Genomic DNA, 225,954 nt, shown 5'->3' on the forward strand with positions numbered 1-225,954 from the left:
TGCGGCACCGGTGCCGCGGCCGCGCCACGACCGGGGACGCCGGGACGGCCGGGCGCCGCCCCGGGGGGCCGACCGCCCGGGGCGCGCGCCGGCCGGTCCGGGCCCGCGCCGTCGGGCGACGCCGTGCCTCGGGCCGCCAGTTCGCTCAGCCGCTCGTGCAGTGCGGCCGCGCCGGGCCGCTCGGCGGGCTCCTTCGCCAGGCAGGCCCCGATCAGCGGGGCCAGCGGCGGCGGTACGGCCGACAGGTCGGGCTCCTCGTGCACGACCCGGTAGAGCATGACCTCGGAGGAGGCCCCCGAGCCGAACGGGGTGTCCCCGGTGAGCGCGTACGCGAGCGTGGCACCGAACGCGAAGACGTCCGTCGCGGGGGTCACCGCGGCGCCGCGCACCTGCTCGGGAGCCAGGAAGCCGGGGGAGCCGACCGCCGTGCCGACGTGGGTGAGCGTGCTCGCGCCGCGCGACCAGGCGATGCCGAAGTCGATGATCCGCGGCCCACGCGGCGAGAGCAGGATGTTGGACGGCTTGAGGTCCCGGTGGACGACGCCGGCCTCGTGCACCTTGACCAGCCCGTCGGCGAGCGCGGCCCCGACCCTGGCGGCCTCCGGCCAGCTCAGCGGGCCCTCGTCACCGACCCGCTTGTACAGCGACGGGCCGGGGACGTACGCGGTGGCCAGCCACGGGCGGTCGGCCTCGATGTCGGAGCCCACCACGCGCGCCGTGCAGCCGCCCCGGATCCGGGAGGCGGCGGCGATCTCGCGGGCGAAGCGGGTGCGGAACTCCACGTCCTCGGCGAGCTCGGCACGGATCAGCTTGAGCGCGACCCGCTGCCCGCGGCGGTCGGAGCCGAGGTAGACGACCCCCATGCCGCCGGCCCCCAGTCGCCGGTGCAGGCGGTACGGCCCGACGATGCGGGGGTCCTCACGCCTCAGCCGCATCATCGCCATCTTCGTTCCCCGTCAGCCCGTGGGTGAGGCCCCGTCGGTTGGGGCATCGTCAGTTCCTGTCTGGCACAGCTTACGGACTGCCCGCTGCGGTGTGCTGATACGCAACGCCTCAACCCTCCGTGCGATTGTCGGATCTTGCCTTGCCCAGCAGGTCACGGGGGTGCCGAAACGATTCTCGGGGTCGCCTCTCAGGGTTCCCCCGGGGGTGCGGTCGAGACCGTCTCCCCCTCCGGTAGTAGTCCCTGAGTCGGAGCGTCATCCTCCGGGATGCCCGCAGAACAGTACGAGGGCATGACGTCCGGCCACCCCCTCGCGCCATAGCGTTGTCCTCAGCGGTGGACGGGAGCTCGTCCCCCGAGGTAGCCGTCCACCGCGTCCACTCCGACCCGGCCGCACGACCGGTCCGGCAGGCACGGGCAGCACACGAACCAGGAGCAGGGGCATGGCAACGCAGGTCACGGGATCCCCCCGCCGCCGTCGGCCGGCCTTCACCCAGCGCCAGTCCGCGGAGCCGACCAGACACCCCGCGGTTGCGCTCGCCATGGCACTGCCCTGTGCCGTGCTGCTGGTGATGCTCTTCGGCGGGTGGGAGCAGATGGCGAGCCAGGCCCAGGCCGTCGCCGACCTGATCACCCGCTGACGACCGGCTGTCAGAGCCGGCCAATGAACGGGCACTGATCCCCTGGGGACGGGGAGCCAGTGCCGCCGGGGAAGGCCCGCGCCCGTGATGACACGCGGACGGGCGAGAGCGGTGCGCAGGAGCACCCCGGCAGGCGGAGATGCCGCGTACGGACGTCGGTGAGGGCGACCGTACGCGGCTCTTCTTCTTCTCCGGCCTTCTTCCCGCGGCTCGACCCGGCGTCCCCGACCACAGCCCCGCACCGGCGTACCCACGCCCCACGCCCCACGCCACACGCACCGACAGCACCACACCGGCCCCCGGCACCGTGCCCGCGCAGCACAAAACGGCCGGGGCCGTGACCCTTACGGATCACGGCCCCGGCCGGTACTGTGCGCGATACTGGGATTGAACCAGTGACCCCTACCGTGTCAAGGTAGTGCTCTCCCGCTGAGCTAATCGCGCCTGGTGTGGCGGTCTTGCAGCAGACCCCGAAGGATCCGACGTGCGCGATACTGGGATTGAACCAGTGACCCCTACCGTGTCAAGGTAGTGCTCTCCCGCTGAGCTAATCGCGCCTGGTGTGGCGGTCTTGCAGCAGACCCCGAAGGGCCCGACGTGCGCGATACTGGGATTGAACCAGTGACCCCTACCGTGTCAAGGTAGTGCTCTCCCGCTGAGCTAATCGCGCGGGGAGGTCTTCCGGCAGAACCGGATGATCCTCTTGGAGGTGGAGACGGGATTTGAACCCGTGTAGACGGCTTTGCAGGCCGTTGCCTCGCCTCTCGGCCACTCCACCAGGCAACACACGAAGAACGATCTTACACTGTTCTCCATCGAGCGGACGACGAGATTCGAACTCGCGACCCTCACCTTGGCAAGGTGATGCTCTACCAACTGAGCCACGTCCGCCTGTCTCCCGGGATCTTCACCGCTTTTCTTCGGCTGCGCTCCCTGGCGACGTGTTGAACTCTAGCGGATTCCTGGGCCAGCTAAAAATCCGTTCCCGCAGCGTGCCGAGGGGGCGCCCGCCGAGCGCCGTTCGACGGGCCGTTCGACGGGCCGTTCCGCAGGGTCGCCGGCCCCCACCGGCGGCGCTCCCGGACGATCATCGGCAGGCCACCCGGCGCACACCCGCGCGACGCCCGCGGCTGCTCGCGCCCCCGCCGCACGACCGGGCGAGGCCCCCGCGCGGCTGAGGGCGCCGGCCCGCCCCCGCGCCGCCGGACACCGAGGGCCGTCGAGCCGCCCGCCGCCGAGCCGCCTCACCCGCACCCCGCACCCGCACCCCGCTCGCACCCTGCATCCCACCCGCACCCCAGGCCCCATCCGAACCCCCGACCTACACTTCAGGCACCGCAGCCCAGCCACCCCGTGCAGGAGAACCGTGTCCGGCCACCCCGCCCCCTACAGCCCGCTCGCCCGCTTCGGCGGCCGCCTCGCCACCGGGCTGCGCGACGTCACCTCGGACCCGGCCGCGCTCGACTCCTCCGGCTACTGGGCCGTCGCCTACGACTTCGAGGGCCGGCTCACCTGCGCCCGCTTCGACGACCTCCGCCCCGCGCCCGCGCCCCCGTCCGGAGCGGGCTGGCTGGGACCGGCCGCCGACGGCTGGCACAGCTCCCTCGACCGCGACGCCTACACCGCGGGCGTCCGCCGCATCCGCGAGCACATCGCGGCCGGCGAGGTCTACCAGGCCAACCTCTGCCGGGTGCTCACCGCGCCGCTGCCGGACCCGTCCCGGACCGACGTGGACGCGCTCACCGGACTGCTCGCCCACGGCAACCCGGCGCCCTACGCCGGGACGATCCGGCTGCCCGGGAGCGGCGTCGAGATCGCCACCGCCTCCCCGGAGCTCTACCTGCGCCGCGACGGCCGCACCGTCTCCTCCGGTCCGATCAAGGGCACCGGCCGCACCGAGGCGGACCTCCTGGAGAAGGACCACGCCGAGAACGTGATGATCGTCGACCTGGTCCGCAACGACCTCGGACGGGTCTGCGAGACCGGCACGGTCACCGTTCCCGACCTCTGCGCCGTCGAGAAGCACCCGGGGCTGGTGCACCTGGTCTCCACGGTCCAGGGCACCCTGCGCGCGGACGCCGGCTGGCCCGAGCTCCTGGAGGCGACCTTCCCTCCCGGCTCGGTCACCGGCGCCCCCAAGTCCAGCGCCCTGCGGATCATCGAGGCCCTGGAAACCGCCCCCCGCGGCCCCTACTGCGGCGCCGTCGGCTGGGTCGACGCCGACCGCGGTGAGGGCGAACTCGCCGTCGGCATACGCACGTTCTGGCTCGACCGGACGGACCCCGGGGCGCCCCTGCTGCGCTTCGGCACGGGCGCCGGCATCACCTGGGGCTCGGACCCCGAGCGCGAGTGGGCGGAAACCGAACTGAAGGCCGCCCGCCTGGTCGCGATAGCGTCGGGCACCGAGACCGGCTGAAGGCGAGAAGCCCGCCTGAACCGGGACGAACACCGGACGAACACCCGGGCCTGCCATCGGTCCGGCACACCCCACCGCACCACCGCCTTGAGGAGCAGCCCTCGATGCAGCACCCGACCACGAGCTGGGTCAACGGCTCACTTGTCGACTCCGCGGACGCCGCCGTCTCCGTCCTCGACCACGGACTCACCACCGGGGACGGGGTCTTCGAGACCCTGAAGGCCGTCGACGGCCGGGTCTTCGCCCTCACCCGCCACCTCGACCGGCTCACCCGTTCCGCCCGCGGTCTCGGACTGCCCGACCCCGACCACGACGTGGTCCGCGAGGCCTGCGCCCAGGTCCTCGCCGCCAACCCGATGCCGCTCGGCCGCCTGCGCCTCACCTACACCGGCGGCGCCTCCCCGCTCGGCTCGGAGCGCGGCAACGACACCCCGACCCTGGTCGTCTCCCTCGGTGCCGCCGCCCACCGCCCCGACACCACCGCGGTCGCGACCGTCCCGTGGCGCCGCAACGAGCACAGTGCCGTCGCCGGCCTCAAGACCACGTCGTACGCCGAGAACGTCGTCGCGCTCGCCGCCGCGCACCGCGCCCGCGCCTCCGAGGCGCTGCTCGCCAACACCGCCGGACGTCTCTGCGAGGGCACAGGCTCCAACGTGTTCGTCGTCCTCGGCGGACGGCTGCTCACGCCCACCCTCGCCTCCGGCTGCCTGGCCGGCATCACCCGACGGCTCGTCGTCGAGTGGTGCGACGCCGAGGAGGCCGATCTGCCGTTCGACGTGCTCCAGGAGGCGGACGAGATCTTCCTGACCTCCACCCTGCGCGACGTCCAGGCCGTCACCCGCGTCGACGACCGTGAACTCCCCGGCCCCGGGCCGGTCACCGCCAAGGCCATGGCCGTCTTCACCGAGCGCAGCGGCGACGACCTCGACCCGTAACCCGGCAGGGCCCGCACCCCGCCCCGGCCTGTACCCAGCCCGCACCCCGCCCGGGCCCGGACGACTGTCCGGGCCCGGCGCGCGCAGGTGCGGGCCCGGCGCACGCCGGCCGCGGCCCGCAACCCCTCCGCGCGCGGCCCCGGCGAAGCGACGGACCCCGAGACCTCCCGCGGCGGATAGAACACCCGCACGGAGGGGAAGGGACCCCGACATGACCACCACGCTGCGCCCCGAGGGGCCGGAATCACCCACCGCGGCCGGCGGCCGCACCAGACGCTGGCAGATCTGCGCCAACGGCCGCCCGGTCGGCGCCCTGCGCACCACGACCGTCCCGCGTGGTACCCAACTCTGGGGTGAGCTGTCGGAGTTGGAGGTCTACGAGGGGCGCGGCCGGGGGCGCGGGACGTTCGGCGCCCTGGCCGCCGAGGAGGTGCTGCGCGGCCTGGGCTGCTCCCGGGTGGACGCCGACATCCCGGAGTCGGCGCAGCCCGCCCGGGGCCTCGCCGCGACCCTCGGCTACAGCGAGCGGATGCGGAACATGGCCAAGCGGCTGACCGTCGCGCCCGAGCTGCCGGCGGCCGTCGTGGCGCGCCGGATCGGTCCCGAGGACTTCCCCGGCTGGCTCGACGAGGCCAAGGAGGGCTACATCAGCGACCTGCTCTCCTCCGGCCTCAACGAGGAGCAGGCGCGCGCCAAGTCGGACGCCGATCACGTGCACCTGCTGCCACAGGGCGCCGACACCCCCGGGGTGGCCCTGCGCCGTCTCTACGGGGACGGCCCGGACCCGCTGGGCGCGCTCTGGCTGGCCCTGCGGGTCCGTGACCTGCCCGACGGCGGGCCGTTGGCCTGGGTGATGGTGGTGGAGGTCGCCGAGGCCCACCGGGGGCGGGGTCACGGCCGCTCGCTGATGCTGCTAGCCGAGCGCGAGTGCCTGGCCGCGGGCGTGCACGACCTGGGGCTGAACGTCTTCAGCGGCAACCGGGTGGCGATCCGCCTGTACGAGTCGCTCGGTTACCGGATCACCAACAGGGTGTACGGCAAACCGCTTCTCTGACAGGAGGGTTGACGATCGGCCAGGAGGCCTTCGACGCCTCGATGAGGGCGGTGATCCGGTCCCGCAGACCGTCCTGGCTCTGCCCGCCGTCCAGCCGCTGCCCGGCGATCACGTACGTCGGCGTACCGGTCACCCCGATCGCCTTGCCCTCGGCCTGGTCGGCATCCACGATCAGCGTGTGCCGGCCGTCGACCAGGGCGGTGTCGACCTCTTCGGCGTCCAGCCCGACCTCGCGGGCCACCTCCAGCAGCAGCTCCTCGCCGCGCGCGTCCAGCTCCTCGACCCGGGCCAGCAACGCCTCGACGTACGGCCACCCCAGCCCCTGGGCGAACGCCTCCTCGGAGGCCTGCGCCGCGGCGTACGCGTGCTTGTGCTTCTCCAGCGGGAAGTGCCGAAGCTCGATGGCGAGCGCGTCGCCGTACGCGGCGCGCAGCGCCCGTACGTCGTCCAGGGCGGTGCGGCAGTCCGGGCACTGGAGCTCGCACCAGAACTCGAGGCGGGGGAGGGAACCTTCGATCATGTCCCCAGTGTTCCACTAGTGGGCCCCGCCCCCGTCCCGGTGGTGCGCCGGGGCGCCGGCCCGAGCGACGGGAGGTCCGATGACCGGAACGACCAGGGTGAAGAGGGCGGACGGCACGAGCGGGGTGCGGCCGTGCTGACGGCGGCGGCCGCCTTCGTGCTGACCGCCGGCGGGGTGGCCGTGGCGGGCCTGCGCGCCTACCGCCGGCGCTTCCTGTCCGCGACCCGCTGGTTCGCCGTGGCGCTGCTGCCGGCCGGGCTCTACCTGAGCGGGCTGTTCCCGGTGGCGCGGACGATCGGCAGCGAGCTGGCCGACTGGGCGACCGGGCTGGTCTTCGACCCGCGGGTCTGGACGGGTATCGCGCTGCTCGCGGTCTCGGCCGGTCTGCTGGTCGGCACCCGCTGGGCGGGCCGGCGCAGCGCCGTGGGCGCGGGGGAGTCCCGTCCGGAGGCCGCCGGACCGGCCCCGGCGCGGCCCGCGGTGGCCGGTGCGCCCGCACAGCCGTCGGCCGGAGCGGCGAGGCCGGCCGGAGCGGCGAATCCCGCCGGCGCCCAGAAGCCCGCGCAACCCGCGAAGCCCCCGAAGGCGGGCAAGCGGGACGACGGCCTCGGCGACGACTTCGCCGACATCGAGGAGATCCTCCGCCGCCGCGGGATCTGAGCCGTCGCGGCGTCCGAGGGCGGGCGGGCGGCCGGCGGCGGCCTCAGGCCGAGGGCACGGCCTCCGCCGAGCGCTGCCGTGCGCGGTAGGCGGCGACGTGCAGCCGGTTGCCGCAGGTGCGGCTGTCGCAGTAGCGCCGGGAGCGGTTGCGCGAGAGGTCCACGAAGACGCGCGCGCAGTCCGGTGCCTCGCACCGCCGCAGCCGCTCCCGCTCGCCCGCGGTGAGGATGAACGCCAGCGCCATGCCCAGCTCGGCCGCGAGGTGGTCGTGCAGGGCCGCGTGCGGGGCGAAGTAGTGGATGTGCCACCCGTGGTGGTCGTGGTTGGTCAGCCGGGGCGTGGTGCCGGCGTCCGCGACCAGGGCGTTGACGAGCTCGGCAGCCTCCACCGTGCCCTCGGTGCCGAAGACCTCCCGCAGCCGGGTGCGCAGGTTGTGCACGTTGTGCAGGTCGCTCTCGGTCAGCGAGTCGACCTCGCTGATCTCCTGGCGGATCACGAAGGCGTCCAGTGCGGCCACGTCGGGCAGCAGCTCGGTGCCGCACACCTCGGGTGCGGTGTTGAGCAGCTCGACGAGGATGCTCAGCGCGCACTCGGTGTCATGGGTGATCAGCACGATGGGGGCTCCTCGCGCGGAGGGGGCCGTCGGCACCCCGCGTCTACGGTCAACCCAGACCTTACCGGGCCCCGCCGCACGGGGCCGAAGCTTCTTGCCGAAGGACGGTACGAAGGTCGTTGTTCCGTGCGACGGCGCGGTGCCGCACGGGCGCCGCACGGGTGCCCGGCCGGACACACCGGGCTGCCCGGGAGGGCGCCGGAGCGCCACGCTCCCGGCCGCCCGGGCAAACGGGCGCGCCCGGCAGCGAGGCCGGCCACCCGTACGGATGGCCGGCTCCGGTGCCGGGCGCCTGCGGTGCGGTGGCCCGCTCCGGGTGGGAGCGGGCCGTTTCACCGGCCCCGAGACCGCGTCGTGCGCGGCTGAGTCTGCTGCCGTGCCCCCGAGTAGGACGGCTGCGGTGACGGCAGGGGGTGCGGCCCCGCCGACAGCGGGGCTTGACCGCCTCCCGGACGGGGTCAGCTTTCGGCGAGGATGTGGGACAGCTCCCGGTCGAGGTCGAAGTGACGGTGTTCGGTGCCGGGGGGCACGGCGGCGTCCGTCCGCTTGAGGAACGACTCAAGCGCGCGGGCCGGGGCCTCCAGCAGGGCTTCTCCTTCCGGAGAGCTCAGCGCGATGCAGACCACCCCTTGCCCGTGGCTGCGCGAGGGCCACACCCGGACGTCGCCGGTGCCCGTGGGTCGGTGCAGCCCCTCCGCAAGGAGATCTCGGGCGAACACCCACTCCACGGTCTCGTCGGCGCCGGTGTGGAACGTGGCGTGCACGGCATAGGGGTCGGCGGTGTCGTAGCGCAGGCCCGCGGGGACGGGCAGTGAGGACTCGCTGGACACGATGAGGCGCAGGTGCAGCTCGCAGCTGACCGTGGTGTTCATAAGCGCCATGGCCTTTCGCTCAGTGTGCGCTCGGGGAATCGCACGTCGGCGAACGGACCATCCCACCTCCAAGACCGATGTAAACCCCTCTGTCCCGATTCGGGGGCGAGTCGTACCCCTTACGGCGCATTGCGGAATCGGCACGGCACGCCCGTCGGGGCATTACCGGGCCGCTTCTCGGTTAGTTTCCTGGCATGACTGTGCGAAGCGACAAGGCGCGCGGGAACGCGGGCGGGAACACGAGAACGGGGGAGGCCGTCGTGCCGGACGAGACGGGGGCGCGGGACCAGGACGGCGGGGGCGGCGGGGAGCCGGAGGGCGTGGAGGGCGGCAGGCCGCTCGGCTCGCGGGCGCCGCACTTCATCCGGCGGTCCCGGCCGCTGCACCTGAGCTGGCAGGTGGCGGTCTTCCTGGCCGGCCTCGCGGTGGTGGTGGCCGGGGTGATCATGCTGCCGTTGCCCGGGCCCGGCTGGGTGGTCATCTTCCTGGGCATGGGCATCTGGGCGACCGAGTTCGTCTGGGCCCAGCTGGCCCTTCGCTGGACCCGGCGCAAGGTGGCCGAGGCCGCCCAGAAGGCGATGGACCCGCGGGTGCGGCGACGCAACATCACGCTCACCGTGATCGGCCTCGCGGTGATCGCCGCGATCGGGGGCTGGTACCTGTGGAAGTACGGGCTGGTCATGCCCTGGAAGATCAAGGACAGCTGACCCCGGACGGCCGCAACCGGTGGCGCCCGTCCGGGGGACGGGCCGGGTGCCGTCCGGAGCCGGGTGCCCGGAACGAGGGGTGTTCGGAGCACCCCACGGGATGCGGTAATGTTTTCCCTGCACCCGGGCGATTAGCTCAGCGGGAGAGCACTTCGTTCACACCGAAGGGGTCACTGGTTCGATCCCAGTATCGCCCACCGGAATGCATTGTGATACGTAAGGCCCAGCCGATTATCGGCTGGGCCTTACGTGTATTTCCACAATAGGGTGAACAACTGCCCGGGAGTTGCCCCGGAATCGGGCTGAGGCGCAGTCATCTTCCATGTGGAGTGCGAGTTCTGCCGACGGGCCAGGTGGTCGCCGGGGATCCGAGTTGTACGACACCCCCCGAATGGTGCTACTGTTCATCTCGTTGCCCGGGCGATTAGCTCAGCGGGAGAGCACTTCGTTCACACCGAAGGGGTCACTGGTTCGATCCCAGTATCGCCCACCGGACAGCACGCAGGCCCTGATCGGAACACCGGTCAGGGCCTGCGGCGTTCGCGGACCAACCGAGTCCCGGACGGCCCGCTAGGCCGCCACCTCGCAGCTGTGCCCCGGCAGGAGCCGGCGCCCGCAACCGCACCGGGCCGGCCGCAGCGGCCAGGAGAGGTCCACCCGCTCCGGCGTCCCCGAGCGGTCGAACCAGTTCTGCAGCCCCCGCGCCTGTGCCGCGTGCCAGACCGCCTGCCGCAGGTGCAGCTCCGCCGCCGACAGCCCGCCCAGCGCCGCCGGGTAGCGCGCGCCGATCGCCCGGACCAGCTCCAGCGCCGCCGTCGCGTCCGCCGCCGCGTCGTGGGCCCCGGCCAGCTCCACCCCGTAGTGCGCGCACAGGTCGGTCAGGGTGCGCCGGCCCTTGCGGTAGCGGTCCACGTGCTTGTCCAGCACCCTCGGGTCGAGCACCAGCAGCCCCGTCGGGCCGAGCCCGTCCGCGAGCGACATCGACCAGTGCCGGCGCAACTCCCGGTCCAGCAGCGTCAGGTCGTACGGCGCGTTCATCACCACCACCGGCAGTCCGGCGCGGGCCTGCCCGGCCAGGGCGCGGGCGATCTCCGCCACCACCGTGCGGGCCGGGCGGCCGAACGCGCGCACCCGCTCGTCCGTGATGCCGTGCACCGCACGGGCGCCGTCGGGTATCGGGACGCCCGGGTCCGCCAGCCAGGCGGTGGTCCGCGCCGGGGCGCCCGGGGCGGGCTGGACGACGAGGGCGGCCGAGACGATCCGGTCGGACTCCACGTCCACGCCGGTCGTCTCGGTGTCGAAGGAGGCGAGCGGGCCGGTGTACCAGTGCTGCTGCATGACTGCCCCTCAGGACTGCGTTCCCGGGAGGGTGATACCGCTCCTGACGCCCGTTCAACCGTTTGGCCGTGGCCGCGCCGGGCACCCTGCCTTCGGGTGTCCCGTCCGAATCCGGACGGGCCCGGGTGCCGGGGGAGGCAACGGGGCGATGACGCTGACACAGCCGCAGCCCGGGGAGGCCGCGGACGTCCTGCGGGGGAACCTCGCGGTGACGGCCTGCATGGAGACCCTGCAGGTCGGCTACCTGCACGCGGTCGCCGCGGCGGCCGGCTGCTCGCTCTCCCAGCCCTTCCCGGACAACGGCATCGACTGGCACGTCAGCCACGGTTCCCGGGCGCACGAGGTCGACGACGAGGTCACCATCAAGATCCAGCTCAAGGCCACCCAGCAGATCGCGCCCCGGCCGCGCGGACCGTCCTTCGGCTTCACCCTCGACAACGACCACCTGCGCAAGCTCGCGCGGGCCCGGGTCGCCGTACCCCGGATCCTGGTCGTGATGCTGCTTCCGCGCCGGGTCGACCACTGGCTGGCGGCCGGACCGGACGCGCTGGAGCTGCGGCACTGCTGCTACTGGGTCAACCTGGCCGGCCACCCGGTCACCGGGCAGCGCCGGACCAACGTCCGGGTGCCCACCGCGAAGGTCTTCGACGACCGCGCACTGTGCGACATCATGGCGCGGGTCGGTGCGGGCGGCAGCCCGTGACGGCCCGGCCCCGGCGGGGAGGAGCAGGACCATGACGCTGCCGCACGGGCCACGGGACGGTGCCCCGCCACTTCCCGACCCGGCCGCCGTCGACCCGGCGGTGCTCGCCACACTGCTCGCCCGGCACGGCTGGGTGCGCCGCGGCGGTCCGTCGGCCCGGTACGGGCGCTGGACGCCACCGGGCGACGCCGACCCGGGCACCAGCCTGCTGGTGCCCGCCGGGGGCGGCTTCGACGACGCGGTCGAGCTGCTCGCCGAGGCCGTCACGGCGCTGTCGCACTCCCGAAGCCCGTCCGCCCGCTCGATCCTGCTGGCGCTCGCCGTGCCCGGTGACGAGCTTCAGTGGCAGCGCGAGCTGCCCGGACCGGCCGGCACCGTGCCCTGGGACGACGCCGAACGCCTCCGGCGGGCGGCGCGCTCGATGCTCGCCGCCGGCGCCAAGGCCGGACGGACCAGGGCCGCCTACTTCGGCGCCCGGCTCGACACCTGGGCCGGGGACTTCCTCGAAAGCGTGCTCGTGGTGGACGGCGTCGGCGGGCTCACCGCGTACACCCCCGCACCCGAGGGCCGGGCCGCGGTGACCACACTGGTCCGGGCCCTGGAGGCACTGCGCGACGCCGTCGACTACCGGCGGGTCAGCGGCGGGCCGGAGGCCTTCGAGAACGCCGTCCAGGCCGGGGTCAGCCGGGAGCTGGTGCAGTCCGTCGAGGAGCTGGTGCGGGGCGCCACCGCCGGCCGGCTCGCCGTCGCCTGGTCGGCCGCCGCCGGGACGCCCGGCGGATTCGGCGACCGGCAGATCGCCCTGGAGTTCTCGCCCGGCGACCTCCCCGCCCTGGAGGAGGCCGCCGCACTGCTGGAACGGATCGAACCGGCCGTCGCCGTCACCGTCGTCGGCGTCGTGGTGCGGCTCAAGCGCGCCGACCCGGCCGGCCCCGGAACCGTACGACTGCGCGTCCTCGGCGGCGCCGAGGTCAGCGAGGTGAAGGTCCGCCTTGCCGACCCGGCGTACCGGCTGGCCGCCGAGGCCCACCTCGCGGGCGCCCCGGTGCGGGTCAGCGGCCGGCTGGAGCGGCGCGGAGGGTTCCGCCGGCTCACCCACCCGCACGGGCTGGAACCCTGCGGGCTGGAGGAGGCCGAGCGGCAGCGGCTGCTGAAGAGCCTGGGAGAAGGGGGACAGGGGGCGTAGGTGCACGGCCGGGGCGGTGCTCTCGGTACCATCGTCACGCGCAGCGCAGTGTTGCGTCCTATGAATCCAGCACGTCAGGAGAGACCGGTGACGGACGTCCGGGTAATCATCAACCGCGAACCCGATCGGGAAGAGCGCGTGGTGACCACGGGCACTACGGCCGCCGAGCTCTTCGCCGACGACCGCTCGATCATCGCCGTCCGCGTCGGCGGCCAGCTCAAGGACCTCGCGTACGTCCTCCAGGACGGCGACGAGGCCGAGCCGGTCGCGATCGGCAGCAAGGACGGCCTGGACATCCTGCGCCACTCCACCGCGCACGTCATGGCGCAGGCCGTGCAGCAGCTCTTCCCGGAGGCCAAGCTCGGCATCGGCCCGCCGGTCAAGGACGGCTTCTACTACGACTTCGACGTCGAGAAGCCGTTCCACCCCGATGACCTCAAGGCCATCGAGAAGCGGATGCAGGAGATCATCAAGCGCGGGCAGAAGTTCTCCCGCCGCGTGGTCACCGACGAGGCCGCCACCGAGGAGCTGGCCTCCGAGCCGTACAAGCTGGAGCTGATCGGCCTCAAGGGCTCCGCCGCCACCGCGGGCGAGGGCGCCGACGTCGAGGTCGGCGCCGGCGAGCTGACCATCTACGACAACCTGGACGCCAAGTCCGGCGAGCAGTGCTGGGGCGACCTCTGCCGCGGCCCGCACCTGCCGTCGACCCGGCACATCCCGGCGTTCAAGCTGATGCGCAACGCTGCCGCCTACTGGCGCGGCAGCGAGAAGAACCCGATGCTCCAGCGCATCTACGGCACCGCCTGGCCGAGCAAGGACGAGCTGAAGGCGCACCTCGACTTCCTCGTCGAGGCCGAGAAGCGCGACCACCGCAAGCTCGGCAACGAGCTCGACCTCTTCTCCATCCCCGAGGAGATCGGCTCCGGCCTCGCGGTCTTCCACCCCAAGGGCGGCATCATCCGCCGGGCCATGGAGGACTACTCGCGCCGCCGGCACGAGGAGGAGGGCTACGAGTTCGTCTACACCCCGCACGCCACCAAGGGGAAGCTCTTCGAGAAGAGCGGCCACCTCGACTGGTACGCGGACGGTATGTACCCGCCCATGCAGCTCGATGAGGGCGTGGACTACTACCTGAAGCCCATGAACTGCCCGATGCACAACCTGATCTTCGACGCGCGCGGCCGCTCGTACCGTGAACTGCCGCTGCGCCTCTTCGAGTTCGGGACGGTGTACCGGTACGAGAAGTCCGGCGTCGTGCACGGCCTGACCCGGGCCCGCGGCTTCACGCAGGACGACGCGCACATCTACTGCACCCGCGAGCAGATGGCGGAGGAGCTCGACTCGACGCTGACCTTCGTGCTCAACCTGCTCCGCGACTACGGTCTGACCGACTTCTACTTGGAGCTGTCGACCAAGGACCCGGTCAAGTACGTCGGCAGCGACGAGACCTGGGAGGAGGCCACCGCCGTCCTCGCCGCCGTGGCCGAGAAGCAGGGTCTCCCGCTGGTCCCGGACCCGGGCGGCGCGGCCTTCTACGGCCCGAAGATCTCGGTGCAGGCGAAGGATGCGATCGGCCGTACCTGGCAGATGTCGACCATCCAGCTCGACTTCAACCTGCCGGAGCGTTTCGACCTGGAGTACACCGCCGCGGACGGCTCGCGCCAGCGGCCGGTCATGATCCACCGCGCGCTGTTCGGCAGCATTGAGAGGTTCTTCGCGGTGCTGCTGGAGCACTACGCCGGCGCCATGCCGCCGTGGCTGGCCCCGGTCACCGTGACCGGCATCCCGATCACCGACGAGCACGTGCCGTACCTGCTGGAGGTCGCGGCCGAGCTGAAGAAGCGCGGGATCCGGGTCGAGGTGGACACCTCGGACGACCGGATGCAGAAGAAGATCAGGAACGCGCAGAAGAGCAAGGTCCCGTTCATGCTGATCGCCGGCAACGACGACGTCGAGGCGGGTGCGGTCTCCTTCCGCTACCGCAACGGCGAGCAGAAGAACGGCGTGCCGCTGGCCGAGGCGATCGCCGAGATCGTGGACGCTGTGGAGCGCCGCATCCAGGTGTGACGTGGTCCCCGCGCGCGAGCGGGGGTGGTCCGATGCACGAGATGATCAAGCGCGGACAGTAGTGGTGGGCCCCGCCCGGGCGGGGGTTCGCGGGGCAGTCTCCTCAGGGAGTCTGCCCCGCACTGCTTTGCAAGCCACGCCGGGCGAATATGCTGATCAGCATGACGACTGAGCCGGAACTGCAGCGGGGCGTCGGCGAGCCGGACGGCTTCCGCCGCCTGTGGACCCCCCATCGGATGGCGTACATCCAGGGCGAGAACAAGCCCACCGGCCCGGCTCCGGACGACGGTTGCCCGTTCTGCTCGATCCCGTCGCTGAGCGACGAGGACGGGCTGGTCGTCGCGCGCGGCAGCGCGGTGTTCGCCGTGCTGAACCTGTACCCGTACAACGGCGGGCACCTGATGGTCGTCCCGTACCGGCACGTCGCGGACTACACGGAGCTGGACGACGCGGAGACCGCCGAGCTCGCGGTGTTCACCAAGAACGCGATGACGGCGCTGCGGGCGGCCTCGGGGGCGCACGGCTTCAACATCGGGATGAACCAGGGCACGGCGGCCGGCGCCGGGATCGCGGCGCACCTGCACCAGCACGTGGTGCCGCGCTGGGGCGGGGACACCAACTTCATGCCGGTGGTCGGCCACACCAAGGTGCTGCCGCAGCTGCTGGCGGACACCCGCAAGATGCTGGCCGAGGTCTGGCCGCAGGGCTGACCTCGCGGAGACCGAAGGGCCCGCAGCCGAGTCCGGCTGCGGGCCCTCTCGACGTCCGCGTGCTCAGCCGGCGTCGTACTGGTCGACCTTGTACGGGCGGCTGCCCTGCGCCTCGGACTTGATGATCGAGGCGCGGTTCTTGAAGAAGCGCTCGGTGTCGAGGTCGTGCTCCTCCAGGAACTCCAGCGTGGCCGCGTGGACGGCGCTGAGCACCGGGGAGGCGACGTTGAGCGCGTTGTCGGTCATCGACCGGGTGTTCCACGGCGGCGCGGCCCAGGCGTGCCGGAAGCCGAAGGGCTCGGGCAGGCCGAGGCCGCCGCCGAGCCAGGCGAGCAGGCCCGGGATCCGGTGGAAGGGCGCGCGGACGGCCTGGCGGACCACCTCGTCGTTGTCGATCAGGGGGAGCTTGAGGGTCTGCTCCTCCCAGAACTTCACGGTCTTGGGGACCGTCTTCTCCTTGTCCTTGGGCTTGTCGAAGAAGAGGCCGTTGACCGGGCCGAGCGCGTAGCCGGCCACCGTGATGTTCATGGTGTGGGCGAGCAGGACGACGGTGACGGTGAAGGTGATGACCAGCTTGCCGTCGTGCGTCACGAACTGGGTGGCGAGGTAGTGCCGGGGGCCGCCGGGGAAGGTCTGCTTGTCGGCGATGGCCTGGATGGCGAACTCGCGCATCCGGTCGCCGTCCATGTCGGCGCCGCCCGGGCGGCCGATCTCGTCGGCGCCCTCGCCGACCTCCAGCACCACCCACTGCTTGACGGCGATGCCGGGGATCCCGCTGTTGGCGACGTCGCTGATGCCGAGGGCCTTGATGTGGCCGGAGATCTTGCGGACGAGGTCCCAGGGGTGGAAGGCGCGGTAGTCGAGGTGGCCCTCGGCCGGGCGCAGGTTGTCGACCAGCCGCCACTCGCCCCAGCGCTTGCCGACGCCGAGGATGCCCTTGCGGCCGGCGTAGTGCTGGATGTTGGTCTCCTGCTCGGACTCCAGCCGGCCGAGTTTGGCGCGCAGGTCGGCGGCCTTCTTGTCCAGGTCGTCGCGGGGGACGGCCTTGGGGACGGTGGCGGCGACGGCGTTGCCCTCGACGAGGGCCAGCCAGCGGGCGCGCAGGTCCAGGGCGGAGGCGAGCACGACGCGCTTGGCGAGGTACCAGCCGACGACCGGGGCGAGCATGACCAGGCGCAGGTAGATGCCGAGCAGGCCGCCGGCGGGCGGCTTGATCGCGAGGAGCAGGGCGAGTGCGGCGGCGAGGGCGAGGACGATGCCGCCGTAGGCCGCGGCGTTCTTGGGGTTGTCCCGCTTGAGCCAGGCGCGCAGCTGGAAGGCGCCGAGCCAGAGCAGGGTGCCGGGCAGGAAGAGGACGCCCGTGACGACGGTGACGCTGGTGAGCTTGCGGTCGCGTGCGGCCCGGAGGTCCTCGGCGGCGAGGCAGTGCTCGACGATCTGGCGGGTGTCGATGCCGAAGGAGGGGACGAGCGGCTTGCGGTCGCCGCCGAGCGCGCGCCCGATGACGGCGCGGCTGAAGGCCTCGCCGAGGTTGGGGCGGAAGAGCGCGAAGCGGCCCTTCTTCGCGGTGGCGTCGGTGACCGCCGCGACGAAGTCGTGGACCTCGCCGTCGCGGTAGGCGGCCGAGGAGAGCGCCTGGGTGACGGCGGTCTGCGGGCCGGCGTCGGTCCGGGGTATCTGCGCACCCGGGGTCATGTCGAGTGTGGTCACGGTGGCGTCCCCTCCTCCCCTTGTCAGCGTCAGCGGCAGGTTACCGTGCCCCGGTACCGCCGCGCGGATGATCGTCTGAAGTGCCGTCACGTTCGGGCCACGCGGGGCCCGTCCGGCATGATGCCCAGCTTCGGGTGCGCTGACGCCCCTGGTGATCAGGCCGGGGGGCGCAATGGGGCACGATGGGCGCATGGAGCGATCCGAGGGAGCTGCGGTGAAGGATCCGGTGCTGGTCTTCGACGGGGACTGCGCGTTCTGCACGACGTGCGCGGGGTGGGCCGAGCGGTACCTGCGGCAGACGCTGGCCTCGGGGGGCTGGGAGGCGGTGCCGTTCCAGTTCGCCGACCTGGCGGAGCTGGACGCGCGGGCCGGCGGGCACGGCGAGGTGTCCTGGGAGCGGGCCGAGCGCGAGGTGCTCTGGGTGACGCCGGCGGGCCGGGTGCACGGGGGTGCGCAGGCGGTGGCGCGGCTGTTGATGCGGACGGGCGGGGCCTGGGGGTACCTGGGCGGGGTGCTGGCGCTGGCGCCGGTGCGGCCGTTGGCGGGCGTGGTGTACCGCTGGGTGTCGAGGAACCGGCACCGGATGCCGGGCGGTACGCCGGCCTGTTCGCTGCCGCAGGCTCAGCGGGCGTCGTCGGTGTAGCGGGCGGCGAGTGCGGTGGGCATGGGTTCGTGGCGCAGGTGGGCGCGGGAGAACTCGGCGGTGCCGTGGGTGAGTGAGCGCAGGTCGACGGGGTAGCGGGCGAGTTCGAGTTCGGGGACCTCGGCGCGCAGCAGGGTGAGTGAGGGGCCGCCGGTCTCGGTGCCGAGGACGCGGCCGCGGCGGGCGGAGAGGTCGGTGAGGACGGCGCCGAGGTAGTCGTCGGGGAGCAGGACGCTGACGGCGGCGACGGGTTCGAGCAGCCGGATGACGGCGTGTTCGGCGGCGTCGCGCAGGGCGAGGGCGGCGGCGGTCTGGAAGGCGGAGTCGGAGGAGTCGACGGAGTGCGCCTTGCCGTCGGTGAGGGTGACGCGGACGTCGACGAGCGGGTGGCCGGTGGCGACGCCCTTGGCGAGCTGGGCGCGGACGCCCTTCTCCACGGAGGGGATGAAGTGCCGGGGGACGGCGCCGCCGACGACGTGTTCCTGGAACTCGAAGCCGGAGCCGGCCGGGAGGGGTTCGACCTCCAGGTCGCAGATGGCGTACTGGCCGTGGCCGCCGGACTGCTTGACGAGGCGTCCGTGGCCGGCGGCGGCGGTGCCGAAGGTCTCGCGGAGGGCGACCCTGGGTTCGACGGTGTCGACGTGGACGCCGTGGCGGCCGCGAAGCCGGTCGAGGACGACCTCGGCGTGGGCCTCGCCGGTGCACCAGAGGACGAGCTGGTGGGTGTCGGGGTTCTGTTCCAGGCGCAGGGCCGGGTCCTCGGCGACGAGCCGGGCGAGGGCCTGGGAGAGCTTGTCGTCGTCGGCCTTGCTGTGGGCCTCGATGGCGATCGGCAGCAGGGGTTCGGGGGTGGTCCAGCCTTCGAGCTTCACCGGGTGGCCGGGTTCGTGGACGCTGTCGCCGGCGCGGGCGGTGGTGAGTTTGGCGGCGCAGACGAGGTCGCCGGCGACGGCGTGCGGGACGGGGCGCTGGAGTTTGCCGAAGGGGCTGGTGAGGGCGGTGACGCGTTCGTCGCCGTCCTGGCCGTCGGGGTGGTCGGGGCCGGTGAGGTGGATCCGGGTGTCGGGGCGCAGGGTGCCGGCGTAGACGCGCAGCAGGCTGATCCGGCCGACGTAGGCGTCGCCGGTGACGCGGACGACCTGGGCGGCGAGGGGGGCGTCGGGGTCGCACTCGGGGCCGGGGCGGGTGCGTTCGGTGGGGTCGGGGAACGTGGTGGTGATGAGGTCGAGGAGTTCGGTGGCGCCGAGGCCGGCGTCGCTGGTGGGGACGGCGGGGTGGAGGGTGCAGGCGAGGACTTCGCGGCGCATGCCGGCTTCGAGCGCGTCGGTGTCGAGGGGTTCGCCGGCGAGGTAGCGCTCCATGAGGGTGTCGTCCTGGCCGGAGATGGCCTCGACGAGGCTCTCCCGGGCGGGGCCGGTGTCGGGGAGCGGGTCGGCCTGGCCGTAGGTGTGTCCGGTGAGGAGGTCGACGCTGCCGTCGGGGCGGCCGTCGTGGCGGACGGGGAGGAAGAGCGGGCGCAGGGTGTCCGGTCCGAGGCCGAAGGCGTCGTGGCAGGCGGTGAGGATCTCGTCGAAGCCGCTGCGGGCGACGTCGAGCTTGGCGACGGCGATGGCGCGCGGGATGCCTTCGGCGGCGCACTCGCGCCAAAGTGCGCGGGTGGGCGCGGTGACCGGGTCGGTGGCGGAGACGACGAAGACGGCGGCGTCGGCGGCGTGCAGGGCGGCGCGCAGATCGGCGGCGAAGTCGGGGTGGCCGGGCGGGTCGAACAGGTTGATCTTGACGCCGTGCCATTCGAGGGGGAGCAGGGAGAGCTGGACCGAGCGCTGTTGCTGGTGCTCGATGTCCTCGTGGTCGGAGACGGTGTTGCCGTCGGCGACGCGGCCGGTGCGGCCGATGGCGCCGGCGGCGAGGGCGAGGGATTCGGCGAGGGTGGTCTTGCCCACGCCGCTGCAGCCGATGAGGACGACGTTGCGCAGATTGCCCGGGCCGGTGACGGTGGGCGCCTGGCCGGCTCGTGCGGTGCTGCGGTCGGGCATCGGGGTCTCCTCCCGTCGCGCCGAGACTGTCGTTGAAAGTCTAGGTGCGGTGTTCCCGGGGCCGCGTGTCGTGGGGGCGGGTGGTGACCGTGCGTGTGCGGCCGTGCGCCCGGGGTTGCGGGCGGGCGGGGTGCGGGGGCGGGCGGGCGGTGCGGTGCGCCGGAGGGTGTCGTCGGCGTGGCTACGATGGGTGCGCCGGTTGGGCTGATCCAGTCGGCCGTCTGCCGCGTACTCCGCCGCAGGCGGGTACCAGGGAGATCGGAGCGGTCGGGAAGGCCATGCTCAACAAATACGCGCGTGCCTTCTTCACACGTGTCCTGACCCCGTTCGCCGCGTTCCTGATCCGGCTGGGTGTGAGCCCGGACGCCGTGACGCTGGTCGGTACCGCCGGTTCGGTGGCCGGTGCGCTGGTGTTCTTCCCGCGGGGGGAGTTCTTCTGGGGCACCATCACGATCACGCTGTTCGTCTTCTCGGACCTGGTGGACGGGAACATGGCCCGGCAGCTGGGCCGGACCAGCAAGTGGGGGGCCTTCCTGGACTCCACGCTGGACCGGGTGGCGGACTCGGCGATCTTCGGCGGCCTGGCGATGTGGTACGCGGGCAACGGCGACAACAACCTGCTCTGCGCGGTGGCGGTCTTCTGTCTGGCGAGCGGCCTGGTGGTGTCGTACACCAAGGCCCGGGCGGAGAGCCAGGGGTTGCCGTGCGACGTGTCGGGGCTGGTGGAGCGGGCCGAGCGGTTGGTGATCAGCCTGGTCGGCGCCGGGCTCGCGGGCCTTGCCACGTTCGGTGTGCCGTACGTGGAGTGGCTGCTGCCGGTGGCGCTGTGGCTGGTGGCGGCGGGCAGTCTGGTGACGGTGGTCCAGCGGGTGCTGACGGTGCGCCGGGAGGCGTTCGAGGCCGACCGAGTGGCGGCCGGAAGCTGAAGGGGAGCGGGCCTGCGGTGAAGGACCGACTGGTGTACTCGGCGTACGCGCTGGGCTGGGCGGCGCTGAGGCACCTGCCCGAGCCGGCCGCGCGGGGCCTGTTCGACGGCATCGCCGACTTCGCGTGGCGCAAGCGCGGCAAGCGGGTGCTCCAGCTGGAGGCCAATCTGCTGCGGGTGCGCCCGGGGTTGGACGAGGCCGGGCTGCGGGAGCTGTCGCGGGCCGGGATGCGCTCCTACATGCGGTACTGGATGGAGTCCTTCCGGCTGTCGGTGTGGAGCCGGCAGCGGGTGGCCCGGGACGTGCAGGTCGAGGGCTTCGAGCAGCTGCGGGAGGCGATGGAGTCCGGGCGCGGCGCGGTGATAGCGCTGCCGCACATGGGCAACTGGGACCTCGCGGGCGCCTGGGTGGCGCTGGAGGGCTACCCGTTCACGACGGTCGCGGAGCGGCTGAAGCCGGAGCGGCTGTTCGACCGGTTCGTGGCGTTCCGGGAGGGCCTGGGCATGGAGGTGCTCGCGCTGACCGGCGGCGGGGGCAACGTGATCGGCGCGCTGGCCCGGCGGCTGCGCGAGGGGCGGCTGGTCTGCCTGGTCGGTGACCGGGACCTCTCGGAGGCGGGCATCGAGGTGACCTTCTTCGGTGAGGCGACCAGGATGCCGGCGGGTCCGGCGGCGCTCTGCCAGCGGACCGGGGCGGCGTTGCTGCCGGTGTCGCTCTGGTACGACGGCCCGGTGATGCGGGCGCGGATCCACCCGGAGGTCCCGGTGCCGGCGGAGGGGGACCGCAAGGAGAAGACGCAGCTGATGGTGCAGGCGATGGCGGAGGTCTGGGAGGAGGGCATCCGCGAGCACCCCGAGGACTGGCACATGCTGCAGCGGTTCTGGCTCGCCGACCTGCCGGTCCGTGCCACGGTGGAGGCACCGGCGGTGGGCCGGGCCGTCCACCCCGTCGCGGAGCCGTCCGGCGAGCCCGCCGGAGAGCCCGCCGCCGAGGCCTCCGGGCCCTGACGGCGAACCTGGAAGGAACACGAGGAACCAGTGAAGATCGGCATCGTCTGCCCGTACGACTGGGACGTCCCCGGCGGGGTGCAGTTCCACATCCGGGACCTGGCCGAGCACCTGATCGGTCTCGGCCACGAGGTGTCGGTGCTGGCGCCCGCCGAGGACGAGGAGGCGCTGCCGCCCTACGTGGTCTCGGCCGGGGGTTCGGTGGCCGTGCCGTACAACGGGTCGGTGGCGCGGCTGAGCTTCGGCCCGCTGTCGGCGGCCCGGGTGCGGCGGTGGCTGCACGACGGCGCGTTCGACATCCTGCACGTCCACGAGCCGGTCGCCCCGAGCCTGTCGATACTGGCGGCCTGGTCGGCGACCGGGCCGATGGTCGGGACCTTCCACACCTCGAACCCGCGGTCGCGCTTCATGATCGCGGCCTCGCCGATCCTGCAGCCGGGCCTGGAGAAGATCCGGGCCCGGATCGCGGTGAGCGAGTACGCCCGGCGCACCCTGGTCGAGCACCTGGGCGGGGATCCGGTGGTGATCCCCAACGGGGTGGACGTCGGGTTCTTCGCCGAGGCCGAGCCGGACCCGCGCTGGACGGGCGGCGCGGCCGCGGGCGAGCCGGGCACGATCGGGTTCGTCGGCCGGATCAACGAGCCGCGCAAGGGCCTGCCGACGCTGCTGGCCGCGCTGCCGAAGATCCTGGCGGAGCGGCCGGGCGTGCGGCTGCTGGTGGCCGGCAAGGGCGACGAGGAGGAGGCCGTCGCGGGGCTGGCCCCGGAGGTCCGCAGGCAGGTGGAGTTCCTCGGCATGGTCAGCGACCGGGAGAAGGCCCGGCTGCTCAGCAGCGTCGATCTGTACGTGGCGCCGAACACCGGCGGCGAGAGCTTCGGGATCATCCTGGTCGAGGCGATGTCGGCGGGCGCGCCGGTGCTGGCCAGCGACCTGGACGCGTTCAAGCAGGTGCTGGACGGCGGGGACGCGGGCGAGCTGTTCCCGGTGGAGGACGCGGACGCGCTGGCCCGCTCGGCGCTGCGGCTGCTGGGGGACCCGGGCCGGCTGGAGGAGCTGAGCAAGGCGGCGTCCCGGTACGTCCGGCGGTTCGACTGGTCGACGGTGGCCGCGGACATCCTGGCGGTGTACGAGACGGTGGCGGCGGGTGCCGCGGCGGTGGTCGGGGAGGACGGGCGCGGCGCCCGGCGCGGCCGGTTCGGGCTGGCCCGGGACTGATTTCCGCGGCGCGGGAAGCAACCGGGCGCCGGGGTGGTTGGGGTCTGCCGGACCGTACTGATCATCACCGTGACCCCTGGAGGCACCGATGCCGCAGATCTCCGTCGACTACTCGGCCGGGCTGGCCGGCGCGTTCGACCGTCGTGAGCTGGGCCTGGCCATCAACCGGCTCGCCGTGAAGACCATCGGCGCGAACCCGGAGGCGTGCAAGACGGTCTTCCGGGAGGTGCAGGACTTCGTGGTGGGCGAGAGCGAGGCCGCGGACGACCAGGTGTACGTGGAGTTCCAGATCTTCCCCGGGCGCACCGCCGAGGCCAAGGCGGCGCTCAGCGACGCGGTGCTGGCGCTGCTGGCCGAGCGGGTCGTCCCGGCGGCCGGCAGCCGGCTGTTCACGGCGGTGAACATCGCGGACATCGACCGCGACAGCTACCGCAGCGCGACCGTCGCCGGCTGAGCCGCGGGCGCCCGGTGGCACGGCCGGGCCGTGCGCACCCGGTAGCGTAGCGCCCCGTGACTACCTGGATCTGGGCCGGCGTGGCCGTGGTGCTGTTCGGCATGTACCTGAGTTGGACGGCCGGCCGGCTGGACCGGTTGCACGCCCGGATCGACGCCGCCCGTGCGGCGCTGGACGCGCAGCTGGTCCGCCGGGCGTCGGTCGCGATGGAGGTGGCCACCTCCTCGCTGCTGGACCCGGCGGCCTCGCTGCTGCTGCTGGACGCCGCCCACGCGGCCCGGCAGGCGGACGACGAGCAGCGGGAGGTGGCGGAGAGCCAGCTCAGCATGGCGCTGCGGGCGGTGCTGGCCGATCCGGAGCAGGTCGCCGTGCTGGTGGCCGAGCCGGGCGGCGAGGAGGCGGTGAAGGAGCTCACCGCCGCGGTGCGCCGGGTGCCGATGGCGCGGCGGTTCCACAACGACGCGGTGCGGGCGGCCAGGGCGGTGCGGGAGCACCGGCTGGTGCGGTACTTCCGGCTGGCCGGGCGGGCGCCGTTCCCGATGGCGTTCGAGATGGACGACGCGCCGCCGCCGGCGCTGACCCCCGAGGGCGCCCCGGCCTGAGTGGGGTCCGGGCGCGGCCCGCGTACGGTGTGCGCAGGGTCAGCGACCCGGTCCGGGACGGGACTTCCCACATGGTGGGCGGGAGCGTCCGGATCCGGCCTGTTTGTCGTATCCCGTCGGCCTGCCTGGACTTGATGGCGCATGGAGTGGCGGTTTCTTCCGCCTACCATAGGGCGATAGCACTGGTTCATCTTCGAGTGAGGTCTCACGTGTCCACCACCCCCACCACCGCAGACCAGCCGCAGATCGGTACCGCCCGGGTGAAGCGCGGCATGGCCGAGCAGCTCAAGGGCGGTGTGATCATGGACGTGGTCAACGCCGAGCAGGCCAAGATCGCCGAGGACGCCGGCGCTGTGGCCGTCATGGCCCTGGAGCGGGTTCCGGCCGACATCCGCAAGGACGGCGGCGTCGCCCGCATGTCGGACCCGAACATGATCGAGGAGATCATCGCCGCGGTCTCGATCCCGGTCATGGCGAAGTCCCGGATCGGCCACTTCGTCGAGGCCCAGGTCCTGCAGTCGCTGGGTGTCGACTACATCGACGAGTCCGAGGTGCTGACCCCGGCCGACGAGGTCAACCACTCCGACAAGTTCGCGTTCACGACCCCCTTCGTCTGCGGCGCCACCAACCTGGGCGAGGCCCTGCGCCGCATCGCCGAGGGTGCGGCCATGATCCGCTCCAAGGGTGAGGCCGGCACCGGCAACGTCGTCGAGGCCGTCCGCCACCTGCGCCAGATCAAGAACGAGATCGCCAAGCTGCGCGGCTTCGACAACAACGAGCTGTACGCCGCCGCCAAGGAGCTGCGCGCCCCGTACGAGCTGGTCAAGGAGGTCGCCGAGCTCGGCAAGCTGCCGGTCGTGCTGTTCTCCGCCGGTGGCGTGGCCACCCCGGCCGACGCCGCGCTGATGCGCCAGCTGGGCGCCGAGGGCGTCTTCGTCGGCTCCGGCATCTTCAAGTCGGGCGACCCGGCCAAGCGTGCCGCCGCGATCGTCAAGGCCACCACCTTCTTCGACGACCCGAAGATCATCGCGGACGCCTCCCGCAACCTGGGCGAGGCCATGGTCGGCATCAACTGCGACACCCTGCCCGAGACCGAGCGCTACGCCAACCGCGGCTGGTAGTCCCGCCCGCGTCCGGCGTCGGCCCGCCGCAGCGCCTCGGCGCTCGGCGGGCCGCGCCGCGCCGCGCCGGCCGCCGGACGCCGGCGGCCCGGGGAAGCGACCGCCCGCAGCGGCCGCGCGACGACCGCCCGAAGCGGCGGTCCCGCCGGGCGGCGATCACACGAAGTACCGATCGAAGAAGGTTTGAGACCGTGAGCACTCCAGTCATCGGCGTCCTCGCCCTGCAGGGCGACGTCCGCGAGCACCTGGTCGCGCTGGCCGAGGCCGACGCGCTGGCCCGTCCGGTGCGCCGCGTCGAGGAGCTGGCCGAGGTCGACGCGCTGGTGATCCCCGGCGGGGAGTCCACCACCATGTCGAAGCTGGCGCTGCTGTTCGGCGTGATGGACCCGCTGCGCGAGCGCGTCGCCGCCGGCATGCCGGTGTACGGCACCTGCGCGGGCATGATCATGCTCGCCGACAAGATCCTGGACGGCCGTGAGGACCAGGAGACCGTCGGCGGCATCGACATGACCGTGCGCCGCAACGCCTTCGGCCGCCAGAACGAGTCGTTCGAGTCCGGTGTCGCCTTCGAGGGCCTCGGCGACGAGCCGGTGCACGGCGTGTTCATCCGCGCCCCCTGGGTGGAGTCGGTCGGCGCGGGCGTCGAGGTGCTGGCGGAGCTGCCGGCCGCCGACGGCCCGGAGAGCCGGATCGTCGCCGTCCGCCAGGGAAACCTGCTGGCCACGTCGTTCCACCCCGAGCTGACCGGCGACCACCGGGTGCACGGCTACTTCGTTCGGATGGTGGAGGAGCACCTGGCCGCGGTCGCGCGGTAGCGGCCGGTCACCGCGGCGCGGGTGGCGCCCCGCCGCCGCACGCTGACCGTGTGCGGTCCACCGGTGGCGGCACCGGTAAGATCTCTTCTGTTCATTTCCCTTTGGCGACGTAAAGGAGCTGGCGATGTCCGGCCACTCTAAGTGGGCTACCACCAAGCACAAGAAGGCCGTGATCGACGCCAAGCGCGGCAAGCTCTTCGCCAAGATGATCAAGAACATCGAGGTGGCGGCGCGCACCGGCGGCGGTGACCCGGCCGGAAACCCGACCCTCTACGACGCCATCCAGAAGGCGAAGAAGAGCTCGGTCCCGATCGACAACATCAACCGCGCCGTCAAGCGCGGCTCGGGCGCCGAGGCCGGCGGGGCCGACTACTCGACGATCATGTACGAGGGCTACGGCCCGAACGGCGTCGCGGTGCTCATCGAGTGCCTCACCGACAACCGCAACCGCGCGGCCTCGGACGTGCGCGTCGCGATGACCCGCAACGGCGGCTCGATGGCCGACCCGGGCTCGGTCTCGTACCTGTTCAACCGCAAGGGCGTCGTGATCGTCCCCAAGGCCGACGGCGTGGACGAGGACAAGCTCTTCGAGGTCGTCCTCGACCAGGAGCCCGAGGAGATCAACGACCTCGGCGAGTCCTTCGAGATCGTCTCCGAGGCCTCCAAGATGGTCGACGTCCGCACCGCCCTGGTGGACGCCGGCATCGACTACGACTCGGCCGAGGCCAACTTCCTCCCGAGCATGCAGGTCGAGCTGGACGTCGACGGCGCCCGCAAGATCCTGAAGCTGATCGACGCCCTGGAGGACAGCGACGACGTGCAGAACGTCTTCGCCAACTTCGACATCAGCGACGAGGTCGGTGCGCAGCTCGACGCCGAGTGACCGTTCTCACTCCCCGGCCCGGTGGTCCCTCGACCACCGGGCCGGTGTCGTCGGTGGGACTGTCGTACCCGGGCGGTAGCCTTCGCAGGTCGTCCGCCGTGAGGAACGCCGGCACCGGGCCGGAGCGGCCGCAGGCGGGTGGCGGATCACCGAGAGGCGGGGCGTGACGTGCGGGTACTGGGTGTGGACCCGGGTCTGACCAGGTGCGGGATCGGCGTGGTGGACGGCGCCCCGGGCCGGCCGCTGGCGATGGTCGGGGTCGGCGTGGTGCGCACCCCGGCCGACGCGGAGATCGGGCCCCGGCTGCTCCTGGTCGAGCAGGGCATAGAGAGCTGGCTCGACGAGCACCGGCCGGACCTGGTGGCCGTCGAGCGGGTGTTCGCCCAGCACAACGTCCGCACCGTGATGGGCACCGCCCAGGCCAGCGCGGTCGCGATGCTCTGCGCCACCCGGCGGGGCATCCCCGTCACCCTGCACACCCCCAGCGAGGTCAAGGCCGCCGTCACCGGCTCCGGCCGGGCCGACAAGGCCCAGGTCACCGCGATGGTGCAGCGGCTGCTCCGGCTGGACGCGCCGCCGAAGCCGGCCGACGCCGCCGACGCGCTGGCGCTGGCCATCTGCCACATCTGGCGCGGCGGTGCGACGGACCGGATCGCCGCCGCCCTGGCCAAAGCGGCGCCCGCCCCGGCCGCCGTCCGTCCGCCCGCCCGTCCGTCCTCCTACCGAGCCCCCCGAGGAGCCGCCCGATGATCGCCTTCGTCCAGGGCCCGGTGGCCGCCATCTCCGCCGGCACCGTCGTCGTCGAGGTCGGCGGCGTCGGGATGGCCGTCCAGTGCACCCCGAACACCACGGCCGGCCTGCGGCTCGGCGAGCCCGCCCGGCTCGCCACCTCGCTCGTCGTCCGGGAGGACTCGCTCACCCTGTACGGCTTCGCCGACGACGACGAGCGGGCGGTCTTCGAGATCCTCCAGGCCGCGCCCGGCGTCGGCCCGCGCCTCGCCCAGGCGATGCTCGGGGTGCACAGTCCGGACGAGCTGCGGGCCGCCGTCGCCGCGGGGAACGAGCGGGCGCTGATCGCCGTCCCCGGCATCGGCAAGGCCAAGGCCGCCAAGCTGCTGCTGGAGTACAAGGACAAGCTGGGCGCGCCGCACGGCAGCGTCCCGGCGCAGAAGCCGGTCGCCGCCGGCCCGGCGCCCTGGGGCGAGCAGCTGCACGCCGCCCTGGTCGGCCTCGGCTACGCGCCGCGGGAGGCGGACGAGGCGGTCACCGCCGTCACCCCGGAGGCGGAGGCGCAGGCCGTGACCGATGTCGGCGCCCTGCTCAGGGCGGCTCTGCGGACCCTCAACCGGGCCCGTTGAGTCACCCTTTACCGATCTGACCATCTGTCATCTTGTCGACATTGGAGCCCGCGTCACCTGAACGGGCGGCGCGAGCGAATCATCAAGGGGTGCACATGAGCCCGTACGACTCCGACCCGGCCGACCGGCTGGTCGCGGCCTCCGCCGACGGCGAGGACCAGGCGGTCGAGGCGGCGCTGCGCCCCAAGCTGCTGGACGAGTTCATCGGGCAGGAGCGGGTCCGCGAGCAACTGTCGCTGGTGCTCCAGGCGGCCCGCAAGCGTGGTGCCGCGCCCGACCATGTGCTGCTCAGCGGCCCGCCCGGGCTGGGCAAGACCACCCTTTCCATGATCATCGCAGCCGAGCTGGGCGCCCCGATCCGGATCACCTCCGGCCCGGCCATCCAGCACGCCGGGGACCTCGCGGCGATCCTCTCCTCGCTCAGCGAGGGCGAGGTGCTCTTCCTCGACGAGATCCACCGGATGTCCCGGCCGGCCGAGGAGATGCTCTACATGGCGATGGAGGACTTCCGGGTCGACGTGATCGTCGGCAAGGGCCCGGGTGCCACCGCCATCCCGCTGGAGCTGCCGCCGTTCACCCTCGTCGGTGCGACCACCCGGGCCGGCCTGCTGCCGCCGCCGCTGCGCGACCGCTTCGGCTTCACCGGCCACATGGAGTTCTACGCGGCGGCCGAGCTCCAGAAGGTGGTGCACCGCTCGGCCGCGCTGCTGGACGTCGAGATCGACCCGGCCGGTGCGGCCGAGATCGCCGGGCGCTCCCGCGGCACGCCGCGCATCGCCAACCGGCTGCTGCGCCGGGTCCGCGACTTCGCGCAGGTCCGCCACGACGGCGTGGTCACGCCGGAGATCGCCGCCCGGGCGCTGGACGTCTACGAGGTGGACGCCCGCGGGCTGGACCGGCTGGACCGCGCGGTGCTGGACGCGCTGCTGCGGCTGTTCGGCGGCGGGCCGGTCGGCCTGTCGACCCTGGCGGTCGCGGTGGGGGAGGAGGCCGAGACGGTCGAGGAGGTCGCCGAGCCCTTCCTGGTCCGTGAGGGCCTGCTCGCCCGCACCCCGCGCGGCCGGATCGCCACCGCCGCCGCCTGGCGGCACCTGGGCCTGACCCCGCCGGTGCAGGCCCCTCCGGTCCAGACCAATCGGGGCGTGGTGCCGGCCCAGTCGGAGCTCTTCCCGGCCGACGAGGGCTGAACGGGTGACACCGGGACGATAGGGGCGTACCCGGCCCCGGGGCAGGTCGGCGGGGAGAAGCCGGGGGAGAAGTCCGGGGAATCCGTGCAGGCCGAGGGTCGCCACTTTCGGCGGCAGGATGCGATGCTTGGCGTTGTCCGATCAGTTCGGGGTCGCCTAGACTCCGCCGGACCGCCCCTCTCACCCGACGGGCCGACCAATACCACACAGGCCGCCGGCCGGCGGCCCGTAAAGGACCCTGGCTGCAGTGAACCTCATCATCCTTCTCCTCCCGATCATCGCGATCGTGCTCATGTTCCGGTCGCAGAAGAAGCGCCAGTCGCAGATGCAGCAGATGCAGACGGCGCTGGAGCCCGGGGCGGGCGTGCGTACCATCGGCGGTCTGTACGCCCAGGTGAAGGCGGTGAACGAGGAGACCGTCGAGCTGGAGATCGCGCCCGGTGTGTTCACCCACTTCACCAAGAGCGCGATCGCCGCGGTCCTGGAGCCGGCCGAGTACGACGCGATCATCAACGGCCGCCCGGCCGACGACGAGCTTCCCGAGCCGGAGGCCGAGGACGCCGACGCCGACCGGGTCGACGAGAAGCCGCTGACGCTCACCAAGGACGGCGCCGACAAGGGCGAGGCCGAGGGCGGGGCTCCCGCGAGCAAGTAGTACGGCCGGGCACCCGCCCGGTCGCGCGGCGCAGTGCCGCGAGTCCACAGGATCTCAGGGCCGCAGGATCCGCCACGCCCCCGTCCAGCCACGAGCAGGACGGGGGGCCGGTAGGGGAGGTGGCATGGACAGGGAGAAACGAGCAAGGTGGCAACACCCAAGTCGCGCCCGCGCGACGGTTACCCGGGGCGGGCGCTGGCCCTCATCCTGGTGGTCACCGTCGGACTGGTCGCCCTCATGTTCGGGACGGGCAACACCAAGCCCCGCCTGGGGATCGACCTCGCAGGCGGCACCAGCATCACGCTGAGCGCGAAGTCGACCGACCCCAAGGCGATCAACAAGTCCAGCATGGACATCGCCACCGGGATCATCGAGCAGCGGGTCAACGGGATGGGTGTCTCCGAGGCGGAGGTCCAGACCCAGGGCGACCGGAACATCATCGTCAACATCCCCAAGGGCGGGGACAAGCAGAACGCGGCCGACCAGGTCGGCACCACCGCGAAGCTGTACTTCCGCCCGGTCCTCGCCCTCGCCCCCACCGGCGTCCAGGCGCAGGCCCCGAGCGCGGCCCCGTCGGCGAGCGGCAGCGCCACCCCCGGCGCGAGCCCCTCGGCCTCGGCCTCGGCCGGCAGCACGGCCGCCGCGCCCAGCGCGGGCGCCAGTGCGACCAAGCAGGGCCGCGCGGTCGGTGAGGCCCTCGCGGCCGACGCGACCCCGACCGCCGCCGCCACCGGCAGTGCGAGCGCCGCCCCGAGCGCCGCCGCCTCCGGTTCGGCCGCCGCGACCCCGAGCGCCGCCGCCACCGCGCCGACCACGCCGGACCTCGGCGCCGCGATGACCCAGGGCACCGTGCCGCCGGAGCTGGCCGCCGAGTTCGCCGGCCTGGACTGCTCCAAGCCCGAGCAGCGCAAGAACCTGCAGAAGGCCGACGAGCAGCCGACCGTCGCCTGCAGCCAGAAGGCCGAGGACGGCGTCTTCTACAAGCTGGCCCTCGGTCCGGTCGCGGTGAAGGGCGCCGACGTCTCCAAGGCGCAGGCCAGCATCGACACCCAGCAGGGCCAGGGCTGGCAGGTCCAGCTGCAGTTCAACGGCCGCGGCACCGACGCGTTCACCGCGATCACCGGCAAGCTGGCCACCCAGCCCGCCCCGGCCAACCAGTTCGCCATCGTGCTGGACGGCCAGGTCGTCTCCCACCCGTACGTGCGCGGCGCCATCCCCGGCGGCTCGGCCGTGATCTCCGGCAGCTTCAGCCAGAGCGAGGCGCAGGGCCTGGCCAACGTGCTGAGCTTCGGCGCGCTGCCGCTGGAGTTCGCCACGGACGACGTCACCACCGTCTCCCCGCAGCTCGGCGGCGACCAGCTGGAGGCCGGCCTGATCGCCGGCGCCATCGGCATGCTGCTGGTGGTCCTCTACTCGCTGGTGTACTACCGCGGCCTCGGCCTGGTCTCCATCGCCGGTCTGATCGTCTCGGCGATCCTGACCTACTCGATCATGAGCCTGCTCGGCGCCGGCATCGGCTTCGCGCTGAACCTGCCGGCCGTCTGCGGCGCGATCGTCGCGATCGGCATCACCGCGGACTCCTTCATCGTGTACTTCGAGCGCATCCGCGACGAGGTCCGCGAGGGCGCCCCGCTGCGCCCGGCGGTCCAGCGGGCCTGGCCACGCGCCCGGCGCACCATCCTGGTGTCGGACTTCGTGTCCTTCCTCTGTGCCGCGGTGCTCTACCTGGTCTCGGTCGGCAAGGTGCAGGGCTTCGCCTTCACCCTCGGCCTGACCACCGCGCTCGACGTCGTGGTGATCTTCCTCTTCACCAAGCCGCTGATCACGCTGCTGGCCCGCCGCAAGTTCTTCTCCGACGGCCACCCGTGGTCCGGCGTGGACCCGAAGCGCCTGGGCGCCCGCCCGCCGCTGCGCAGCAGCCGTCGCCGTACCCCCTCGTCCACCGCCGTGAAGGGGGCCTGACACCGTGTCGCGCTTCTCCAATCTGGGCCACCGGCTCTACCAGGGCGAAATCAGCTTCGACTTCGTCGGCCGCCGCAAGCTCTGGTACAGCATCTCCGGCGTGATCGTGCTGGTCGCCGCGGTCGGCCTGGCCATGGGCCTGAAACTCGGCATCGAGTTCAAGGGCGGTTCGGTCTACACCGTCTCCAAGCCGGGGCTGTCCATCTCGCAGACGCAGGAGGCGGTGGACAAGATCGTCCACTCGCACCCGCTGGTGCAGTCCGTGGACGACGGCAAGAAGTTCCGGATCCAGATCAGCTCCGAGGAGAAGGTCTCCTCGTCGGTCTTCACCGACCAGCTGTCCAAGGAGCTGAAGGTCCCGCTCGCCGAGATCGACACCCAGGTGATCGGTCCCAGCTGGGGTGAGCAGATCTCCAGCAAGGCGCTCACCGGCCTGATCATCTTCATGATCCTGGTGACGGTCTACCTGGCGATCGCCTTCGAGTGGCGGATGGCGGTGGCCGCCCTGGTCGCCCTCATCCACGACCTCCTGATCACCATCGGGGTCTACGCCCTGGTGGGCTTCGAGGTCACCCCCGGTACGGTGATCGGCTTCCTGACGATCCTCGGGTACTCGCTCTACGACACGGTCGTCGTCTTCGACACCGTGAAGGAGAACGCCAAGGGGATCACCAAGCAGAACAAGATCACCTACAGCGAGGCGGCCAACGCGGGCCTCAACCAGACCCTGGTGCGCTCGCTCAACACCACGGTGGTCGCCCTGCTCCCGGTGGCGGCGCTGCTGTTCATCGGCGGCGGTCTCCTGGGCGCCGGCACGCTGAACGACATCTCGCTCGCGCTGTTCATCGGCCTCGCCGCCGGTGCCTACTCCTCGATCTGCGTCGCCACCCCGCTGCTGGCGCAGCTCAAGGAGGAGCAGCCGGAGATGAAGGCGCTGGCCAAGCGGGTCGCCCAGCGGCGCGCCGCGGACGCCAAGGCCGCGGCCGAGGGCGGCCGGGACGCGTCGCCGGAGGGCGAGGAGTTCGCCGACGGCGACCTGCCGGCCGGTATGGTCGGTCAGCGCGGCCGGGCGGCCGGCACGCGTGCCAAGGGCCGTCCGTCCACCAAGCGCTGACGCCCGACCGACCGTAAGGACTCTTCGTGACCACCGCCGACACCGCACTGGCCGAGCTGCTGAACAGCCGGATCCGGGACGTCCCGGACTACCCGAAGCCGGGTGTGCTGTTCAAGGACATCGCGCCGCTGCTCGCCGACGCCGAGGCCTTCGCGGCCCTCACCCGGGCGCTGGCGGAGCGGGCGACCGCCCTCGGTGCGACCAAGGTGGTGGGCCTGGAGGCGCGCGGCTTCGTGCTGGCGGCCCCGGCGGCCTTCGCGGCCGGGCTCGGCTTCGTGCCGATCCGCAAGCAGGGCAAGCTGCCCGGCGAGGTGTTCCGCCGCTCGTACGAGCTGGAGTACGGCTCGGCGACGCTGGAGGTCCAGTGCGACGCCTTCGCCCCCGGCGAGCGGGTCCTGGTGGTGGACGACGTGCTGGCCACCGGCGGCACCATCGGCGCCTCGCTGGACCTGGTCAAGGAGGCCGGCGCCGAGCTGGTGGGCGTCGTGGTGCTGATGGAGCTGGGCTTCCTGGACGGCCGCGAGCGGCTCTCCGGGCACCTGGGCGGCGCGCCGCTGGAGACGCTGGTCACGGTCTGAGAAGAGAGCACCGAGGGCGGCGGCCGGATGATCCGGCCGTCGCCCTCGCGCGTGCGCGGAGCGTGTCCGGGGCCGGGCGGCTGAACACCGGAGCGCCCGGCTCGGTACCATGAAGATTCATCCCCTCCCGGTTGTCCGCGTTGTCGTCGGCCGTACGGGGGGTCGGCCCGGTGCCCCGAGGAGTGTCCTTGCCCGACGAGGTTGTGCCCACGGCCGCAGCGGCCGCCCCCGAAGACCGCCCCACGCCCTCGGGGGCCACCCCGGCACGTCCGGCGCCGACCTCCTCGCGTCCGGTGGCTCCCGCGAGCCGCCCGTCCTCCTCCGGTGGCATGCGTGCCCGCCTGGCCCGCCTCGGCGGCCAGCGTTCCAGCGTGCTCAACCCCGTCCTGGAGCCGCTCTTCCGCTCCATCCGGGCCAACGACCCGAAGGCCGACCCGGCGCTGCTCCGGGACATCGAGAAGGCGTACGCGGTCGCCGAGAAGTGGCACCGCGGGCAGAAGCGCAAGAGCGGCGACCCGTACATCACCCATCCGCTGGCTGTGGCGACCATCCTGGCCGAGCTGGGCATGGATGCCCCGACCCTGATGGCCGGGCTGCTGCACGACACCGTCGAGGACACCGACTACGGCCTGGAGACCCTGCGCAGGGACTTCGGCGACTCGGTGGCCCTGCTGGTCGACGGTGTCACCAAGCTCGACCGGGTCAAGTTCGGCGAGGCCGCGCAGGCCGAGACCGTCCGCAAGATGGTCGTCGCGATGGCCAAGGACCCGCGCGTCCTGGTGATCAAGCTGGCCGACCGCCTGCACAACATGCGCACCATGCGCTACCTCAAGCGGGAGAAGCAGGAGAAGAAGGCCCGCGAGACGCTGGAGATCTACGCCCCGCTGGCGCACCGGCTGGGCATGAACACCATCAAGTGGGAGCTGGAGGACCTCGCCTTCGCGATCCTCTACCCCAAGATGTACGACGAGATCGTCCGCCTGGTCGCCGAGCGCGCGCCCAAGCGGGACGAGTACCTGGCGACCGTCATCGACCAGGTCCAGGGCGACCTGCGCGGCGCCCGGATCACCGCCTCCGTCACCGGCCGGCCGAAGCACTACTACTCGGTCTACCAGAAGATGATCGTCCGGGGCCGGGACTTCGCCGAGATCTACGACCTGGTGGGCATCCGGGTCCTGGTCGACACCGTCCGCGACTGCTACGCGGCGCTGGGCACCATCCACGCGCGGTGGAACCCGGTGCCGGGGCGGTTCAAGGACTACATCGCGATGCCCAAGTTCAACATGTACCAGTCGCTGCACACGACGGTGATCGGCCCCGGCGGCAAGCCCGTCGAGCTCCAGATCCGCACCTTCGACATGCACCGCCGGGCCGAGTACGGCATCGCCGCGCACTGGAAGTACAAGCAGCGCGCGGTCGCCGGCGCCTCCAAGGTCCGCACCGACACCCCGGCCCAGGCCCGCAAGGACGACAAGGCCGGAGCCGTCAACGAGATGGCCTGGCTGCGGCAGCTGCTGGACTGGCAGAAGGAGACCGAGGACCCGAGCGAGTTCCTGGAGTCGCTGCGCTTCGACCTCTCCAACAACGAGGTCTTCGTCTTCACGCCCAAGGGCGACGTGATAGCGCTGCCGGCCGGGGCCACCCCGGTGGACTTCGCCTTCGCGGTCCACACCGAGGTCGGGTACCGCTGCATAGGGGCCCGGGTCAACGGGCGGCTGGTGCCGCTGGAGTCGACCCTGGAGAACGGCGACAGCGTCGAGGTCTTCACCTCCAAGGCGGAGAACGCCGGCCCCTCCCGGGACTGGCTGGGCTTCGTCAAGTCCCCGCGCGCCCGCAACAAGATCCGCGCCTGGTTCTCCAAGGAGCGCCGCGAGGAGGCGATCGAGCACGGCAAGGAGGCGATCGCCCGGGCGATGCGCAAGCAGGGCCTGCCGATCCAGCGGATCCTGACCGGCGACTCGCTGGTCACCCTGGCCCACGAGATGCGCTACCCCGACATCTCCTCGCTGTACGCGGCGATCGGCGAGGGCCACATCGCCGCGCAGAACATCGTGCAGAAGCTCGTGCAGGCGCTCGGCGGCGAGGAGGGTGCCACCGAGGACCTCGCCGAGACGGCGACCCCGACCCACGACACCCGCCGGGCCGTGCGCCGCCGGGCCAAGGGCGACCCCGGTGTCATCGTCAAGGGCGTCGAGGACGTCTGGGTCAAGCTGTCGCGCTGCTGCACGCCCGTCCCCGGCGACCCGATCGTCGGCTTCGTCACCCGCGGCAACGGCGTCTCGGTGCACCGCGCCGACTGCGTCAACGTGGAGGCGCTCAGCCAGCAGCCCGAGCGGATGATCGACGTCGAGTGGGCGGCCACCCAGTCGTCCGTCTTCCTGGTGGCCATCCAGGTCGAGGCGCTGGACCGCTCCCGGCTGCTGTCGGACGTCACCCGGGTCCTGTCCGACCAGCACGTCAACATCCTGTCGGCGGCGGTGCAGACCTCCCGCGACCGGGTGGCGATGAGCCGCTTCACCTTCGAGATGGGCGACCCGAAGCACCTCGGGCACGTGCTCAAGGCGGTCCGCGGCGTCGAGGGCGTCTACGACGTCTACCGGGTCACCTCGGCCCGGAAGTAGCGGCCGGCCGGGTACGCCCGGCCGGCAGGGCACGACGAAGGGCCCCGGGTTCGCCCGGGGCCCTTCGTCGTGTCCTGCGGCGTCGGCTCAGCCGCTGAACTCCTCCTGGCTCTTGTGCGCTTGCTCCAGCAGGGTCTGCACACCGGCCAGCTCGGACTCCAGCTTGGCGACGCGGCTCGCGTTGCCGGCCGCGCGGGCCTTGTCCAGGTCGGCCTGGATCTTCTCGGCCTTGGCCTCGAAGAGGCCGACCATGCCGGCGGCGCGCGCCTTGGCCTCCGGGTTGGAGCGCTTCCACTCGGCGTCCTCGGCCTCGCGGATCGCCCGCTCGACCGCGTTCAGCCGGCCGTCCAGCTTCGGCCGGGCGTCGCGCGGCACGTGCCCGATCGCCTCCCAGCGCTCGTTGACGTCGCGCAGCGCGGCCTTGGCGGCCTTGAGGTCGGTGATCGGCAGGATCGTCTCGGCCTCGGCCGCCAGCGCCTCCTTGAGCTTCTGGTTGGCGACCTGCTCGGCGTCACGCTCGCTGAAGACGGCGGACCGGGCCTGGAAGAAGACGTCCTGGGCGCCGCGGAACCGCGCCCACAGCTCGTCCTCGACGTCGCGCTGGGCGCGCCCGGCGGCCTTCCAGCGCGCCATCAGGTCGCGGTAGCGGGCCGCGGTGTCACCCCACTCGGTGGACGAGGAGAGCGCCTCGGCCTCGGTGACCAGCCGCTCCTTGACCGCCCGGGCCTGGTCGCGCTCGGCGTCCAGGGTGGCGAAGTGCGCCTTGCGGTGCTTGGAGAAGACCGAGCGGGCGTGCGAGAAGCGGTGCCACAGCTCGTCGTCGCTCTTGCGGTCCAGCCGCGGCAGGCCCTTCCAGGTGTCCACCAGCGCGCGCAGCCGGTCGCCGGCCTCGCGCCACTGGGTCGACTCGGCGAGCCGCTCGGCCTCGGCGACCAGCTCCTCCTTGGCCGTCCGGGTCTCGTCCTGGGCCTTGGCGCGGGCGGCCTTGCGCTGCTCGCGACGGCTCTCGATCTCACCGGCCAGCGTGTCCAGCCGCTTGGCCAGCGCGTCCAGGTCGCCGACCGCGTGCCCCTCGGTCACCTGCGCGCGCAGGTGCTCCAGCGCGGTCTGGGCGTCCTTGGCGGCCAGGTCGGTGGTGCGCACCCGCTTCTCCAGCAGGCCGATCTCCACCTCGATGCCCTGGTACTTGCGCTCGAAGTAGGCGAGGGCCTCCTCGGGCGAGCCGGCCTGCCAGGAACCCACGACGCGTTCGCCGTCGGCCGTCCTGACGTAGACCGTGCCCTGCTCGTCGACACGGCCCCACGGGTCGCTGCTCATAGCGCGTCCTCCACATGACGTCGCGCCCGCGCCGGGGCGGTACGCGTCCGTCGTCCACAGTTGATGTGCGGCGGACCGATGAGTCCGCCGTCCCGCCCGCCGGGTGCTGCTGCCGAGGGTGACGGCTTGGCGGATCGGGGCACCCTACACAACGCCAACATAGGCGACCAGGCCCGGTGCTGTCCGCATCCGGGCCGGGCAATTTCGGGCCGGGACCGCGCCCGTGCGCCGCCGGGGCGGGCGTGGCGCGGTCCCGGTACGGGTCAACCCTTCACGGTGGTCACCGAGTTGAGGGTGACGTCGGCCATCGGGTGGCCGTCCGTCCCGCCCTCCAGGGTGCCCGCGGCGGCGATCTTCTGGAGCACGTCCAGACCGCCGGTGATCTTGCCGAACGGGGTGTAGTTCGGGTCCAGCTTGGTGTCCTTGTAGACCAGGAAGAACTGGCTGCCGTTGGTGCCCGGGCCCGAGTTGGCCATCGCCACGGTGCCCGCCGGGTAGGTCGCGCCGGCCAGGTTCTCGTCGGCGAACTTGTAGCCCGGGCCGCCGGTGCCGCCCGGGGCGGTGGCGCTGGCCGTCGGGTCGCCGCACTGCAGCACGTAGATGCCGCCCGTGGTCAGCCGGTGGCACTTGGTGTGGTCGAAGTACTGCTCTCCGGAGAGGAAGGCGAAGGAGTTGACCGTGTGCGGGGCCTTGGCCGCGTCCAGCGTCAGCGTCACCTTGCCGCAGTTGGTGTCCAGCGTCGCCGTGTAGGTCCCGGAGGCGTCGGCGCTCATCGCGGGCTCGGTCTTCCACTGCTTGCCGTTCGGCGCGCCCGGCGCCGGCTCGGTGCAGCCCTCGACCGGCTTGCGGGTCGGGGTGGTGGGCTCGGCGGCGGTCGGCGCGGCCTGCGCGGTGGGGGAGGAGTCCTTCTTGTCCTCGGAGTCGAACGCACCCGTGCCCACCAGCGCACCACCGCCTGCCAGCACCACCACCGCCAGGGAGGCCCCGAGGACGGTGTTGCGGCGCTTGCGCGCGGCGTGGGCCTCGGCCCGGCGCTGCGCCTGGCGCTCGTACTTCTCGCGGGCGAGCTGCCGCCGCCGCTGTTCGCTGGTGACCACAGGCCGTGTCTCCTACATATGTGCTGGACTCGTGTACGGATGCTGGAGCGGATCATCGCATCCATCGACCGCCAAGTGTAGGTACCGCGGCTGTAAGAACGCGGTGAACCTGTCAGGACGAAGTGGACCTGTCACCCCTATCTGGTTCGCAACCGGACCCGGACCGCCGGTAGGCTGCGCTTACATCACATCGTGTAGCCGCACCCCGTAGCCGCCACTGCCGACCGAGTCACGAAGGACGCGCGTGTTCATCGCCGGATTCCCCGCTGGAGCCTGGGGCACCAACTGCTACCTGGTCGCTCCGGCGCCGGGCGAGGAGTGCGTCATCGTCGACCCGGGCCACCAGGCCGCCCAGGGCGTCGACGAGCTGATCCGCGAGCACCGGCTCAAGCCCGTCGCGGTCGTGCTCACCCACGGCCACATCGACCACATCGCCTCGGTCGTCCCGGTCTGCGGCGCCAAGGGCGTCCCGGCCTGGATCCACCCCGAGGACCGCTACATGATGGCCGACCCGGAGAAGGCCCTCGGCCGGTCGCTCGGCACCCAGCTGATGGGCGAGCTCACCGTCGGCGAACCCGACGACGTGCGCGAGCTCACCGACGGCAGCGTGCTGGACCTCGCCGGCCTGAAGCTCACCGTCGACCACGCGCCCGGCCATACCAAGGGGTCGGTGACGTTCCGGACGCCCGGCGCCGAGGACCTCCCCCCGGTGCTCTTCTCGGGCGACCTGCTCTTCGCCGGCTCCATCGGGCGCACGGACCTCCCGGGCGGGGACAGCGAGGCGATCATGCAGTCGCTGGCCCGGGTGTGCCTGCCCCTCGACGACACGACCGTGGTCCTCTCCGGCCACGGCGGACAGACCACCATCGGCCGTGAGCGCGCCACCAACCCCTACCTCAGGCAGGCGGCGGGAGCGCTCGGCGCTCCGGCCTTCCCGCGACGAGGAATGTGACGGAAGAGAAGTTGAGCACCTTCACCGCCCCCAAGGGCACCTACGACCTCCTGCCCCCCAGCTCCGCGACCTTCCTGGCGATCCGGGAGCGGATCGCCGCGCCCGCCCGCCGGGCCGGCTACGGCTACGTCGAGACCCCGGTCTTCGAGGACGTGAAGCTGTTCTCCCGCGGTGTCGGCGAGTCCACCGACATCGTCTCCAAGGAGATGTACAACCTCACCACCAAGGGCGGCGACGAGCTCGCGCTGCGCCCCGAGGGCACCGCCTCGGTGCTGCGCGCCGCGCTCCAGGCCAACCTGCACAAGCAGGGCAACCTGCCGGTCAAGCTCTGGTACTCCGGCTCCTACTACCGCTACGAGCGGGCGCAGAAGGGCCGCTACCGCCAGTTCTCCCAGGTCGGTGCCGAGGCGATCGGTGCCGAGGACCCGGCCCTGGACGCCGAGCTGATCATCCTGGCCGACGACGCCTTCCGCTCGCTGGGCCTGAGCGACTACTCGCTGCTGCTCAACAGCCTCGGCGACAAGCAGTGCCGGCCGGTCTACCGGGCCGCCCTGATCGAGTTCCTGGCCGGCCTCGACCTCGACGAGGACACCCGCCGCCGCGCCGAGATCAACCCGCTGCGCGTCCTGGACGACAAGCGCGAGTCGGTGCAGGCCCAGCTCGGCGACGCCCCGAAGCTGCGCGACTTCCTGTGCGAGGAGTGCAAGGCCTACGACGAGAAGGTGCGTGAGCTGCTCACCGCCAACGGCGTCGCCTTCGTCGACGACCCGAAGCTGGTCCGCGGCCTGGACTACTACACCCGCACGACCTTCGAGTTCGTGCACAACGGCCTCGGCGCGCAGTCCGCGATCGGCGGCGGCGGCCGCTACGACGGCCTCTCCGAGATGATCGGCGGCCCGGCGCTGCCGTCCGTCGGCTGGGCCCTCGGCGTGGACCGCACCTACCTGGCGCTGGAGGCGGAGGGCGTCGCCCTCGACCTGCCGGCCGCCACCTCCGTCTACGCCGTCGCACTCGGCGAGGAGGCCAAGAACGTCCTGTTCGCCAAGGTGGTCGAGCTGCGCCGGGCCGGCGTCGCCACCGACCTCGCCTTCGGCGTCAAGAGCATCAAGAACGCCATGAAGTCCGCCGACCGATCCGGCGCCCGCTTCGCCCTCGTGGCCGGGGACCGGGACCTCGCCGACGGCGTCGTCCAGCTCAAGGACCTGACCACCGGCGAGCAGAACCCCGTCGCCCTCGACGCACTCGTCACCACCCTGAAGGAGAAGCAGCTGTGATCCGCACGCACGACGCGGGCACGCTCCGCCCGGAGCACGCAGGCACCACCGTCACCCTGGCCGGCTGGGTCGCCCGCCGCCGCGACCACGGCGGCGTCGCCTTCATCGACCTGCGCGACGCCTCCGGCACCGTGCAGATCGTGGTCCGCGACCTCGACTCGGTGCACGGTCTGCGCGCCGAGTACTGCGTCAAGGTCGTCGGTGACGTCCGGGTGCGCCCCGAGGGCAACGAGAACCCGGACATCCCGACCGGCGCCGTCGAGGTCGTCGTCAGCGAGATCGAGGTGCTCTCCGAGGCCGCCCCGCTGCCGTTCCCGGTGGCCGAGTACGAGCCCGGCACGGTCAACGAGGAGGTCCGGCTGCGCTACCGCTACCTGGACCTGCGCCGTGAGGGCCCGGCCAAGGGCCTGCGGCTGCGCTCCAAGGTCAACAACATCATCCGCCGGGTGATGGAGGAGAACGACTTCCTCGACATCGAGACGCCGTACCTCACCCGCTCCACCCCCGAGGGCGCCCGCGACTTCCTCGTCCCGGTCCGCCTCCAGCCCGGCCACTGGTACGCCCTGCCGCAGTCGCCCCAGCTGTTCAAGCAGCTGCTGATGGTGGCCGGCATGGAGCGCTACTACCAGATCGCCCGCTGCTTCCGCGACGAGGACTTCCGCGCCGACCGGCAGCCGGAGTTCACCCAGCTGGACATCGAGGCCTCCTTCGTCGACCAGGAGGACATCCTGGCCCTCGGCGAGAAGATCGTCGGCTCGATCTGGCGCGACGTGCACGGCTACGAGATCCCGAACCCGCTGCCCCGGATGACCTACGCGGACGCCATGTCCCGCTACGGCTCCGACAAGCCGGACGTCCGCTTCGGCCAGGAACTCACCGACCTCACCGAGTACTTCAAGGGCACCGAGTTCCGCGTCTTCCAGGCCCCGTACGTCGGCGCCGTGGTCATGCCCGGCGGCGCCTCGCAGCCGCGCAAGGCGCTCGACGCCTGGCAGGACTGGGCCAAGGCGCGCGGCGCCCGCGGCCTCGCCTACGTCGTCATCGACGCCGAGACCGGCGAGCTGCGCGGCCCCGTCGCCAAGAACCTCTCCGCCGAGCACCTGGCCGGCCTGGCCGCCGCCGCCGGCGCCAAGAACGGCGACGCGATCTTCTTCGCCGCCGGCAAGCAGCGCCCCTCGCAGGAGCTGCTCGGCGCCGCCCGTCTGGAGATCGGCCGCCGCTGCGAGCTGATCGACGAGTCCCAGTGGGCCTTCCTCTGGGTCGTCGACTTCCCGATGTTCGAGCCGATCGAGGACGACAAGGGCGAGTTCCAGGGCTGGCACGCGGTGCACCACCCCTTCACCGCCCCGACCGCCGAGTCGCTCGCCACCTTCGACACCGACCCGGGCTCGGCCCTGTCCAACGCCTACGACCTGGTCCTCAACGGCTCGGAGCTGGGCGGCGGTTCGATCCGTATCCACCAGCGGGACGTGCAGAAGCGGGCGTTCGACGCGATCGGCCTCTCCGAGGAGGAGGCGGCCTCGCAGTTCGGCTTCCTGCTGGACGCCTTCAACTACGGCCCGCCGCCGCACGGTGGCGTCGCCTTCGGCCTCGACCGGATCGTCACGCTGCTCGGCGGGTACGACACCATCCGGGACGTCATCGCGTTCCCGAAGACGTCCACCGGCGGCGACCCGCTGACCGGCGCCCCCACGCCGATCACCCCGGCGCAGCGCCGCGAGGCCGGCGTCGACGCCCAGCCGAAGGTCCGCGAGGACGCCAAGTCCGAGGCCAAGTCCGAGGCTCAGCCCAAGGCTTGACGTTCAATCGGCTAACCTTTCACGGCCCCGGACGGCGCACCTGCCGTCCGGGGCCGGTCCACAACGGTGTGCGACGGAAAGAGGCTCTCCATGAAGGTCAGCACCAGAGTCGAGTGTCCGGGCGACGCGCCCGCCACCAGACGGGTCCACATGGCCGCGTTCCCCGGCCCCGACGAGGCCGACCTGGTGGACGCGCTGCGCCGTGACCCCGCCTGGCTGCCCGGCCTGTCGGTGGTCGCGGTGGACGGGGCCGGACTGGTCGTCGGCCATGCGCTGCTCACCAGGCTGCAGGTCGGCGACGGCCAGGGCCTGGCGCTGGCGCCGGTCGCGGTCGCCCCGGAGTGGCAGCGCAAGGGCGTCGGCGAGCTGGTCGTCCGGGCCGCGCTGACGGCCGCCGAGGAGGCCGGCGAGAAGCTCGTCGTGGTGCTCGGCGACCCGGACTACTACGGCCGCTTCGGTTTCCTCCCGGCGCAGCGCCACGAGGTCACCGGCCCGTTCGAGGTGCCGGAGGCCTACTTCCAGGCGCTCACCCTGCCCGCCTACGACGGCGGCCCGCGCGGGCTCTGCCGTTACCCGGAGCCGTTCGAGGCGGTGTAGGGCGTGCCCGGCACGCCCTACGGCGGGGTAGGGCCGGCCGAGCCCGGTCAGCGCCGTTCCTGGGGGCGGGCCTCCCGCCCCGCGGGGACCCCGACCGTCACCCGGCAGCTCTGCACGAACGCGGCCATCGCCGGGGTCTGTTCCCGCTCCTTCGGCCAGTACAGCCCGACCTGACTCGGGGCGAGCCCCCGCACCGGCCGGTACGCGACATCCTCCCGCGCCGCCAGCCTGCTCATCGTCTCCGGGGCGAAGCCGACGCCCTGGCCGCACACCACCGCGGCCAGCCACTCGTCGGCGTTGTGCGCCACCGCGCCGATCCGCACCGGTCGCCCGCCCCGCTCCCGGACCGCCAGCCAGTAGTCGCGCCAGTGCCCGGACTCGTGCGGTATCGCCACGAAGTGCTCGTCCAGCAGCTCCTCGAAGTCGATCACCGCACGCCCGGCCAGCCGGTGCCCGGCCGGCAGCGCCACGCAGCGCGGCTCCTCGCCCAGTACCGCGACGTTGTACTGACCGGACAACGACGGCGGCGCGTGCCAGAGCGTGAGGTCGATCTCCCCGGTGGCCAGCCCGGAGGTGGGGTCGAACCAGTTGTTCTGCCGCAGCTCCACCTGCCAGCCGGGCATCCGCCGGGTGAAGTCCGCCACCGTGCTGCGGGTCATCACGTTGATCGTGCTGCCCTCGAAGCCCACCCGCAGCGTCGAGCCCTGCTCGGCCGCCGCCGCCCTGGTGGCGCGCAGCGCGTCGTCCCAGCCCGCCAGCATCGTGCCGGCGCGCTCGGCCAGGGCCCGGCCGGCCGGGGTGGGGGCCATGCCCCGGCGGGAGCGCTCGAACAGCTCCACCCCGAGCAGTGCCTCCAGTTGGCGGATCTGCTTGGTCAGCGTCGGCTGCGAGACGAACAGCCGGGCCGCGGCGGCGGTCAGCTGCCCCTCCTCGCAGACCGCGGCGAAGCTGCGCAGCAGTCGGGTGTCCACATCCATGCCCCAAGGTTATGGAACGGGATATTGGACCGCCCCGGCAGGTCTGCGACAAGGTTGATCACTCGGCCTCCGGGCCGGGCCACGGGGGAGTACGGCAGCGGCGGTTCAGGGGGCCGCCGCTGCCGGAACGGTCGGCACGGCCTGCGGGAACGGGGCGCAGCGCCTACCGTGAGTGGGCATCGGCACTCTCCGGACGGAGGCACCCAGGTGGCGGCCAGGCCCGAGCGCGAGCGAGCCGGAACCCCGGAGCGGCTGCCGAGGAGGCCGTACGAACGGGAGCTTCTGCGGCTCCAGAACGAGCTGGTGAAGCTCCAGGAGTGGGTGCGCGCCGAGGGCGCCCGGCTGGTCGTCGTCTTCGAAGGGCGCGACGCGGCCGGCAAGGGCGGCGCGATCAAGCGGGTGACGGAGTATCTGAACCCGCGCATCGCCCGGGTCGTGGCGCTGCCCGTCCCCACCGAGCGCCAGCGCGGCCAGTGGTACTTCCAGCGGTACGTGGAGGAGCTGCCGGCCGCCGGGGAGATCGTGCTGTTCGACCGCAGCTGGTACAACCGGGCCGGGGTCGAGAAGGTGATGGGCTTCTGCACGGACACCGAGCACCGGGAGTTCCTGCACCAGTGCCCGGGCTTCGAGCGGATGCTGACCGAGGCCGGCATCCTGCTGCGCAAGTACTGGTTCTCGGTCAGCGACACCGAGCAGCAGCGGCGGTTCCGGGACCGGCTGGAGGACCCGATGAAGCGCTGGAAGCTCTCGCCGATGGACATCGAGTCGATCACCCGCTGGGAGGACTACTCGCGGGCCAAGGACGAGATGTTCGCCCACACGGACACGACGGACTCGCCGTGGAACGTGGTGGAGAGCGACGACAAGCGCCGCGCCCGGATCAACATGATCGCCCATCTGCTCTCCACCGTCCCGTACCGCGAGGTGGTGGCGCCCCGGATCGAGCTGCCGCCCCGCCCGCCGTCGCGCGGCTACCGGCGGCCGCCGCGCGACCTGCAGAACTACGTGCCCGACCACGCGGCCGGGCTGGGGTAGCCGGGGCGGGGGCTCCTCCGAACGGCCCCGCGGCGTTGCCGGTGCCGGTGCCAGGCCGTCCGATGGACGTGCCCCAGCAAGGCACGGGCGCCGCCCGGCGCCCCGACGACGTCAGGAGACCCGCCCATGTTCGTTCGTACCGTCTACGCGACCGGTGACCCGGCCAAGCTCGACCAGGCCCTCGACGGCCTCCGCGCCGAGGCGGTCGGGCTGCTCACGGCGCAGCCCGGCTACCGGGGCTACGGACTGTTCGCCAACCGGGAGCTCGGCATCGTCACGATGGGCTCCTGGTGGGAGAGCGCGCAGGCCGAGCGGGACAGCGACGCGCAGCTGAAGCAGCGGCGCGCCGAGCTGCTTCAGCCGTTCGCGGGGACGGTGACCACGGACACCTGGAAGGCGGTGGTCGCCGCCCGGCCCGCCCAGGCCGGGCCGGGAGCCTGGTTCCGGATGACCAGGTTCGACTTCGACCGGGCCGACGCCGACCGGATCGCCGCCGCCTACCGGGAGGGGGCGCTGCCCGCGATGCAGAAGGTCGACGGGTTCCTCGGCGGCTCGATGCTGCTCAACGACGAGGACGAGCGCGGTGCGGTCGGCGGCCTCTTCGTCGACAAGGCCGCCCTGGTGGCCTCCCGCGGGCCGGTCGCGGAGGCCAGGGCGAAGGCGGTGACGGCCGGCGGCGGGGTGACCCTGCGCTCGCTGGAGGAGTTCGAGGTCGTCCTGCTGGACGTTCCGCAGCACGGGTAGCCGCAGCGGCCGCGCGGGGCTGTCGGCGGGCTCGCATAGGCTTCCGGTGTGGACGAACCGGACCTCTTCACCGCCGCCGCCGAGGAACGCCAGGCCAAGGAGCCCGGCCGCGCCCCGCTCGCCGTACGGATGCGCCCGCGGACGCTGGACGAGGTGGCCGGGCAGCGGCAGCTGCTGAAGCCCGGCTCGCCGCTGCGGCGCCTCGTCGCAGGCTCGCGCGGGCCCGCGGCGACCAGCTCGGTGATCCTCTGGGGCCCGCCCGGCACCGGGAAGACCACGCTCGCCCACGTGATCAGCCAGGCCGTGGAGGGGCGCTTCGTCGAGCTGTCGGCGATCACCGCGGGCGTCAAGGAGGTCCGCGCGGTCATCGACGGCGCCCGCCGGGCGGTCGGCATGAGCGGCAAGGAGACGGTGCTCTTCCTGGACGAGATCCACCGCTTCTCCAAGGCCCAGCAGGACTCGCTGCTGCCCGCGGTGGAGAACCGCTGGGTCACCCTGATCGCCGCGACCACGGAGAACCCGTACTTCTCGGTGATCTCCCCGCTGCTGTCGCGCTCGCTGCTGCTCACCCTGGAGTCGCTGACCGACGAGGACGTCCGGGCCCTGCTGCGCCGGGCCGTGGCCGACCCGCGCGGTCTGGAGGGCGCGCTGGAGCTGTCCGGGGAGGCCGAGGACCACCTCGTCCGCCTCGCCGGCGGGGACGCCCGGCGCGCGCTGACCACGCTGGAGGCGGCGGCCGGGGCGGCGCTGGAGAAGGGCGAGGCGAGCATCACGCTGGCCACCACCGAGACGGCGGTCAACCAGGCGGCCGTCCGCTACGACAAGGACGGCGACCAGCACTACGACGTCGCCAGTGCGCTGATCAAGTCGATCCGCGGCAGCGACGTCGACGCCACGCTGCACTACCTGGCCCGGATGATCGAGGCGGGGGAGGACCCCCGGTTCATCGCCCGGCGGCTGATGATCTCGGCCAGCGAGGACGTCGGCCTGGCCGATCCGACCGCGCTGACCACGGCGGTGGCGGCGGCCCAGGCGGTGGCGCTGATCGGCTTCCCGGAGGCGCGGATCATCCTCTCCCAGGCGGCGATCGCGCTGGCCCTGGCGCCGAAGTCCAACGCCGCCTACACGGCGATCGACGCGGCGCTGGCGGACGTCCGGCAGGGCCTGGCGGGCGCGGTGCCGCCGCACCTGCGGGACGCGCACTACGGGGGCGCGGGCAGGCTCGGGCACGGCCAGGGCTACCAGTACCCGCACGACCTGCCGGAGGGCATCGCGGCGCAGCAGTACGCGCCGGACGCGGTGCACGGCAAGGAGTACTACCGGCCGACCCGGCACGGCGGGGAGGCGCGGTACGCGGACGTCGTGGAGTGGACGAGGGGCCGGCTCAGGGGCGAGTGAGGCGGGCGCCGCGGGCCCCGGCGGGAGGGTGATCCGCAGCGGGTATACTCGTGCGGAGTGCCGTGTCCCGGGACGGCGGCAGGGGAGACCCTGACCGACCGGCCGCACCAGCGGGGCACCGGCGGTGGGCCCTTCGGGGCCCTCAGGAGCGTCGCGCACCGTTTCGGTGTCGCGTGCAGCCCACCAACCCCGGTTCGGTGGGCCACTCGTGTGCAAGCACTTCTGTGCCCGGCCTCGGAGAGCGGCTGACCACACTGCCCGTGGGCGGTGCGGTTTTTCTCCGGACCGCGACGAGCGACCTCCGTCAACACCTGGTGAAGCCGTATTCGTAAGCAAGGAAGGTTTGGTTCATGGCGAACCAGAAGCGTCCCAAGGTCAAGATCGCGCGTGCGCTCGGCGTGCCGCTGACCCCGAAGTCCGTCAAGTACTTCGAGGCCCGCCCGTACCCGCCCGGCCAGCACGGCCGTGGCCGCAAGCAGAACTCGGACTACAAGGTCCGTCTGCTCGAGAAGCAGCGTCTCCGCGCCCAGTACGACCTGAGCGAGAAGCAGCTGTCGCGCGCGTTCGACCGCGCCAAGAAGGCCGAGGGCAAGACCGGTGAGGCGCTCGTCGCCGAGCTGGAGACCCGTCTGGACTCGCTGGTGCTGCGTTCGGGCATTGCCCGCACCATCTACCAGGCCCGCCAGATGGTCGTCCACGGCCACATCGAGGTCAACGGCGGCAAGGTCAACAAGCCGTCGTACCAGCTGAAGCCGGGCTACGTCGTGACGGTCCGCGAGCGCAGCAAGGAGAAGGTCCCGTTCCAGGTCGCCCGTGAGGGTGGCTACGCGGGTGAGGGCCAGACCCCGAAGTACCTCGAGGTCAACCTGAAGGCCCTGGCCTTCCGCCTGGACCGCGCGCCGCAGCGCAAGGAGGTCCCGGTGATCTGCGACGAGCAGCTCGTCGTCGAGTACTACTCGCGCTGACCCGCGAGCGGTACGCCTGCCGTACCCAGCGAGCCCCCGTCGCCTTCGAGGCGGCGGGGGCTCGCCCCTTTTTCCGTGGCGCGCCCGCTCCCGCGGTGACTCACCCGCGTGCCCGGTGACCCGCCCGCTCGCCTCCGGGCGCCCGGGTCCGGCGTGCCGTTCGGCCCGGGGTGGGGCCGGGAGCGGTCAGAGGTCCCCGCCGGTCATCGCGGCGGCGAGCCGCAGGTGCGGGCGGGCCTCCTCGGCGCGGCCCTGGCGCTCCAGGGTCCGGCCGAGCATCAGCCGGGCGTAGTCCTCGGCCGGGGCGGCGTCCACGATCACGCGCAGCTGGGCCTCGGCGCGGGAGAGCTGGGCCGAGTGGTAGTAGCTGCGGGCCAGCAGCAGCCGGACCGAGAGGTTGGCCGGCTCCTCGGCGAGGACGCCCTCCAGCATGCGGGCGGCGTCGGAGTAGGCCTTGGACTCGAAGTAGAAGTTCGCGAGGCGGTACTCGTCGGCGGCGGTGTGGATGGCCACGGCTGCTCCTTCCGGGTCGGCCCGGTGCCCGTCCTGGTGCGACGGTTCCGGGCGGTGCTGCCCCCTGAAGCAATGGACAAGTTTCAACTATTCCTGACCGGCGACGGCTGCGGCTCCGGCGGCACCGAGCGGGGGCCGGGCAGCGGCCCCGGCCCGCCCGCCGCGTCGTCCCCGCCGAGCGCGCGGCGCACGGCGGCGTCCAGGTCCAGCCGGGTTCCGCGGTCGAACGAGTCGGCGAACTCCTGCTCGGTCAGCCCGGCCCGGGCCCGGTCCTCGCAGTCCCGGTGCGGGCCGTTGAAGGTGCGCGAGCCGAAGAACGGCTTGCCCACGGCCTGCCAGATCCGGTGCGCGGCCCCCTGCAGCACCCGGGCCTCGCGCAGGTCGCCCGGCTCGCCGGGCCCGACGGGCTCGGTCTCCAGCAGCGCCAGCAGGTCGATCGCCAGCACGATGCCGAGCAGGTCGCGGAAGAGGTGGTTGAGCCGGACGCTCTCCCGGGCCTGCGCGCGGGCCGGCCGGACCTCGCCGTTCAGCCAGTGCGAGTACGCCAGCGCGTACAGCCCGTACGCGTACGCCCACTGCTCGCCGTGCTCCTCGCACAGCTCGCGGACCTGGCCGAGCCAGAGCTCGCCGCTCTCCCGGTCGCCCTGGAAGAGGTAGGCGATGCCCAGCTCGAACATGGCCATCAGGACGTTGCTGTTCAGCTCGCCGATGGTGCGGTAGTGCCAGAGCGCCTCCTCGAACAGCTCGGCCGCGCGGGCCGGTTCGTCGCCGATCAGCGCCGCGCAGCCCTGCCGGTGGACGGCGTAGGCGAGCGCCCGGTCGTCACCGGTGTCCTGCGCCTGGCGGCGGCACTCCTCCAGCGCGGGCCGTGCGGCGACCAGGTCGCCCTGGAGGGTGGCCATGTAGCCGGTGACCCAGAGCGCCTTCGCACGGGCCTCGGTCGGTTCGGGGGCGAGGGCGAGGGCGCGGTCCAGCCAGTGCCGGCCCTCGCCGAGATGGCCGCAGCCGACCCAGAAGAACCAGAGCGTGCCGGCCAGCAGCAGGGCGAGCTGCTCCTCGCCCGGCTCGGCCAGGCAGAACTCCAGCGCCGCACGGAGGTTGGCGTGTGCGAGCCCGGTCCGCTCGGCGGTCTCGGCCTGCCGCGGGCCGAACCACTCGACCTCGCCCCAGGTCGCCACGCCCAGGTACCAGTCGCGGTGGCGGCGCAGCAGCCGCTGTTCCCCGCCCGCGCCGCGCAACCAGTGCCCGCCGTACTCGCGCAGCGTGTCCAGCAGCCGGAAGCGGACGCCGAAGGCGCTCTCCTCGCGCAGCACCACCGACTTGGCGACCAGTTCGGACAGCAGGTCGAGCAGCTCGTCCGGTTCGAGGCCGTCGCCGGCGCAGACGTACTCGGCGGCCTCCAGGTCGAAGCTGCCGGCGAAGACGGAGAGGCGGGCCCAGAGTAAACGTTCCTGCACCGTGCAGAGCTCGTGGCTCCAGCCGATCGTCGTCCGGAGCGTCTGATGGCGCGGCAGCGCCGTCCGGGCACCGCCGGTGAGCAGCCGGAAGCGGTCGTCCAGGCGGGCGCCGATCTGCTCCACCGACAGTGCGCGCAGCCGCCCGGCCGCCAGCTCCACGGCCAGCGGGATGCCGTCCAGCCGGCGGCAGAGCTGGGCGATCCCCTCGACGGTGGCCGCGGTGACCTCGAAGGACGGCAGCACCGCCCGGGCCCGGTCGGCGAAGAGCCGCACCGCGTCCGGCACCGTGCCGGGGCCAACCCGGCCGACCGGCAACGGCGCCAGGGTCAGCAGGTGCTCGCCCGGGGACCGCAGCGGCGCCCGGCTGGTGGCCAGCACCCGCAGGCCCGGTACCGCCCGCAGCAGGGTGTCGGCCAGCTCCGCGCAGGCGTCCACCAGGTGTTCGCAGCCGTCCAGCACGATCAGCATCCGGCGCCCGGCCAGCTGCTCGGTCAGGATGTCCAGCGGCGCCCGGGCGGTGCCGTCGGTCAGCCGCAGCGCCTCCAGGGCGGCGTGGCCGAGCAGCAGCGGGTCCTGCACCGGGGCCACCTCGACCAGCCAGGTGCCGTCCGGGAAGGCGCCGGCCGCCCGGGCCGCCGCGCGCAACGCCAGCCGGCTCTTGCCGACCCCGCCCGGCCCGGTCACCGTCACCAGCCGGGCGGCGGCCAGCATCCCGGCCAGGGAGGCGAGCTCCTCCCGCCGTCCGACGAAGCTGTTCACCTCCGCGGGCAGCCCCCCGGGCGCCGGCGGGCTCGGCGCCGCCGCCCCGGGCTCTGCTCTTGAGTCGCCTGCCAAACACTGCTCCCGGGTCCGGGTCCGGACCCTCGCGGTCCGGACGTCGCGGGGACCGCCCCGGCGACGGCCCGCCCGGTGGAACGAGGTGACCGGCCGGTAGGTTACGCGCACGGCTCGCACACCCGACCGGATCGCGGGGCGGGCCCGGCCGGTGACCCGGTCCGGAAACCGGCCGTGGTCGCGATAGGGTTCCCCTCGGAGAACAGCAAGGCGAGGGAGCGCGCAAGGTGTCCGTGGGAGAGCTGGCCGGGTTGCTCGTCGCCGTGTTCTGGGCGGTCCTGGTCACCCTGCTCGCCGTCGTGCTGGTCCGGCTCTCGCGGGTGCTGAAGGAGGCCACCGTCCTGGTCTCCGCGGTCACCGAACAGGCCGTGCCGCTGCTGACCGACGCCGGCGCCGCCGTGCGCAGCGCCAACGAGCAGCTCGAGCGGGTCGACGAGATCACCGCCAACGTGCAGGACGCCGCCGCCAACGCCAACGCGCTCTCCTCCACCGTCGCGGCCACCCTGGGCGGGCCGCTGGTCAAGGTCGCGGCCTTCAGCTACGGCGTCCGCAAGGCCGTCGCCAAGCAGAACGGCACCCTGACGCTGCCCACCCAGCCGGGCGAGCGCGAGGAGCTGGCCCGGCTGATCCGGGCCGAGGTGCGCGCCGCGACGGCGCCCAAGAGCGGCCTGCTCGCCCGGGTCCGGCGCGCGGTGAGGAGCTGACGCCATGGTGCGACGCATCTTCTGGATGGCGGTCGGCGCCGGCGCCACCGTCTGGGCCATGAACAAGGCCAACGAGGCCGTTCACCGGCTCACCCCGGACAGCCTCTCCGGCACCGCCGCGCGCGGTGCGCTGCACCTGGGCGACGCGGCCAAGCGGTTCGCGCAGGACGTGAAGGCCGGCATGGCCGAGCGCGAGGAGCAGCTGCGCGAGGACCTCGGACTGGACGGCACCGCCGTCGTCGAGCCCCGCCGCCGCAACAGCAGAGTCCTGCGCGGCGAGCCGCAGTACCGAGCTATCTCGGCGGCGCCCGGCAGCCCGGCCGCCGCCCTGCCTCCGTCCAGCAGTGCCCGCGCATCGTCCGACGGTGCCCGCACCACCCCAGCCATCGAAAAGACGCCCCGCCGCGCACTGCCGCAGCAGGGCGGTACCCCGAACCGGAAGGACCACTAATGGAGTCGGCAGAGATCCGCCGCCGCTGGCTGCGCTTCTTCGAGGAGCGCGGCCACACCGTCGTTCCGTCGGCGTCCCTGGTCGCCGACGACCCCACCCTGCTGCTGGTCAACGCCGGCATGGTGCCCTTCAAGCCGTACTTCCTGGGCGAGGTCAAGCCGCAGTTCTCGCGTGCCACCAGCGTCCAGAAGTGCGTGCGCACCCTGGACATCGAGGAGGTCGGGAAGACCACCCGGCACGGCTCCTTCTTCCAGATGTGCGGCAACTTCTCCTTCGGTGACTACTTCAAGGAAGGAGCCATCAAGTTCGCCTGGGAGCTGCTCACCACTCCCGTCGCGGACGGCGGCTACGGCCTGGAGAAGGAGAAGCTCTGGATCACCGTCTACAAGGACGACGACGAGGCCGAGCAGATCTGGCGGGACGTCATCGGCGTGCCGTCCGAGCGCATCCAGCGCCTCGGCATGAAGGACAACTTCTGGTCGATGGGCGTTCCCGGCCCGTGCGGCCCGTGCTCGGAGATCAACTACGACCGCGGCCCCGCGTACGGCGAGGAGGGCGGCCCGGCCGTCAACGGCGAGCGCTACCTGGAGATCTGGAACCTGGTCTTCATGCAGTACGAGCGCGGCCACGGTGACGGCAAGGACGGGTTCGAGATCCTCGGCGACCTGCCGAGCAAGAACATCGACACCGGCCTCGGCCTGGAGCGCCTCGCCGCCATCCTGCAGGGCGTCGACAACCTCTTCGAGATCGACACCAGCCGGATGATCCTCGATCACGCCGCGGCGCTCACCGGTCACACCTACGGCGCCGACCACAAGTCGGACGTCTCGCTGCGCGTGGTCACCGACCACATCCGCACCGCGCTGATGCTGATCGGCGACGGCGTGACCCCCGGCAACGAGGGCCGCGGCTACGTCCTGCGCCGCATCCTGCGCCGGGCCATCCGCAACATGCGCCTGCTGGGCGCGACCGGTCCGGTCGCCCGGGACCTCACGGACACCGCGATCAAGGCGATGGCCCCGCAGTACCCGGAGCTGGAGACCGACCGCAAGCGGATCGAGACGGTCGTCACCGGCGAGGAGACGGCCTTCCTGCAGACCCTGAAGGCCGGCACCAGCCTGCTGGACGCCGCGGTCACCGAGACCAAGCAGGCCGGCGGCGCCGTCCTCTCCGGCGACCAGGCCTTCAAGCTGCACGACACCTACGGCTTCCCGATCGACCTCACCCTGGAGATGGCCGAGGAGCAGGGCCTCCAGGTGGACGAGTCCGGCTTCCGCCGCCTGATGCAGGAGCAGCGGGACCGCGCCAAGGCGGACGCCAAGGCGAAGAAGATGGGCCACGCCGACGTCGCCGCGTACCGCGAGGTCGCCGACAAGTCCGGCGCCAGCGTCTTCACCGGCTACAGCCTCACCGAGGGCGAGGCCACCGTGGTCGGCCTGCTGGTGGACGGCGTCCCGGCGCCGGCCGCGAGCGAGGGCGACGAGGTCGAGATCGTCCTCGACCGCACCCCGTTCTACGCCGAGGGCGGCGGCCAGCTCGCCGACCACGGCCGGATCCGGCTGGACTCCGGCGCGGTCGTGGAGATCCGCGACGTGCAGCAGCCCGTCCCGGGCGTCGTCGTCCACTCCGGTGGCGTGCTGTTCGGCGAGGTCGTGCTCGGTGCCTCCGCGTACGCCACGATCGACGTGGACCGCCGCCGGGCGATCGCCCGCGCCCACTCGGCCACCCACCTGACCCACCAGGCGCTGCGCGACGCGCTCGGCCCGACGGCCGCCCAGGCCGGCTCCGAGAACGCCCCCGGCCGCTTCCGTTTCGACTTCGGCTCGCCCGCCGCCGTGCCCGGCAGCGTGCTGGTCGACGTCGAGCAGAAGATCAACGACGTGCTCACCCGCGAGCTGGACGTCACCGCCGAGGTCATGACGATGGACCAGGCCCGCAAGGCCGGCGCCATCGCCATGTTCGGCGAGAAGTACGGCGACGAGGTCCGGGTCGTCACCATCGGCGACTTCTCCAAGGAGCTCTGCGGTGGCACGCACGTCGGCAACACCGCCCAGCTGGGCCTGGTGAAGCTGCTCGGCGAGTCCTCGATCGGCTCCGGCGTGCGCCGCGTCGAGGCGCTGGTCGGCGTGGACGCCTACAAGTTCCTGGCCCGCGAGCACACCGTGGTCTCCCAGCTCACCGAGCTGGTCAAGGGCCGCCCGGAGGAGCTGCCGGAGAAGATCTCGGGCATGCTCGCCAAGCTCAAGGACGCCGAGAAGGAGATCGAGCGCTTCCGCGCCGAGAAGGTCCTGGCCGCCGCCGCGGGCCTGGCCGACTCGGCCGAGGACGTGCAGGGCATCGCCGTGGTGGCCGCGCAGGTCGCCGACGGCACCGGTGCGGACGAGCTGCGCAAGCTGGTCCTGGACGTGCGCGGCCGCCTCGGCTCGCGCCCGGCCGTCGTCGCCGCCTTCACCGTGGCCAACGACCGCCCGCTGACCGTGATCGCCACCAACGAGGACGCCCGCGGCCGCGGCATCAAGGCCGGCGAGCTGGTCCGGGTCGCCGCCAAGACCCTCGGTGGCGGTGGCGGTGGCAAGGACGACGTCGCCCAGGGCGGTGGCTCCAACCCGGGCGCGGTCGGCGAGGCCATCGCCGCCGTGCGCGGACTGGTCGCGGAGCGCGCCAGCTGATGGAGCAGGAGGAAAGGCCCTTCCGGCGGGGGCGGCGGATCGCCGTCGACGTCGGTGACGCCCGGATCGGGGTCGCGTCCTGCGACCCCGACGGGGTGCTCGCCACGCCGGTGGAGACCGTCCCCGCCGGGGTGAAGTCGCAGGCCAGGATCGGTGCCATCGTCGAGGAGTACGACGCGATCGAGGTGATCGTCGGCCTTCCGCGCTCGCTCAGCGGCAAGGAGGGCCCGGCGGCCGAGAAGGTCCGCGCCTACGCGGCCCGGCTGGCCAACCGGCTCTACCCGGTACCGGTCCGGCTGGTCGACGAGCGGATGTCCACCGTCACCGCGACCCACGGCCTGCGGGCCTCCGGGGTCAAGGCGAAGAAGGGCCGCTCGGTGGTCGACCAGGCCGCCGCGGTGGTGATCCTCCAGACCGCCCTTGAGTCCGAACGGGTGAGCGGACGGCCGCCCGGTGAGAGCGTCGAGGCGGCCGGCTGACCAGCCTGCTCTAACGTCCCGGTGAGGGGCCCGTGCGGACGCGTCCGCACGGGCCCCTCGCTCCGTTTCCGGGCCGCAGAGGGGGCGCAATGACCGACCAGGACTTCACCCCGGGGCTCACACCCGGCCACCTCGGTGCGCCGGTCATGGAACCGGAGGGCCGCGCGCCCGGCGCGCCCCGGCCGCGCCCCGATGCGCCGGATCCGCACCGTCGGCGCAACGGCCTGGCCTGCGGGCTGACCGCGCTCGCGCTGGTCACCGTCTTCGGCGGGATCGGCGTGACCGGGTACACCTGGCTGCAGGGCCAGAAGAAGCCCCCGGCCGCCGCCGACTACGCGGGCGCCGGCACCGGCGACGTCCAGGTCTCGGTGCCCGAGGGCGCCGGTCTCACCCAGATCGCCTCGGCACTGGTGCGCAACGGCGTGGTGGCCAGCTCGCTCGCCTTCACCCGGGCGGCGAAGGGCAGCGCGGCCGCCGCCGGGCGGATCCAGCCCGGCACGTACACGCTGAAGCAGAAGATGTCGGCCGCCGCGGCGCTGGCGATCCTGGTCGACCCGGCCAACGCCAACGGCCTGACCATCCCCGAGGGCTGGCGCGGCAACCAGATCTACGCGGCGATCGACAAGAAGCTGAACCTGCCCGACGGCACCGCCCAGAAGGCCGCCCAGGAGCAGGCGGGCGAGCTGGGCCTGCCGGAGTTCGCCAAGGGCAGCCCCGAGGGGTACCTCTTCCCCGCGACCTACAGTGTGACGGACGGCACCACCGCGGTGGACCTGCTGAAACAGATGGTCGAACGGGCCGGCAAGGAGTTCGCCCGCGACGACGCGGACGTCGTCGCTCAGACCCTCGGGCAGAGCCTGTACGGGCTGGTCACCATCGCCAGCATGGTCCAGGGCGAGGCGGACAACACCGAGGACATGGCCAAGGTGGCCCGGGTCATCTACAACCGGCTGGCCAAGAACATGCCGCTCCAGCTGGACTCCACGATCAACTACGCGCTCGGCCGCTCGACCCTGAACACCACCGTCACCGAGACCAAGCTGGACTCGCCGTACAACACCTACCTGCACGCCGGCCTGCCGCCGACGCCGATCGGCAACCCGGGGCGGCAGGCGATCATGGCGGCGGTCGACCCGGCCCAGGGGGACTGGCTCTACTTCGTCACCGTGAAGCCGGGGGACACCCGGTTCACCGACAGCTTCGAGGTGCAGCAGCGCAACGTGGCGGAGTTCAACGCCAACAACGCGGCGAAGTCGAGCGCCTCGGCGGCGGCCGCACAGGGGACGGCAGGGGCCTCGGCAGGGGTCTCCCCGGGGGCGTCGGCCTCCCCGGCCGGAAGCCCGGGAGCACCGGGGAGCACCCCGGCGGAGGGCCAGGAACCCGGACCGGGCGTGCACTGACAGGGCGTCGGCCTTGACGGTGACGGGTCTGCGGTACGGTAGCGTCTCCCTCCAGGCGCTGCAGTAGCACGCCGGTTCGAGAAACAACCGGGACGCCGTCCCGGGACGGCCGGTCCGATCCTCCGGCCGTCTCCGTCGGTGTAAGGGGATCAATGACCGATCTGGGTCGGGGCTACGGCCCCCAGGGCTCCGAGCCGTGGCACCCCGGTGACCCCGGGTACGGAGGCCAGCAGCCGGTCCCGGGCCAGCAGGACGGCCAGTGGCAGCAGCATCCCCAGCAGCAGCCGCAGTACGGCGGTGGCCAGCCGGGCTATCCACAGCAGATGCAGCAGCAGGGCTACCCGGCCGAGTACCCGCAGGGACAGCAGCCGCAGCAGCAGTACGGCGGGCAGCAGTTCCAGCAGGGGCAGCAGCCGCAGCAGCCGCAGTACGGCGGCGGGCAGCAGGGCTACCCGCAGCAGGGCGGCCAGAGCTTCGGCGGGCAGCAGGGCTACCTGGAGCAGCAGCAGGGTTACCCGCAGCAGGGCGGCCAGGGCTTCCCCGGTCAGCAGCAGGACTTCCAGGCGTTCCAGGGCCAGCAGCAGGGCTTCCAGCAGCAGCCGCAGCAGCAGGGCATGGCCCAGCAGCCGGGCATGCCGCAGCAGGGTATGCCCCAGCAGCAGGGCATGCCCCAGCAGCAGGGCATGCCCCAGCCGGGGATGCCCCAGCAGGGTGCGGGCCAGCAGGGCATGCCCCCGCAGGGCGCGGGCCGGCAGCCCGGTGCGCAGCAGCAGCAGTCTGACCAGCCGCAGCCGGGCGGGCGGGCCGCGCGGCGCCAGCAGCAGGCCCAGGCCCCGACCGGCCCCGGTGCGGACGGCATCGACTGGGAGGCCGAGGCCGCCGCCCTGGAGGCCGGCGGCCTCCAGGCCGAGACGGATCCCGAGCCGGACCAGGACGAGTGGGACGGCCACGCCGACGACTATGCCGAGGACGGCGAGGACGGGCACGGCGGTTTCCTGGGCGAGGAGGACAACTCCCGCGAGGGCAAGAAGAAGCGCAAGGAGAAGGTCAAGAAGTCCGGGCGCCGCAACGGCGGTGCGTGCCTGGTCGTCGCGCTGGTGCTGCTCGGCGCCCTGGGCGGCGCCGGCTGGTGGGGCTACGGCTTCTACCAGGACCACTTCGGGCCGCCGCCGGACTTCCAGGGCGAGGGCACCGGCAGCGTCCAGGTCGAGATCAAGCCGGGCGCGACCGGCGGCCAGATGGGCCTGTCCCTGAAGAACGCGGGCGTGGTGAAGAGCGTCGATGCGTACACCAAGGTCTGCGGCGCCGAACCCAAGTGCGGGAACATCCAGCAGGGCTTCTACGTCCTGAAGAAGGAGATGTCGGCCTCGGCCGCCCTCCAGTCCCTGATCGAGCAGAACGGCGGCGCCGCGCTGGTGCTGCCCGAGGGCCTGAACTCCACCGAGATCTACGCCAAGATCGACGACAAGCTGAAACTGGCGAAGGGCACCACGGCGAACGTCGCCAAGGCCCAGGTGAACGACCTCGGCCTGCCGGCGTACGCGAACGGCAACATCGAGGGCTTCCTCTGGCCGACCCGGTACAACATCGCCGAGGGCATGAAGCCCGAGGACCTGCTCAAGCAGATGGTGAAGAACGCCACCGAGAAGTACCAGGGCCTGGACGCGCAGGCCTCCGCCGCGGGGCTGAAGAACGGCTACGAGGTCGTCATCGAGGCGAGCATCCTCCAGCGCGAGGGCAACAACGTCACCGACTTCGCCAAGATGGCCAGGACCATCCAGAACCGCCTCGCGGCCGACGGCGTGATCAAGCACCGCCTGGGCATGGACACCACGCTGCAGTACTCGCTCGGCCGCAAGGTGCTGGACAAGAAGGACATCGACGACGCGTCCAACAAGTACAACACCTACATCAACCCGGGGCTGCCGCCCGGGCCGATCTCCAACCCCGGCGAGGACGCGATCAACGCGGTGACCCACCCGGCGGAAGGGAAGTGGCTGTACTTCATCGCGATGGACCCGACCCACACCCTCTTCGCGGAGACGGACCAGGAGCACGCGGCCAACGTCGAGCAGTACTGCAAGGCGGCCGGCCAGGGCTTCGACAAGGTGCGCGTCCACTGCACCACCACCAAGTAGCCCGCGCGGGCAACTCGCTTACGGAGAAGCAGTGTTGACCAGCAAGCACCGGGCCGCCGTGCTCGGCTCGCCGATCGCCCACTCGCTCTCGCCGGACCTGCACCGGGCCGCCTTCGCGGCGCTCGGGCTGGACGGCTGGCGCTACGACCGCTTCGAGGTGGACGAGGCGGGCCTGCCCGGCTTCCTCGCCGGGCTCGACGAGTCGGAGTGGACCGGGCTCTCGCTCACCATGCCGCTGAAGCGGGCGGTCATCCCGCTGCTCGACGAGGTGAGCGCGACCGCGCGGTCGGTGGAGGCGGTGAACACGGTGGTGTTCACCGCCGACGGGCGGCGGGTCGGGGACAACACCGACATCCCCGGCCTGGTCAACGCGCTGCGCGAGCGCGGCGTCACCGAGGTGCCCGGCGCGGCGGTGCTCGGTGCCGGGGCGACGGCGTCCTCCGCGCTGGCGGCGCTGGCCCAGATCTGCACCGGCGAGGTGACGGTGTACGTGCGCAGCCCCGAGCGGGCGCGCGAGATGGCCGAGCTGGGCGAGCGGCTGGGCGTCGCCGTCCGGACCGCGGACTGGGAGCGCGGCGCCGAGGCGTTGGCGCAGCCGCTCACCGTCTCCACCACGCCGGTGGGTGCCACCGACGCCTTCGCCGCCGGGCTGCCGGCCGCTCCGGGCGCGCTGTTCGACGTGCTGTACCACCCGTGGCCGACGGCGCTGGCCGCCGCCTGCGCGGAACGCGGCGCCACGGTGCTGGGCGGGCTGGACCTGCTGGTGCACCAGGCGGTGCTGCAGAGCGAGCTCTTCACCGGCCGGACGCCGGGCCCGCTGGCCGCCGTCCGGGCGGCGGGCGAGGCGGCGCTCGCCGCACGCTGACGCGCGCGGGCCGGCGGGCGGCACGGGCTGCCGTGCTGCACCGGCACGTCGCGTCACTGTGGCACGCCGTGCCGGACCCACCGGAGCACGGCGGAACGGCACGCGGGCACGCCGTGACGCCGTGCCGGACGCCCGTGCGGCGGGTCGGTTCACCGCGGTGCAACCCGCCGTTCCGGCGTGGTTGCGCGCCGCCGCGTCCGCCGGTCGGCCGGTTGCCGTCCGTCACCCGGACTCCGCCCCCGGGTGTGCCCGGGGCATGAAAGGATTCAGGGACAAGGCACGCCCGGGCGGGTCACGGCTGCACCCGTGGCCGGCCCGCTGATGAAGGAGCTCCGTTGGGTACGTTGCGCTGGCTGACGGCGGGGGAGTCGCACGGCCCCGCACTGGTCGCGACGCTGGAGGGCCTGCCCGCCGGTGTACCGGTCACCACCGCCGTGGTGGCCGATGCGCTGGCGCGCCGCCGGCTCGGCTACGGTCGCGGCGCACGGATGAAGTTCGAGCAGGACGAGGTCACCTTCCTCGGCGGTGTCCGGCACGGCGAGACCATGGGCAGCCCGGTGGCGATCATGGTCGGTAACACCGAGTGGCCGAAGTGGGAGCAGGTCATGTCGGCCGACCCGGTCGACCCCGAGGTGCTGGCCGGCCTCGCCCGCAACGAGGCGCTGACCCGCCCGCGCCCCGGCCACGCCGACCTGGCCGGTATGCAGAAGTACTCGATCGACGAGGCCCGTCCGATCCTGGAGCGCGCGAGCGCCCGCGAGACGGCCGCCCGGGTCGCGCTCGGCGCCGTCGCCCGCGCGTACCTCAAGGAGACCTGCGGCATCGAGATCGTGAGCCACGTGGTCGAGCTGGCCGCCGCCAAGGCCCCGGCCGGGGTGCTGCCGCTGCCGTCCGACGAGGCCAAGCTGGACGCCGACCCGGTGCGCTGCCTGGACACCGACGCGTCGAAGGCGATGGTCGCCGAGATCGACCAGGCCCACAAGGACGGGGACACGCTGGGCGGCGTGGTCGAGGTGCTCGCCTACGGCGTGCCGGTCGGCCTCGGTTCGCACGTGCACTGGGACCGGCGGCTGGACGCCCGCCTCGCCGCCGCCCTGATGGGCATCCAGGCGATCAAGGGCGTCGAGGTCGGCGACGGCTTCGACCTGGCCCGCGTGCCCGGCTCCCAGGCCCACGACGAGATCGTGCCGACCGCCGAGGGCGTCAAGCGCACCTCCGGCCGCTCCGGCGGCACCGAGGGCGGCCTCTCCACCGGTGAGCTGCTGCGCGTGCGCGCCGCGATGAAGCCGATCGCGACCGTCCCGCGTGCCCTGCAGACCCTGGACGTGCGCACCGGTGAGCCGGCCAAGGCCCACCACCAGCGCTCCGACGTCTGTGCCGTCCCGGCCGCGGGCATCGTCGCCGAGGCGATGGTCGCCCTGGTGCTGGCCGACGCGGTGAACGAGAAGTTCGGCGGCGACCACGTCTCCGAGACCCGCCGCAACGTCCAGGGCTACCTGGACAACCTGATCGTCCGATGACCAGCCCCCTGGTGGTGCTGGTCGGCCCGCCCGGCAGTGGCAAGTCCACCGTCGGGCGGGTCCTCGCCGAGCGCCTCGGCGTCGGGTTCCGGGACACCGACGCCGACGTCGAGCAGCTGGCCGGCAAGCCGATCCCGGAGATCTTCATCGACGAGGGCGAGCCGCACTTCCGCGAGCTGGAGGCCGGCGCGGTGCGCGCGGCCGCCGGCGGCCACGGCGGTGTGCTCGCGCTCGGCGGCGGCGCGGTGATGGCCGAGGCCACCCGCGCGCTGCTGCACGAGCTGCCGGTGGTCTTCCTGGAGGTCCCGCTGGCCGACGCGGTCAAGCGGGTCGGCCTGGACGCCCCCCGCCCGCTGCTGGCCGTGAACCCCCGGGCCCGCTGGCGGGAGCTGATGGAGGCCCGTCGCCCCCTCTACCTGGAGGTGGCCACCGCCGTCGTCGACACCGCCGGCCGTACCCCCGGGCAGGTCGCGGACGCCGTACTGGAAGCACTGGAGTTGAAGACCCCCCATGAGTGACACCGTCACGATCCACGTCGGCGGCAGCGCCGGCCACGACCCGTACGACGTGCTCGTCGGGCACCAGCTGCTCGGTGAGCTGGCGCCGCTGATCGGCACCCGGGCCAAGCGGGTCGCGCTCATCCACCCGGAGGCGCTCGCCGCCACCGCCGACGCGATCCGCGAGGACCTGCTCGGCGAGGGCTACGAGGCGATCGTCCTCCAGGTGCCCAACGCGGAGGACGCCAAGAGCGCCGAGGTCGCCGCCTACTGCTGGTCGGTCCTCGGCCAGACGGGCTTCACCCGCAGCGACGTGATCGTCGGACTCGGCGGCGGAGCCACCACCGACCTGGCCGGTTTCGTGGCCGCCACCTGGCTGCGCGGGGTCCGCTGGATCTCGATGCCCACCACGCTGCTCGGCATGGTCGACGCGGCCGTCGGCGGCAAGACCGGCATCAACATCGCCGAGGGCAAGAACATGGTCGGCGCCTTCCACCCGCCGGTGGGCGTACTGGCCGACCTCGACACCCTGGAGACGGTGCCGAAGCACGACTACGTCTCCGGCCTCGCCGAGGTCGTCAAGTGCGGTTTCATCGCCGACCCGGCCATCCTCGACCTGATCGAGGCCGACCCGGAGGGCGCCAAGACCCCGGCCGGCCCGCACACCGTCGAGCTGATCCGGCGGGCCATCCAGGTCAAGGCCGACGTCGTCTCCGGGGACCTCAAGGAGTCCGGCCGGCGCGAGATCCTCAACTACGGCCACACCCTCGGCCACGCCATCGAGCGCAACGAGCGGTACAAGTGGCGGCACGGTGCCGCGATCTCCATCGGCATGGTCTTCGCCGCCGAACTCGGCCGTCTGGCCGGGCGGCTGGACGACGAGACGGCCGACCGGCACCGCACCGTGCTGGCCTCGGTCGGCCTGCCGCTCAGCTACCGCGCGGACGCCTGGCCGAAGCTGCTGGACGCGATGAAGATCGACAAGAAGTCGCGCGGCGACCTGATCCGCTTCATCGTCCTGGACGGTCTGGGCAAGACCTCCGTGCTGGAGGGCCCCGACCCGTCGCTGCTGGTCGCCGCGTACGCGGAGGTCTCCTCGTGACCCGGGTGATGGTGCTCAACGGCCCCAACCTCGGCCGGCTCGGCAGCCGCGAACCGGACGTCTACGGTGCCACCTCGTACGCCGGGCTGGTCGAGCGCTGCACCGCGCTCGGCAAGGAGTTCGGCTTCGAGGTCGAGGTGCACGAGACCAACTCCGAGCAGCAGATGGTGGAGTGGCTGCACGAGGCGGCCGACGGCCAGGTGCCCGTGGTGATCAACCCGGGCGCCTTCACCCACTACTCGTACGCGATGCGCGACGCCGCCGCCCAGCGGACCGCCCCGCTGATCGAGGTGCACATCTCCAACCCGTACGTCCGGGAGACCTTCCGGCACACCTCGGTGATCGCTGCGGTCGCCTCCGGGACCATCGCCGGGTTCGGCCTCGGCTCGTACGAACTGGCACTGCGCGCGCTCGCCGAGCAGCTCACCACACGCTGAGGCGGGGGGCGGCTGCCCTCGTCAGAGGCCCGGCGGCGGACTGTGCCCGCTGCCGGGCCGACGTGTAGTGTCCCCGCTGAAAGAAGTCGGGAGGTGACCGTGACGCAGTACGCCGGGGGTGGGCAGGTCCCCCCACGTCCCGTCGCTCCGCCGGCCCCGCCGTACCCCGGCACCGCGACCTCCGCGCCACCGCCACCCCCGCCGTCGGCGGGCGGGGCGCCGCAGGGCCCGCCGGGCTCCGCGCAGGCCACGCCGGGTGTTCCGCAGCCCGCGCCGGTGGCGCCGCTGCCGGTTCCGCCCGCGCCGCAGGCTGCCGCCGGGCCCCCGTACGGCGGCCGGCCGACCGTCCCGCCCGCTGGTCCCGTGCCTGCCGGTCCCGCGCCGGTGGCGCCGGGTGCACCCGTGCCGCCGCCCGCTCCGATGGCGCCCGCACCCGCACCCGCACCGGCGGCCCCGACGGCACCCGCCCGGGCCGCCGCTCCCGCGCCGGTGTCCGCACCCGTGCCCGCCGGGGCCACCGGGCACTTCCTGCTGCCCTCCGGCGCACCCGTCCAGCTCCCCTCGCACCCGCAGCCGCACGCGCCGGCCGGGCCGCTCGCCGTGCTGCTGATCGGCCCGGCCGGCGCCGGCAAGACCACCGTCGCCCGGCACTGGGCCGAGCGCCGCCCCACGCCGACCGCGCACATCAGCCTGGACGACGTCCGCGAGTGGGTGCAGTCCGGCTTCGCCAACCCGCAGTCCGGCTGGAACAACGCGTCCGAGGCGCAGTACCGGCTGGCCCGCCGCACCTGCGGTTTCGCCTGCCGCAACTACCTCGCTAACGGCATCTCCTGCATCATCGACGACGCCGTCTTCCCGGACCGCCCGGCGATCGGGCTCGGCGGCTGGAAGCGCCACATCGGGCCCGGCATGATCCCGGTCGTGCTGCTGCCCAGCCTGGACTCGGTGCTCAGCCGCAACGCCCGGCGCAGCGGCAACCGGCGGCTCAGCGACGAGGAGGTGGCCCGGATCCACGGGCGGATGGCCGGCTGGTACAACTCGGGCCTGCCGATCATCGACAACTCGCACCTGGACGTCGCCGCGACCGCCGCCGAGCTGGACCGGGTGATCCTGGCGCGGCTGATGGGCATCCCGGTCCGCTGACCTGCCGCCCCGGGCCGTCGCCGTCGGCCCTCGTACGCGGCCGTCGTACCCGGCCCTCGTACCCGCCTTCGTACCCGCCTTCGTCCGAGCCTTCGTGCGGCCGGGCTGTCGGTGCCGGCTGCGATGATGGACGCGTCCTGTCGAACCACCCGGGGGAGCCGACGCCCGTGCCGGAAGGCCACATCATCCACCGCCTCGCCGCCGAGAGCGCCCGGGTCTTCGGGGGCCGCCCCGTCCGCGCCACCAGCCCGCAGGGCCGGTTCGCCGAGAGCGCCGGGCTGGTCGACGGCCGGCTGCTGACCGGGGCCGAGGCCACCGGCAAGCACCTCTTCCTCGGCTTCGAGGGCGACGCGTGGGTGCACGTCCACCTCGGCCTCTACGGCGGCTTCACCTTCGGCGAGGGGCCGGCGCCCGAGCCGGTCGGCCTGGTCCGGCTGCGGCTGGAGAACGACGACGCCTACGCCGACCTGCGTGGCCCCAACACCTGTGCGCTGATCACCGACGCGGAGAAGGCCGCCGTCGCCGCCCGGCTGGGCCCGGACCCGCTGCGCGCCGACGCGGACCCGGAGCCCGCCTGGCGGCGGATATCCGGCAGCCGGACGACGGTCGCCGCGCTGCTGATGGACCAGAAGGTGCTGGCCGGTGTGGGCAACGTCTACCGCGCCGAGGTGCTGTTCCGGCACGGCATCAACCCGCACCGGGCCGGGCGCGACCTCACCCGCGCCGAATGGGACGCGATCTGGGCCGACCTCGTCGCGTTGATGCACGAGGGCGTCGGCGCGGGCCGGATCGACACCGTCCGCCCGGAGCACACCCCCGAGGCGATGGGCCGTCCGCCCCGGGTGGACGACCACGGCGGAGAGGTCTACGTCTACCGCAGGGCCGCGATGCCCTGCCTGGTCTGCGGGACGGACGTCCGGACGGAGCAGCACGCCTCCCGCAACCTCTTCTGGTGCCCGGCCTGCCAGCAGGCCTGAGGCCCGTGACGCCCGGTCAGCCGTCGGCCCGGTCCCGCGCCACCGACCAGGCGGCGGCCGCGCCGGCCAGGCAGAGCGGCGTGTAGAGGGCCAGGTTGAGCGGGTAGAAGACGGACCCGGTGTCGGCCCCGATCCCGGTGGCCCAGACCAGCCCGGCCAGCCCGCGGGCGAGCATCCCGCCGGCCACCGCACGCGGCCCCCAGCGCAGCGCCACCGCGGGCAACCGGCGGGCCAGCCCGTCCAGCACCCCGCCCTGGGCGAGCACCAGCGCCGCCCCGGAGAACAGCGCCGCGGCGAGCGGCAGCACCACGGGCGGCGTGAACGGCACGTCGGCGTTGAGCACCGCCCGGGAGAGCGACGCGGAGTCGGCCGCGGGCCAGGTGCTGCCGGTGGCCCAGTAGACGTGCAGCAGGCCGTCGGCGGCGAGGACGGTGGCGACGGCGAGAGCGGCGGTACGGCGACGGTTCACGGTGGTCCCCCAGGGGATGCGACGGTGTGGCACCCCCAGGAGCGGCCCGGCCCGCCGGACGTTCCCGTGGCGAGCGTCACACCGGAAAGCCCCGGGGGCGAGGGAACGTCCGGGCCGTCCGCCGCCTCTGTTGCGGATGTGGATGGTCCCGACACCCGAACCGCGAGCGATGTCACCGCCCTGGTCCGCGCCGCCCAGCGCGGCGACCAGCTGGCCGTGAGTGAGCTGCTGGAGCTGGTCACGCCCTACGTCCGCCGGCTCTGCGGCCCGATCGCCCTGGACGACGGCCCCGACGCCACCCAGGAGGCGCTGATCGCCGTATTCCGCAAGCTCGGCCAGCTCCAGGACCCGGCCGCGCTGTTCGGCTGGGTCCGCTCGATCGCCGTCCGGGAGGCGGTCCGGCACGTGCGGCGGGTCGCCCGCTGCGTCCCGGCCGACCTCTCCGAGCTGCCCCGCCCCGGGGACCCGCAGCTGGCCGCCGACATCGAGGACGTCCTCGCCCGGCTCAGCCCCGAACACCGCGCCGTCCTGGTGCTGCGCGACCTGGAGGGCCTGGACGAGCGGTCCACCGCCGACCTGCTGGGCGTGGCGGCCGGCACCGTGAAGTCCCGGCTCTCCCGGGCCCGACTCAGCTTCCGAAGGGCGTGGCAGCAGTGAGCACGCAGATCCCCTGGCCGGTGGCGGCCTTCGATCCGGTGCGCCGGCTGCACGTCGTCGCCGCCGTCACCCCCGGAGCCAGCGTCCGCGAGACGGTGATCGACGCGCCGTTCGACCGGGTCTGGGCCGCCGCGGCCGACCTGGAGGACGGGCTGCCGCGCTGGCTGCCGGACCTGCGTTCGGTCCGCCTCACCGCGGGCCCGGCCGACGGCCGCGCCGAGGCCCTGGTGGTGGGCCACAGCCGCCTGCGGGCCCGCTTCGACGTCGAGCTGACGCCGGGCTGGTGCCTGATGCGCAGCCGCTTCCTGCTCGGCGGCATGGCCGCCCGCCCCGAGCCCGGGGGCACCCGGTTCGCCTTCCTCGGCGCCTTCCGCCTCCCCGCCGCCGGCCTGGTGGCCGGCGCCCTGCGGCCCGCGACGGACCCGCTGGCCCGGCGCTCGCTGCGCCGCTTCGAACGGCTGGTGCGGGAGGGGGAGGGCTGACCCGGGCCGCCGGGCGGCCGCCGGCACGACGCGCTCCGGGTGGAGCGGGTGGGACGGCGCACGGAGTCCGCACCCGGCCGGGGCGGGTGCGGTGCGACCGCGCCGGGCGTTGGGTCAGCCGGCCGCGACGGCGGGCTCGTGGTCGGTGGTGCCCGCGGTGGCCGGGGAGGTGTCGGGCGCGGGCTCGTGGTGCTCGGCGGCGGCGCACTCGTCCAGCAGGGGGCGCATGGCGTCGTCCACGAGCCGGTAGCGCACCACACGACCGTCCTTGTCGCCGGTGACCACTCCGGCCGTGCGGAGCAGCCGCAGCGCCTGGGAGACGGCGGGATCGCGCATGCCGGTGGCCACCGCGAGGTCGGTCACGGCGAGCGGACCGGCACGGTGCAGGGCGAGCAGCAGGGAGAGCCGCCCGGGGTCGGCGAGCAGCGAGAACCGCTCGGCCCAGGACCGGACGTGTCCGGTGTCGCCGATGGCGGCGATGGCCTCGCAGACCCGGTGCCCGTCGATGGTGCGCTGGCCCGCACGGTCGGCCGGTACGAGATGCATGCGGACATTCTTGCAGCCCCGGCCTGTGATCCTGGACACCTGCGCAGGTGCGCAGCCTTGCAAGGGTGATGCGCGGCCCCCTACGGTGTAGCCCGCCGTGGTGTTCGGGAAGACCGGTGACGGACCCTCAAGGTCCAAGTCCGGAGCGGCCCTCGCCACTGTGATCGGGGGAGTCGTCCGTACCCACGACGCCACTGGGCGCATCGCGCGCCTGGGAAGGCGGGTACGGAAGCCCCGTCAGCCAGGAGACCGGCCACGGCATCTCACGAACGTCATTCCACGAGGTGCTGGAGCGTGATCCGCAGATGACCCTGCCCGAAACCGCCGCTGCTCCGGCGGCGCCGTCCGTCCTGCCCACTTTCCGGTGGAGACGAGAGGACACCATCCGCACGGCCGGGCTGGTCGGGGTGATCCTGGCCATGCACGTGGTGGCGTTCGGGACGCTGATCTTCCTCGTCGCGCCCGAGAAGTACGAGGTCGGTACCCAGGTCTTCGGGGTGGGTCTGGGCATCACCGCCTACACCCTCGGCATGCGGCACGCCTTCGACGCCGACCACATCGCGGTGATCGACAACACCACCCGCAAGCTGATGGCGGACGGCAAGCGGCCGGTCTCGGTGGGCTTCTGGTTCGCCCTCGGGCACTCCTCGATGGTCGTCCTCATGGCCACGCTGGTGGCGGGCGGCGCGCAGCTGGCCAACACGCTGATGGACGACGAGTCGACCACCCACAAGTGGCTCGGCATGATCGGCACCTCCGCCTCCGGCGCCTTCCTCTACCTGATCGGCGCGCTCAACCTGGCCGCCCTGTTCGGCATCCTGAAGGTGTTCCGGAAGATGCGGGCCGGGCACTTCGACGAGGCGGAGCTGGAGGAGCACCTCAACTCGCGCGGTTTCCTGGCCCGGGTGCTGAACCGGGCGACCCGCTCGATCACCCGGCCCGGCCAGATGTTCCCGGTCGGCATGGTGCTCGGCCTCGGCTTCGACACCGCGACCGAGGTCACCCTGATGGTGATGGCCGGCTCCGGTGCGGCCTCCGGCCTGCCCTGGTACGCCATCGCCTGCCTGCCGCTGCTGTTCGCCGCCGGGATGAGCCTGTTCGACACGCTGGACGGGACGTTCATGAACTTCGCGTACCAGTGGGCGTTCTCCAACCCGGTACGCAAGGTGTACTACAACCTGACCATCACCGGGCTGTCGATCGCGGTCGCGTTCATCATCGGCACCATCGAGCTGGTCGGCGTCCTGCACGAGAAGCTGGACCTGACCGACCCGGTCAGCGGCTGGATCGCGGACATCTCGCTGGACAACGTCGGCTACGCGATCGTCGCGCTGTTCGTGGTGGTCTGGGCGGCGGCGATCGCCTACTGGCGGCTCGCGGGGGTCGAGCAGCGGTGGAGCCCGAGCGCGAAGGCGGCGGTGCCGGGGGCGGCGACGGCCGTTTCGGAGAGCGGCGCTTCGCCGACCGGCGCGGCGCAGGCCGTCGCCCCGGAGGGTGCCGCCCCGGGGCCGGCGAAGTAGCGGTGGTCCCCGCCCCGCCGCCGCGCTGAGCGGCCCGCGGACGTGAAGCGGCGCCCGCCCGGCCCCGTGAGGGCCGGACGGGCGCCGCTTCGGCGTTCGCGCGCGGGCTCAGCCGCGCCGCTCGCCGTACCGCCGGTGGAAGCGCTCGACACGGCCGGCGGTGTCCGTCACGCGGGACCGGCCGGTGTGGAAGGGGTGGCTCGCCGAGGAGACCTCGACGTCGACCACCGGGTAGGTGGTGCCGTCCTCCCACTCGACCGTCCCGTCGCCGGTCAGCGTCGAGCGGGTCGGGAACGCCAGCCCGCCGGCCTTGTCGCGGAAGACGACCGGGCGGTAGGCGGGGTGGATGCCGGGCTTCATGAGGGCCTCCTTCGGGGGCGGGACGGGGGAGAGGAGCGGGCCGGTTCAGCGCTCTTCGCGGAAGTCGGCGTGCTGCCGCGCGACCGGGTCGTACTTGCGCAGCACCAGCCGGTCCGGGTCGTTGCGGCGGTTCTTGCGGGTCACGTACGTGAAGCCCGTCCCGGCCGTGGACCTGAGCCGGACGACGGGGCGCTGTTCGCTGCGGGCCATGGGAATCCTCCTGGGGTGGGAGGCACGGTCGCGGCCGGCTCGTTCGGGGGCCGGTCGAGGCCGTACGCGGGAATGGATGTCGTTTTCGTCTGCTCCAACGCAAGCCCCGCCCCGCCCATTCCCGGGCCGCCGGAGCGCCGTGACCCGGTCGGGCCCGTGTGCCACCGCCGCACGGGAAGTCGGCCCCTCCGACTTCCCGTGCGGGGGGCCTGGAGCAGGGGGCGGCCGTGCCGGGGGAGGGCCCGGCCGCCCGGCCCGGGGCGACACGTGCCCGGGTGGGGGCGCTCGGCGGGCGGATCGGAGTGGGGCTCCGTAGGCTCGACGCATGTCTGATGCGTACGCGGGCCGGCGGGAGCGCCTGAGGGAGCACTGCAGTGCGTCCGGGGTCGATGCGGCGCTGATCACCCGGACGGCGAACGTGCGGTACCTGACCGGGTGTCCGCCATGCGGGGCGACCTTGCTGCTGACCCGGGAGCGGGTGCTGCTGGCGCTGCCGGACGACCTTCCGCCGGACGACACCGGGGAGCACCTGATCGCGGAGGACGTGACCCAGGTGCCGGTGGCGGCGGGGGCGGACACCGCTCTGGCGGCCGCCGCCGCGGCGGCGCGGCTGAGGGTGTCGGACCTCGCGGTGGAGGAGCACGACCTGACCGTCAGCCGGCACCGGGCGGTGGCGGGCCTGGCCGAGGGGGTCCGGCTCGCGGACCTGGGGCAGGCGGTCGAGCGGCTGCGGGTGGTCAAGGACGAGCACGAGATCGCCGACCTGCGGATCGCGGCCGAGATCGCCGACCAGGCGCTCGGCGAGCTGCTGGAGTCGATCCTGGTGGGCCGCACCGAGCGGCACCTGGCGATGGAGCTGGAGCGCCGGATGATCGACCACGGTGCGGACCGGGCGGCCTTCCCGGTCTCGGTCGGCACCGGCAGCCACTCCGGCCAGCAGGCCCACCAGCCGACCGACCGGCGGGTGGAGGAGGGCGACTTCCTCACCGTGGTGCTCGGCGCGCAGTACCGGGGGTACGGCGTCTCCACCGCCCGGACCTTCGTGATCGGGGCCGCCCCCGCGCCCTGGCAGGTCGAGCTGCACCGGCTGGTCTTCCGGGCGCAGCGGGCCGGGCGGGAGGCGCTCGGGCCGGGGGTCGAGCAGTACGTACCCGACCAGGCCGCGCGGGAGATCCTCCAGGCGGCCGGGCACACCGAGAGCTCGCCGCACCCGGTCGGTCACGGGATCGGGCTGGAGATCCGGGAGGCGCCGCGCCTCGGTCCGTCGGACATGGGTAAACTGGACAGCCGCGTACCGGTCACCGTCGGTCCGGGGGTTCACCTCCCGGGCAAGGGCGGCGTCCGGATCGAGGACACGCTCGTCGTACGCCCCCTCGAAGAGGGCGGGCCCGAGCTGCTCACCATCACCACCAAGGAGCTCCTCGCCCTGTAGGCCCGCGGCTGCCCGGGAGGCTGCCGCAGCCGGCAGGACGCACCCCTTGGTTCCTTGACAGCTATATCCAGGAGTAAGTGCGCCCGTGGCTTCCACGAACGATCTCAAGAACGGCATGGTCCTCAAGCTGGAGGGCGGCAAGCTCTGGTCCGTCGTCGAGTTCCAGCACGTCAAGCCCGGCAAGGGCCCGGCCTTCGTGCGGACCAAGCTCAAGGAGGTCCTGACGGGCAAGGTCGTCGACAAGACCTTCAACGCCGGCACCAAGGTCGAGACCGCCAACGTCGACAAGCGCGGCATGCAGTTCTCGTACAAGGACGGCGAGAACTTCGTGTTCATGGACACGGACACCTACGACCAGACCACGGTCGAGCCCGCCGTCGTCGGCGACGCCGCCAAGTACCTGCTGGAGGGCTTCGAGGCCCTGGTCGCCATGTACGAGGGCGCCCCGCTGTACATCGAGCTCCCGGCCTCGGTCGAGCTGACCATCTCCCACACCGAGCCGGGTGTGCAGGGCGACCGCTCCACCGGTGGCTCCAAGCCGGCCACCCTGGAGACCGGCGCCGAGATCGCCGTCCCGCTGTTCATCGTGACCGGCGAGAAGATCAAGGTCGACACCCGCGACGGCAGCTACCTCGGCCGGGTGAAGTAAGTCCGTGTCGGCCGCACGCAGCAAGGCCCGTACGCGGGCCTTCCAGATCCTCTTCGAGGCCGACCACCGCAACGTCGACCCGCTGACCGTCCTCGCGGACTGGGTGGCCCGTGCCCGGGAGCCCAAGCCGGACGAGGGCACCCCGCAGGTCGGCGAGTACACGATGGAGCTGGTCGAGGGTTATGTCCAGCACGCCCGCCGGATCGACGACCTGATCTCGGAGTACGCGGTGGGCTGGACGCTCGACCGGATGCCGATCGTGGACCGCAACGTCCTGCGGCTCGGCGCGTACGAGCTGATCTGGGAGGACGGCGTCCCGGACGCGGTCGTCCTGGACGAGGCCGTCGAGATCGCCAAGGAGTTCTCCACGGACGACTCCCCGGCCTTCGTGAACGGCCTGCTCGCCCGCTTCCTGGAGTTGAAGCCGAGCATCCGCCGGTAGCAGCACCCGACGTACGGCCGCCGGACCCCGAAAAGGGGTCCGGCGGCCGTCGTGCGTTTCGCCCCGGTGGCCTATGGTGGGGACCTACTCGCCAGTAACCTGGTGCGCCCGCGGCCCCGCCCGCCGGCGACCCCCAGCGATCCCCCAGCGAAGGGCAGGCCACCCCCCATGACCACGGCGATCCGCAGTGAGTTCGACCAGGGCATCGCCCTGACCCGCCACCCGGACGAGCCCGGCCGCTACGACGGCGAGCTGGGCGCCGGCTGGCAGATCGGCGGCGGCGTCAACGGCGGGCTGCTGCTCGCCATGGCCGGCCACGCGCTGTCCCTGGAGCACGCCGCGCAGGGCCGGGACGGCCACGCCGACCCGGTCTCGATCAGCGGCTACTACCTCTCCGCCTCCACCCCCGGCCCGGCCACCGTCCGTACCGAGGTGCTCCGCTCCGGCCGCTCGCTCTCCACCGGCACCGCCTCGCTCAGCCAGGACGGCGTCGAGCGGCTCCGGGTGGTCGCCAGCCACGGTGACCTCGCCGCCGACGACGGCGAGGTGCGCACCGCCGCCCGGCCGCCGCAGCTGCCGCCGCCGGAGCAGTGCATCGGCGTCGAGCACGCCCCCAAGGAGCTGATCGCGCAGGCCGCCCTGCTGGAGCGGTTCGACCTGCGGCTCGACCCGGCCACCATCGGCTGGGCGCTCGGGCAGCCCTCGGGCAACGGGCGGATCCAGGGCTGGTTCCGGCTCGCCGACGGCCGCCGGCCCGACCCGCTGATGCTCCTGCTGGTGGCCGACGCGCTGCCGCCGGTCACCTTCGACCTCGGCCTGCCCGGCTGGGCGCCCACCATCGAGCTGACCGTCCACCTGCGGGCCCGGCCGGTGCCCGGCTGGCTGCGCGTCACCCACGCCACCCGCAACGTGGCGGGCGGCTACTTCGAGGAGGACGCCGAGGTCTGGGACGAGTCCGGCCGCCTGGTCGCGCAGTCCCGTCAGCTGGCCCGGGTGCCGCGCCCGGTGTGACGACCACGCCCGGGGTGACGACCACGCCCGGGGCGAGGCCGGTGCCCGGCGTGACGGCCGCCGCCGGGGCGGTGGCCGGACCGGGAGCGGCCGGGGCACCCGTCTCACGTTCGGTTACATTCCTGTGACACGCCGTACGTGTGCGACGCGCGGGGCTGGGGAGGACAACGGTCAGCGGCACTGCCGCCGCTGACCGCCCCGTCCGTCCGCCCCGCAGGAGCCCCACCGATGAGCCACCGCCGCGAGCGATCAATGAAGAGGTGCGCGTGGGCGGATGCCCCTGCCGGGCGAAGCGGGGTGGGCGCATGAGCCGCAACGGCCGTGCCCGCCGCACCCCCGACTGCACCGCCGCGGGCCAGCGCCCCCGCGCGAGGTCACGGCACGAGCGGGCCGGGCGGCGCCCGGCCGGCGGTGACCAGGCCTTCGTCATCGGCGTCCTGACCAGCGCGGCCGACTTCGAGCGGGCCCGCGCCTGGCGCCTGTCCGACGCCCCCGACTACGCGTCCTACCTGCGGGACACCGCCGAGCTGCTGACCGAGGCCCGGCGCGGCTTCGACACCGTCCGGGCCCGGATGTTCCACCCGCAGGACTTCGAGGAGTTCTGCCTGCTGAACGGCCTCGATCCGGCCGAGCCGGCCGCCCGCGACCGCTACCTGGTCAACCCGCCGCTCCAGACCCAGCTCCTCGCCTACCAGGGCGAGGAGCTGGCCGGCGACTTCGTGCCGCGGCTGGTCCGGGCCAGGGAGAACGGGTTGACGCTGCGCCACGCCGACCTGTTGCTGGACGGCGGGCTGTACGAGGCCGGTGACGGGGCCGTGCGGGAGGCCTACCAGCGCGGCGCCGAGGTGTTCCGCCGGATGCTGGTCGGCGCCGGTGCCGGGGTGTACGAGCTGCGGCTCGCGGTGGACGCGCCCGGCGGGCGGCTGACGGCGGCGGCCCGGGTGCTGCAGTGGGAGGACGGCGTCGTCCGGATCAACGACGAGGACCTGGAGCTGGTCTGCGCGGTGCTCTGTGCCGGGCTGGTCCGGGAGCTGCCCGGGCTGGCGGTGCTGCACGGCGCGCAGGGTGCGGCGGCGTCCGCCGGGGCGGCCGGGGAGCCCCGTGGCGGGGCCGCCGGGCAGTGCTTCCGGCAGGCGGCGTGGGCCTGGGCCTGCGACGGACGGGACTGGGCCCCGGCCGGGGGAGCGGTGCGGCTGGACGGGGTGGCGGCGGTGCCGGGCCACCCGTTGGGCACGGTCCACTGAGCCGGGGCGGCCCGGCCCCGGCTCGGCGGACGGCCGTGCGCCGCGGAAGCGCGACGGCGCGGGCCCCCGGTCAGGGGCGCCGCGCCGTGACGTTTCTGCTGGGCCCCGCCCGTTTCCGCAGGTCAGGGCGAGGCTCGGCAGGTGTGGCGAGCGGTCAGCTCGCCTCCTCCTCGCGCACCGCACGGCGCGCGTCGGGGTTCAGCACGCCCCAGGAGATCAGCTGCTCGGTGAGGATCGACGGCGACTGGTCGTAGATCACGGCCAGGGTGCGCAGGTCGTCCTGGCGGATCGAGAGCACCTTGCCGTTGTAGTCGCCGCGCTGGCTCTGGATGGTGGCCGCGTAGCGCTGCAGCGGGCCGGCCTTCTCGGACGGGACCTGGGTGAGTCTCTCCAGGTCGAGCACCAGGCGCGGCGGCGGCTCGGCCGCACCGCCGGGCGTACCGCCGGGCAGCAGCTCCTGCACCGGCACGCCGTAGAACTCGGCCAGCTCGGCCAGCCGCTGCACGGTGACCGCACGGTCGCCGCGCTCGTACGAGCCGACGACGACTGCCTTCCAGCGCCCCTGGGACTTCTCCTCGACACCGTGCAGGGAGAGCCCCTGCTGAGTGCGGATCGCTCGGAGCTTGCCTCCGAGTTGTTTCGCGTAGTCGCTGGACATTGATCTCCCCGGACGAGATTGCTTCGCGTTCAGTGGTGGGTCACGGGCGATTGCCGACGTCGTTACCGGTGGGTTCGACGCCCGTCTCGTAACTCACTGTGAGGTTACGTAGAGTGAGGTAGTTGCGTCAAGCCGAATGGGGCAGTCGTGCGAATGGCCCGCATCGGTGGCGCGTCCGTGGCGTTAACCCGGAGAAGCGGAATGATGGAGGTCCGTTTGCCGGTGAGCGCGCTGGTAGGATGGCCGGAGCCCGCGCCGCGTCGGCGGGGGCCATCCCAGACATCCTTTAAGGCCCGTCCCGTGAGGCGGGGAAGGAGGTCCGCTTCGGCATGACCGCACACCAGGAAACCACGCCGCGACCGCCGCACCAGGTGCTGGACGGCACGGACATCGCCCGGGTGATCACCCGGATAGCGCACGAGATCGTCGAGCGCGCCAAGGGCGCGGAGGACGTCGTGCTGCTCGGCATCCACACCAGGGGCGTCCACCTGGCCCGCCGCCTGCACGCCAGGCTGGCCCAGATCACCGGCCGCGACATCCCGCTCGGCACCCTGGACATCACCATGTACCGGGACGACCTGCGGCTCAAGCCCGCCCGCGCGCTGGAGCACACCGAGATCCCGGGCGACGGCATCGACGGCCGGCTGGTGATCCTCGTCGACGACGTGCTCTTCTCCGGCCGCACCATCCGCGCCGCCCTCGACGCGCTCAGCGACATCGGCCGCCCGCGGGCCGTCCAGCTCGCCGTCCTGGTCGACCGCGGCCACCGCGAGCTGCCGATCCGCGCCGACTACGTGGGCAAGAACCTCCCCACCTCGCTGCGCGAGGCCGTGCAGGTCCGCCTCGCCGACACCGACGGCGTGGACGCCGTCCTGGTCGGCGACCGCGACTACGCGGCCCGATCGTCGCAGGCCCTGGCCTCCCGGCCGTCCGAACCGCACCTCCCGGAGTAACCCGCGTGAAGCGCCACCTCGTCTCCGCCGCCGACCTCACCCGCGACGACGCGCTGCTGATCCTGGACACCGCCGAGGAGCTGGCCCAGCTCTCCGGACGGGCCGTCAAGAAGCTGCCCACGCTCCGTGGCCGGACCGTCGTCAACCTCTTCTTCGAGGACTCCACCCGGACCAAGACCTCCTTCGAGGTCGCCGAGAAGCGGCTCTCCGCCGACGTCATCAACTTCTCCGCCAAGGGTTCCTCGGTCTCCAAGGGCGAGAGCCTCAAGGACACCGCGCTCACCCTGCAGGCCATGGGCGCCGACGCGGTCGTCATCCGGCACCACGCCTCCGGCGCGCCGGCCCGGCTCGCCCAGTCCGACTGGCTGCACGGCAGCGTCATCAACGCCGGTGACGGCACCCACGAGCACCCCACCCAGGCGCTGCTCGACGCCTTCACCATGCGCCGCCACCTCAACGCGGGTGCCGGCCGTGACCTCGCCGGCCGCCGGGTGACCATCGTCGGCGACATCCTGCACAGCCGGGTCGCCCGCTCCAACGTCCACCTGCTCACCACCCTCGGCGCCCAGGTCACCTTCGTGGCCCCGCCGACGCTGCTGCCGATCGGCATCGAGAACTGGCCCTGCGAGGTCAGCTACGACCTGGAGAGCGTGCTCCCCAAGACGGACGCGCTGATGATGCTCCGGGTGCAGCGCGAGCGGATGAACGCCGCCTTCTTCCCGACCGAGCGCGAGTACAGCCGCCGCTACGGCCTGGACGGCGCCCGGATGGCCCAGCTGCCCGAGCACGCCATCGTGATGCACCCCGGCCCGATGGTCCGCGGCATGGAGATCACCGCCGACGTCGCCGACTCGCCGCGCTGCACCGTGGTCGAGCAGGTCGCCAACGGCGTCTCCGTCCGGATGGCCGTCCTCTACCTGCTGCTCGGCGGCGCCGTCTTCGCCGACGGCTCCGCCGACCCCGCCCGCACCGACTCCGTGGAGACCGCTCAGTGACCACCTACCTGATCCGCAACGCCCAGCTCCTCGGTGGCGCCCCGCAGGACCTCCACCTCGCCGACGGCGTCGTCAAGGAGATCGGCACCGGCCTCACCGTCGAGGCCGACATCGAGATCGACGCCACCGGTCTGATCGCCCTGCCCGGGCTGGTCGACCTGCACACCCACCTGCGCGAGCCCGGCCGCGAGGACGCCGAGACGGTGCTCACCGGCACCCAGGCCGCCGCCATGGGCGGCTTCACCGCCGTCCACGCGATGGCCAACACCTTCCCGGTCGCCGACACCGCCGGCGTGGTCGAGCAGGTCTGGCGCCTCGGCCAGGAGTCCGGCTACTGCGACGTGCAGCCGGTCGGCGCCGTCACCGTCGGCCTGGAGGGCAAGAAGCTCGCCGAGCTCGGCGCGATGCACGAGTCCGCGGCCGGCGTCCGGGTCTTCTCCGACGACGGCAAGTGCGTGGACGACGCGGTGATCATGCGCCGCGCGCTGGAGTACGTGAAGGCCTTCGACGGGGTCGTCGCCCAGCACGCCCAGGAGCCGCGGCTCACCGAGGGCGCCCAGATGAACGAGGGCCAGGTCTCCGGCGAGCTCGGGCTCGGCGGCTGGCCGGCCGTCGCCGAGGAGGCGATCATCGCCCGCGACGTGCTGCTCGCCGCGCACGTCGGCTCCCGCCTGCACGTCTGCCACGTCTCCACGGCCGGCTCGGTCGAGATCATCCGCTGGGCCAAGGCCAAGGGCTGGAACGTCACCGCCGAGGTCACCCCGCACCACCTGCTGCTGACCGACGAGCTGGTCCGCTCCTACGACCCGGTGTACAAGGTGAACCCGCCGCTGCGCACCGCCGAGGACGTCCAGGCGCTGCGCAAGGCGCTCGCCGACGGCACCATCGACGCCGTCGCCACCGACCACGCGCCGCACCCGGCCGAGGACAAGGACTGCGAGTGGGCCGTCGCCGCGATGGGCATGGTCGGCCTGGAGACCGCGCTCTCGGTCGTCCAGCAGACCATGGTCGACACCGGCTTGCTGAACTGGGAGGGCGTCGCCGACCGGATGTCGCACCGCCCGGCCCGGATCGGCCGTCTGAGCGGCCACGGACGGCCGATCTCGGTGGGTGAGCCGGCGAACCTGGTGCTGTTCGATCCCGCGTACCGTGGTGCCGTGAACCCCGACAGCTTCGCCACGCGCTCCCGCAACACCCCCTACCGGGGCCTCGACCTGCCCGGCCGGGTGCACGCCACCTTCCTGCGCGGCACCGCGACCGTGCTGGCCGGCGAGCTGGCCGAGCAGGGCGGGCTGGTATGACCCCGGTGCTGCTCGCGCAGGAGCAGGCCAGGGTCACCAACTGGCCCGGGTACATCGGCTGGGCCGTCGGCCTGCTGATCGTGATCGGCCTGGTCTACTGGCTGATGCGCCAGGGCTGGAACTGGCGGCGCACCCTCCAGTCCGGCATCCCGGCGCTGCCCGCCGTGCCGGAGCGGGCCGGCCGGACCATCCTGGAGACCAGCGGCCGGTACCACGGCACCACCACCGCCGGGAACTGGCTGGACCGGGTCGTGGCGCACGGCCTGGGCACCCGCAGCCGTGCCGACCTGACCCTCGGTGAGAACGGCCTGCTGGTACGGCGCCCCGGCGACGTCGACCTCTGGATCCCCGCCGAGCACCTCACCGGTGCCCGGACGGACTCCGGGATCGCCGGAAAGGTCGTCCCGTCCGGACTGCTCGTCGTCACCTGGACGCACGAGGGGACCGCCCTGGACTCGGGTTTCCGGGCCGACCACCCCGACGAGCACGCCGCCTGGGTCGAGGCGGTCGCTCAACTCGCAACACGTACGAAGACGAAGACGGAAGAGGCCGCTCCATGACCGCACCTGCCCCCACCACGCAGCGCCAAGGGCGGGAGCGTGCGCCGTTGAGCCGCCCCGCCGCCGTGCTCGTCCTGGAGGACGGCCGGATCTTCCGCGGCCAGGCCTACGGCGCGACCGGCGAGACCTTCGGCGAGGCGGTCTTCAACACCGGCATGTCCGGCTACCAGGAGACCCTGACCGACCCGTCGTACCACCGCCAGGTGGTCGTGATGACCGCCCCGCAGATCGGCAACACCGGCTGGAACGACGAGGACGACGAGTCCAAGCAGATCTGGGTCGCCGGCTACGTCGTCCGCGACCCCGCCCGGGTCGCGTCCAACTGGCGCTCGCGGCGCTCGCTGGACGACGAGCTCGTCCGCCAGGGCGTCGTCGGCATCAGCGGCATCGACACCCGGGCGCTCACCCGCCACCTGCGCGAGCGCGGCGCCATGCGCTGCGGCATCTTCTCCGGCCCGACGCTGGCGGACGACGCCGCGCTGCTCGCCAAGGTGCAGCAGTCGCCCGAGATGAAGGGCGCCGACCTCTGCGCCGAGGTCGCCACCACCGAGACGTACGTGGTGCCCGCGATCGGCGAGAAGCGGTTCACCGTCGCCGCGCTGGACCTCGGCATCAAGGCGATGACCCCGCAGCGGATGGCCGAGCGCGGCATCGAGGTGCACGTGCTGCCGGCCAACGCCACCCTGGAGGAGGTCTACGCGGTCAACCCGGACGGCGTCTTCTTCTCCAACGGCCCGGGCGACCCGGCCACCGCCGACCACCAGGTCGCCCTCGCGCAGGGTGTGCTGGAGCGCAAGACCCCGTTCTTCGGGATCTGCTTCGGCAACCAGATCCTCGGCCGCGCGCTGGGCTTCGGCACCTACAAGCTCAAGTACGGTCACCGCGGCATCAACCAGCCGGTGCAGGACCGCACCACCGGCAAGGTCGAGGTCACCGCGCACAACCACGGCTTCGCCGTGAACGCACCGCTGGACAAGGTCAGCGACACGCCCTACGGCCGCGTCGAGGTCTCCCACGTCTGCCTGAACGACGACGTGGTCGAGGGCCTCCAGGCGCTGGACGTGCCCGCCTTCAGCGTGCAGTACCACCCCGAAGCGGCGGCCGGCCCGCACGACGCGGCCTACCTCTTCGACCGTTTCGTGAGCCTTATGGAGGGCCAGCGTGCCTAAGCGCACCGACATCAAGTCCGTCCTGGTCATCGGCTCCGGCCCGATCGTGATCGGCCAGGCCGCGGAGTTCGACTACTCCGGCACCCAGGCCTGCCGGGTGCTCAAGGCCGAGGGCCTGCGGGTCGTCCTGGTCAACTCCAACCCGGCCACGATCATGACCGACCCGGAGATCGCCGACGCCACCTACGTCGAGCCGATCACCCCGGAGTTCGTCGAGAAGATCATCGCCAAGGAGCGCCCCGACGCCCTCCTGCCGACCCTCGGCGGGCAGACCGCGCTCAACACCGCGATCTCGCTGGACGCCAACGGCGTGCTCGCCAAGTACAACGTCGAGCTGATCGGCGCCAAGGTCGAGTCGATCCACAAGGGCGAGGACCGCGAGCTCTTCAAGGGCGTCGTCGAGGCGGTCAACGCCAAGATCGGCCACGGCGAGTCCGCCCGCTCCGTCATCTGCCACACCATGGACGAGGTGCTGGCCGGCGTCGACACCCTCGGCGGCTACCCGGTCGTGGTCCGCCCCTCCTTCACCATGGGCGGCGCCGGCTCCGGCTTCGCCCACAACGAGGAGGACCTGCGCCGCATCGCCGGCCAGGGCCTGACCCTCTCGCCGACCACCGAGGTGCTCCTGGAGGAGTCCATCCTCGGCTGGAAGGAGTACGAGCTGGAGCTGATGCGCGACAAGAACGACAACGTCGTGGTCGTCTGCTCCATCGAGAACTTCGACCCGATGGGCGTGCACACCGGTGACTCGATCACCGTCGCCCCGGCGATGACGCTCACCGACCGCGAGTACCAGATCCTGCGCGACGTCGGCATCGCCGTCATCCGCGAGGTCGGCGTCGACACCGGCGGCTGCAACATCCAGTTCGCGGTCAACCCCGAGGACGGCCGGGTCATCGTCATCGAGATGAACCCGCGCGTGTCCCGCTCCTCCGCGCTGGCCTCCAAGGCGACCGGCTTCCCGATCGCCAAGATCGCCGCCAAGCTGGCCGTCGGCTACACCCTCGACGAGATCCCCAACGACATCACCGAGCAGACGCCGGCGTCGTTCGAGCCGACCCTCGACTACGTCGTGGTCAAGGTGCCGCGGTTCGCGTTCGAGAAGTTCCCGAGCGCCGACGCCACGCTGACCACCACCATGAAGTCGGTCGGCGAGGCCATGGCCATGGGCCGCAACTTCCCCGAGGCGCTGAACAAGGCGCTCCGCTCGCTGGAGAAGAAGGGCTCCCAGTTCACCTGGACCGGCCCGGTCGGGGACAGGGCCGCGCTGCTGGAGAAGGCCGTCGTGCCCACCGACGGCCGGATCAACACCGTCATGCAGGCCATCCGCGCCGGCGCCACCCCGGAGGAGGTGTTCGACGCCACCAAGATCGACCCGTGGTTCGTCGACCAGCTCTTCCTGCTGGACGAGATCGCCGCCGAGCTGGCCGAGGCCGCCGAGCTCACCCCCGAGCTGCTGCGCCACGCCAAGCGGCACGGCTTCTCCGACCAGCAGATCGGCGAGATCCGCGGCCTGCGCCCCGACGTCGTCCGCGAGGTCCGGCACGCGCTCGGCATCCGCCCGGTGTTCAAGACCGTCGACACCTGCGCCGCCGAGTTCGCCGCCAAGACCCCGTACTTCTACTCGTCCTACGACGAGGAGAACGAGGTCGCCCCGCGCACCAAGCCCGCCGTGATCATCCTCGGCTCCGGCCCGAACCGCATCGGCCAGGGCATCGAGTTCGACTACTCCTGCGTGCACGCCTCCTTCGCGCTGGCCGACGCCGGGTACGAGACCGTGATGGTCAACTGCAACCCGGAGACCGTCTCCACCGACTACGACACCTCCGACCGGCTCTACTTCGAGCCGCTCACCCTGGAGGACGTGCTGGAGATCGTCCACGCCGAGCAGCAGGCCGGACCGCTCGCGGGCGTCATCGTCCAGCTCGGCGGCCAGACCCCGCTCGGCCTGGCCCAGGCGCTGAAGGACAACGGCGTGCCGATCGTCGGCACCCAGCCCGAGGCGATCGACCTCGCCGAGGAGCGCGGCGCCTTCGGCCGCGTGCTGCGCGACGCCGGCCTGCCCGCCCCCAAGCACGGCACCGCCTTCTCCTTCGAGGAGGCCAAGGCGATCGCCGACGAGATCGGCTACCCCGTCCTGGCCCGCCCGTCCTACGTGCTCGGCGGCCGCGGCATGGAGATCGTCTACGACGAGGCCTCCCTCGCCTCCTACCTGGAGCGGCACGCTGGCCTCATCTCCGAGCACCCGGTGCTGATCGACCGCTTCCTCGACGACGCGGTGGAGATCGACGTCGACGCGCTCTACGACGGCACCGAGCTCTACCTCGGCGGCGTCATGGAGCACATCGAGGAGGCCGGGATCCACTCCGGCGACTCCGCGTGCGCGCTGCCCCCGATCACCCTCGGCGGCTACGACATCAAGCGGCTGCGCGCCTCCACCGAGGCGATCGCCCGCGGCGTCGGCGTCCGCGGCCTGATCAACATCCAGTTCGCCCTCTCCGGCGACATCCTGTACGTGCTGGAGGCCAACCCGCGCGCCTCCCGCACCGTGCCGTTCACCTCCAAGGCGACCGCCGTCCCGCTGGCCAAGGCCGCCGCCCGGATCTCGCTCGGCGCCACCATCGCCGAGCTGCGCGCCGAGGGCCTGCTCCCGGCCGAGGGCGACGGCGGCACGCTGCCCGCCGACTGCCCGATCTCCGTCAAGGAGGCCGTGATGCCGTGGAGCCGCTTCCGCGACGTGCACGGCCGCGGCGTGGACACCGTCCTCGGCCCGGAGATGCGCTCCACCGGCGAGGTCATGGGCATCGACAAGGTCTTCGGCACGGCCTACGCCAAGGCCCAGTCCGGTGCCTACGGCGCGCTGCCGACCCGGGGCAAGGTCTTCGTGTCGGTCGCCAACCGGGACAAGCGCAACCTGGTCTTCCCGGCCCGCGCGCTGGTCGGCCTCGGCTTCGAGGTGCTCGCCACCGCCGGCACCGCCGAGGTGCTCCAGCGCGGCGGCATCCCGTCCACGCTGGTGCGCAAGCACAGCGAGGGCGAGGGCCCGAACGGCGAGCGGACCATCGTCCAGCTGATCCACGACGGCGAGGTCGACCTCATCATCAACACGCCGTACGGCACCGGCGGCCGCCTCGACGGCTACGAGATCCGCACCGCCGCCGTCGCCCGTGCCGTGCCCTGCCTGACCACCGTCCAGGCCATGGGCGCCGCCGTCCAGGGCATCGACGCGCTGCTGCGCGACGAGGTCGGGGTGATGTCGCTCCAGGAGCACGCCGAGCTGATCAACGCCGGCCGCAGCAAGTAGCACCACCGCAGTGGGGGGCACCGAACCGCCGGGTGCCCCCCACTGCCATGCCCACCCTCCCCGGCCTCCGGCCGGGGAGACCCCCAGGCCCGCCACCGCCCTGCCGACGGGCTGCGCCCGCCCCCGATGGAGCCCTGCTTTGTACAAGCTGCTGTTCGACCTCGTGTTCAAGAAGATGGACCCGGAGAAGGCCCACCACCTCGCCTTCTTCTGGATCCGGCTGGCGTCCTCGGTGCCCGGGCTGCGCACCCTGGTCCGGCTGGTGCTCGCCCCGCGCGACCGGGCGCTGCGCACCACCGCCCTCGGCCTCGACCTGCCCGGCCCGTTCGGCCTGGCGGCCGGCTTCGACAAGAACGGCGTCGGCATCGACGGCCTGTCGATGATCGGCTTCGACTACGTCGAGATCGGCACCATCACCGGCGAGCCGCAGCCCGGCAACCCGGCCCCGCGCCTGTTCCGCCTGATCGAGGACCGCGCGCTGGTCAACCGGATGGGCTTCAACAACCAGGGCTCGGCCCGGGTCGCCGCCCGCCTCGCCCGGCGCCCGCACACCACCTCCACCCCGGTGGTCGGCATCAACATCGGCAAGACCAAGGTGGTCGAGGAGGCCGACGCGATCGGCGACTACGTCAAGTCCACCGAGCGGCTCGCCAAGTACGCCGACTACCTGGTGGTCAACGTCAGCTCCCCGAACACCCCCGGGCTGCGCAACCTCCAGGCCGTCTCGCACCTCGGCCCGCTGCTCGCCGCCGTCCGCGAGGCCGCCGACCGCTCCACCGCGCACCACGTGCCGCTGCTGGTCAAGATCGCCCCCGACCTGGCCGACGAGGACGTCGACGCGGTCGCCGACCTCGCCCTGGAGCTGGGCCTGGACGGCATCATCGCCACCAACACCACCATCGGCCGCGAGGGCCTGCGCACCCCCGCCGCCCGGGTCGAGGAGATCGGCATGGGCGGCCTCTCCGGCGCCCCGCTCAAGGAGCGCGCGCTGGAGGTGCTCCAGCGCCTGCGCGCCCGTACCGGGGGCCGGCTGACGCTGGTCTCGGTCGGCGGCATCGAGACCGCCGAGGACGCCTGGCAGCGCATCGTCCACGGCGCCGACCTGGTCCAGGGCTACAGCGCCTTCATCTACCAGGGCCCCTTCTGGTGCCGTGCCATCCACAAGGGCCTCTCCGCCCGCGTCCGGGCCGGCGGCTTCCGCAACCTGGCCGCCGCCGTCGGCAGCGCCGTGCCCGCGCGCAAGGCCTCCTGAACCCCCTCACGCTCCTCGGAAGGACGACATGACCCTCGCCCCCTTCGGCGCCCGCCTGCGCCAGGCCCTCGACACCCGCGGCCAGCTCTGCGTCGGCATCGACCCGCACGCCTCCCTGCTCGCCGCCTGGGGGCTGGAGGACTCCGTCGCGGGCCTGGAGACCTTCAGCCGGACCGTCGTCGAGGCGCTGGCCGGCCGGGTGGCCGTGCTCAAGCCGCAGGCCGCCTTCTTCGAGCGCTTCGGCTCCAGGGGCGTCGCGGTGCTGGAGAAGTCCGTCGAGGAGGCCCGCGCGGCCGGCGCGCTGGTCCTGATGGACGCCAAGCGCGGCGACATCGGCTCCACCATGGCCGCGTACGCCGAGGCCTTCCTCTCCCCGGGCAGCCCGCTCTTCTCGGACGCCGTCACCGTCAGCCCCTACCTGGGCTTCGGCTCGCTGCGCCCGGCGCTCGACCTGGCCGCGGCCAACGGCGCGGGTGTCTTCGCGCTGGCGCTCACCTCCAACCCGGAGGGCGCCGAGGTGCAGCGCGCGGTCGGCGCGGACGGCGAGCAGGTGGCCGCCGCGGTGCTGCGCCAGCTGGCCGCCGAGAACGCCGGGGCCGAGCCGCTCGGCTCCTTCGGCGCGGTGGTCGGCGCGACCCTGGCCGACGCGGGCGTGGACCTCGCGATCAACGGCCCGCTGCTCGCCCCCGGGATCGGCGCCCAGGGCGCGACCATGGCGGACCTTCCGCGCGTGTTCGGCGCCTCGGCGCGCAACGTGGTGCCGAGCGTCAGCCGGGACGTGCTGAAGCACGGCCCGTCGCTGCCGGCCCTGCGGGACGCGGCGGACCGCTTCGTCCAGGAGTTCGCGGACGCGGTGAAGTGACCCGATAACCCTGCGCAGCGGCGTGACGGGGCGCCGTGGCGTCCCACGGCCTGACGTGAGCGCCGTCACATCGGCGCTGCCAAAGTCCGCAATCGCGGTCATTTTGCCCGGGAAAGTCCTGGTCGGCCTTGGCTGACCAGGACTTTTCGTGTTCTTTTCCTGACGTGGCGCCGCAATCCGGGTAGTGTCCGGCGATAGGTCATCGAAGAGCGGCGATTCCCGTTGCTCTCGCAGGTCAGAGCCGTGAGGTTCCCCTGTGGCCGGTGCCCTGGGAACCAAACCAGTCATAGCTCAATCCCTTCCTTCCACACCCTGAGGTGAACGGCGTGGCTCTTCCGCCCCTTACCCCTGAACAGCGCACCGCCGCGCTCGCCAAGGCCGCCGAGGCTCGCCGGGAGCGCGCCGAGGTCAAGAACCGGCTCAAGCACTCCGGCGCCTCCCTGCACGAGGTGATCAAGGCCGGCAAGGCCGACAACGACGTGATCGGCAAGATGAAGGTCTCCGCCCTGCTGGAGTCCCTCCCGGGCGTGGGCAAGGTCCGCGCCAAGCAGATCATGGAGCGCCTCGGCATCAGTGAGAGCCGTCGCGTCCGTGGCCTCGGTACGAACCAGATCGCCTCCCTGGAGCGGGAGTTCGGCGGCGGTGCCGCCTGACCGTGCCCCCGTGGTCCCGGGATCGTCCGCGATCCGGGATAATCGGTGCATGAGTGAGCGTCCGCGGCTGACCGTGCTCTCCGGCCCTTCGGGGGTCGGCAAGAGCACGGTCGTCGCTCATATGAGGAAGCAGTTCCCCGAGGTCTGGCTCTCGGTGTCGGCGACGACCCGCCACCCGAGGCCGGGCGAGCAGAACGGGGTCCAGTACCACTTCGTCGACAACGACGAGTTCGACAAGCTGATCGCCAACGGCGAGCTGCTGGAGTGGGCCGTCTTCGCTGGCAACCGCTACGGCACCCCGCGGTCGGCGGTGCTGGAGAAGCTGGAGCGCGGCGAGCCCGTCCTGCTGGAGATCGACCTGCAGGGCGCCCGTCAGGTGCGCGAGTCGATGCCCGAGGCGCAGCTGGTGTTCCTGGCTCCGCCGAGCTGGGACGAGCTGGTCCGCCGGCTCACCGGCCGGGGCACCGAGCCGCAGGACGTGATCGAGAAGCGGCTGGAGGCAGCCAAGGTCGAGCTGGCCGCCGAGACGGAGTTCGACACGACCCTTGTCAACACCTCCGTCGAGCAGGTGGCGTCCGAACTGCTAGCCTTGCTCGGTGTAGCCTGACCTGTCTGTCTTTTCCACCCTTTCGGAAGGTTTTCGCGTGTCCTCTTCCATGACCGCGCCCGAGGGCATCATCAACCCGCCGATCGACGAGCTGCTTGAGGCCACCGACTCCAAGTACAGCCTCGTGATCTACGCCGCCAAGCGCGCGCGCCAGATCAACGCGTACTACTCGCAGCTCGGTGAGGGCCTGCTCGAGTACGTCGGCCCCCTGGTCGACACCCACGTGCACGAGAAGCCGCTGTCGATCGCGCTGCGCGAGATCAACGCGGGCATGCTGACCGCCGAGGCGATCGAGGCTGCCTGACCCGGCTGCAACAGCTCTTCGAAGGGCCCGGCGGAATCGCTTCCGCCGGGCCCTTCGGCGTGCCCGGGGCGCCGCGGGCGGGGTGCCGTGAGCCGCCGCCGGGCGCTGCGCGGCGCTGTGGGGTCCACCACGGTGCGGGCGGTTACTGAGGGGTCGTAGGGTGAGCACGTCCCAGACCTGGAGGAAAGCCGAAGATGAGCGCGAGCGCGAGCACGGACCGGACCGACGCCCCCCGGGTGGTCCTCGGCGTCAGCGGCGGGATCGCCGCGTACAAGGCGTGCGAGCTGCTGCGGCGGTTCACCGAGTCCGGTCACCAGGTCACCGTGGTGCCCACCGAGGCCGCGCTGCACTTCGTCGGCGAGGCCACCTGGGCCGCGCTCTCCGGCCGCCCGGCCGCCACCGAGACCTGGGACCGCGTCCACGAGGTGCCGCACGTGCGGATCGGGCAGAACGCCGACCTGGTCGTGGTCGCCCCCGCCACCGCGGACCTGATGGCCAAGGCCGCCCACGGGCTCGCCGACGACCTGCTCACCAACACCCTGCTCACCGCCCGGTGCCCGGTCGTGCTGGCGCCCGCGATGCACACCGAGATGTGGGAGAACCCGGCCACCCGGGAGAACGTCGCCACGCTGCGCCGCCGGGGCGTGATCGTGCTGGAGCCCGCGGTCGGGCGGCTGACCGGCAAGGACACCGGCAAGGGCCGGCTGCCCGAGCCGTCCGCGATCTTCGACGCCTGCTGGGCCGTGCTGCGGCACGGCGGGGTCCGGACGGACCTGGCCGGGCGGCACGTGGTGGTCTCGGCCGGCGGCACCCGCGAGCCGCTCGACCCGGTGCGCTTCCTCGGCAACCGCTCCTCCGGCAAGCAGGGCTACGCGCTGGCCGTGACCGCCGCCGCGCGCGGCGCCCGGGTGACCCTGCTCTCGGCCAACGCCGAGCTGCCGGACCCGGCCGGCGTCGATGTGGTGCACGTCTCGACCGCACTGGAACTGCGGGACGCCGCGCTCGCTGCGGCCGGGGACGCGGACGCGGTGGTGATGGCCGCCGCGGTCGCCGACTTCCGCCCCGCCGAATACGCCACCGGCAAGATCAAGAAGGTCGAGGGGAAGGAACCGGCCCCCGTCGCACTCGTGCGGAACCCGGACATCCTGGCCGAGATCTCCGCCCATCGCCCCCGTTCGGGCCAACTGGTCGTGGGTTTTGCGGCGGAGACCGACGACGTGCTCGCCAACGGCCGCGCCAAGCTCGCCCGCAAGGGCTGTGACCTGCTGGTCGTCAACGAGGTCGGCAACGGGAAGGCCTTCGGCCAGGACGTCAACGAGGCCGTCGTCCTGGGCTCGGACGGCAGTGAGACGGCGGTGCCGGTGGGCCCGAAGGAGGCCCTTGCCGACGTGGTCTGGGACCTGGTCGCGAAGCGGCTGGAAATGATCGCGGAATGATCCTTACCGGTGATCGTCCGGTCTCCAATTTCGGAATGGAGTGACGCTTGCCGGTAGCTGACCGTTACACTCCAGGAATCAAGTCTTTCCGGATGTCCCCGGTTCGCCGGGGGCCTTCAGTCAGCAGCCGCTGCAACCCCAGGGAGCGCTGTGTCTCGCCGCCTGTTCACCTCGGAGTCCGTGACCGAGGGACACCCCGACAAGATCGCTGACCAGATCAGCGACACCATCCTCGACGCCCTTCTGCGGGAGGACCCGACTTCCCGGGTCGCCGTGGAGACGCTGATCACCACCGGCCAGGTGCACGTGGCCGGCGAGGTGACCACCAAGGCGTACGCCCCGATCGCCCAGCTCGTCCGGGACCGGATCCTGGAGATCGGCTACGACAGCTCGAAGAAGGGCTTCGACGGCGCCTCCTGTGGCGTGTCGGTGTCCATCGGTGCCCAGTCGCCCGACATCGCACAGGGTGTCGACACGGCGTACGAGGCCCGGGTCGAGGGTGACGAGGACGACCTGGACAAGCAGGGCGCCGGTGACCAGGGCCTGATGTTCGGCTACGCCTCGGACGAGACGCCGGAGCTGATGCCGCTGCCGATCACCCTGGCGCACCGCCTCTCGAAGCGGCTGTCCGAGGTGCGCAAGAACGGGACGATCCCGTACCTGCGCCCGGACGGCAAGACCCAGGTCACCATCGAGTACGACGGCGACAAGGCCGTCCGCCTGGACACCGTGGTCGTCTCCTCGCAGCACGCGAGCGACATCGACCTGGACTCGCTGCTCACCCCGGACATCCGCGAGTTCGTCGTGGAGCCGGAGCTGAAGGCGCTGGCCGAGCAGGGCATCAAGCTGGTGACCGAGGGCTACCGCCTGCTGGTCAACCCGACCGGCCGCTTCGAGATCGGCGGTCCGATGGGCGACGCCGGCCTCACCGGCCGCAAGATCATCATCGACACCTACGGCGGCATGGCCCGCCACGGTGGCGGCGCCTTCTCGGGCAAGGACCCGTCCAAGGTGGACCGCTCGGCCGCGTACGCGATGCGCTGGGTGGCGAAGAACATCGTCGCCGCCGGCCTCGCCCGCCGCGCCGAGGTGCAGGTCGCGTACGCGATCGGCAAGGCCGAGCCGGTCGGTCTCTTCGTGGAGACCTTCGGCACCGAGACCGTGCCGGTGCTGTCGATCCAGAAGGCCGTCACCGAGGTGTTCGACCTCCGCCCGGCGGCGATCATCCGTGACCTGGACCTGCTGCGGCCGATCTACGCCCAGACCGCCGCCTACGGCCACTTCGGCCGCGAGCTGCCGGACTTCACCTGGGAGCGGACCGACCGGGTCGAGCAGCTGAAGAAGGCTGTGCAGGACTGATCCGTGCAAGGCCGGTCGTCCGACCGGCCGACCGCAGGCGGCGGCCCCCCGGGAGACCGGGGCGGCCGCCGCCTGCGGCGTTGTGCGGTGGATTTCGTGGTTGTGTCGGTGGGACCTGGTAGTACTGGGAGCGATGAGCAGCACGCAGGGGAGTGAGGACGAGGGCGGGGGCCCGGAGCAGCTGGCGTTCATCCGGGAGACGGTCCGCCGGGCCAAACCCCGGACGTGGCGCGGCGCCAAGCGGGCCGAGCACCTGCCGGTCGCCCGGGTGGTGGTCGACAAGGGCGTGCTGACCATCGACAAGTTCTTCGACTACGAGGTGCCCGCCGCGATGGCGGAGGAGGCGCAGCCCGGCGTCCGCGTCCGGGTGCGGTTCGGGGCGCGGGTGGTGAAGGGCCAGCGCGAGGGCGGTGAGCTGCACGACGGGTTCATCGTCGCGCGGCTGGAGAAGAGCGACTTCGCCGGCCCGCTGGCGCCGCTCGCCCAGGTGCTCTCGCCCGAGCCGGTGCTCACCCCGCAGCTGCTGCGGCTCTGCCGGACCGTCGCCGACCGGTACGCCGGTACCCTGGCCGACGTCCTCCAGCTGGCCGTCCCGCCCCGGCACGCCAAGGCCGAGGCCCAGCCCTCGCCCGCACCGCGCCCGCGGCCCGCGGCGCCGGCGCCGGGCGGCTGGTCGCGCTACCCCGCCGGGCCGGACTTCCTCGCCTCGCTGGCCGGTGGCGGCTCGCCCCGCGCGGTCTGGATGGCGCTGCCCGGCCCCGGCTGGCCGTACGAGATCGCCCGGGCCGTCGCCGCCACCCTGGCGAGCGGGCGCGGCGCACTGGTCGTGCTGCCGGAGGGGCGGTCGACGGCCCGGGTGGACCAGGCGCTGACCGAGCTGCTGGGCGAGGGCATGCACGCCACCCTCGCCGCCGACCTCGGCCCCCAGGAGCGGTACCGGCGGTGGCTGCTGGTCAGCCGCGGTTCGGTGCACGCGGCCATCGGCACCCGCGCCGCGATGTTCGCGCCGGTGCGCGACCTCGGGCTGGTGGTCGTCTGGTCCGACGGCGACGGCAGCCACAGCGACCCGCGCAACCCGCACCCGCACGTCCGCGAGGTGGCGCTGCTGCGCGCCGCCGAGGAGGGCGCGGGCGTGCTGCTCGGCGGGCACGCCGTGACGGTCGAGGGCGCGCAGCTGGTCCGCACCGGGTGGGCCAGGCCGCTGGCCGCGGACCGGGAGACCGTCCGGCAGGTGGCGCCGCGGGTCCGCACCGTCACCGACCAGGACCAGCACCGGGACGCCGCCGCGCAGGCCGCGCGGCTGCCCTCGGTGGCCTGGGAGGTGGCCCGGGAGGCGCTGGCGGGCGGGGGACCGGTGCTGATCCAGGTGCCCCGGCGGGGCTACGTGCCCCGGCTGGCGTGCGGGAGGTGTCGCACCCCGGCCCGGTGCCGGCGCTGCGAGGGGCCGCTGGAGGCCTCCTCCGCCGACGCGCCGCTGCACTGCGCGTGGTGCGGCGAGGCGGCGGCCGACTGGCACTGCGAGGAGTGCGGCTCCTTCCGGCTGCGGGCCCAGGTGGTCGGCGCGCGGCGGACGGCGGAGGAGCTGGGCAAGGCGTTCCCGCGGGTCCCGGTGCGGACCTCCGGGCGGGACGCGGTGCTGTCGACCGTCCCGGACGAGCCGGCGCTGGTGATCTCCACGCCGGGCGCCGAACCGGTGGTCGAGGGCGGCGGCGGGTACGCGGCCGCGCTGCTGCTGGACGGCTGGGCGCTGCTCGGCCGGCCCGACCTGCGGGCCGGGGAGGAGACGCTGCGGCTCTGGCTGGCCGCCGCCGCGCTCGTGAAGCCGTCGGCGGAGGGGGGCACGGTGGTCGTCGTCGCCGAGCCGACGGCGCGGCCGGTGCAGGCGCTGGTCCGCTGGGACCCGCTCGGGCACGCCGGGATGGAGCTGGAGGAACGGGCCCAGCTGCACTTCCCGCCGGTGTCGCGGATGGCCTCGGTGACCGGCAGCCCGGCGGCGGTCGCGGACCTGCTCGGTCTGATCCGGCTGCCGTCGGAGGCCGACGTGCTCGGGCCGGTGCCGGTGCAGGCACTGCGGGGGGAGGAGCAGGAGCGGGCCCTGCTGCGGGTGCCGCCCGGACAGGGTGCGGCGCTGGCGGCGGCGCTCAAGGCCGCCCAGATCGCGCGGATCGCGCTGCGGACACCGGAGGTGGTGAAGGTGCGGATCGATCCGACGGACATCGGGTGAGGGGCGGTCGGGTGTGCCGCCCCTCACCCGGGGCGGGCCGCCGCTCAGCCGCGTAGCGGGACGCCGGTGCGGTCGAGCGTGCCGCGCTCGTGGGCGGCGCGGTCCAGGGCGGCGCGGTCCAGGCCGCCCTGGCGGGCGGCCGGGACGGTCGCGGCCAGCCCGGTCGGGGCGGGCGCGGCGGCCGGCAACTCCTCGGAGCGGTCGGGCCGGCTCGGGCCCGGCACCCCCGGCACGCCGGAGGCCGGCACCCCGCCGGCCGCCAGCAGCTCGCTGGCCGGCCGGCGCATCCCGTACCGCCGGTGCACCGCCTGCTTGGTGACCCCGAGGGCCGAGCCCACCGAGTCCCAGGAGAAGCCCAGCGCCCGGTCGAACTCGACCGCCGCCGCCACCAGCGTCTCCACGCTCTCGCGCAGCTCCTGCGCCAGGCGCACCGTCGGCGCCGGAGCCCGTCCGTACACCACGAACCCCGCCGAGGTGCTGGGGCGGCGCGGACGGTAGACGTTGCCCAACTGGGCGGTGAGCGTCCGCAGCGCGTCGACCTGCCGCCTCACCCGCTCGATGTCCCGCACCAGCAGGTGCAGGCTCGCCCGCGCCCGGGCGTCGTGGTTGATCTGCTCGGCCATGGCCTACGTGCCACCTTCCGTACGGTTCGGCTCGGCCGGAACGCCGTGTCCCGCGCGCTCCGGCCCCGGTCAATCTCACTTGACCAACGCCCGACCGGGGGCCGGGGTCACGCAGCCGGGCGAGTCGGGATATGCCAGATGCCCGGGCTCGGCCCGAGGAGGATCCGTGGGATTGCATAGACTGGCCTGTGGTCGGCCCGAGTTCGGCGGTCCCGCCGGGCCGCGGGCCCGGCCGGTCCGACCGCCCGGGGTTTCCCGAGGCCCGGCCTCCGGGCCTCTCGAATGCCCGACCTCCCGACCACTCGACTTCCCGACCTCTCGACCACCCGACCTCCCGACGGACAGGAGCCCGCAGCCCGTGGCGATCCAGCCGATCCGCATCTTCGGAGACCCCGTACTCCGGGCCACCGCGAAGCCGGTGACCACCTTCGACAAGGAGCTGCGCACCCTCGTCCGGGACCTCACCGACACCATGCTCGACGCCCCCGGCGCCGGCCTGGCCGCACCTCAACTCGGTATCTCCCTGCGGGTGTTCACCTACCACGTGGACGGCGTCACCGGTCACCTGATCAACCCGGACCTCTCGCTGACCGAGGAGGAGCAGGACGGCCCCGAAGGCTGCCTCTCGCTGCCCGGCCTGCGCTACGACACCAAGCGCGCGTACGGGGTCGTCGCCAAGGGCTTCAACATGTACGGCGACCCGGTCACCATCGAGGGCACCCAGTTGCTCGCCCGCTGCATCCAGCACGAGACCGACCACCTCGACGGCATCATCTTCATCGACCGCCTCGACCGCGAGCAGCGCAAGGCCGCGTTGAAGGCGATCCGCGACACCGACTGGGGCGGCGCACCCGCGCCCGTCGTCAAGGTCTCGCCGCACAGCACCTTCGGGTCGGCGCGCTGACCCTCCGGCCCCTGTGGCCTGCCCTGTTTCCTTCAGTTCTGACTGTTTGAACTCCCGCCACCAGAAAGGCACTTGATGCGCCTCGTGTTCGCCGGCACCCCTGAGGTCGCCGTTCCCGCCCTGGACGCCCTGCTCGCCTCCGACCGGCACGAGGTCGTCGCGGTGGTCACCCGCCCCGACGCCCCCGCCGGGCGCGGCCGCAAGCTGGTCGCCAGCCCCGTCGCCCAGCGCGCCGAGGAGGCCGGGATCGAGGTCCTCAAGCCGGCGAAGCCCAGCGACCCGGAGTTCGTCGCCCGCCTCACCGAACTCGCCCCCGACTGCTGCCCGGTGGTCGCCTACGGCGCGCTGCTGCGCCCCGGCACCCTGGAGATCCCCAAGCACGGCTGGGTCAACCTGCACTTCTCGCTGCTCCCCGCCTGGCGCGGCGCCGCCCCCGTCCAGCACGCGGTGCTGGCCGGCGACGAGGTCACCGGTGCGTCCACCTTCCTGATCGAACAGGGCCTGGACTCCGGCCCGGTCTACGGGATCCTCACCGAGGAGATCCGCGCCACCGACACCAGCGGCGAACTGCTCGACCGGCTCGCCCACTCCGGCGCCCGGCTGCTCGTGGCCACCATGGACGGCATCGCCGACGGCAGCCTGCACGCCGTACCGCAGCCCGCCGAGGGCGTCACGCTCGCACCGAAGATCACCGTCGAGGACGCCCGGATCGACTGGACCCACCCCGCGCTCCGGGTCGACCGCGTGGTGCGCGGCTGCGCGCCCGCCCCCGGCGCCTGGACGGTGTTCCGCGGCGAACGGCTGAAGGTCACCGGGCCGGTCAAGCTGGTGACGGACTCGTCGGTGCTCGCCCCGGGGGAGCTGGCCGTGGGCAAGAACAGCGTCCGGGTCGGCACCGGCAGCCACGAGGTCGAGCTGGGCGAGGTGCGCCCGCAGGGCAAGAAGGCGATGCGGGCCGCGGACTGGGCCCGTGGGGCGCGGATCGAGTCCGGCGAGCGGTTCGGCACCGGCGAGGAGTGAACCGGTCGGGTGCGCGCCCCGGGACCTCCTGTGGTGCGCCCCCTGTGGCTGAGGGCTGACGGCTGAGGGCTGAGCTTGTGGCTGACGGCTTGCGGCGGGAGGCGGCGTGACGCCGCCTCCCCCTGTCCGCCCTCCTGCAGGCACCGGTTCTGTACGGCGGACGCCGTCGACGGTGACCCCGGCCCCGGCCCCGGCCCCGGCCCCGATCCCGGCCCCGATCCCGGCCCCGGGCCGGAACGGTGGCGCGGGTTGCGGCGGGGCGCCCGCCCGGGACGGCCGGGGCCCGGGATTCGCGTTACTGTTCCCTTGATAACCCCCGTAGCACTTTGAGGCACACAGAACATGAGCACGCCCAGCAGCACCCCCGGCGCCAAGCGCGCGCCCCGTCCGCACCGCCGTCCCAAGAAGGACCCGGCCCGGATCGTCGCCTTCCGCGCCCTGCGCGCCGTCGACGAGCGCGACGCCTACGCCAACCTGATCCTGCCCTCCCTCCTGCGCGAGGCCGAGCAGAAGGGCATGGACCGGCGCGACGCCGCCCTCGCCACCGAACTCGTCTACGGCACCCTGCGCCTGCAGGGCACCTACGACGCGGTCATCGCCGCCTGCATCGACCGCCCGCTCAGCAAGGTCGACCCGCCGGTCCTCGACGTGCTCTCGCTCGGCGCGCACCAGCTGCTCACCACCCGCATCCCCAGCCACGCCGCCGTCTCGGCCACCGTCGAACTGGCCCGGGTGGTGCTCGGCGACGGCAAGGCCAAGTTCGTCAACGCCGTGCTGCGCCGGATCAGCGCCCACGACCTGGACACCTGGATCGGGCAGGTCGCCCCGCCGTACGACCAGGACGCCGAGGACCACCTCGCCGTCGTCCACTCCCACCCGCGCTGGGTCGTCGCCGCGCTCTGGGACTCGCTCGGCCGCTGGCAGCCCGACGCCTCCGGGCGCACCGCCGTGGAGGAGCTGCTCCGCGCCGACAACGAGCGGCCCGAGGTCACCCTGGTCGCCCGCCCCGGTCGGGTCACCGTCGGTGAACTCGCCGACGCCCTCCCCGAGGCCCAGCCCGGCCGCTGGTCCCCGTTCGCGCTGCGGCTCGCCGAGGGCGGCGACCCGGGCGGGCTGACCGCGGTGCGGGAGAACCGGGCCGGCGTCCAGGACGAGGGCAGCCAGCTCGTCGCGCTCGCGCTCGCCGCGGCGCCGCTCGACGGCCCGGACCGGCTCTGGCTGGACGGCTGCGCCGGCCCGGGCGGCAAGGCCGCGCTGCTCGGCGCGCTGGCCGCCGAACGCGGCGCCGCTCTGGTGGCCAGCGAGAAGCAGCCGCACCGCGCCCGGCTGGTCGCCCGTGCGCTGGAGGGCAACCCCGGCCCGTACACCGTGATCGCCGCCGACGGCACCCGGCCGGCCTGGAAGTCCGGCGGCTTCGACCGGGTGCTGGTCGACGTCCCCTGCTCCGGCCTCGGCGCGCTGCGCCGCCGTCCGGAGGCCCGCTGGCGCCGCCGCCCGCAGGACATCGCGGCGTTCGGCCCGCTCCAGCGGGACCTGCTGCGCTCGGCGATCGAGGCCACCCGGATCGGTGGCGTTGTCGGCTACGCGACCTGCTCGCCGCACCTCGCGGAGACCCGCGCGGTGGTGGACGACGTGCTGCGCGAGCAGGGCGGCAAGGTCGAGTGGATCGACGCCCGCCCGCTGCTGCCGGGCGTCCCGTCGCTGGGCGAGGGGCCGGACGTGCAGCTCTGGCCGCACCTGCACGGGACGGACGCGATGTACCTGGCGCTCCTGCGGCGGACCGCGTAGGGGCTTGAGCCGGTGCGGGCGCCGGGGGCCCCGGCTGCCGATGCGGCCGGCCCCCGGCGCCCCGCCGCATGTCGGGCCGGTGTGGCCGGCGGCTCCCCGCGCGGCTCCCCTTGCACCTCCCGTAGGGGGAGGCGGCAGAGTGTGGGCATGGACGGCGACACCTCGTACGGCGGCAGCTCGTACGACGACACCTCGTACGACGACACCTCGTACGACGACACCTCGTACGGCGACAGCTTGTACTCGATCGGCGATCTGGCGCGGCGGACCGGGCTGACGGTGAAGACCGTCCGGTTCTACTCCGACCAGGGGCTGGTGGCGCCGGCCGACCGCAACCCGGCAGGCCACCGCCGGTACGACGTCGACGCGGTCGCACGCCTGGACCTGGTACGGACACTGCGCGAGCTCGGGCTCGGGCTGCCGGCGATCCGGCAGGTGGTGGAACGGGAGCGCTCGCTGCCGGAGGCCGCCGCCGCGCACGCCGACGCGCTGGGGGTGCAGATCCGGGTGCTGCGGCTGCGGCGGGCGGTGCTGACGGCGGTGGCGCAGCGCGGGGCTACCGAGGAGGAGACGCATCTGATGCACCGGTTGGCGAAGCTCTCGGAGGACGAACGGCACCGGTTGATCGGGGAGTTCCTGGACGAGGTGTTCGGGGAGGACGGCGGGCTCGCCGGGGTCCGGCGCTCGCTGACGCCCGAGCTGCCCGACGATGCGACGGCGGAACAGGTCGTGGCGTGGCTGGAGTTGGCCGAGTTGTCGCGCGACACGGAGTTCCGCTCCGTGCTGCGCCGCCTGGTCGAGGACGAGGTGGCCGGGCAGGCGGCCGCGAATGGTGCGGCAGGTGCGGGCGGTCAGGTCGTGCGGCGCGATCTGGCGGCAGTGGTCCGGGAGTTGGCCGGCCCGGCGGTGACGGAGGGGGTCGGGCCAGGCTCCCCGCGGGCGGCGGAGATCGTCGGCGCGATGGTGCGGCGGTGTGTCCGGCCGGCGTACGGGGTGGACGGGGTGGACGGTCTGGTGGCGCGGTTGGAGCGGATGGCCGACCCGCGACGGGAGCGGTACCTGCGGCTGCTCGCGGTGGTCAACGGCTGGTTGGCGCCGGAGAGTTCGGCGGAGGTTCTGGAATGGGCGGTCCGGGCGCTGCGAGCGCGGTGACGAGGGCGGCTTGCTGTGCGGGCCCGGGCCAGAGGGCTTGCAGCGGGCGGTAGTCGATCACGGTGATGCCGTGTTCGGCGAGCAGCTCACGGGCCCGGGGTGAGGTGAGGAACTCGTAGTCGCCGCGTCGGACGCGCCAACCGTCGTCGGTGGCGCGGGAGTCCGGTCCACCGGTGCCGGGGTGGACGGCCCATTCGCTGAGGCCGGGCGGGAGTTCGGCGAGCAGGCGGGCGTAGTGGGCGGCCTTGTCGTCCAGGGGCAGCGAGAAGCTGTCGAGGAACCCGTGGTCGACCACCGGCAGGCCGCGGAGGCGGGCCGTGCGGAGGCCGGGCGCCAGCCAGACCCGGACGGCCAGGCCGTACTCGGCGCCCAGGGCGAGGGTGAGGTCCAGGAGGTCGTCGCGGCCGGCGTCGGCGAGGCAGTGGAAGTCGAGGTGGGTCGGGTGGAGTCCGGCGTCGGACACGGCGTCGATCTGGGCCCGGAACTCACGCTCGACCTCCTCCGTCCGGGCACCGGCGAGCAGCCGGGCCCGTCCGGCCGGCGTCGGCGCGAACAGCTCGCCGGCCTCGTCCAGCAGCGAGGGGACCGACGCCCTCGGGGCCACCGGCCCCCAGCGGCGGCGGGGCCTCTCGCAGACCAGCGTCAGATGGACGCCGAAGGGCATCTCCGGCCGCTCGCGCAGGAGTTGCAGCGCACCCGCCGCCGCCGGGGCGGGCACCATCACGCTGCACGAGCTGGCGACGCCCTGCTCGACGCACTCGGCCACGGCGGCGTTGACGTCCTCGTCCAGGCCGAAGTCGTCGCAGTTGAGGATCAGCACCCGGGCGTCGGCGGCGAAGCCGAGCAACTCGCTCGACAGGGCGGGAGCGGGAATGTCCATGGGGGCAGTGTTCACGGCGGGACCGGGTTGTGCGCGGCATTTTCGTGCAACGGCCGGACCGAGGTCCGCCGCGTGGGCGAACGGATGGACGCCGCAGAGGAGTTGCGGACCGGGCGGCCGTCGCTGCCGCGGCCGGTGGAGGCGGAGGATCCGTACCGGCAGCGGCACGACCAGTGGCGGTGCGCTGCGGCCGGGGTTACCGGGCCGTCCGGCCGGTCCGACCACCGTCGGACCGGCCGGACGCGTCGCGCCCGGAAGGCCGGCGGCAGAAGCCGGCCGCCTGCGGGCCCGGCCGCTACGTCGGGCAGGCGTCCTGGATCACCTTGCCGCCGGCGGTGGAGGCGGTGGCCGGGTCCACCGACAGGCACAGGCCCGTCCACTGGTTGATGAACTTGTAGGCCGTCCTGCGCTCGCCCCGCGTCCGGCGAGGGCTGGGCCGTCGGCGATCGGCTGTCTGCTGGGGCGGTCGGTTCCCGCAAAGCGTGTCCGCGGTCCGGGAGTGGCACTACGCTGTGCGAATCGTGAATGCCTGGCCGGAGTTGACGCAGGGTCGGTTGTGGCGCAGGCGCCCTGGGGAGGTGTTGCCCATGTCCGAGGGGGAGCAGGCGGATCGGCCCGGGTCGAGGCAGACCCTGCTGAGCCTGCTGACGCGGGCGGGAGACTTCGTCGTACCGGGTTTCGCGGCAGGGGCCGTGGACCGGCCGGTGAGCCGGCTGGTCGTGCTCGACGAGCTGGAGCCGCCGGCGTCGCAGGGCGACCTGCTCGTCGCGGTCGGGGTCGATCCGCACACCGAGGAGGCGGTCGCCCTGGTCCGCAGGGCGGGGGAGGCGGGCGTGGCGGGGGTGCTGTTCCGCCCGGTGGAGACGGGCTCCGGGAACGAGGCGCTGGCCGGCGCCGCCGCCGAGGCGGGGACGGCCGTGCTCTACCGCAGCCGGTGGACCGACTGGCCGACCGTGATCGGGATCCTGCACGCGGGGCTGTCGGTGGAGCCGGAGCCGAGGATCGCCGGTGTGCCGCTGGGTGACCTGCCCGGGCTGGCCAAGACGATCGCGCTCCAGGTCGGCGGCTCGGTGACGATCGAGGACATGGCTTTCAACGTGCTCGCCTACTCACCCGTCGGCCAGGACGTGGACTGGGTCCGGATCTGGACCATCCTGGGTCAGAAGCCGCCGGCGAGTCGGCGCGACGACATGAGGAACGCTGGCTTCGACCGCGACCTGCTGCGCTCGGACAAGGTGCTCTACCGCAAGGCCCAGGGAGAGGCCCCCGAGCGCCTGATCGTGCTGGTCCGGGCGGGCGGCATCCCGCTGGGCTCGATCTGGGTGGCGGCGGAGGGGAACCGGCCCCTGGACACGCCGGCCAACCGCGAGGCCCTGCGCGCCGCGGCGCGGGCGGCCGCCGCCCATCTGCTGCACGACCGGGCGCGCCGGGAAGGGCAGGACCAGCTGCTGCTGGAGGCGGTCCGGGTGCTGCTCGACGGCCAGGGGTCCGCCGAACTTCTGGCGGCGCGGACCGGGCTGCCGATGGCGCAGCGGTGCGCGGTGCTGTCGGTCGGCGCCGGATCGGGCGGCCCGCAGGACGTCCAGGCGCGCGGCCGGCTGGTCGAGGCGGCGTTCCGGCACTGCGCCGGGCGTGGCGAGGTGTCGGTGGTGGTGCCCTCGGGCAGGGGCGTTCTGGTGCTGCTGGGCGGGCTGGCGAAGGACCCGGCCCAGGCCCGGGAGCAGGTGAGGCTGCTCGCCAAGTCGCTGGCCGGCGAGTTGGCGCGGCAGCTGGAGCTGCGGGTGCGGGTCGGCATCGGCGAGGTGCAGGAGCGCCTCGACGGGGCGCCCGACTCCCGCCGGACGGCCGACCTGGCGCTGGGCGGCCTGCTCTTCGGCCGCAAGCCACAGGACTTCGCCCGGGTCGAGGAGGTCGCCGACGCCGTGGCGCTGCTGCACTTCGCGGACGCGCTGCGGGCTGCGGGACAACTGCCGGTGGAGACACCGGTCACCCGGCTGCTGACGTCCACGCGCAAAGGCGACGTGCCGCTGGTCGAGACCCTGGACGCCTTCCTGGACCAACCGGGGGAGAAGGCCAAGGCTGCGAAGGCCCTGGGCGTGCCCGGCGCCACCTTCGCCTACCGCCTGGACCACACGGTGGTACGGGAGAGCGGCATCGACCTGGACGATGCCGACGCCCGGCTGCTGGCGCGGCTCCAACTGCTGTTGCTCAGACGCGCGGCGGCCGACGAGGGCTGAGTTCGTCGTCCCGCACGAGGACGGCGCCGTTCCTTCGTCGTGCGGCACGAAGACGGGCGGGGCGCGGCAGCGCCGCACCCGGCGGCACGTAACCGCCCGCCGGTCCTCGGCACGCCGCACGAGCGGGCGGCTTCCGCCCCGGCCCGTCGTCGGCGGGCGCGAACGCGCCCCCGGAAACCCGGGTCGCGGGATGAAGACGTGCTCACCGGCCGGCGGGCAGTCTGGTCGTACGGCACACCGGAGCACCCGTGGCCGTGCGACCGAGACGACCGGACGGAGTCCGCCCCATGGCGAACCATCAGCTGACGGCCCTGCACAGCCCCGAGCGGCGTGAGCTCATCCTCCGCGCGGCGGTCCGCGACGGGCTGCTGGACCCCGAGAACGCGCAACTCGCGGGCTTCCTCGACCTGGACGCCGTGGCGGCGACCGTCGACTCGCTGCACCGCGCCTTCCCCGGCTCGGTCGAGGTGCTGCACGCGTTCGCGGCCAAGGCCAACAGCCTGGTCCCGGTGCTCGCGCGGCTGCGCGACCTGGGAATGGGCTGCGAGGTGGCCAGCCCCGGTGAGTTCGCCCAGGCGCTCGCGGCCGGGTTCCAGCCCGCGCAGATCGTCTTCGACTCCCCCGCCAAGACCCGCCGCGAACTGGCGCAGGCACTGGAGCTCGGGGTGGCGGTCAACGTCGACAACTGGCAGGAACTGGCCCGGATCGACGAACTGCTGACGACCCGGCCGACCCGGTCCAGGATCGGGGTGCGGGTCAACCCGCAGACAGGCGCCGGCGCCATCGGGGCGATGAGCACCGCCACCGCGACCTCCAAGTTCGGCATCGCGCCGGCCGACGACGGCAACACCGAGCGCCTGGTCGAGGCCTTCCGGGACCGGCCCTGGCTCACCTGGCTGCACTGCCACGTCGGCAGCCAGGGCTGCCCGCTGGACCTGATGGCGCAGGGGGTCGCCGCGACCGTCGCCCTCGCCCGGAAGATCAACAGCGAGCTGGGCCGCCGTCAGGTGGTGGGCCTGGACATCGGCGGCGGCCTGCCGGTCAACTTCGCCGACGACCTGGCGACCTCCGGCTATCAGGAGTACGTCGAGCGGTTGCGGGCGCACGCGCCCGACCTGTTCTCCGGCGAGTTCCAGCTGGTGACCGAGTTCGGCCGTTCCGTGCTGGCCAAGAACGGCTTCACCGCCGCCTACGTGGAGTACACCAAGACCTCCGGCGGGCGGGCGATCGCGATCACCTTCGCCGGGGTGCAGGTGGCCACCCGGACGGTCTTCGCACCGGACTCCTGGCCGATTCGGGTCACCGCGCACGACGCCACCGGGGCGGCGAAGCACGGGGAGGCGGTCGAGCAGGACGTGGCCGGCCCGGCCTGCTTCGCCGGGGACCTGGTCGCCGAGGCCCGGCCGCTGCCGATGCTGGAGCCGGGGGACCTGGTCGCGCTGCTGGACACCGGGGCCTACTACACCTCCACCCCCTTCTCCTACAACAGCCTGCTGGAGCCCGCCGTGCACGGGGCCACCGTGGCGGCCGACGGGACCGTGCGCTTCGCAACGCTGCGCCGCGCGCAGACCGTGGCGGACCTGCTGGGCCGCACCGGCGGGTGAGCCCGCCCCGGGGTCGTCCCCCCACCGGCATCCGCCGCCGTTCGCGGCCTGTCCCTTCGGCATCCGCTGCCGTTCGCGGCCTGCCGCCCACTGCCTGGCGGTGCCGATTCCGCCACCCGAACACCCGAGGGCCGTCATGACTCGTTCGCACCACCGTCCGACCCCGCCGTCCGCCCCTGTGCCGCTGGGCCGCCGATTCCGGCCGGCCGACCAGGTCGTGCTGGTCGTCATCCTGGTCCTCGCCTCGGCCATGACCGTGGCCAAGGTCCCCACCACCACAGTGCTGGAACTGCTCGCGGGCGCCGGCGGCGTCGCGATGGGTCTGCTGCAGCGCCGACCGGCGCCCTGCGGGGGAACCCGCTGTCGGCGGCGCTAGGGTCTGCGGGCACGAGACGGCACGAGACGGCACGAGACGGCACGAGGTGGCGCGAGGGCGGTGGGGGCCGCAACGAGAGCCGGCCGAAGGTCACCGGCATCGGGCCCCGGGCAGTCACCGGGCGGGCCGGTGGGTGGTGAGCTGGTCGCCGAGCGGGCTGCGGTGGTAGAGCACGTGCCTGCCGTCGCGCGTCCGGGTGACCAGGCCCGCCGCGTGCAGCGCGCGCAGGTGCTGGGAGACGGCGCTCGGTGTCACCGCGCAGCGGCGGGCGAGCTCGGCCGTGGTCGACGGTTCGCCGAGGAGCCGGAGCAGCCGGGCCCGGGCGGCGCCGATCAGGCCGGCGAGTGCGGAGCCGGTGTCCGGTCCCCCACCGGGTTCCGGGCCGGCCGGTGCTCCCCCGGTCGGCGCCTCGCCGGCCGGCGTCCACAGCGTGGCGATCCCCCGGCTCGGATAGGCCAGCATCGGCGGCTCGCCCGGGTCCATCGGTGAGACGGGCTTGTACGCGAACAGCGAGGGCATGAGCGGTAACCCCCGCCCGGCCGCGGCGACCTGGTGCCGGAGGCTCACCCGGTGGATGTGCAGCCCGCCGTCGTGCCAGCGGACGTTCGGGTGCAGGTCGGAGAAGAGCCGCCGTGCCCCGCCGCCGGCCAACTGGCGTGCGCGATAGGTGATGTCGGCCTCCAGCACCAGCCGCATCTGCGGCCAGACCGGCCGGAAGGCGAGATCCCAGTAGCGCTGGAGGAGTTCGCAGAGCGTCTCCAGGAGGCCGAGTGCGGCAGCGGCCGTCCCGGGCTCGGTCGCGGCGCGCAGGGCGGCGGGCACCCGCCCGGGCGCGTGTGCCGCCAGCAGGTCGCGGTGGACCACGTACGCGGGCGTACGGCGGACGGTCGCCAGCTCCTCCTCCACGGTCGGGGCCGCACTTCTCGGCCGCGGCGTCAGGAAGTCGGGCAGTGCGAGGCTTTCGCCGACCAGCGCGAGCAGCAGCCGGGTGTCCCGCGGATCGAGCCGGCCGAGCACCGACCGGGCCCACGGCCGGTGCAGCGGGTACCGGCCCGGGTCGCGCAGCACCCAGAGGCTGCCCATCGCCTCCTGGAGCGGTGAGATGGCGAACCGGGTGTCGGCCAGGTCCTCGACGTCGAGGAGAATGCTGATCATTAAGCGGAACGCTACATCGGTTGGCAACCGGTCGGCAGTGCCGTGGACTTCGCCGCGTGACAGTGGAACAGATCGGTGGACGACGGAGTGCTCCCGGCCCCTGCACGGCCCGCCCCGCGGCGGGGGCCGACGGCCGGGGCACGGCGCTGGTGTGGGTGCTGGCGGTGGTGTGCGGGGTCGCGGTCGGCAACGTGTACTTCCCGCAGGCGCTCGTGCCGCTGGTGGGCGAGGGCTTCGGGGTGTCGGCCGACTCGGCCTCGGCGGTCGTGACGGCGGTCCAGGTCGGCTACGCGGCCGGGATCTTCCTGGTGGTGCCCCTGGGGGACCGCGTCCGGGCGAGGACGCTGCTCGTGGCGCTGCTGGGCGCGAGCGGCGTCGCCCTGCTCGCGGCCGCGGCGGCGCCCTCCCTGCCGGTGCTCGTGGGTGCGAGTGCGGTCGTCGGCGTGACGACGGTGGCCGCCCCGGTGGTGGGGCCGATGGCCGCCGGGCTGGTGGACGCGCGGCGGCGCGGGGTGGTCGGCGGCACGCTGCTCAGCGGGTCGCTCGGGGGGATGCTGCTCTCCCGCGTGCTGGGCGGGGTCGTCGGTGAGGGGGCGGGCTGGCGGGCCGTCTACGCCGGGGCGGCGGTGCTGACGGGCGTCGCGGCGGTCGCGGTGGCACGGGTGGTGCCGACGACCGTGCCGCCGTCCGGCGACCGGTACCCGGCGTTGCTGGCGGAACCGCTGCGGCTGCTGCGGCGCGAACCGGAGCTGCGGCGCTCGGCCGCGTACCAGGCGGCGGTGTTCGCGGGCTTCTCGGCGGTCTGGACGGGCGTCGCCCTGCTGCTCACCGGGCCGGCGTACGGGCTGGGGGCCGGGGCGGTGGGGGCGCTCGCCCTCGTCAACGCCGCGACGATGTTCTGCACGCCGGTGGCGGGCCGGTGGGTGGACCGGCTGGGGTCGGACGCGGTGAACCTGGTCTGCCTGGTGGCGGTCGTGGGGGCCGGCGGCGTACTGGCGCTGGGCGCACTCGGCGGTGCGGTGGGACTGACGGCGCTGGTGGCGGGGACGCTGCTGCTCGACGTCGGCATGCAGTCGGGGATGGTCGCCAACCAGGTGCGGATCTACACGCTGCCGGGGGAGGCGCGCAGCCGGCTGAACACGGCGTACATGACGTGCGCGTACATCGGCGGGAGCATCGGCTCCACGGCGGGTGCCCGGGTGTACGGGGCCTGCGGCGGAGGCGGCGGGGCGGGGTGGCTCGGCGTGTGCGGGGTGCTGGTGGGGCTGGCGGGGGTGGTGCTGGGGTGGCACATGGGACGCGGTGGGGCGGCTCAACGGCGGTGACGCTTGGCGAGTGCGGCGCGGGCCCGGGTGAGGTACCGGCGGCTGCGCTCGGTGTCGGGGTGGGTGTGGCCGAGCGTCTGTTCGCGTTGGGTGAGGGTGGTTTCGTAGAGGGGGATGGCGCGTTCGAGGTCTCCTGCGAGTTGGTAGGCGTGGGCGAGGTGGCTGCGGCCGTTGAGGGTGTCGGGGTGGGTGTGGCCGAGGGTCTGTTCGCGTTGGGTGAGGGTCGTTTCGTAGAGGGGGATGGCGCGTTCGAGGTCTCCTGCGAGTTCGTAGGCGTAGGCGAGGTCGCTGCGGCTGCTCAGGGTGTTGGGGTGGGTGTCGCCGAGGACCTGTTCGCGTTGGGCGAGGGTGGTTTCGTAGAGCGCGGTGGCGCGTTCGAGGTCACCCGCTCTCCGGTAGGCGAAGGCGAGGCTGCTGCGGCTGCTCAGGGTGTCGGGGTGGGTGTGGCCGAGGACCTGTTCGTATTGGGCGAGGGTGGCCTCGAACAGGGCGGTGGCGCGCTCGGTGTCGCCCGCTGCGTCGTAGGCGTAGGCGAGGTTCTTGCGGCTGCGCAGGGTGTCGGGGTGGGTGTCGCCGAGGACCTGCTCGCGTTGGGCGAGGGTGGCCTCGAACAGGGCGGTGGCACGCTCGGTGTCGCCCGCTGCCTGGTAGGCCTGGGCGAGGTCGTTGCGGCTGCGCAGGGTGTCGCGGTGGGTGTGGCCGAGGGTCTGTTCGCGTTGGGCGAGGGTGGTCCGGAAGAGGGGGATGGCGCGTGTGAGGTCGCCCGCCGCCCGGTGGACGAAGGCGAGGTCGCTGCGGCTGCTCAGGGTCTGGGGGTGGGTCTCACCGAGGGTCCGTTCGCGCTGGGCGAGGATCGACTCGTACAGGGCGGTGGCGCGTGCGAGGTTGCCCGCCGTCCGGTAGGCGTGGGCGAGGTCGGTGCGGCTGCTCAGCGTGTGGGGGTGGGTGTCGCCGAGCGTCTGTTCGTGCTGGGCGAGGGTGGTCCGGAAGAGGGGGATGGCGCGTGCGAGGTCGCCCGCCGTCCGGTAGGCGTAGGCGAGGTCGGTGCGGGCGATCAGCGTGTGGGGGTGGGTGTCGCCGAGGGTCCGCTCGTACTGGGCGAGGGTCGTCCGGAAGAGGGGGATGGCGCGTGCGAGGTCGCCGGCGACCTCGAAGGCGTAGGCGAGGTCGCCCCGGACGCGCAGGGTGTCGGGGTGCGTGTTCCCGAAGGTCCGCTCGTGGTGCGCGAGATGGGCTTCGCGCAGGGCGATGGTGCGGGCGTTGTGGCCGCGGCGGTCGAGGTACCGGGCGGCGGTGCCGTAGTGCTCGACGGCCGGATCGTCGTGGTGGTCGGGCGGGGTGGTGGCGGCGAGAGCGATGAGGTGGGGGACGAGGGCGTCCCAGGCGGGGGCCGGGAGGTACTCGGGCGGCTCGGGGAGGGCGTCGAACGCGGTGGTGAGGACGTGTTCGGCCTGGGAACGGCCGGGGTTGCCGCCGGAGCCGCGCAGGACCGTCTGGAGGAGGCGGTGGAGGGAGACGCTGTCGGGGGTGAGGGCGATCATGCTGTAGCTGCCGAGGGTGCCGAGGGCCTCGGCGAGGGAGTCGTCCTCGTCGTCCAGGTGCTGGAGCAGGGTGACGGGGACGTCGTCGGGGGCGAGCCAGGCGAGCGTGTGCAGGACGGTGATCGCGAGGGGGTCGCGGGTGGTGAGCGTCGCGAGGGTCTGGGTCCAGACGCGTGCGATGGTCCGCTCGGCGTCGATGCCTTCGGCGGCCTTGTCGAGCTTGGTGCCCAGCCTGCGCCGGTACGCCTCGATGGAGATCGTGCGGTTCTGCGCCAGGTAGGCACCGGCCTGGTCCAGGGCGAGCGGGAGGTGCCCGAGGTCGGCCGCGAGGGCTCGGGCGTCCAGGAGTTGGCGCGGGGTGGGCGGGGCGCCCTGGAGGGCGTGGTCGCAGAGGAGGGTGGCGGCCTCGTCCGGGGCGAGGGTGCCGAGCGCGCGGGTGGGGATGCCGCGTGGCCAGCCGACGGCGCGGCGGGTGGTGATGAGGAGGTGTCCGCCGGTGAGCGAGCCGAGGTAGGGGTGCAGGTCGCGAGGGTCCTCGGCGTTGTCCAGGACGACGAGCCAACCATGGTGCCATTGGAGCCAGTTGAGGGCCCAGGAGACCTGTTCCGGCTCGGTGGCCCCGGCGGCCCAGCTGGGGGCGAGCCGTGCGGTCAGCGCGGTGAGGGACTGTTCCAGGCGGGCCGGGGACTCGGCGTTGACCCACCAGGTGAGGGCGTAGTCGCCGCGGTGGCAGTGGGCGTAGTGCAGCGCGAGGGTCGTCTTGCCGATGCCGCCGAGCCCGTGGACCGCCGGCGCCTGCGTGACGGCGGAGCTGCCGTCGGCGGCCAGCACGCGCCGCAGCCAGGCGAGTTCGTCCTCGCGGCCGACGCAGAGCGGTCGCGGGCCGAGGTTGTTGGTGCCGGGCGGGGCCGGGGTGTCGCGGGCGGAGGTGAGCGCGTCGGCGGCCAGGACGATGTTGCCGGTGATGGCGGTGCCGATGGACCCGGCGGCGATCGAGCGCGGGCCCGTGGCGGTGGCGGTCGCCGGAGTGGGGCTGGGCGCCGGGGTGGGGCCGGTCACGAGTCGGTGCGGTGCCCGTCGCCGGTGATGGCGGTGCGGATGGTGTGGGCCGCGATCGAACGTTCGCCGCTGGCGGTGATGTTGATCGTGGTTGCCGGCTGGGCGGCGACGAGTTCGGCGAGGTCGCGGCGGAGTTCGGGGTCCTCGCGGAGGGCGCGCCGGAGGTGGAGCCGCAGCGCCGAGGCGACGGCGTCCGGGTCCTCCTCCGCGTCCACGACCACCGCTTCCAGTTCGGCGCGTTGGGCGGCGTCGCCGCGGCGCCAGACGCGTTGGAGCAGGCGTCGGCCGGCGTTGGCGGTCGCGTCGGCAGCGGCGTCCTCGGCGCGGGTGAGGACGGCGGTGCCGTAGGCGCCGAGGGCGCCCGTCAGGTACGGGCCGGCCTGGGTCAGGAGTTCGGCGATCTCTGCGCTCAACGGATCCGCCCCGGTGTGTGGTTGACCTGGTGTCGTGTGCATTCTCGCACCGTCGGGCGGAATCGGGGAGCCGGTCGGGGGATGCCGCCCGACCGGCTCGGGCGGGTGCCGGGTGCCGGGTGCCGGGTGCACGGGGCTGGGGTCGGGGGTCGGAGGCCGGGGTCGGTTGTCGGGCGCCGGGGCCGGGGGCTGGGGGCGGGACGGGCGCGGGGGCACCGGAGGTGGTGGGGCGCAGGGGTGCAGGGTCGTCGGTGTGTCAGCCGCGGGCGCGGAGGCGGCGGAGCATCCGGGCGTCCTGGAAACCGACGGCCCGGGCGGCGGATTCGGCGGTGGCGCCGTGGGCGATGAGGTGTTCGGCGCGCTCGACGCGGAGTTCCTGCTGGTAGCGGAGCGGAGTGAGCCCGGTGGCCTCGGTGAAGTGGCGGGTGAGGGTCCGCTCGCTGACGCCGGAGGCCGCGGCGAGGTCGGTGAGGCCGAGCCGGGTGGTGAAGCGGGCGTCGATGAGGTCCTGCACCCGGTGCACGGCGTCGACCAGGTGGGCGCGGTGCCGGAGCATGGCGCTGGTCTGCTGTTCGTCGCCGTTGCGCCGGGCGTAGACGACCATGTCGCGGGCGATCCGGGCCGCCGCCGCGGGACCGTGCCGGACGGCGACGAGGTGCAGGGCGAGGTCGATGCCGCTGGCGATGCCGGCCGAGGTGACCACGCGGTCGTCCACCACGTACAGCACGTCGCGGACGACGGTCGCCCGCGGGTGGCGCAGGGCGAGTTCGTCCTGCACGTCGTGGTGGGTGGTGCAGCGGCGGCCGTCCAGCAGCCCGGCGCGGCCGAGGGCGTCGGCGCCCGCGCAGACGCTGGCGACCGTGCCGCCCGCCGTGTGGTGCGCGGCCAGGCGGGCCAGGGTGGCCGATGTCAGTTCGCCGTTGGCCCGCAGGACGGGGGAGCGCCAGCCGGGGATGACGAGCAGGTCGTCGGCGGTCAGCTCCGGCCACGTGGTGGAGGCCCGGAGCGCGAGGCCCTGGGCGGTGGGGACGTCCTCCTGCTCGGCCACGTACCCGATCTCGTACCCGAGGCCGTGGTCGGCCGCGGTGGAGAAGACCTGGGCGGGCCCGGCGAGGTCGAGCAGGTGCAGCTGCGGCACGAGCAGGAAGACGACACGTGTCACGATCCGGTCAGCTCCTCGACGCTGGTGACCCGGGCGAACCGCCCGGCCAGAGCGTACTCGGTGCGGGAGACGATCTCGTCCGTGGAGAGCGTGCGCGGGTCGGCGAGGATCTCCTCCAGGCTGCGCCCGGGCGGGGCGTCGCGGTGCTCGATGGGGTGGGTGGCGGTCGCGTCGGTGACGAAGACGACCTGGTACCCGAGGTCGGCGGCTACCCGGGTGGTGGTCTCGCAGCACTGCTCGGTGCGGATGCCGCTGACGACCACCTCGCGGATGCCACGCTCGGTGAACAGCTGCTGGAGGTTGGTGGTGGTGAAGGCGTTGTGCGAGGTCTTGGTGATGACGGGCTCGTCGGCGGCGGGGGTGAGGCCCTCGATCAGGCGGACGTGTCCGACGGCGGGGTCGAAGAGGTTGCCGGTGCCCGGTTCGGCGTGCAGGACCCAGACGACGAGGTCGCCGTTGGCACGGGTGTACTCGACCAGGCGGTTCACCTGGGCGACGATGTCGGGGTTGGACACGGCCGCCCAGTTCTCCCGTTGGCGGAAGGACTCCTGGACGTCGATGACGACGAGTGCGCTGTTCATGCCTCGATCATGGCCGGTACGGACACGCGCCTGAAGACACCATCGGGGCCAGGTGCGGAACGATCCGGTCAGGGGGAGGAGGGGCTCGGCGTGGCTACGGGCGCGGGGTTCCGGCGCGGCCGCTGCCGTCGGGGCGGCTGTCGGGACGGGCGCCGTCGAGGCCCGTGCCGGCGAGGCCGGTGCCGCCGAGGCGGGTGGTCAGCTCGGAGAGCAGGGCGACGTCCTGCGGGCTCCACCGCGGTGCGGCGAACACCTCGTCGGCGACCTGACGGGCGGTGGTGAGCATGTCGCTGAGCCGCTCGCGGCCGGTGGCGGTGAGCGAGGCGTAGGCGACCCTGGCGTCCCGCGCGTCCGACTCGCGTGTCACCAGACCGATCCGCTCCAGCGGCGCCAGTCCGCGGGTGACGCCGGAGGCGGTCAGGCCGAGCGTTTCGGCGAGGTCGACCCGGCGCAGCCGGCCGCCGGGGGCCTGCCCGAGGCGGAGCAGCAGGGTGAAGTCGGCCAGGCTCACGCCGTGCAGGCCGCTCAGGGCCGCGTCGAACCGTTTCACCAGCGCCGCCTGTGCGCGCAGCAGGCGCAGGGACGCGTCCAGGGTCTCACTCACTTGCCACCTCCTTGACTACTCAACCATATCAGCGGGCTGAGCAGTCAAGGACGGCGAAGGGGGAGGGGGTGGGGGATCCGAGGTCAGTCGGTGCGGGCGGCGGCGCGGCGCTGCCGCTTGCCGAGTGCGGCCTGGGAGAGGTCCTCGGCCTGCGAGCGGAGGTTCTTGTAGCCGTAGCCGCGCCCGGCGAGCCAGGCCTTCGCGGCCTCCTCGGCGCGTTCGGTCGCGTCCAGGACGTCCTCCTCCGCCTCGCCGGAGTCGAGGAAGCGGAAGGTGAAGGCGGCACGCGCGGTGAGGTCGTAGCTGAGGTGGCCCTCGGGGGTGAAGGCCGCGCGCAGGATGCTGTGCTCGTCGGCGCGGGCGTCGAGTTCGGCGCGCTGGTCGGCGGTGAGTCCGTCGAAGACGCCGCGGACCATGATGCGGAAGGTACGAGTGGTCATCCCCCGACAGTAGCCAGCGGGGCGGGGGTGCTTCCAGCGCGTTTCGGGCCGACCGGGGATGCCGATGGGCTCCGTCGGGTGGGCCTCGGCGGATGGGCCCCGCCCGGCGGGGCCCATCGGGCGGGGGCGGGGCCCGTCGGGCGGGGCGGACGGTTCAGGCCTCGGTGAGGGCTTCCGTGACCGCGGGCTGCTCGGCCGTAGCCTCGTTGACCTTTGCCTCGTCGACCGCGGCTTCCTTGGTCGTGGAGTCCTTGGTCGTCGAGTGCTTGGCCGTCGAGTCCTTGAGCGTCGAGTCCTTGAGCGTCGAGTCCTTGACCGCGGGCCAGCGGATCTGGGTGGCGCAGAGCGAGACGATCACCGCCGAGGCGGCGACCGCGCCCATGCCCCAGGTCAGGCTGCCGGCGTTGGCGATGAAGCCGATCACGGCCGGGCCGGCCAGCAGGCCGGTGGTGCCCATGGCGGCGACCAGGGACAGCGCGTCGGAGCCCTGCCGCGCCGCCGCCACGTACACGCAGGGGGTCACGGCGGCGATGCCCACGCCGACGCAGGCGAAGCCGATGAGCGTCGGCACCAGGCCGCCGACCAGCAGGGCGAGCGCCAGGCCGGCCCCGGCCAGCACGCTGCCGGCCCGCACGATCCGGCCGTCGCCGATGCGGGTGCGCCAGCCGTCGGCGAAGATCCGGGCCAGCACCATCATCACCGAGACGACCGCGATGCCCATCGGCGCCAGCGACGGCGCGGCATGCACGACGTCCTTGAGGTAGAGCGCCGACCAGTCGTTCATCGCACCCTCGGTGACGGTGCCGAACACCATGGCGAGGCCCATCCAGATCGTCACCCGGGAGGGGAGGGAGAACCTGCGGCGCTTCTCCTCCGCATCCTCCGAATCCTCCGCAGGCTTGTCCGCGGTGTCCTGCGCGGATTCCCCCGTGGTTGCCCCGGCGGTCTCCCCCGCGGGCCGCTCCTCGCGGAGCAGTCCCGGCTGGGCGAGGCCGAGCACCAGGACCAGCAGCACGGTCGCCAGGCCGAAGTGGACGGCGAGTGTCGAGGTGAACGCGTTGACGCCCGAGGCGAGCAGCGCGGCCAGCAGCGAACCGCCGCTGAACGTCGCGTGCAGCCGGGACATGGAGGTCCGCTCGAACCGGACCTCCAGCGCCGCGCCCTGCGCGTTCATCGCGACGTTCAGGCAGCCGACGGCGACGCCGTCGCAGAACAGGACCAGCAGGGCGACCGGGTAGTTCGGCACCACGGAGAGGGCGAGCAGGACGGCGCCGAGTGCCAGCGCCGAGACGGAGGCCAGCACGCGGGAGCCCAGTCGCCTCATCAGGACCGCGACGAGCGGGAAGGAGACGGCGGCGCCCACGCCGCAGACCATCAGCAGCAGACCGATCCGGGCCTCGCTCAGGTCGAGCCGGGTACGGAGCGCCGGAAGGCGCGAGACCCAGGTCGCGTACTGGAAGCCGAGGAAGAGGAACAGTGCGGCGATGGCCAGTTGTGCCCGGCGGTAGTCATCGCGAACGCGGAACATGTGCATCAGCCCACTTCGACTCTCGGTGGTGACCCGACCAGCGGGTCGTTGGTGTGCCCGGTGCTCCCGGCCGGGACGGTGGCGGGGGCCGTCACGGGGGCGGCGGCGCGGGCCGTCCCCGGGCGGGGCCCGAGGGGCATCGACATGTAGAGCGCGCGGTCGCCGTAGCTCTCCGGGAGCACGACCTCGGGGTTGGCCCGGTATCCGAGCGGGGCCCAGAGGACCTCGCTGCCCCGGACGGCCACCAGCGAGATGGTGGCGTACCCCTGGGCCCGTGCGGTCCCGGCGAGGTGGTCCAGCATCAGCGGGGCCAGCCCGCGGCCGCGCAACTCCTCGGCGATGACGAGGTCGTGTGCGTGCATGTTCGTCCCGGCCCGCACCTGCTCCCGCACCCGCTCCTGTTCCTGCTCCCGCACCTGTTCCTGTTCCCGCTCCGGCTCCGGCTCCCGATCCTGCTCCTCCGACCGGCTCAGGTCCGGGCACCGGTACAGCGGGTACGGCAGGGCGAGCAGGTAGCCGCCGAACCGCCCCCGGTACTCCAGCGCGAAGCACGAGCCGGGCGAGGCACGGCCCCGGGACTCCAGGGCGGCCCGGCCCTCGGACAGGCCGCTCGCGGCGTAGGCGCGCTCCTCCAGCGCGACCACACCGTCCCAGTCGCCGGCGGCCAGCCGGCGGATGCGGATCTCGTCGGACATCTACTCGGAACCTCCCGTCGAGGCGTCGCCGCCGCGGATGCAGGTGTACGGAAGCGGCTGGAAGCCGTTGAAGCCCTGGGTCGTGTAGGCCGTGGCGTACGCGCCGCAGGAGAAGATCCAGACCGGGTCCCCCGAGGCCGCGGCGGCCGGCACCCGGACCAGGCCGTCCTCGTGGGCGTAGGCGTCGTCGCTGTCACAGGTCGGGCCTGCGACGACGGCGTGGACGCGGTGCCCGTCCGGGTGCGTGGGGAACTCCAGCCGGTACTGCAACTCGTCCATCTCGTACAGGCCGTTGAACTTGCCGCAGCTCAGGTAGAGCCAGTGCTCCCGCTCCCCGGAGAGCTGCCGGCGCGCGGACAGGCGGGAGACGTGGGCCCGGATGGCGCCGTGGTCGGCGACCAGGTGGCGGCCCGGCTCCAGCAGGAACTCCAGCGGTGAGGCCGACACCTCCCGCAGGTGCTGCATGCCCTCCCGGATCACGGCGAACATCTTGTCCAGCGGCGGGTCCAGCGGCTGCCCCCGCTTGTCGAGGACACCGAGGGCGGGCAGACCACCGCCCAGGTTGACGTGGTCCAGCAGGATGCCCCGGCCGTTCAAGGTCTCGATCAGGGCGGCCAGTTCGTCCAGCGCGCTCCGCCAGGCCCCGGAGGTCATCTGCTGCGAGCCGACGTGGACGGAGAGGCCGGACGGGGTCAGCCCCGCTGCCCGTGCCGCCTCCAGGACGAGGACGGCGTCCTCGGCCGAGCAGCCGAACTTCCGGCTGAGACCCCAGAGCGCCCCCTCACCGGTGGTCGCGAGCCGGCAGAACACCCGGGCGCCGGGGGCGTGGACGGCCAGCGCCGCCACGTCCGCCAGGCTGTCGGTCGCGAAGTCCCGGACGCCGAGCCGGTAGGCCTCGGCGATGTTCCGGTCGGACTTGATGGTGTTGCCGTAGTGGATCCGCCCGACCGGCACGCCGGCCCGCAGCGCCTGCCCGATCTCGTACGGGCTGGCCGCGTCGCAGCCGGCACCCAGCTCGGCCAGGCGGGCGAGCACCTCGTCGACCGGGCACGCCTTCATGGCGAACCGGACGGCGATGCCGGGAAGTTCGCCCAGCAGTGTCGCGTACTGGCCCGCTATCCCGTCCAGGTCGTAGAAGATCCGGTCGTCGTCGGCCGACGCCAGGGCGGCGCGCAGGGCTTGGTTCTGATGCATCGTCAGTAACTTCCTTCCGGCTCGCCCCGGCTACCGGTACCCGTGCGGGCCGTCGACGGCGCCGCTCCGTCCGGCGGGGACTCCGGTCACGCGCGCGGCCTCGACCAGCGGGCCCCAGGCCTCGATCAGCCGGGCGAAGGACTCGGCGTCGGCCTGCGCCTCGTCCAGCAGTCGTTCGCGTCGGGGTGCCAGGTGCTCAGCGAATTCGGCGTACTTGCCGCCGAGTTTCCGGTAGCTGCGGTCGAGGACGTCCAGCCGGCGGTGGTTCTCGGCGCGGTCGGTGCCGGTGCTGCGCCGGACGGAGTCGAGGATCACGTCTGCCCGGACGTGGTGCTCCTCGTCCAGCAGGTCGCCGAGCGCCTCCTCCATGTCGGAGTAGACCGGGTAGAGGTAGAGCATCGACAGCAGGAACTTGGCGAACCGCAGCTGGTAGGCGGTGAAGCCGGGGCCGGTCCGCCGTTCGGGGGTGTAGTAGTTCACGATGTTGCGGTTGTGGACGACGCCGGGGAGCGTGGCGTCGCGGACCACGTGGAGGAGGAAGTAGTCGCTGCCGATGGTGTCCGTCGCCGGCGGCAGTGGGACGCGCTCGTACACCTCGTGGTCGAGGCCGAGGTTGCACATGTCCACCCGCCAGATGTCCGGAAGGTCCAGCACCGACCGGTCGGCGGTGAACGGCTCGGTGCCGGCGCCGGTGAACGATTCGTCCACCAGGTCCCGCCTCTCCGCCTCCGACGCCCCGGTCGGCGCCCAGAGGCCCACGACCTCGTAGTGGAGGGCGGGGTCGAGCGCCCTGATCTCGCCGATGTCGACGGAGAGTTCACCGACGAAGGAGCTGCCCACCAGGGCGACCGGCTTCTCGGCGTGCACCGGGTCGAGCGTGTTGTGCGTGACGCCGGGGATCGCGTCGGCGGCTCGTTTGCCGAGTGAGAGCAGTTCGTGGTGGATCGGGAACACCGGTTCGCCGTTGTGGAGTTGGTAGGCGCTGTCGGAGTCCCGGCGGTGGACGGAGGTGCAGCCGAGGGCGGTGGCGAGCAGGAACGCGCGGTTGGTGCAGGCGCCGTAGGAGACGGCGTCGGGGAGCATGAGGTCGAGCAGGGTGTCCGGTTCGGGGGTGTGGGAGCGGTGGATCACCTCGCGGAGGAAGGTGCGCTGGCGGGTCTCGTCGAGGTGGTGGACGGTGACGCCCGGCAGGTCGGGCAGGGCGGCGGCGGCCTTGGCGTGCACGGCGAACGTCGGCTCGTCGGAGGAGTCCAGGATCAGCAGGTGGACCTCGACGCCGAACTGCTCGGCCGCGTAGGCCGCCTCCTCGCCGACCGCCGAAATGGTGGCGGCGCAGGGCCGGTTGGTGGGCAGGGTCAGGCAGATCTTGTGCATGCCGGTTCTCCGGTTCACCCTTCGGCGCCCTGCAGCTCGCGGTGTCCGGCGGAGTACTCGGCGTCCTGCTCGCGGCCGGCGGAGGTGTCCGTGTGCCAGGAGTCGAGGCCGAGCAGCCTGGCGCCGAGGGCGCTCAGCTCCGCGCGGCCGTAGCGCAGCGACTCGTGCCGGCGCGCGTCACCCACCAGCGTCCTGTTCCAGGTCGGCGTCGAGAGGTCGCGCCAGGAAGCGATCCGCGAGCGCTTCAGTTCCTCGTGCTCCTCCAGCGCCGGCATCATCGACAGGTACTGCACCGCGCGGACGCCGCTCGCCGAGGTGTTCCGGGCCACGCCGTGGGCCAGCATGCCGTTCCAGATCAGCAGGTCGCCGGCGTTCAGCTCGGGCCGGACCACCGGGAACTCGGAGCGGTCGACCGCCGGCCGGATCGGGTCCCGGTCGGCGGGCTGGGCCGCCTGCCACTGGTTGAACCGCCGGAACAGCTCCGGGTTGCACTGGAAGCCGCCGTGGTCCGGCCGGGTGTCGTTGAGCGCGATGATGCCCTGGACGCGCTGCGGCAGCATGCCCTGCGTGGTGTCGACGTCCCAGTGCAGCTCGATGTCGAAGCCCCGGTCGGTGGGTTCGATCAGCGCGCGGTCGCGGTTCTTCACGTTCGGCGGGTTGAGGTTCAGCCGGTCCAGCGTGACCCACAGCTCCTCGCAGTCCCAGATGTCGACGAACGCGTCGTAGACGCGCTGCGCCTGCCGGCTGTCCCAGATCAGCTGGTGCTGGTACGCCTCGACGAAGCCGTAGACGTACAGGTGCTCGTCCAGTTCGTCACGGAACTCCCGCTCCTCGTACCAGGTTTCCGGCCGCTCGGGGTCGAGCCCCTGGAAGTCCCAGGCGAAGTCCAGCAGGCGCTTGGCCGCCCCGGCGGGGATCGCCTCCCGCACGATCACGTAGCCGTAGGTCTGCCAGAAGGTGAAGTCGTCCTCGGAGAGCACGCGCAGCGGCCGCGACTTCTCGATGTCCTTCAGCGGCGTCCGGGCGAGGTAGGCCTCGCCGTCGTTGCTGAAGTACGGACGGTCCGACGCGGCCCGGTAGAGATGTCCGTCAGGGGTCGGCATGCAATCACTCCAAGGATCGGGATGCTTCGTTCGGCCAGGAGGTGAGGGGGAGGGGAAGGGGTGGGAGGAGTGGCGGGAGGCGCGGCCGAGAGGGGGAACTGCGGCCTGGCGGTGGGGTCGTGGTGGGTGCGTGGCTGCGTGGGTGACGGTGTGCGTGAGTGTGTGAAAACGTGCGTACGTGCGGAGGCATGCGGGCGGCTGCGTGCGGACGTTCCCGCTGGGTGTTCCTGGTTGGCGTTCCGGGTTGGCGTTCCGTGCGGCGGGCCGCGTGTGCGGGCAGGCGGTGGTGCCCGGCTGCACGCGGTGTCGCGGGCCGGGGTGGATGCGGGTGGGTACGGAGGCGGGCGTGACGGACCCGGTGTGACGGACCCGGCGTGCGGATCCGGTGTGCGGATCCGGGCAACGTGGGTCCGGGCAATGTGGGTCCGGGAATTGAGGGTCCGGGAAGTGCGGATTCGTCGTCGAGCGTTCGACGGGGGAGGGGCGTCGGCCGGCCGGAGGTTGCGGTACTGGCGGTTCCCGGGCCGTTTCTCACTGTCCGCCGGCGGCTGCCGTCGCTGCTGCTTCCGCTGTTGCTGCTGCGGGTGCCGCGAGGGCTGCGGTCGTGCGCGGAGACAGGGCCGGGGTTCCTTCCTCCTTCTGGTGCTGGGCGCCCGTTGCGGCTCGTTGACGCCGTTGGCGGACATGCGGAGTCGTGGGCCAACTCCGGTGTCCGGAAGGGCGTCCGGCCAGGGCTTGCCGCCTCGTCGAACTTGCTTTCTCCTAAGGTGGACTAGACCAACTTGCGGTGTCAACCCTTGTCCGGGGGCGGCCGGATGACACCTTCGCCACCGTGCGGACCGGCGGTGACCTGCACCGGAGCCGCCGCAATGAAAATGGCCCCGATGGCCGGTGGTGGCCCCTGCCCGAAAGGGCGGCGCGGGTTGCCCTTTCGGGCAGGGGCCGGCCGAAGCGGGGCACGGCGGACCGGAGCGGGGCGTCGCGGACCGGAGCCGGGGGCTCTACCGACCGGATCCGGGCGTAGCGGACCGGGGGCCGGCGCGCGGCCGACCGGTGGTTAACTGCCGGTGGATCGTCGAGTCGGCTCCACTGTTCGAGGACGACCCGGTCGGTAGCGTCAAGTCCGTGCGCAGCCAGCCCGGTTCGGCGGGCGGCGCCACGAACTCGATCGGGAGGTCGCAGATGGGTGGGGGAGCAGTGACGGCTGGTCGCGGCGCCGGGCTTCGGACGGCGGCCGTGGCGCTGGTGGTCGGTGCCGGGCTGACCGGCGTTCCGGCGCCGCCGGCCTCGGCGGCTCAGTCGCCCGCTGTGTCGAAGTCGGCCGTGGAGGCGAAGTCGGCCGTGGGGGCGAAGTCGGCCTCGATGTCGCAGTCGGGCGTGGCACCGCAGGCGGCTGGGGCCCCGGGTGGAGCGCCGGAAGCAGCGCGAGGGTCGCAGGGCTTGGAGGGATTGCAGGGCCTGCAGGGTGAGTTGCAGGCGGTGGTCGACAGTGGTGCGGTGACCTGGGACCTCGCCCGTGTCGTCGCGGACGGCCGGACGGTGTGGAAGGGCGCGGCAGGGGTGTCGGACCTGTCCGGCCGGCGACCGGTCGACCCCGACGGACGGTTCCGGATCGGCAGCATCACCAAGACCTTCACCGCGACGGTGGTGCTCCAACTGGTCGGCGAGGGCCGGATCCGCCTGGACGCGCCGGTGGAGACGTACCTGCCGGGAGTGGTCCCGAACGGCGCGGGCATCAGTGTCCGGCAACTCCTGAACCACACCAGCGGTTTGTTCAACTACAACGACCTGCCCGAGTACGTCCCGGTGGACCAGGCCGGACTGGCGGAGTGGGTGCGGGTCGGCCGCTGGCGGACGTTCTCGGCCCCGGCGATCGTCGCCGACGCGACCTCGCACGCGCCGTACTTCGCGCCGGGCCGGGACTTCCACTACTCCAACACCAACTACCTGCTCGCCGGAATGCTCATCGAGAGGACCACCGGCCGGAGTTGGAACGAGGAGGTCGAGCGCCGGATCATCCGCCCGCTCGGCCTGCGGGACACCTCGATGCCCACCACCTCGCCGCTGCTCACCGGCCCGCACGCCCACCAGTACCTCGTGCTGGCCTCGGGGCCGGTGGACGCCACGCTGATGAACCCGTCCCTCGCGGGCGCCGCCGGAGCCGGAATCTCCACCGCCGCCGACCTCGCGCGCTTCCAATCCGCCCTGCTCGGGGGCGGGTTGCTCCGACCGGCCGAGCTGGCGGAGATGAAGCGGACCGTCGACACGCACTTCGGTGTGGCCTACGGCCTCGGCCTGATGCGCTTCGACGTGGTCGGCTGCGGCGAGCTCTGGGGCCACCTCGGTGGCATCCGCGGCAACGTCTCCTACTTCTTCGGCGATCCGGCGGGCCGCCGCCAGGTCGTCACGGCCGGCGGCCTGTACGGACAGGTCGACTCCAGCGAGGTGTTCACCGACCTGAACCGGGCGGCGGCCTGCGGCTGAGCCGTGAACCCCACAGGGTCCGGAGCCGGGCCGGGGTGGACTCGGCGCCGGCCCGGGGTGGACCAGGGAGGCGGCCCGGGACCGGGCTCCGGCGGCACCGGCGCACCCGTAACAGTTGTGGGATCGAGCCGTCGCTGATCGGGTGATCCTATGATCCAGCTGTGCGGGCGTCGGCCGACGGCGCCCGAGGGAAGGGGTGGGCCGTGGTCCTTCTGTTGATCATCCTGGCCGGGCCGGTGATCGCCTTCGGCCTCATCGGGTACGGCGGCACCACCCTGGCCCGCCGTCGTGAGGGAGGGGTCCGGACCGTTCACGGTCTCGCCGCCCTGGCCGGAGCCGGCGCCGCCGCGATGTACACCTGGGGCGCGCTGCACGTCGGCATGGCCGTCATGGACGCGGACGACAGCGGGGCGGGCTCCGCCCCGATCCGGCCCTGCCGGGCGGCCGGGAACGAGAAGGCCATGGAGGTGGTCGGCTACGAGGTGCACTACCTGCCGCTCGACTTCGTCTGCCACGTCCCCGGCGGGCGCGACTACACCGTGGACACCGTTCCCGGTTACGTCACCCCGGCCGCGTCGGCACTGGGGCTGACCGCCGTCGCCCTGCCCCTGTCCACGGCCTTCGCGGCGGAGTTCCGCGCCAGGCGGTCGCGCAACGGCGGGCCCGACCGGGAGCCGCAGCGCAGCCAGTGACGCCCGCCCCGCCGGCGGCCCGGGGCGGGCAGGCGGCGGCTGGGCGGACCCCGACAGACAGGCGAATCGGAAGGTTGATGTAGATCTATGGGAAGCGCTGATCCGCTGCATCAGGTGTCAACGCCCCGCTTCGACGCGGTCTTCATGCTGGGGGCGGACGACACGGTGGAGAGCGTGGACAACGTGGACGCCGAGCTGATCCTTCCCGACGGCAGACGGTGGAGTGCCACCTTCATGACACTGGACGAGATCTCGCGCGTCATGGGGAGGTGGCGCGGGACCGGAGAAGGTCTCGGAGGACGTTACTTCCAGTGCGATGACCTGGTGACCGTCCGCGAGGCCGGCGTCCAGGCGATGGTCGACGTGTTCGAGGGGATCCTCGACGAGGGCGATCCGGACGATGTCCTCCGGCGGCTTGAATAGGTGCGGTAGACGCAGTTGACCGAGTGGGGCGTGTCTTCGAGGAGGTACTCGAACACACGCCCCATGAGCGTCTCAGCGTCGCGCGAGTGCGATGCGAGAACTGACGCCCCCCGGCGCGCGGCCGGCGGGTCACGGGGCGGTCAGGTGCAGACAATGCGCAGGTAAAAGGTGGTGCCGGTGGTGCTGTCCGGCCCCCGGGCGGGGCTTGACGGGGTGAATCGTGAGGGGTGATGGTTGGCCGCTGACATGTCATGTGTGCGGTTGCACCGGCACGGCGGAACCCGCCCGACGCCGTCGGCCGGGAGGGCCCGGCCGTCGTGTGTGGGGGGAGGGGGAGGGTCATGGAGCTGGAGCTGCGGCACCTTCGGGTGCTGTGCGCCATCGCCGACGCCGGGAGCGTCGGTCGGGCCGCCGCACTGCTCGGCGCCTCTCAGCCGGCCACCAGTACGCAACTGCGGCGGATCGAACGCCATTTGGGTGCGCCGTTGTTCGAGCGGACGGCCGTGGGGGTGGCGCCGACCTGCTTCGGGGTCGAGGTGCTGGCCGCCGCCCGCGACCTTCTCGTGCGGGCCGACGGTCTGGGGCGCCGCCCGGACTCTCCCGACGGGCCGGTCCGACGGGAGCTGCGCCTGGCCGCGACCAACTCGCCGATGCTGCCCGGGCTGGTGACCCGGGCCCGGCACCAGCGGCCCGACCAGCGGTTCACGGTGACCTCCGTCTACCGGTCCTCCGACATCGTCGACCTGTTGGAGCACGGCGACGCGGATGCCGCCGTGGCCGTGGACTACCCGGGCCAGGAACTGCGCCACTCGGCGACCGTCGCCCATCGCGGCATCGTCACCGAGCCCGCCTTCGTCGTCCTTCCGGCGGGCCACCGGCTCCGCCACCGCACCGAGATCGCCCTGGTCGACCTGGCGGACGAGGACTGGTTCCTCACCCCTGACGACGGGGCCGGTTGGCACGGCGTCTTCTACGGCGCCTGCGCCGCGGCGGGGTTCGCCCCGGCGACCGTGCACGAGTTCCTCGGCGGCCGGCTGGAGCTCCAGGAGATGATCGCCGCCGGGCTCGGGATCTCCGTCGTCCAGGCGACCACCCGGCCGCTCGCCGACGTCGTGGTCAAACCGCTTGCCGGGACGCCGATCTGGGTCCGCCACCTGCTGGTCTGGCGGCCCGGTGGGGTGAGCGGGGAGGTGGTGGAGACCCTGTTCGGTGCGGCGGCCGCGGCGTACCGGGATCTGATCGCCGCCTCGCCGACCTTCCAGGCCTGGGCCGCGCGGACGTACCGGCCGACCCGGCCGTAGCGCGGGGCGGGGCGGGGGCGTGCCGGGCCGGGTGTTCGGGGCCGAGGGCATGCCGGGCCGAGGGTGTGCTGCGTTCCTCCGCGGTGGCGGGAGGCGGTGTCCTGGAGGCCGTGTCCGGGAGCCGTGTTATGGCCGGTGGAACAAATGTCATATGACCTGTGACATTGTTCTGAACCTTCGACGACTGGGACGATCGCGTCGGATTCCCCCATGCCTCGGCAGTCGTCCAGCGCCCTCCCCCCACAGGAGAAGGACCCACCGTGCGTCTCCGCATACCCCTTCCCACGCTCATGGCCGGCTTCGTCGCCGGCTGTGCCGCCACCGCCACCCTGTTGCCGGTCCCGGCGCTCGCCGCCGCCGGCCAGGCCTCCCGGCCCTCGGCCGCCGCCCAGTACTCCGCCGACCAGCAGTCCGCCACCACCCGGCAGGCGGCCGACGACGGCTCGGCCGTCCCCAAGCCGCTCGGGGCCTTCCTCACGGTGGACCCGTCCGAGGACATCGCCCCCGTCGCCAAGCCGCTGCCGCCGGCGCTGCTCGGCCAGGTCGTGATGGGCCAGCCGGCCGGTACCGCCGTGCAGACCGCGCCGCGTCCGGGCACGCGGCAGACACCCCCGGCCAAGCCGGGCACCTCCACCCGCCCCGCCGCGGGTGCGGCCGGCCCGCTGAGCGCGGCGCCCGCCGGTGCGGCCGCCGCAGGCGGCGCCGCGACCGCGCAGAGCTGTACGCCGGCCGACTTCGGCAGCCGCAGCGGGGCCGATCTGGTCTCCTTCGTCGAGGGCTCGACCCTGGACTGCGTCAACACCCTCTTCAACGTCACCGGCACCGACGCGGGCAACATCTTCAAGGAATCGAAGATGCTCACCGTCACCAACGCCTTCCAGAGCCTGGCGGCCAACTACACCGGCGACAACTCGACCGCCATCCTCCAACTCGTGCTCTACATGCGGGCCGGCTGGTACGTGCAGTCGAACAACGCGGCCGCCGTCGGACCGTACGACGCCGCGCTCACCACCGCGTCCAAGGCCGGCCTCGACGCCTTCTTCGCGAGCCGGCACTGGACCGACGTCACGGACAACAACGGCACCGTGCTCAACGAGGTGCTGGTCCTCACCGACAGCGCCAACCTGCAGGGCGGCTACCTGGGCGTCTACAAGCAGGTGCTGAACGGCTACAACAACTCGTACAACGCGTTCCCGAAGATGCTCAAGTCGGTCAACTCCGTGCTCAGCGCACCGCTCTGGCGCGGCAACTGGAACAGCGACTTCGTCAAGGCGGTCACTGCCGACCCGAGCATCGCCACCACTCTGGGCACCTTCGCGATCAACCACAAGGACCTGCTCGGCACGGCGAACGCCTACCTCGACACCAACGCGGGCAACGACCTCGGCCGCATGGCCGGTGACGGCCCCGCCGTCGAGGCCGCGGTCAAGGGCCAGGTCAAGGCGGTGCTCGACGCCAGCCAGATCACCGGTGTCACCGGCCCGCTGTACGTCCACACCGCGTACCAGGCCAACGCCTTCGACCCCGGCCAGTGCTCGTACTACGGCACCTGCAACCTGCCGGCGAAGCTGACGGCGGCAGTGCTGCCGAACCAGCTGGTCTGCGACAACCGCACCATCCAGACCGAGGCCCTGTCGCCCGCCGACCTGGCCGCCGTCTGCGCGAGCCTGCGCGGCGAGGACACCTTCTTCCACAACCTGGTGAAGGACAACGGCCCCATCCCCGGCCAGTACGACAAGACCCTCACCCTCGCGGTCTTCGCCAACCAGGCCGACTACCTGACCTACTCCTGGGCGATCTTCGGGAACTCCACCAACAACGGCGGCCAGACCGTCATGGACCCGACCGACCCCAACAACCAGGCCGTGTGCGTGATGTACCAGAAGTCGTGGAACGACGGCTTCACCGCCAACGTGTGGAACCTCAACCACGAGTACACGCACTACCTGGACAGCATCTACGACATGAAGGGCAACTTCACCACCGAGATCTCCGTCCCGGACATCTGGTGGATCGAGGGCGTCGCCGAGTACGAGTCCTACGCCTACCGCGGCACCACCGACACCCAGGCGATGGCCGAGGCCGCCAAGCACACCTACAAGCTCAGCACGGTCTTCCAGAACACGTACAACAACTCGGACACGGTGCGCACCTACCCGTGGGGCTACCTCGCCGTCCGGTACATGGTCGAGAAGCACCCGGCCGACGTCTCGGCCATGCTGGCGCGCTTCCGCACCGGTGACTACCAGGGCGGCTACGCGGTCTACAACAACGTCGGCACCGGCTACGACGCCGACTTCGACGCCTGGCTCGACAGCTGCGCCGGCGGCGCCTGCTACGCGGCCGGCCCGACCGCCCTGTTCGGCTCCGCGGTCAACGGCGCGACCGTCACCCTGACCGACAAGTCCGTCCAGACCGGCCCCGGCCGGATCACCGCCTGGCACTGGACCTTCGGCGACGGCGGCTCGTCCGACCAGCAGAACCCGACCCACGGCTACGCCAACGCCGGCACCTACACGGTGGCGCTGACCGTCACCGACAACACCGGCAAGACCGCCAGCACCCCGGCCTCGGTCACCGTCACCACCGGCACCGGCGGCGGCACCACCCTGCCGACCTGCACCGACCCGCGCACCGACGCGCTCGGCCAGAACTGCTCCCGCTCCAACCTCGCCGCCACCGCCGGCAACCTCAGCTACCTGTACGTCTACCTGCCGGCCGGCACCAGCACCCTGAAGATCAACACCTCCGGGGGCACCGGCACCGCGTACCTGTACTACAACGCGGACACCTGGGCCTCGCCGAGCGCCTTCACCGCCTCCTCCACCAACCCGGGCTCGACGCAGAGCATCACCGTCACCAACCCGACGGCCGGCTACCGCTACGTCAGCCTCTACGCGAACACCGACTTCAGCGGAGTGACGGTCAGCACCCAGTTCTGATCCTCCCGTCTCCGTCCCCGTCTTCGTCCCGTCCGGGCCACGCCCGCGGCAGCCTGCCGCGGGCGTGGCCTTCGGCGTGTTTGTCGGGCGCGAGTTCCCGGTGCCGGTGCCACCTCCCGGTGCCGCCTCCCGGCGTCGCGGTCCGTCGGGCGGGGTGCCGGGCGGGGTGCCGGGTCGGCGCGGGCGGGGCCCGGACGGACGGCTAAGCAGTGACGCGAAGGACGATCTTGCCCTGGAGGTGCCCCTGTTCGGCGCGGCGGTGGGCGTCAGCGGCCCGCCGGAGGGGGTAGACGCTGTCGATGCCGACGCGCACGCGCCCGGAGTCGAGTAGGGCGGCCAGTTCGGCGAGGTCGGCACCGCTCGAACGGACCTGCCACGGCCGCTCGTTGAGCGTGATGCCGAGCGCGGCGGCGTGCTCGCGGTGGTAGTCGCCGAGGAAGACGGGAGCGATCCGGCCGCCGCGCCGGACGGTGGGGAGGAGGCGGTGGGCGTCGGGGCCGCCGACGGTGTCGATCAGCAGGTCGGCGTCACGGACGACCTCCTCGGCCGGAGTCCGGGTGTAGTCGACGAAGCGGTCCACGCCGAGGTCGGTGAGGAACCTTCCGTGACGGCCGGAGGCGACCCCGATCACCTGCCGCGCGCCGGCCACCTTTGCGAGCTGGGCGGCGAAGTGGCCGACCCCGCCGGCGGCGCCGTTCACCAGTACGGTGTCGCCGGGGGAGCCCGCGAGATGGCGGAAGACCAATTGATGGGCCGTCAGTCCGGCCATCGGCACGGCCGCTGCCTCGACGTGTCCGAGACCGGCCGGTTTGCGGGCCAGGTGGTCGGCGGGCGAGACGGCGTACTCGGCGTAACCGGCCGCCCGGCCGGGGAAGTTGACCAGGCCGAACACCTCGTCCCCCGGCTCCCAGTCCGTGACGCCCTCGCCGAGTGCCACGACCGTGCCGGAGATGTCGCTGCCCAGGACCAGTGGCGGTTTCCAGTCGGGCCGGAGCTCGACCGGGAGGTTCTCGAAGCCGCGCCGCGCGTACCAGTCGGGCGGGTTGACGCCCGCCGCGTGGACCCGGACCAGCACCTCGCCCGGTCCGGGCTCCGGTCGGGGCACCTCCTCGTACACGAGCTGCTCCGGCTCGCCGAAGGCGTGCAGGCGGACGGCGTGCATCGTCTCCGGGCCGGTGTCTTCCGCGGCCGTGTCCTTCGTGGTGCTGCGTTCCGTGTCCATGTTCCTCCCCGATCGCATGGTGGAGTGCCCCGGGTAGAATCCGGAGCACCGCTCCGGAAAATGAAACCGGAGCACTGATCCACTTGTCAATGATGAGGATTCGCATGCCCATTGATCCGCCCGGCGGCGAGTCGCCCGCCGGAACGCCGTCCCTCGGTACGTCGTCCGCCGGCTTGCCGTCCGTCGGCACGCCGCGCGCCCCGCGCGCCGACGCCCGGCGCAATCGCGACCGCGTCCTCGAGGCGGCTGCGGAGGTCGTCGCCGAACAGGGCACCCAGGCGTCGCTCCGGGACGTCGCCCGCCGCGCCGAGGTGGGTCTCGGGACGCTCTACCGGCATTTCCCCACCCGGGAAGCCCTGCTGGAGGCCCTGTTGCACCACCGCTTCGAGCAGCTCGCCGAACGCGCGGACGCCCTCGCCGCCTCCGCCCCGCCCCCGCGCGCGCTGACCGACTGGCTGTACGAGTTCACCCTCGGTGCCAGTGCCTATCAAGGCCTTCCCGCCACCCTGATGGCCACCCTCGCGGATGAGGAATCCCCCCTGCATGCCGCATGTGTGACGATGCGTCGGGCAGGAGGTCGACTCCTGGAGGCAGCCCAGGCGGACGGTGGCGTCCGGCGGGACGTGACCGCCGTCGACCTGTTCACCCTGGTCAACGCCCTCAGCTGGGCCACCGACCAGGCCCCCGCGCTCGCCGAGCGTCGAGAGCACCTGTTCGGGCTGGTGATGGACGGGCTGAAGCCCCGGTGACCCGGGGCGTCGCCCCGAGGCCGTCGACGACGGCACGGCGCTGCCGCCCCCGTCGGCGGCGAGGGTGATCGGCGTCGGCCGCCGCGGCGTGCGCGTGCTCCGGTTGTGTTCGGGTGACGTTCGGGTTCGCCTAGCGGGCCGGGGCGTGTGCGGCGTCCAGGACGAGTGCGAGCAGACGGTCGGCGTCGGCGTCGGCATCGTCGTGCGGCCCGGTTCCGGTGGCGGTGAGGGCGATGCCGAGGGTGAGCCGGAGCAGGTCGTGCGGGGTGACGTCCGGGCGGGCCGTTCCCTCGCGCTGGGCGCGGGTGACGACGGCCGCGGCAGCGTCCTCGATCCGGCGGTGGCAGTCCGCGCCCAGCGCGTCGGTGGCCTCCAGTAGCAGCGCGCCGCCGAGGCCGTGGTTGGTGCGCGCATGGGCGATGAACGCACGCAGCCACTCGGCGAGGGCCCGGTCGGCGGGCTCGGTGGTTCCCAACTCGTCGGCACGGGCGCAGAGTCGGTCGACGCGTTCCTGTAGGACGGCCGCCAGCAGCGCGGCCCGGTGGGGGAAGTGCCGGTAGAGGGTGCCCGGCCCGACGCCGGCGCGCCGGGCGATCTCGTTGAGCGAGGCCTCGGCGCCGGCCTCGGCGAACGCCTCCTGGGCGGCGGCGAGCAGCCGCTCGCGGTTGCGCCGGGCGTCGGTGCGCTGCGTCGGGGGCATGGGCGGAGTCCTCGCGATCGGTGGGCGGTCGTTCCCGGGTGGATGGAGGTTCCCGGGACGGGCGGTCGTTCCCGGGTGGGTGGGCAGTGGTCAAGCGGAGCGGTTCTCCGTATTGTAGTCCTCAGCGATCCGGAGAGCCTCTCCGGATCAGCCCTTCGGCGCGCCGCTGTGTGCAACGTGCCCTGCGTCGCCGTGCCCTGCGCCGCGTCGCCGCGCCCTGCCCCTGACGATCACGGACAAGCTTCGAGGAGCAACGATGACGGAGAGCAGCCGATGACGGACACCGCCCGGAACGGACTCGGCAAGGTCGGGATCTGGACCTTCGCCTTCGACGCCCAGCCCGCCGGCCGCGTCCGGGAGGCCGCCGCGGAGATCGAGGAGACCGGGTACGGCGCGATCTGGTTCGGCGAGGCCTTCGGCCGGGAGACCACGGGCCAGGCCTGGCTGGTGCTGTCGGCGACCCGGCGGATCACCGTCGCCTCCGGAATCGCCAACATCGCCTTCCGCGACCCGATCGCCGCCGCCACCGCCACCCGCACCCTCGGCGAGGCCTTCCCCGGCCGCTATCTGCTCGGCCTCGGCGGCCACCGGGTGGACGACACCGTCCACCGGCTCGACGGATACCCGATGCCGGCCCGCGGCCGGGCCGTCGCCACCATGACCGCCTACCTGGACGCGATGGACGCCGTCCCCGCGCACAGCCCCGTACCCGAACCCGTGCCCCGCCGCGTGCTCGCCGCTCTCGGCCCGAAGATGCTCCGGCTTGCCGCCGAACGCGCCTGGGGCGCGCACCCGTACTTCGTTCCGGTCGAACACACGCTGCGCGCGCGGGAGTTGATGGGGCCTGACGCGTTTCTCGGCGTCGAGCAGGCCGTCGTGCTGGACACCGACCCGGCCCGCGCCCGGGAACTGGCCACCGCCCACGTGGCCGGTTACGTGGCGATGGCCGCCCACCAGGAGGCCAACGTCCGCCGCCTCGGCTTCGGCGACGAGGACATCGTGGGCGGCCCGAGCCGCCGCCTGGTCGACGCGATCGTCGCCCACGGCGACGCCGACGCGATCCGCCGGCGCGTCCGCGAACACCTCGACGCCGGCGCCGACCACGTCTGCATCCAGGTCCTCACCGCCGACCCGGCCGCGCTGCCCGACCGCGAGTGGCGCGAGCTGGCCCCCGCGCTGCTGGGCTGAGGGCCTCTGGACCGCGGCCTCACCCGTGGAGGTGACGTGCCTACGGCGTGGGGGAGGCTGAGGTCGTGGGCGGCATCAGGCAGGGGGTGGTGACGCTGAGGGCCATGCGGGTGTCGTCGGTGCTGTCGACACCGGTGACGTACCGGCTCTGGGGGTGGCGGGCGGAGAAGGCGGCGTACGGCTTCGCGTCCGTCGCCTCACGGTAGACGGTGACCGTCAGGCCTTCCTTCGTCAGCGTGTCCCGGACGCTGCGGAGCACCTCGTTGTGCCGGGCGGCGGGAACGTCGCTGTGGAGGAAATGCAGCAGGGTGAACCGGTCGTCGGGCGCCGATTCGCCGTTCTTGCCGACGCACGGACTGAAGGTGGCCTGCTCCGGTTCGCTGTTGATCTGGATGCCGGCGGTCTGGGCCAGGTGGGTCAGGAGCTGGCGTGTCCAGTCGAGGGCCTCCTCACGGGACTTGACGGGCAGGGGGTCGTTCTTCCCGGTACCGGGGCTGGACATGCAGGCTCCAAGGGTGGCGGCCATCAGCGTCACCGCCAGGAGGCGCCGCAGCCGGGTGCCGGCGGTGGACCGGCGGGTGGACGGACGGGTCATGGGCGTTCTCTCCGGGATCGACTCAATGCCAGATGGGGATGAACCCTCCGATGACGATCTCCTTGGGATCGACCTCCGGCGGCTTGTTGACGATGATCTTCCCCTGGTTCCTGAGGCTCTCCGTGTTCGCGGCCACTTCTCCGGGGCCCACCTCCGAATCCCACTTCGCCGGGGCCTACTTCTCCGAGTTCGCTTCCCCAGTCCTCGCTTCTCCAAGGTTCACTTCTCCAGGGCTCGATTCCTCGGGGCTCAGTTCTCCAAGGCCCGCAGCAACAGGCGCACGGCGGCGGTGGGTGCGCCGGTGGGGACGGCGGTGCCGGTGGGGACGGCGAGTGAGGTGGTCACGGTCGGGCCGACGAGTGGGCGGACGGCCACATGGGGGAGTCGGGGCAGGCCGGTGATCTCGTAGAAGACCGTCCAGGACGGTTCCGCGTCGCCGCCGAGTTCGGCCAGGGTCTCCTGGAGGCCGGTGAAGGGCGCCCTGTGCGGCGGGTCGATGCCGGCCGCCCGGCAGGCGGCGGTCACCAGATCGTGGAACGGGGGGTTGTGTTCCCGGGCGGCCAACCGCATCGGCAGGCCGCCGAGTTGCTCCAGGTGTAGTTCGGGCTGCGCCGCGAGGGGGTGGCCTGCCGGTACGGCGGCGTACAGCGGGTCGTGCCACACCGGGAACAGCCGGATGCCGGGGTGGTCCGGGAGGGCGGCGGCTCGGACCAGGGCCGCGTCCAGTTCGCCCCGCTCCACCGCGGCCAGCCGTTCCGCCGGGGAGGCCCGTCGAAGCCGGACCCGCAGTCGTGGCGCGCTGTCGGCAAGTCGGGCGAGGGCCCGGTACAACCGGTCACCGGGGGCCTGGACGGTGCCGAGCCGCAGGACGCCGTCCCGGCCGCCGCGCACCTCCTCGGCGACCAGGCCGACCTGCCGGACGGCGGCGAGTGCCGCCCGGGCCTCCGGCAGCAGGCGTTCACCGGCGGCGGAGAGCCGGGTGTGCCGGGTCGAGCGGTCGAAGAGCGTCACGCCGAGCTCCCGTTCCAGCCTGCGGATCTGCTGGCTCACGGCCGACTGCACGATGTTCAGCCCCTCGGCGGCCCGGCCGAACCCGCCGTGCTCCGCGACCGCCACGAAGTACTGGAGCTGTCGCAGTTCCACCTCGTCCCCCTCGTCCATCTCGATCGGTGATGACTGTCTGCTCCAAGTGCTTCTGGTCCGCGGATCATCCCGGCCGGTCCAATGGGCGACGAACCCGGCTCCGAAGGTCGGAGGGCGGGGACGGTCGAAGCCGGGAAGCCGGGAAGCCGGGAAGCCGGGAAGCCGGGAAGCCGGGAAGCCGTAAAGCCGGAAAGCGGAGCAGGAGGAGATGGGAATGGGAAGCGCAGCGGGGATCGCCGGCGGGGCGGCGGGCGCGTTCGTGGTGCAGGCGGCCGAGGTGGAGCGCGCCGAACTGCCGCACGGTGCCTTTCAGTTGCTGGCCGATGCCAGCAGTACGGGCGGCGCGTTCGGGGCCAACCGGCTGACCCTCGGGGTCGGCGCGGACGGTGCCAGGCCGCACTGTCATGCGGTGTCCTGGGAGGTGTTCACCGTCCTCGACGGCGCGGCCGAGTTCCTGCTCGGCGAGCGGACGGAGGCCGTGGCCGCCGGGGGTCTGGTCGCCGTTCCGCCCGGTCTGCCGCACGCCTTCGGTGCGGCACCGGGCAGTTCGACGGACCTGCTCGTCGTCGCCACGCCGGGGGTGGAGCGCTTCGAGTACTTCCGCCGGCTGTCCGGGATCGCCTGGGGTCGGGAGCGGTTCGACGATCTGCTGCCCGATCAGGACACCTACGACGTGCACTTCGTCGAGAGCGCCGTGTGGGACGCGGCCAGGGCCCGGGGCTGACCCGCCGTGAAGGGCGGCCGGGCCACGTGACCGTGCGGGGCGGCCGGGCCGCCGTGACCCTGCGGGGCGGTCGGGCCGTCAGCCGCGAAGGGTGGCGGCGGCCTTGAAGGTGCGCAGCACCGGCGCCGTCTCGATGCGGGTGATGGCGTCCAGGGCGACGCGTCGGGTCAGGTAGTGGTGCAGGGCCTCCGCGTCGCGGCACAGGGCGTGGGCGACCAGGTTGGTGGAGCCGGTGGTGGCGGCGACGACGGCGAGTTCGTCGTGGGCGGCCAGGGTGGTGGCGACCTCGTCGAGGCGGCTGGGGGCGACCTGCATCCAGAGCAGCGCGGACACGGTGGCGCCGAGGACGGCCGGTTCGATGTCGACGTCGAAGAACAGCGCACCGCGCGCCCGCAGTTCGGTCAGGCGACGGGCGACCGTGGAGGGCGTGGAGCCGGTCGCGGCGGCGAGGTCGGCATAGCTGGTCCGGGCGTCCTCGCGCAGCACGGCGAGCAGGCGCAGGTCGGCGTCGGTGAGTGTGTACGGGGCGTCGCCCGTGGCGCCGGCCGTGACGCCGGCCGTGGCGCCGCCTGCGACGTCGGCCGTGACACCGCCCGTCGCCTCGGCCGTGACACCGCCCGGGGCGTCGTGGGCGCGCAGCCGGGCCTCCTGATCGGGGGTGAGCGTGCTGACCCGGCCGCGCCACGCGGTGGGCCCGCCGAGGTAGGTGTGCAGCAGGTAGTGCGCGGAGACCCCGGTGATCCCGGTCGTGCGCGGGATGTCGCGCAGCAGGAGTGAGTGGGCGTCGGGGCCGCTGGGCGCGGTGTTGATGATCGCGACGATCTCGGTGCCGCCGGAGGTCAGCCGGACCCACGAGGTGTCGGGACGGCGTGACAGCGCGACCGCGATGTCGTGGGCGGTGCGGGTCGCGGCGGTCAGGCGGAGCAACCACTGGTGCTCGCGGGTGCTGCTCGGGGTCGGCAGGGCGACGACGCGCAGGCCGCCCTCGGCGTGCATGCGGCGGTAGCGGCGCACCACGGTCTGGGTCGACGAGCCGAGGACGTCGGCGATGAGGGTGAACGGGGCGCGGGCGTCCACATGGAGGGCGTGGATCAGGCCGCGGTCGAGGTCGTCCAGTTCGAGCATATCCACCAAAGTAGCGGACCAGAATGGAGGAAATCGTCGATTTGGTGGCCAGGAATGGAAGCCGTGGCAGGGGGCGGTTCAGGGTGGTGGTCAGGCGGCCGGACGCCGGAACGACGCGCGGCGCGCCGCTCATCCGCGGACCACACACGACCCACGGGGGTTCCCATGGCCGAACACTCCACCGCGCCCGCCGGCACCGGTGGCGCCGCCACCCGCACCGCCCGCGACACCCTGGCCACGTCCGACCGGCCGCCCGTCCACCACGCCCCGGCCGCCCACGACTCCCCGGCCACACCCGACGGGCCGGCCCCCGGTCCGTACCGGTGGCGGTGGACCGCCCTGATCGCGCTGCTCACCGCCGAGGCCATGAACCTCCTCGACGCCACCATCGTCCAGGTCGCCGGCCCCGTCATCCACACCGACCTCGGCGGCCCCGCCGCCGCGATCCCCTGGTACAGCGCCGCCTACACCCTCACCTTCGCCCTCGGGCTGCTCACCGCCGCGCGCCTCGGCGACATCGCCGGCCGCCGGCGCGTCTTCCGGATCGGCGTCACCGCGTTCGCCCTCACCTCGCTGGCCTGCGCGCTCGCCCCGAACGTCACCGTCCTGATCGGCATGCGCGCGCTGCAGGGCGCCGCGGCGGCCCTGATCATCCCCCAGACGTTCGGACTGATCCGGGCCATGTTCGACGACGACGAACTCCCCAAGGCGCTGGGCACCATCGGCCCGGTGATGGGGCTGTCCGCAGTCCTCGGGCCCGTCCTGGGCGGTGTGCTCACCCACGCCGACCTGTTCGGAACCGGCTGGCGGGCGGTGTTCCTGGTGAACCTGCCACTCGCGGCCGCCGTCCTGGCCATCGCCCCGCGCCTGCGGGAGGACCGCGCCCCCGTACGCCCCCGCCTCGACCCGGCCGGCACCGCCCTGGCCATGACGGGCACGGCGCTGCTGGTGTGCCCGCTCGCCGCCGGGACCGGCGCGCCGAGCGCCACCGCGTGGGCCGCCGCCGCGCTCGGTGCGGTCGTCCTGTTCGCCTTCACCGTCCACCAGCGCCGCGCGGCGGCCGCCGGCCGCACCCCGCTGGTCGAGCCGTCCCTGCTGCGCGGGCGCGCCTTCCCCGCCGCACTCGCCACCTCCACCCTGTTCTTCGCCGTCATGAACGGCGTCATGATCACGGTGGTGCTGCACCTGGAATTGGGCCTGGACAGCGGCCCGCTCACCGCCGGCCTCACCCTGCTGCCGTGGTCCGGCGGCCTGGCGGTCGCCTCCTTCGCGGCCGGCGGCAGCCTCTACGCCCGCTACGGCACGCGCGTCCTGCACGCGGGCCTCGTCACCCTGGCCGTCGGCCTCGCCGCCGCGGCCCTGGCCTACCGGACGGCGTCCGCCGGCGACTACCCGGTCGGTCTTCCGTTCGCCCTCGCCCTGGCCGGACTCGGCGTGGGCCTGTTCACCCCGCCGTTCTTCAGCACCGCGCTGAGTCGCGTCTCCCCGCAGGAGACCGGCTCGGCGGCCGGGCTCCTCAACGCCGTCCAGCAGCTCGGCGGCACCCTCGGCGTCGCCGTCATCGGTGGCGTCTACCTGAGCGGCGACGGCTCCGGCCAGGCCGCGGCCACCAGCGCGCAGCAGGCGCTGGTCACGGCCGGGGTGCTGCTCGCCGCGACCGTCCCGGCTGCCTGGGCGATGACGTCGCGCCGCCGTGCCGGGGCCGCGACGACCGAGCCCGACGCCGAGGCCGCCGACGACGCACATTGACCTGACGAAGCTCACTGACCCGACGACGCGCACTGACCAGTCGGCGGGCGGAAGGAGCGCTCCGGGTCACGGCAGGTGCCGCCGTGGCCCGGAGCGCGTCGGCGGTCCCGGGGTGAGGGGTGAGGCGCCCTGCCGACGGCCGGTCAACGGCAGGGCAACGGCGGGGCAACGGCGGGGCAATGGCCGGTCAGGCCCGGAGGAACCTCAACACCAGTGAGAGGAGCAGGAAGGCGTCGACCATCACGCCCGCGTGCAGCATCAGGCTGCTCGACCGCTGCAGGGCGCCGGCGCCGAGGGTGATCCCGGTGATGGTGAGGAGGGTCGCGACGCCAAGGAGGAGCGGGACGACGGCCGACGGCGCATCCAGCTGTACGGCGATGCTTTCGCAGATGAGGACGACGAGCAGTTGGGGCAGGCCGAGCAGCCACACCGTGACGACGCGGCCCCTGCTCGGACGAGGCCGCACCTTGGACGGAGCAGCAGCAGGCGGCCGCCGGTGGGTGACGGCGGGGGAGCGCGGCGGGAGCGGTGGCGGCGGGACCGGGGGCGGCTGGGTTGGGGGCGAGTGGGGCGGGGGCGGTGACACCGGGGGCCCTGCCGGCCTCAGCGGTGGACGGCCGTTCACGGCGGCCTGGAGCATCTGCCCGAACGCGGCGTCGCCGGAGATCTCATCGGCCAGGACGCTGCGGACGATGTCCGCCGCGCCGCTGCTCCGTTCGCCGTCGAGCCGGAAGAGTGCCGCGGTGCCGAGCTGCGTCCGACCGAGCCGTTCACGCACGAGCGAGACCACGTCCTGATCCGGCGACCCGGCGGTCGTCCCGCGAGCGGCGGAGTCGACGAGTATCCCGACCGCGGCCGCGGCCAACTCCTGTCCGTGCATCGCGCCCTCCCTCGCCGGTGCCCCGCCGCGATGGTACGGACTTGGTTCCTCGTCCACCAGGGTTCTTCGGTTCTCGTTCGCCAACCTCCAGTCCCCGAAGGCTGGTTCGGGCGGCTCTGTGCGCGGCTCTGTGAGCGGCTCGGGTGACTGGTGCGTGTGACTGGTGCGCGTGGATGGCTCGTGCGGGGGGCGAGCAGGCGCGGGAGGGTGCGTCCTCGACGGCCCGGGCCGAAACCCTCGGATCGGCGGCGGAGCGGTGACGAATTGGCGGCGAAGCGGCGGCGGAGCGGCGGCAGATCGGCGACGGAGCGGTGACCCTCTCGCTATCTGGCTTCGCATGCTACCTTGTGATGCATGGTACCTGGCATCACAAACCCCAAGGGTGGAGCCGACGCGGCGGACGGACCGGTGGCGACCCAGCTGCGCAAGGGCGTGCTGGAGTACTGCGTCCTTGCCCTCCTGCGAGACGGACCGCGCTACGGGGTCGAGCTGCTGCAGGAACTCGGCCGCTTCCCGATGCTGGCGACCAGCCAGGGCACGATCTACCCCCTGCTGTCCCGACTGCGCCGCGCCGGGCTCGCCGACACCTTCCTGCGCGACTCGGCCAGTGGCCCGTCCCGCCGCTACTACAGCCTCACCGAAGCGGGCCGCAGCGCGCTGGAGGAGTTCAGCACGCTGTGGCCCGCCTTCCGCGAAACCGTCGACCACGTCCTCGCCCCAGGAGAGAACCCGTGAACAACCCCATCGAGCACCCCCTGGTCCGCGCCCACCTCGACGCCGTCGACCGGTACACCGCCCCGCTGCCCGCCGAGCGCCGCCGCGAACTGCTGGCGGACCTGCGCGAGCACGTCGAGGTCACGCTGGCCGAGCACGACAGCGCCGACGAGGACGCCGTCCGGCAGGTCCTCGCGCAGCTCGGCAGCCCCCGGCAGATCGCCGACGCCGCGCTGGCCGAGGAGGGCCAGGCCCGCCCCGAGCCGGAGACCGGCCGCCGCACCACCCTCACCCTGGTCCTCGCGGTGCTGCCGATGCCGCTGCTCCTCGTCCCGGCGATCGGTCCGGCCCTCGCCCTGATCGCCGCGGTCGCCGCCGCCGTCCGGGTCGCGAAGTCCGCCCAGTGGAGCCGCCGGGAGAAGACCCAGGCGACCCTGCTGCTGCTCAGCCCGGTCCTGGTCACGCCGCTGGCCGCCGCCGTCGTCGCCGTCGCGTCCTCCGCCGGCCTCAGCCCGGCCGGCGTCCTCACCGCCTGCGCGCTGGGCTTCTGCCCCACCCTGCTCGCGGCGTTCCGTCTGGCCCGCTCCGCCGCCCACCTGCGCACCGCCGCCCTGGCGGCGTGAACGCCCCCCGGACACGCGGCCGCCGGACCATGCCGGCGGTCAGATCGAGGCCTCGTCCGTCAGGGAAGGCACGGCGCGCGGACGCAGGACCATGAGCGAGTCCTCCAAGGACGCCACCACGGCGAAGGGGAAGCGGTCGAGCTCAAGACAGAGCGCGACGTCGTCGGGGTGGACTCCCTGGCGCACACCCTCCGTCAGCTCGGCCGCGGCGCGCGACTCGGCGCCGCGGCGGAGGAACCCGGCGGCGTCCGTCACGGCCCCGGCGGCTCTCCGGGCGATGTACTGGGCGCACGCCAGGTCCTCGTCGGCTCGCCCGCCCTCGCCGGTGACCACGAACGTGACGCTGTCGCACTCACGTTCCCGCAACAGCCGCGCCGTTGCCTCCGCCACCACGAAGCCGGCGCACAGCACCAGCGACGCCTCCCTGACCGCGAGGGCGCCGACCGTTCCTGCCGTGGTCTTCTGCACGACGGTCCGTCCGCCGAGGTCGACGGACCGCAGCAGGCCGGGCGAGTTGACGGCGTCGAACCCGGGCGCGGCCGGACCGTCCTTGAGCGCCACCCAGTCCGGGTGACGAGCCTTGAGCGCCAGGGCTCCGTCCAGCGACTCGGCGAGAACGATCTTCTCCGCCCCCTGGGCAAAGGCCCAGGCGGTCACGGTGAAAGCACGCATGACGTCGACGACGACCGCCACGGACGGGACTTCGACCAGCTCATCGATGCCAAGGAAACGAGCGTCCATCCGGTCATGATCGCGCACGCCGGAGCCACGGCACCCGGAAGGTGGCCCGGATCACGGTGGCGGTCTCGGGATGCGAGACCCGCGGCCTCCCGCGCCGCAGAGGTGGTCCGTGACGGCACGTCCTTCGACGAGAAGGGCGTCCCCTGCTCGTGGGGGCCGGTTGCTCCGAACTGCCAAGGGCGGGCGGCTCCCGGTCAGACTGCGATCGGGAGCTCCTCGATCCAGCAGTCGACCGACCTCGCGGTGATCGCGGCCAATGCGTTCTCGGCGTCGGCCCTGGTCAGGAAGACGCCCGCTCCGGTGACGGCGGGCCCGTCGGGGCGGATTACCCGTGTCATGACGACGTGGACGAAGCGGTGACGCTCCCGGCGGATCGTGACGCTCTCCTCGGCCGACAGCGCCTCGACGAGATCCCGGGTCGAGGCGATGGTGAGGCCGGGGTCGACCCCGGCCAAGGGCCGGCTGGGCCAGATCGGCCTGCCGGGGTCGACGTGGCTGAAGAAGCTCTGTTGCGTGTGGCCGAGTACCCCTTCCGTCCAGCCGACGGCCATGGCCACCACGTAGTCGGACTCGCCCTGGCTCTCCAGGACGAAGACGTGATCGTCCCGGTCGAAGGAGACGCTCGCGTGCTCGGCCTTGACCTGCGCGCTCTCGGCCTCGGTCGCGCATCTGATCGCCAGGCCGCGGTGGTTGTCACGGATCTTCACCACGGTGACGGGCTTGAACAGCAGGTCGATCGTCGTCTCGGGCTCGCCGGGTTCGTCGGGCCGGCCGACGCTCCGCATCAGGAGCTGGCTGTGGCTCGCCGTGTAGGCCAGGAGGTGGAACCAGCGCTCGCTGCGGAAGAGCTCCTTGCCGGGGACGAGCTGGTGATCGCGATTGAGCCAGGTGCTGTCCGTCATGGGCTCACGATCTCCGTCCCGCCCACGCAGGTCAACGTGATTGTCGAGCGGAGGGGCCGGTCCCGTCCGCTCCGCCTGCCGGGCCGGCCGGCTGTACGCGGCGGAGCGCAGCCCCGGGTGCGCCGCCACGCTGTCGCGCCCCCAACAGGCCCCGAGGTGCGTGCCGTTGCCGTGCCCGCGGGTCAGAATCCGCGGGTGGCGGCGCCGTCGCGCAGCAGTGCGAACGCCTCGGTCGACTCGGCGGCGGCGATGCGGGCGACGTCGCCGATGTCCTGCCCCGCGGCGAGCCGGTCCCAGGTGGAGCGGGCGAGGACCTGGCGGACCGCCGTGAACTGGGCGGCGACCAGCCGGGCGGCCACGCCGCCGTCCGGGTCCAGCGCCTCGGCGAGCGCGCGGGTGTCGGCGTCCATGTAGTCGAGCAGGTTGGCGGAGAGGCTGGGGGTCTCGTAGATCAGCCGGAGGAAGGCGAGCACCTCCGGGTGGTCGGACAGCCCGGTGTTGGGGTCCCGGGCCGCCAGTCGCTGCAGGTGGTGGCGCTCCAGGGCGTCCAACGGCGTGAGTCCGGCCTCGCGGTCGCGCACGACCCGCCCGGCCTCGCCGAGGTGGTCGGCGAAGCGGTGCAGGACCAGCTCCTCCTTGCTGCCGAAGTAGCGGAAGAGCGTGGGCTTGGAGACCTCGGCCGCGGCGGCGATCTCGGCCACCGAGACACGGTCGAAACCGCGTTCGAGGAAGAGTGCGATGGCCACGTCGGCGATGGTCTGCCGGGTGCGCTGCTTCTTGATGGTCCGCAGGCCCGTGCCAGGGCCCGTGCCAGGGGCCGCGTCAGGGTCTGCGCCCGGGTTTGGGTCAAGGTCCGCCTCCGGACCCCTGTCCGGCCCGGTCGGCTCGGTCGGCTTGGTCGGACGCGTGCGCTGCTCACTCGGGCTCATGCCGAGATCATAACCCGGAGACATTTGTTACCCGGTTGCATTTGTTACTGGGTTGCTGTTTCATGGTGTGCATCGACAACCGGAAGGGGCGGACAGACATGACGACCGTGGTGATCGTGGGGGCGGGGCCGACCGGACTGACCCTGGCGTGCGGACTGGCGCGACAGGGCGTGGCGGTCCGGGTGATCGAGAAGGCGGCGGCCTTCCACACCGGCTCGCGCGGCAAGACCCTCAATCCGCGCAGCCTGGAGGTGCTCGCGGACCTCGGCCTGGGCGAGCGGCTGGCAGCCGAGGGCCGCACCCACCTGCCGTTCCGCAAGTACTTCGAGGGCGAGTTCGTCAAGGAGAGCGAGCCGTTCGCCGGCGTCCGCCCCAGCGATGTCGCCCCGTATCCGGCGAGCCTGTGGCTCCCGCAGACGCGGGTGGAGCGGCTGCTGCGCGAGAAGCTCGCCGAGTACGGGGTGGCGGTCGAACTCGCCACCGAGCTCGCGGACTTCACGCAGGACGGTGACGGGGTGGAGGTGCGCCTCGCGGACGGCGGGCGGATCTCCGCCGAGTACCTGGTCGCGTGCGACGGCGGCCGCTCCACCGTGCGCAAGCTGCTGGGGATCCCGTTCGTCGGCGACGGCGACCCGGAGCCGATGATGGTCTGCGGCGACGTCGAGGTCGAGGGCCTGGAGCCGGGCGCCTGGCACCAGTGGTTCGGGCCGGAGGGCGTGTTCATGCTCTGCCCGTTCGAGGGCAGCCGCCGCTGGCAGCTGCAGGCCAGCCCCGAGAGGGACGCCGACGGCCGGGCGGTGGCCCCGTCGCTGGAGAGCTTCCAGCGGCTGGCCGCACGGCACACCGGCCGCGAGGACCTCAAGCTCACCAACGCCACGTGGCTGTCCACCTGGCGGGTCAACGTCCGGATGGCCGAGAGCTACCGCCAGGGGCGGGTCTTCCTGGCCGGCGACTGCGCCCACGTCCACCCCACGGCGGGCGGGCTCGGCATGAACACCGGCATCCAGGACGCCTGGAACCTCGCCTGGAAGCTGGGGCACGTGCTGCGCGGCCTGGCGGGACCGGCCCTGCTGGACACCTACCAGGAGGAGCGGCTGCCGATCGCCGCCTGGACCCTCGACGTCAGCACCGCCGGGATGGCCGCCGTCACCGAGGGCATCAGCACCCCCGGCGTCGGCGTCGAAGCCGGCCGGGTGGCCGACGTCACCGGCCTCTCGCTCGGCTACCGGTGGAGCCGCCTCGCCACCGACCGCCTCGGTGGCCCGCTCCAGGCCGGCGACCGGGCGCCGGACGCCGTCTGCTCCGGCCCCGACGGCGAACCGTCCAGCCTCTTCGGGCAGTTCGCCGGTGACCACTTCACCCTGCTCGGCTTCGGTCCGAGCGCCCGCCCCGCCCTCGCCGACCTGCCCGGCCACGTCCGGCCGGTCCTCCTCGACGACCCCGACGACGCCGCCCGCGACGCCTATGGAATCACCGGCGACGCCCTCGTCCTCGTCCGCCCGGACAACCACATCGCCCTCACCGCCCCGGCGGCCGCCCGCGACGAGGTGCTCGCGTACCTCGCGGCCCTGCGGTAGGCGGGGGCGGGCGGATCGCCGGACGCCGCACGCGGGACACCGCACACTGCACGCCGCACACTGCACGCCGCACGCCGCACGCCGGACACCGCATGCCGCGAGGGCGTGTGGACTCATTCGGGCCTCCGCCGGATCGGCGGAGGCCCGAAGGCGCTCCGGGGCCAGGCGGTGAAGGCGCGGGAGAGCGGTCCTCGATGGCCTGGACGAAGGCCGTACGTGCCGGACCGGGACGAGTTGCCGGCGGACTGCGCCGATCCCTGCTGCATGGCGACGGTGCGGCCCCGGCTTGGTGTGGCGCGCGATGGAGGAGGAGCGGCACGCCTGAGCTGAAGCGAGCAAGCGGGAAGATGGCGGCGCGTAGCGTGGTTCTCGAAAGCCACTTTGCTACCGTGCGCCCTTGGCGGGCAGTCAGGTGCTTGCGAGGGTCCTTGCGAGATTTCGCAACCGGTTGGACAGGGGACAATGCCATGGCGCTGGAGTTCATCGGGATCGACCCCGAGACCGGGAAGGAGGGGTCTCCCACGGTGTGGGTGGACGTCGGTACGGGGGAGATCGTTATTCAGGGATGGACGGCGGGCGAGGCTCTGACCGCGGAGATCAGCGGAGTGGGGTGGTCCGCCGGCCACGAGCCGGGCATCCCGGACGGCGAGTCCGTGATCCGGATGCCGGTTCGGATGGTGCCGATCCTGAGGGAGGCCTGCGATGCAGCCGATCGCGCCGGACTTCTCTGAATTGTTGAAGGGCGCTCAGAGGACTGCTGTGCACCTGGAGATGCGTGACAGCTACGGAGTGGCCGACGAGCTGCCGGCCGTCGAGAGGTTCAAGCAGACCGGTCAGTCGGACCTCGACCCGGAGTCGGAGTACTGGGCGCCGTGGACTGCAATGGTGCGCGAGGCTGTCGCCCGTGGGGTGGTGCTGCGCCGTGCGCGGATCATCTCCGAGCCGGTCACCGACTACATCCGCTACGAACACGCGATGACCCCGGTGAACATCGGAGCCGGCGAGGAAGTACGTTGGCTGCCGCGCAGGCGTGCGTCCGACCTTGCGCTGCCGGGGAACGACTTCTGGGTGTTCGACGGTCGGGCGGTTCGTTTCAACCACTTCACCGGAACGGGGGACTGGGCGGACCCGCGGACCTCCTACACCGAGGACGAGGCTGTTGCGCGGCTCTGTTCTTCGGCGTTCGAGGCCGTGTGGGAGCGCGCCGTCCCCCACGAGCAGTACATCGTCTGACCCTGCCAGCCGCTTGGATCACCTGCTCACGGTCATGCCGCTGCCCGGAGTCTCACTTGGGGTCATCCCTCTCGGGGTGGAGCGGATCATTTGGCCGTTGGAGGCGTTCTATCTCCACGATGACCGGGAAGTTGCCGTGGAGACTCTGACCGCCGAGGTCACGGTGAAGCAGCCACGCGAGATTGCCGACTACCAACGGGCGTTCGGCGAGTTGGCAAAGATGGCTGTCCACGGCGATGCCGCGCGGGCATTGATCGCGTCGGCCCGTACCGCGCTCGGCTGAAGTGGCGCAATCATCTGCAACTTCGTTGAGGGCGCGTGCCGAGGCTCTCCAACGTGGTGGCCAGTCACCCAAAGTGACAGGCCGGTGACGCGACCGGTCGAAGGGGTGGCCCGCGCGGCTCGCAACCACCAAGAGGAGTACCGGCATGCGTACGCTCACGACCCCGCAACCCCCAACTCCACAGCCTCCGGCGCCGCCCGGGCCGGGTCCGATGGTCCCGGCCAGCGGTTTGCCCGGCCGCACGGCGACCACCGTTACGAAGCAGTGGACGCTGATGGGGGATCAGAACAAGGGTGGCCCGAACGACGGCAAGGGCGGCGGCCACGCCAAGCCCGGAGGGCCGGTGATCGGGCCGTCCCCCTCGAAGGACGGCAAGGGTCCCACCCCCGACCCGAAGCACCGGAAGTGACCTCACGGTGACGGACTACCAGCACAACCCGGAGCAGGCCCACGTGCGCGGCCTGCTCCGGGCCGTTCGCGAGACCATCGGCCGCGATGTGGCCCCCGAGTGGACGAAGGCAGCCGAAGCGGCACCCCGGCACTGCTTCCTTCCCGAGTTGATCTGGCTGGACGACGACGGCGGTGGGTACCGACCGTGCGACCGCCGGAGCGGCCCCGACCGGTGGCTGGCCGCCGCCTATGACGACGAGCCGGTGGTGACGCAGCTCAATGACGGCACGGTGCCCGATGATCTGGCCGACGCGTGGCCGTCGTCCTCCTCCTCGGCACCGTCGGTCGTCTTCCGGATGCTTCAGATGCTCGATCTCCAGCCGGGGATGAAGGTGTTGGAGATCGGCACCGGCACCGGTTGGACGAGCGCCCTGCTGTCGCACCGGCTCGGCGACAGCAACGTCACCACGATCGAGCTGGACCCGGCCCTTGCCGTGCGGGCCCGTGTCGTCCTGAAGGAGGCCGGGTTCGGGCCTGAAGTCGTTTGGGGTGACGGGGCATTGGGGTGGAGCCGGAACACCCCGTACGACCGGGTGGTGGCCACGTGCGCGGTGCAGAAGATACCCCCGGCGTGGGTCGACCAGACGCGGCCGGGCGGCACCATCCTCACCCCGTGGGACAACCCGTGGGCGCACTGGGGGCTTCTGCACCTGCTGGTCGGCGACGACGGGACGGCGGTCGGCTGGTACAGCCCGGACAGCGCGTTCATGCTGATGCGGACCCAGCGGACCCACCTGGGGATCTACCGGGACGTCGTGAAGGACGATCACCGGTCGGCCAAGTCCGAGACGACACTGCCCCGTCGCGCTGTGGTGGAGGGAGACGCGGCGTTCGCCATCGGGCACCGCCTCGGCGACGTCTGGCACACCTGGGAGGACGCGCCGGTGTACGGGGTGGCGGACCGGCTGTGGATCGCCACCACGGATGCGGCGTCGTGGGCGGCGGTGGACCACGACGGCAGCGAGGAGGACCGGTTCACGGTCTACCAGCACGGGCCGCGCCGGCTCTGGGACGAGGTCGAGGCCGCGTACGAGTGGTGGCGGGGCAGTGGGAAGCCGCACCCGGGCAGGCTCGGTCTCACGGTGACCCCCGAGGGCGGCCACTGGGCATGGCTTGATGAGCCGTCGGAGCGGTGGCTCCTTCGGTAGGTCATGGGTGTGGAGGCTCTGCCCGGGTGGGCAGGGCCCTCACAACTGGGAGAGCAGGACCCGGCCTGGTGTGCTCGCGGTCGACGCCTTGCCGTCCCTGCCGGTCGGTCCCGGCGCTCAGTTCTCTCCGAGTGCCAGCTTGACGCCGAAGCCGACGAGGACCGAGCCGGTGATCGCGTCGATGGCCCGCTGCACCGAGCCGCGGTTCAGCCACCGGCGGACGAGCTGGGTGCCGAGGATCAGCGCGCTGAACCAGACCAGCCCCTCCAGGTCGTGCACGGCCGCGAGGACGACCCCCATCAGCAGATGCGAGGTGCCGCTGGGGATGAACTGGGGCAGCATCGCCATGTAGAAGACGCCGTTCTTCGGGTTCAGCAGGCTGGTGCCCAGCCCGCGCGCCCAGGACCGTGCCCACGTCGCCTCCGCGGTCGTGGCTCCCGCTCCGTCCGCCGCATCCCCCGAGGTGGGCCGGCCGCGCTCCTTGAGCGTCCGGCGAAGCATGCCGATCCCCAGCCAGGCCAGGTACCCCGCACCGGCCACGCGCAGCGCGTCGTACAGCAGATGGGATGCCGTGAGCACCGCCGCGGCACCTACCGCGGCGGCCACGCCCCACACGAGCACGCCGCAGAGGATCCCCAGCGCCGTCGCGAAGGCCCGGCGCCTGCCCAGGGTGATGGCGGAACGCAACACCAGAGCGGTGTCCAGCCCCGGCATGATGGTCAGCATGCCCGCCACGACGGCGAAGGAGGCGACAGCAGAGGTAACGGTCATTCGGCCATCCTGAAGCCGTGTCTGCGATCACGTCCAACGCGGTCTGCTTCACTGCGCATCAGCAGGGCTGATGCCGCTTCTCGCTCGGCGCTTCGCCCCTGGGCGCGGCGGACGTCCTGCTTACTTTCCGCCGGAATTGAGGCTCTGCGACATCCGGGGTCTCCTTCCGGTGGCGGGACGGGTCCATTCGTTGCTGCCACGTTCGGTGAGGGGCTTGCGAGGGCTGTGGCCGGAACCGGAGTGGGAATGGCCGGCGTCGGTCCCTGGACAGCGGGTTCAAGATCGCGCAGGGGGAGGCCTGGGATGACGGGGACGGCGACGCGGTACCTGTATCTGGTGCGGCACGGGGAGGCGTTGGCGGACGAGAGCGGGCTCAGTGAGAACGGGCGGCGGCAGGCGGTGCTGCTGGGCCGGCGGTTGAGGGGGCGGCCGATCTCGGTGGTGCACCACGGGCCGTTGGCGCGGGCCGCGGAGACCGCGCGCCTGGTGGGGGAGCAGCTGGGCGGCGGCGCGGTGCTGCGGGAGACGGAGGTGGCCGGGGACTACGTGCCGTACGTGCCGGAGCGGGCCGAGTTGCCGGCGGACTGCGCCGACCACCTGGTGCGGTTCCTGGAGCAGGCGACGCCGGAGGAACGGCGGCGGGGTCCCGGGTTGGCGCGGCGGGCGGTGGAGGAGTTCACCGGGCCGGTGGCGGGGGAGGAGGAGCGGCACGAGCTGGTCGTGACGCACAACTTCCTGGTGGGGTGGCTGGTCCGGGAGGCCCTGGACGCGCCGAAATGGCGGTGGCTCGGGCTGAACCACGCCAACGCGGCCCTGACGGTCGTCCGCTACGCACCGGGCCGGCCGACGTCGGTGGTCGTCTTCAACGACACGCGGCACCTGCCGGGCGAGTTGCCGTTGTAAGTCCCTGCCCGCGGTGCGGCAATCCGACGGTCCGAGCTGAAGCGACCAGGCGGCGGGACGACGGCGTGCGGCGTGGCCCTTGACGGTGAAGCCCGGGGCGCGAGACGTGACCACAGCCAACCGCTGGTTCCTCCCGTACTCCTCTCCGTCATGATTGCCGGACCAGGAGCGTGAGCGCAGCCCGGGCCCTGCGCGCCGCCGCGCAGGGCCCAACACGGTGGCCGGCAGGACGGGTTCGGCCACTTCGTACGGCATCGTGGCCGGTCGGCGATGGCGTACCGGCTCGGTCGGAAGATCGCTGGGTATAGTGCAGTGTTTCGGGGAACCGGTGACGCGGAGTCGGCCGACCTCACGCGCCACCTCGCGTTCGCCGGCATCCGGGACCCTGGCGGAGCCCCGATGACCCATATCGCCGAGGAGGCCGTCCCATGGAACCCGTCACGCTGATCACCGGTGGCTCGACCGGAATCGGCGCCGCCACCGCCCGCGCCCTGCTCAAGCAGGGCCACCGCGTGGCCGTCACCGGACGTGACGCAGACAAGCTGGCCGCCTTCGCCGCTTCGGCCGGAGCGGGCGAGCGGCTGCTGACGATCACCGGCGACACCAGCGACGCGCACGACGTCGCCTCCGCCGTGCGCCGCGTGGTGGACGCGTGGGGCCGACTGGACAACGTCATCGCCAACGCCGGTTTCTCACTGCCCGGCAACCTGGAGAGCCACGCCCCCGAGGACATGCGCGCCATGGTCCTCACCAACGTCCTGGGCCCGGCCCTGCTGGTGCGGGAGACCCTGCCGCACCTCAGGGAGTCCAAGGGCCGGATCGTGATCATCGGTTCGGTCGCCGGGGTGCGCAACACGCCTGGCAACCTGTACTCGGTCACCAAGTGGGCCGCGCACGCGCTGGCCGAGAACACCCGGCTGCTGGTCGGCAAGGACGGAGTCGGCGTGACCGTCGTCGCCCCCGGGGTGGTGGACACCCCGTTCTGGGACGAGCGCGGCGGAACCCCCGAGGCGGCGCCGGCGATGACCGCCGAGCAGATCGCGGACACGATCGTCTTCGCCGTCAACCAGCCCGCGGGCGTGGACATCAACCACATCACCATGCGGCCGACCGGGCAGCTCGGCTGACGATTCGCTCCCAACGACCGTACGACAAGGCGCCTTGGGCCCCCGCCGCATACCAAGCGGTGAAGGCCGAAGGCGCCTTCGGGCGTCCAGGTGGACGCGCGGCGTCAGGGGGAGAAGTACGCCCCCGGGCCCGCCGGACCCGAGCCCTCCTTGGTGGTACTGGTTTCACCATCGGACCGGGTCCTGGGCGCATGGCACGCACTGGTCGTGGTGCTCTAGGTTCGAGCCGTGATGATTCCTCCCGGGCTGTGGCGCTCGGTCCTTCGGGCGCGGCGGGACGCCGGCTTCCTGGCTGCCGGTGTCCTGCCGCACCTGGCGCTGATCCCGGTGTGGAGCTGGGGCGTGGCGACCGCTGTCGAGGCCGGGAACTGGCCGCTCGCGCTGCCCACCTCGGTCGCCGTGATCCTGCTCGGTGTCCCGGTGCTGACGGCTGTTCAGCGGGCCAGGCACCGGGCGCTGCTCGGCGTGTACCTCCCCCGGCCGACGCCCGCGCCGGGGAAGCAGTGGTGGTGGGCGGCGGCCGCCCGTTGGCTCCGCGCGCCGCGCACCTGGGGGCAGCTCGGCTACCACCTCCTGCTGGGCCCGGTCCTGGCGGTGTCGGAACTGCTGGTGCTCATGGCGCTGCCCTTGGGCCTGGCGGGCGCCACCTGCTCCGCCTGGGCGTGGGGGCTGCCGGTGGAGGTGCGCGAGGAGTGGTTCGGCAACACGACGCAACTGCCGTGCTACACGCTGGGCGGACTCGTCCTGCTCTGCGCCGTACCGTGGGCGGCGGGGGCGGCGGCCCGCGGAGAGTCGCGTGTGGCGATGGCTCTGCTCGGCCCCAGCCCGGCCCAGCAACTCCGCGAGCGGGTAGACGAGTTGGACCAGAGCCGCACCGGCCTGATCGAAGCCGTCGACGCCGAGCGTCGCCGCATCGAGCGCGATCTGCACGACGGCACCCAGCAGCGGTTGGTCTCGCTCGCGGTCAACCTGGGCCTGGCGATGGCCACCCAGCCCGACCTGCCGGCCGGAGCCCGTGAAGCGCTCGCCGGGGCACACCTGGAGGCCAAGCGGGCGATCGAGGAACTCAACGACCTGGTACGGGGCTTGCATCCGGCCGTGCTCGAAGACCGGGGCCTGGACGCGGCGCTGTCCGGACTGGCCGCCCGGGCGCCCCTCCCGGTGCGCCTGCGGGTCGATCTGGCGGAGCGGGCAGCGCCCGCCGTGGAGTCGGTCGCGTACTTCGTGATCTCGGAGGCGCTGACCAACGTGACCAAGCACGCCCGCGCGACGCGTGCCGAAGTGACCGTCCGGCGGGTCGGTAAGGTGCTGCGGGTGAACATCACCGACGACGGGCTGGGCGGGGCCGACGCCCGAGCCGGCACGGGACTGAGCGGGCTGGCCAAGCGGGTCGGCTCCATCGACGGCACCCTGCAGGTCAGCAGTCCCGTCGGCGGGCCGACCACAGTGGCTGCGGAGTTGCCGTGCGAGCGGTGATCGCCGAGGACTCGGTGCTGTTGCGGGTCGGCCTGGTCAAGGTGCTGGAGATGGGCGGGTTCCAGGTCGCCACCGAAGTCGGGGACGGCGAGGCACTGTTGGCGGCAGTGGCGGAGCACCGGCCCGAACTCGCGCTGGTCGACGTCCGGATGCCGCCGGGCTTCACCGACGAGGGAGTGCGCGCCGCGGTGGAGATCCGTCGGCGCTGGCCGGGGACGGCGGTGGTGCTGCTGTCGCAGTACGTGGAGGAGCGGTACGCGGCCGAGCTGCTCTCCACCAACGCCGGCGGCGTCGGCTACCTGCTCAAGCAGCGCGTCGCCGATGTCGCGGAGTTCGTGGCGGCGGTGCGGCGGGTGGCGGAAGGTGGTACGGCACTGGATCCGCAGGTCGTCTCACAACTCCTGCTGCGCCGCGACCTGGACCCACTGAAGCGGCTCACCCCGCGCGAACGCGACGTCCTCGGCGTCATGGCCGAGGGCCGCTCCAACGCCGGCATCGCGCAGGCACTGGTGGTCAGCGAGAGCGCGGTGGCCAAGCACATCAACAACATCTTCGCCAAACTCGACCTCCCCACCGCCGACGCGGACCACCGCCGCGTCCTCGCGGTGCTGAGGTTCCTGGCGGCGTCGGGAACGTGACCGGCCGTCCCCGGGCCTGACGGGCCGTTGTCCGATCGGCCCGGGCCGGCCTGCTCCGGGCTTGTTCGTCCATCTCCTCGGAGGACCAAAGGGGGCTGGGCAGGGAGAACGCCAGGATGAGACGCCGTGGCAGAGCCTCGCCGCCCGCCTGGTGGAGGTGGTGCGGGAGGCGAGGGCCTGGGCCGATCGCGGGGCGGGTTCACCGCCAAGGTCCACCTGAGCGCGGACGGCCGCTGCCGCCCGCTGTCCCTGATCATCACCGCGGGGCAGCGGGCGGACTCTACGCGGTGGCGGCAGGGATCGGTGTCGCCGAGTCCACCTTGTGCCGGTTCAAGCCGGGTCCACTTCGGTCACTCTTCCGGCGGCCCCGGCCCGGCGGATCAGGTCACCGGGAGGTCGCAGCGCTTGAGCCAGTGCGGCTGTAACCACAACGGGCCGGTGGCCGCGGTGGCGATCTCCCCACCCCGGCCACGTCACAAGATCAGCGCCAGAGCCCGTTTCTCAGGGGGACGGTGGCTGCGAGCGGGTGCCCAAGGGCGGGACGGGCCTGTCCGTTCCCATGTACAGCGGGTCGGTCGGCCACGGGTAGCCCAGTTGCTCGGTCTGCCAACCTCCCCAGACCTCGGCGGTGGCCCGGGGATCGCCTGCGGTCAGCCACGCTTCAAGGCGTTCGGCCTGGTCCGACGGGTCGTCCGCGGAGACCGGGAGGGTCGTCCCGAACTGGATCTGGGGCAGATCCGTATCGGCCCGGTCAGGGGGGTGCCTCAGAACGAGGTGGATCCGGTCGGGTTCCTCGCGGGAGGCCCAGACGGCCTCCAACTCGCACTCCCACCTGACCAGCCAGTCCCCGCGTTCCCTCAGCCCGTCCTCAAGCAGCCGCGCAACTGCTCGTGCCGGCCACTCCCAATCGCGGTCCTCTCCGGCCCGCAGGACCTCGGCCTCGTACTGGGCCGCGGTGAACCGGAACTCCGGCAGGTCGAGGTCCTCATTGGCCGGGTCCCGCCAGCCCGCCCAGACGACATGATCCCCGTCACGCCTGACCGTGACGTACAGACCACCGCAGCACCTCTCCAGGCCGCACCCGGCTCCACCGAGCAGGACCTCCTGGGGCGTCACGGTGGCATGCAACGGCCCGTTCCGGCGCAACAGATTCCGGGGGCCTGATCCGTCGTACCGGGGGCCTCCTTCCCCGCCGCGGGGGGACAGGTCGGCCAGGAGATCCCGGCCGTTGACGATCGGGCGGACCTCTATGCCGCCCTCGCCGGGCGGGTGGCAGACGACGCTCAGGACGAGAAGGTCCGGTTCCGTGGTCATCGGTCCATGGTCGCGGAGCCGGTCGCAGCTGTCATGTGGATTTGCGTGGCTCCGCTCAGGGGGCGGCGGTCCGGGCCGTTTTCAGGCACGTCGGCCTCCCGACACTTCCGGAACGACGGGGCAGTCTGGGGAGGGGTGGTCGTGTTCAACGACACGCGGCACCTGCCGGCGACCTGCCGCTGTAGGCCCTGCCCGGGCAAGCCGGGCAGGGCCGTGGCGTCGGTCAGGCGGTGAAGTTGGGGGAGTGGGACTCGATGGCCTTCACGAAGGCGGACCACTCGGCTCGGTCGAAGGCGAGGTGGGGGCGGGAGAGGTCCTTGTCGTCGCCGAGCCAGACGTCGCCGTTGTCGAAGCGGGCGATGATCACGCAGTCGCCGTTGCCGTCACCGGAGAAGGGGGACTTGGTCCAGGTGGCGTCGGCGGGGTTGTGGTCGTAGGGATCCTGCTTCTCGCTCACGTCAGCTCTTCCAACTTGCGTTCAAGGGCGGTGATGGTGTCCTGCGGGGATAGCGCGCACCGCTTCACCCGGGCGAGGGCTCGCTCGGCTCGTCGTACGTCGCGTCCCGTTCTACGCGGGAGCATACCGCCGACGGCTTCGATGAAAGCGAAGCCGTTTTCGGGATCGTCGGGGAATCGCATCAGGGTGATTCCGGATGACAGGATCCCAGGCCGTCCGGCACTCAGCGGAACCATCCCCAACGTGACGTTGGCGTATTGGGCGACCTTGATCGCATGCCGGATCTGCTCGGCCAGCACGGTGCTGTCGCCGGCCACGAGCAGTGCGACCTCTCCGAAGTAGGCCTCGAAGACGAGTGCCGGGTCCTGAGTCAGTCGACGCTGGCGCAGAACGCGGACCTCCGCGCCCGCCTCGACACGTTCCTCGTTGGGAGAGTCCAGGCCGGCGGCGATCATTTCCTTTGCGTAGCCCTCGGTCTGGACCAGGCCGGGCAGTGCGGAGGGAAAGTAGTTGAGTATGTGTGAGGCATCGGCTTCAAGTGCCAGGTACTCCGCGAAGGCCGGCGTGATTGCCTCGGCGTAGTCGAGATCGCGCCACCATTGTTTGGTGGGCCCGTTCCCCAGCAGGTTCTCCAGGTCCTCCCGCTCTTGACCCGCGACACCGGCGTGATCCAGCAACGTGGCCAGGTCGGCGGCGCTGATGGGCTGCTGGGCTCGTTCGATCCTGCTGAGTCGACCGGGGCTCCAGCCCTTCAGGCCGGCCGTCATGTCGATGAGCGTCTTGTTGTTCTCCAGCCGCCAGGCGCGCAGTTCGTCGCCGAGGCGGATCTGCCGGATCGCTGACAGGTCCTTGCTCAAGTGGCGCCCCTCCCTCCGGGTGTGGACGACCAGTCTCGCCAGACGGCGGGCGAGGACTCAAGTCCGATTCAAGATCAATTAATTTCTTCGAGCATTGCTGTTGCAGGTTCGATTTCGCATGCCCCACACTCAACGTGACCGCACGAACACGCTCCTGACAGGGCGTCGAGCTGCGAAGGGGTGAACCATGTCCACCTTCCGCACACCCGTCCTCCGCACCTGGGAGGCGATCCTCACCGAGCACTCCAGCTCGGTCCGCACGGCCCGCCGCCACATCCGCGACCAACTCAACTCCTGGGGCTGGGAGGGCGAACGCGTCGACGACCTCGTCCTCATCACCTCCGAACTCGTGACCAACGCCGTCGTCCACGCCTGCCAGGGGCAGGGCGAGGTCCGGCTCTACCTCCAGGAGTTCGGCGGCGACTGCCGACTCGAAGTCTGGGACTCCCGCTTCGACCTCCCGCTCCAGGAGCGCCGTCCGCGCCGCTTCAACGAAGGCGGCCGCGGGATCGAACTCGTCCGCGACCTCGCCTTCGACTTCGGGGTGATCACCCGCCGCGGTGCCGGAAAGCGTGTGTGGGTGCGTGTCCTCCTGGATGCCGCCACCCAGCCTCCGCTGCTGGCCAGTTGAAAAATCCGCTGCCGGGCGCGATCACGCACACAGTCGAAGGTCACCCGGCCCCCAACCCTTCCGACCCGAAGGAGCAGAGCCCATGCACCCCGCCGCCATCGCCTTCCGCGACCCCGCCGCCGTCTACGAGCGCTGCGAGATCGCCGCGGCCCGCCGCCTCACCCTCGAACCCGGCTACGACACCACGGTCGTCGTCCCCGACGGCGCCTGGAAGCCCCTCCCCGACGGCTACCCCGAGCGGTTCGCGCCCAGCATCTTCACCAGGGACAGCGGGCTGATCGAGCTGTTCCGCGTGCCCGACACGGTCTTCGACCTCCACACCCTCACCGCCCTCGTACACACCCTCGGTGACCCCACCCCGGTCACCCTCGGTGATGCGTACGACGTCCCGGGGCAGCTCGTCACCCACCGCGACCCGGCCACCGGCCTGTTGTCCGGCCTGCACGTCGACAACCACCAGAACCTCCCCTATGCCGCCCGGGAGACCGCCCGCCGGCGCCTCTGCGTCAACCTGGGCCCCGGCAGCCGCTACCTGCTGCTCTCCGACACCGACATCAAGTCGGTCTGCCGGACCGTCCACGACCGCTACGAGAACCACCACCCCCGCACCGCCGACCTGCGCCTCTTCGTCACGCTCCGACGCCCGCTGAACGTCCTGCGGCTGCGCATCGACCCGGGCGAGGGCTGGTTCGCGCCGACGGCCGTGCTGCCGTACGACGAGTCCACCGCGGGGCAGGAGTTGCCCTCCGTCACCGGCTCCTGGCTGGGGCACTGGGACCGCGGGGTGTTCGGTCCGCTGATCTGACCGGGGCCGGTCAGCTTGTGTCAGGCTGGTGGGGAGGGGGCTTGGAGCACGACCGCGGTCGGGAGGCTCGCGATGGCCGAGATACAGGTGAACGAGGTGTCGCTGTACTACGAGGCCCGGGGGTCAGGGCCGGGCGTGGTGCTGGTCCACGGGTCCTGGAGCGACGCTGACAGCTGGGCGCGCGTGGTGCCCGGGCTGGCCGAGCAGGCGACCGTCGTCGCGTATGACCGGCGCGGGCACAGCCGCAGCGACGACCTGCTCACCCAGGGCTCGGTCTACGAGGACGCGGCCGACCTGGCCGGGCTGATCGAGGGACTCGGCCTCGCCCCCGCCTTCGTCTGCGGGGAGTCGTACGGCTCGCTGATCACGCTCCGGCTCGCCGCCGCCCGCCCGGACCTGCTGCGCGGCCTCGCCGTGCACGAGCCGCCGGGGACGTCGATGCTGCTGGCCGATCCCGACCTGCGGCCCGTCGGGACGGCCTTCGCCGGGCGGATCGCCGCCGTCCGGGAGCTGCTGGAGCAGGCGGAGTCGGCCGCGGCGGCCGAGCTGTTCGTGGAGACGCTCGCGTTCGGGCCGGGGGCGTGGGCGCAGCTGCCGGCGCCGATCCGGCACACCTACATCCGCAACGCGCCGACGTACCTGGACGAGCTGCGCGACCCGGACGCCCTGGACCTCGACCTCACCGCCCTCGCCCACTATGCCGAGCCCGCGCTCCTCACCCAGAGCGACGACAGCGCGCCGATGTACGGCGAGGTGCTGGACATGATCGACCTCGTGCTGCCGAAGGCGGAACGGCACCTGTACGAGGGTGCCGGTCACGCTCCGCATCTGTCGCAGCCGGAGGAGTGGGTGCGGGTGACCCTGCCGCGCGTCCTGGGGTGAGGCGCGCGCGAGGGGCGTGAACGGAGGCGTGCGCGCCCCCGGGGCGTGCGGACCAGACGGTGGTACGGGTCGGACGGTGCCGCGGGTCGGGCGATGGCGCGGTGGCGTGGGTCAGGCGGAGGCGGTGCCGTGGGTCAGGCGGCGGCGCGGGTCACCAGGAGGACGGCGAACAGCGCCGGCAGGAGGCCGGCGGCGAGGACGGCCAGCAGGCAGCCTCCCGAAGCCGCGGTGGAGCCTCTGCCGGCCTTCGGCCCCCCGGGCGGATCGATCCCCTCGACCAGCAACGCGAACACCACCGCCACGGCGGTCCGGCGGACGTGCAGCGGATCGTCCGCCCCCGGAAAACCGGGGCTGGTGCGCACCCGCATCTCCCAGCGCCGGGCATCGTGCGGACGGGACATGAACTGCGCGGCGATGGCGCCCCGGAGGTACCCGGCCAGGAGCTCCCGGTCGCGGTAGCCGACGGCCAGGTACTTCCTCAACCAGTCCTGGGCCGTCGGCATTTCATCGCGCACCGCGTGATGGGCCGCCAGGACGAGCATCGCGTCGGTGATCCCGGCGTCGGCGGCCCGGCGGTACCAGACCACCGCCTTCTCCCAGTCGTTGCGACCGGCGAACTCCCGGGCCTTCTCGAACATCTGCCGCGGTGGAAGGTCGGGCATGCGCCGCCTCTTCTCCGTCGGAACGGGACCTTCCTGCTGACGGTACCCCGTCAAGCCGGAGGGGTCGACAGTGCCTCCGGTCCGAGGGGCGCCGGCCGGATCAGGCCCGGACTCGGCCTGGACCCGGCCCGGATCAGGCCCGGCCCGGAGCCGGACGGCCGGCCGGTCCCGCCGGGCCTCCTCAGATCGCCAGCGACATGTAGACCGCACGCCTGCCGTAGCACTCCGGGACAACGACCTCTCGGTGGGTCCGGTAGCCCAGCATGGCCAGCAGGATGTCACTGCGCCGGACCGCCACCATCGAGATCCGCTCGAAGCCCTGCGCCTGGGCGTAGGCCTTGAGGTGGCGCATGAATCGCAGCGCGACGTCCTTGCTGCGCCACTCCTCGGCGATCACCAGGTCGTGGATGTGGAGATTGCGGGACGGCGGGTCGGCCGGCGGGGCGGCGGGCTCCACGGAGCCGAGATCCGGGCACTCGTACAGCGGGTAGGGCAGGCTCAGCACGTAGCCGATGACCTCTCCCCGGAGCTCCACCACGAAGCAGGTGTCCGGCGAGGACCGGCCCCGGGCCTGGAGGGACTCCCGGCCCTCGGACAGGTCGTCCGCCGCGTAGGCGGCGAACTCCAGTGCCACGACGGCCTCCCAGTCGGCGTCGGCCACCCGGCGGAAGGCGAGGTCGTTGGCGGTCGGGCTGGTGCCGGCGGTCGCGCTGGTCTCGCCGGTCAGGGGGGCGTCGGTGGTCGGGCTGGTGTCGTCGGTCATCTACTCGGACCCTCCGGACGGGATGCCGACGTGCCGCGCGGCCTCGACCAGCGGGCCCCAGGCCTCGATCAGCCTGGCGAAGGACTCGGCGTCGGCCTGTGCCTCGTCCAGCAGTCGTTCGCGTCGGGGCGCCAGGTGCTCCGCGAATTCGGCGTACTTGCCACCGAGTTGCCGGTAGCTGCGGTCGAGGACGTCCAGCCGGCGGACGTTCTCCGCGCGGTCCCACGCGGCGCTGCGGCGTACCGAGTCGAGGATCACGTCGACCCGGACGTGGTGCTGCTCGTCCAGCAGGGCGGCGCCGGTCACCATCATCTCGCCGTAGACGGGGTGCAGGTAGAGCATCGACAGCAGGAACTTGGTGAACCGCTCCTGGTAGGCGGTGAAGCCGTGGCCGGTACGGCGGCCGGGCGTGTAGTAGTTGACGATGTTGCGGTTGTGGACGACGCCGGGGAGCGTGGAGTCGAGGACGACGTGCAGGAGGAAGTAGTCGCTGCCGATGGTGTCGGTGGCGGGCGGCAACGGGACGCGCTCGTACACCTGGTGATCGAGACCGACGTTGCACATGTCCACCCGGTGGATGTCGGGCGCGCCCAGGACCGCCTCGTCGGCGGTGAACGGTTCGGTGCCGCCGCCGGTGAAGGAGTCGTCCACCAGCTCCTTCTTCTGCTCGTCCGTCCAGATCGGCGGGGCCCAGAGGCTGACCACGTCGTAGTAGAGCGCCGGGTCCAACTCCCTGATCTCGGCGACGTCCACGGAGAGCTCGCCGACGAAGGAGCCGCCGACCAGTGAGACCGGCTTCTCGGCGTCGGCCGGCTCCAGCGTGCTCCGGGTGACTCCGGCCACCGCGTCGGCGGCTCGTTTGCCGAGTGAGAGCAGTTCGTGGTGGATCGGGAACACCGGTTCGCCGTTGTGGAGTTGGTAGGCGCTGTCGGAGTCCCGGCGGTGGACGGAGGTGCAGCCGAGGGCGGTGGCGAGCAGGAACGCGCGGTTGGTGCAGGCGCCGTAGGAGACGGCGTCGGGGAGCATGAGGTCGAGCAGGGTGTCCGGTTCGGGGGTGTGGGAGCGGTGGATCACCTCGCGGAGGAAGGTGCGCTGGCGGGTCTCGTCGAGGTGGTGGACGGTGACGCCCGGCAGGTCGGGCAGGGCGGCGGCGGCCTTGGCGTGCACGGCGAACGTCGGCTCGTCGGAGGAGTCCAGGATCAGCAGGTGGACCTCGACGCCGAACTGCTCGGCCGCGTAGGCCGCCTCCTCGCCGACCGCCGAAATGGTGGCGGCGCAGGCCCGGTTGGTGGGCAGGGCCAGACAGATTCTGCTCATGCCGGTTCTCCGTTCGGTCGTCGCTCGGTCGCTCGGTCGTTCGTTCGGCCGTCGCTCGGTCGTCGTCAGGGACATGCGTTCGCCGGTCCGGGGGCGCGCCGAGGAGGCGGCCGGTGGACGGCCGCGCGGCACGAGGGGGCAACTTGTCTTCCGGAACGGCGGGTTGAGTCGACCCCGGCGAGGGATAGCGGTCGCCGTCTCACCCCGGTGGCCTTGCTTTCCCCTACGGTGGACTAGACCAACTTTGAGTGTCAACGGCAACGGTGCCGAGTGCCGGAGGGGGCGTCCGAGGTTGCCCGATCGGGCAGTTGGGGCCTCCGGTCCGGAGTCGCAGTCCGAACGGCGGAGGGCGGTGACCGCCGGTTGCGGTCACCGCCCTCCCAGGGCCGGCCTGGTCACGCTGTGCCCGGCGTCTTGCGGGTGGAGACGTTCATCCGGTTCCAGGTGTTGACCGTGAAGATCAGTGCGATGAGCTGGGCCAGCTCCTTCTCCTCGAAGTGCTCGGCCGCCTGCGCGTACACCGCGTCCGGGACGCCCTGTGGCAGCATGGTCACGGCCTCGGTCAACGCGAGGGCCGCGCGCTCCTCGGCGGTGTAGAGGCTCGACTCCTCCCAGGCGGAGAGCTGGTGGATGCGGTCCTCGGTCTCGCCCGCCTTCCGGGCGTCGGTGGTGTGGTAGTCGATGCAGTAGGCGCAGCGGTTGATCTGGGAGGCGCGGATCTGCACCAGCTCGACCAGTACCGGGTCCAGGCCCTCGCGGGCGGCGGCGTCCAGGGCGAGGACGGCGCGGAACACCTTGGGGGCGGTGACGGAGAAGTTCATGCGCTGCGGGATCTGAACGGTTGTCATGGGAACGAGCCTAGGCGCGTGAGTGGCCCGGTGATTGGTGCACTTGTGGGGTTGTTTCGTGGGTCAATTGCCGAAGAGAGTGGGGTGGAGCATGCTGGTCCGGGCCGGTGCGCGGACAGTGGGGCCGGAGCGCCGGCAGAGACCGCGGGAGGCGATCGTGGTGGAGAGGGAACTCTGCGACACCAGCCGGCATCTGATCGTCCGGATCGAGCCGGAGGACGGTCCGGTGACGGCGGTGACGTGGGGGAGGGTGCTGAGGTTCGCCCTCTGGGGCTTCGGGTTCATGGCCGTGCTGTCGGGGATCCTCTTCGCCTTCGTCGGCGTCGTGCAGGGTTCGGCGGTGCCGGGTGTCACGGCCGTGCTGCTGGCGGTCTCCGCGGTGTACTTCGCCGTGGCCGGACACCGCTTGGGGTGCGCGGCGAAGAAGGCGCTGGTGACGGTTTTCGGCTGGTGGGAGTACGTGTTCTGAGCGACGCAGCACGCCCGGCACCACCCGATCGGTCTCGGGTGGTGCCGGGCGTGACCGGAGAGAGCGGGGCCGGCCGGTGCTCAGCCGCCGAGGCAGTCGCGGACGGCGTCGATCAGGCGGTTGGCGCGAGCGTCCCCGTGGCCGATCATGCGGTTGGCGACGTACGCGAAGCCGATGCCGAACTCGTCGTCGCCGAAGGCGAACTGGCCGCCGGCGCCGTCGTTGCCGAAGCTGCGGGCGCCGAGCATCGGGCGGAAGGCCGGTGACTCCAGCAGCACGCCCGCGCCCCAGCGGGCACCCATGTCGAAGCCCAGGAAGCCCGCACCGGAGGAGACTTCGCGCACGACGTCGGTCACGGTGGCGGGGGAGAGGAGCCGCTCGCGCCCTCCGTCCCGACCGCCCTCGATGCCGGTGACGGCGGCCGCGTACAGGCCGGCCAGGCCGCTCGCGGAGGCGACGGCGCCCGCGCCGGGCAGCTCGATCGCGTGCAGCTCGGGGTCGTTCCAGCCGTGCGGCACGTCCAGGCCGGGGAAGACCAGCGCGCCGTTCATCGTCACGATCCGGGTGAGCAGGTGCTCCGGACCCGGCATCGGACGACGGCCGTCGGCCTCCACCAGCCGTGCCAGGCGGTGGAGTTCGGCGGCGGGCAGGCCGATCCAGGCGTCCAGGCCGAGCGGGTCGCCGATCTCCTGCCGGAAGAACGCCCCGGGGGTGAGGCCGGTGATCCGGCGGATCACCTCGCCGACCAGGAAGCCGAGTACATGGCCGTGGTACTCGTAGGTGGTCCCGGGCTCCCAGAGCGGCTTCTGCTCCTCGATCGCCCGGACGACCGGCGTCCAGGCGGCGATCTCCTCGAAGCTCAGTGCGGCGTCCAGGGCCGGGATGCCGGCGCGGTGGCCGAGCACCATCCGGCAGGTGACCTCCTCCTTGCCGTGCTGCGCGAACTCGGGCCAGTACCGGCCCACCGGGGCGTCGAGGTCGAGACGGCCCTGCTGGGCGAGGAGGTGGGCGCAGACGGCGACGAGGCCCTTGGCGCACGAGAACACGGGGACGACGGTGCCGGCCTCCCACGGCCGCCCGGTGCGCTCGTCCGCGACGCCGCCCCACAGCTCGACCACCTTCCGGCCGCCGGCGAAGACCGTGACGGCGGAGCCGAGTTCGGGGAAGTCCGCGTAGTTGCGCGCGAACGCGTCGGCGACCGCGCCGAAGCCCTCGTCGGCGTGGCCCTGGTACTGCTGCATGGTGTCCGTCCTGTTCATCCGGGTGCGAGGCCGGCCGTCGGGTGCGTGCCCGGTCGTGGGTGCGTGCCCGGTCGTCGGGTACGCGCCACTGGTCGGGTACGTGTCCGTCGTCGGCCACGCGTCCGGTCTCGGGTGTGCGGTCGCCGGTACGCCGCCGGCGGCCAAGATCGTCGGCTGGGCCACCGTACGGGCTGCCGGGCCCCGAGCGGAAACGATTTGACGACGTGCCGCCAACGCCGGGGAGGCGTGCCGCTAGGGTGAGCCACGTGACAGGGGTGAACGGGGCAGTGATCGGGGGCCGGTACCAGCTCCAGGAGCTGATCGGTCAGGGCGGCATGGGGCGGGTCTGGCGCGGGTTGGACACCACCCTGGGCCGCGACGTCGCGGTGAAGGAGGTCCTGCTCCCCCAGGGCGTCACGGAGGCCGAACGCGAGCAGCTCGTCCAGCGCGTCCTGCGCGAGGCCAGGGCCGCGGCGCGGCTGAACCACCCCGGGATCATCACCGTGCACGACGTCGTCGAGCACGAGCGTGCGCCGGTCATCGTGATGGAGTACGTCAGCGGGCTCTCGCTGGCCGCCGCCATCGCCCGCGACGGTGCGCTGCCGGCGGCGAGGGTCGCCGAGATCGGCGTGGCGATGGTCAAGGCGCTCCAGCAGGCCCACGCGGCAGGCATCGTCCATCGCGATCTCAAGCCGGACAACGTCCTGTTGATGGGTGACCGGGTGATCCTCACCGATTTCGGCATCGCCCACATGGCCGACGCCACCACCGCCCTCACCCGTACCGGCGCGGTCATCGGCACCCCCGCCTACATGGCCCCCGAGCAGCTGGAGGGGAAGCCCGCGGCGCCCGCCAACGACCTGTGGTCGCTCGGGGCGACGCTGTACGCGGCGGTCGAGGGCGAGACGCCGTTCAGCGGGGACACCTTCGGCGCGCTGTGCGTGGCCGTCGTGACGAAGGAGCCGCGCAGGCCGGTCAGGGCGGGCGCACTGACGCCGGTGCTCGGCGCGCTGCTGGCCAAGGACCCGGCGCAACGGCCCTCGGCGGAGCAGGCGTTGGCGGCTCTGGAAGCGGTGGCGCGGGCGGCCGCGCCGGTCGCGACGCCGACGGCTCCCGACGTGGCGGGGGGCGGTGGGTGGTACGGGCCGCCGCAGCCGTTGACGGCCCCGCAGCCGTCGCCCGGAGCGCCCCAGTCGGCGTCCGCCGGGGCGTGGCTGCCACCGCAGGCCGGGCAGGCCGGGCAGGCCGGGCAGGCCGGGCAGGCGGGGCCGACGCCGCCGCTCCTCCCGCCCGCGTCCTCGGGGGCCACTGCGCCCTCCTCCGTGCCGGCGGCCCCGAGCGCGGCCGGGGCGATCCTGGTGCGGTTCATCGGCTGCATGGGGCTGATCTGGGCGATCGGTAGCGCCCTGCCGTGGAACTACCTGGGCACCATCCCCGACAGGTTCGTCCCCCACGCCCTCCTGGTGACCGCCGTGCTCTCCCTCGTGCACGCCGTGCCCCGGCCCCGGTGGCATCCCGCGGTGGTCTGGGCGGTCGCCGTGACGGCCGACCTGGGCCTGTTCTTCGTGACCAAGGCCGTCGTCGCGCAGTGGCTGGGCACGGGCGAGTTGGGCTTCGGCGAGGAGCCGGGGCAGATGGCGCTCAACATGCTGCTCCTGGGGACGGGTGCCTGGCTGCTCTGGCTGCTGGTCCCGGGCAGCCGGCGTCCCGCCCGCCCGTAGCCTCGGCCCGTAGCCCCGGCAGACGGCCCTTGGGGCTCCGGCGGACGGCTGCCTCGGTGTACAGCCGTCCGTAGCCCGTAGCCCGTAGCCCGTAGCCCGTAGCCCGTAGCCCGTAGCCCGTAGCCCGCAGCCCGTCACCCGACCCCGTCATCGGCCTCCGGCCTGCGGCCGTTCCGGCGTGGGCCCGTCCGCTCAGCCGCGCTCCACCGGGGTCAGTGCGGCCGTGATCACCCGGTGCAGTGACCGGTCGAACGCCGTGTCCGGGTCGGCCGGCGGGCCTGCGGTGGCGAAGGCCGCCGAGAGGTGGGGGTAGTCGCCGCTCATGGCGGCCCTGGTGAGGTAACCGACCAGCTCGGCCTGCCACTTGGCACCCGCCGCGCCGGTCCGCTCGTACTGGGCGTACTGGCAGACGAAGCCGTTGAACAGGGCCATCGCCTCCATGCGCGTGCCGCCGTCGAGGCCGCTCGGTTCGGTGACGGCGAGGAAGTGGTCGGTGTACCGCAGGGCGTTCGGGCCGATGCCGGGACGGGCGATCAGCAGGGCGGGCAGCCAGGGGTGGCGCCGCATGAGCGCGAGTTGCGCGTGGCCGAGCCGGAGCAGGTCCGCGCGGCAGTCACCGGCCGGGGCGAGGTCGTCGTAGTCGTACTCGCCGGCGACCGCGTCGAGCATCAGGTCGAGCAGGTGCTCCTTCTTCGGCACGTAGTTGTAGAGCGACATCGTCCCCGCCCCGAGTGCCGCCGCGACCCGGCGCATGGAGACGGCGTCCAGCCCCTCGGCGTCCGCGATCGCGATGGCCGCGGCGGCGATGGAGGCCCGGCTGTGGGCGGGCTTGGGGCCGCGGCCGGTGCGTTCGGGGCGCAGCCAGATCAGTTCGGGGGCCTCGGGCGGTTCGGGGGGCGCCGACGGGGAGTCGGCGGGGGGCTTGCTGGACGGCACGGAAGATCACCTCGGTTACCCATCTTAGATACGTACGGCGTACGTAGTACGATGCGTGGGCACGCGCTTCTACGTACGCTGTACCTAGCTGAAGGGCAGAGCCATGTCGAAGACCAGCCGGCCCGCCGTCGAGATGACAGGCGTGGCGAAACGATTCGGAGCCCGTTCCGGCGCCACCGAGGCCCTGCGCGGCCTCGACCTCACCGTCCCCGCCGGCACGGTCTGCGGCCTGCTCGGCCCCAACGGCGCCGGCAAGACGACCGCCGTCCGCGTCCTCGCCACCCTGGTCGCCCCCGACCGCGGCACCGCCCGCGTCGCCGGCTACGACGTGGTGCGGGAGGCCGAGGCGGTCCGGCGCAGCGTCGGGCTGGCCGGGCAGCACGCGGCCGTGGACGAGGGCATCACCGGCCGTGAGAACCTGGACCTGATCGGCCGGCTGCACCACCTCGGCGCCCGGTCCGCCCGGGCCCGCGCCGGCGAGCTGCTCGAACGCTTCGGTCTCGCCGAGGCCGGCGACCGCCTCGTCCGCACCTACTCCGGCGGCATGCGCCGCCGCCTCGACCTCGTCGCCAGCCTGGTCACCAGCCCGCCGGTGCTCTTCCTGGACGAGCCGACCACCGGCCTCGACCCGCGCAGCCGGCAGGAGATCTGGTCCACCGTCAAGGAGCTGGCCGACGGCGGCACCACCGTGCTGCTCACCACCCAGTACCTGGAGGAGGCCGACCGGCTCGCCGACGACATCGTGGTGATCGACCACGGCGCCGCCATCGCGACCGGCCCGCCACGGCGGCTCAAGGCCGCGATCGGCACCCGGATCGAGGTCACCCTCGCCGAGGCCGGTCAACTCGGCCCCGCCGCGGTGGTGCTGGCCGCACTGGCGGAGAGCGGGGACGTCGTGGTCGACCACGACGAGCGGACCGTCGCCGTCGTGACCCGGCCCGGGGTGGAGGTGCTGCTGCCGCGCCTGGTCCGGGAGTTGGACGCGGTGGGTGTGGTCGCCCAGGACGTCGGTCTGCGGTCGCCGTCGCTGGACGACGTCTTTCTCGCGCTCACCGCCGACTCCAACTCCCTGGGGAGGGCCGCCTGATGGCCGTGTCCGCTGCTCCGCCCGTGCGCCCCGTGCCGGGGCGGACGATCTCCGTGCCGGGCCGGCTGGTCTCCGACACCTGGTCCTCGATGCTCCGGATCCTGCTCAACTACCGCCACTCGCCCGGCCTGCTGGCCGCCTCGCTGGGTGTGCCGGTGGTCATGGTGGTGGTCTTCGGGTACGTCTTCGGCAGCGCCATGCAGGTGCCGGGCGGCGGGAACTACCGCGAGTTCCTGATGCCCGGGCTGTTCGCCATGGTGGCCGTCAACGGCGTCATGCCCACCATGGTCGGCGCCGCCCGCGACGTCGGGCGCGGGGTCACCGACCGGCTCCGCTCGATGCCGGTCTCGCGCACCGGCCTGCTGCTCGGGCAGACCCTCGCCGACGTCCTGGTCAGCATCGTGGTGCTGGCGCTGCTGGCCGCCGTCGGCCTGGCGGCCGGCTGGCGGATCCGGGGCGGAGTCGCGGACGCCGCGGAGGCGTTCGGCCTGTTGCTGCTGCTCCGCTTCGTGATGACCTGGGTCGGCACCTTCCTCGGGCTGGCCGTCGGCAAGGAGGAGGCGGCCGGCCAACTCGCGGTCGCGGTATTCCCGTTGGCGATGGTCACCAACGCGTACGTGCCCACCGGGGGCATGCCCGGCTGGCTCAGGGTGATCGCGGACTGGAACCCGGTCAGTGCCGCGGTGCAGGCCTGCCGCGAACTGTTCGGCAACCCGTCGGCGTCCGGCGGGCCCTGGCCGATGCAGCACGCCGTCCCCGCGACACTGCTCTGGTGCGCGGTGCTGCTGGCGGTGTGCGGTCCTCTCGCGGTGCGGAAGTTCGCCACGCACGGTCGGTGAGGCGCCGCCTCCGGGCGCCTTCGCGCCGACTGCCCGTGTGCTCCCGGCGGACTCCCGGCGTACTCCCGGCGCATTCCCGCCGTGCGACGGCCGTTTCGGGCGATCTTCGGTCCGGCTCCGGCCCGCTCTGCGGAATGTGCTGGACAGCGGCGCCGGTGCGGCCGATGGTGGGCGGCATGGAGTTCACCCACCTCGGCCGCACCGGCCTGACCGTCTCCCGTCTCTGCCTGGGCACCATGAACTTCGGCCCGCACACCGAGGAGTCGGACGCCCACCTGATCATGGACACCGCCCACGAGCGGGGCATCAACTTCTTCGACACCGCCAACGCCTACGGCCGCGACAACGAGGGCAACCTGAAGGGCCGCACCGAGGAGATCATCGGCAGATGGTTCGCCCGGGGCGGCGGCCGCCGCGAGCGGACGGTGCTCGCCACCAAGGCGTACGCCCCGATGGGCGACTGGCCCAACGAGGGGCGCCTCTCCGCCCTCGCCGTCCGCCGTGCGGTCGAGGACAGTCTGCGCCGGCTCAACACCGACCACATCGACCTCTATCAGATGCACCACATCGACCGGGACACGCCCTGGGAGGAGATCTGGCAGGCGATGGAGGTCCTGGTCACCCAGGGCAAGATCATCTACGTCGGCTCCAGCAACTTCGCCGGCTGGCACATCGCCCAGGCCCAGGAGGCCGCCCGCGCCCGCCACTTCCTCGGCCTGGTCAGCGAGCAGTCCCTCTACAACCTGCTCGACCGCACCATCGAGCTGGAGGTCGTCCCCGCCCTCCAGCACTACGGCCTCGGCCTGCTGCCCTGGTCCCCGCTCCGTAGTGGCCTCCTCGGCGGCGTCCTGCGCAAGGAGCGCGAGGGCACCGCCGTCCGCGGCTCCATGGGCCACGCCTCCGAGATCCTCGCCGCCAACCGCGACCGCATCCAGGCCTACGAGGACCTCGCCGCCGAACTCGGCACCGACCCCGCCGACCTCGCCCTCGCCTGGCTGCTCAGCCGCCCGGCCGTCACGGCCCCGATCATCGGCCCCCGCACCCCCGCCCACCTCGAAGCGGCGGTGGGCGCGCTCGACCTCAAGCTCGACCAGAAGACGCTCGACCGGCTGGACGAACTCTTCCCCGGCCACAAGCCGGCCCCGGAGGACTACGCCTGGTAGCCGCGCCTTCGTCGGGGGCCGGAGCCGGACGGCCTCCCGCCCCCGACCTGCGGGCATCCGTGCGCGATGATGACCGGTATGACGGGTGGGCAGAGCGAGCTGGACGACGTACTGGACCGGGCAGGGCTGGAGCAGGTCGGGAGTCGAGAGGTCCCGGGGGCGAGGCCGGCCGCGGCGGCCTGGCGCGCGGTCCGCGCCGGGGGCGACCACCCCGCGGTCGTCGTGCCGGCCGACCACCCGGACCTCGCCGCCGAGGTCAACCGGCAGTGGCACAGGCTCGCCGTCGAGCAGGGGGTGTTCGAGCGCGGCGGGTCGTTCGACGGAGTTGGCGGGTCGTCCGGAGACGGCGCGTCGTCCGGTGTGGGCGGGTCGTCCGACGGAGTTGGCGGGTCGTGCGGCGGTGCCGAGCCCGCCAGCGAGGGGCCGTCCAGCGAGGGGCCGTCCGGCGAGGGGCCGTCCGGTGAGGCCGGCGCGTTCCTGATCGACGTCCCCGGCATCCCCGGCGCGGGCGGCCGGCGCCACCGCGGATGGTCCCGGGTCCGGCTCTCCGACCGGTGGGACCTCGCCGGGGCGCTCGACCGGCAGTCGGGCGGGCCGGAGTTCGTCACCACCTCCCTCGACGGGGAGCGCGTGCTCGGGTGCACCACCGAGGCCGGCGCGGTCCGGCTGGTGGCAGTCCGCGAGCTCAGCGCGTGGCTGGAGGCGTCCGCCCGGTCCCGGGCGGACGCCGCCACGGACGGGGACGGGGACGGCCGGGCCGTGTGGGAGCCGGTGCTGGCGTGGACCACCGCCTCGCCAGAGCTGAGTCACAAGTGGCGCGACGGCCTGGCCGAGAACCGCACAGCGCCCGCGGACGTCCTGATCGGGATCCTCCACGACGCCCCGGACGAGCGGGTGCCCTTCGGGCTGCACTACCGGCAGCTGCCCGAAGAGGTCGTGGACGCGTGGATCGCCCACCCCCGTCCGCGCGTCCGCAGGAACCTCGGCGGGCGGGCGGGCCTCACACCCGCTCAGCGCGAGCGGCTCTTCCGCGAGGCGGACGCCTGGCTCCGCCGGATCCTGCTGGTCGGACTGGTCGACGCCGGGCTGGAGTTGACCGACGCCACCTTCGACCTCCTGGCGGCCGATCCGGCCGACCCGGCCGACCCGGTCCGGTCCGAGCTGGCGCTCCACCACGGCCTTCCCGTACGGCACCTGGTCGCGTTCGCCGCCGACCAGGACGCGTCCGTCCGCCGGGCCGTGACACCGCGCGCCTGGCCGCACCTCGACGACACCGCCCGGGCGGCCCTCCTCGCGGACCCGGACGGCTCGGTGCGCGCCACCGCACGGCTGCGCCACCACGAGGAAGTACCGCTCGCAGCCGCTGACTTCGACGCGCTGCCCGACGGCTCCGCCCGCGAACGGGCCGCCGAGCGCTGCGTCCTCACCCGCGAGCTGGTCGAAACGCTGGCCCACGGCCCGGACGCGGACCTGCGCCGGGCGGTCGCCCGGAACGCCGGCCTGGATGCGGACCTGGTGGCCGTCCTCGGGCAGGACCCTGACGATTCCGTCCGCTGGCAGGTCTCCCTGCGGTCCGAACTCTCGGAGGAGCAGCGCTCCGGCATCCGGTTCGAGAAGGACCCGGGCCTCCGGATCCCCCTGCTCGACTGGGTCCGGGAGCAGCATGACGACCCCGTCGCGATGCGCCGCCTCGCCGCCTCCGGCCACTTCCTGGTGCGCCGCAGCGTCGCCTGCGCGAAGAACCTGCCGCAGGACGTGGCCGACCTCCTCGCCCGCGACGAGGACCACGCCGTCCGGCTGCTGCTGGCGGAGAGCTGCGCCCAGGCCCCGGCCGAGCTGCTGTCGGAGATGTGGCGGACGTGGGGCGGCACCTCCGTCGGCCGCATGCCCGGGCACCCCAACTTCCCCCGCGAGCACGTCCTCCGCCATGCCGACCACCCTGACCCCCGGATGCGCGAACTCGCCCTGGACGACCCGGACTCGACGGAGGAGATGGTCGAACGCCTCGGCCGCGACCCCGCGTACGGCGTCCGCCGGCGCGCCCTGTGGGACCGGCGTCTCTCCGTGGCGTCCGTGATCCGGTTGCTGGACGACCCGCACGACGGCATCCGCAGCATGGCGGCCGGAGACCGGCGCCTCCCGGCCCACGTTCTCGCCGGTCTCCTGGCCGACCCGGAGACGGCCGAGGCCGCCGCCGGGAACGAGGCGCTGCCGGTGGAGGTGATGCGCCACCTCCTGGAGCTCCGGCCACCAGCCCCGGCCGAGGTCCCGGCCTGACCGCGCGCGGCGGGGTGCCGTGCGGCACGGCGGGGCGGTGACCTGTGGTAGCACTGGCGGCATGACGGAGAGGCCTGCCCGGCGGGGCAGTTATCACCACGGGGCGCTGCCCGAGGCGCTGGTGGCGGCGGCGTTCGAGGTGTTGGACGAGCAGGGGCTGGGCGCGGTCAGCATGCGGGAGGTGGCGCGCCGGGCGGGGGTGTCGGCAGGGGCGCCGTTCCGCCACTTCGCGGACCGGCAGGCGTTGTTGACGGAGTTGGCGGACCAGGTGCTGGCGGACTTCGAGCGGTGGCAGCGGGCGGAGATCGAGGGGAGTGAGGGGTCGGCACTGCGGGCGATCGGGCTGGGTTTCATCCGGTACGCGATCCGGCATCCGCACCGGTTCGAGCTGGTCCGGGCACGGGTGTTCACGCCGTCACGGCAGCCGGAGCTGCAGCGGCGGCTGTCCGGGATCGACGAGGCGTTCACCGGTTTCATCGTCGCGGACCAGGAGGCCGGCCGGCTGCGCCCGGGTGATCCGGCGCTCGTGGGGCTGGCCGGGCAGGCCCTGGTGTACGGGCTGTCACAGATGATCATCGACGGATACCTGCCGCCGGAGCGGGCGGAGGAGCTGGCCACGAAGGTGCTGGACACGTTCGGCCAAGGAGTGGCCAATCCCCGCTGACTGCACGGGATTTGGGTTCTGCGCGAAGTCTTGACCGGCTTGTCGCCCGCTGATGTAATCACCGCTTACATGGGGCGAGGGGCAGCAGGAGGCAGACGTGTTCGGCAAACCGACTCCGGGATACACCACCGCGGCAGCCACGGGAGACACGGTGGTGTTGCTGATAGGGATGCGCATCAACCGCTTCCGGGGCATCCATCACTGGGGGCCGGTGATGCTGGCGATGCTCAAGATGCTCAACGAGCTGGGCAAGGCGCCCGAGCGCGGACTTCGCGCTCACGTCCTACTCACGGCCTCGCCACGCACGTACTACGTCGTCCAGTACTGGGAGTCGAAGGAGAAGCTGTACGCGTACGCCACCGCGTCGGACGCCTTCCACCACAAGGCGTGGGGCATCGTCAACCGCAAGGTGCGCGGCGGCAAGACCCGGCAGCATGTGGGCCTCTGGCACGAGACGTACGTCGCGCCCGAGGGGTCGTACGAGTCGATCTACTTCGACATGCCCCCGTTCGGGCTGGCGGCGGCCACCGGTTCGCTGCCGTTGGATCGCCGCGGGCGCCGGGCGACGGACCGGTTCGCCTTCCGCTCGAAGGACTCGAAGGGCTCGAAGGACTCGAAGGGCTCGAACGGCTCGAACGGGGAAGGCGCTGCGGTGCCTTCGGAGGGTTCGTTGCCTTCGGGGGCGGCTTCGGTGGCTGCTGCGGAGGCCTCCGCAGCAGAGGAGAAGGCCCGGTAGGGGCGGGCCGCCCCGGGGCGGCTCAGTGGAGCAGGCCGCCCATGGCGTGGTCGTCGGCGAGGAGCTGCCAGGAGTGGTCGGGGGAGGCGAACGCGCCCGGATCGAGGGCGGTGAGCACGCCCTCGACGACTCCGCTCAGCAGCGCCTGCGGGTCGAAGAGCGCCCACGCCTCGCCGGCGGCCCCGTGCTCCCAGCGCCGCCACTCGGCGCGCATCCGCCCGCACGTCCAGAGGGTGTAGAGGAGCGCGGAGACGTCCCGGTTGAGGTAGGCCTCGGGCATGCCGGGGTCGTTCCAGGCGGGCAGCTCCAGTCGGCCGGTGGCGCCGTCGAGGGCGATCTCCAGGTCGTGCGGCCAGGCGGCGAGGGCGACGTGGTGGCGCTGGTGGTCGCGCTCCCACTCGTCGTCATCGTCGTCGTCGGGGTCGGCGTCCGGGGTGGGCACGTCGCCAGTGTCGGTGCCGGTGCCGGTGCCCGCGGCGGAGGGCTCGGGCGCGAAGTACTCGGGGTACGCCTCCACCATCGTGATCAGCGGTCCGTCGTCCGCCACGCCCAGCAGGGCGCCGCCGAGCGGCAGGCCGACGTCGGTGAGCAGCCGGAGGGTCGGCCCGTGGGTGAGCGCGCCGGGCAGTTCCTCCGGGCGGAAGCGGCGGACCTGCCCGTTCCCGGTGACGGCGGCGAGGTCCTCGGCCAGCTCCGGCCCGAACTCGTACGCGAGCCCGGCCGGCCCGCCGGGGAGCGCACCCCAGGCGAGTGAGCGCACCAGCAGGGCCGTCTCCCAGTGCGGGGGAGCGGCGCGGTGGTGCGCGAACAGCTCCGGGTCGATCGCGCGCAGCCGCTCGCGCACGACCCTGACCACCTCCGCGACGATCGCCGGCCCGCGGTCGCCGCCGAGCGCGTCGGGCTCCTCCGCGGCCAGGGCCGCCACGTCGACCTCGCGCATCAGCTCGATCAGGGCGGGCAGGCCGGAGGCGAGCAGGTCGCGGCGGAGCTCCCCGCGGCGGCGGCCGACGAGGAGGACCTGACCGGTCACCCCGTCCAGGACCACCGCGTCGCCCTCGTGGGACCGGGGGGCGGGGTAGGCGGTCTCGCCGAGGACGAAGAGGTGCTGTCCGGTGCCCCCATCCTTGGTGAAGGGGTCCAGGGGCGAGAAGTCCAGGGCCGAGAAGTCGAGGAAGGCCGCGGCCTCGGGCAGGCCCTCCTGGGTCAGGAACTCCCGGCTCGGCAGGTGCGAGAGGCGCTCCGGGAGCTGCTGGGGCTCCAGTTGCAGGCGCCCGTCCCAGTCCTGCTCGATGCCCATGACCCGCCCCCACCTCGTTGTTCCATGATCCCAATGATCGGGATGACACTAGCGGGCACTACTGACAGCCCTCGGCAGCGGGGCGGCATCGGAGCGCGAGCGGCATGGGCGTGGGCGTCGGCGCGGGCGTGGACGCAGCTGTGGGCGTGCGCGTCGGTGGCGGAGTCGTTGTCGGCGTTGTCGGCGTTGCCTTGCGGGCCGGGGTGAGTGTCGCGGGTCGGCATCGCCCGCCCGGCGTGAGAGCGTCGGGGGATGGGGACGGTGGAGCAAGGAAGCGGCGGCGACCCGGCGGTGGTGCACGAGGTGCCGTACTACGCACAGTGGGAGTCGCCGGGCCTGGTACGAGAGATCGTGACCGGCGCGGTGAGCGCGGCGGACGATCCGCGCTGGGGCGAGTCGGGGGCGGCCACGCCCGAGGAGTACGAGTACTGGTCGTGGCGGCTGTGCGGGGTGGCCTGCCTGCGGATGGCGCTGGACCACTGGTGGGGGGTGGCGCCGACAGCGGTGCAGCTGGCGGAGGAGTGCCTGGCGGCCGGCGCGTACGAGCGGGACGGCGAGCGGCTGCGCGGCCTGATCCACACACCGTTCGCCGCCTACGTCCACCAGAGGTGGGGACTGACCGCGCAGGCACGGGAGTTGACGCCGGCCGAGGTGGCGGCGGAGGTGGCCGGCGGGCGGCTGGTCATGCTGTCCGTGCACCCCGCGATCCGGGACCCGGACGGGCCCGACCCCCAGCGGCGCGGCGGCCACCTGGTCCTGGCGGTGGGTGCCACGGCGACGGCGCTGGTGATCCACAACCCGTCCGGTTTCGCGGGCGGGTCGCAGGCGTACGCGCACGTGCCGTGGCGGCAGTTCGAGCGGTTCTACGCGGGGCGGGGCATCGTGCTCGGCCCGCCCGGGGCGGACGGATGACCCCGGGCGGGCGGACTCCGGCGGACTCCGGCGAACTCTGCTGAGCTCGGGCGGCCCTGATCGGGCGGCCTTGGTCGGGTGGCCCCGGTCGGGTGGAGCCGGCCGTCAGGCCGTCGCCGCAGGCAGTCCGATCGGGTTGATCGGCGGCAGCGCGGTGCGACAGAGCGCCGAGATCGGCTTGAGGGCGGCGGCGATCCGGTCGAGTTCGGCGCGCGGGTGGTTCTCCCAGACCCGGGTGGCGGCGAGGTCGGTCGCGGCCTCCAGGGACTGGTGGCGGATCCGGCCGCACTCCGTGATGGTGCCGCGCTCGGTCAGCCAGCCGCGTTCCACCAGGCGGGCGGTGGCGGCGTCCCACTGCTCGTCGGTCCAGCCGCGCATCGGCTGCATCACGTCCCGGCGCACGTCCAGGGCGCAGCGGACCACCAGCGCCTCGCAGCCGTCCAGCCCGGCCGCGACCAGCGCGGCGACGTGCCCGTCGCCCCGGTGTTCGCGCATCACGGTGGCGGCCTGCCAGAGCCTCCCGTACAGGCCGGCCGGGCGCGGGAGGGCGGCGTTGGCGGCGGCCAGCACCCGGCCGGCGCAATCCAGGCGGGTCACCGCCTGCTCCAGCAGGTCGGCGACCAGCTCGACCTGCTTCGGCTCGACGTGCTCCAGCAGCCGCGCGAGCGCCGCCGAGGCGCCGTCGACCCGGGCGGCCAGTGCGGCGTCCGGGTCGGCCAGCTTCCAGACGTCCGGCAGGGCGCGCTCCACCATGGAGGGCGCGAAGCTGAAGAAGCCGGCGATCACCGGCGGCGCGTCGACCGGGCCCAGCGGCGCCGCGCGGCCCGCGAAGTAACCGCGCCAGGCGCCACGCAGACCGGCGGCCTCGAAGGCGGCGCGGCCCTCGGGCGAGAAGTAGGTGACGGCGTGCACCGGCTCGAAGAGCCACCACAGGGCGCGGGCGGGATGGACCAGTTCGGTCAACGGAAGGCCTTCCTCGGACGAGCGCGGCGCGCGGCGAGCGCGTGATGCCAACTGCGCACGGCTCACGGCTCACTGCTTGCGCGTGTTGCTTGGTGAAGTGCGGGATCGAGGTGCGGAACGAGGTGCGGGATCGAGGTGCGGGATCGAGGTGCGGAAACGGTGTTGCACAGGGCTGATGACCACGGCGGCGGTCACGGTAACCCTGCACGGGGTGTGATGAGGGTCACGGGGGAGGTCCGCTGCTCGGATGCGGGCGGGTTACCGGCGCACCGGCGGCATCGCGAGCGGGTTGACCGGCATCTGCTCGCGGCAGATCGCCGCGATCGGCTTCAAGGCGGCTGTCAGACGGTCGAGTTCGCCCTGAGGCAGGCTCTCCCACACCCGGCCGGCGGCCAGGTCGGTGGCGGCCTCGACGGCCCGGTGCCGGATCCGGCCGAGCTCCGTGACCGCCCCCTCCGCCGTCAGCCAGCCCCGCTCGACCAGCCGCGCCGCAGCGGCGTCCCACTCCTCGTCCGTCCAGCCGCGCATCGGCTGCATCACGTCCCGGCGCACGTCCAGCGCGCAGTGGAGCACCGGCGCCTCGCAGCCGTCCAGCCCCGCCGCGACCAGCGCGGCCACGTGGCCGTCCCCGCGGTGCTCGCGCAGCACGGTCGCGGCCTGCCACAGCCGCCCGTACACGTCCACGGGCCGGGGGAGTGCGGCGTTGGCGGCGGCCAGCACCCGGCCGGCGCAGTCCAGCCGGGCCACCGCCTCCTCCAGCGCGGTCGCCGCGGACTCGACCTGCTCGGGCTCCACCGGCGCCAGGAGCCGGGTCAGCGCCGCCGCCGAGCCCTCGGTCCGGGCGGCCAGAGCCTGCTGGGGGCTCGCGTGCGTCCACGCCGCGGGCAGCGCCCGCTCCACCATCGCCGGGGAGAAGCTGAAGAACGAGGCGATCACGGGCGGCGCGTCCACCGCGCCCAGCGGAGCCGAGCGGCCGGCGAAGTAGCCGCGCCAGCTGCCGTCCAGCCCCGCGGCCTCGAAGGCCGCACGGCTCTCGGGCTGGAGGAAGGTGACGGCGTACACCGGCTCGAAGAGCCACCACAGCGCCCGGGCGGGGTGGACGGGATCGGACATCGGGAGGCCTTCCTCGGTGGATCTTGCCGACTGGACGGGGCCGCCCGGGGGTGCCGGGGGCCGCTCAGATGCTCTTGACCGCGGTGATGGTCCCGGTAACTCAGGACGAGGTGTGATGACGGTCACGCGGTGGCCGCGGGGTGCGGTCGCCGGTCGCGCGGCACGAGATGATGGGGCGGGGTGTCCGTCGTCCGGGCAACCCAGCCCTCGCAAGCCCTCGCACGAAGGTAGTCGGCCATGTCCCAGATCAGCCCCAGCATCCTGTCCGCGGACTTCGCCCGCCTCGCCGACGAGGCCGAGGCCGTGAGGGGCTCGGACTGGCTGCACGTCGACGTGATGGACAACCACTTCGTCCCCAACCTGACGCTGGGCGTCCCGATCGTCGAGTCGCTGGCCCGCGCCACCGACATCCCGCTCGACTGCCACCTGATGATCGAGGACCCGGACCGCTGGGCGCCCCAGTACGTCGAGGCCGGCGCCGGCTCCGTCACCTTCCACGTGGAGGCCGCCGCCGCGCCCGTCCGCCTCGCCCGCGAGATCCGGGCGAAGGGCGCCCGCGCCTCCATGGCCCTCAAGCCGGGCACGCCGATCGAGCCGTACGAGGACCTGCTGCCCGAGCTGGACATGCTGCTGATCATGACGGTCGAGCCGGGCTTCGGCGGGCAGGCGTTCCTCGACATCATGCTGCCGAAGATCCGCCGCACCCGGGAGCTGATCGACAAGCACGGCCTGGAGCTGTGGCTCCAGGTCGACGGCGGTGTCGCGGCGAGCACCATCGAGCGCTGCGCCGAGGCGGGCGCGGACGTCTTCGTGGCCGGTTCGGCGGTGTACGGGGCGGAGGACCCGGCCGAGGCCGTCGCCAAGCTGCGCTCGCTCGCGGACGCCGCGACGGCGGACGCCTGGTGGGCCTGCCGGCACTGACCCGCGGTGTCGGCAGCCGGGGCGCGGGACCGCACGCGGGCCCCCGTCCCGGCCTCCGAGCCCCGGGCCCCGCGCCAGCCCCGCGCCCCGGCCCTGCGCCCGGCCGTCGTGGGTGGAGGAACACCCCGGGTTGATGGATGATCGTTGCCGACGACCCTCCGGCCCCGGCCGGCCCCGACCCGTACGGTGGTGGATCCGCGACATGAGCAACCTCGATCTCAAGCCCGCCCCGACCCCCTGCGGCGGGCAGACCGGCACCGGCCCCGTCCGGGAACTGCTGACCGGACGCCAGGTCCCGCTCGGCGAGAGCACCGTCGTGCGCCGTCTGCTGCCCAACCTCGGCCGACGGATGGTCGGCGCCTGGTGCTTCGTCGACCACTACGGCCCGGACGACATCGCCAACGAGCCCGGCATGCAGGTCCCCCCGCACCCGCACATGGGGCTGCAGACCGTGAGCTGGCTCCACCAGGGCGAGGTCCTGCACCGCGACAGCCTCGGCAGCCTCCAGACCGTCCGCCCCTACGAGCTGGGCCTGATGACCTCCGGCCGGGCGATCTCCCACTCCGAGGAGTCCCCGCGCCCGCACGCCCGCTTCCTGGAGGGCGCCCAGCTCTGGGTCGCCCTCCCGGACGCCCACCGCCACACCGCCCCCGCGTTCGAGCACCACGCCGAGCTGCCCGTCGTCACCGCCCCGGGCCTGCGCGGCACCGTCATCATGGGCACCCTCGACACGGCCACCTCCCCCGGCACCGCCTACACCCCCCTGGTCGGCGCCGACCTCGCCCTCACCGAGGGCGCCGACCTCAAGCTCCCCCTCGAACCCGGCTTCGAGTACGCCGTCCTCTCCATGTCCGGCAGCGTCGACGTCGACGGCGTCCGCGTCGAACCCGGCTCCATGCTCTACCTCGGCAGCGACCGCCGCGAACTCCCCCTCCTCGCCCGCACCGACTCCGCCGTCCTCCTCCTCGGCGGCGAGCCCTTCGAGGAGAAGCTGGTCATGTGGTGGAACTTCATCGGCCGCTCCGGTGAGGAGATCACCCAGGCGCGGAACGACTGGGAGCAGACCTCCCGCTTCGGTGACGTCCACGGCTACGACGGCGCCCGCCTGCGGGCCCCGGAGCTCCCCGCGCTCCCGCTGAAGCCACGAGGGCGCGTGCGCTGATCTGCGGTAGTGCTCGCCAGGGGCGTGCGTACAAGGTTGCGGGCCAGGAACGTAGCCTCGCGGAAGCCTGCCAGCTGGCCGGCCGTACCTACCTTCAGGTGCCTGAGGCCCACCGTACGGAGATCCTGGGCTCCCGCGCGCGGGCGGTGATCGACGTACTTCCGACCCGGCTGCGTTCGGTGCGCGTGGTCCGCGAGCTGGGCGAGATTCTGACGCTCCCGTCGGGAGCGATGTGACAGCGGGGCGGTCGTCCGCCAGCCTTACGGGTATGAGTGCACCGAGCCGGATCGGCGGCTTCAGTGAGTCCGAAGTGAACCGTGTCCTCGAAGCCGCATGCCGGGCGGCTGGCCTGGACGCGTCAGGCGCCACCGTCCTGCGCGGACATACCAACGCGGTCTTCCTACTGGCCTCCAGCCCGGTGGTGGTCAAGATCGCGCGACGCGGTTCGAACATCGCCGAGGTGCGCCGGACCGTCGAACTGGTCGAGTGGCTGGTCGGTATGGATTTCCCGACCGTCCCCCTCCTGTCGCTGGAGCAGCCGGTCCTCGTCGGCGGGCACGCCGTCACGTTCTGGAAGTACATACCTCAGCCCGATCATCCGGTCGCAGCACAACAACTCGCCGCTCCGTTGAGGATGCTCCATCAGCTTCCGGCCCCACCGTTCCCGCTCCGGTCCCTCGACACCGTCGGTGCGATCCGTCGCTCGCTGACCGCTATCACGGCGCTCCCCGACGAGGATCTGCAGTACCTGTCCGCCCGCCTCGGCAGGTTGGAGAAGTCCCTGGCGGAGGTCCGCTTCGCCCTGCCGCCGGCGTTGCTCCAAGGCGACCCGCAGCACCGGAACGCGCTGTACGACGGCTCGGCGGCCGTGCTCTGCGACTGGGACACGGCCAGCTACGGGGAGCCGGAGATCGACCTGGTGACGATCGAGATCCACTGTCGCCGGTTCGGGTACGGCAAGGCGCACTACGAGGCCTTCGCCCGGTCCTACGGCTTTGATGTCGTCGAGTGGCAGGGGTACCAAACTCTGCGGGACCTGCGCGAGTTGAGGATGATTACGACGAACGCGAAGCGCGCTGCGGCGGGTTCGGAAACTCTGGCGGAGGTTGTCCGACGTGTCTCCGGGCTGCGTGAGGGCGATGACGGGCTGCGCTGGCACATCCTGTGACGCCCAGCGATTCCGCGCTGCCGCCCCGCGAGGTGATCGCGGGGCGGCAGCGTCGGCGGTGGGTGCGGTGCCTGTACGACGCCAGAGAGGGGCGTCGCGGTGAGCCGGCTGATGTTATCGGCTGTCTTGAGCGTGTGGTAGATCAGCGGTCGCAGGTCCGCGGGCATCTCGCTGCTCGGCTTGAGCATGAGGACGGCGCCCCGTGATCGAGTTCCGCCACAGGACCGGTGCGGCCACGGAGTCCCAGCCGGCCATGCCCTCCTGGCGACCGACGCCGAAGCCGAGTTGCCGGAGTTCCGCCAGGGAGGCGGCGAGCGCGGTGTTGTCGCGGATGACGCCGGGGCCGGCGGTCGCGGGTACTTCCTCGGCGAGGACCTGGTTCTGGATGGTCTGGGGAAGGCGGTGCGGAAAGGTTGCCCGACATGGCCGGTACGGCACCCCACTGCACGTCCCGGACGAGGCCAAGACGCGGTCCGCGCCTGCGCCTGCCGGCCGGCTGCGGATGCAGGATTGCGATCCGGGTAAGGTGCCGACCGTTCTTCAGATGATGCAAGTTCGGATCATGGCCACGAGTGGCGGCGCATCAGGGTTCGGCTGGACCTTGTTGAAGGCCTTGTAACCCCAAGCCTCGTACAGCGCGAGCACTTTGCCGTCCCCGGCTGCGGGGTTGACCATGAGAGTGATGCACTTCTCGGGGCGGTTGCCGGCGAGTTCCTCATGGATGCGGTGAGCGGCGCCAGTACCGCGCCATGGCGAGCGGACGCCCAGCTCCTTGAGCGCGAACACCGGGTCTGCGGTGAGCTTGGAAGTCATTGGTTCAGCCAACCGGGTCCACCAGCGGTCTCCGGATTCGATGGTGTTGCCGTAGGCATAGCCGATCGGCTCGTCCTGGTCGTACCCGAGGACGGCTTCGAATCCGGGCTCACCGCCGTGGCGGTCGAGGCGTTCGGCGAACGTGGGGACGGCGTAGTTGGGCAGGTGGAGCAGTGGCGCTCGGACATCCGAGTAGAGGTCGATGAGCGTCTGGCGTGCGAGGGGCGTCAGTTCGGGGAAGTGGCGCAGGTCCGGCTCCGTCACGCGGGTGTCCTTCGGGGGTCGTGGGTGTACTGGTTCCACAGTTGCGCATGGGGACTGCTCGGCGCCACATCCTTCAGGGCCGCGCCGAAGCGGTCGAGCATGCCGGCGACCCGGGGGTGCGCGGCGAGTTCGGCGGGGATGCCCATGGCGGTGGTGACGGCGGGTTCGAGGCGCTGGCCGGCACGGCGGATGAGGTCACCGGTTCGGCGGCCGTGGAGGCGGTTCTGGGTCGATGCGGTGCCGCCGGAATGATCACGACCTGGACCGCTGTGGTCTACGAACCGGAGACCCGCTGGGCCTCGAACACGACGGCCGGGCGAACGATGGCAAGGGCGTGCGCGGGCGGCGCACCGCCCCTGCCCGCCCGGACCGTCGGTCGGCTCTGAAACCCGTCGACGGGGGCCGCCAGCCTGCCCCGTCCGGTCGCCGACGACGCCCACACTCGACAAGCAGCCGGGCGATCTACCGGTCGGCAGACCTCCCGCTTCGGTGACGTCCACGGCTACGACGGCGCCCGCCTGCGGGCCCCGGAGCTCCCCGCGCTCCCGCTGAAGCCGCGGGGGCGGGTGCGCTGACCTGGTGAGATGCGATCTGGTGCCACATGCGTGTGCCATTCCTCCCGCGGAGTGGGTCGGAGGCCTCTGCGGAGACGGCGCGTGCGGTCGGACCGGCACCGTCGGGCGGCGGCTGACGGCCGGGTGGGGGCGGGGTGCGCGCGGGCCGGGCTAGAGCAGCATGGCCTCGAACTGGTGCGCCGGTGTGATCAGTGGTTGTTCGGACCAGATGACCTTGCCCCGGGCCGTGTACCTGGTTCCCCAGCGCTCGGCCATCTGCGCCACCAGGAACAGGCCCCGTCCGCCCTCGTCCGTACTGGCGGCGTAGCGCAGGTGCGGGGCGGTGCTGCTGCCGTCGGAGACCTCGCAGACCAGGCTGGTGTCGCGCAGCAGGCGGACGCGGATCGGCTGGGTGCCGTAGCGGATGGCGTTGGTGATCAGTTCGCTGAGGATCAGCTCGCTGGTGAAGGTCAGTTCCTCCAGGCCCCACGCGGTCAGCTGGTCGGCGCATTCGGTGCGGATGCGGGAGACGGCGGCGAAGTCGTCGGGTACGTCCCAGGTGGCGACCTGGTCGGGCTCGAACAGGCGGGTGCTGGCGATGAGGAGCGCGATGTCGTCGCTCGGGCGTGGCGGGACCAGCGCGTCGAACACGGCCCTGCAGGTCTCCTCGGGGGATCCGCCGGCTCGGGTGCCGGTCAGGGCGGCGTGCAGTGCGGAGAGCCCGTCGTCCAGGTCGCGGTCGCGGGTCTCGAGCAGCCCGTTGGTGTAGAGGACCAGCGCGGTGCCGGGTGCCAGCTGGAGTTCGGTGGTTTCGAAGGGCAGGCCGCCGACGCCGAGGGGTGGGCCAGCGGGCAGGTCGACGAGTTCCACGGCGCCGTCGGTGTGGACCAGTGCGGGCGGTGGGTGGCCGGCCCGTGCCATGGTGCAGTGTCCGGAGACCGGTTCGTAGATCGCGTACAGGCAGGTGGCGCCCGTGACGGCCGACCGCTCGCCCTCGTCGTCGCCTTCCCCCGCGGCCGCCTCGCCCTGGTCGAGCCGGACGACCAGGTCGTCGAGGCGGGCGATCAGTTCGTCCGGGGGCAGGTCCAGGGCGGAGAAGTTGAGCACGGCTGTGCGCAGTCGGCCCATGGTGGCCGCGGCGTGCAGGCCGTGGCCGACGACGTCGCCGACGACGAGTGCCACGCGGAAGCCGGGCAACGGGATGACGTCGAACCAGTCCCCGCCGGCTCCCTGCTGCGCCGGCAGGTAGCGGTAGGCGACGTCCAGGGCGCCCTGTTGGGGCAGGCCGTGGGGCAGCAGGCTGCGCTGCAGCGTCTCGGCCATGCGGTGCTCGCGGGTGTAACGGCGGGCGTTGTCGACGGTGATCGCCGCGCGGGTGACCAGTTCCTCGGCGAAGGAGACGTCCTCTTCCCCGAACGGCTCGGACTCCCCGGTACGCCAGAAGTTGACCTCTCCGAGGATCAGGCCGCGCGCCTGCAGTGGCGTGGAGATCAGCGAGTGGATCCCGTAGGCGAGCATCCGGTCGGTGTTCTCCGGGTCGCGCGCCCGCCACGCCTGCGCCCGGTGCAGGTCGGCGGCGAGTGAGGCGTGCCCGCTCTCCAGGGCGGCGCCCTCCGGGGTGGCGGGGACGAAGCTGATCAGCGACCCGACGGGGTAGAGCGGCCAGTCGTCCCTGATGCCGCTGACGGCCGTACGGCGGATCTCCGGGCCACCCGCCGTGCCCGTGCCCGGCGGCGGCTCGTCACCGCGCAGCACCGGGTCGGCCAGCTCGACCGTGGCGAAGTCCGCGAAGCGGGGCACCGCCACGTCGGCCAGCTCCTGTGCGGTCCGCACGATGTCCAGGGTGGTGCCGACCCGCAGTCCGGCGTCGTAGAGCAGCTGCAGCCGGGCCCGCGCCGCCTCGGCCTGCCCGGCCAGCGCTCGCAGCTCGGTGGTGTCCCGGATGGTTGCGACGCTGCCGGGCCCTCCGCCGAACGGCGCGGTGGGACGGTTGTTGACGGCGAGCAGCCGGTCCTTGGCCAGGTGCACCTCGTCGGTCGAGGCCCTCCCGGACGCCAGCAGTTCGGCCAGGCCGGGGTTCAGGCCGAGTTCGGCGACGGGCCGTCCCTCCACCTCGGGCGGTAGCTCCAGCAAACGCCGGGCCTCGTCGTTCGCCAGCAGCACCCGGGTGTCCGCGTCCACGATCAGCACGCCCTCGCGGACGGCGTGCAGCACCGCGTCGTGGTGCTCGTACATCCGCGTCATCTCGGGCGGGCCCAGGCCGTGCGTCTGGCGGCGCAGCCGCCGCCGCACCAGCAGCGCCCCGGCCGTGCCCGCGGCGAGCGCGGCCGCCGCGCCGCCGAGCAGGACCGGCAGTTGCCGGCTCACATCGGCGCCGGTGTGCGCGACGGTGTAGCCCACCGACACCAGCCCGGCGACCGAACCGTCCGGCCTGGTGGCAGGCGCGGTGGTGTCCACGACCCGTCCGACGGGGGTGCCGAAGCTGCTGGTGAACGGACCCTTGAACGCCGCCCCGTACGCGCCGACGACGTGCGTCCCGATCTCCTCGGGGTTGGGCGCGGTGTAGGCGGTTCCCTCGCGGCTGAAGATCACGACGTAGTCGAAGCCGCCGTTCTTCCTGACGTCCTCGGCCAGCGGCTGCAGTGTCGCCGACGGGTCGGCGCCGTCCAGAGCGGTCACCACCATCGGGACCTGTGCCAAGGTGACCGCCGCGGCACGGGTGCGCTGCTCGGCCCCGTTCGTACTGTTGGTGCGCGCCTGGAGGATGAGCGCCGTCAGCGCGGCGCCGATCAGCATCACCACGACGATCAGCATCCACAGGAACACCTGCCCGGCGACGCTGCGCACCCGCAGCCGGGAGGGCAGCCGACGCCATGGCGACCGGCGCTTCGCCGCTTCGCCCGTCTCCTCGCCGCCAAGGGCCTCGCTGGCCTTTCGCTGCACTGGCTGGCCTCTCGCTGCGTCGGGGCGGTCCCCGCACATCCGAGTCTCCCTCCCACGCTGCCACCCGGCCCGCTGACGTGCATGTCCGAAGATCCGCCCGATCGGCGGGCTCGCCTCCGGCGAGCCCCCGGTGATCGGCTCGCGCCCGGCCCGGCGCCGCCGGCGTTGCCTTCCGACGCTGCTTTCGGCACCGCCGGCGTTGCTTCCGGTCGGGACGAGCCGGTAGCGGTCGCACGTCGACAGCGCGGTACGACGGGTTCCTGGCCAGGGCGCCGCGCTCCCGTCACGGCGCCGCGCCGCTGCCAGTGCTCCGGGCATACTCGCGGCCCCCCGATATGTGCCCGGAGCACGGTTGCGGGCGTGGTGACCTGTTTAGGGTGCCCGCATTCACATCGCCACACCGTGTCCGATGGTGTGTCTGTCGGTACCAGTGCCAGGAGGGCAGCCGATGAGCGCAGTCTCAGTAGAGTCCGGAGTCGCCGAGGTCCCGGACGGGGTCGGCGGTCCGCAGCCCGTGGGCGCCTACTTCGAACGGATGCCGTTCGGGCGGGCGCACGTGATGGTTGCCCTCGCCCTGTTCATGGCCTTCGTCGTCGAGTCGTGGGAGCAGCTCGCGCTGGTCTACGTCTCCGCCGACCTCGGCGACGCCCTCGCGATCGACGAGGGGCGGATCGGGTGGGTCCTCTCGGCCGTGGCCCTGGGCATGATCCCCGGCTCGCTGGTCTGGGGGCCGGTCGCCGACCGGATCGGGCGGCGGGCCGTGTGCCTGTGGAGCCTCGGTTCGTACGGCGTGGTGGCGCTGGCCAGCGCGTTCTCGCCGGACTTCGCCACGCTGATGGCCGGCCGGGTGCTCTCCGGGATCGCCCTCGCCGGGATCTACACGATCACCTTCCCGTACTTCATGGAGCTGCTGCCGTCCAGGATGCGCGGGCGGGCCGCGGTGTACCTGTCGATCGGCTGGCCGGTCGGTGTGCTCGCCGCCGTGGGGGTCACCCAGGCGCTGTCCGGGGCGGGCTGGCACGTCGTGGCGATCGCCAGCGCGCTGGCGGGGCTGTGGGTGTTCGCGATCCGGGCCTGGGTACCGGAGTCGCCGTACTGGCTGGCGGCTCGGGGGCGGCACGCCGAGGCCCGGTCGGTTCTGCTCAGGCTGGGTGCCGAGGTGCCCGAGGGCACCACGTTCGCGGTCGTCGAGCCCGAGCGGGCCGGCAACCCGCTGGCGCTGCTGCGTGGACGGCTTCTGCGCATCACCGTGCTCATGCTGGTCGTGAACTTCGCGTTCAACTGGGGCTACTGGGGCTTGCAGACCTGGCTGCCCACCCTGCTCGTGGAGAGGGGGCTGAGCATGTCCGGCAGCCTCGGCTTCGTGGCGCTGAGCGCGCTCTTCATGATCCCCGGCTACGTCTCGGCGTCGTACCTGACCGGTCGCTTCGGCCGGAAGAAGGTCTTCCTGCCATACGTGGGGGCCGCCGCGGTCAGCGGAGTGGCGTTCGCCTACGCGGGAAGCCTCACCGAGCTGTACGTCGCCAACTTCGCGCTGTCGTTCTTCAGCCTCGGCGCGTGGGGCGTCTGGAACACCTGGAACGGTGAGTTCTACCCGACCGCGTTGCGCGGTACCGGCTACTCCTGGGCCACCGCGGCTCAGCTGCTCTCCACTTCCGTCGCTCCGTCGGTGGTCGGCTACCTGCTGGCACGGGCGACCGGGTTCGAGTCCACGGTGCTGTTCATCACCGCGTTCCTGGTGGTGGCCCTTGTCGTGGCGGTGCCGCTGCCGGAGACCGAGGGCCGCGAGCTGGAGTGACATACCAGGCTGGAGTGACATACCAGGACAGACGGTGACAGGATCATGCGGGTGAGACTGGGAGTGGACGTGGGACGCGCCACCACCGTCGCCGTGCTGGTCGCGCCCGGTGGGCAGACCGTGGCACGGGCGGTGGTGGGCAGCGTCCCCGGCACCGGGGACTGCCTGCGCGCGGTGCTCGCCGCGCTGCCCGAGGGCCGGGCAGGTGAGGTGGACGCCGTCGCCCTCACCACCGACCTGGAGCGCGGGCCGCTGCGGCTGCGGCCGGTCGCCACCCTGCGGATCTCCCCGCCCTGTCACCCCTCGCTCGGGCCGCTCGCAGGCTGGCCCGAGCGGGCCGTCCGCGCGGTCGGCCCGCTCCGTCGGGTCGTCGACGGCGGCTCCGCGCTGACCGGCCGACGGCTCGCCCGGCTCGACCGGGTGGGTGTCGTGGACTTCGCACGGCAGGCCGCCGCCGAGGGCGTCACGGCGTTCGCGGTCGCGGCGGCCGGTGCGCTCACCCGCCCCGCGCCGGAGCTGGCCGCTGCCGAGGCCATCGCCGAGGCCGTGCCCGGGGCGGAGATCACGCTGTCGTACGAGCTCGGGCGGTCGGGGCTGCGCGAGCGCGAGAACACCGCGGTCCTCAACGCCGCCCTGCGGCCGTGGGCCGTGCGCCTGACCGACACGGCCGAACGGGCCCTGCGAGCCGGCGGCGTCCGGGCGCCGCTCTTCCTGGCCCGCAACACCGGCGGACTGGTCTGCGCCTCCTACTTCCGCCGCTACCCGGTCCTCGCCACCGCCTCCACCACCGCGAGCGCGGTGCGCGGCGCGGCACTCGCGGCCGGGGCCGGGCGTGCGGTCGTGGTCGACGTCGGCGCCGAGGAGATCCGGTGCGTGAGCGTGACCGACGGAGAAGCGGAACGCTCCGACGCCGGTCCCGGCCTCGGCGGCGTCGACCTGGACCTGGACCGGATCCGCGCCGACGTCCTGGCGCGCGGTGACGGGTCGCTGGCCGGTGCCGAGGAGGTGGCCGCCCTGGCGGCCGGAGTCCAGCGGCGCACGCCCGGAGCCGTCCTGCTCGCCGCCGGCGGGGAGCCCTGGCTGGTCCCGGTCCGCACCCCGGATCCGGCGGCCGCTGTCGCGACCGCCGCGTACGGGGCCGCCTGCTCCGAGATCGCCGTCGAGGTCGACCAGGTCGCCGTCGCCGGCAGCCGTGCCGAACTCGACCGGTTCCTCGGCCTCGCCGGTGACCAGGCCATGGCCCGGGTGGTCGCCGCGGGTGCCGCCCCGGCCACCGCCCGCCTCGCCTTCGCCGTTCACACCCCGGTCTCGTACCTCCCCGAGGGGGTCCACCGTCTGCGCGCCCGCGCGCTCGGCCGGCCGACGGGATCGCCGTCATGACCCAGGAGCGTGACCTGCCGGTCGTGCTGGACCTCGCACGGTTGGAGGAACTCGCGAAGGGGGCGCTGGTGCTCGCCGCCGGGGCCGAGCAGTCCTCGCACCGGGCGAGTCTCGAATGGGCCCGAGCCGCGATCGGCGAGCACGGGCCGGTCCCGCTGCTCGACACCGCGGCTCTGGGTGCCGAACGGCTGTGCGTCACCGTCAGCCTGCTCGGGTCCTCGGCCGCACTCGCCGAACACCTGCCCACGGGAGAGGAACCGCGCCGGGCCGTCCAGGCGCTGGAACGGCACCTGGGGCGGGCGGCGGACGCCGTGGTCGCACTCAACACCGCGGCCGAGAACGCCCTGCTCTCCGTGGTGACGGCGGCGTCGTGCGGCCTGCCCCTGGTGGACGGCGACGGCTGCGGGCGCGTGCTCCCGCTGCTGGAGCAGACGACGTTCACCATCGCGGGAATCGATGTCGCCCCGGTCGCGCTGGCCACGCCGGCCGGGGACGTGGTCGTCGTGGAGGCCGCCGTCAGCCGCGTGGAGGAACTGGTCCGGCCGCTGGTCCTGGCGGCAGGCGGTTGGGCGGTCGCCGCCTGCTACCCCATGGACGGTGAACGACTGGCGACCGCCGCCGTCCCCGGCACGGTGAGCCGGGCCCTGGCGGCGGGGCGCGCGCAGGGGGACCCGTTCGCGCCCTGGCAGCCGCGGCCCCGCCGCCTGGGCACCGGGCGCATCACCGCCGTGGAGCATCCCGCATCGCCCGGGCCGGACACCGTCGGGAGGGCGGGCCTGCCGTCACGGCCCACCAGTGTGGTCGTCTCCGAGACCGAGGGGCTGCACCGGCGGTTCCGGCTGGAGGCGCACAACGAGGTGCTGCTGGTCCTCGCCGACGGCGCGCCGGTCGCGGCGGCGCCCGACCAGATCCTGATGCTCTCGGTGGCGGACCAGCGCGTGCTGGACGTCGAACGCGCCGTGGCGGGCATCGAGGTCGAGATCGTCGTGATCCCGGCCGCACCCGCCTGGCACTCGCAACAGGGCCGCCGGCTGGCTGCCGCCGGCGGACTCGTCCTGCTGGGCCCCGGCGGGGACGAGGAGAGCCGAGGACCGGAGGAGGCGCCATGGTGAGACGTTCCGACCTGCCGGCGCCGATGACGGTGGCCGAGCTGGTTCAGTACGGCCCGCTGCCCGGCGTGCGCCTCTTCGGTGAGGCCGGGCGCGACGTCGAGGTCCTCGACGTGCGGATCGTGGACCGGCGCGAGGACCTCGACGGCCTTCGCCCCCACACGGCGGTGGTCCTCACCGACGCGCTCGCCCGAGCCGGCTGGACGGTCGAGATGGCCCTGCGCAAGGCGTGGGAGCACGCGGCCGCCTGCGTCGTCGTGCCCGAGGCGGCGGTGGCCGCGCATCCGCCGGGCGCCCTCGCGGACAGGCTCGGGGTGCCGCTGCTGCTGATCGGCGAGGACGCGTTGGAGGGCGCGGTACGGATCGCCGCCGCGGTGTCCCGGCCCGATGCCGGGCGCACCGCGCTGCTGGCCCAGGCCGCACAGCGCCTGGCCGACGCGGGACCGCATGCCGACCGCGTGCTGGCGGCGCTGCACGCGGTGCTGCCCGCGACGTCGGTGGCGCTCACCGACCCGGTCGGCGGACTGCTGACGGGGCGGCGGGCCGTCCTGGAAGCGGCGGATGCCGTGCGGGTGGAGGTGCCGGGGCCCGACGGGCGGCCGCTGGCCGTGCTCGTCGCCGACTCCCGTTCGAAGACGGTGGGTTGGGCGACGACGGTCGCGGCGGTGCTGCGGCTGGCGGTCGCGCAGCTGATGGCGTGGTCCGCCACTCGACGCCTGGCGGAGGAGCAACTGGGCCGTAGCAGCGAGCTGTTGCTGCATCGGCTGACGGGCGCCAACAGCAGCGGGGAGGAGGCTCACGCCCGGACCCGCACCGAGGCGGCGGCGCTCGGCTGGGCACTGTCCGGTCCGCTGATCGCCTTCGCCCTGCGGCCCGCCGTGGATGCCGTGGATGCCGGGACCGGGCCGGAGCCGGGACCGGCGTTGCGTGCGCTCTGGGCCAGGCACGGCACCGGCGGGCCGATCGTCGCGTCCGGGGACTGCTGGGTGTCCTGGTGCTCCGCGGCGGCCGACAAGCCGGACGCGGGCCCGGAGGTCTGGCTGCGGCAGGCCGAGGCACAACTGGCCTCGACCGTCCGCGCCATGGCGGCCTACCTGCCGGTCGCGGGGGGAGTGGCCGGCCCGGCCGCCGGCCCCGACACCCTCGGCGCGGCACTCGCCGATGCCCGGGCCGCCGCGGCGGTCGCCGCCGTACCCGGCTCCGTGGTCCGCGCCGACCGCATGGGACCGGCCCAGCTGCTCTCCGCGCTCCCCACCGACACGCTACGACGGCCCGCCGAGGTCGTGCTCGGTCCGCTCCTGCGCGCGGACCGGGACGGCACGCTGCTGCGCACGCTGGCCGTGGTCCTGGACCAGGGAGCCGCCCCGTCGGCGGCGGCGGAGATCCTGGGCGTGCACCGGAACACGGTGTCGGCCCGGATGGAGCGCATTCGCTCGCTCGGCTTCGACCCGGAGGACCCGGCGCAGCGGCTGTCGTTGCACCTGGCCTGCCGCGTCCTGCTCGCGGAGTCCTGAGGGAGGGCGCCACGGGAAGGGGCCCGGTCGCCGAGTGGGGGGAGTCGGCAACCGGGCCCGGATCAGGGGTGGTGGGGCAGAACGTCAGACGTCCACGCCGTAGGCGGCCGCCGCCCGTTCGCGGGTGAGCAGGCCCTGCCGGAGGTCTTCCCGTACGGCCTCGGCGGGGCGCTCGGCGACCGGGCCGAACCCGCCGCCCCCGCCACTCTCGCAGCGCAGCACGTCGCCCCGGTGCACCGCCAACGCGTTGACCTTGAGCAGTTCGCGTTCGTCGTCCCGGCCGGGGTTGAGGACGACGCGGGGCGGTGCGCCCTCGCCGCCGCCGAAGACGCCCCAGGCGGGGGTGACCGAACGCTCCCACCACAGCGACAGGTTCTGGTCGGCCTCGAAGCTGTACTCGCGCACCACGCCGTTGCCGCCGCGGGTGCGGCCCGCTCCGCCGGAGTCGGGGCGGACGGCGTACTCGGTGACGCGCACCGGGAAGAGGGTCTCCAGCACCTCGACGGGCATGTCCCGCAGGGAGCCGTTGACGTTGTTGATCAGGCAGGACTCGCCGTCGTCGGTCTGCCAGGCGCCCCAGCCGCCGACGGTGGCCTCCTGGGAGACGAACAGCCTGCCGTTGCGCGGGTCGGTCCCGGTGAACTGCACGATCATCGAGTCGCCGTAGCTGGCGGCGGCCGCCCGGGCGGGTACCGCGGGCGCGAGCGCCTTGACGACCAGGTCGATGACCAGCCCGAGGTGGGAGTAGTAGTACTGACAGGCCGCCGGCTCGACGGCGGCGAGCATCGAACCCGGCCGGGTGACCACGTCGAGCGGCCTGAACGATCCACCGTTGAGCGGGACGTCGCCGCTGACGAGCAGCTTGTAGCCGACCCGGCAGGCGGCGACGGTCTGGGCCGCACCGCAGTTGACCGGGCCGGTGGCCTGGTCGGCGCAGTCGGTGACGTCCATGGTCATCCGGTCGCCGGAGATCTCGACGCGCACGGTGACGTGCAGCGGGGTGGCGAGGTCGATCCCGTCGTTGTCCAGGTGGCCGGTCGCCACGTAGACGCCGTCCGGGATGGCGGCGATCTGCTCGCGCTCCAGCCGTTCGGTCTGGGCGAAGATCGCGTCCCGCGCGGCGAGGACGGTCTCCGATCCCCAGCGGCGGACGATCTCGGCGAACCGGCGGGCGCCGGTACGGGCGCAGGCGACCTGGGCGCGCATGTCGCCGAGCGTCGGCTGCGGGAAGCGGACGTTGCGGGCGATCAGCGCGTGTGCCTGCTCGCAGGGCTCGCCGCCCTGGTAGATCCTCAGGGGGCCCATCCGCAGGCCCTCCTGGTAGATGGACGTGGAGTCCATCGAACCGCCGGGGTCCTTGGAGCCCATGTCGATCCAGTGCGCCCGCGAGGCGGCGAAGCCGATGAGTTCGCCGCCGTCGGCGGTGTCGTCGGCGAAGATCGGGGCGTACACGGTGACGTCGTTGAGGTGGGTGCCGCCGATGTAGGAGTCGTTGAGGACCCAGACGTCGCCGGGACGCCAGACCTCAGCGCCGTACATCTCCTCGGTGGCCCGGGTGCACACCTCCAGGTTGCCCAGGAAGATCGGCAGGCCCGAGGACTGGCCGAGCACGTTGTGGTCCCGGTCGAGCAGTGCGACCGCGCAGTCCTTCGCCTCGTAGATGGTGGGCGTGTAGGACGACCGGATGAGCGTGGTGTTCATGTCCTCCGCGGCCTGCAGCAGCGCGCAGCGGATGATCTCGGTGGTGACCGGGTCGATGGCCCGGGTGCCGGCGTCGGTCATGCCGTGGCTCCAACCTTGTTTCCGACCTCGATGACGAGGAAGCCGTTCTCGTCGACGGTGACCGACGAGTCGGGAGGGACGACGGTGGTGGAGGTGGCCTCCACGATGACGGCGGGTCCGTCGACGCGCCGGCCGGGTGCCAGCCGCTCGCGGCGCAGGACCGCGGTGTCGTGCGGCCGACCGCCGAAGACGACCTGACGCCGCTGCACGGTGTCGGAGGTGTTCTCGTCGGCGGTGTACGGCACGGCCGCGATCTCGGGCAGTGCCCCGAGCGCGGTGCTGCGAAGGGTGACGAACTCGACGGGCGCCTCGGGTGTGGCGTGCCCGTAGCGGCGCTCGTGCAGTCGGGCGAAGCGCGCGGCGGCGGTGGTGACGAAGTCGTCGGCGGCCGGCTCGGCAGCGAACAGCAGGGGCACGGCGAGGGTGTAGTCCTGGCCCGCGTACCGCATGTCGACGACGTGCTCGACGCGCCGCCGCTCCACGGGGACGCCCTGCTCGGCGAGTTCGGCCAGCGCCTCGTCCTCCAGGCCGGCCAGGGCCCGGGCCATGGCCTCGCCGTCGAGGTCGTCGCCCGAGGTGAAGAACTGCCGGGTCAGGTCGCGGCGGACCTCGGTTCCGAGCATTCCCCAGGCGGAGAAAGCCCCGGGGAAACGCGGAACGACGACCTCGCGGATGCCGAGCTCACGGGCGATCTCGACGGCGTGCATCGGGCCCGCCCCGCCGAACGCCAGCAGGACGAACTCCCGGGGCTCCAGGCCGTGTTCGACGGTGAGGGTGCGGATCGCCTGGGCCATCTTGGCGTTCGCGACGTCGCAGATGCCGCCCGCCAGTTCCAGCGGGTCCAGGCCGAGTTCGCCGGCGAGGGTGCCGACGGCCTGCCGGGCCGCGGTCACGTCGAGCGTCATGTGGCCGCCCGCGAACCACTCCGGATCGACCCGGCCGAGCACCGCGTTGGCGTCGGTGACCGTGGCCCGGGTGCCGCCGCGCCCGTAGCAGGCGGGCCCGGGCACAGCGCCGGCCGACTCCGGGCCGACGCGCAGCCCGCCGGCCTCCGCGTAGGCGAGGGAGCCGCCGCCGGCGCCGATGGTGTGCAGGTTGACCAGCGGCATGAGGACCGGGAAGCCGTCCGCCGATCCCTCGTTGGAGACGTCGGGGCGGCCGTCGAGGACCAGCGAGACGTCGAAGGAGGTGCCGCCCATGTCCACGCAGATCGCGTTGGGCCGGCCCAGCAGACCCGCCGCCGCGGCTCCGCCCATGGTGCCGCCGACCGGCCCGGACAGCAGCGTCTGGAGCGGGTGGCGGCGGGCGTGCGCGGCGTTCACGATGCCACCGGAGGACTGCATCACCTGGACCGGGACGGTCAGGCCGTGCTCGGCGAACCGCCCCTCGATCCGGCTCAGATACCGGCGCACGACCGGGCCGGTGTAGGCCTCCAGGACGGCCGAGGACGTCCGCTCGTACTCGCGCCACTCGCCGGCCACCTGGTGCGACAGCACCACGACGACGTCCTCGCCGAGCTCCTGCTCGAGGATCTTCGCGGCCAGCAGCTCGTGGTCCGGGTTGACGTACGAGAAGAGGAACGAGACGGCGACCGCGTCGAAGCCCTCGTCCTTCACGCGCCGGGCGGCGGCCCGCACGGCGTCCTCGTCGAGCGGTTCGAGCTCGGCGCCGCGCCAGTCTAGGCGGCCGCCCGCCTCCACCGTGTCGCAGCGGTCGACCAGCGGCTTCGGCTTGCGGTAGTGCAGATCGAACATCCGGTCCCGGTTGCCCCGGGCGATGTGGTACACGTCCCGCATGCCGGCCGACGCGAGCAGCAGGACGCGGGCGCCCTTGCGCTCCAGCAGGGCGTTGAGGCCCTGCGTCGTGCCGTGCACGAAGAAGGAGATGTCGCCGGGCGAGTCCACCGCCCGGCCCAGCGAGGCGAAGACCCCCTCCGCCAGGTCTCCCGGCGTCGTCGGCGCCTTGGCCGCGAAGAAGGTACCGCTGTCCTCGTCATAGGCGACGACATCGGTGAACGTCCCACCGATGTCCATGGCCACCCGATACGTCATGCCGCCTCCCGGCTTTCTCCAAGGGATCGCCGAGGACGCTAGTCCGGGGCCTCCGGGAGGAGCTGTGCGCGGCGCACGGGTGGCGGTCCGCCACAGTGCGCCGCGCCCGGTTCAGTGATCCCCGACCGGGACCCCGCCCGGCTGCTGCACGTCCTCGTGCAGGTGGACGATGCGCCATGCGGCGTCCTCGCCGCGCCGCAGGACGGCGGTGTTGCGGACCGACTCGGGGCGCAGTTCGCCGGCGTCCGGGTCGGGCGCGAAATCCACCCGCAGCCAGAAGCGCAGCACCGCGATGTCACCGAAGACGTCCACCACCTGTCCGTACGGCTCCAGCCCGGTCTCCACCGGGCCCTCGCCCGTAGCCGGGCGGGCCTCCCGCACCCGGTCCAGGTCCGGCTTTCCGAAGAGCAGCTCGGCGGTCCCGGAGTCCCAGACGGTGGCCTCGGGGTCGAGACAGGCGTCGATCCGCGGGCGGTCCCCGGCCGCGTAGGCCTCGTACATGGCGGTTATCACCTGCCACACGGCTGCGGCGTCGGCCGGCTCCGCGCCCGGGCGGGCGGCGGCGGGAAGACCTGGGAGTGCGGGCATGGCGGGGCCTCCTGAAGGGTGGGGGTGGGGGAGCGCGGCCGGTCGAGCGGCGGCGGGCAGCCAACCTACACACTCCCGCGACCGGATCAGGCCACCCGGTGGGGACGATCGTCGGGCCGGTGACCGGCCGGTGTCGTGGAGCAGGGACGGCCGGTCGCAGGAGAGCGTCGGCGAGTCGTTGAAACGTCGCCATGGACTGTCCGGTACCCCCGCGGCCGGCTCCAGGCCGAGGTCGAGGGACACCGTCGCCCGGCTGGTCGGGGGCGGCGCGATCGCCGGCTCCGCCCTCACCCGGACATGGCGTTCGAACGCTCGGTGACCGTCAACGGCCTGACCCTCGACCGGACTGTCGTGTCGGCCGCGACGCCGTCGGTGTGTCAGCCGTTGTGCGGGGCCCGGAGGTCGTTCAGGGTCTCCTGGTAGCTGCGGATCAGTGCGGCGAGGCCGGTCTCGAAGGCCTGCTCGCGGAAGTCGGTCGGGGCGTTGCGCAGCGGTTCGAGGCCGGGTGGGAGCGCCTCGTCCGTCCACGCCGCGTCGTGCGGCTGGTTGAGGTGGAGCGCGGAGCCGATCAGGAGGTACTCGATCGACTGGACGACCGCGAGTACGTGCTCCTCGGGCCAGCCGGCGGCGCGCAGCGTGGTGAACGCGCAGGCGTACGCCTGCAGGGCGGCGGCGGAGCGGGTCGGCCGGGAGGCGAGCAGCGGCACCATGTTCGGGTGGCGGGCGAGGGCGGCGCGGTAGGAGCGGGCCCAGGCGTCCAGGGCGGCGGTCCACGGCCGGATGGCCGGATCGAGCTCCATCTCGGCGACGATGAGGTCGCCGATGCCGTCGATGATCTCGTCGCGACTGGAGACGTAGTTGTAGAGCGACGGGCCCTTGACGCCCAGCCGGGCGGCGATGCGGGTGGTCGAGAGTGCGGCGGCGCCCTCCTCGTCGACCAGGGCGAGGGCGGCCCGCATGATTCCGTCCCGGGTCAGCAGGGGCCGTGACGGCCTGCCCATCTGTTGGTCCTCTCGTCCGCTGGTGGTTACCCCCCGGTATTGGTCCTCGTCGTGGGCTAGTGTACGTTCTCGCCAGGCAAAACTACTGGTTCTAGTTTTAGGGTGCCGACGGGTGGCTCCTGGCGTCTCCCCTGTGGCGCCGAGCCAAGGCCTCGACGGGCAACTCGCCTTCGCGGCACCGGCCGACGGCGGACTTCGGCCGCAGCCCGAGTGGCCCCCTCGATGGACCGGTAGCCTCCCGGACCCCCTCGGGTTCCTCCTGAGGGGGGCCTTGCCGCGCCGCCGCCTGGCATGCCCTTGACATCCTGTTGATCGCATGCCGGGCGGCTTCCCTGCCCGCCTTACGCCGAAGGTGACCCTCCGCATGTCCATGCGCACCCTCGCGCTGCCGGCGCTCGTCGTCTCCGTGGTGCTCTCGCTGAGCGCCTGCGACCCGACCGGCCCGACAGCCCAGCCCGCCGACCTCGGCACCGTCGCCCAGGTCGTGCCCGTACCGCCCGACGGGAGCCCGCCGGTGCCTCCCGGCTCCCGGCGGCAACCCCTCGGTGACCCTGGTGACCCCGGCCGCCGACCGTGCGCCGTCGGCCACCACCTCCCCGGTCGCGCCGTCGGCCGTCCCCTCCGCGGTCGTGCCGTCGGCCGTCCCCTCCCCGGTCGCGCCGTCGGCCGCGACGGTCGCCTCCGGGGCTCCGACGGCGGCCACCCCGGCCCCGTCCGGGACGCCGACCGTCGCGGCCGGGGCGGCGGACCTCAAGCTGACCTCGTACGACCGGCAGACCGGCAAGGCCGTGCTCGCCGTCGTCGCCGACGACGGCAAGGGCGTCCCGAGCCCGTCCGCCACCGCAGCGACCACCGCCGCCGTGCAGACCGGCCGGCTGATCGACAGCCCGCCGTCGGCCGCCGCGCCGCAGGGCGCGCTGCTGGCCATCACGGCCGTCAAGCCCGCCGGCGCCGGGAAGGTGCAGGTCGACACCCGTCCGGCCACCATCGCCGAGCTGCTCGGGCAGACCTGGGCCAACATCAAGGCCGCGCTGGATCCGCACAAGATCCACGTCACCCCCAGGGTCAAGGACCTCAAGGTCTCCTACGTCCCCAAGCCCGACGGGGGCAGCGGCTCGGCCTCGGCCACGCTGAGGCTCGATGCGAACGACACCGTCCCGCTGCCGGGAGGCTCCGAGGCCGCACTGACGGGATCGCTCGAACTCGACCCGAGCGTCGTCTTCTCCTACCAGGGCACCCACGGCATCCTCGCCCCCGAGCAGGCCAAGGTCGGCTTCGACCTGGGCGCCCACGCCGACTGGCACCTCACCGCCGGACTCGCCGGCTCCACCGGCCCGGTCAGGATCCCGGTCGCCACCCTCACCGCCACCCCCACCGTGATGGTCGGCGCGCTCCCGGTCGTGATCACCCTCAACCTCACGGTCTACGCCGAGGTCAGCGCCGACGGCACCGTCGGCGTCGACGTCGCCCAGACCGTCGACGGCACCTGGGCCATCCACGCCGACTACACCAAGGCGGCCGGCTGGCACAGCGCCACCGACCCGATCAGCACCACCGTCACCCCGGTCAGGGCCACCTTCACCGGCTCCGCCGACGTGCGCAGCGCCCTGGTCGCCGAGGGCTCGGTCGCCCTGTACGACGCGCTGGGCGTGAAGGCGACCGTCAGGCCGTACCTGCGGGCCCAGGTGCAGGGCACCGCCACGGTCGCGCTCGACAGCGGCGGCGTCAAGCCGGGCATCGACGGCAGCGTCGGCCTCTACGGCGGGCTCGACGTCGACGGGGCCGTGCTGGCGAGGATCGCCGTCCTCGGCACCCCGCTGTTCGAGAAGGACGTGCCGTTCAAGCTCTACCACCAGGAATGGCCCATCGTGGCCGGCTCGTACCGCAGCCCGACCCCGAGTGCCACACCGACCACCTGACCGACCATCCGTCCATCACGTTGAAAGCCGAGTTCCAGACATGAGCATCAAGGCAAAGCTCGTCGCCACCGCGGCCCTCACGGCCGCGATCACCGCCGGTCTCGCCACCCCCGCCGTCGCCGCTCCGACCACCCCCGCCGTCGCCGCCCCGGCCGCCCCCGCGGCGAGCAGCGGCAGCACGGTGACCGAGCAGCAGTGGCTGGCCGACGTCGCCGCCGCGATCGCGCCCGCCCGCGCCTACGTCGAGCAGCGCACGGCCGAGCCGACGGACGAGCGGCCCGCGATCGTCTTCGACATCGACAACTCCACCCTCGCCACGCACTTCCACCCGTTCACGATGCCGGGCATCCCGCCGGTGGTGGAGCTGGCGCAGTACGCCCACGCGCGCGGGGTCGCGGTCATCTTCGTCACCGCGCGCGTGGACTTCATCGAGCCGGTCACCCGGTACAGCCTGGAGAAGGCCGGCTACACCGTGGACGAGCTGCACGGGCGCGACCTGGGCGACCTCTTCAAGCCGGTGCAGCAGTACAAGACGGACGAGCGGGCGGAGATCGAGAACGAGGGCTACACGATCATCGCCAGCGTCGGCAACAACTGGACGGACCTGAACGGCGGCCACGCCGAGCGCACCTTCAAGCTGCCGGACTACAACGGCCTGCTCTCCTGACCCACCCCGCCGAGGCGCACTCCCGCCGCCCGGGGGACCGGCCGACCGGCCGGCCCCCGGGCGGTTTCCCCGGGCGGTTCCCACGGCGGACGGTGTCGTCCTCGATCCGCGCCGGTGCGGACGTCACGAGCCCGCGGGCCCGCCGCCGCGTGGCCCGGGGAGTCAGTGCACGGTGACCTCGGCGGGCAGTTGGAAGCGCGGGTCGCTCTGTCCCCGGCTCAGGAGTTGTCGGAACACAGTGCCGGGTTGAGCCCACAGGACGGCATCGACGCGCGGGTTCGCCATGAGCGTCGGGCATTCCACCCGCTGCCAGGTGTTTCCTTTCCGGACGGCGTCGCCGAAAATAATCCGCACCTCGCCCCGCGCGCCTTCAGAAAATCCCAGCGAAGCGTTTCGCCAGAAGGCCGCAGCCTTTCCGGAGTAGTCCGAGTAGTACGGGGTGCACAGGTTGAGATCTTCGATCAGCATCATCATCGTATGCCCACCGTACTTCTCGGCAGTGGCCTTCGCCGCCTCCTCGACCGACTTCCCCTTGTAGGTACCGCTGTAGTACCACACTGCGGTGGGACCGCCGCGGTCCACGGCTTTCCGCATCTGCGCTCTCGTCACCCACTTGGAACTGTCATCGGTCTGCCCGGGAAGAACAACGCCGCCGCCGTTGGTCGGCCCCTCATTCGCAAAGGGAACCGACTCGCCGACCAACTCGGCCCTGATGGCCGGATCAGGACTCGACGGCGGAATCAGTGAGGTCGGACGAATATTCACGGCGGCAAGTCCAGCTCTCAACAATGCCTCCTTGCGAGTGTCTGACGGGATCCTGATCGGCGCAAATCTAGCCGCGAACTGCACAAGAAGGCACGGGTGCCGGCAGATCAAGCCGTGCGCGCGGCGGCGTTGACATCACCTGATGACACCCTGCTCGATCGTGTCGTCCTGAGTTGCCCGATGGAGATGCCAATTTGCAGCAGGAGGCCTGCGATGGCCGGAAGCTGCCCCGGGTGGCCCGTTCTGCGGGGGGTGAGGAAGGGACGTCCCAGGGCGACGGCGCGGTGTTTCAGCGACTGCGGCACGAATCCGTGAAACGGTCCGGACCTGGCCGTACACGCTCCTGAGCAAGCATCGGAGAATCCTTGTGTCCCTTGTGCCGGGAGCCCTAGGTTCGAATCGTCTCATCCGAGAGGGGCATATTCCGGCAGGGCCCGCCGGCAACCTCCCGAGGGGTTTCCGCCGGAATTCATCCGGCATCCCCCCGTGAGGAATCACGGGCGAAATCCGGAAGACCACATCGAAGACCGCGTCGGAGACTTCGGCAGCGAGGCCGGCGACGAGGAACCGGGGACCATCTCTGATGGTCTCGAGTACATCTGACGTCCATTCCCCGGGCAGATGCCGGCGCAATGTCGCCGGTGCCCGGCCGGCTGTACAAAGGAGGGCCGCGGGTTGAACCTGCCGAGCGATCTGGCACGCGACTTCCATCGGCTGCGCGAGCGCATCACGCGCAAGGCCTCGTCCGCATGGTTCCGGGAGAAGCGCCAGGAGATCGAGAGCCTGGCCCCGTACGATCCCGGCCGGGGGCGCGAGCGCCTCGACCATCTGCTGGCCACCGCTTCGAAACAAGTCCCGTACTACCGCGCCGTTCGCGACTGCGAGCAGCTGAGCCTGAGTGACTTCCCCCTGACCCGCAAGAACGATCTGCGCGAGCACTTCGTCGACTTCATCAGCCGCGATGCGACCGGCCGGATGGCACCTGGCGCGTTCTACCTCGCTCAGACCAGCGGCAGCACGGGACAGCCCGTCACCCTGCTGTCAACCGCCGAGGCCGGCGGACTGTCGAACAACGTGATCCGTGAGCGGTTGAGCGCCTTGCTCGGTCTACCGGACGGTGGCATCGCCCTCAACCTGGGACTGCTCTTCCCCGGCACTCCACTCTTCCAACCGGTGATGCTGCCCCGTCCATACCTCAAGTGCAACCTGCGTGGATACGACCCCCATGCGCCTGACATTGTCGCGGATTACGAGGCTGTGATCGGACGCATCCCGATCGACCAGATCGCCGGTTCTTCCAGCCGCGTGATCACCCTGGCCCGATACTGCCTGGACCGCGGCATCGTCCTGCGTCCGCACGGTGTCGTAGCCTCCCACGAGCACATGCCCGACAGCGGCCGCCGTCTGGTCGAGGAGGCGTTCGGCTGCCCGGTCACCATGCTGTACGCGACGTCGGAAACCGGCTACGCGGCCTTCGAATGCAGTCGGCAGCGGATGCACTTCCAGGACGATTTCGTCCTGCCCGAGATCGGTCCGGCCGGTGATGGCGAGGTCGGCGCAATCGTCCTGACCGCTCTGCTGTCCACCCCGATGCCGGTCATCCGCTACGTGACGGGCGACCTCGCCCCCCAGCCGATCGACTGCGGGTGCGGCCTGCCCGGCACCGTGACCGACGGTCTGCTGGGCCGGGCCCGCACCAGCCTGGTCGGTCTCGACGGATTGGCATACTCGCCCTATGCGCTGCTGGCTGCGCTGGCCGCCGCAGGCCTGCCGGACTTCCAGGTCGTCCAGAACGAACCAGGCACGCTCGACCTTGTGACCGCCGGCCCGGCGGAAGTCGCCGCAGCCCGCGTACGGGACATCAACACCAGCCTCGAAGCGTACTTCGGTGCCCTGCAGGGCTTTCGCCTGCGCCACCAGCCGCACCACGAGTTCCAGTTCACCGCGAGCGGCAAGCGCAACCCCGTGGTTCAGCACCTGGAGCTGCCGGACACCACTGAGCGCTCGGCATACCTGTGACAGCGCAGGGCGACAACCCTGCAGGGCGGGACGGTGCTCGGCTGGGAGCCGGGCAAGGGCGCGGTCGACGGCAGAATTCCGTGCAACCGTGAGCCGCCGCTGGGTACGGTCTCGTTCCTTCCCCCGAATCGGCTGCACCGCTGGCCCCGATCGGATCGAGACACGGGATCTCGCGGAGGAGGAACTGGATGCGCTGGTGGCCGGGGTCGGTGTTCCGGAATTTCCGGGAGTCTCCCGCTGATGTGCCGGACGACCGGACCGCGGCCTTCTACGGTGCCATGGTCCGGAACGTCCTGTTGCCGGTGGCCGTGCCGGACGGATTCTCGTCGCGGTGTCAGTTCCGGAGAGTTTCCGCCAGGCCCGTCAGTGCACGGGCAGGCTCGGGTGATGCTGTACCGGTCCTCGGCTCCGGGACGGTTTCCACGGCGGCGCACAACTCTTCCGGGGTGAGCCCGGCCAGCCGCTCCCGATAGTGGTGGAGCAGCTCGGCCGCGGTCCGGCGCAGCTCTGCCTGGTCCACCGGGAGGAGAGGCAGTTCGAGCCCGTCGTCGAGGCGGCGGGCGAGGACAGTGCGCAGGTCGGCGGTGCCGGGCTGCCGGACGGTCAGCGACAGGTGGAAGGACAGGCCGGCGGCGTGACCAACGGCCGAGTGCGGTGCGCCGCGGGGGATGTAGAGGACCTCACCGGCGTGTGCCGTGGTCTCCAGCCGTACGGGGCCTGGGTTCGGCTCTTGGCGGGCCTGCCAGTGCCCGTCGTCGGGGACCGCGTGAACCTGCCACCGTTTGCTGCCGTTCAGTTGCAGCACGAAGACGTCCGCATCGTCCCGGTGGGGGCTCAACCCCTGCTGGCCGGGCGGGGTGACGAAGAGGAAGGCCTCGACGCGTCGGTCCAGTTCGGCGCCGAGGCGGTCAGCGAGTGCGGCTGCTCCGGAGTGCCAGTGCTCGATGTTGCGCATCAGCAAGGTGGCGCCGACATCGAGCTGTCGCAGAACCTTGGCAGAGTCGGCGTAGCCGCCGAAGTCGTGACCCCTGACGCTGCGGGCGGTGGTGTAGTCGCCCTGGTCCAGTGCCTTTCCGCGGGAGACGAGTTCGAGGTAGGGGCGGCGCAGCAGGCCCGAGGCCAGTGCGGCGTCGATGTCTGCCAAGGTGACCGGTGGGGCGAGAGGTGTCGGCGGGCGCAGCAGACAGGCACGGCGACGCCACACCGTCGCCAGGAACGGAGCAGGGTCGCCCACCAGGGACCGGAGAGTTTCCATCGGGGAGTGGCCTTCTGTAGTGGGGCCGAGGCTGACGGGTGCCAGGAGGTGTTCCGCCGCCGGTGCGTCCCCGTGCCCAGCGCGTCGGTCGCGGTTCGTACGGTGGAGAGTGGATCGTGGTGGACCGGCACTCCCGGACGGGCGTGCCGGGCTGGGCGGTCACGTCCAGGCAGGGGCCGTAGTGGCGCTCGACTCCGACGATGACCGGTCGACCGGCGGAAGCCGCGCCAGGTGCCGGTGCCGCCGGTCGGGACTCGCGCACCCGTTGGAAGTCGGCTGCCGGACCGCCGGGCAGGTTCGACACGGAGCCCACCGGATGGACGACCGGTCGGGCGCCGGCGACAGGCGCCGCCACCCGACCGGGGGAGCAAACGTCAGATGACCAGCTCGCCACCCGAGATGGCCTCCAGGTCCTCGTCGTCGACCTCGGTGCTGAACTCGTCCCACGCGGTCTCCGGGGTGATGTTCTGGGTGTCGCTCATGATTCCTCCCAAGGGGGTGCCAGGTGTGTTCCGAAGGAAAGGGGATCGGGGAATTCCCGGCAGCCTCTTGCGGAACATTCCGTCTCTCGGCGAGACGATTCGAACCTAAGGCTCACGAAACAATGCGCACAAGGATTCGCCGATACTTCCTCAGGCACGTGCACAGTTAAGCCGAACCGTTCCACCGATTCGTGCCGCAGTTGTTTTCGGGCCACACTGCTGTCCTGGACGTCCTATCCGCGCGCCCCGGAGAATGGCCGCCCCGGGGCCGTTTCCGGCCTGACCCGACGAGCACTGGAGCAGGCGATGCACGACCGTGCGGCCCGCAGCCTGCCGGCACTGCGGCATGACGGGCACTGTGCGGCACGCAGAGTCGTCCCGGATCCAGGCGGCGGCCTCCGTGTCGCTGCCGGACGTGGTGCTGCGCCGGCTCGGCCTGAGTGGAGTTGTCGCGGTCCATCCCGTCACAGTGGGACTGACGGACCGTTGCTGGCAGATCGAGACCAGTCGACAACGGCACCTGTTCGTCAAGCAGGCCGCGGCACCTCCGTGACACACATCCGTGCAAGCGTCCCGGCCGCAGTGGCCGGGGGCCGTGCCGTTCGGCTGCCGGGGCGAATCGCCGGTGGCCTTCCGGCCTAGGCTGCGGGCCTGAGGGCGCCCCCGAGGCGGGACTGCCCGGCCCCATGTGCACAGCATTGGAAAGGAACCCGGATGTTGCTCGGTGTGGCGATCGGCAGTGTCGGGCGGCATCCCGACGCGTGGCGGCCGGCGCGTTCCGACCTGATGGACGCCGGACATTACCGGCGACTTGCCCTTGTAGCCGAGCGGGGAGGGCTGGACTTCGTCACGCTTGACGACTCCCTGGCCCTGACCGCGGCGCCGGACGGGCAGCCGGACGCGGTCACCGCGCTGGCTGCCATCGCACCGGCGACTCACACGATCGGGTTGGTGGCGACAGTGACGACCACCTATGCCGAGCCCTTTCAGGTTGCCCGGGCGCTGGCCACTCTCGATCACATCAGCCACGGCCGAGCGGGATGGCGCCCGCGGGTGGCGACCTCGGCGGCCGAAGCCGCGCACTTCGGCCCCGAGCCTCTGCCGGAGATCAGCCGACTCCGCTCGGAGGCAGCAGAGTTCACGGAAGTCGTCACCGCACTGTGGGACAGCTGGCAGGACGATGCGGTCATCCGCGACACCGCGAGCGGTCGTTTCCTGGACCACGCCAGAATCCGTCACATCGACCACGTGGGGCAGCATTTCCGCATCAAGGGCCCGGCAGTCGTGCCGCGGCCACCGCAGGGCCACCCCGTGCTCGCCTCCGGTCCCGACCCTGACTCCTCGCCGGTCTCCGCCCACAGCGCCGATCTGGTGTTCACCGAGGTCCGCAAGGCGCAGCAGGTACGGGCACGCGTGGGAACCGGTGTCCGGATCCTTGGTGAGGTCGAGATCTTCCTCGACGACCACGGCCCGGGCCGGCCACCTGAGCAGCAGGGCGCGGCGCAGCCTCTCCGGGTCGCCGGAAGCGCCGCCGAACTCGCCGCTCGACTCGATGCCGTGTACGCGTGCGGGGTCGTCGACGGCTTCCATGTGCGGCTCGCCGCGCTCCCCGGTGCCGTCGAGCACTTCGTCGATGAGGTCGTCCCACTTCTGCGCCAGCGGCACCCGGCCCGGTCTGGCACACCAGGGGGGTCGCTGCGCGAGCGACTCGGCCTGCCGGCCCGGGCGTCCAGTGTGTTCCCGCTCCGAAAGGCAACGCCGTCACGATGAGCAATACCGGCAAGGCGATGCACCTGGCGGCTCTGTTCCCCTCCAATCAATCGGCCGGTTGGCGTGACCCGCGGGCCGGTGACCACAGCGACTTCGCCACCTTCACCGGCCTGGCTCAAACGGCAGAGCGCGGTCTGTTCGACTTCTTCCTCCTTGCCGATTACCCTCGGCTGACCGAACACCGTGGCGCCATCTCCGAAGTGGGCACCGCCGGAGAATTCGACCAGGTCACCACACTGTCAGCCCTGAGTGCCGTCACCGAGCGAATCGGGCTGGTCCCGACCGTCAACGCGACCTTCAACGAACCCTTCGACGTCGCACGAAGACTGGCGTCGCTGGACCACTTCTCCAACGGCCGGTGCGGGTGGAACGTCGTCACCACGTCCAACGCCTGGACCGGCGAGAACTTCCGCCGCGGCGGCTACCTCCCGCATGCCGACCGCTACCAGCGGGCGGCCGAGTTCGTCCGCGCGGCCCGGACCATGTGGCGCAGCTGGGAAACGGACGGTCCCACCCGGTTCCATCACGACAGTCCGCAGTTCCGCATCAGCGGGCACTTCACCGTCCCGGCCGGACCCCAGGGGTGCCCACCCACCCTTCAGGCCGGCGACTCCGAGCAGGGCCGAGAGTTCGCTGCCTCGTACGCGGATGTGGTCTACAGCCGGCACCTCGGCAGAGCAGGTCACACCTTCGCCGCCGACATCCGCAGTCGTACAGCCCGGCAGGGCCGTGACTCCCGTCAGGTGAAGATCATGCCCGGGGTCTCGTTCGCTCTCGGCGATACCGACGAGGAAGCTCAGGACAACGCACGTGCTGCCCAGGAGCAGACCGTCAGCCCGCAGTTGGCGATCTGGTACCTGGAACGCACCTGGGGGCGTGCGCTGTCCTCCTACGATCCTGACGGGCCACTTCCCGACATCGCCCCGGAGCGCACACCGGACCCGTCCCAGTGGTCCGGTATCGCGGCGGCCGAGGTCAGGTCGACGCGGGCACGGAAGTGGCGGGCCTACGCTGCCGAACACGGCCTCGGCATCCGGGAGCTGGTGATGAAACTGACCGGTGGAAAGCCATTCATCGGCACCCCGGCCCGCGTGGCGCAACAGATGACCGACTACGTCCGTTCGGGCGGCGCGGACGGATTCATCCTGGTACCCGCGTACGCCCCCGGGGGCCTGGACGACTTCGTTGACCGCGTAGTCCCCGAGCTGCAGGAACGGGGCAGTTACCGCACCGCCTACACGGGCGAAACCCTGCGCGACCACCTCGACCTGCCGACACCCGGCAACCGTCGTACAGGCTGACCGGCCGAGCGGGGATCGTTGGCCTTCGTCACGTTGGGCGAAGCCCTCACGTTCCGGGCAGACTCCGCGTCAGCCCGGCAGTCGGCCTGCCGAAGCAGGCTGAATCCGGTGGCCACGCCAGCCAACGTCGCACCGCAAACCACGTCGATCGGGCTCGTCGCGACCTCCCTGGCTTGTACGAGTAGGGCCTGTTGTCGGACCTGCGCCGCAAGAACGCGTGGACGATGCCCTCACGGGCGGGCCATGTCACGCCTCGCGGATCCAGAAGTTCCTCAATGCGGCCTCGTGGTCCGCGGACGCGCTGCTGGACGATCTGCGGGCGTACGTGGCCGAGCATCTGGGCGATCAGACCGCGTCGCTGGTGCTGGACGACACCCAGGTGCAGAAGAAGGGGACCAAGTCCGTCGGGTCGCTCCGCAGCACTGCGGGGTGACCGGCTCCGTGAGGAACTGTCAGGTCATGGTGATGCTGACCTACGCGGCGCCGGACGGGCACACATTCATCGACCGCCGACTGTATCTGCCCGCCGCCTGGACCGGGGACCGGGCGCGCTGCCGCGAGGCCGGGGTGCCGGACGAAGTCGCGTTCGCGACGAAACCACAGCTCGCGACCCATATGCGCGAACGGGCCCTGGTGGACGGGACGTTGTTCGCGTGGGTGGTGGCCGACTCCGGCTACGGGCGCGATGCCGGCCTGCGCGCGTTCCTGCACCACAAAGGCCTGCACAGCCGACCGCCGAGGACGGTCCGCCCTGGGACTTCGCCCGGAACGGCGGGGAGGATCTCAGCGGTGCGGGGTGGTCCGCGCAGTGCCGTCGCCGACGGAAGCGTCGTGCCCGTGACCCGGCAGCGGGGTCACGGGCACGACGGCTCACACGTACGGCGGGTAGGTCGGCTGACCTCCGTCGCCGCCGCCGATGGCGTCCAGGTCCCCGTCGCTGATCTCCTCGTCGACCTCCGTGCCCGCCACGACGGCGGCGTCCTCGGTGTCGGCGTTGCGGGAGATGTCGTCCTTCATGGTGGTGAACTCCTTCGGTGGTGTTTTCTCGTGGCTCTGGCAGTGGTCAACTGACAGTGATGGGGACCTCGTTGTAGCCGATGACCTGGGCTTTCGCCCCCGAGGCGGTGGTCGGGATGTACGTCAGGAACGTCTCCAGCCGGCTGATGGTGAACTGGCTCGCCGTCGCTCCCTCGGGCTTTCCCAGCTGCGCGGCGTCACGGCTCTTCGGGGCCAGGGAGACGGTGCCGTCGGCCTTGACCGGGGTCAGCGTGTCGGTGATGACGTCGGAGGTGAACGCGAGCACGCCGCCGTCCTCGGTCCGCAGGGCGAAGGTCTTGGGGAGCGTCCGGCCCAGTGCCCTGGAGAGGGTCGTGCCGCGACCGCTCAGGGCCTTCACGCCGGCGTTGTAACCGTTGGAGAGGTTGTCGTCCAGCGGAGCGCTGTAGGAGAACTTGTCCTTGCCGGCGAGGTTCTGCTGGTAGTGGGCGAGGATGTCCGCTGCCAGGGCGTCCGGAGCCACCAGGAGGCCGTCCGGGCCCGGGACGGCGGAGGCGACGCCCGCACCGTCGACGGCGACCTTGGGCACCGGCCCGGTGACGTTGAGCGAATACGCGGGCAGGTAGGACGCTCCGGGCGCCTCCTGCACGAAGACGCGGTACGTGGGACCGGGGAAGGGCATGCCTCCCTGCGCCCGGCTGGACACGGCGAGGAACCAGTGGGGGAAGGCCGGGCCCGATGTGGCGTAGACGGTGATGGCCTGGTCACTGATGGGGGCGACCGGCTGGTTCAGTTCCTTGCTGATGCGCATCCAGGCGACGTCCGCGCTGAGCAGCGGCTCGGTCTCGATGCCGGCCAGGCCTGCGCTGTCCATGGCCTCGTTGACCCGGTTGTTCGCGGCGTCGTAGCCGCTGACCGCGGCGGACGCGTCCGCCTGGGAGACGACCGCCTCCGACGCCGACGCGTGTGCACCCGTGTCGCCGCCGTGGACCGTGCCGCAGCCGGCCGTGCCGCCGAGGCCCAGCAGGAAGGTCGCCGCGGCGGCCTGCAGACGGAGGCCTCTCTTCTTGCGGTTCATGCCATCGCTCCTTCTGATTCGTGCATCTGCCTGCGCACCAGCTGGTGGAAGAGGCTCGTGGAGTTGCGGAGCAGTTCGGACGGCGGTCCGCACTCGGCGACCCGGCCCTCGTCGAGTACGACGACCTTGTCGGCGTCGAGGACGGTCGAGAGCCGGTGCGCGATGACGACCCGGGTCGCGTTCAGGCGCTGTGTGCTCTCCGTGACGATCCGTTGGGTCTCGTTGTCCAGCGCGCTGGTGGCCTCGTCGAAGAAGAGGATCCTGGGCCGGCGGATCAGGGCGTGCGCGATGGCGAGGCGCTGCCGCTGGCCGCCGGAGAAGGTCCCGCCGTCGCTCACCAGCGTGTGCATCCCCATGGGCATGGCGCGGATGTCCGCGGCGATGCCCGCCAGTTCGGCGGCGGCCCACGCGTCGTCGTGGCTGTAGTTGAGGGTGCCGGTGATGGCCTGGAAGACGGTGCCGGCGAACGGCTTCGTCTGCTGCAGGACGACCCCGCACTGCCTCCGCACCGCGGTGCTGTCCAGCGTGGCCAGGTCCTGGCCGTCGTACAGGATGTTGCCGCTGGAGGGCTGCTCGAAGCCCAGCAGCAGCCGCAGCAGGGTGGACTTGCCGCACCCGCTGGGGCCGACGATCGCCACGAACTCGCCCGGCCGCATGCTCAGGGAGACGTTGTCGAGCACCGGTGGACTGTTCTCGTCGTAGCGGAACGTCACCCGGTTCACGTCGATCTCCCCCGTCAGCTCACCCGGCACCGTGTGCGCTTCCGAGGCCTCCGGCAGCTCGGCGAGCAGCGGCTTCATGCGTTTGAACATGGGGATCACCGCGAAGGCCGAGGAGAGGGAGTTGGTCACCTGGATGACCGCCGCGAGGACGATGCCCAGGGCCGCGTTGAACGACAGGAACCGGGTCATCGACAGCGATCCGCTGGCCGGCCCGCTGATGACCGCGAAGGTGAGCAGCACGCAGACGAGCGGGTAGACGGCGTTGAACGTGGCCGCCGCGTTCTGGTACCTGCCGATGCGCTTCTGGAGCTCCTTCTGCTGCGCGAACTCGTTGGCCCAGGCCGCGAAGGCGCGGTTCTCGGCGCCCGCCACCCGCAGTTTGGGGAGACCCCGAAGCCTCTGGTACACCCGGTTCGCGAGCTTGTGCTCCAGGTCCAGCGACTGGGTCTGCCACTTCATCTGCCGCGCACCCAGCACGACGAAGAACACCACCCCGACCAGCACGTACAGCCCTGTCAGCAGGGCCAGCGGCACGCTGAACCAGAACATCACGGCGAAGTTCACCACCGCGACCACGCCGGAGTAGAGCACCACGTAGCTCACGTTCATCAGCACCGTGCGGATGTTCTTCACCCCCAGTGCCGCACTGGCCAGTTCACCCGTGGAGTACCGGCGGAAGAACGGCGCCGGCAGGCGCAGCAGCCGGTCCCAGACGGCGGCCTGCAGGGTGGCCTCGAAGCGACCCCCGACGCGCAGCAGCGCCAGGTTCTCCAGCACCGCGAAGACCGCCGACGCGAGGGCGGCCACCAGGGTCAGGGCGCACACCTGCACGATGAGGCTCGTCTCGGCGTACGGGACGAACGTGCCCAGGACCAGCCCGGTGCTGATGGGCACGGTGGTGCTGACGGCGACCGCGACCAGCGTGAACACGATCAGGTTGCGGATGTCCCGTCCGCTGCCCTTCAGGCCGAACAGGATCAGCCGTCCCGTGCCGATCGGCCGCTCGGGCAGGGGCGGGTAGAACAGCACCCCCGTGTCGTCGAACCGCCCCGCCGTCCGGTCCCGCACCGGGCTCTGCTCGCCGGTGACGGGATCCCAGGCCACGTACCGTCCGCGCCGCCAGACGAACGCCACCGGCTCGCCGGAGTCGCAGCGGCGCCCGACGAACGGCCCGATGTTGGTGCGCCACCAGCGCCCGTCCAGGTTCACCGCGCGGATGCGGAAGCGCGAGCGCACCGCGATCGCCTCGATCGGGCCCGTCTTGCCGCCGGCCGCGGAGCCGCGGGCCGGCAGGATGGGGATGCCCAGTTCGTCGGCCACGATCCGGCAGGCCGCCTCGGTGGCGTCCTCGGTGTGGACGGGGCCGTTGCGCGAGAGGTGCTCGGCCGGCTGGAGTACCGCCTGGAGGACCCGGTCGGCCTTGTCGGTCAGCGCGTCCTCCATCTCGCGCACGGCCCGGATCCGGGACTCGGCCCGCTCCCCGTCGGCGGCGATGACCCGGTCGGCCATCCGCAGCAGGCGCTCGTTCACCTCGGCCAGGCGCTCCCACAGCCGGCCGTCGGCCAGCAGGTCACCGGTCGAGCAGGTCGTGAACGAGGCCGAGGGCCCGCCGTGGAGGGTGCTGCCCTCGGTGACCACGAACGCGTCGCCGCGGGAGAGGAACTCGCCGCTGTCGGGCGTTCCGACCCGCAGTCGACCGGCGAGGACCTCGACCCAGACCAGTCCCTCGGCCGAGCGTCCCGCCTCCCCTTCCGCCAGTTCGCCCCGGCTTCCGGCGGTCAGCAGCACGTGTTCCCCGCCGGCCGGCTGCTCGGTGACGAAGCCGAGAAGGCCGTCGAGCCCCGCGTCGATCCCCCGGGCGAGGGCGGCGAGCCGACCGGACGAATCGCCGGCCGCCCCGGAGCCGACGTCGGCGCGCAGGAGTCCTGCCAGGTCCGAGGCGTCCACGCGCAGGACACGGGAGCCGAGGACGGCTCGCAGGACCGGGACGCCGGCGGGGCCCGACGGTGGCGCGGCGATGACGGCGCCGGGGGTGAAGCGGCTGACGTAGTGCCACGGGCCGCCCTCGGCCGCCTCCATGACGAACATGTCGACGGCTCCGTCGGTCACCACCCAGAGCGCGTCCCCGTCCGTCAACCGGACGTGTCCCTCGTCGAAGGCGACCTCGGTGCCGGTCCCGGCGGGCGGTCGCCAGGCCGCCACGGCCACGTCGGCCTCGGCGGCCTCGTCGGCCTCGTCGGCCTCGTCGGCCTCGGCGGTCACGTCGGCCACGTCGGCCACGGCGGTCACGGGCGGCCGCTCGGACCCGGAGGATGTCGTCCTCATGCGTCAGTGCTCCCTGATGAGCTGGGCGTAGGCGCCGCCGGCCGCGGACAGGGCGTCGTGCGTCCCCCGCTCGACCACGTCGCCCCGGCTCAGCACGACGATTTCGTCGCTGTCGCGGATGGTGCTCAGACGGTGGGCCACGACGACCGTGGCGCAGCCGCGGCGGCGGATGCTGTTCATGATCAGGAGTTCCGTCTCGGCGTCCAGGGCGCTGGTCGCCTCGTCCAGGACGAGCAGGCGCGGGTTGCGGACGAGCGCCCTGGCGATCTCCAGCCGCTGGCGCTGTCCGCCCGAGAAGTTGCGGCCGTCCTCCTCCACCTGGGCGTAGATGCCGCCCGGACGCGAGGACACCACGTCGTACACCGCGGCGTCCCGGAGCGCGGCGATGACCTGGTCGTCGGGGATGGAGGTGTCCCACAGGGTGATGTTGTCCCGCACCGTCCCCTCGAACAGGAAGACGTCCTGGTCGACGAAGCCCACCGAGGCGCTGAGCACCTCCGGCGCGATGCCGTCGCGCGGGAGGCCGTCGATGTCCACCGAGCCCTCCCACGGCCGGTAGAGGCCCGAGATCAGGCGCACCGCGGTGGACTTGCCGCTCCCCGAGCCCCCGACCAGCGCGACCTGCCGGCCGGGGCCCACCGCGAACGAGAACTCGCTGACCAGCGGGGCGTCCAGCGGGTTGTAGCCGAAGGTGACCCGGTCGAACGTCAGGTTGCCGGCGAGTCGCCCGGCCGGGGCGTCGGACGCGGCCGGGCGTGGTTCCGGCCGGTAGTTCTCCACGTCGCGCAGCCGGGTCACCTGGACGGCGAAGTCCTGGACCCGCTGCGCCACCGCGATCAGCTGCGCGATGGGGCTGACGAAGGCCGACACCAGAGCCTGGAAGGCGACGAGCAGACCGACCGTCAGGTCTCCCTTCACCGCCTCCAGGCCGCCGATCAACAGCAGCAGCGAGGTGGTGACGGACGCCAGCGCGGGAGCGACCACCGCCATGACGGCACTCGGCACGCCGATCCGCTGCTGCCCGGTGACGACGACGGACTGCTCCTTGGCCCAGCGCCGGAAGAAGGTGTTCTCGCCGCCCGTGGCCTTCATCGTCTCGATGAGCTGCAGGCCGCTGTACGAGGTGTTCAGCAGCTGCGCCTCGTCCGTGGCCAGTCGGCTGACCCCGCCGGCCCTGATCCGGGCCACCGTGCGCAGGGCGACGATGTTGAGCAGGGACAGCGACACGCTCAGGACCGTCAGCCAGGGGTCGTAGGCCCACAGCAGGCACGCGTACACCACGACGACCAGCGCGTTGACCAAGGTGCTCGACAGGTCGTTGGACAGGGTCACGGCGACCTGGTCGTTGGACTGCACGCGACTGCTGATGTCCGCCGGACTTCGCTGGACGAAGAAGTTGATCGGCAGTCTGAACACGTGGCGCAGGAAGCGGCTGCTGTTGATCGTCGCGTTCGAGATGCGCAGGCGCAGCAGGAACGCCTGGCGCAGGAAGGTGAGCACCCCCGTCGCCATGACGGTCGCGGCCATCAGGCCGAAGAACGCCGTCAGGAACGAACGGTCGCCGCCCAGCAGGATGGAGTTGACGAACGCCCGGGTGAGAGCGGGGTACGCCACGCCGACGACCGCGAGCAGCACGCTGGCGTAGGCGCTCAGGGCGAGCAGGCCCCAACTCCCGCGCAGCCGGGTCGGCATGCTCGCGAGGACGCCGGGGCGCCGGCCGCCGGGGCGGAACCCCTCGCCCGGCGACATGGTGAGCACCACGCCGGTGAAGCTCTCGTTGAAGTCCGCGAGGTTGACGACCCGCGGCCCGCTGCCGGGGTCGTTGAGGTGGACGACGTCCTTGCCCAGGCGTCGGCCGAACCCGTTGAGGACCACGAAGTGGTTGAACTCCCAGAACAGGATCGCCGGGGGCGCCAGCTTCGACAGCGCCTCGGTGTCCATCCGGCGTCCGGTCGCCGTCAGGCCGTAGCGCCGCGCCGCCTTGAGGACGTTCGAGGCCTTCGAGCCGTCCCGCGAGACGCCGCAGGCCACCCGCAGCTCCTCCAGCGGCACGTAGCGCTTGTAGTGGGCGAGGATCATGGCGAGGCTGGCGGCCCCGCACTCCAGTGCTTCCATCTGGAAGATCACCGGTGGCTTGACGAGTCGGGCCGGGCGGCGCCTCGGCCAGGACCGCGCCCTCGGAGTACCGTCGGTGGTGGTGAGTACGGACATCTACGACAACACCCAGCTAATCGGTCTGACCGATGGCAAGTGCACGGAAGCGCTCACCAGCGTGCGGGAATCAATCAGGTACGGCGGGCCGGTACGGGTGGACCACTGGAACCCACTCGTCGTGCCCGGTGCGGTCAGGAGTTTCACGACCACCTGCATCGGTTGGCCCTGGCCGGAGAACTGGCCGGCCAGTTGGGCGTCGCCGAGGAAGCTCGCGATCTGCTTCTGGGTCTGGGAGAACTGGCTGACCGACTGGACGACGCCGCGCATCACCCCGTACTCCTGGGCCGGAGCGGACCGCAGATCGAGGTCCACGGTGCTGCCCTGGGTGATGAGCCCGGCGCTGCTCGTCGGCGCGTACAGCACCGCGATCAACGGATCGGTCGGACCGCTGACGCGCTCGACCACGGCGAGGTTCGTGCCCGCCGTGACCACCTGGCCGACCTGCGCCAGGACGGCCGTGGTGCGTCCGCCGCTGAAGGCGCGAACGGTCTGCTGGGTCGAGTCGACCTGGACGGTGAACAGCGGAGCCTGCGCCGGGAAGGTCGTGCCCTGCTGGGCGAAGACCCCGGTGATCTGCCCGGAGACGGGGCTGTCCAGGGTGTAGCTGCCCTGACCGTAGGTGAGGATGCCGGGAACGGTGACCTGGCGCGGTATCGCCCCGGTGAACGCCCACAGCGAGCCGAAGGCGACGAGCACCGTGACCATGAGCAGCGCGACCAGGCTGCGTGGCTTGGCCAGCGTGGCCGCTGTCCCGAGGTCGGTGGTGGACTGGAGCTTGGCGAGTGCCTGCTCACGGAACTGCACGGTTGGGCTTCCTTCCTGCGGGAGAGGCGCTGCTCGCCTGTCAGACGGCCTGGAGGGTGCCGGCCGCCGAGAACGCCTCGCCCAGCGCCTTCTCCGTACGGCGCAGCGCCCAGACCACGTCCCCCACGGTGGAGTTCAGGTCGCAGCGCACCGGGAGGCCCGGACGGATGAGCCCCAACTGGGCCCCCACGTCGTCGCGGCGCACGTAGCCGGGCTCGGTGCCCACGGCGATCGGCTTGTAGGTCGCGGCGGCGACACCGAGTTCGTAGAGCGCGATCGGTTGCTCGGGCGCCTTCTCGTTGCCCCGGGGGAACCAGAAGAGGACCACGTCGGAGGCCCGGAGGGCGTCGTGCTCCCAGCGCACCAGCTCGTGGCTGAAGGCGCGGGCGGAGACGACCCGGCTGGGGCTGAACACCGTGACAGGGCGATCGGCCCCCGCCCGGTGCCACTGGTCGGCGAGCGCCTCGATCGCCCACTGCCGCCAGTCGGGGCAGTTGCGCATGCCGCCGGCCAGGAACACCGTCAGCGCGTCGCGTGCGGAGGGGACTTCCTCCAGCGATCCCACGACCCGGAGAGTCGATCCGTTCACGGCACAATCTCCTCTACGGGACGGAAGGGCCCTGTGCCACCGGGCCGGCGTACGCCGGGCTCCGGACGCCGGACCTCAGGTAGCCGGTGCCCTCCACGGCGCCGGGGGCGACGTCGAGCCGCTGGACGACGGGGTTGCGCTTGCCCCGGCCGCTGAGGACGAACGTGCCCGTCGCGGCCAGCCGGAGGCGGAAGCCCTGGCCCTCGCGGAAGTACGAGGCGAGGTCACGGTTGATGTGCTCGACGCACCTGCGGGCGTCCTCGGTCGCGTCCGGCACGATGAGCTGCAGGATGCCGGGGTGCTCCTGGAGGACCTGGAAGTCCGCCAGTCCCGCGTTGGACAGTGCGGCCAGCAGTGCGTAGGGCGAGTAGACGAGGCCGTCGGCACCCACCAGCGTCGCCTTCGACCGGCCGACCAGCGAGCCGACCGCGGTTCCGGGCAGTCCGCACCCGCAGGCCGTGGCCGGTGAGCACAGATCGCCCGTGACGTAGCGGATCACCGGCATCGCCCGGGTGAGGAGCCCCGTCAGGACGATGCTCCTCAGCGTCTCGTCGCCGTCGTAGGGCAAGAGCTCCGGGGTGACGAAGTCGTCCTGGAAGTGCAGGTTCCCCTGCCGGCACTCCCAGGCGGCCGACCCGGTCTCGGAGGTCGCGTAGACCGTCGTGACCGGGCACCGGAAGGCGTCCTCGACCATCCGGCGGCCCTCCTCGACCAGGTGCTCGTACGAGGCCACCACGGCCTTGGGCCGCAGGCGGATTCCCTGCTCCAGGCAGTACCGCGCCAGGCCGACGAGCCGGCTCGACGTACCGATGATCCGGTCGACGGGGAAGGCCCCGACGACCGACGCGTAGGTCTCCACGATGGAGGGGGAGGACGGATCGAAGCCCCGCAGGTTGCACCGGACGTACGGGCGGGGCAGGAAGCCGGCCTCGACGAGCGGGGTCCCCTCGTAGTGGAGCCCCAGGTTCAGTTCGGTTCCGGTGTCGGGCAGGTCGAGGTGGCGGCAGAGCCGCTCCGCGATCACCAGGCTGGACAGGCCGCCGGTCTCCGCGGTCGTCATCAGCCGCACCGGCTCGCCCGTGCTGCCGCTGGTCTCGTGGATGAAGTAGTGGCCCGGTTCCATCCGACCGGTCTCGTCCCTGCTGATCAGGTCGATGAACCGGTCGCGCAGATCCGCCTTCCGGGTCAGCGGGAAATCCGTGAGCACCGGCTTCACGTGGTCCTGCAACGACCGGTAACGGGGCACCCGGTCCCGGGCGTGGGCCAGGATTCCGGCCAGGCGGTCGGCAGCCGTCGCACTGTCGAACTCGACGAGCTTCTCGATTTCCGCCCGCTTCTCCGCGTAACGGGCCGACCGGAGGAAGCGGTTCAGCTTCTCGCCGATTTCCGACACCGCGATTTTCGGGTCGGAAGAATGATTCTGCATCACGGGCACCCCTTTCTGGCCGGTCACCGAGGACATCGCCTGCCGCAGGCCGCGTTCCGGGCCGGAGCGGGCCCGGAACGCGGTGCGGGATGACACTCCGCCACATACCGTGACGGGCACGGGCTCGTTCCGGTGCGCTGCCGGTCAGCCGGCGCTGGAAGCAGGAGTGTCAGATCAGGTAGCGGTGCGACTCGCCGCCGGCGATCCCCTCCAGGTCCTCGTCCCGGAACTCGTCGTTCTCGTTCACGTCGGCCGGCACGTTCTGCTTCTCGTTCTCACCCATGGAAATTCCTCCTGATCGTCGTTCGACACCGAGAAGGGAATCGGCCGTATCGCTCGGTTCCGCCCGGTGGTAACGCAGACGGTATTTCCGGGCGCCGGCGGCCGGCAAGCCTTCCCGGGAATTGCCACCAAGGCGCGCAGGGCAGCGTTCCACGGTGACAGCGATCCGTGTCATCGACCCCGGTTCGCCGGCTGTCGGTGGTGTTCCGGCAGGCCGAGATGGCCCCGGAGCGTGCCGGACCCGTACTCCGCGGGGAGGACTCCACGGGACTGGAGCTCGGGCACCACGTGCTCCACGAAGTCGTCCAGTCCGCCGGGTGCCCGGTCGGGGACGATGATGTAGCCGTCGCAGCCGCCGCCCTCGACGCCGTCGATCATCTCGGTCGCGATGTCGGACGGGGTGCCCGCCAACGCCTTCGTGTGCGTCACCAACGCGACGAGTTGCCGGATCGACAGCCTCCTGGACTCCGCGACCTGCCGGAGGAACGCCACGCGGTCGGCTCGCCGTTGCGCGTCCGTGCCGGTCGGTCGTCCGGTGACGAATGCCGCGCCGTCCGGGTCCGGGGCGATGTCGGGCAGCGGGCCGTCGGGGTCGTAGGCGGAGAGGTCACGCCCCCAGAGCCCCTCGAGGTAGTAGATCGCCATCTCCGGCGTCACGATGTCCAGGCGTCTCGTGCGCGCCAGTTCCTCGGCGTCCGCCCGTGACTGCCCGACCGCGTAGGTGATCGCGGGCATGATCTTCAGCTGCTCCGGGCCGCGGCCGTGTCGCGCCAGCCTGCCCTTGACGTCGGCGTAGAACTCACGGCCGGCGCGGCCCCGCTTCCTGCTGTAGACGACTTCGGCGTGGGCGGCGGCGAACTCCCTTCCCTGTTCCGAGTCCCCCGCCTGCACCAGGACCGGCTCGACGCCGTCGTACGCGGTGGCCGCGAGTCCGCCGGCGTGGAAGTGAGGCCCCTCGTGGGCCAGCGGCACGCCGCCGCCGGTCCCGTCGGCGGCCCAGATCGAGCGGCACAGCCGGATGAACTCGGCGGCGCGCTCGTAGCGTTGGGCGTGCGGGAGGAAGCCGCCGCGGCGGAAGTTCTGCCCGACCCAGGCGTCCGGCGTCGTCACGGTGTTCCAGCCCAACCTCCCACCCGAGAGGTGGTTGACGGTGGCGAGCTGACGAGCCATGTCATAGGGCTCGTTGAACGTGGTGTTGACGGTGGCGACCAGTCCCAGTCTCTCCGTGACGGCCGAGACGGAGGAGAGGATCGTCAGCAGATCGTGCCGGCCTGCGACCCCGATCTCGGTCACCTCGCCGTTCCGCTCGGGCAGGCGGAGATCGTCGGCGAGCAGCAGGTAGTCGAACCGGCCGCGCTCGGCGGTCCGGGCCAGCCCGGCGATCGCGTCGAAGTCGATCTGACTGCCCGTCCGGCAGCCCTTCCACACCGTCGTGGTGGGATTGACCGGGAAGAGAACGCCCAGGTGGAGTCGGCGCCGTCCAAGGTTCACTGCGGGATTCCTAGCGTGTTGGCGGGTCCGGCGAATCCGGCCGCACCGTGGTCGAGGGCGGAACGCGCGGCCTGCGGGCTACGGGACCATGCTGTTGGGCGCCTTGTGCGGCAGCCCCAGGCGCTCACGGAAGCTGCGGCAGTCCTCGCCCCAGGGGAGGACGAGGCGGCGTGCGCGCAGTTCGGGGACGGCCTCGTCCACGAAGCGGGCCAGCTCCGTGGTCACCTCGGCGAACACGAGACGGAACCCGTCCACCAGGCCCGTCTGCGCGTGCGCCTGGAGGAAGCCCGCGAAGTCGCGGACGCCCCCGGTCTCGACCGCGCTGCCCACCCGCCACTCCCACTGACCGGCCGGCAGCCCGCGGCAGTTCACGAAGAGGTCGGCGATCGTCCTGGTTCCTCCCCTGAGCCCCGGACGGGCGCCGACGACCTGCTCAAGGCCGCCGAAGACCACGTCCGCCCGGGCGGCGAGCGGCAGATCGTCGTCCGAGGTGATCCGCACCGCCATCACCGGGTGCCCCTGAGGCGGCCGCGGGACGATCCCGGGACCCTTCACCCGGAAGTACGTGCCGTGATGGTCCACGGCGTGGATCTTCGACCGGTCGAGGAACCGCCCGGTGGCGGCGTCGCGGATCTCCGCACCGTCCTCCCAGCTGTCCCAGAGCAGCGAGACCACCTCGACGAACTCGGCCGCCTCCTCGTACAAGGCGGGGAGGTCGCGGGGAGAGCGGTCCCCGAAGAGCTCCGCTTCCTCGGCGCTCGTCGACACCCGCACGCACCAGCCCGCGCGGCCGGCGCTGACATGATCCAGCGTTGCCAGGGCCTTCGACACGTGGAAGGGCTCGACATGGGTCACGGTCGCCGTCGCGACGAGCCCGATCGACGTGGTCTGCGGTGCGACGTGGGCCAGCGCGGCCACCGGGTTCAGCCTGCTCTGGGCGAGCCGCTGCCGGGCGGGCGAGGAGTCCGCCCGGGACGTGAGGGCTTCGTCCAACGTCACGAAGACCAACGATCCCTGCTCGGCCAGTTTCGCGGCGCGCGCGCAGTCGGACGCGGCGGGCCGTGAGGATTCCGGTGCGCCGATCTCCACACCCAGGAACACGGGGCGACTCCAATTTCACGTATTTCCGCCGACGGGCCGGGCGGTGCTCGTACGACCAGCACAGGACGCGGCGTGGAAAATCCGGACCGTCCGTCTTTTTGCGCCACCCTAGTGCGACCGTCCGAGCGGCCACAAGAAATCGGGCCGGCAGCACGGATTCATGAAGGAATTCCCCCGGGGATTGCATCGATCGATGCCAACGCCGTCTCCCCGGCCAGCACGGTCGCCACCTGGTCCGGGTGTCCGGACCACCAGGAGAGCATCAGGCCGTCCGTGACGAACAGGTGGTCCCGGGTGCGGTCCTGGCGTCCGTAGTGCCGCTCCAGGTGGCGCAGGTCGCAGGCGCGCTCCCACCAGAGGAGCTCCGCCGCCTCGGCCAACTGCCGCTCGGACAGCGGTGACACGGCGCGGTATCCGGCGACGAAGGCCGCCGCCTGCGCGGTGGCGAGCCCCCTGCGATCGCGGGAGGGGAAGAACAGCATCAGCGACCGCACCACCTCCTGGGCGTAGGCCCGGACGGCGAGTGCGTCGAAGTCCAGCACAGCGGCGATCCGGCCGCCGTGCCACAGCACGTTGGCCATGTGGAAGTCCCCGTGCGTCCAGCCCGATGCCCCCTCCGGCGCGGTGGACGGCCGAGGCGGGCGGGCCGCCTCCAGCAGGGCCCGGCGGCCGGGCAGGTGCGCGCGGACGAACCGGTCGAAGGCATCGCGGTCGGGCTTGCGGGCGATCCGGACGAGGAACGCGTCGATGGCGCGCAAGGCCGTGTCCCGGTCCGGCGGCGCAGGAGGCTCGGGAACTCCCGGAGGCAGCAGTCGCGCCAACTCGCGGTGGAGGAGGGCCAGTTGCCGGCCGAGGGCGCGGGCCTGCCTGAGGTGCATCAGCCAGCCGGGCAGATGCCGCCCCTCCACCCAGGGGTAGAGCGCGAACAGGTCGCCCGCCACCTCGACCAGGGTGCGTCCTTCCGGCGTCACCAAGGGAGCGGCCACCGCCAGGCCGCGCTGCTGCAGGGCCCGGACCGTCCGGTGCTGGCCTCGCAGCCGTTCCGGTTCCGCGCCCAGGAACTGCTTGACGAACAGGCGCCGGTTCCAGCCGGTCTCGACCTGCCAGCACCGGTTCGTCAGTCCCACCGTGACGGGACGCACCGCGCGGACGCCGCTCAGGCCGAGCCGGCGCAGCGCCGCGTCCGGCAGCGGCACGTCCGGCAGGGGCATGTCCGGAAGCGGCACGGGCATCGCCTGCTCCAGTACTCGTCGGGTCGGTGCCGGAAATGATTCCGGGGCGGTCATTCTCCGGGGCCCGCCGGGCGGAGGTCCAGAAAGGCGGTGGGATCGGAAAACGCCCGCGGCACGATTCGGTGGAACGGTCCGGATTCACCCGTGCCCGTACCCGAGCAAGTGTCGGAGAATTCTTGCGCCGCCCGTTCTGCGGGCCTTAGATTCGGCGCCCGTGAGCTCGCTCCCGCTACGGAAGGCCACTCCCCGCATGGAAACTCTCCGGTCCCTGGTGGGCGACCCCGCACCGTTCCTGGCGACGGCATGGGGTCGCCAGGCCTGCCTGCTGCGCCCGCCCGCCCCGCTCGCCCCGCCGGTCACGCTGGCGGACGTCGACGCCGTGCTGGCCTCGGGCCTGCTGCGCATCCCCTACCTCGAACTCGTCTCCCAGGGCAAGGCACTGGAGCAGGGCGACTACACCAGCGCCCACCACCTCATCGACCGCAGCTTCCGCGGCTACGCCGACACCGCGAAGGTGATGGGCCATCTCGACTCCGGCGCCACCCTGCTGATGCGCAACATCGAGCACTGGCACTCCGGGGCGGCCGCACTCGTCGGCCGCCTCGGGGCTGAGCTGAGCCGAGGCGTCGAGGCCTTCCTCTTCGTGACCCCGCCCGGCAGGAAGGGGTTCGACTCCCACCGGGACGACGCGGACGTCTTCGTGCTCCAGCTGCACGGCAGCAAGCGGTGGCAGGTCCACGCGGTCCCCGAGGACGGGCGCTGGCAGAGCGGGCCCGAGCCGGAGCCGGGGCCCGTCCAGCTGGAGACCACGGTGCACGCGGGCGAGGTGCTCTACGTCCCGCGCGGCGCACCGCACTCGGCCGTGGGTCACACCGACGGCCTGTCGTTCCACCTGTCACTGACCGTCCGGCAGCCCGGCACCGCCGACCTGCGCACGGCCCTCACCCGCCGGTTCGACGAAGGGCTCGAACTGCCTCCCCTCCCCGTGGACCCGGTCGAGCTGCGCCGGACCGCGGCGGCGCTGCTCGACCACTACCGGGAGCGGCTGGCCGGACTCACCCCGGAAGCGCTGTGCGCCGCCGCGGAGACGGTCTCGGCCTCGAAGGCCGGTACCGCCTCGACCGGGCCGCACCGCACCCTGGCGAACCTGGCGGCGGCCCTGGGCGGCTGAGGCCGTGGTGGTGAGCCCCGGGGGACGGGTCCGCAACGGCCCGGCCCCGGGGCTCACTGTCCCGAACTCCGGTGGCCCGGCGTGTCAGTAGGGCATCTCCGGGAAGCCCTGAACGCCTACGCCGGCCACCAGCGAGTCCAGCTCCTCCTCCGAGAGGTCCCGCGCCTCGAACCGGTCGGGGCGGGGCACGAACAGCGTGAGCCGGCCGCTCACGGCCGCCTCCTCCCACGACCGGATCTGCGCGTCCAGCACCTCCGGCGCCGAGGGCCGGTCACGGTCGACGACCACGGTCGTTCCCGCCGGCACTCGAATGCCGTGCTCGGCGAGCAGGACGCGCGGGTCCTGGGCCAGGAGCCGTTCCTGGCCCGGATCGGACCACACGGCGGCCACCGCCGCGCTGTAGCCGGAGGCGAAGGCGGTGCGTTCGGTGGGGTGCATGGCTCGGTCCTCTGCTCTCTGGTGCAAGGGGGGATGCGTGCTCGGCCCGGTCGGGACTACTCGTCTGCGGAAGCGCATTCCGGCGCCCGGCCTTCGGGCGGGCAGGAGCCGAGGGCGAACTCGGCGATGGCCGGCTCGGCCAGGGTGTCCATGCCGGCCAGGTCGGAGAAGGAGGCGGCGTCCCCCGCGCCGAGGGCGCAGGGGGCCAGGCCCATGTCAGTGGCGACCAGGTACATCCAGGCGGTCAGGATCCCGGCGTCCTTGAGCGCCAGCGTGTACGGGATCCCCTCGTACTTCCGCATCAGCGGTCCGACCCGGGCGGTGATCACGAACAGGACCTGCGGCGGGCCCGGCATGGTGGCCGTCCCACGGGCGAACGACAGCATCCGCTCGGTCTCCGTTCCGGGCGGGGCGACCAGCACGAGACGGTGGTGCACCGAGTCGTAGTGGTAGAGGCCGCCGGGGAGGCCCTCGCACTGCGAGATCAGGGGGTAGACCTCCAGTTCGCCGAGGCCGCCCGCGCTCGGGTAGGGCCGGACACCGGTCACCACGCCGTCACGGTCACGGAGTTCGAGGCGCTGCACCCGGTGGAGGAACTCGCCGAGCTGGGCCAGGGTCACCGGCCGGCTGTCGTCGTGCCGACGCACACTGCGGCGCCTCGCCATCACCGTCGACAACGATCCGGACGCCTGGGCGGCGCACGGGGGTGTGGGCAGGGCGACCGAGGGGCGGCCGTCGACGGTGTCCGTCCGCCCGGGGTCCGCCTCCAGGAGGCCGCGGAAGCGGTCGGTCGCGCCGATCGGGGCCGCGTGGCGCTCCGGGCGGGAGCGGTCGTGCAGCCAGAGTTCCTCCGCCGACCACAGGGCCATCGGCTCCGCACGGGTCTCGGTCTCGGCTTCCTCGGAGGGCAGCAGGAGACGGGCGGAGAGCAGCTCGTCCAGCAGGAACCCGGCGGCCGACTCGTCGACCTCCAGCTCCTCGGCCACTTCGCCGAGCCCGATCTCCTGCGCACAGGCGCGGGCCAGGACGGCGGCCAGCCGGAACCGGGGACAGCTGATCCCGACGGTGCTGAGCGGCGAGTACGCCACCATCCGGCCGTGCTCGGCACGCAGCACCGCGAACCTGGACATCCGGTAGACCGCTCCGGGCCGGTGGCGGCGCTGCGGCGGAACACTCTGGGCGCCGATGCGGCGGGGCACGACGTCCAGCACGGCACGGGCCCCGATGGACACCCGGCGTTCCAGCCAGGAGTGCAGCAGCAGTCGGCGCACCAGCAACTGGGTCGGCAGGAGCCGCGATTCGCCTTCCAACCCCGCGACGAGCTGGGCGATCTGAAGGTCGCTCAGCCAGGTCTCCGCCATCCGTAGCAGCACGGCACGGCGTCCCGCCTCCAGCCCGGGCAGGCGCAGCCGGTAGCGGGACTGTTCGAGGGCAAGCGAGCCGCCCGGTTCCTCGGTCAGCCGGGCATCGACGCGGAGTCGGTAGCTCGCGGTCTTCACCGCGCCCGGCAGGGGGATTGTGCGATTCACTGGCCTTCATGCTTCCGGTACTGGGACGGCCGTGCGGCACGTCGGCAGGGCTGTGCAGATCCGGGGACCAGCCGCCGCCGCACGGTAACTCCGCCGGTGCTGAAGAACAGTGACCGATTGTCGGCGACGCGGCCGCCCATAGGGAGGAACAGGATCGAGCCCGGAAACGGCTCACGATTGCACGGAACCGTGCCACCGGCCGGGAGTTGCAGGCATGACCCGGGCCGCGTCTACCCGTTCTCGACCACCAGGTGCTCCTCGACCCAGCTGTCGCCGCCGCCGGCCTCCGTGAGCAACTCGGTGACGAGCTCACGGCCCCGGTCCTCCGCGGCGGCCCTGAAGGTGCTGACCAACAACTCCACCAACCCCTCGGTGAGTCGCGCGGTCCGCGGTCCACCGAACCGGGCGGCAGCCGGTCCGTTTGCGGGCGCAGGCGCTCCGGCGACGGCCGCCGCGCCCGATGGAGCGGCCGTCTCATCGGCGGCGTCGGCGAGGAGTTCCGTGCTCGACGAAGCGACCAACTCATCGGCGGCGCCCGCGATCCGGTCCAGCGACCGGGCGAGGCACCGCAGGGCGGTCGCCGGCGGGACGCCCGTCCGGACGAGGTCCATCGTGGCCCGGTGCACCGCCGGCCGCGCAACGGTCATGGTGCCGTCGGCCTCCCAGCCGAGCATGCCGTGCCGGTTCAGGGAGTAGAACACCGCGGGCTGGTCGCGCACTGCCCGGCTGACCGCGGTGGCGAGCCGGGCTTCCTCGTCGTCCCGGTCCCCGACGCCGAGGAAGGCCGCGATGGACACCAGATTGAAGCCCTGGCGCTGGAGGTGCACGATGTGCCGCAGGCGACGGACGTGGGTCTCGTTGTAGTAGCCGATCCGCCCCCGGCGGGCCGGCGGCGGGAGCAGCTTGCGGGACTGGTGGGCACGGATGTTGCGCGGTGACATCCCCACCAGTCTGGAGACCTCCTCGACTGTGTAGGACGCGTCCGAACGATCGGAATGGGGCAGGTCCTGCGGCGGAGTGGGCTCCAAATTACTGCTCCTCGGTAGTGCCGGGGGCGCGGTGGGGCTGCGTCGGAAGCCGCGAAGATCACGCCCCGGTAGTCTGTTTCACGGACCGCACCGCCCCCGGGTTCACCCGCCCCGCACCCGGCACACCAGCGGCGGGGCCGCCCGCTTCCTCCCGATCACCGAACCACCGCGCCCGGGCCCCGCATGGGAGCACCCCCGGCCTCCAGTGCGGGGCGTGACGGCCCCTCAGCGCTCGTCGACCTCGTCCTGAACCCCGATGGCGACCTCGCGCCCGTCGCCGTCGCCGGTGGTCGACGCGTTCGCGCTCATGAAGACGGCCGGTTCTCCTCGCCCTGCTCGGTGGCGCTCTGCACGGTCTGGGCGTCGGTCTCGGTCTGGGCGTCGGTCTCGGTCTTGGCGTCGATCTCGGCGATCAGGCCCTCGATGAGGCCCCTGATCTCGTCGCGGATCGGGCGGACGGCCTCGACGCCCTGGCCGGCCGGGTCGTCCAGCTTCCAGTCCAGGTACTTCTTGCCGGGGAAGTACGGGCAGGCGTCGCCGCAGCCCATGGTGATCACGTAGTCGGACGCCTGGACGGCCTCGGTGGTCAGCACCTTCGGCCTCCGGTCCGAGATGTCGATGCCCAGCTCGGCCATCGCGGCCACGGCCGAGGGGTTGATCCGCTCGCCCGGGACGGAGCCGGCGGAACGGACCTCGACGCGGTCGCCGGCGAGGTGGCGCAGGAAGCCGGCGGCCATCTGCGAGCGGCCGGCGTTGTGGATGCAGACGAACAGCACGGAGGCGATCGGCGCAGTGGTCATGGTGAGGTGTCCTTCGGTTGTCCGGGACCCGCTGGGGGACGGGTGGGGCTGCTTCGGCCGGGCGGCGGGTTCGCCGAGGAGGGCCTCGGCACGGGAGCCGGTCCGGTCGGGGACGGCGCGTACCCCCAGCCTCCGGCCGGGGGAGGACCGTGCGGTGAAGACGCGCGGGTGTCCCCGGTGGCGGCCGGGAGAACGGGGCTCGCTTCGGGGCTCTGGCACGGGTAACGTATCAGCCCATGGTGACATCAGTCGACAGTGACGTATTGAGGGCTCTGGCCGACCCGCTCCGGATGCAGATCATCGCGCTCCTCGCCGAGGAGGCGCTGTGCACGACACATCTGGTCGAGGAGACCGGCGCCAAGCAGACCAACCTGTCGAACCACCTGAAGATCCTGCGCGAGGCGGGGCTGGTCGACACCGAGCCCTGCGGGCGCTTCACGTACTACTCGCTCCGCGTCGACGCCCTGGAGGCCGTCGCCGGGGAGTTCGCCGGGCTGGCCGCCACCGCCCGCGAAGCCGCCGCGAACAACCGCAAGCGGTCCTGCTGAACCACCCGGCCCGATCCCGGCGGCCCCGCTCCGCCCTGCACGAGGAGTACCTGTTGAGCGCCATGGACGAGGCGAGACCTGAGATCACCGAGGCCGAGCCGCTGGCGGCGGAGCCACCCGCCGTTCCGCTGCCGAACCGGGTGGCGGCCGAGCTGGTCGGTACCGCCGCCCTGGTCGCGGTCGTGGTCGGCTCCGGCATCCAGGCCACCGAGCTCACGAACGACGTCGGCCTGCAACTGCTGGCCAACTCCCTCGCCACCGTGTTCGGCCTGGGCATCCTGATCCTGCTGCTCGGCCCGGTCTCGGGCGCGCACTTCAACCCCGTCGTCACGCTTGCCGAGTGGTGGACGGGCCGCAAGGACGCGAAGGGCCTGGGAGTCCGTGAGGTCGCCGCGTACGTCCCGGCGCAGATCGTGGGTGCGATCGGCGGCGCGGTGCTGGCGAATGCGATGTTCGGTGAGGCGCTGGTGAAGTGGTCGACGCACGACCGCTCGGCCGGGCACCTGCTGCTCGGCGAGGTCGTCGCGACCGCCGGCCTGGTGCTGCTGATCTTCGGCCTGGCGAAGACCGACCACCTGCGCTTCGCCCCCGTGGCGGTCGCCGCCTACATCGGCTCCGCGTACTGGTTCACGTCCTCGACCTCGTTCGCCAACCCCGCTGTCTCCATCGGTCGCGCGTTCACCGACACCTTCGCCGGCATCGCCCCGGGTTCGCTGCCCGGGTTCATCGGGATGCAGCTGATCGGCGGGGTCGTCGGCCTGGTCCTCGTCGTGCTGATCTTCACCCACCGCGCCAGGGTCGCCGCCAGGTGAGCGGCGTCCGGCGCGTCCAGGTCCTCGTCGTCGGGGCCGGTCAGGCGGGCCTCGCCGCCGGGTACCACCTGCGGCGCGCCGGACTCGACTTCGCGATCCTCGACGCATCGAACGCGCCGGGCGGGGCCTGGCAGCACTACGGGGAGAGCCTTCGGCTGTTCTCCCCGGCCGCGTACTCGTCCCTGCCCGGCCGCCCGATGCCGAACCAGGCCGGGTCCGAGTGGCCTGGGCGCTTCCTGCCCTGGCGGGGCTCCTGCTCGCGGCCCGACGCCGACGTTCGCTCAGTCGACGACCGGGCTGCGACGCTCGATCAGTAGCACGTCGCGCCAGACACCGCGGTGGCGGCCGATGCGCTCGCGGGTGCCGATGACCCGGAAGCCCGCCTTGGCGTGGACGGCGAGGCTGGCCGCGTTCTCCGGGAAGACACCGGACTGGATCGTCCAGATCCCGGCCGTCTCGGTCGAGACGATCAGCGCTCCGAGCAACCGACCCGCCACGCCCCGGCCCCGGGCGTCGGGGTGGACGTAGACCGAGTGCTCGACTACCCCGGCGTACGCGCAGCGGTCCGACACCCGGCCGACGGCCACCCACCCGAGCACACGGCCGTCGGGGCTGAGGGCGACGTACCGGTGGTCGGGCAGCTTGGCGGTGTCGAACGCCGCCCAGGTCGGCGGGGAGGTCTCGAAGGTGGCGTTGCCCTCGTCGATTCCCGCCTGGTGGATGGCGAGGACCTGCGCGGCGTGCTCGGGCGCCATCGGGGCGATCACGATTTCATCGGCCACGGTACTTCTCCTCGCTGCTCTCGTTCTCGCCGCTCTCGCCCAGGATCGCCCGCACGGCGGCCGGGAAGCCCGTCAGGCAGGCCCGGTTGACCTCGTACCGGGTGGATGTGCCCCGCCGCTCGGGCAGGACGAAGCGCACCTCGGCGAGGATCTTCAGGTGGTGCGAGACCGTCGACTGGCCGACGCTCGCCCGCTCGACGATCTCGCCGACGCTCATCGGCCGGGCTTCGACGGCCAGCAGGTTCAGCAGCCGGACGCGGGTCGGGTCGGACAGGGCCTTGAACCAGGCCGCGTACCGTTCGGCGGCTTCCGCATCGACAACAGGGCTGGTGGAAGGTGTCTCATTCATCGACTATCGACGATAGTCGATGAAGTGCCAGCCCCAAAGGCCCTAAAGGCGCCCCCAAGGCCCGCGCGGGCCGGCGCCTGCCTCAGCGAGCCGCCGACAGCAGGCCGGCCATGGCGGCCAGGACCTCGGGGGCGACCCGGTAGTACACCCAGGTACCGCGCCGCTCGCTGGTCAGCAGCCCGGCCTCGCGCAACTTCTTGAGGTGGTGGGAGACGGTGGGCTGGGAGACGCCGACGTCCTGGATGTCGCACACGCACGCCTCGCCGCCCTCGTGCGAGGCGACCCGGGAGAACAGCCGCAGCCGCACCGGGTCGGCGAGGGCCTTGAACATCGCCGCCATCTTCACCGAGTCCGCCTCGGAGAGCGCCGCGGAGGTGACCGGCGGGCAGCACGGCACGACCTCCGGCTCGATGACCGGCAGCTCCGCCACTTCCAGATTCGACATGCGTCTATGTTGACATCCGTCGATGCGAGCGGCAAGCTCGCAGTACATCGACAAACGTCGAACCAGCGAGCCGCGGACGGTCTTCCCGGTCTGCTGACGAAGCGCGTCCTCGCCGAGGAGATCGCCATGAGTGACAACGCCACCCCCGTTCCGGACTCCGTAGCCCCGTCCGCCGGCTGTTGCGGCCCGGTCGCCGCCGAACGCCCGGCCGTGGAGGTGTCCTCCGCCGTAGCCCCCTGTTGCGGGACGGCCGAGGGCGCCTCCGCCGCCGAGACGTGCTGCGACCCGGCCGCCAGGCGCGAGGCCGTCGCCGCCGGTGCCGACTGCTGCTGACCCGTCCTCGATCCCGCCCCCGCCTTCCCCCCGCCTTCCCCCGGCCTTCGGTCGGGGGTGCCCCCGTCATCACCTTTCCGGAGACCCTGAGATGAGCGAGAACACCTCCGCCGGCCGGCTGCCCGTCGTCGTGGTCGGCGCCGGCCCGATCGGACTGGCCGCCGCCGCCCACCTGATCGAGCAGGACATCGAGCCCCTGGTCCTGGAGGCCGGCCCCACTGCGGGCACCGCTGTGCGCGAGTGGGCGCACGTCCGGCTGTTCTCGCCCTGGGCCGAGGTGGTCGACCCGGCCGCCGAGAGGCTGCTCGCCCCGACCGGCTGGGTCCGACCCGACGGAGCGACGTACCCCTTCGGCGGCGACTGGGCCGAGCTCTACCTGCAGCCCCTCGCCGACGTCCTGGGCGAGCGCGTCCGGTACGGGGCCCGGGTCACCGGCGTGGCGCGTGCCGGCCGGGACCGCATCGTCGACTCCGGCCGGGACGAGCAGCCCTTCACCGTCCACGTCGAGCACGTCGACGGCCGCGAGGAGCGCATCCTCGCCCGCGCCGTCGTCGACGCCTCCGGCACCTGGTCCACCCCCAACCCGCTCGGCGCCGACGGCCTGCCCGCACTCGGCGAGCGCGCGGCCAACGGCCGCATCTCCTACCGCATCCCCGACCTGAAGGACCCGGCCGTCCGCGCCCGGTACGCCGGCAGGCGCACCGCCGTGGTCGGCGCCGGTGCCTCCGCGTTCACCGCCCTCGCCCACCTCGCCGACCTGGCGGAGGACGAGCCCGGCACCCACGCGGTGTGGGTGCTGCGGCGCGGCATCACCGGCTCCACCTACGGCGGTGGCGAGGCCGACCAGCTGCCCGCCCGCGGCGCGCTCGGCCTGCGCGCCAGGACCGCCGTCGAGGACGGCCATGCCAGTGCGCTGACCGGCTTCCGCACCGCCGCCGTCGAGACCCAGGGCGAGCAGCTGGTCCTGGTGGGCGAGGACGGACGCCGCAGCGAGCCGGTCGACCGGGTCGTCGTCCTCACCGGCCTGCGTCCCGACCTGTCGTTCCTCTCCGAGGTCCGCCTCGGCCTCGACGAGCGCCTCCAGGCCCCGACCGCACTCGCTCCGCTGATCGACCCCAACCAGCACTCCTGCGGCACCGTCTACCCCCACGGCGCGCACGAACTCGCCCACCCCGAGCAGGACGTCTTCCTCGTCGGCATGAAGTCCTACGGCCGCGCCCCGACCTTCCTCGCCATGACCGGCTACGAGCAGGTCCGTTCCGTCGCCGCCGCGCTCGCCGGCGACCACGAGGCCGCCGCCCGCGTCGAACTCACCCTTCCCGAGACCGGCGTCTGCGGCGGATCCGGTCTCTTCGACCAGCCCGACGACGCCCGCGACGGCGGAGGCTGCTGCCCGGTCCCCGCCGCCCCGCAGCTCATCACCCTCGGAGCGGCACCCGAGTCGTCCTGCTCCACCACCGGCGGCTGCTGACCCGGGTCGTGACGACTCTTCGAGCCTGCGGGGCCGCGACCGGATCGGGGGACCGGTCGCGGCCCCGCGTCGCTCCGCCCGCCCTCTGCGTCACTCGGATCGCCGGCCGGGGCATCCTCGCCGACGCCTTCCCCGTTTGGGCCCCGGCGGGGTTTCGCGGCGATACTGGAGATGAACGCCGGGCACCCGCACGGCGGGGAGAAGGACATCAGCCATGGCTGCCGCTCCCGGAGAATCGCCGGACACCCGACGCGCCAGGATCGAAGCCCTCCGCCGGGAGGAGCGACGACACGAGCGCCGCCGCAAGATCGTCTATGCCTCGGCGGCGGGCGTCATCCTCGCCGGAGTCGTCGCCGGTGGCATCTG

205 protein-coding genes, 7 tRNA genes, 7 pseudogenes and 1 riboswitch (1 of these 220 only partly in view) are annotated in these 225,954 nt (G+C 72.7%); of the genes and pseudogenes, 136 read left to right on the forward strand and 83 right to left on the reverse strand.

What is annotated here, in order from left to right:
* A partial coding sequence (locus J5Y04_RS02865) for a serine/threonine-protein kinase (RefSeq protein ID WP_209410099.1) occupies positions 1–944 on the reverse strand: 944 nt, incomplete at its 3' end.
* A 442-nt stretch (positions 945–1,386) separates the two neighbouring features.
* Between J5Y04_RS02865 and J5Y04_RS02870 the strand changes: the two genes are divergently transcribed.
* Positions 1,387–1,584: a hypothetical protein gene (locus tag J5Y04_RS02870; RefSeq protein WP_148647613.1), complete on the forward strand. Its 198-nt coding sequence runs from the start codon at positions 1,387–1,389 to the stop codon at positions 1,582–1,584.
* 372 nt (positions 1,585–1,956) lie between these two features.
* Here the strand turns inward: J5Y04_RS02870 and J5Y04_RS02875 are convergent.
* From J5Y04_RS02875 to J5Y04_RS02895, 5 genes are all read right to left on the reverse strand, one after another.
* Positions 1,957–2,028 (reverse strand) — tRNA-Val (locus J5Y04_RS02875).
* A 41-nt stretch (positions 2,029–2,069) separates the two neighbouring features.
* A tRNA-Val gene (locus tag J5Y04_RS02880) sits at positions 2,070–2,141 on the reverse strand.
* 41 nt (positions 2,142–2,182) lie between these two features.
* A tRNA-Val gene (locus tag J5Y04_RS02885) sits at positions 2,183–2,254 on the reverse strand.
* A 34-nt stretch (positions 2,255–2,288) separates the two neighbouring features.
* A tRNA-Cys gene (locus J5Y04_RS02890) sits at positions 2,289–2,362 on the reverse strand.
* Between the two features lie 40 nt (positions 2,363–2,402).
* Positions 2,403–2,475, reverse strand: a tRNA-Gly gene (locus J5Y04_RS02895).
* A gap of 475 nt (positions 2,476–2,950) precedes the next feature.
* Here J5Y04_RS02895 and J5Y04_RS02900 point away from each other — a divergent pair.
* The 3 genes from J5Y04_RS02900 (at position 2,951) to J5Y04_RS02910 (ending at position 5,989) form a co-directional block, all read left to right on the forward strand.
* The gene (locus tag J5Y04_RS02900) at positions 2,951–4,000 is read left to right on the forward strand and encodes a chorismate-binding protein (protein WP_209410101.1); all 1,050 of its coding nucleotides are present in this window, start codon (positions 2,951–2,953) and stop codon (positions 3,998–4,000) included.
* Positions 4,001–4,104: 104 nt separating this feature from the next.
* Positions 4,105–4,935 (forward strand): aminotransferase class IV, encoded by an 831-nt coding sequence (locus J5Y04_RS02905; RefSeq protein WP_209410103.1) that lies wholly within the window; start codon positions 4,105–4,107, stop codon positions 4,933–4,935.
* A gap of 211 nt (positions 4,936–5,146) precedes the next feature.
* Complete coding sequence (locus J5Y04_RS02910) at positions 5,147–5,989, forward strand: GNAT family N-acetyltransferase (protein WP_209410105.1); 843 nt, start codon at positions 5,147–5,149, stop codon at positions 5,987–5,989.
* Here the strand turns inward: J5Y04_RS02910 and J5Y04_RS02915 are convergent.
* The gene (locus tag J5Y04_RS02915; RefSeq protein ID WP_209410107.1) at positions 5,955–6,509 is read right to left on the reverse strand and encodes a DsbA family protein; all 555 of its coding nucleotides are present in this window, start codon (positions 6,507–6,509) and stop codon (positions 5,955–5,957) included. The two genes, J5Y04_RS02910 and J5Y04_RS02915, sit on opposite strands and share 35 nt — an antisense overlap.
* 132 nt (positions 6,510–6,641) lie before the next feature.
* On the opposite strand from J5Y04_RS02915, the gene J5Y04_RS02920 reads away from it, so the two are divergent.
* Entirely contained in the window at positions 6,642–7,169 is a 528-nt protein-coding gene (locus J5Y04_RS02920; protein ID WP_209410108.1) for a hypothetical protein, read from the forward strand.
* Between the two features lie 43 nt (positions 7,170–7,212).
* Here the strand turns inward: J5Y04_RS02920 and J5Y04_RS02925 are convergent, their stop codons facing one another.
* A complete protein-coding gene (locus J5Y04_RS02925; protein ID WP_148647608.1) occupies positions 7,213–7,782 on the reverse strand; it encodes a CGNR zinc finger domain-containing protein in 570 nt (189 codons plus the stop codon).
* Positions 7,783–8,240: 458 nt separating this feature from the next.
* Positions 8,241–8,654: an SsgA family sporulation/cell division regulator gene (locus tag J5Y04_RS02930; protein ID WP_030056266.1), complete on the reverse strand. Its 414-nt coding sequence runs from the start codon at positions 8,652–8,654 to the stop codon at positions 8,241–8,243.
* 194 nt (positions 8,655–8,848) lie between these two features.
* Here J5Y04_RS02930 and J5Y04_RS02935 point away from each other — a divergent pair, with 194 nt between their 5' ends.
* The 3 genes from J5Y04_RS02935 to J5Y04_RS02945 all read left to right on the forward strand — a co-directional run bounded on the left by J5Y04_RS02935 (position 8,849) and on the right by J5Y04_RS02945 (position 9,851).
* Entirely contained in the window at positions 8,849–9,361 is a 513-nt protein-coding gene (locus tag J5Y04_RS02935; protein ID WP_209410110.1) for a TIGR02611 family protein, read from the forward strand.
* Positions 9,362–9,486: 125 nt separating this feature from the next.
* Positions 9,487–9,558: transfer RNA gene (locus tag J5Y04_RS02940), tRNA-Val, on the forward strand.
* 221 nt (positions 9,559–9,779) lie between these two features.
* Positions 9,780–9,851: transfer RNA gene (locus J5Y04_RS02945), tRNA-Val, on the forward strand.
* Positions 9,852–9,931: 80 nt separating this feature from the next.
* Here J5Y04_RS02945 and J5Y04_RS02950 read toward each other — a convergent pair.
* Positions 9,932–10,699 carry a 3'-5' exonuclease gene (locus tag J5Y04_RS02950; protein ID WP_209410112.1) on the reverse strand — a complete coding sequence of 256 codons (768 nt, stop codon included), beginning with the start codon at positions 10,697–10,699 and terminating at the stop codon, positions 9,932–9,934.
* Positions 10,700–10,847: 148 nt separating this feature from the next.
* Between J5Y04_RS02950 and J5Y04_RS02955 the strand changes: the two genes are divergently transcribed.
* The 4 genes from J5Y04_RS02955 (at position 10,848) to J5Y04_RS02970 (ending at position 15,365) form a co-directional block, all read left to right on the forward strand.
* On the forward strand, positions 10,848–11,402 hold the full coding sequence (locus J5Y04_RS02955; protein ID WP_209410114.1) for a DUF4365 domain-containing protein: 555 nt from the start codon (positions 10,848–10,850) through the stop codon (positions 11,400–11,402).
* Positions 11,403–11,433: 31 nt separating this feature from the next.
* Positions 11,434–12,588, forward strand: a complete 1,155-nt coding sequence (locus J5Y04_RS02960) for a hypothetical protein (protein ID WP_209410116.1) — start codon at positions 11,434–11,436, stop codon at positions 12,586–12,588.
* Between the two features lie 87 nt (positions 12,589–12,675).
* Positions 12,676–14,655: a threonine--tRNA ligase gene (gene thrS, locus J5Y04_RS02965; protein WP_209410118.1), complete on the forward strand. Its 1,980-nt coding sequence runs from the start codon at positions 12,676–12,678 to the stop codon at positions 14,653–14,655.
* A 149-nt stretch (positions 14,656–14,804) separates the two neighbouring features.
* Complete coding sequence (locus J5Y04_RS02970) at positions 14,805–15,365, forward strand: HIT domain-containing protein (RefSeq protein WP_148647602.1); 561 nt, start codon at positions 14,805–14,807, stop codon at positions 15,363–15,365.
* A gap of 63 nt (positions 15,366–15,428) precedes the next feature.
* Here the strand turns inward: J5Y04_RS02970 and J5Y04_RS02975 are convergent, their stop codons facing one another.
* Positions 15,429–17,075, reverse strand: coding sequence for a hypothetical protein (locus tag J5Y04_RS02975; RefSeq protein WP_307852899.1), 1,647 nt, complete (start codon positions 17,073–17,075; stop codon positions 15,429–15,431).
* Between the two features lie 190 nt (positions 17,076–17,265).
* On the opposite strand from J5Y04_RS02975, the gene J5Y04_RS02980 reads away from it, so the two are divergent.
* Entirely contained in the window at positions 17,266–17,718 is a 453-nt protein-coding gene (locus J5Y04_RS02980; protein ID WP_209410120.1) for a thiol-disulfide oxidoreductase DCC family protein, read from the forward strand.
* On the opposite strand, the gene J5Y04_RS02985 is transcribed toward J5Y04_RS02980, so the two are convergent.
* Complete coding sequence (locus J5Y04_RS02985; RefSeq protein WP_209410122.1) at positions 17,697–19,754, reverse strand: elongation factor G-like protein EF-G2; 2,058 nt, start codon at positions 19,752–19,754, stop codon at positions 17,697–17,699. The genes J5Y04_RS02980 and J5Y04_RS02985 overlap by 22 nt on opposite strands.
* A gap of 278 nt (positions 19,755–20,032) precedes the next feature.
* Here J5Y04_RS02985 and pgsA point away from each other — a divergent pair, with 278 nt between their 5' ends.
* From pgsA to J5Y04_RS03065, 16 genes are all read left to right on the forward strand, one after another.
* Complete coding sequence (pgsA, locus tag J5Y04_RS02990) at positions 20,033–20,680, forward strand: phosphatidylinositol phosphate synthase (RefSeq protein WP_209410124.1); 648 nt, start codon at positions 20,033–20,035, stop codon at positions 20,678–20,680.
* A gap of 17 nt (positions 20,681–20,697) precedes the next feature.
* Entirely contained in the window at positions 20,698–21,687 is a 990-nt protein-coding gene (locus tag J5Y04_RS02995) for a phosphatidylinositol mannoside acyltransferase (protein ID WP_307852900.1), read from the forward strand.
* Positions 21,688–21,717: 30 nt separating this feature from the next.
* A complete protein-coding gene (locus tag J5Y04_RS03000; RefSeq protein ID WP_209410126.1) occupies positions 21,718–22,902 on the forward strand; it encodes a glycosyltransferase family 4 protein in 1,185 nt (394 codons plus the stop codon).
* Between the two features lie 88 nt (positions 22,903–22,990).
* Positions 22,991–23,356, forward strand: coding sequence for a 5-carboxymethyl-2-hydroxymuconate Delta-isomerase (locus J5Y04_RS03005; RefSeq protein ID WP_209410128.1), 366 nt, complete (start codon positions 22,991–22,993; stop codon positions 23,354–23,356).
* Positions 23,357–23,457: 101 nt separating this feature from the next.
* Positions 23,458–23,958 (forward strand): hypothetical protein, encoded by a 501-nt coding sequence (locus J5Y04_RS03010; RefSeq protein WP_148647726.1) that lies wholly within the window; start codon positions 23,458–23,460, stop codon positions 23,956–23,958.
* 209 nt (positions 23,959–24,167) lie between these two features.
* Positions 24,168–25,079 (forward strand): pyridoxal 5'-phosphate synthase lyase subunit PdxS, encoded by a 912-nt coding sequence (gene pdxS, locus J5Y04_RS03015; protein ID WP_030300161.1) that lies wholly within the window; start codon positions 24,168–24,170, stop codon positions 25,077–25,079.
* Positions 25,080–25,270: 191 nt separating this feature from the next.
* Complete coding sequence (gene pdxT / locus J5Y04_RS03020) at positions 25,271–25,894, forward strand: pyridoxal 5'-phosphate synthase glutaminase subunit PdxT (protein WP_209410130.1); 624 nt, start codon at positions 25,271–25,273, stop codon at positions 25,892–25,894.
* A gap of 124 nt (positions 25,895–26,018) precedes the next feature.
* A complete protein-coding gene (locus tag J5Y04_RS03025) occupies positions 26,019–26,777 on the forward strand; it encodes a YebC/PmpR family DNA-binding transcriptional regulator (RefSeq protein ID WP_209410139.1) in 759 nt (252 codons plus the stop codon).
* A gap of 168 nt (positions 26,778–26,945) precedes the next feature.
* The gene (gene ruvC / locus J5Y04_RS03030) at positions 26,946–27,527 is read left to right on the forward strand and encodes a crossover junction endodeoxyribonuclease RuvC (RefSeq protein ID WP_209410141.1); all 582 of its coding nucleotides are present in this window, start codon (positions 26,946–26,948) and stop codon (positions 27,525–27,527) included.
* Positions 27,524–28,135: a Holliday junction branch migration protein RuvA gene (gene ruvA / locus J5Y04_RS03035; protein ID WP_209410143.1), complete on the forward strand. Its 612-nt coding sequence runs from the start codon at positions 27,524–27,526 to the stop codon at positions 28,133–28,135. Before ruvC ends, ruvA begins: the two co-directional genes overlap by 4 nt.
* A 95-nt stretch (positions 28,136–28,230) precedes the next feature.
* Positions 28,231–29,322, forward strand: a complete 1,092-nt coding sequence (gene ruvB / locus J5Y04_RS03040; protein ID WP_245204195.1) for a Holliday junction branch migration DNA helicase RuvB — start codon at positions 28,231–28,233, stop codon at positions 29,320–29,322.
* A gap of 247 nt (positions 29,323–29,569) precedes the next feature.
* Positions 29,570–29,977, forward strand: a complete 408-nt coding sequence (gene yajC, locus J5Y04_RS03045) for a preprotein translocase subunit YajC (RefSeq protein ID WP_209410145.1) — start codon at positions 29,570–29,572, stop codon at positions 29,975–29,977.
* 147 nt (positions 29,978–30,124) lie between these two features.
* A complete protein-coding gene (gene secD / locus J5Y04_RS03050) occupies positions 30,125–31,939 on the forward strand; it encodes a protein translocase subunit SecD (RefSeq protein ID WP_374105941.1) in 1,815 nt (604 codons plus the stop codon).
* Positions 31,940–31,943: 4 nt separating this feature from the next.
* Positions 31,944–33,053 (forward strand): protein translocase subunit SecF, encoded by a 1,110-nt coding sequence (secF, locus tag J5Y04_RS03055; RefSeq protein ID WP_209410147.1) that lies wholly within the window; start codon positions 31,944–31,946, stop codon positions 33,051–33,053.
* A gap of 26 nt (positions 33,054–33,079) precedes the next feature.
* The gene (locus tag J5Y04_RS03060) at positions 33,080–33,631 is read left to right on the forward strand and encodes an adenine phosphoribosyltransferase (RefSeq protein ID WP_148647590.1); all 552 of its coding nucleotides are present in this window, start codon (positions 33,080–33,082) and stop codon (positions 33,629–33,631) included.
* 170 nt (positions 33,632–33,801) lie between these two features.
* Positions 33,802–36,252 (forward strand): bifunctional (p)ppGpp synthetase/guanosine-3',5'-bis(diphosphate) 3'-pyrophosphohydrolase, encoded by a 2,451-nt coding sequence (locus J5Y04_RS03065; RefSeq protein WP_374105942.1) that lies wholly within the window; start codon positions 33,802–33,804, stop codon positions 36,250–36,252.
* Between the two features lie 87 nt (positions 36,253–36,339).
* Here the strand turns inward: J5Y04_RS03065 and J5Y04_RS03070 are convergent, their stop codons facing one another.
* Both J5Y04_RS03070 and J5Y04_RS03075 read right to left on the reverse strand, forming a co-directional pair.
* On the reverse strand, positions 36,340–37,569 hold the full coding sequence (locus tag J5Y04_RS03070; RefSeq protein WP_209410151.1) for a DUF349 domain-containing protein: 1,230 nt from the start codon (positions 37,567–37,569) through the stop codon (positions 36,340–36,342).
* 263 nt (positions 37,570–37,832) lie between these two features.
* Complete coding sequence (locus tag J5Y04_RS03075; RefSeq protein ID WP_209410153.1) at positions 37,833–38,666, reverse strand: peptidylprolyl isomerase; 834 nt, start codon at positions 38,664–38,666, stop codon at positions 37,833–37,835.
* A gap of 244 nt (positions 38,667–38,910) precedes the next feature.
* Between J5Y04_RS03075 and J5Y04_RS03080 the strand changes: the two genes are divergently transcribed.
* From J5Y04_RS03080 to J5Y04_RS03095, 4 genes are all read left to right on the forward strand, one after another.
* Positions 38,911–39,618 carry an MBL fold metallo-hydrolase gene (locus J5Y04_RS03080; protein WP_209410162.1) on the forward strand — a complete coding sequence of 236 codons (708 nt, stop codon included), beginning with the start codon at positions 38,911–38,913 and terminating at the stop codon, positions 39,616–39,618.
* 11 nt (positions 39,619–39,629) lie between these two features.
* Positions 39,630–40,892, forward strand: a complete 1,263-nt coding sequence (hisS, locus tag J5Y04_RS03085) for a histidine--tRNA ligase (protein WP_209410164.1) — start codon at positions 39,630–39,632, stop codon at positions 40,890–40,892.
* The gene (gene aspS, locus J5Y04_RS03090; protein WP_148647585.1) at positions 40,889–42,691 is read left to right on the forward strand and encodes an aspartate--tRNA ligase; all 1,803 of its coding nucleotides are present in this window, start codon (positions 40,889–40,891) and stop codon (positions 42,689–42,691) included. Before hisS ends, aspS begins: the two co-directional genes overlap by 4 nt.
* A gap of 90 nt (positions 42,692–42,781) precedes the next feature.
* On the forward strand, positions 42,782–43,288 hold the full coding sequence (locus J5Y04_RS03095; protein WP_209410166.1) for a GNAT family N-acetyltransferase: 507 nt from the start codon (positions 42,782–42,784) through the stop codon (positions 43,286–43,288).
* 47 nt (positions 43,289–43,335) lie between these two features.
* Here J5Y04_RS03095 and J5Y04_RS03100 read toward each other — a convergent pair whose 3' ends face one another.
* A complete protein-coding gene (locus tag J5Y04_RS03100; protein ID WP_209410168.1) occupies positions 43,336–44,265 on the reverse strand; it encodes a LysR family transcriptional regulator in 930 nt (309 codons plus the stop codon).
* A 207-nt stretch (positions 44,266–44,472) separates the two neighbouring features.
* Between J5Y04_RS03100 and ppk2 the strand changes: the two genes are divergently transcribed.
* The 4 genes from ppk2 (at position 44,473) to rpsD (ending at position 48,407) form a co-directional block, all read left to right on the forward strand.
* Positions 44,473–45,300, forward strand: coding sequence for a polyphosphate kinase 2 (gene ppk2 / locus J5Y04_RS03105; protein WP_307852901.1), 828 nt, complete (start codon positions 44,473–44,475; stop codon positions 45,298–45,300).
* Positions 45,301–45,426: 126 nt separating this feature from the next.
* Positions 45,427–46,044, forward strand: a complete 618-nt coding sequence (locus J5Y04_RS03110; RefSeq protein ID WP_209410170.1) for an antibiotic biosynthesis monooxygenase — start codon at positions 45,427–45,429, stop codon at positions 46,042–46,044.
* A gap of 48 nt (positions 46,045–46,092) precedes the next feature.
* Positions 46,093–47,442 (forward strand): replication-associated recombination protein A, encoded by a 1,350-nt coding sequence (locus J5Y04_RS03115; protein ID WP_209410172.1) that lies wholly within the window; start codon positions 46,093–46,095, stop codon positions 47,440–47,442.
* 350 nt (positions 47,443–47,792) lie between these two features.
* Positions 47,793–48,407 carry a 30S ribosomal protein S4 gene (gene rpsD / locus J5Y04_RS03120; RefSeq protein WP_209410181.1) on the forward strand — a complete coding sequence of 205 codons (615 nt, stop codon included), beginning with the start codon at positions 47,793–47,795 and terminating at the stop codon, positions 48,405–48,407.
* A 186-nt stretch (positions 48,408–48,593) separates the two neighbouring features.
* Here rpsD and J5Y04_RS03125 read toward each other — a convergent pair whose 3' ends face one another.
* Both J5Y04_RS03125 and J5Y04_RS03130 read right to left on the reverse strand, forming a co-directional pair.
* Positions 48,594–48,920, reverse strand: a complete 327-nt coding sequence (locus J5Y04_RS03125; RefSeq protein ID WP_209410183.1) for a tetratricopeptide repeat protein — start codon at positions 48,918–48,920, stop codon at positions 48,594–48,596.
* 83 nt (positions 48,921–49,003) lie between these two features.
* Positions 49,004–51,136 (reverse strand): regulator, encoded by a 2,133-nt coding sequence (locus tag J5Y04_RS03130; RefSeq protein ID WP_307852902.1) that lies wholly within the window; start codon positions 51,134–51,136, stop codon positions 49,004–49,006.
* 302 nt (positions 51,137–51,438) lie between these two features.
* On the opposite strand from J5Y04_RS03130, the gene J5Y04_RS03135 reads away from it, so the two are divergent.
* The 13 genes from J5Y04_RS03135 to J5Y04_RS03195 all read left to right on the forward strand — a co-directional run bounded on the left by J5Y04_RS03135 (position 51,439) and on the right by J5Y04_RS03195 (position 65,593).
* Entirely contained in the window at positions 51,439–51,915 is a 477-nt protein-coding gene (locus J5Y04_RS03135) for a DUF948 domain-containing protein (RefSeq protein WP_148647577.1), read from the forward strand.
* Between the two features lie 4 nt (positions 51,916–51,919).
* On the forward strand, positions 51,920–52,366 hold the full coding sequence (locus tag J5Y04_RS03140) for a DUF6167 family protein (RefSeq protein WP_209410187.1): 447 nt from the start codon (positions 51,920–51,922) through the stop codon (positions 52,364–52,366).
* Positions 52,366–55,035: an alanine--tRNA ligase gene (gene alaS, locus J5Y04_RS03145; protein WP_209410189.1), complete on the forward strand. Its 2,670-nt coding sequence runs from the start codon at positions 52,366–52,368 to the stop codon at positions 55,033–55,035. The genes J5Y04_RS03140 and alaS overlap by 1 nt, the downstream gene beginning before the upstream one ends.
* Entirely contained in the window at positions 55,035–55,514 is a 480-nt protein-coding gene (gene ruvX, locus J5Y04_RS03150; protein ID WP_148647574.1) for a Holliday junction resolvase RuvX, read from the forward strand. Before alaS ends, ruvX begins: the two co-directional genes overlap by 1 nt.
* An 89-nt stretch (positions 55,515–55,603) precedes the next feature.
* Complete coding sequence (mltG, locus tag J5Y04_RS03155) at positions 55,604–56,914, forward strand: endolytic transglycosylase MltG (RefSeq protein WP_209410191.1); 1,311 nt, start codon at positions 55,604–55,606, stop codon at positions 56,912–56,914.
* A gap of 152 nt (positions 56,915–57,066) precedes the next feature.
* Positions 57,067–59,052, forward strand: coding sequence for an endolytic transglycosylase MltG (mltG, locus tag J5Y04_RS03160; protein WP_209410193.1), 1,986 nt, complete (start codon positions 57,067–57,069; stop codon positions 59,050–59,052).
* A 34-nt stretch (positions 59,053–59,086) separates the two neighbouring features.
* Positions 59,087–59,917, forward strand: a complete 831-nt coding sequence (locus J5Y04_RS03165; RefSeq protein WP_209410195.1) for a shikimate dehydrogenase — start codon at positions 59,087–59,089, stop codon at positions 59,915–59,917.
* Between the two features lie 335 nt (positions 59,918–60,252).
* Positions 60,253–61,437: a chorismate synthase gene (gene aroC, locus J5Y04_RS03170; RefSeq protein WP_209410197.1), complete on the forward strand. Its 1,185-nt coding sequence runs from the start codon at positions 60,253–60,255 to the stop codon at positions 61,435–61,437.
* A complete protein-coding gene (locus J5Y04_RS03175; RefSeq protein WP_148647569.1) occupies positions 61,434–61,955 on the forward strand; it encodes a shikimate kinase in 522 nt (173 codons plus the stop codon). Before aroC ends, J5Y04_RS03175 begins: the two co-directional genes overlap by 4 nt.
* The gene (aroB, locus tag J5Y04_RS03180; RefSeq protein WP_209410199.1) at positions 61,948–63,036 is read left to right on the forward strand and encodes a 3-dehydroquinate synthase; all 1,089 of its coding nucleotides are present in this window, start codon (positions 61,948–61,950) and stop codon (positions 63,034–63,036) included. Before J5Y04_RS03175 ends, aroB begins: the two co-directional genes overlap by 8 nt.
* Before the next feature lie 8 nt (positions 63,037–63,044).
* Positions 63,045–63,473 (forward strand): type II 3-dehydroquinate dehydratase, encoded by a 429-nt coding sequence (aroQ, locus tag J5Y04_RS03185; protein WP_209410597.1) that lies wholly within the window; start codon positions 63,045–63,047, stop codon positions 63,471–63,473.
* A 276-nt stretch (positions 63,474–63,749) separates the two neighbouring features.
* The gene (locus J5Y04_RS03190) at positions 63,750–64,616 is read left to right on the forward strand and encodes an AAA family ATPase (RefSeq protein ID WP_209410201.1); all 867 of its coding nucleotides are present in this window, start codon (positions 63,750–63,752) and stop codon (positions 64,614–64,616) included.
* A 167-nt stretch (positions 64,617–64,783) separates the two neighbouring features.
* Positions 64,784–65,593 carry an Fpg/Nei family DNA glycosylase gene (locus J5Y04_RS03195; protein ID WP_209410203.1) on the forward strand — a complete coding sequence of 270 codons (810 nt, stop codon included), beginning with the start codon at positions 64,784–64,786 and terminating at the stop codon, positions 65,591–65,593.
* A gap of 16 nt (positions 65,594–65,609) precedes the next feature.
* On the opposite strand, the gene J5Y04_RS03200 is transcribed toward J5Y04_RS03195, so the two are convergent.
* The gene (locus J5Y04_RS03200; protein WP_209410205.1) at positions 65,610–66,062 is read right to left on the reverse strand and encodes a DUF3995 domain-containing protein; all 453 of its coding nucleotides are present in this window, start codon (positions 66,060–66,062) and stop codon (positions 65,610–65,612) included.
* Positions 66,063–66,200: 138 nt separating this feature from the next.
* Here J5Y04_RS03200 and J5Y04_RS03205 point away from each other — a divergent pair, with 138 nt between their 5' ends.
* Entirely contained in the window at positions 66,201–66,719 is a 519-nt protein-coding gene (locus J5Y04_RS03205) for an RNA polymerase sigma factor (RefSeq protein WP_209410207.1), read from the forward strand.
* Complete coding sequence (locus J5Y04_RS03210; RefSeq protein ID WP_209410210.1) at positions 66,716–67,201, forward strand: SRPBCC family protein; 486 nt, start codon at positions 66,716–66,718, stop codon at positions 67,199–67,201. The genes J5Y04_RS03205 and J5Y04_RS03210 overlap by 4 nt, the downstream gene beginning before the upstream one ends.
* 204 nt (positions 67,202–67,405) lie before the next feature.
* Here the strand turns inward: J5Y04_RS03210 and J5Y04_RS03215 are convergent.
* Positions 67,406–67,747 (reverse strand): annotated as a pseudogene (locus J5Y04_RS03215) (ArsR/SmtB family transcription factor); the annotation flags it as partial.
* A gap of 81 nt (positions 67,748–67,828) precedes the next feature.
* A riboswitch (cobalamin riboswitch) is annotated at positions 67,829–68,020 on the forward strand.
* A 32-nt stretch (positions 68,021–68,052) separates the two neighbouring features.
* Here J5Y04_RS03215 and J5Y04_RS03220 point away from each other — a divergent pair.
* On the forward strand, positions 68,053–69,267 hold the full coding sequence (locus tag J5Y04_RS03220) for a HoxN/HupN/NixA family nickel/cobalt transporter (RefSeq protein ID WP_209410214.1): 1,215 nt from the start codon (positions 68,053–68,055) through the stop codon (positions 69,265–69,267).
* 108 nt (positions 69,268–69,375) lie between these two features.
* On the opposite strand, the gene J5Y04_RS03225 is transcribed toward J5Y04_RS03220, so the two are convergent.
* Both J5Y04_RS03225 and rpmG read right to left on the reverse strand, forming a co-directional pair.
* Positions 69,376–69,627: a type B 50S ribosomal protein L31 gene (locus J5Y04_RS03225; RefSeq protein ID WP_209410216.1), complete on the reverse strand. Its 252-nt coding sequence runs from the start codon at positions 69,625–69,627 to the stop codon at positions 69,376–69,378.
* 45 nt (positions 69,628–69,672) lie between these two features.
* A complete protein-coding gene (rpmG, locus tag J5Y04_RS03230) occupies positions 69,673–69,837 on the reverse strand; it encodes a 50S ribosomal protein L33 (protein ID WP_148647558.1) in 165 nt (54 codons plus the stop codon).
* 325 nt (positions 69,838–70,162) lie between these two features.
* Here rpmG and J5Y04_RS03235 point away from each other — a divergent pair, with 325 nt between their 5' ends.
* The 5 genes from J5Y04_RS03235 (at position 70,163) to J5Y04_RS03255 (ending at position 74,615) form a co-directional block, all read left to right on the forward strand.
* Positions 70,163–71,269, forward strand: coding sequence for a Xaa-Pro peptidase family protein (locus J5Y04_RS03235; RefSeq protein WP_209410219.1), 1,107 nt, complete (start codon positions 70,163–70,165; stop codon positions 71,267–71,269).
* An 85-nt stretch (positions 71,270–71,354) separates the two neighbouring features.
* Positions 71,355–71,918, forward strand: a complete 564-nt coding sequence (gene efp, locus J5Y04_RS03240; protein ID WP_148647556.1) for an elongation factor P — start codon at positions 71,355–71,357, stop codon at positions 71,916–71,918.
* Positions 71,919–71,922: 4 nt separating this feature from the next.
* On the forward strand, positions 71,923–72,360 hold the full coding sequence (gene nusB / locus J5Y04_RS03245) for a transcription antitermination factor NusB (protein WP_148647555.1): 438 nt from the start codon (positions 71,923–71,925) through the stop codon (positions 72,358–72,360).
* 168 nt (positions 72,361–72,528) lie between these two features.
* Positions 72,529–73,371: a thioesterase family protein gene (locus J5Y04_RS03250; protein WP_209410221.1), complete on the forward strand. Its 843-nt coding sequence runs from the start codon at positions 72,529–72,531 to the stop codon at positions 73,369–73,371.
* Positions 73,372–73,676: 305 nt separating this feature from the next.
* Positions 73,677–74,615: a hypothetical protein gene (locus tag J5Y04_RS03255; protein WP_209410223.1), complete on the forward strand. Its 939-nt coding sequence runs from the start codon at positions 73,677–73,679 to the stop codon at positions 74,613–74,615.
* Between the two features lie 154 nt (positions 74,616–74,769).
* Here J5Y04_RS03255 and J5Y04_RS03260 read toward each other — a convergent pair whose 3' ends face one another.
* Positions 74,770–75,273, reverse strand: a complete 504-nt coding sequence (locus J5Y04_RS03260) for a transcriptional regulator (RefSeq protein WP_031072501.1) — start codon at positions 75,271–75,273, stop codon at positions 74,770–74,772.
* A gap of 329 nt (positions 75,274–75,602) precedes the next feature.
* On the opposite strand from J5Y04_RS03260, the gene pyrR reads away from it, so the two are divergent.
* The 14 genes from pyrR to J5Y04_RS03330 all read left to right on the forward strand — a co-directional run bounded on the left by pyrR (position 75,603) and on the right by J5Y04_RS03330 (position 92,252).
* On the forward strand, positions 75,603–76,226 hold the full coding sequence (pyrR, locus tag J5Y04_RS03265; protein ID WP_209410225.1) for a bifunctional pyr operon transcriptional regulator/uracil phosphoribosyltransferase PyrR: 624 nt from the start codon (positions 75,603–75,605) through the stop codon (positions 76,224–76,226).
* 5 nt (positions 76,227–76,231) lie between these two features.
* Positions 76,232–77,221 (forward strand): aspartate carbamoyltransferase catalytic subunit, encoded by a 990-nt coding sequence (locus tag J5Y04_RS03270; protein ID WP_148647551.1) that lies wholly within the window; start codon positions 76,232–76,234, stop codon positions 77,219–77,221.
* Entirely contained in the window at positions 77,218–78,522 is a 1,305-nt protein-coding gene (locus J5Y04_RS03275; protein WP_148647550.1) for a dihydroorotase, read from the forward strand. Before J5Y04_RS03270 ends, J5Y04_RS03275 begins: the two co-directional genes overlap by 4 nt.
* Entirely contained in the window at positions 78,519–79,082 is a 564-nt protein-coding gene (locus J5Y04_RS03280) for a hypothetical protein (protein WP_209410234.1), read from the forward strand. The genes J5Y04_RS03275 and J5Y04_RS03280 overlap by 4 nt, the downstream gene beginning before the upstream one ends.
* The gene (gene carA, locus J5Y04_RS03285) at positions 79,079–80,251 is read left to right on the forward strand and encodes a glutamine-hydrolyzing carbamoyl-phosphate synthase small subunit (protein WP_245204198.1); all 1,173 of its coding nucleotides are present in this window, start codon (positions 79,079–79,081) and stop codon (positions 80,249–80,251) included. The genes J5Y04_RS03280 and carA overlap by 4 nt, the downstream gene beginning before the upstream one ends.
* Positions 80,244–83,555 (forward strand): carbamoyl-phosphate synthase large subunit, encoded by a 3,312-nt coding sequence (carB, locus tag J5Y04_RS03290; protein ID WP_209410242.1) that lies wholly within the window; start codon positions 80,244–80,246, stop codon positions 83,553–83,555. Before carA ends, carB begins: the two co-directional genes overlap by 8 nt.
* Before the next feature lie 139 nt (positions 83,556–83,694).
* On the forward strand, positions 83,695–84,807 hold the full coding sequence (locus J5Y04_RS03295) for a quinone-dependent dihydroorotate dehydrogenase (RefSeq protein WP_209410243.1): 1,113 nt from the start codon (positions 83,695–83,697) through the stop codon (positions 84,805–84,807).
* A 28-nt stretch (positions 84,808–84,835) separates the two neighbouring features.
* On the forward strand, positions 84,836–85,669 hold the full coding sequence (gene pyrF, locus J5Y04_RS03300; protein WP_209410244.1) for an orotidine-5'-phosphate decarboxylase: 834 nt from the start codon (positions 84,836–84,838) through the stop codon (positions 85,667–85,669).
* 326 nt (positions 85,670–85,995) lie between these two features.
* Entirely contained in the window at positions 85,996–86,322 is a 327-nt protein-coding gene (gene mihF, locus J5Y04_RS03305; RefSeq protein WP_030056187.1) for an integration host factor, actinobacterial type, read from the forward strand.
* Positions 86,323–86,371: 49 nt separating this feature from the next.
* Positions 86,372–86,929 (forward strand): guanylate kinase, encoded by a 558-nt coding sequence (gmk, locus tag J5Y04_RS03310; RefSeq protein WP_209410245.1) that lies wholly within the window; start codon positions 86,372–86,374, stop codon positions 86,927–86,929.
* 37 nt (positions 86,930–86,966) lie between these two features.
* Positions 86,967–87,233 carry a DNA-directed RNA polymerase subunit omega gene (gene rpoZ / locus J5Y04_RS03315; protein ID WP_030240625.1) on the forward strand — a complete coding sequence of 89 codons (267 nt, stop codon included), beginning with the start codon at positions 86,967–86,969 and terminating at the stop codon, positions 87,231–87,233.
* Positions 87,234–87,427: 194 nt separating this feature from the next.
* On the forward strand, positions 87,428–88,669 hold the full coding sequence (gene coaBC / locus J5Y04_RS03320; protein WP_209410246.1) for a bifunctional phosphopantothenoylcysteine decarboxylase/phosphopantothenate--cysteine ligase CoaBC: 1,242 nt from the start codon (positions 87,428–87,430) through the stop codon (positions 88,667–88,669).
* Between the two features lie 150 nt (positions 88,670–88,819).
* Positions 88,820–90,028 carry a methionine adenosyltransferase gene (gene metK, locus J5Y04_RS03325; RefSeq protein ID WP_209410247.1) on the forward strand — a complete coding sequence of 403 codons (1,209 nt, stop codon included), beginning with the start codon at positions 88,820–88,822 and terminating at the stop codon, positions 90,026–90,028.
* 133 nt (positions 90,029–90,161) lie between these two features.
* Entirely contained in the window at positions 90,162–92,252 is a 2,091-nt protein-coding gene (locus J5Y04_RS03330) for a primosomal protein N' (RefSeq protein ID WP_209410248.1), read from the forward strand.
* A 44-nt stretch (positions 92,253–92,296) separates the two neighbouring features.
* Here the strand turns inward: J5Y04_RS03330 and J5Y04_RS41305 are convergent, their stop codons facing one another.
* Positions 92,297–92,875 carry a hypothetical protein gene (locus tag J5Y04_RS41305; RefSeq protein WP_245204199.1) on the reverse strand — a complete coding sequence of 193 codons (579 nt, stop codon included), beginning with the start codon at positions 92,873–92,875 and terminating at the stop codon, positions 92,297–92,299.
* A 358-nt stretch (positions 92,876–93,233) separates the two neighbouring features.
* Between J5Y04_RS41305 and def the strand changes: the two genes are divergently transcribed.
* The 4 genes from def to J5Y04_RS03355 all read left to right on the forward strand — a co-directional run bounded on the left by def (position 93,234) and on the right by J5Y04_RS03355 (position 97,739).
* Entirely contained in the window at positions 93,234–93,779 is a 546-nt protein-coding gene (gene def, locus J5Y04_RS43135; RefSeq protein WP_209410249.1) for a peptide deformylase, read from the forward strand.
* A gap of 75 nt (positions 93,780–93,854) precedes the next feature.
* Complete coding sequence (fmt, locus tag J5Y04_RS03345) at positions 93,855–94,799, forward strand: methionyl-tRNA formyltransferase (protein WP_209410250.1); 945 nt, start codon at positions 93,855–93,857, stop codon at positions 94,797–94,799.
* Positions 94,800–95,141: 342 nt separating this feature from the next.
* Positions 95,142–96,587: an RsmB/NOP family class I SAM-dependent RNA methyltransferase gene (locus J5Y04_RS03350; protein ID WP_209410251.1), complete on the forward strand. Its 1,446-nt coding sequence runs from the start codon at positions 95,142–95,144 to the stop codon at positions 96,585–96,587.
* Between the two features lie 147 nt (positions 96,588–96,734).
* A complete protein-coding gene (locus J5Y04_RS03355; protein ID WP_209410252.1) occupies positions 96,735–97,739 on the forward strand; it encodes a MerR family transcriptional regulator in 1,005 nt (334 codons plus the stop codon).
* On the opposite strand, the gene J5Y04_RS03360 is transcribed toward J5Y04_RS03355, so the two are convergent.
* Positions 97,666–98,619: a polysaccharide deacetylase family protein gene (locus J5Y04_RS03360; RefSeq protein WP_209410253.1), complete on the reverse strand. Its 954-nt coding sequence runs from the start codon at positions 98,617–98,619 to the stop codon at positions 97,666–97,668. The genes J5Y04_RS03355 and J5Y04_RS03360 overlap by 74 nt on opposite strands.
* 587 nt (positions 98,620–99,206) lie before the next feature.
* Between J5Y04_RS03360 and J5Y04_RS03365 the strand changes: the two genes are divergently transcribed.
* The 3 genes from J5Y04_RS03365 to J5Y04_RS03375 all read left to right on the forward strand — a co-directional run bounded on the left by J5Y04_RS03365 (position 99,207) and on the right by J5Y04_RS03375 (position 102,836).
* Positions 99,207–100,856: a helix-turn-helix domain-containing protein gene (locus tag J5Y04_RS03365; protein WP_209410254.1), complete on the forward strand. Its 1,650-nt coding sequence runs from the start codon at positions 99,207–99,209 to the stop codon at positions 100,854–100,856.
* Positions 100,857–101,143: 287 nt separating this feature from the next.
* Positions 101,144–102,460: a diaminopimelate decarboxylase gene (locus tag J5Y04_RS03370; RefSeq protein ID WP_209410255.1), complete on the forward strand. Its 1,317-nt coding sequence runs from the start codon at positions 101,144–101,146 to the stop codon at positions 102,458–102,460.
* Positions 102,461–102,596: 136 nt separating this feature from the next.
* On the forward strand, positions 102,597–102,836 hold the full coding sequence (locus tag J5Y04_RS03375) for a hypothetical protein (protein ID WP_209410256.1): 240 nt from the start codon (positions 102,597–102,599) through the stop codon (positions 102,834–102,836).
* Between the two features lie 114 nt (positions 102,837–102,950).
* Here J5Y04_RS03375 and J5Y04_RS03380 read toward each other — a convergent pair whose 3' ends face one another.
* Entirely contained in the window at positions 102,951–103,991 is a 1,041-nt protein-coding gene (locus J5Y04_RS03380; RefSeq protein WP_209410257.1) for a DUF5937 family protein, read from the reverse strand.
* Between the two features lie 56 nt (positions 103,992–104,047).
* Here J5Y04_RS03380 and J5Y04_RS03385 point away from each other — a divergent pair, with 56 nt between their 5' ends.
* Positions 104,048–105,316, forward strand: a complete 1,269-nt coding sequence (locus tag J5Y04_RS03385; protein WP_307852904.1) for an MFS transporter — start codon at positions 104,048–104,050, stop codon at positions 105,314–105,316.
* Here the strand turns inward: J5Y04_RS03385 and fxsT are convergent.
* The 11 genes from fxsT to J5Y04_RS03440 all read right to left on the reverse strand — a co-directional run bounded on the left by fxsT (position 105,304) and on the right by J5Y04_RS03440 (position 117,010).
* Entirely contained in the window at positions 105,304–107,916 is a 2,613-nt protein-coding gene (fxsT, locus tag J5Y04_RS03390) for an FxSxx-COOH system tetratricopeptide repeat protein (protein WP_209410258.1), read from the reverse strand. The two genes, J5Y04_RS03385 and fxsT, sit on opposite strands and share 13 nt — an antisense overlap.
* On the reverse strand, positions 107,913–108,329 hold the full coding sequence (locus J5Y04_RS03395; RefSeq protein WP_209410259.1) for a hypothetical protein: 417 nt from the start codon (positions 108,327–108,329) through the stop codon (positions 107,913–107,915). Before J5Y04_RS03395 ends, fxsT begins: the two co-directional genes overlap by 4 nt.
* A gap of 256 nt (positions 108,330–108,585) precedes the next feature.
* Positions 108,586–109,491: a GlxA family transcriptional regulator gene (locus tag J5Y04_RS03400; protein WP_209410260.1), complete on the reverse strand. Its 906-nt coding sequence runs from the start codon at positions 109,489–109,491 to the stop codon at positions 108,586–108,588.
* The gene (locus J5Y04_RS03405) at positions 109,488–110,072 is read right to left on the reverse strand and encodes a cysteine hydrolase family protein (protein WP_209410261.1); all 585 of its coding nucleotides are present in this window, start codon (positions 110,070–110,072) and stop codon (positions 109,488–109,490) included. The genes J5Y04_RS03400 and J5Y04_RS03405 overlap by 4 nt, the downstream gene beginning before the upstream one ends.
* Before the next feature lie 94 nt (positions 110,073–110,166).
* Positions 110,167–110,676, reverse strand: a complete 510-nt coding sequence (locus tag J5Y04_RS03410) for a MarR family winged helix-turn-helix transcriptional regulator (RefSeq protein ID WP_209410262.1) — start codon at positions 110,674–110,676, stop codon at positions 110,167–110,169.
* Between the two features lie 83 nt (positions 110,677–110,759).
* Positions 110,760–111,116, reverse strand: coding sequence for a DUF6204 family protein (locus tag J5Y04_RS03415; protein ID WP_209410263.1), 357 nt, complete (start codon positions 111,114–111,116; stop codon positions 110,760–110,762).
* A gap of 154 nt (positions 111,117–111,270) precedes the next feature.
* Positions 111,271–112,650, reverse strand: coding sequence for an MFS transporter (locus tag J5Y04_RS03420; protein ID WP_374105943.1), 1,380 nt, complete (start codon positions 112,648–112,650; stop codon positions 111,271–111,273).
* Positions 112,650–113,339 carry a GNAT family N-acetyltransferase gene (locus tag J5Y04_RS03425; protein WP_209410265.1) on the reverse strand — a complete coding sequence of 230 codons (690 nt, stop codon included), beginning with the start codon at positions 113,337–113,339 and terminating at the stop codon, positions 112,650–112,652. The genes J5Y04_RS03420 and J5Y04_RS03425 overlap by 1 nt, the downstream gene beginning before the upstream one ends.
* Positions 113,340–114,533, reverse strand: coding sequence for a type III PLP-dependent enzyme (locus J5Y04_RS03430; protein ID WP_209410266.1), 1,194 nt, complete (start codon positions 114,531–114,533; stop codon positions 113,340–113,342). It lies immediately after the preceding gene.
* A 30-nt stretch (positions 114,534–114,563) separates the two neighbouring features.
* Positions 114,564–115,907, reverse strand: a complete 1,344-nt coding sequence (locus J5Y04_RS03435) for a DUF6271 family protein (protein WP_209410267.1) — start codon at positions 115,905–115,907, stop codon at positions 114,564–114,566.
* 14 nt (positions 115,908–115,921) lie between these two features.
* Entirely contained in the window at positions 115,922–117,010 is a 1,089-nt protein-coding gene (locus J5Y04_RS03440) for a phytanoyl-CoA dioxygenase family protein (RefSeq protein WP_209410268.1), read from the reverse strand.
* 1,440 nt (positions 117,011–118,450) lie between these two features.
* Here J5Y04_RS03440 and J5Y04_RS03445 point away from each other — a divergent pair.
* The 5 genes from J5Y04_RS03445 to J5Y04_RS03465 all read left to right on the forward strand — a co-directional run bounded on the left by J5Y04_RS03445 (position 118,451) and on the right by J5Y04_RS03465 (position 124,852).
* Positions 118,451–119,494 carry a serine hydrolase gene (locus J5Y04_RS03445; protein ID WP_209410269.1) on the forward strand — a complete coding sequence of 348 codons (1,044 nt, stop codon included), beginning with the start codon at positions 118,451–118,453 and terminating at the stop codon, positions 119,492–119,494.
* Positions 119,495–119,697: 203 nt separating this feature from the next.
* A complete protein-coding gene (locus tag J5Y04_RS03450) occupies positions 119,698–120,186 on the forward strand; it encodes a hypothetical protein (protein WP_307852905.1) in 489 nt (162 codons plus the stop codon).
* Positions 120,187–120,300: 114 nt separating this feature from the next.
* On the forward strand, positions 120,301–120,609 hold the full coding sequence (locus tag J5Y04_RS03455; protein WP_307852906.1) for a hypothetical protein: 309 nt from the start codon (positions 120,301–120,303) through the stop codon (positions 120,607–120,609).
* Between the two features lie 341 nt (positions 120,610–120,950).
* The gene (locus tag J5Y04_RS03460) at positions 120,951–121,910 is read left to right on the forward strand and encodes a LysR family transcriptional regulator (protein WP_209410271.1); all 960 of its coding nucleotides are present in this window, start codon (positions 120,951–120,953) and stop codon (positions 121,908–121,910) included.
* A 260-nt stretch (positions 121,911–122,170) separates the two neighbouring features.
* Positions 122,171–124,852: a collagenase gene (locus J5Y04_RS03465; protein WP_209410272.1), complete on the forward strand. Its 2,682-nt coding sequence runs from the start codon at positions 122,171–122,173 to the stop codon at positions 124,850–124,852.
* Positions 124,853–125,054: 202 nt separating this feature from the next.
* Here the strand turns inward: J5Y04_RS03465 and J5Y04_RS03470 are convergent, their stop codons facing one another.
* The gene (locus tag J5Y04_RS03470) at positions 125,055–126,074 is read right to left on the reverse strand and encodes an NADP-dependent oxidoreductase (protein ID WP_245204203.1); all 1,020 of its coding nucleotides are present in this window, start codon (positions 126,072–126,074) and stop codon (positions 125,055–125,057) included.
* Positions 126,075–126,178: 104 nt separating this feature from the next.
* On the opposite strand from J5Y04_RS03470, the gene J5Y04_RS03475 reads away from it, so the two are divergent.
* A complete protein-coding gene (locus tag J5Y04_RS03475; protein WP_209410273.1) occupies positions 126,179–126,823 on the forward strand; it encodes a TetR/AcrR family transcriptional regulator in 645 nt (214 codons plus the stop codon).
* A gap of 130 nt (positions 126,824–126,953) precedes the next feature.
* Here J5Y04_RS03475 and J5Y04_RS03480 read toward each other — a convergent pair whose 3' ends face one another.
* On the reverse strand, positions 126,954–127,523 hold the full coding sequence (locus J5Y04_RS03480; protein ID WP_209410274.1) for a TetR/AcrR family transcriptional regulator: 570 nt from the start codon (positions 127,521–127,523) through the stop codon (positions 126,954–126,956).
* Between the two features lie 273 nt (positions 127,524–127,796).
* Between J5Y04_RS03480 and J5Y04_RS03485 the strand changes: the two genes are divergently transcribed.
* Positions 127,797–128,711, forward strand: coding sequence for a TIGR03620 family F420-dependent LLM class oxidoreductase (locus tag J5Y04_RS03485; protein ID WP_209410275.1), 915 nt, complete (start codon positions 127,797–127,799; stop codon positions 128,709–128,711).
* A 40-nt stretch (positions 128,712–128,751) separates the two neighbouring features.
* On the opposite strand, the gene J5Y04_RS03490 is transcribed toward J5Y04_RS03485, so the two are convergent.
* Complete coding sequence (locus J5Y04_RS03490) at positions 128,752–129,306, reverse strand: hypothetical protein (protein WP_209410276.1); 555 nt, start codon at positions 129,304–129,306, stop codon at positions 128,752–128,754.
* Positions 129,307–129,555: 249 nt separating this feature from the next.
* Positions 129,556–130,467 carry a LysR family transcriptional regulator gene (locus J5Y04_RS03495; protein WP_245204205.1) on the reverse strand — a complete coding sequence of 304 codons (912 nt, stop codon included), beginning with the start codon at positions 130,465–130,467 and terminating at the stop codon, positions 129,556–129,558.
* A 196-nt stretch (positions 130,468–130,663) separates the two neighbouring features.
* Here J5Y04_RS03495 and J5Y04_RS03500 point away from each other — a divergent pair, with 196 nt between their 5' ends.
* Complete coding sequence (locus J5Y04_RS03500; RefSeq protein ID WP_245204208.1) at positions 130,664–131,173, forward strand: cupin domain-containing protein; 510 nt, start codon at positions 130,664–130,666, stop codon at positions 131,171–131,173.
* A 78-nt stretch (positions 131,174–131,251) separates the two neighbouring features.
* Here J5Y04_RS03500 and J5Y04_RS03505 read toward each other — a convergent pair whose 3' ends face one another.
* Entirely contained in the window at positions 131,252–132,298 is a 1,047-nt protein-coding gene (locus J5Y04_RS03505) for an Lrp/AsnC family transcriptional regulator (protein WP_209410278.1), read from the reverse strand.
* Between the two features lie 165 nt (positions 132,299–132,463).
* On the opposite strand from J5Y04_RS03505, the gene J5Y04_RS03510 reads away from it, so the two are divergent.
* Positions 132,464–134,047 carry an MFS transporter gene (locus tag J5Y04_RS03510; RefSeq protein ID WP_209410279.1) on the forward strand — a complete coding sequence of 528 codons (1,584 nt, stop codon included), beginning with the start codon at positions 132,464–132,466 and terminating at the stop codon, positions 134,045–134,047.
* Between the two features lie 187 nt (positions 134,048–134,234).
* Here J5Y04_RS03510 and J5Y04_RS03515 read toward each other — a convergent pair whose 3' ends face one another.
* The gene (locus tag J5Y04_RS03515; protein ID WP_209410280.1) at positions 134,235–134,927 is read right to left on the reverse strand and encodes a hypothetical protein; all 693 of its coding nucleotides are present in this window, start codon (positions 134,925–134,927) and stop codon (positions 134,235–134,237) included.
* Positions 134,928–135,281: 354 nt separating this feature from the next.
* Between J5Y04_RS03515 and J5Y04_RS03520 the strand changes: the two genes are divergently transcribed.
* Positions 135,282–135,662, forward strand: coding sequence for a PadR family transcriptional regulator (locus J5Y04_RS03520; RefSeq protein WP_209410281.1), 381 nt, complete (start codon positions 135,282–135,284; stop codon positions 135,660–135,662).
* The gene (locus tag J5Y04_RS03525; RefSeq protein WP_209410282.1) at positions 135,659–136,264 is read left to right on the forward strand and encodes a hypothetical protein; all 606 of its coding nucleotides are present in this window, start codon (positions 135,659–135,661) and stop codon (positions 136,262–136,264) included. The genes J5Y04_RS03520 and J5Y04_RS03525 overlap by 4 nt, the downstream gene beginning before the upstream one ends.
* 39 nt (positions 136,265–136,303) lie before the next feature.
* Here J5Y04_RS03525 and J5Y04_RS03530 read toward each other — a convergent pair whose 3' ends face one another.
* The 3 genes from J5Y04_RS03530 to J5Y04_RS03540 form a co-directional block, all read right to left on the reverse strand.
* A complete protein-coding gene (locus J5Y04_RS03530; protein WP_209410283.1) occupies positions 136,304–137,005 on the reverse strand; it encodes a 2-phosphosulfolactate phosphatase in 702 nt (233 codons plus the stop codon).
* Positions 137,006–137,199: 194 nt separating this feature from the next.
* On the reverse strand, positions 137,200–137,907 hold the full coding sequence (locus tag J5Y04_RS03535; protein WP_209410284.1) for a hypothetical protein: 708 nt from the start codon (positions 137,905–137,907) through the stop codon (positions 137,200–137,202).
* 182 nt (positions 137,908–138,089) lie between these two features.
* Positions 138,090–138,653 carry a TetR family transcriptional regulator gene (locus J5Y04_RS03540; RefSeq protein WP_374105944.1) on the reverse strand — a complete coding sequence of 188 codons (564 nt, stop codon included), beginning with the start codon at positions 138,651–138,653 and terminating at the stop codon, positions 138,090–138,092.
* A 281-nt stretch (positions 138,654–138,934) separates the two neighbouring features.
* On the opposite strand from J5Y04_RS03540, the gene J5Y04_RS03545 reads away from it, so the two are divergent.
* The 6 genes and pseudogenes from J5Y04_RS03545 (at position 138,935) to J5Y04_RS03565 (ending at position 143,527) form a co-directional block, all read left to right on the forward strand.
* Positions 138,935–140,413 (forward strand): FAD-dependent monooxygenase, encoded by a 1,479-nt coding sequence (locus J5Y04_RS03545; protein WP_209410286.1) that lies wholly within the window; start codon positions 138,935–138,937, stop codon positions 140,411–140,413.
* A 467-nt stretch (positions 140,414–140,880) separates the two neighbouring features.
* Entirely contained in the window at positions 140,881–141,144 is a 264-nt protein-coding gene (locus J5Y04_RS03550) for a hypothetical protein (protein WP_209410287.1), read from the forward strand.
* Positions 141,116–141,646, forward strand: coding sequence for a DUF6879 family protein (locus J5Y04_RS03555; RefSeq protein WP_209410288.1), 531 nt, complete (start codon positions 141,116–141,118; stop codon positions 141,644–141,646). Before J5Y04_RS03550 ends, J5Y04_RS03555 begins: the two co-directional genes overlap by 29 nt.
* Before the next feature lie 10 nt (positions 141,647–141,656).
* Positions 141,657–141,929, forward strand: a pseudogene (locus J5Y04_RS03560) (Scr1 family TA system antitoxin-like transcriptional regulator); the annotation flags it as partial.
* A gap of 274 nt (positions 141,930–142,203) precedes the next feature.
* The gene (locus J5Y04_RS42790) at positions 142,204–142,338 is read left to right on the forward strand and encodes a hypothetical protein (protein ID WP_256463450.1); all 135 of its coding nucleotides are present in this window, start codon (positions 142,204–142,206) and stop codon (positions 142,336–142,338) included.
* 7 nt (positions 142,339–142,345) lie between these two features.
* A complete protein-coding gene (locus J5Y04_RS03565) occupies positions 142,346–143,527 on the forward strand; it encodes an rRNA adenine N-6-methyltransferase family protein (protein ID WP_209410290.1) in 1,182 nt (393 codons plus the stop codon).
* 117 nt (positions 143,528–143,644) lie between these two features.
* Here the strand turns inward: J5Y04_RS03565 and J5Y04_RS03570 are convergent, their stop codons facing one another.
* Complete coding sequence (locus J5Y04_RS03570; RefSeq protein ID WP_209410291.1) at positions 143,645–144,298, reverse strand: LysE family translocator; 654 nt, start codon at positions 144,296–144,298, stop codon at positions 143,645–143,647.
* A 303-nt stretch (positions 144,299–144,601) separates the two neighbouring features.
* On the opposite strand from J5Y04_RS03570, the gene J5Y04_RS03575 reads away from it, so the two are divergent.
* From J5Y04_RS03575 to J5Y04_RS03590, 4 genes are all read left to right on the forward strand, one after another.
* Positions 144,602–145,201 (forward strand): histidine phosphatase family protein, encoded by a 600-nt coding sequence (locus tag J5Y04_RS03575; protein WP_209410292.1) that lies wholly within the window; start codon positions 144,602–144,604, stop codon positions 145,199–145,201.
* Positions 145,202–145,629: 428 nt separating this feature from the next.
* On the forward strand, positions 145,630–146,328 hold the full coding sequence (locus J5Y04_RS03580; RefSeq protein WP_209410293.1) for an SDR family oxidoreductase: 699 nt from the start codon (positions 145,630–145,632) through the stop codon (positions 146,326–146,328).
* Between the two features lie 231 nt (positions 146,329–146,559).
* Complete coding sequence (locus tag J5Y04_RS03585; RefSeq protein WP_245204290.1) at positions 146,560–147,804, forward strand: histidine kinase; 1,245 nt, start codon at positions 146,560–146,562, stop codon at positions 147,802–147,804.
* On the forward strand, positions 147,792–148,442 hold the full coding sequence (locus J5Y04_RS03590; protein WP_209410295.1) for a response regulator transcription factor: 651 nt from the start codon (positions 147,792–147,794) through the stop codon (positions 148,440–148,442). The genes J5Y04_RS03585 and J5Y04_RS03590 overlap by 13 nt, the downstream gene beginning before the upstream one ends.
* A 501-nt stretch (positions 148,443–148,943) precedes the next feature.
* On the opposite strand, the gene J5Y04_RS03595 is transcribed toward J5Y04_RS03590, so the two are convergent.
* The 3 genes from J5Y04_RS03595 to J5Y04_RS03605 form a co-directional block, all read right to left on the reverse strand.
* A complete protein-coding gene (locus tag J5Y04_RS03595; RefSeq protein ID WP_209410296.1) occupies positions 148,944–149,756 on the reverse strand; it encodes a hypothetical protein in 813 nt (270 codons plus the stop codon).
* Positions 149,757–149,979: 223 nt separating this feature from the next.
* Positions 149,980–150,213: a DUF397 domain-containing protein gene (locus tag J5Y04_RS41320; RefSeq protein WP_209410297.1), complete on the reverse strand. Its 234-nt coding sequence runs from the start codon at positions 150,211–150,213 to the stop codon at positions 149,980–149,982.
* Positions 150,210–151,070, reverse strand: a complete 861-nt coding sequence (locus J5Y04_RS03605; RefSeq protein WP_209410298.1) for a helix-turn-helix transcriptional regulator — start codon at positions 151,068–151,070, stop codon at positions 150,210–150,212. The genes J5Y04_RS41320 and J5Y04_RS03605 overlap by 4 nt, the downstream gene beginning before the upstream one ends.
* A gap of 187 nt (positions 151,071–151,257) precedes the next feature.
* On the opposite strand from J5Y04_RS03605, the gene J5Y04_RS03610 reads away from it, so the two are divergent.
* The 3 genes from J5Y04_RS03610 (at position 151,258) to J5Y04_RS03620 (ending at position 153,388) form a co-directional block, all read left to right on the forward strand.
* Positions 151,258–151,701: an ATP-binding protein gene (locus J5Y04_RS03610; protein WP_209410299.1), complete on the forward strand. Its 444-nt coding sequence runs from the start codon at positions 151,258–151,260 to the stop codon at positions 151,699–151,701.
* A gap of 82 nt (positions 151,702–151,783) precedes the next feature.
* Positions 151,784–152,506: a hypothetical protein gene (locus J5Y04_RS03615; RefSeq protein WP_209410300.1), complete on the forward strand. Its 723-nt coding sequence runs from the start codon at positions 151,784–151,786 to the stop codon at positions 152,504–152,506.
* A gap of 72 nt (positions 152,507–152,578) precedes the next feature.
* Complete coding sequence (locus tag J5Y04_RS03620; protein ID WP_209410301.1) at positions 152,579–153,388, forward strand: alpha/beta fold hydrolase; 810 nt, start codon at positions 152,579–152,581, stop codon at positions 153,386–153,388.
* Between the two features lie 134 nt (positions 153,389–153,522).
* Here the strand turns inward: J5Y04_RS03620 and J5Y04_RS03625 are convergent, their stop codons facing one another.
* From J5Y04_RS03625 to J5Y04_RS03640, 4 genes are all read right to left on the reverse strand, one after another.
* Positions 153,523–154,050 (reverse strand): hypothetical protein, encoded by a 528-nt coding sequence (locus J5Y04_RS03625; RefSeq protein ID WP_209410302.1) that lies wholly within the window; start codon positions 154,048–154,050, stop codon positions 153,523–153,525.
* Positions 154,051–154,231: 181 nt separating this feature from the next.
* On the reverse strand, positions 154,232–154,813 hold the full coding sequence (locus tag J5Y04_RS03630; protein ID WP_209410303.1) for a GNAT family N-acetyltransferase: 582 nt from the start codon (positions 154,811–154,813) through the stop codon (positions 154,232–154,234).
* Complete coding sequence (locus J5Y04_RS03635) at positions 154,814–156,130, reverse strand: DUF6271 family protein (RefSeq protein ID WP_209410304.1); 1,317 nt, start codon at positions 156,128–156,130, stop codon at positions 154,814–154,816.
* Between the two features lie 395 nt (positions 156,131–156,525).
* On the reverse strand, positions 156,526–156,978 hold the full coding sequence (locus J5Y04_RS03640; RefSeq protein ID WP_245204209.1) for a carboxymuconolactone decarboxylase family protein: 453 nt from the start codon (positions 156,976–156,978) through the stop codon (positions 156,526–156,528).
* Between the two features lie 157 nt (positions 156,979–157,135).
* Here J5Y04_RS03640 and J5Y04_RS03645 point away from each other — a divergent pair, with 157 nt between their 5' ends.
* Positions 157,136–157,447, forward strand: coding sequence for a hypothetical protein (locus J5Y04_RS03645; protein ID WP_209410305.1), 312 nt, complete (start codon positions 157,136–157,138; stop codon positions 157,445–157,447).
* Positions 157,448–157,527: 80 nt separating this feature from the next.
* Here J5Y04_RS03645 and J5Y04_RS03650 read toward each other — a convergent pair whose 3' ends face one another.
* A complete protein-coding gene (locus J5Y04_RS03650) occupies positions 157,528–158,688 on the reverse strand; it encodes a serine hydrolase (protein WP_209410306.1) in 1,161 nt (386 codons plus the stop codon).
* Between the two features lie 266 nt (positions 158,689–158,954).
* Between J5Y04_RS03650 and J5Y04_RS03655 the strand changes: the two genes are divergently transcribed.
* A complete protein-coding gene (locus J5Y04_RS03655) occupies positions 158,955–160,409 on the forward strand; it encodes a serine/threonine-protein kinase (RefSeq protein WP_209410307.1) in 1,455 nt (484 codons plus the stop codon).
* A gap of 192 nt (positions 160,410–160,601) precedes the next feature.
* On the opposite strand, the gene J5Y04_RS03660 is transcribed toward J5Y04_RS03655, so the two are convergent.
* On the reverse strand, positions 160,602–161,345 hold the full coding sequence (locus J5Y04_RS03660; protein WP_209410308.1) for a TetR/AcrR family transcriptional regulator: 744 nt from the start codon (positions 161,343–161,345) through the stop codon (positions 160,602–160,604).
* Positions 161,346–161,448: 103 nt separating this feature from the next.
* Here J5Y04_RS03660 and J5Y04_RS03665 point away from each other — a divergent pair, with 103 nt between their 5' ends.
* The 6 genes and pseudogenes from J5Y04_RS03665 to J5Y04_RS03690 all read left to right on the forward strand — a co-directional run.
* Positions 161,449–162,432 (forward strand): ATP-binding cassette domain-containing protein, encoded by a 984-nt coding sequence (locus tag J5Y04_RS03665; protein ID WP_374105945.1) that lies wholly within the window; start codon positions 161,449–161,451, stop codon positions 162,430–162,432.
* Entirely contained in the window at positions 162,432–163,271 is an 840-nt protein-coding gene (locus J5Y04_RS03670; RefSeq protein WP_245204211.1) for an ABC transporter permease, read from the forward strand. Before J5Y04_RS03665 ends, J5Y04_RS03670 begins: the two co-directional genes overlap by 1 nt.
* 176 nt (positions 163,272–163,447) lie before the next feature.
* Positions 163,448–164,434: an aldo/keto reductase gene (locus J5Y04_RS03675; protein WP_209410309.1), complete on the forward strand. Its 987-nt coding sequence runs from the start codon at positions 163,448–163,450 to the stop codon at positions 164,432–164,434.
* Positions 164,435–164,512: 78 nt separating this feature from the next.
* Complete coding sequence (locus J5Y04_RS03680) at positions 164,513–166,711, forward strand: PE-PGRS family protein (RefSeq protein WP_209410310.1); 2,199 nt, start codon at positions 164,513–164,515, stop codon at positions 166,709–166,711.
* A gap of 61 nt (positions 166,712–166,772) precedes the next feature.
* The gene (locus J5Y04_RS03685; RefSeq protein WP_209410311.1) at positions 166,773–167,375 is read left to right on the forward strand and encodes a TetR/AcrR family transcriptional regulator; all 603 of its coding nucleotides are present in this window, start codon (positions 166,773–166,775) and stop codon (positions 167,373–167,375) included.
* Positions 167,376–167,472: 97 nt separating this feature from the next.
* A pseudogene (locus tag J5Y04_RS03690) lies at positions 167,473–167,964 on the forward strand (DUF4188 domain-containing protein); the annotation flags it as partial.
* Between the two features lie 169 nt (positions 167,965–168,133).
* Here J5Y04_RS03690 and J5Y04_RS03695 read toward each other — a convergent pair.
* Positions 168,134–169,408: an SUKH-4 family immunity protein gene (locus tag J5Y04_RS03695; RefSeq protein ID WP_209410313.1), complete on the reverse strand. Its 1,275-nt coding sequence runs from the start codon at positions 169,406–169,408 to the stop codon at positions 168,134–168,136.
* A gap of 261 nt (positions 169,409–169,669) precedes the next feature.
* Here J5Y04_RS03695 and J5Y04_RS03700 point away from each other — a divergent pair, with 261 nt between their 5' ends.
* A complete protein-coding gene (locus J5Y04_RS03700) occupies positions 169,670–170,320 on the forward strand; it encodes a C39 family peptidase (protein WP_307852907.1) in 651 nt (216 codons plus the stop codon).
* Between the two features lie 105 nt (positions 170,321–170,425).
* Here the strand turns inward: J5Y04_RS03700 and J5Y04_RS03705 are convergent, their stop codons facing one another.
* Together J5Y04_RS03705 and J5Y04_RS03710 are read right to left on the reverse strand one after the other, a co-directional pair.
* Positions 170,426–171,283: a hypothetical protein gene (locus J5Y04_RS03705; protein ID WP_209410315.1), complete on the reverse strand. Its 858-nt coding sequence runs from the start codon at positions 171,281–171,283 to the stop codon at positions 170,426–170,428.
* 258 nt (positions 171,284–171,541) lie between these two features.
* Positions 171,542–172,396, reverse strand: a complete 855-nt coding sequence (locus tag J5Y04_RS03710; RefSeq protein WP_209410316.1) for a hypothetical protein — start codon at positions 172,394–172,396, stop codon at positions 171,542–171,544.
* Between the two features lie 237 nt (positions 172,397–172,633).
* Between J5Y04_RS03710 and rpe the strand changes: the two genes are divergently transcribed.
* The 4 genes from rpe to J5Y04_RS03730 all read left to right on the forward strand — a co-directional run bounded on the left by rpe (position 172,634) and on the right by J5Y04_RS03730 (position 175,647).
* Positions 172,634–173,317 (forward strand): ribulose-phosphate 3-epimerase, encoded by a 684-nt coding sequence (gene rpe / locus J5Y04_RS03715; RefSeq protein WP_209410317.1) that lies wholly within the window; start codon positions 172,634–172,636, stop codon positions 173,315–173,317.
* A 202-nt stretch (positions 173,318–173,519) separates the two neighbouring features.
* Complete coding sequence (locus J5Y04_RS03720) at positions 173,520–174,479, forward strand: pirin family protein (RefSeq protein ID WP_209410318.1); 960 nt, start codon at positions 173,520–173,522, stop codon at positions 174,477–174,479.
* 98 nt (positions 174,480–174,577) lie between these two features.
* Positions 174,578–174,715, forward strand: coding sequence for a hypothetical protein (locus tag J5Y04_RS03725; protein ID WP_209410319.1), 138 nt, complete (start codon positions 174,578–174,580; stop codon positions 174,713–174,715).
* 32 nt (positions 174,716–174,747) lie between these two features.
* A complete protein-coding gene (locus tag J5Y04_RS03730; RefSeq protein ID WP_209410320.1) occupies positions 174,748–175,647 on the forward strand; it encodes a phosphotransferase family protein in 900 nt (299 codons plus the stop codon).
* Positions 175,648–176,187: 540 nt separating this feature from the next.
* Here the strand turns inward: J5Y04_RS03730 and J5Y04_RS03740 are convergent.
* The gene (locus tag J5Y04_RS03740) at positions 176,188–176,724 is read right to left on the reverse strand and encodes a GNAT family N-acetyltransferase (RefSeq protein ID WP_209410321.1); all 537 of its coding nucleotides are present in this window, start codon (positions 176,722–176,724) and stop codon (positions 176,188–176,190) included.
* Between the two features lie 20 nt (positions 176,725–176,744).
* Between J5Y04_RS03740 and J5Y04_RS03745 the strand changes: the two genes are divergently transcribed.
* Together J5Y04_RS03745 and J5Y04_RS03750 are read left to right on the forward strand one after the other, a co-directional pair.
* Positions 176,745–177,110 carry a hypothetical protein gene (locus J5Y04_RS03745; RefSeq protein WP_209410322.1) on the forward strand — a complete coding sequence of 122 codons (366 nt, stop codon included), beginning with the start codon at positions 176,745–176,747 and terminating at the stop codon, positions 177,108–177,110.
* Between the two features lie 90 nt (positions 177,111–177,200).
* Positions 177,201–177,299, forward strand: a pseudogene (locus J5Y04_RS03750) (pirin family protein); the annotation flags it as partial.
* A 150-nt stretch (positions 177,300–177,449) separates the two neighbouring features.
* Here the strand turns inward: J5Y04_RS03750 and J5Y04_RS03755 are convergent.
* Positions 177,450–180,260, reverse strand: a complete 2,811-nt coding sequence (locus tag J5Y04_RS03755) for a SpoIIE family protein phosphatase (RefSeq protein WP_209410323.1) — start codon at positions 180,258–180,260, stop codon at positions 177,450–177,452.
* Positions 180,261–180,669: 409 nt separating this feature from the next.
* On the opposite strand from J5Y04_RS03755, the gene J5Y04_RS03760 reads away from it, so the two are divergent.
* From J5Y04_RS03760 to J5Y04_RS03775, 4 genes are read left to right on the forward strand one after another with little or no spacing between them, the layout of a single operon-like run.
* Positions 180,670–182,019 (forward strand): MFS transporter, encoded by a 1,350-nt coding sequence (locus J5Y04_RS03760; protein ID WP_245204212.1) that lies wholly within the window; start codon positions 180,670–180,672, stop codon positions 182,017–182,019.
* A 51-nt stretch (positions 182,020–182,070) separates the two neighbouring features.
* A complete protein-coding gene (locus J5Y04_RS03765; RefSeq protein WP_209410324.1) occupies positions 182,071–183,399 on the forward strand; it encodes a hydantoinase/oxoprolinase family protein in 1,329 nt (442 codons plus the stop codon).
* Positions 183,396–184,511, forward strand: a complete 1,116-nt coding sequence (locus J5Y04_RS03770; RefSeq protein ID WP_209410325.1) for a DUF917 domain-containing protein — start codon at positions 183,396–183,398, stop codon at positions 184,509–184,511. Before J5Y04_RS03765 ends, J5Y04_RS03770 begins: the two co-directional genes overlap by 4 nt.
* On the forward strand, positions 184,505–186,022 hold the full coding sequence (locus J5Y04_RS03775) for a helix-turn-helix domain-containing protein (RefSeq protein ID WP_209410326.1): 1,518 nt from the start codon (positions 184,505–184,507) through the stop codon (positions 186,020–186,022). Before J5Y04_RS03770 ends, J5Y04_RS03775 begins: the two co-directional genes overlap by 7 nt.
* Before the next feature lie 84 nt (positions 186,023–186,106).
* Here J5Y04_RS03775 and J5Y04_RS03780 read toward each other — a convergent pair whose 3' ends face one another.
* The 4 genes from J5Y04_RS03780 to J5Y04_RS03795 all read right to left on the reverse strand — a co-directional run bounded on the left by J5Y04_RS03780 (position 186,107) and on the right by J5Y04_RS03795 (position 191,444).
* Positions 186,107–187,804, reverse strand: coding sequence for a hydantoinase B/oxoprolinase family protein (locus J5Y04_RS03780; RefSeq protein WP_209410327.1), 1,698 nt, complete (start codon positions 187,802–187,804; stop codon positions 186,107–186,109).
* Complete coding sequence (locus tag J5Y04_RS03785) at positions 187,801–189,855, reverse strand: hydantoinase/oxoprolinase family protein (RefSeq protein WP_209410328.1); 2,055 nt, start codon at positions 189,853–189,855, stop codon at positions 187,801–187,803. Before J5Y04_RS03785 ends, J5Y04_RS03780 begins: the two co-directional genes overlap by 4 nt.
* 111 nt (positions 189,856–189,966) lie before the next feature.
* Positions 189,967–190,443: a DUF4440 domain-containing protein gene (locus J5Y04_RS03790; RefSeq protein WP_245204214.1), complete on the reverse strand. Its 477-nt coding sequence runs from the start codon at positions 190,441–190,443 to the stop codon at positions 189,967–189,969.
* Positions 190,444–190,820: 377 nt separating this feature from the next.
* On the reverse strand, positions 190,821–191,444 hold the full coding sequence (locus tag J5Y04_RS03795; RefSeq protein WP_209410329.1) for a TetR/AcrR family transcriptional regulator C-terminal domain-containing protein: 624 nt from the start codon (positions 191,442–191,444) through the stop codon (positions 190,821–190,823).
* A gap of 545 nt (positions 191,445–191,989) precedes the next feature.
* On the opposite strand from J5Y04_RS03795, the gene J5Y04_RS03800 reads away from it, so the two are divergent.
* On the forward strand, positions 191,990–193,363 hold the full coding sequence (locus J5Y04_RS03800) for a hypothetical protein (RefSeq protein ID WP_209410330.1): 1,374 nt from the start codon (positions 191,990–191,992) through the stop codon (positions 193,361–193,363).
* 40 nt (positions 193,364–193,403) lie between these two features.
* Positions 193,404–194,030, forward strand: a complete 627-nt coding sequence (locus J5Y04_RS43140; RefSeq protein ID WP_209410331.1) for an HAD family acid phosphatase — start codon at positions 193,404–193,406, stop codon at positions 194,028–194,030.
* Positions 194,031–194,192: 162 nt separating this feature from the next.
* On the opposite strand, the gene J5Y04_RS03810 is transcribed toward J5Y04_RS43140, so the two are convergent.
* Positions 194,193–194,795: a hypothetical protein gene (locus tag J5Y04_RS03810; RefSeq protein ID WP_209410332.1), complete on the reverse strand. Its 603-nt coding sequence runs from the start codon at positions 194,793–194,795 to the stop codon at positions 194,193–194,195.
* 675 nt (positions 194,796–195,470) lie between these two features.
* On the opposite strand from J5Y04_RS03810, the gene J5Y04_RS03815 reads away from it, so the two are divergent.
* Positions 195,471–196,814: a phenylacetate--CoA ligase family protein gene (locus J5Y04_RS03815; protein ID WP_209410333.1), complete on the forward strand. Its 1,344-nt coding sequence runs from the start codon at positions 195,471–195,473 to the stop codon at positions 196,812–196,814.
* A gap of 334 nt (positions 196,815–197,148) precedes the next feature.
* On the opposite strand, the gene J5Y04_RS03820 is transcribed toward J5Y04_RS03815, so the two are convergent.
* Entirely contained in the window at positions 197,149–197,958 is an 810-nt protein-coding gene (locus J5Y04_RS03820; protein ID WP_307852908.1) for a JmjC domain-containing protein, read from the reverse strand.
* Between the two features lie 1,307 nt (positions 197,959–199,265).
* Here J5Y04_RS03820 and J5Y04_RS03825 point away from each other — a divergent pair.
* The 3 genes and pseudogenes from J5Y04_RS03825 to J5Y04_RS43880 form a co-directional block, all read left to right on the forward strand.
* Positions 199,266–200,321: an LLM class flavin-dependent oxidoreductase gene (locus J5Y04_RS03825; RefSeq protein WP_209410335.1), complete on the forward strand. Its 1,056-nt coding sequence runs from the start codon at positions 199,266–199,268 to the stop codon at positions 200,319–200,321.
* Complete coding sequence (locus J5Y04_RS03830) at positions 200,318–201,622, forward strand: NtaA/DmoA family FMN-dependent monooxygenase (protein ID WP_209410336.1); 1,305 nt, start codon at positions 200,318–200,320, stop codon at positions 201,620–201,622. The genes J5Y04_RS03825 and J5Y04_RS03830 overlap by 4 nt, the downstream gene beginning before the upstream one ends.
* A gap of 217 nt (positions 201,623–201,839) precedes the next feature.
* Positions 201,840–202,288 (forward strand): annotated as a pseudogene (locus J5Y04_RS43880) (transposase); the annotation flags it as partial.
* A gap of 204 nt (positions 202,289–202,492) precedes the next feature.
* Here the strand turns inward: J5Y04_RS43880 and J5Y04_RS41330 are convergent.
* The 10 genes from J5Y04_RS41330 to J5Y04_RS03885 form a co-directional block, all read right to left on the reverse strand.
* Positions 202,493–202,639, reverse strand: coding sequence for a hypothetical protein (locus tag J5Y04_RS41330; RefSeq protein WP_245204215.1), 147 nt, complete (start codon positions 202,637–202,639; stop codon positions 202,493–202,495).
* Between the two features lie 46 nt (positions 202,640–202,685).
* The gene (locus J5Y04_RS03845; RefSeq protein WP_209410339.1) at positions 202,686–203,696 is read right to left on the reverse strand and encodes a hypothetical protein; all 1,011 of its coding nucleotides are present in this window, start codon (positions 203,694–203,696) and stop codon (positions 202,686–202,688) included.
* Positions 203,693–206,743, reverse strand: coding sequence for an NHLP bacteriocin export ABC transporter permease/ATPase subunit (locus tag J5Y04_RS03850; protein ID WP_209410340.1), 3,051 nt, complete (start codon positions 206,741–206,743; stop codon positions 203,693–203,695). Before J5Y04_RS03850 ends, J5Y04_RS03845 begins: the two co-directional genes overlap by 4 nt.
* A gap of 3 nt (positions 206,744–206,746) precedes the next feature.
* Positions 206,747–208,954, reverse strand: a complete 2,208-nt coding sequence (locus J5Y04_RS03855; RefSeq protein ID WP_209410341.1) for an NHLP family bacteriocin export ABC transporter peptidase/permease/ATPase subunit — start codon at positions 208,952–208,954, stop codon at positions 206,747–206,749.
* The gene (locus J5Y04_RS03860) at positions 208,955–209,761 is read right to left on the reverse strand and encodes an HlyD family efflux transporter periplasmic adaptor subunit (protein WP_209410342.1); all 807 of its coding nucleotides are present in this window, start codon (positions 209,759–209,761) and stop codon (positions 208,955–208,957) included.
* A 40-nt stretch (positions 209,762–209,801) separates the two neighbouring features.
* A complete protein-coding gene (locus J5Y04_RS03865; RefSeq protein WP_209410343.1) occupies positions 209,802–210,350 on the reverse strand; it encodes a nucleoside 2-deoxyribosyltransferase domain-containing protein in 549 nt (182 codons plus the stop codon).
* 13 nt (positions 210,351–210,363) lie between these two features.
* A complete protein-coding gene (locus tag J5Y04_RS03870) occupies positions 210,364–211,776 on the reverse strand; it encodes a phenylacetate--CoA ligase family protein (RefSeq protein WP_209410344.1) in 1,413 nt (470 codons plus the stop codon).
* A 453-nt stretch (positions 211,777–212,229) separates the two neighbouring features.
* Positions 212,230–213,549, reverse strand: a complete 1,320-nt coding sequence (locus J5Y04_RS03875; RefSeq protein WP_209410345.1) for an LLM class flavin-dependent oxidoreductase — start codon at positions 213,547–213,549, stop codon at positions 212,230–212,232.
* A gap of 78 nt (positions 213,550–213,627) precedes the next feature.
* On the reverse strand, positions 213,628–214,650 hold the full coding sequence (locus J5Y04_RS03880) for an LLM class flavin-dependent oxidoreductase (protein ID WP_209410346.1): 1,023 nt from the start codon (positions 214,648–214,650) through the stop codon (positions 213,628–213,630).
* 158 nt (positions 214,651–214,808) lie between these two features.
* Positions 214,809–215,882, reverse strand: coding sequence for a phosphotransferase enzyme family protein (locus J5Y04_RS03885; RefSeq protein ID WP_209410347.1), 1,074 nt, complete (start codon positions 215,880–215,882; stop codon positions 214,809–214,811).
* A gap of 250 nt (positions 215,883–216,132) precedes the next feature.
* Here J5Y04_RS03885 and J5Y04_RS03890 point away from each other — a divergent pair, with 250 nt between their 5' ends.
* Positions 216,133–217,053, forward strand: coding sequence for a JmjC domain-containing protein (locus tag J5Y04_RS03890; protein WP_209410348.1), 921 nt, complete (start codon positions 216,133–216,135; stop codon positions 217,051–217,053).
* Between the two features lie 84 nt (positions 217,054–217,137).
* Here J5Y04_RS03890 and J5Y04_RS03895 read toward each other — a convergent pair whose 3' ends face one another.
* The 4 genes and pseudogenes from J5Y04_RS03895 to J5Y04_RS03910 form a co-directional block, all read right to left on the reverse strand.
* Entirely contained in the window at positions 217,138–217,491 is a 354-nt protein-coding gene (locus J5Y04_RS03895; RefSeq protein WP_209410349.1) for a hypothetical protein, read from the reverse strand.
* Positions 217,492–217,547: 56 nt separating this feature from the next.
* On the reverse strand, positions 217,548–219,020 hold the full coding sequence (locus tag J5Y04_RS43425) for a SagB family peptide dehydrogenase (protein WP_209410350.1): 1,473 nt from the start codon (positions 219,018–219,020) through the stop codon (positions 217,548–217,550).
* A 230-nt stretch (positions 219,021–219,250) separates the two neighbouring features.
* Positions 219,251–220,048 (reverse strand): MerR family transcriptional regulator, encoded by a 798-nt coding sequence (locus tag J5Y04_RS03905; RefSeq protein WP_256463451.1) that lies wholly within the window; start codon positions 220,046–220,048, stop codon positions 219,251–219,253.
* A gap of 386 nt (positions 220,049–220,434) precedes the next feature.
* Positions 220,435–220,848, reverse strand: a pseudogene (locus tag J5Y04_RS03910) (arsenate reductase ArsC); the annotation flags it as partial.
* A 236-nt stretch (positions 220,849–221,084) separates the two neighbouring features.
* On the opposite strand from J5Y04_RS03910, the gene J5Y04_RS03915 reads away from it, so the two are divergent.
* The 3 genes and pseudogenes from J5Y04_RS03915 to J5Y04_RS03925 form a co-directional block, all read left to right on the forward strand.
* Positions 221,085–221,396 carry a helix-turn-helix transcriptional regulator gene (locus tag J5Y04_RS03915; RefSeq protein ID WP_209410352.1) on the forward strand — a complete coding sequence of 104 codons (312 nt, stop codon included), beginning with the start codon at positions 221,085–221,087 and terminating at the stop codon, positions 221,394–221,396.
* A 62-nt stretch (positions 221,397–221,458) separates the two neighbouring features.
* Positions 221,459–222,208, forward strand: coding sequence for an MIP/aquaporin family protein (locus tag J5Y04_RS03920; protein ID WP_209410608.1), 750 nt, complete (start codon positions 221,459–221,461; stop codon positions 222,206–222,208).
* Positions 222,205–222,435, forward strand: a pseudogene (locus J5Y04_RS03925) (FAD-dependent oxidoreductase); the annotation flags it as partial. The gene J5Y04_RS03920 and the pseudogene J5Y04_RS03925, both read left to right, overlap by 4 nt.
* A gap of 54 nt (positions 222,436–222,489) precedes the next feature.
* Here the strand turns inward: J5Y04_RS03925 and J5Y04_RS03930 are convergent.
* The 3 genes from J5Y04_RS03930 to J5Y04_RS03940 form a co-directional block, all read right to left on the reverse strand.
* The gene (locus J5Y04_RS03930) at positions 222,490–222,963 is read right to left on the reverse strand and encodes a GNAT family N-acetyltransferase (RefSeq protein ID WP_209410609.1); all 474 of its coding nucleotides are present in this window, start codon (positions 222,961–222,963) and stop codon (positions 222,490–222,492) included.
* Positions 222,964–222,979: 16 nt separating this feature from the next.
* Positions 222,980–223,339, reverse strand: a complete 360-nt coding sequence (locus J5Y04_RS03935; protein ID WP_209410354.1) for a helix-turn-helix transcriptional regulator — start codon at positions 223,337–223,339, stop codon at positions 222,980–222,982.
* A gap of 82 nt (positions 223,340–223,421) precedes the next feature.
* Complete coding sequence (locus tag J5Y04_RS03940) at positions 223,422–223,784, reverse strand: metalloregulator ArsR/SmtB family transcription factor (RefSeq protein WP_209410355.1); 363 nt, start codon at positions 223,782–223,784, stop codon at positions 223,422–223,424.
* Positions 223,785–223,910: 126 nt separating this feature from the next.
* Here J5Y04_RS03940 and J5Y04_RS03945 point away from each other — a divergent pair, with 126 nt between their 5' ends.
* From J5Y04_RS03945 to J5Y04_RS03955, 3 genes are all read left to right on the forward strand, one after another.
* Positions 223,911–224,117: a hypothetical protein gene (locus tag J5Y04_RS03945; protein WP_209410356.1), complete on the forward strand. Its 207-nt coding sequence runs from the start codon at positions 223,911–223,913 to the stop codon at positions 224,115–224,117.
* 91 nt (positions 224,118–224,208) lie between these two features.
* Positions 224,209–225,588 carry an NAD(P)-binding domain-containing protein gene (locus tag J5Y04_RS03950; RefSeq protein ID WP_209410357.1) on the forward strand — a complete coding sequence of 460 codons (1,380 nt, stop codon included), beginning with the start codon at positions 224,209–224,211 and terminating at the stop codon, positions 225,586–225,588.
* Between the two features lie 214 nt (positions 225,589–225,802).
* Positions 225,803–225,954, forward strand: the beginning of a protein-coding gene (locus tag J5Y04_RS03955; RefSeq protein ID WP_209410358.1) for a DUF3105 domain-containing protein. It continues 481 nt past the right edge of the window; only the first 152 of its 633 coding nucleotides appear in the window; it begins with the start codon at positions 225,803–225,805; its stop codon lies beyond the right edge, outside the window.

The sequence above is a fragment of the Kitasatospora sp. RG8 genome (assembly GCF_017813315.1).
GTDB lineage: Bacteria > Actinomycetota > Actinomycetes > Streptomycetales > Streptomycetaceae > Kitasatospora.

Bases quoted from the DNA above. Each gene is read 5' to 3' on its own strand.
- J5Y04_RS02870 (WP_148647613.1), top strand. From the start codon at position 1,387: ATGGCAACGCAGGTCACGGGATCCCCCCGCCGCCGTCGGCCGGCCTTC.
- J5Y04_RS02905 (WP_209410103.1), top strand. From the start codon at position 4,105: ATGCAGCACCCGACCACGAGCTGGGTCAACGGCTCACTTGTCGACTCC.
- J5Y04_RS02910 (WP_209410105.1), top strand. From the start codon at position 5,147: ATGACCACCACGCTGCGCCCCGAGGGGCCGGAATCACCCACCGCGGCC.
- J5Y04_RS02915 (WP_209410107.1), bottom strand. From the start codon at position 6,509: ATGATCGAAGGTTCCCTCCCCCGCCTCGAGTTCTGGTGCGAGCTCCAG.
- J5Y04_RS02930 (WP_030056266.1), bottom strand. From the start codon at position 8,654: ATGAACACCACGGTCAGCTGCGAGCTGCACCTGCGCCTCATCGTGTCC.
- J5Y04_RS02935 (WP_209410110.1), top strand. From the start codon at position 8,849: ATGACTGTGCGAAGCGACAAGGCGCGCGGGAACGCGGGCGGGAACACG.
- J5Y04_RS02950 (WP_209410112.1), bottom strand. From the start codon at position 10,699: ATGCAGCAGCACTGGTACACCGGCCCGCTCGCCTCCTTCGACACCGAG.
- J5Y04_RS02955 (WP_209410114.1), top strand. From the start codon at position 10,848: ATGACGCTGACACAGCCGCAGCCCGGGGAGGCCGCGGACGTCCTGCGG.
- J5Y04_RS02960 (WP_209410116.1), top strand. From the start codon at position 11,434: ATGACGCTGCCGCACGGGCCACGGGACGGTGCCCCGCCACTTCCCGAC.
- J5Y04_RS02970 (WP_148647602.1), top strand. From the start codon at position 14,805: ATGCTGATCAGCATGACGACTGAGCCGGAACTGCAGCGGGGCGTCGGC.
- J5Y04_RS02980 (WP_209410120.1), top strand. From the start codon at position 17,266: ATGGAGCGATCCGAGGGAGCTGCGGTGAAGGATCCGGTGCTGGTCTTC.
- J5Y04_RS02985 (WP_209410122.1), bottom strand. From the start codon at position 19,754: ATGCCCGACCGCAGCACCGCACGAGCCGGCCAGGCGCCCACCGTCACC.
- pgsA (WP_209410124.1), top strand. From the start codon at position 20,033: ATGCTCAACAAATACGCGCGTGCCTTCTTCACACGTGTCCTGACCCCG.
- J5Y04_RS03005 (WP_209410128.1), top strand. From the start codon at position 22,991: ATGCCGCAGATCTCCGTCGACTACTCGGCCGGGCTGGCCGGCGCGTTC.
- J5Y04_RS03010 (WP_148647726.1), top strand. From the start codon at position 23,458: ATGTACCTGAGTTGGACGGCCGGCCGGCTGGACCGGTTGCACGCCCGG.
- J5Y04_RS03025 (WP_209410139.1), top strand. From the start codon at position 26,019: ATGTCCGGCCACTCTAAGTGGGCTACCACCAAGCACAAGAAGGCCGTG.
- ruvA (WP_209410143.1), top strand. From the start codon at position 27,524: ATGATCGCCTTCGTCCAGGGCCCGGTGGCCGCCATCTCCGCCGGCACC.
- ruvB (WP_245204195.1), top strand. From the start codon at position 28,231: ATGAGCCCGTACGACTCCGACCCGGCCGACCGGCTGGTCGCGGCCTCC.
- J5Y04_RS03070 (WP_209410151.1), bottom strand. From the start codon at position 37,569: ATGAGCAGCGACCCGTGGGGCCGTGTCGACGAGCAGGGCACGGTCTAC.
- J5Y04_RS03095 (WP_209410166.1), top strand. From the start codon at position 42,782: ATGAAGGTCAGCACCAGAGTCGAGTGTCCGGGCGACGCGCCCGCCACC.
- J5Y04_RS03100 (WP_209410168.1), bottom strand. From the start codon at position 44,265: ATGGATGTGGACACCCGACTGCTGCGCAGCTTCGCCGCGGTCTGCGAG.
- J5Y04_RS03110 (WP_209410170.1), top strand. From the start codon at position 45,427: ATGTTCGTTCGTACCGTCTACGCGACCGGTGACCCGGCCAAGCTCGAC.
- rpsD (WP_209410181.1), top strand. From the start codon at position 47,793: ATGGCGAACCAGAAGCGTCCCAAGGTCAAGATCGCGCGTGCGCTCGGC.
- J5Y04_RS03140 (WP_209410187.1), top strand. From the start codon at position 51,920: ATGGTGCGACGCATCTTCTGGATGGCGGTCGGCGCCGGCGCCACCGTC.
- alaS (WP_209410189.1), top strand. From the start codon at position 52,366: ATGGAGTCGGCAGAGATCCGCCGCCGCTGGCTGCGCTTCTTCGAGGAG.
- ruvX (WP_148647574.1), top strand. From the start codon at position 55,035: ATGGAGCAGGAGGAAAGGCCCTTCCGGCGGGGGCGGCGGATCGCCGTC.
- mltG (WP_209410191.1), top strand. From the start codon at position 55,604: ATGACCGACCAGGACTTCACCCCGGGGCTCACACCCGGCCACCTCGGT.
- mltG (WP_209410193.1), top strand. From the start codon at position 57,067: ATGACCGATCTGGGTCGGGGCTACGGCCCCCAGGGCTCCGAGCCGTGG.
- J5Y04_RS03175 (WP_148647569.1), top strand. From the start codon at position 61,434: ATGACCAGCCCCCTGGTGGTGCTGGTCGGCCCGCCCGGCAGTGGCAAG.
- aroB (WP_209410199.1), top strand. From the start codon at position 61,948: ATGAGTGACACCGTCACGATCCACGTCGGCGGCAGCGCCGGCCACGAC.
- aroQ (WP_209410597.1), top strand. From the start codon at position 63,045: ATGGTGCTCAACGGCCCCAACCTCGGCCGGCTCGGCAGCCGCGAACCG.
- J5Y04_RS03220 (WP_209410214.1), top strand. From the start codon at position 68,053: ATGACCCTGCCCGAAACCGCCGCTGCTCCGGCGGCGCCGTCCGTCCTG.
- J5Y04_RS03225 (WP_209410216.1), bottom strand. From the start codon at position 69,627: ATGAAGCCCGGCATCCACCCCGCCTACCGCCCGGTCGTCTTCCGCGAC.
- rpmG (WP_148647558.1), bottom strand. From the start codon at position 69,837: ATGGCCCGCAGCGAACAGCGCCCCGTCGTCCGGCTCAGGTCCACGGCC.
- J5Y04_RS03235 (WP_209410219.1), top strand. From the start codon at position 70,163: ATGTCTGATGCGTACGCGGGCCGGCGGGAGCGCCTGAGGGAGCACTGC.
- J5Y04_RS03250 (WP_209410221.1), top strand. From the start codon at position 72,529: ATGACCACGGCGATCCGCAGTGAGTTCGACCAGGGCATCGCCCTGACC.
- J5Y04_RS03255 (WP_209410223.1), top strand. From the start codon at position 73,677: ATGAGCCGCAACGGCCGTGCCCGCCGCACCCCCGACTGCACCGCCGCG.
- J5Y04_RS03260 (WP_031072501.1), bottom strand. From the start codon at position 75,273: ATGTCCAGCGACTACGCGAAACAACTCGGAGGCAAGCTCCGAGCGATC.
- pyrR (WP_209410225.1), top strand. From the start codon at position 75,603: ATGACCGCACACCAGGAAACCACGCCGCGACCGCCGCACCAGGTGCTG.
- J5Y04_RS03280 (WP_209410234.1), top strand. From the start codon at position 78,519: ATGACCCCGGTGCTGCTCGCGCAGGAGCAGGCCAGGGTCACCAACTGG.
- carA (WP_245204198.1), top strand. From the start codon at position 79,079: ATGACCGCACCTGCCCCCACCACGCAGCGCCAAGGGCGGGAGCGTGCG.
- pyrF (WP_209410244.1), top strand. From the start codon at position 84,836: ATGACCCTCGCCCCCTTCGGCGCCCGCCTGCGCCAGGCCCTCGACACC.
- gmk (WP_209410245.1), top strand. From the start codon at position 86,372: ATGAGTGAGCGTCCGCGGCTGACCGTGCTCTCCGGCCCTTCGGGGGTC.
- coaBC (WP_209410246.1), top strand. From the start codon at position 87,428: ATGAGCGCGAGCGCGAGCACGGACCGGACCGACGCCCCCCGGGTGGTC.
- J5Y04_RS03330 (WP_209410248.1), top strand. From the start codon at position 90,162: ATGAGCAGCACGCAGGGGAGTGAGGACGAGGGCGGGGGCCCGGAGCAG.
- J5Y04_RS41305 (WP_245204199.1), bottom strand. From the start codon at position 92,875: ATGGCCGAGCAGATCAACCACGACGCCCGGGCGCGGGCGAGCCTGCAC.
- fmt (WP_209410250.1), top strand. From the start codon at position 93,855: ATGCGCCTCGTGTTCGCCGGCACCCCTGAGGTCGCCGTTCCCGCCCTG.
- J5Y04_RS03350 (WP_209410251.1), top strand. From the start codon at position 95,142: ATGAGCACGCCCAGCAGCACCCCCGGCGCCAAGCGCGCGCCCCGTCCG.
- J5Y04_RS03355 (WP_209410252.1), top strand. From the start codon at position 96,735: ATGGACGGCGACACCTCGTACGGCGGCAGCTCGTACGACGACACCTCG.
- J5Y04_RS03360 (WP_209410253.1), bottom strand. From the start codon at position 98,619: ATGGACATTCCCGCTCCCGCCCTGTCGAGCGAGTTGCTCGGCTTCGCC.
- J5Y04_RS03365 (WP_209410254.1), top strand. From the start codon at position 99,207: ATGTCCGAGGGGGAGCAGGCGGATCGGCCCGGGTCGAGGCAGACCCTG.
- J5Y04_RS03370 (WP_209410255.1), top strand. From the start codon at position 101,144: ATGGCGAACCATCAGCTGACGGCCCTGCACAGCCCCGAGCGGCGTGAG.
- J5Y04_RS03375 (WP_209410256.1), top strand. From the start codon at position 102,597: ATGACTCGTTCGCACCACCGTCCGACCCCGCCGTCCGCCCCTGTGCCG.
- J5Y04_RS03380 (WP_209410257.1), bottom strand. From the start codon at position 103,991: ATGATCAGCATTCTCCTCGACGTCGAGGACCTGGCCGACACCCGGTTC.
- J5Y04_RS03405 (WP_209410261.1), bottom strand. From the start codon at position 110,072: ATGAACAGCGCACTCGTCGTCATCGACGTCCAGGAGTCCTTCCGCCAA.
- J5Y04_RS03415 (WP_209410263.1), bottom strand. From the start codon at position 111,116: ATGACCACTCGTACCTTCCGCATCATGGTCCGCGGCGTCTTCGACGGA.
- J5Y04_RS03420 (WP_374105943.1), bottom strand. From the start codon at position 112,650: ATGCACATGTTCCGCGTTCGCGATGACTACCGCCGGGCACAACTGGCC.
- J5Y04_RS03425 (WP_209410265.1), bottom strand. From the start codon at position 113,339: ATGTCCGACGAGATCCGCATCCGCCGGCTGGCCGCCGGCGACTGGGAC.
- J5Y04_RS03430 (WP_209410266.1), bottom strand. From the start codon at position 114,533: ATGCATCAGAACCAAGCCCTGCGCGCCGCCCTGGCGTCGGCCGACGAC.
- J5Y04_RS03435 (WP_209410267.1), bottom strand. From the start codon at position 115,907: ATGCACAAGATCTGCCTGACCCTGCCCACCAACCGGCCCTGCGCCGCC.
- J5Y04_RS03440 (WP_209410268.1), bottom strand. From the start codon at position 117,010: ATGCCGACCCCTGACGGACATCTCTACCGGGCCGCGTCGGACCGTCCG.
- J5Y04_RS03460 (WP_209410271.1), top strand. From the start codon at position 120,951: ATGGAGCTGGAGCTGCGGCACCTTCGGGTGCTGTGCGCCATCGCCGAC.
- J5Y04_RS03470 (WP_245204203.1), bottom strand. From the start codon at position 126,074: ATGGACACGGAACGCAGCACCACGAAGGACACGGCCGCGGAAGACACC.
- J5Y04_RS03475 (WP_209410273.1), top strand. From the start codon at position 126,179: ATGCCCATTGATCCGCCCGGCGGCGAGTCGCCCGCCGGAACGCCGTCC.
- J5Y04_RS03480 (WP_209410274.1), bottom strand. From the start codon at position 127,523: ATGCCCCCGACGCAGCGCACCGACGCCCGGCGCAACCGCGAGCGGCTG.
- J5Y04_RS03485 (WP_209410275.1), top strand. From the start codon at position 127,797: ATGACGGACACCGCCCGGAACGGACTCGGCAAGGTCGGGATCTGGACC.
- J5Y04_RS03490 (WP_209410276.1), bottom strand. From the start codon at position 129,306: ATGACCCGTCCGTCCACCCGCCGGTCCACCGCCGGCACCCGGCTGCGG.
- J5Y04_RS03495 (WP_245204205.1), bottom strand. From the start codon at position 130,467: ATGGACGAGGGGGACGAGGTGGAACTGCGACAGCTCCAGTACTTCGTG.
- J5Y04_RS03500 (WP_245204208.1), top strand. From the start codon at position 130,664: ATGGGAAGCGCAGCGGGGATCGCCGGCGGGGCGGCGGGCGCGTTCGTG.
- J5Y04_RS03505 (WP_209410278.1), bottom strand. From the start codon at position 132,298: ATGCTCGAACTGGACGACCTCGACCGCGGCCTGATCCACGCCCTCCAT.
- J5Y04_RS03510 (WP_209410279.1), top strand. From the start codon at position 132,464: ATGGCCGAACACTCCACCGCGCCCGCCGGCACCGGTGGCGCCGCCACC.
- J5Y04_RS03515 (WP_209410280.1), bottom strand. From the start codon at position 134,927: ATGCACGGACAGGAGTTGGCCGCGGCCGCGGTCGGGATACTCGTCGAC.
- J5Y04_RS03520 (WP_209410281.1), top strand. From the start codon at position 135,282: ATGGTACCTGGCATCACAAACCCCAAGGGTGGAGCCGACGCGGCGGAC.
- J5Y04_RS03530 (WP_209410283.1), bottom strand. From the start codon at position 137,005: ATGGACGCTCGTTTCCTTGGCATCGATGAGCTGGTCGAAGTCCCGTCC.
- J5Y04_RS03535 (WP_209410284.1), bottom strand. From the start codon at position 137,907: ATGACGGACAGCACCTGGCTCAATCGCGATCACCAGCTCGTCCCCGGC.
- J5Y04_RS03545 (WP_209410286.1), top strand. From the start codon at position 138,935: ATGACGACCGTGGTGATCGTGGGGGCGGGGCCGACCGGACTGACCCTG.
- J5Y04_RS03550 (WP_209410287.1), top strand. From the start codon at position 140,881: ATGGCGCTGGAGTTCATCGGGATCGACCCCGAGACCGGGAAGGAGGGG.
- J5Y04_RS03555 (WP_209410288.1), top strand. From the start codon at position 141,116: ATGCAGCCGATCGCGCCGGACTTCTCTGAATTGTTGAAGGGCGCTCAG.
- J5Y04_RS42790 (WP_256463450.1), top strand. From the start codon at position 142,204: ATGGGGGATCAGAACAAGGGTGGCCCGAACGACGGCAAGGGCGGCGGC.
- J5Y04_RS03570 (WP_209410291.1), bottom strand. From the start codon at position 144,298: ATGACCGTTACCTCTGCTGTCGCCTCCTTCGCCGTCGTGGCGGGCATG.
- J5Y04_RS03575 (WP_209410292.1), top strand. From the start codon at position 144,602: ATGACGGGGACGGCGACGCGGTACCTGTATCTGGTGCGGCACGGGGAG.
- J5Y04_RS03580 (WP_209410293.1), top strand. From the start codon at position 145,630: ATGGAACCCGTCACGCTGATCACCGGTGGCTCGACCGGAATCGGCGCC.
- J5Y04_RS03585 (WP_245204290.1), top strand. From the start codon at position 146,560: ATGATTCCTCCCGGGCTGTGGCGCTCGGTCCTTCGGGCGCGGCGGGAC.
- J5Y04_RS03595 (WP_209410296.1), bottom strand. From the start codon at position 149,756: ATGACCACGGAACCGGACCTTCTCGTCCTGAGCGTCGTCTGCCACCCG.
- J5Y04_RS03610 (WP_209410299.1), top strand. From the start codon at position 151,258: ATGTCCACCTTCCGCACACCCGTCCTCCGCACCTGGGAGGCGATCCTC.
- J5Y04_RS03615 (WP_209410300.1), top strand. From the start codon at position 151,784: ATGCACCCCGCCGCCATCGCCTTCCGCGACCCCGCCGCCGTCTACGAG.
- J5Y04_RS03620 (WP_209410301.1), top strand. From the start codon at position 152,579: ATGGCCGAGATACAGGTGAACGAGGTGTCGCTGTACTACGAGGCCCGG.
- J5Y04_RS03625 (WP_209410302.1), bottom strand. From the start codon at position 154,050: ATGCCCGACCTTCCACCGCGGCAGATGTTCGAGAAGGCCCGGGAGTTC.
- J5Y04_RS03630 (WP_209410303.1), bottom strand. From the start codon at position 154,813: ATGACCGACGACACCAGCCCGACCACCGACGCCCCCCTGACCGGCGAG.
- J5Y04_RS03635 (WP_209410304.1), bottom strand. From the start codon at position 156,130: ATGAGCAGAATCTGTCTGGCCCTGCCCACCAACCGGGCCTGCGCCGCC.
- J5Y04_RS03640 (WP_245204209.1), bottom strand. From the start codon at position 156,978: ATGACAACCGTTCAGATCCCGCAGCGCATGAACTTCTCCGTCACCGCC.
- J5Y04_RS03650 (WP_209410306.1), bottom strand. From the start codon at position 158,688: ATGCAGCAGTACCAGGGCCACGCCGACGAGGGCTTCGGCGCGGTCGCC.
- J5Y04_RS03665 (WP_374105945.1), top strand. From the start codon at position 161,449: ATGTCGAAGACCAGCCGGCCCGCCGTCGAGATGACAGGCGTGGCGAAA.
- J5Y04_RS03670 (WP_245204211.1), top strand. From the start codon at position 162,432: ATGGCCGTGTCCGCTGCTCCGCCCGTGCGCCCCGTGCCGGGGCGGACG.
- J5Y04_RS03675 (WP_209410309.1), top strand. From the start codon at position 163,448: ATGGAGTTCACCCACCTCGGCCGCACCGGCCTGACCGTCTCCCGTCTC.
- J5Y04_RS03680 (WP_209410310.1), top strand. From the start codon at position 164,513: ATGACGGGTGGGCAGAGCGAGCTGGACGACGTACTGGACCGGGCAGGG.
- J5Y04_RS03685 (WP_209410311.1), top strand. From the start codon at position 166,773: ATGACGGAGAGGCCTGCCCGGCGGGGCAGTTATCACCACGGGGCGCTG.
- J5Y04_RS03695 (WP_209410313.1), bottom strand. From the start codon at position 169,408: ATGGGCATCGAGCAGGACTGGGACGGGCGCCTGCAACTGGAGCCCCAG.
- J5Y04_RS03710 (WP_209410316.1), bottom strand. From the start codon at position 172,396: ATGTCCGATCCCGTCCACCCCGCCCGGGCGCTGTGGTGGCTCTTCGAG.
- rpe (WP_209410317.1), top strand. From the start codon at position 172,634: ATGTCCCAGATCAGCCCCAGCATCCTGTCCGCGGACTTCGCCCGCCTC.
- J5Y04_RS03720 (WP_209410318.1), top strand. From the start codon at position 173,520: ATGAGCAACCTCGATCTCAAGCCCGCCCCGACCCCCTGCGGCGGGCAG.
- J5Y04_RS03730 (WP_209410320.1), top strand. From the start codon at position 174,748: ATGAGTGCACCGAGCCGGATCGGCGGCTTCAGTGAGTCCGAAGTGAAC.
- J5Y04_RS03755 (WP_209410323.1), bottom strand. From the start codon at position 180,260: ATGTGCGGGGACCGCCCCGACGCAGCGAGAGGCCAGCCAGTGCAGCGA.
- J5Y04_RS03760 (WP_245204212.1), top strand. From the start codon at position 180,670: ATGAGCGCAGTCTCAGTAGAGTCCGGAGTCGCCGAGGTCCCGGACGGG.
- J5Y04_RS03770 (WP_209410325.1), top strand. From the start codon at position 183,396: ATGACCCAGGAGCGTGACCTGCCGGTCGTGCTGGACCTCGCACGGTTG.
- J5Y04_RS03775 (WP_209410326.1), top strand. From the start codon at position 184,505: ATGGTGAGACGTTCCGACCTGCCGGCGCCGATGACGGTGGCCGAGCTG.
- J5Y04_RS03780 (WP_209410327.1), bottom strand. From the start codon at position 187,804: ATGACCGACGCCGGCACCCGGGCCATCGACCCGGTCACCACCGAGATC.
- J5Y04_RS03785 (WP_209410328.1), bottom strand. From the start codon at position 189,855: ATGACGTATCGGGTGGCCATGGACATCGGTGGGACGTTCACCGATGTC.
- J5Y04_RS03790 (WP_245204214.1), bottom strand. From the start codon at position 190,443: ATGCCCGCACTCCCAGGTCTTCCCGCCGCCGCCCGCCCGGGCGCGGAG.
- J5Y04_RS03795 (WP_209410329.1), bottom strand. From the start codon at position 191,444: ATGGGCAGGCCGTCACGGCCCCTGCTGACCCGGGACGGAATCATGCGG.
- J5Y04_RS43140 (WP_209410331.1), top strand. From the start codon at position 193,404: ATGAGCATCAAGGCAAAGCTCGTCGCCACCGCGGCCCTCACGGCCGCG.
- J5Y04_RS03825 (WP_209410335.1), top strand. From the start codon at position 199,266: ATGTTGCTCGGTGTGGCGATCGGCAGTGTCGGGCGGCATCCCGACGCG.
- J5Y04_RS03830 (WP_209410336.1), top strand. From the start codon at position 200,318: ATGAGCAATACCGGCAAGGCGATGCACCTGGCGGCTCTGTTCCCCTCC.
- J5Y04_RS41330 (WP_245204215.1), bottom strand. From the start codon at position 202,639: ATGAAGGACGACATCTCCCGCAACGCCGACACCGAGGACGCCGCCGTC.
- J5Y04_RS03845 (WP_209410339.1), bottom strand. From the start codon at position 203,696: ATGAACCGCAAGAAGAGAGGCCTCCGTCTGCAGGCCGCCGCGGCGACC.
- J5Y04_RS03850 (WP_209410340.1), bottom strand. From the start codon at position 206,743: ATGAGGACGACATCCTCCGGGTCCGAGCGGCCGCCCGTGACCGCCGTG.
- J5Y04_RS03855 (WP_209410341.1), bottom strand. From the start codon at position 208,954: ATGTCCGTACTCACCACCACCGACGGTACTCCGAGGGCGCGGTCCTGG.
- J5Y04_RS03870 (WP_209410344.1), bottom strand. From the start codon at position 211,776: ATGCAGAATCATTCTTCCGACCCGAAAATCGCGGTGTCGGAAATCGGC.
- J5Y04_RS03885 (WP_209410347.1), bottom strand. From the start codon at position 215,882: ATGCCCGTGCCGCTTCCGGACATGCCCCTGCCGGACGTGCCGCTGCCG.
- J5Y04_RS03890 (WP_209410348.1), top strand. From the start codon at position 216,133: ATGGAAACTCTCCGGTCCCTGGTGGGCGACCCCGCACCGTTCCTGGCG.
- J5Y04_RS03895 (WP_209410349.1), bottom strand. From the start codon at position 217,491: ATGCACCCCACCGAACGCACCGCCTTCGCCTCCGGCTACAGCGCGGCG.
- J5Y04_RS03915 (WP_209410352.1), top strand. From the start codon at position 221,085: ATGGTGACATCAGTCGACAGTGACGTATTGAGGGCTCTGGCCGACCCG.
- J5Y04_RS03920 (WP_209410608.1), top strand. From the start codon at position 221,459: ATGGACGAGGCGAGACCTGAGATCACCGAGGCCGAGCCGCTGGCGGCG.
- J5Y04_RS03930 (WP_209410609.1), bottom strand. From the start codon at position 222,963: ATGGCGCCCGAGCACGCCGCGCAGGTCCTCGCCATCCACCAGGCGGGA.
- J5Y04_RS03935 (WP_209410354.1), bottom strand. From the start codon at position 223,339: ATGAATGAGACACCTTCCACCAGCCCTGTTGTCGATGCGGAAGCCGCC.
- J5Y04_RS03940 (WP_209410355.1), bottom strand. From the start codon at position 223,784: ATGTCGAATCTGGAAGTGGCGGAGCTGCCGGTCATCGAGCCGGAGGTC.
- J5Y04_RS03945 (WP_209410356.1), top strand. From the start codon at position 223,911: ATGAGTGACAACGCCACCCCCGTTCCGGACTCCGTAGCCCCGTCCGCC.
- J5Y04_RS03950 (WP_209410357.1), top strand. From the start codon at position 224,209: ATGAGCGAGAACACCTCCGCCGGCCGGCTGCCCGTCGTCGTGGTCGGC.